This window comes from Spirosoma taeanense (assembly GCF_013127955.1).
Lineage (GTDB): Bacteria > Bacteroidota > Bacteroidia > Cytophagales > Spirosomataceae > Spirosoma > Spirosoma taeanense.
Genome location: NZ_CP053435.1, coordinates 2,129,947 through 2,360,632 on the forward strand (window position 1 = coordinate 2,129,947; position 230,686 = coordinate 2,360,632).

Here is a 230,686-nt window from a genome sequence, read left to right on the forward strand (position 1 = left end):
TCCCTACGTTGCCGGAGGCCGGATGTCCGCCAGCCGCTTTCAGATGGGTATAGCCCAGGGCACCAAGCCGGTGATTGAGCGAACAGAAAACGACATTACCCAGTCGGGACAGGTTTTCGCCATGATACCCATCCTGCTCAATCCCGTTGCCATTCACGAATCCACCGCCGTGGAGCCAGACCACCACCGGCCGTTTCTGAGTGTCCAGTGCCGGTGTCCAGACGTTCAGTTTCAGGCAGTCTTCCGAAACATCGTCATAGTTCCAGTGGTCGACAAACGAGGCATAGGGATTGGCATAGCGTTTCTCCATGATCTGGGGAGCCGAGTTGCCCCACCACAGTGCGGGACGAACATCGGTCCAGGGCGTGGGCTTCTGGGGCGGCATAAACCGATTCTTACCAGAGGTGTCGGCCCCGTATGGTATGCCTAAAAACTGATGAATGCCGCGCAGGATAAACCCCCTGACTTTTCCGTATTCGGTGTTGGCGATTGCAATATTGTCGCCGACAAACAGGACTTGTTCGTCGGTGGTCGGTTTTACGGCTTTGGGCGGGGTTGAAGGCATCCCTACGGATTCATGCGCTATACCCAGACTGGCCGCGCCAACGCCCAGCGACTGTAAAAAATTACGTCTCGATGGTCTCATGAGTTGAACTTAGTTAACGGTTTAAGAACAGTAAATACCGTGTCAGCGACAAACGGTATGCTTGAAATAGATAGGGTAAAGTTATTCCGGCGACGCCCGATCGTTACGTCAACTTCGCGTTGAAAAAGTCAATGGTACGTTTCCAGGCCAGTTCGGCAGCGGCTTTATCATAACGAGGAGTCGTGTCGTTATGAAAACCGTGGTTGGCATTGGGGTACGTATAGGCCGTGTATTCTTTATTATTTGCTTTTAAGGCGGCTTCATAGGCCGGCCAGCCTTCATTCACCCGCGTATCCAGCGCGCCATAGTGCAGGAGGAGGGGAGCCTTGATCTTAGCCGCGTCTTCGGCCGACGGCTGACCACCGTAAAACGGAACAGCCGCTGCCAGGCCGGGGATGCGGACGGCCATCATGTTGGCAATCCAACCACCGAAACAGAATCCAACAACTCCAATTTTACCGTTGCAGTCCTTGTTGCTTTTCAGGTAATCATAAGCCGCAATAAAATCTTCCAGCATTTCATCCCGGTTCCGTTTGCTTTGCAGTTCACGGCCCTGGTCGTCATTACCCGGATAACCGCCCAGGGGCGTTAAGGCATCCGGCGCAATTGAAATAAAACCGGCCAAGGCGGCTCTGCGGGCCACATCGGCAATGTGCGGATTCAGGCCCCGGTTTTCATGAACGACGATAATGCCGCCGAGTGGCTTTTTCGCATCGGCAGGCTTTGACAGCAACGCCTTGATGGTTCCGCCCCCTTTGGGCGACGGATAGTTGACGTAGTCCGATTTTAAGCGCGGGTCATCGGCTTTGATCTGAATGGCACCCTTGTAATCGGGCATGAGAAAACTCATCAGCGAGGCCACCGTCAGACCGCCTACGGCATAGGTCGATAGCTGCTGCACAAAATCGCGCCGGTCAATGCGGTTGTGCGCATAGTCATCGTAGAGGTCAAACACTTCCTGCTTGATGTCTTCTTTTTTGATCTCGTTCATATTCGTCTGCGTAGGTATATCTCTTAAATCTAAAGAATTTCACATCATTCAGGCGTATTTTTATAAAAGCAGCTAGATAGCTTAAGTTCAAACCTTATTGGCTTTACGCTATTCTTCTGATTAGTAGAGAGATTCTTTTTGGGGCGCTATACTTATCTGACAAAGACAAAATTGCTCCGAACGATTGAACAGGAAGAAACGAATGGTATCGAATGCCCGTTTTAGGCTGCCGAATGACGAATCCGGCTTACTCAGTAGAAGTAAAGTACAGACTATAAACCGGACTAATAAAAGGCTACTATTAGCCAGTTCCGGCCTCGTTATGAATTAGTAAATCGAGCTCTCTTAAAACTACATATCAAAACTTATAAATGATAAGTATGCGAGCCATTTAGGATGATTCTAACGAATTTTTACAACAGACCAACGAGGTTCCGGTATTAACTTGAAATCTTCACCATACTTCAAGAAGTGCAGTTTCATTCTAAGTTGTCCTATACCCGTAACCCTTATTAATCCCATTCCATTTACTAATTTATCATAGCACTGACGACTTGACACTTTCAACTTTGACCAAGCAATATCTTGGTCTACTGTACCTTTGACCTCAAAACATTCAGTACCAGATAGATAACAAACTGTAACGTCTATACCCTTCTTATTGAAAGTAAATGTTGCATTTGGGTCTAAAGACGAAAAGTATTTCTCGACTACCTTAACTGCAATCTTACCAACATCACTGTTTTTTCCAAGATTAGGATAAAGAGCAAGCAATTGATGCAATTCGAAAGGCTGTATGTCAAACACGTGGGAAGTCATAGGAAAGCGTTATGATTAATAATTTAACTTTTTGGAATGACAAAATATGTTGCCCCTTAACAAAAAAGCACTTACGTTTTTAGCGTAAGTGCTTGATTTAACTGAGCCAGTGGAGGGATTCGAACCCCCGACGCGCTTGCGCATCCTGATTACAAATCAGGCGGAATCGACCACTATCCGACACTGGCGATCCCACAATCCGTTACCGAATCGTGGTGCAAAAGTAGAGCTTTCCGGCGTTCAGTGCAAGCATACCCAGCAAAAAAAGCAGCGGTGCCTGACCGAAAAATCAAGGCACCGCTGCTTAGAAAGGATAACTCGTTAAGCCTGTGCGACTTTCAGCTGATGACGTAAATCGTCCAGTTGTTTTTCGGCATCGGCGATTTTCCGGTCGATTTCCGCACGGAGTTTATCGGCGTTCTTTGAACGGGCGAAGAACTCGATGTTGTTGCGATACGTAGCGATGTCGTTTTCGATAGCCGTAATGCGCCGACGGATGTCGTTTTCGCGCTTGCCGCCACCGGCGTCCCGATCACCCCGGTTGTAGTCGCCCCCGCGGTCGCGGCCACCGCCCCGCGTTGCTTCGGCTTCGCTCTGGAGCATGATGCGCTCTTTATCTTTCGCCGGAATTTTGCCCGTTGCGCCAACCAGCGCGTTCACCGCGTTGATGTAACGCTTCTGCGTAGCCTGCATATCTTTCTTGGGCACGAACCCGATACTGTTCCATTCTTTCTTGAACTCGTTGAGTTGCGAAAGATCGGCGTTTTCGGTAGCGGCTGCTTCAATACGTTCGATGAGGGCAATCTTCTTAGCCAGGTTCTCTTCAAACTCGCGTTCTGTTTCCTGATTCTTCGACCGCTTCTTGTTGAAGAAAGCGTCGCAGGCAGCTTTGAAGCGATCAAAGATGGAGTTTTTCTGTTTCTCCGGAACCTGACCGATGTTTTTCCACTGGCGCTGCAGCTCAATCACCGTCTGGGTCGTTTCGGGTGATTCTTCACCCGAGGCCAGAATGGCTTCCACCTGCTCGCAGAGTTCGGTCTTCAGCCGCAGGTTTTCTTCCCGCTTCGTTTCCAGTTGCTTAAAGAACTCACCTTTGTTATGGAAGAACGTTTTCAGAGCCGCCCAAAACTTTTTGCTCAGTTCCTTTCCTTCCTCGCGTGGCATCGGGCCTTTGATGGCGTTCCAGCGGTCCTGGAGAGCCATTACCGTTTTCGTTCTGTCGTTCCAGTCGTTAATGCTGTTCGACGTAAAGGAGGTCAGCGGTACCAGCTCTTCGTAGATCGCCGACTTTTCCTCATACAACTGCGCCGACTCTTTACGCTGCTCATTGGTCTGTCCCCGGCGTTTGTCGTACAGAACATCCAAGGCGGCCTTCATGCGACCCCAGAGAACTTCCTGCTCAGCTTTGGGAGCCGGACCGATGTGTTTGTACTCTTCGAACAGGGCGTTGGCTTCGTCGATTGTCTGCCGGGTAACGGGCGTTTCTTCCGACGCTTTTGCCATTGCTTCGACCTTCTCGATCACCTCTGCTTTCAGGCTGGCGTTGCGTTTACGGTCGAGTTCTTTCAGTTCGAAATAAATGTTGCGGTTACTGTAGTACCGATCCACCAGCGCGTGGTAGGTGGCCCAGAGCGTGGCGTTGTGCGGTGAGTTCATATTCCCGGCCGCTTTCCATTCGTCCTGGATTTTCTTGAACTCGTTCCAGCTGGCTTTGGGGTCGCCGGCGTTGTTTTCGTCGGTTTCGACAAGTTCGCGCAGGCGGGTCAGCAACTCGGTTTTGGCGGCAAAGTTGCCGTCTTTCGCCTTGTCCAGATTCTGGAAGTACGTATTCTTCAGGCTCTTGATCTGCTTGTACAGATCGTCAAAGCGCTGAACGGTTTCGTCGTTTTTGTATTCAAACCCTTCTTCCGAACCCGACTCGGCAATGTAAGCCTGGAGAGCGGCTTCGCGCTCGGCCCGCTTCATCTGATCGAAGTGCGGCTTAACTTCCTTCAGAAGCTGATCCGCCTTCTTGAAGTCGCCGGGCGTTACTGAAGCTGCACTAACCGTAGCGAACTGCGTTTCCAGAAGATTGATGAAATCCTGCCTGGAAAACTGGCTGTAATCAGCAGCGGGCTGAGCCGGGGCTTCCTCTTCGGTTTCGTCATGCTCCTGAACGTCGGCGTACTGGGCCGTGATTTCATCAGCGACAGCCGGTTCGTCGGCTGGTACCGTTGCATCGGACGTTGCAACTGCTTCGGCAGCGGGTTCTGCCTCAGAATTCGTTTGGGCAACGGGTTGCTCCTCCGTCGTCGTCTCGGCGATGGGTTCCGGAGCAGCTTCGTCAGCTGGGTTGGTAGCACTGTCTGCCGGGGTCTGGACAGCCTCTGTATTCTCAAAATCAACGCGTTCGGGCTGCGTTTCGGTTGTCGAAGCGGCCGTAGCAGGCGCTTCGACCGCCGATGCAGTCGCCGAAACCTCGGTTAATTCAGGCGCAGCTTCCGTGCCTTCGACTGAATCTTGAGGTTGCGTCGGAGTATCTTCGGGCGTATTTACTGCCAGCGTCTCGGTGGCCTGGGTTGGAGCCTCCGATTGCCGGTTAATTTCCTGTTCTTCGTTTGCCATGTTGGGAACGTACCGATTACTTTTGCAAAATTACGACAAAAAGCGGATTTAGTTGTAGTACAGCGTTGAAAAGCCGCCAAACAACCCATCCCAATGCCCTCGTTAATCAGTGATTTACGCAAAGAGTATACGCTTAACGGTTTAGATACAACGGATGTTTCACCTGATCCCATTGCTCAGTTCCGGCTCTGGTTTGAGGCTGCGCTGGCTGCCGGTGTGCCCGAACCGAACGCGATGCACGTCAGTACGGTTGGCGCCGATGGACGGCCCGATGGGCGAATCGTGTTGGTAAAAGGCGTTTCCGGCGAGGGGTTTGTATTTTATACAAATTATGAAAGTCGCAAAGGGAAAGATCTTGCCGAACGACCGTTTGCCGCTCTGACCTTCTTCTACCCCGAACTTGAACGTCAGATTCGGATCGAAGGGGCGGTTGAAAAGGTTAGCGCGGCCGAATCGGATGCGTATTTCAATAGCCGCCCGCGGGGTAGCCAGATTGGCGCGTGGGTATCGCACCAGAGTTCGGTAATCGAAAGCCGCGAGGTGCTGGAAGCGCGGCAGCGTGAACTGGAAGCCCGGTTTGCGGGACAACCCGTGCCGCGTCCGGAGCATTGGGGTGGATATCGGGTGATTCCCGATGCCGTCGAATTCTGGCAGGGCCGCCCCAGCCGACTGCACGACCGGATTCTATACCGCCGGGAAGGCGCAAACTGGATCATCGAGCGACTGTCGCCGTAGATGTTTAAAGAGTGAATAAGTTAATGAGTGAAATAGGAAGGATCAATTGAGCAAATGAGTGCTTGAGTGAAATTCATCTATCGCTCATTCACTCTTTCGCCCTTTCACTCTTTCGCAATGGTATAAACGGCTCATCCACCACTTTTGTCAAATACTGTTTATTCCTTCTCCCTCTGAATATGATCGGCAATAGAGCCAAAGCCAGGCAAGCCATTGACAAGCGGACGTTGTTCAGCGTGATTTCGGCCTCCTCGGTTGGGACGCTAATTGAGTGGTACGACTTTTACATTTTTGGTAGTCTGGCCGCTATTCTGTCCTCGCAATTTTTCCCGAAAGACAATCCCACGGCTGCGCTGCTGTCTACACTGGCTACTTTTGCCGCCGGGTTCATTGTGCGACCGTTCGGTGCGCTGGTATTCGGGCGGCTGGGCGATCTGGTCGGGCGGAAGTATACGTTCCTGGTCACGCTCGTACTGATGGGCGGCAGTACGTTTGCCATTGGTCTGGTGCCCGGTTACGCCACTATTGGTTTCTGGGCTCCTTTGCTGGTGCTGCTGCTGCGGTTAGTGCAGGGACTGGCCCTCGGCGGGGAATACGGCGGAGCGGCTACCTACGTAGCCGAATACGCACCGGAAGGTCGCCGGGGCTATTACACCAGTTTTATTCAGACGACGGCTACGCTCGGTCTGTTTGTCTCGCTGGGCGTAATTCTGCTCACGCGGGAGGCACTGGGTGTTGATACGTTCGCGGACTGGGGCTGGCGGGTGCCGTTTCTGCTATCGATTCTGCTGGTAGCCGTTTCCATTCTGATTCGGATGCGCATGGCCGAGTCGCCCCTGTTCGCAAAGCTGAAAACCGAAGGAAAAGTCTCGAAAAATCCGCTGGCGGAGAGCTTCGGCAAAAAGCAGAACCTGAAGATGGTGCTGCTGGCGTTATTTGGCGCTACGGCGGGTCAGGGGGTTATCTGGTACACGGGCCAGTTTTACGCCCTGTCGTTTATCCAGAAAGCCTGTAATGTCGAGTTTGTGCAGTCGAACATTATTGTTGCTATTGCGCTGCTGGTGGCAACGCCGTTTTTCATTGTGTTCGGCGGGTGGTCGGACCGGATTGGCCGCAAACCGATCATGCTGCTGGGCATGGCGCTGGGGATTCTGACGTATCGCCCGATTTACGATATGATGTACAGCCTGACCGATCTGACGCAGAAACAGGAGATAACTGACGCCCGCACCATCGACCGTAAGCTCAGCTCACAACCAAACGGCGACCGGCTCACGACCACAACGACCACGCACTTTTACGCGGACGGAACCACGCTGAAAGAAACGGAGCGGGTAATTAGGGGGGAGGCAACCGCGAAACCCGCACCCGCAGAGGTAACTAAAGCGGTAACGCTGCCGACAAACAACCTGCTGCTGATGATCCTGCTGGTGTTTGTGCAGGTGTTGTACGTAACGATGGTATATGGTCCGATTGCGGCTTTCCTGGTGGAACTGTTCCCAACCCGGATACGCTATACGTCGATGTCGCTGCCGTATCACATTGGCAATGGCGTCTTTGGCGGTTTAACGCCGTTTATTGCCACGGCCCTCGTCGCGACAGCCACTAAAGCCAATGAGGCTGCGCCGGGAACCGTAGACAAACCCTATCTGGAAGGACTCTGGTATCCGATTCTAGTAGGTGGCGTATGTCTGGTTATTGGATTGTTGTACGTTACAAATTCAACGAGTGAACGAGTAGAAGAGTGAACGAGCGGTTAACTGCTCTGCCATTCTTTGGTTTATTCACCCTTTCACTCATTCGCCCTTTCACTCTTTAACCCAATGGCGTCACTTAAAAAATACCTTGGTGTAATCTGGATTCTGCTTGGCCTTTACGTTGGCTACGACCGGATCACCGACAGTCTGGCCAAAATCGGCAGTAATTCGCTCGAAGACCGCGTGTTTGGCTGGGTCGTCTTGCTGGTGCTGGTGCCCATCGTAGTCGGCGGTTTAATCCTGTTTGGCAAATATGCCCTTGAAGGAGAATATAGTGAAAGAGCGAAAGAGTGAATGAGCGAATAGCTGCTAGTTCACATTCGCTCCGGCATTCCGATTCGCTCTATCACTCATTCACTCTTTCGCCCATTTTTTATTCTGTTAATACATATGCTAATCCGAACCTTTGAAGAATACCAGGCTGCCTACCAGAAAAGCGTTGACGATCCGGAAAGCTTCTGGGCAGAAATAGCGCAGGAGTTTCTCTGGCGCAAACCCTGGACGAAAACGCTGCAATGGAATTTTGAAGAACCCAACGTAAAGTGGTTCATCGGCGGTAAACTCAACATTACGGAAAACTGCCTTGACCGGCACCTGGCTACCCGTGGCGACCAGCCTGCCATTATCTGGGAGCCCAACGACCCCTCGGAAGCGAGCGTAACGCTGACGTACCGGATGCTGCACGATCAGGTCTGCCGTATGGCCAACGTGCTGAAACGGAACGGCGTTGTGAAGGGCGACCGGGTTTGTATTTATATGCCCATGGTGCCTGAGCTGGCGATTGCGGTGCTGGCCTGCGCCCGTATCGGTGCCGTTCACTCGGTTGTGTTTGGCGGGTTCTCGGCCCAGAGCATTGCCGACCGAATTAACGACGCGAAGTGTAGGCTGGTTATTACGGCCGATGGCGCGTACCGGGGCAATAAAGAAATTCCGCTCAAAGGCGTGGTAGACGATGCCCTGATGGGCTGCCCTAGCGTTGAACGGGTGATTGTGATGACGCGCACGCGCACGCCGGTGTCCATGCTCAAAGGGCGCGATGTGTGGATGGAACAGGAACTGAAGCAGGTTACAGCCGACTGCCCCGCCGAAGAGATGGACGCCGAGGATATGCTGTTCATTCTCTATACGTCCGGCTCAACGGGTAAGCCCAAGGGCGTGGTACATACCTGCGGAGGCTATATGGTTTACGCGGCCTATACCTTCCAGAACGTCTTTCAATATGAACCGGACGGTCCGACGGGTCGGCAAGTGCATTTCTGCACGGCCGACATCGGCTGGATTACGGGCCATAGCTATATTGTGTACGGTCCGCTGGCCTGTGGGGCTACGTCCCTGATCTTCGAAGGTGTACCGACCTATCCGGACTGCGGACGGTTCTGGGACATTACCGATAAACATAAGGTCAACATCCTCTACACAGCCCCAACGGCCATCCGGTCGCTGATGGGCTTTGGCCTTGACGAAGTCGAAAAGCATGACCTGAGCAGTCTGCAGGTGCTGGGGTCGGTGGGTGAACCAATCAACGAAGAAGCCTGGCACTGGTACGATGACAACATCGGCAAGAACCGCTGCCCCATTGTCGATACGTGGTGGCAGACTGAAACGGGCGGGATTTTGATTTCACCCCTGGCGGGCATTACCAAAACCAAACCGACCTACGCGACGCTACCGCTGCCGGGCGTTCAGCCGATTCTGGTGGACGAAAACGGCAACGAGATTGAAGGCAATGGGGTGAGCGGCAACCTGTGCATGAAGTTTCCGTGGCCGGGGATTCTGCGCACGACCTACGGCGATCACGAGCGCTGCCGTCAGACCTATTTCGCTACGTATCCGGGGCTGTACTTTACGGGCGATGGCTGCCTGCGCGACGAGGACGGCTACTACCGGATTACGGGCCGCGTGGACGATGTTCTGAACGTATCGGGCCACCGCATTGGTACGGCTGAGGTCGAAAACGCTATCAACATGCATACGGGCGTAGTGGAGAGCGCTGTTGTCGGTTATCCGCACGACATCAAAGGGCAGGGCATTTACGCCTACGTCATTGCCGATCAGATGCCCGCCGACCACGACGCCGACCTCACCAAGCGCGACATCCTGGCGACCGTCAGTCGGGTAATTGGCCCTATCGCCAAGCCCGATAAAATCCAGTTCGTGACAGGTTTGCCGAAAACCCGCTCCGGCAAGATCATGCGCCGAATCCTGCGCAAAATCGCCGAGGGCGACACCAGCAACTTAGGCGACACCACGACCCTGCTCGATCCCGCCGTCGTGGATGAGATTAAAGCAGGCGCAGTTTGATATACCTGCAGAAAAACCTGTAAGGTCTTTGAGGCCCTACAGGTTTGTAAAAACCGCCGGACAATTTCCGTCCGGCGGTTTTTATTCTTCGTTTTACACGTAAGCAACAATACAGTAAGTCGCGGCTGCTCATTGCCTTTGAGGGATGATAACCCCATCCTGAAACTATGCTTGTTAAACTCGCTGCCGTTGCCCTAGCGGTTTCACTCACCTGTACATCTGTACAGGCGCAGGGCTTGAATACTTTATCTGCACAGGAGAAGAAAGAAGGCTGGACACTGCTGTTTAATGGCCGGAATACGACTGGCTGGCATACTACGGCGGCAAGGGCGTCGGCTCGGCCTGGCAGATCGATCAGGGTGCGTTGAAACTGAACGTACCAAATCGGGTGGGCAACAAAGCCGTGAATGGGGGCGATCTGGTTACGGACGCGACCTTCTCCGGCGATTTTGAGTTCAAGGCCGAGTGGAAAGTAGGCCGACTGACCAACAGCGGCATTTTCTTTTTTGTACAGGAGGCTCCGCAGTATAAGAACATCTACGATACGGGTCTGGAATTGCAGGTGCTCGACGATGCCATCTATGAAGGAGCCAGCGAGAATACCCACCGGGCCGGCGATTTTTTCAGCGTTGCCAATGCGCGGGTACGGGAGCTGAAACCGGTAGGCGAGTGGAATCAGGTTCAGTTTACGCTCAAAAACAACAAGCTGACCGTCACGATGAACGGCTTTACGATTCAGGAGCACGATCTGAACAGTGCCGACTGGAAACGACGCCTTGCTGCCAGCAAACTCAACAACGCATCCATTAGCAAGGGCCAGTTCTCGGGTCGCATTGGTTTGCAGGACTGGGGCAGCACCGTCTGGTTTCGCAACATCAAAATACGGAAGCTCTGAAAAAATGTAAGATTGTCGGATAATAGAAATTATTGCTATAGTCCTAAAAGCACATCATGATTAAAATTGATATTGACCACACTACTATTGATCAACTTCCTAATAAAGAGAATGATTATTTTGAATTTAAATCAAGTAAAGTTGGTGCTAATAAAGATTCTTTGGCAACCAAGCTAGGGGCTGCAGTATCGGGCTTTGCAAATTCTGGAGGTGGTTATTTTATCATTGGCGTAGATGAGAATACCGGAAATGCTGACGGGGGAATTCCTTTAATGATTGGTAGACAGCCTTTGCAGGACTGGGTTGATGCTATGATTCACCAGTTAGTTGAGCCAACACCCAAGTATTCTATAAAGCTAATAGAAGATTCACGTGGACGTGGTATTATCAAGGAGAACGCGGCCGTATTAATAATTGGGGTGCCCGAAAGCCATATCGGCCCGCATATGATGGATGGGCGCTATTACATTCGCGCTGGTGCGCATACTGTTCCTGCTAAACATTTCATAGTTGAAGCAATACGTGCGAAGCGTTTTAGTGGAAAGCCTAAACTGTCTTATACGTTTAGACTAAAACCAAGTGATGAAGATATATTACAACTTGGGATAGTAGCCATTACAAATGCCCCTGCATTCGATGTGATTATATCACTTGACCCACTGCCGAGATATTTGAAACCACGAGCACAGGACTTTCCTATCAAGCTACCTTTGATTGATCAAAATAATCCATTCTTCTTTGACGTGTCTAGGTACAATAATTCCGAGGATTCATTTGGAAATAATATAGCTCTGAACATCAATTATTGCGATTTATTGCAGAATGATTACAATGAGAATTTAACAATAGGTATAGAATCTACCCCGCCCATTGTTATTGGTAATAAACATAATGAACTAATAAAAGCTCTAGGCGCAGTAGAAAAAGCGATTACAAAACTCGGTTCGTTCTCAGGAAATCCTAAAAATCAAAATGTTGATAAGTCTAACTTGTAAATAAGAGGATAGATTAGTGCTTTATCTTTTGGAGGATCTATGTATGCAAGCTGCTAATAATCATCAGGGCCAACGCACATTTGTACGTTGGCCCTGATTGCTTTTTGGAGCTGGGAGTCGTCTATTTATCAATCATTACGTTGGCTGCGCCGTTGTTTTCGAAGGTGTTGGCCGTAGCAGCATCGTTGTTCAGGACCGAGCCGTAGCCAACATAGATACCGTGTCCGGCGCTGCCGCTGATTTTGGCGTTTTTAATCGACATGGTCGATTTAGCGCCGTAAAGCGCAATGTTTGCCTTTTTGCCGGACACCAGCGCCAGACTGCCTGCGTTACTGATCTCGGCGTACTCTATTACGTTCTGGGCACTGGTCGAGTAGCTGATCAGACCTCTCCAGTAGCCCGGCGTGCGCGACACACCTGTAATGGTGATCTTTTCGGTTGGTGTGCCTCTAGCAATCAGGTAGGCGCTGTTGTCCACGCGAATCTCGGCGTCGCGGGCCATTTCGATCGTAACATCGGGTTCAAGTTTCCAGCCAGCGTTGATCGTCAGGATACCTGTCATGCGGTACGGCGTTTTATCGGCGAAACCTTTCCAGACGATTTCGTCATCTTTTCCGCCTTTAACAACCGACGACATAATTTCGACCACGTTCCGACCATTGTTGCCGGTGAAAACAGAGGTTACGTCGAGTTTAGGAACGTTGACAGCATCTATCAGGATACCGGCTTCGGTATGGTTTCTGAACGTGTTGGTCGCAAACTCGCGCAGAATCGATCCTTCCTGTACGTATAGGCCATAGCCGTCGTTGTCGGAGAATACGCTGTTTTTCAACGCAATCTGCGCTTTGCTGCTGCCAAACAGACCCATACCGGCCTTAATGCCACTCAGCATGAACCGGCTACCCGTATGCATGACGTCAATGTTCTCGAATACGTTGGCGTTGCTGCCCGAATATACCATGATACCAACCCAGTAGCCTTTCGTTTTTTCGACGCCCATGAACCGGATGCGCTTGTTGGGCTCGCCTTTCGCGATGATGATACCGCCGTTGTCGTTGATGTCCATGCGTGTATCGCGCTCAAAGGCAATCACAACGCCCGGATTGATGGTTAGTTCGGCCGTAACGGCTACGCTGCGGGCAACGATGTAGTCGGGAAGTTCAGGGTTGGCAATGCGGTCGGTCAGAACGGTCCTGACGCTGATGTTCTGGTTAATCGTAACGGGTTGCGAAACCGCAGCCGTTACCAGAACCTTGTCGGTACTCTTGCCGTTCGCGTTGGCAACCGTCAGCTCCAGTTCATACTCACCAACTTCATCGGGCGTAAACGTTGGTTTGGCGGTGGTGGCACCAGCGAGCGTAACCTGGCTTTTGGCCGGTTTGCGCAGGATGGCCCACTGGAACGTAAACGATTTGTTCTCGCTGTCTTTCGAGCTGCTGCCGTCGAGCGTAACGACCTGGCCAACCTGCGTTTCCTGGTCGGCACCCGCGTTGGCAGTCAGGGTGTTGTTGACGGGCGTCGGTTCAATTTCGACATCTTTCTTACAGCCGGTTACCAGAAACAGGGCCGACAGCAGGCAAAGGACCAGGTGCTGAGCAAACTTACGTTGATTGGAGGGAGTCCCAACAGGGTTCAGGAGGAAGGAAATACGTGGCTTCATGAGCAGTTTTGTTAGAGTGACTGCCCAAAGTTGGCCTCCTGTTTTACCCGGACCGCGTCCTGACCTTTTGAACCGCCTGAATTCAGGCATGAACTGTCATATCGGATGACTTAAGTGTTCGATTCGCTCAACTATTCATGTATGGTCTGAGTTGGGCGAGAGAACGCGCGAAAAGCTCCGTCAGATGTACCGCAATAATCCGTTTTCAGGATGGGCCGACTTATAACGGCCGTACCAGCGGCAAAGCGGATAGAGGAAGATAACCAGACTGATCCAGACCAGATACACTACCGGCAACGACACGCCGGCTCCGGCGGGCCGACCGAAGTTTAACGGCCCGGCGGGAATATCGGCGAACGAGTATCCCTGCAGCAACGCCATGCCGATCATCGACAGATGTACCAGATACCAGTGCAGGATGTAATAGAACATAGGCACCTTACCGTAGACGGTCAGCACCCGCGTAATGGTATTGCTGACGCGATCGGTGAGAGAAAGAAAGACGAGGGCTAGCCCCAGCATCAGCAGCGAATACAGCAGCGATGGTGGATATTTACTGACGTTGATAAAGGATAGGAACGTAAACAGTCCGGTTTTCTGAGCCGACCAGGGTGCCGGATCGCCGTAAGCGTTTATAAACCGAAGCAGGACAAACAGGCCCAGAGCACCCAGGCCAATACGGAGCAGAAGGGGTTTACGCTGTTCGGCTGGAAGCTCAAATAGCCTTCCGCTGGCGTAACCCACCAGCATAATCCCCAGCCACGGAATCAGCGGGTAGCCAACCAGTAGCGTAAACGACGGACTGAATACAAACAGGTCCGATCGGAACAGCAGTGCCCATCCTAAACGGGCCGTCTGGTTTGTGATCTGCGGAACGGCCTGTAACAGATTATGCCCGAAAATGATGAACAGCCCGATTCCGGCAATCCAGCGGGCAGGAAGCTTTGCCAGTAGGGAAAGCAGCATGAACCCACCCCCAATGGCGTAGATCACCTGCAGCATAATGGTGCGAAACTGAATATCGAACCAGAAGGCGAAGTTGACAACCGTCAGTTCGAGCAAAAGCAGCACGAGACCCCGCCTGAGCAGAAACTGCCGGGCCGCCGGATTATTCCGTTTCTGGAGCGACAGATAGGCCGAGGTGCCCGACAGAAAGACGAACGTAGGGGCACAGAGGTGCGTAATCCACCGGGTTAGAAAAATGGCGGGCGTAGTAGTGGACAGATCCGTAGGGTCCTGCGTCAGGGCGGGGGTATGGAGCAGGTCTCGCATGTGATCCAGCGCCATAATGACCATTACCAGTCCGCGCGTTACGTCAATGGTTGTTATCCGGTTCATCTCTGACGAATAAACTTCCTGATGGACTGACTACTTCTTGGCAAACCGACACTGCGTATTGTCCGGCTCAACGTAATACGATTTATAGTTCAGCGCCTTTGGGTTGGTGCAGCCTTTCAGGTTGAGCACCTCTACACTCCGGAAATCAATGGGGTGGCTTTCGGCCTGCAGGGCAATATAGCCTTCGCGCAGGGGGGTGTTCTGTCGGCTCATCCAGTAGTCGCCGTTGTCGATATGGGCCGATTTCCAGTCATACTCTTTGCTGACAAAGCCACCACCGACCTGCGTTTTCTGGTAGGTCAGCACGGTGTCGCCCTCAATGATGTGGTGAACAATTGAGTCGCCCAGCACGACGGCTTCGACCGTAACCCATTGATCGCCGTCGTATGTTTTGGAGTCGGAGTCGATGCAGTGCATGGTATTGAGTTTGCCGTCCATATATACCTGCGTGCCGGGCGTGCAGAGGTTAGCAGTATGGCGCGGGCCTTTTCCCAGACCACCCAGCAACTGAATCTCCAGCGATACCGGGAAATCCTGCCCCATCGACAAACTCCGGGCCGACTGCGAATGGATCATCACCCCGCTGTTGCGAACGTTCCAGGCGGCACCACCCGGTGTCTGTTCGCCCACAAACCGGTACGTAAACCGCATGATGTAATGCGAATAAGGCTTGTTGTAATACAGGTGGCCGTATTTTCCGTTGAACTGGTCGTACCGGTCATACGCAATCCGCAGCATGCCGTTCTCGACGCGAAAGGTGTTTTTGTAATTATCGTTGAGAGGCTGTCCGGCAATTTTAATGTCCCAGCCGCTCAGGTCTTTTCCGTTGAACAACTGCACCCAATCAGTACGGGTTGCGCCGGTCTGGGCAAAGACGGTCGCGCTGGTAGCCAGCCAGAGGCAGGCGCTGAGGAGCGTATAGAGACGTGATTTCATGGGCGTTGGTAAAGCTTCCGGCCTGGAAGGGAATTTCAATCAGGCCGGAAGATGAATAACTGTTTTGATGATACGTAACAAGTCGGTTATTTCAGCACCTCAACCGTGTTCAGTTCCGGGCCACCACCGTGATTGGCTGAACCCGCCACGATATAAATTTTGCCTTCGTGTACAACGGCCTGCGTACCATGCCGCCCCTGCTTGAGCGTAGGCCCGGCTGTCCAGCGGTTGGTTTTGGGGTCGAGGGCTTCGGCCTCGTTATGCGCCAGCAGCTGCACGGTCTCGCCCCCAATGATCCAGACCTTGCCGCCCTGCGTTACAGACGTAGCGCCCGCCCGCTGGGTCGGAATGTTCGACGTAGCGGGCAGGGTTTCCCAGCGGCCCGTTTTAAAATCATACACGTCAACTTCCGCAATGGTCGTCTCCAGGACTTTATTAATGCGGGCCGTTGAGTTGCGTCCGCCCGCCAGATACATCTTATCGCCGACGACAGCCGCGCTGATGTGGTCGCGGGTGCGGGGGGCGTCGGTCAGGCGTTTCCAGGTGTTGGTTTTGGGGTCATATTCATCCAGCCACGCAACGTGTCCGTCCCAGTGCCCGTCCATGATGCCGCAAACCATGTAAATCTTGTTGTTATACACCACCACACCTGCCGATCCGCGCAGCCGCTCGGTCGGAATCTCCGGCCCCTTTCGCCAGGCTCCCTGTTTCGGGTTATAGATATAAATGTTGGGGATAGGCTTCTCGTGCGGATAACTGCCCGTAAAGGCACCCATTACATAAATCTCATTCCCGTAGCTGATGGCCTGGAAATGGTTCATCTCGACAGGGGGTGTGGGGAGGGTTCGCCAGACGAGCGTTTTCAGATTCAGGGCTTCCAGGGGTTTCATGCCGCGTCCGCCGATCGCGTACAGACTGTCGCCAATGAGCGTAGCCGCATTTTCATGCCGGGTGATGCAGGTATTCTGGGTAGTGACGGGCTGCCAGGACTGCGCCTGAACCGTAAGACTGGTACTGAGCAAACCCAGACAGCCGAGTGTAGAGAGTTTCATGAATATAAACCGGGTGGTTAATGGCGTGACGATGCGGCCGGACCGGGCGGACATCGTCTGAGAGCGAAAAGGGCTTTTCTGAACCGAACCTACTGATTCGAACAGCTCCATTTCTGAAATACTGCTACTTTGGGCTGTGCCCTGAACCCGTTGATTCTACGCAGCTTTAAAATGACATCCTTAATTTCTCTGTTTTTCTGCAAACCATTTTCCAGACAGGCCGTTAAAATGGCTTAGATGTGATCTATAGAAATTATGGAAACAAATCAGAACGGCAATGGTCAGAACGGACATCAGCCGACGTCCGGACCGCAATTCGGCGCCACAGGTCTGCAGCCGCAGGACCAGCCGACCGATCAAACCCTAACCACCCGGCAGGGTCATCCGCTGACCCACAACCAGAACGTTCGCACCGTTGGTAGCCGCGGACCAACGACGCTGGAAAACTATCCCTTCCTCGAAAAAATCAGCCATTTCGACCGGGAGCGCATCCCCGAACGCGTTGTACATGCGCGCGGTGCCGGTGCTCACGGCGTGTTTGAAGCCTACGGTACCGTTGGCGACGAGCCGGTAGCAAACTATACGCGGGCTAAATTATTCCAGGAAAAAGGGAAGCAGACGCCGGTTTTCGTGCGGTTCTCGACCGTAATCCACGGTGGGCACTCACCCGAAACGCTGCGTGACCCGCGCGGTTTCGCCGTGAAGTTTTATACCGAAGATGGTAACTGGGACCTGGTTGGGAATAACCTGAAGGTGTTTTTTATTCGCGATGCCATGAAGTTTCCTGACCTGGTCCATGCGTTTAAACCCGACCCGGTTACGAACCGGCAGGATGGGCACCGTATTTTTGATTTTATCAGCAATACGCCCGAGGCCATGCACATGATTACGTTCCTGTTCTCACCCTGGGGAATTCCGGCCAACTACCGGCAGATGCAGGGTTCGGGCGTGAACACGTATAAGTGGGTGAACGAGGCTGGCGAAGCCGTTCTGGTGAAATACCACTGGGAGCCGCTGCAGGGCATCAGGAACCTCACCCAGCCAGAAGCCGAAAAAATTCAGGCTAAAAATTTCAACCATGCAACGCAGGATCTGTACGATGCCATTGAAGCGGGCAACTTCCCGGAATGGGAGCTGATGGTGCAGATCATGAGCGATGACGAGCACGCCGAACTGGATTTTGATCCACTCGATGACACCAAGCTGTGGCCGCAGGACCAGTTTCCCTGGCTGCCGGTGGGTAAGATGACGCTCAACAAGAACCCGGAGAACTACTTCCATGAGGTTGAGCAGGTTGCTTTCGGTACGGGCGTACTGGTCGACGGTCTGGATTTCTCCGACGATAAAATGCTGCAGGGTCGTACGTTCTCGTATTCCGATACCCAGCGGTACCGGGTAGGTACCAATTACCTGCAACTGCCTATCAATGCGCCGAAAAAGCACGTGGCGACCAACCAGCGCGACGGTCAGATGGCCTATCGCGTGGATACCGCACCGGGGCAGAACCCGCACGTGAACTACGAGCCGTCGTCGATGAATGGTCTTAAAGAAGCGCCCAAGACGTATCCGGATCATAAGCCTTACATTGCGGGCAATCTGATGCGTCAGCCGATTGAGCGGACGAACAACTTCAAACAGGCCGGCGAACGCTATCGCTCGTTTGAAGACTGGGAACGCGATGACCTGATCAACAACCTGGTCGATGCGCTGTCGGGCGCACAGCAGGACGTACAGAACAGGATGATTGAGCTGTTCACGCAGTGTGATGAAGATTACGGTCGGCGCGTACGCGAAGGACTGCAGCAGATGAGCAGCAGCACCAATGGACAGGTGAATGTGCAGGCTGGTCACGAAGCGGCTGAGCAGGCTGAAAAACAGTCGCACGAAGCACAGCCTTATTAATGAATTTTATCTTTTAATAGGAAGCCGAATCCCCGCGCGAGCTCGTGCGGGGATTCTTATTGGTATAAATGGCCAGGTTAACTTGCCGGAAAATTTTCAATCAGTAATAAACGTATGAAAGCGGTTGTATTAAAGGATTGGGGTGATGCTGAGAACTTCTCGGTTCAGGAGGTAGCGAAACCAGCGATCCGACCCAGTGAGGTGCTTGTGCAGGTAAAAGCCTTTGGCGTAAACCCCGCCGATTTCAAAACCCGTAGCGGAACGGCGCCGTATGCGAAAAGTTACGGACACCCAATTATCCTGGGTTGGGACATGGCCGGCGTTGTTGTTGAAGTGGGCGCTGAGGTCACCGGCTTTAAATCCGGCGATGCGGTTTATGGTATGGTCAATTTTCCGGAGCCCGGCCAGGCTTATGCGGAGTATGTTGCCGCGTCGGCCGCCCATCTGGCGCTGAAACCTGCCGAACTATCGTTCGAAGAGGCCGCAGCCGCGCCCTTGGCCGTCCTGACGGCCTGGCAGAGCCTGACTGAACATGGACATCTGCAGGCGGGTGAGAAAGTACTGATTCAGGCCGCTTCGGGTGGGGTCGGGCATCTGGGAGTTCAGCTGGCGAAAGCCCTCGGTGCTTACGTCATCGGCACGGCTTCCGGTAAGAACGAAGAGTTTGTGCGGTCGCTCGGCGCCGACGAATTCATTGATTATACGAAGGCTAACGTAGAAGACGTCGTGTCGGATGCTGATCTGGTCTTCGATACGGCCGGCGCCGACACCATTTTTGCCTCGGCAAAGGCGCTCAAACCCAATGGTCGACTGATCTCGATTGCCTACGGGGCGATGGATAAAGTTCTGGCTGTTCGCCCCGACATTCGGGCCGAACGGATTCTGGTGCATACCAGTGGCGATGATCTGAAAACCATTGGTCAGTTCATTGCGGAGGGTAAGCTGAAAATTGAGGTGAGTCAGGTGCTGCCCGCCGACCAGATCGCCGAAGCGCATCAGCAACTGGAAAGCCGCCGGACCACCGGCAAGATTGTACTGACTTTCTAAGCAGATTCCACTCAATAAAACAATGCCCTGATTCTGAACGAACATATCGGAGTCAGGACATTGTTTTTACGGCTGATTAGTAACTGATAGCGCAAGGATTGAAACTACTGATTATCAGCCAATTGCCTCATTTATCTAAACGCTTGTCTTCCACCGAATTAAGCGGAAACGCTTGTCCCTCTCACTAATAAATGAAGTTTTAGGATAACAAATTTTTTTTTGGGAGCGTTAAAACCCAAACTACCTCGGGTCATCGGCTTGAATGATGACATGGTTTGGTTCAATAAATTCATTAAATAGTTTACTCAACGTATGGACATTCACTCAATTTTCAGAACGCTGCGACAGCTAACCGTCGCTGCATGTATTGGCTCAGCAACCTTCCTGATTGGCTGCTCCAAGGAAACGCCCGCACCGGCTCCCGGCACCGGCACTACGAATCCTGGCTCGGGTACGGTAACCAATCCAGGTTCCGGCACAACTACGAATCCGGGTTCGGGCACGACAACCAACCCCGGTTCCGGTACAATCGCTCCCGGCACGGTAGTGGCATCGGTTGATTATATCAAGCAGAAATCGAACCTGACCTTCCTGGCGGCAGCGATTGCCCAGGCAGGTCTAACGGCCGAACTGAACAAGGCTGCGCTGACCATATTTGCGCCTTCGGACGACGCCTTCAAAGCCGCTGGTTATGCCAGCGTGGCGGCTGTCAGCGCAGCACCAGCTGCTGATCTGCAGCGGCTTCTTCGGTATCACGTCATAGGCTCACTTATTGACTTGTCTTCCATACCGACAAAGGTCAATACGTCGTACCAGACTACACTGGCCGATGCCCGCGTATCGGTCTATAAAGTTGATAAGAGTAACGTAAGCATCAACGGGGCCAAGGTTACCGAGGGCGACATTCCTACAACGGGAAGCACGATTCATATCATCAATAAAGTGCTGACGCCACCCACGCAGAGCGCCGTTGACGTATCGAAAGCTAATTCAGACCTGTCGCTCTTTACGGCGGCCGTCAGCCGGGCCGGAACGACCGTTCAGGATCTGGTGACCAAGAATTCTGAGAATGGAGTTACCATTTTCGCACCGAACGATGCGGCCTTCAAAGCCGCTGGCTATGCCGACGCAGCTGCAATCCAGGCGGCTGATCCTAAGGTATTGGCCGATCTGCTGGCCTATCATATCCTGAACTACCGGGCTTTTGCGCAAACGTTCCAGAACGGATCGGAAGTGGTAACGGCGCAGGGTACCAGCATCAAGTTTAACGTCAGTGGCGATAAAGTGACGATTACGGGTAAAGGAAACGGCACCAACGTAGCCAATATCCTGCGGTCTGACCTGATTGCCAATAACGGCGTCATTCACGTAATCGACCGGGTGCTGCTTTTCAAGTAGCCCTTCTCCCGTAAAGAGGTAGTTTAGAAAAACGCCCAGTCCTGGCCAGGACTGGGCGTTTTTCGTTTGGGTTTTCCGCCCTTAGGTTTTAACCGTAACGATTCCATCGTGCAGTTGCACCTGAAGCGTCTCGCCCGTTTGAACATTGCCCGCCTGCGTCAGAATATGGCCATTGCGAAGCAGCAGGGCATAGCCGCGCCGGAGCACGTTGGCCGGATCGAGGTGGCGGAGCGTAACGGCTTTCTCAGCGAGGTCTGTATGCCGGTCGCGGAAGAAGTTGTGCAGCACAAACCGCATCCGCTCGGTCTCAGCGTCGAGGTGTTCGCGGGCCGTTTGCAGCGCGTCACGTGCTACCAGGCCCAGCCGGTCGCGAAGCAGCAGGCAGCTTTCTTCAAACTGACGGTTATGCTCAATCAGAAAGGCGGCTGCCTTCGTGGGCGTCTTCACGCTTTCGTGGCAGAGCATATCCGCAATGCTGACGTTCCGTTCATGCCCGATGCCGGCCAGAATCGGGATGCCGAAGCCTGCCACGGTCTGCCCCATCAGATACGTATCGAACGAGCCAAAATCCAGTTGTGAGCCGCCCCCGCGAACAATAACAACGGCATCGTAAGGAATCTCGCTGAGCCGTATCCGTTCCAGTTGGGCGCAGATGGCCCGCTCGGCGCCCTTGCCCTGCACCTGCGTAAGATATTCATCCACGACAAAATCGTACCGGAACGGATTCTGTGCCAGCTCGTGCCGGAAGTCGCGCCAGCCGTCGGAGCCGGGGGCGGTAATCAGGGCCAGTCGCTGCATTACCGCCGGACGCGGTAGGAGCTGGTTAGCCGTAATGTACTGGCCGGCTTCAAGCCAGATCAGTTCCGGATGATCCTGAACAAGGGCGTCAAGCACCGCCTGCCGTTCGCGTTCGAGGTTGCCGAGCGTATAGGATGGGTCAATCTGCAGAATCTCCAGCCGCAGTCCATAGACCGGGCTATAGCCAACCGACACCAGCAGCAGCAATTGAATATTCCGCGCAAACGCTACGCCCGTGGCGGATTCGAACTCGCGGATGGTGTGGTAGTTCCGTCGCCAGATGCAGGCTTCCAGTTTAGCCAGCGTGCCACCCGAAGTTGTTCCGGACTCGCGCTCAATCAGCGTCAGAAAACAGTAACCCCGGTCGGGGTAGTTTTTGATGTCGCTGGTTTCGGCAATCACCCACATGGCCTTCTGTCCGAATGCATCGTCAATGACGGCTTCGAGCGTAAAGGCTAAATCAGAAAGACGGATGGGAGACATGATTGTTGAGTGATTAAGTGAATGAGTGATTGAGTGAAGCGCTGATAATACGTTTTCGCTAAATCACTCATTCACTCAATCGCTCAAGTATTACAATCCTTCAAACTGGCGCAGGAAACGCACGTCGTTTTCGGTGTAGAGCCGCAGGTCGTTGACGACGTATTTCAGTTGCGTAATCCGCTCGATGCCCATACCAAACGCAAAGCCAGTATATTCTTCGGGGTCAATGCCGCAGTTGGCGATGACCTGCGGGTCAACCATACCCGAACCGGCAATTTCGACCCAGCCCGAATGTTTGCAGATGTTACATCCCTTGCCGCCACAGATCTGGCAGGAAATGTCGATCTCTGCGCTTGGCTCCGTGAAGGGGAAGTAAGAAGGCCGGAACCGAATCTGCGTGCCCGGCTCAAACATCTCCTTGACGAAGTGATAGAGCGTGTCCTTCAGGTCTTTGAAGCCGACGTTACGGTCAATGTAGATACCTTCTACCTGATGGAAGAGGCAGTGTGCCCGCGCCGAAATGGTTTCGTTCCGGTACACCCGACCCGGCATGATCGACCGAATCGGCGGTTTTTGTCGCTCCATCAGCCGAATCTGAACGTTTGACGTATGCGTCCGCAGCAGGATGTCGGCCCCCGACGCTTCCTCCCCGACTTTCTCGACGAAGAACGTGTCCTGCATATCCCGGGCAGGATGGTTGTCGGGGAAGTTCAACGCCCCGAAATTATACCAGTCCGATTCGATTTCGGGTCCATCGGCCACGTTAAACCCAATACGCTCGAAAATCTGGATGATACGCTGACGAACCAGGCTCAACGGATGCCGGGTACCCGTCAGGTTCGGGATGGTGGGCAGCGTCAGATCAACCGGCGGGGCGCTGTTGGCGGCCGACTGCTGCTTTTCAATCTGCTGGCTAAATCCATCAAAGCGCTCCTGCGCAAAATTCTTCAGGCCGTTCAGCTCCTGACCAACCGCCCGGCGGTTCTCAGCCGGAACTGTTTTCAGTCCTTCAAACAACTCCGTAATCACTCCTTTACGGCTGATGAAGCGCATCCGGAATTGCTCCAGATCTTCCTTCGATGCAACATCGAACCGCTCTATTTCTTCCTGTATAGCTTTAACGTTCTCCAGCATACGCTCACTTATTTCACACTTGCAAAGACAAAGGTACGCAAAACCGCTTACAGCCGCCGTGTTCAGAGGTGCGTCGCTTTGTCAACAGTTGAGGTCAATTTTACACAATTTGTCAAAAGTAGGTGACAACAAAGCAGCCGAGAAAACGGAATTTTAGGACAAACAAATCGGCGAAATAGCTCTGTGAAATAGAGAGTTATGTAGGCAAGTTTCTTTATATGATTTTTTTTAGACAAGTAGGTCTGATTGTTGCTGTCATGAATGGTGTTGTACCGAACAATTCTTTAGGCAGGGGAATCTAGTAAAGTACAGTAAAGCGCTGACTATCAGCTATAAGTTAATCACCATAAATCATCACTCAAAGCGACTATGAAAACATTTGCCAACGACTCGATTTTCGATCCCATGTCTATGCCGTTCCACAAAAGTGTGGAAAAAATTGCCGATTCATCTTGCCTGCAAAAATTGTTGATTCCGTTTTACGATCGTAAACGCACCGTTTCGGTCGATGAGATTGTCCGGCTGGAAGGTTCAGGAAATTACACTAATTTTTTCCTGAAAGATGGGACGAAAATGTTGGTTTCCCGTACGCTGAAAGAATATGAAACGCTGCTCGACGGCCAGGCTTTTGTTCGGGTACACAAGTCGTGCATTGTTAATTTGGGTTTTGTCCGGAAGTTTTTCGTTAAAAAAGAAGGTGAACTTGAGTTGACGGATGGTCAGCAGGTGAAAATTTCACGTCGGCGGGCGCAGATGTTCATGGATCGAATCCGCGATTTCCAGCCGATTGCGTTAAGTTAATATTCAGGACGGGTTTATTTCCTTAACTACGGTCCGTAGGTCCCCCCATGCTCAACTACGTAGTTTTACGTAATGAGGTGGGTACATTCACTCGAAGATTTTGAATTAAAAGTCCATAAGGGCTTGATTAGCAATAGGTTGACCTGAGAGGGTGAGCACCTGCTAATCAAACCCTTTTTTTAGCGCCCGTATCGGCGGAGTAGCTTTGTTTCATCAAGCACGAATCAAACGCTAAACCAAGACTATCCCGATATGGAAGCTACCCTTTTCCCCGCTCAACCGCTTTCGGTTTCTCCCCAATTTCCGGCTTCATACCAGCGTGGTACCAGCCGCATAGCGTTGCCTTATCTAAACCGTACCATCTTTATTTCGGTCGATGATGTCCTGTGTTTACAGGGCGAAGGCAATTATACATTTCTGTATACCCGCGACCGTAAGCGGTACCTTGTTTCGAAGACACTGAAGGAATTTGAAAAAACGCTCGACAGTACGCTGTTTCTCCGAATTCATAAATCGTATATCATTAACCTGGCTTACGTACAGCGGGGCGTTTACAATAAAGAACGCCAGGTTCGGCTGGCCGATGGGCGTGAAGTTGCTATTTCACGTCGGCGGATGAAGGATATTTCGTGTCAGCTGGCACAATACTGGCAGGGACTCTATAACTAACAAAACGTTGGGAAGCGCAAATTGCCGCTTGCCGATCGTCATTCATTGGGGCCTCTCAGCAACTAATTTAGTGGGTTAATTGAACAAGACAACCGTTGCTGCAAACCTCCGGGCCGACAGCAGCGGTTTGTTTTTTGAGCCGATAACAAAAGCGGGGCGTCATCAGCTGATGACGCCCCGCCCGTTTTCAGAAGTTGCGGCTACAACAGCCGGTAAGCCAGCGTAATCTGCCACGACTTCAGGCGCTGGCTAAATTGGGCTCCAGAGTCATTGATTTGGGCAACATCGGAGATATTCCCCTGATAACGAACGTCGATTCCCAGCGAGCCGAGGTCCAGACCGCCACCCACCTGGTAGCTATAGTAGGCTTTTGACCACGCATCGTTGAGCGAACCGTTGGTGTATTGCCGCAAGGCGTCGCCCAGCCGCTGATTGTCGTCAATGCGCAGGGAAACGACTGGCCCGGCCATCACGCGGAGCGGCCCGCCCTTGATACCCAGCAGAACCGGTATGTCGAAGCTGCTCGTCCTGATCGTTACTTCCTCCGCCTGGTTATTACGGACTACACTGAAGGCCGCTTTCTGAGTCGTGTACAGCACTTCGGGTTGAAGAAACAGATTCTTGCCGAAGCGGGTATAAACCCCGAATGACGTGCCGGTTCGGCTGTCGAAACTATCGCGGAGGTTATCCCGGAAGGTCTGGCCATCAACACTTACGTTCGGAGAACCGTTTGCATTCGCGCGCGTATTGATGAAACTGCCAAACGTTAGTTTGGAAAGATTGACGCCCCCCTTTATTCCAACCTGAAAACCACCCTGCGCGAAGGTCAGGGCCGGGAGTAGCGTAAGTGTAGCGAAAAGCAGTACTTTTTTCATACCTGGTTGCATTGATAGTGAAACATTGGATTTAACGTGGATTTATCGGGGGCGGTATGGCAGGTCAACTTATTTCGAGGAAACGGCGTTCTTATTATAGGCAGTAACCAGCCCGCAGCCAGCCATTTTTTACGTTCTGTTCCGGTTGGATGCGCCGGCTCCGCTTAGGTTTAGTTTTGCCTTCTTTTTTTCTGATTGCTGCACACTCACTACTGCCTTTACTGTTGACAATGGCCAAGTTAAAAACCTCCTATTTCTGTCAGAATTGCGGCCAGCAGACGGCCAAATGGATGGGACGCTGCCCAACCTGCGGAGAATGGAATACGATTGTTGAAGAAGTTGTTCAGAAAGACGAGCCCGAAAAAGGCGGCTGGCGCAGTCCTTCGGCCGGGCCGGGCGGTCTGAAAATCGCGGCCAAGCCGAAAGCCCTTCATGCCATCAACTACGAGGAACAGCCGCGCATTCGCACCACCGACGCCGAGCTGAACCGGGTACTGGGCGGGGGCATCGTGCCGGGGTCGTTGGTGCTGATCGGAGGGGAGCCGGGCATCGGTAAATCAACCCTGCTGCTGCAGATTGCCCTCGGTCTGGCCGGTATGCGCGTCCTCTACGTATCGGGTGAAGAGAGTGAACAGCAGATCAAGATGCGGGCCGAACGACTGGAAGCGCCGACCAGCGACTGCCACATCATGACCGAAACATCAACCCAGAACATCTTCCGGGTGGTGGAGCACTTCGAGCCGGAAATCCTGATCATCGACTCCGTGCAAACCATGCAGTCGTCGCTGGTGGAGTCGGGGGCGGGCAGCGTTTCGCAGGTGCGCGAATGCACGGCCGAGTTCATGAAGTACGCTAAAGAAAGTGGCGTGCCGGTGTTCATGATCGGCCACATTACCAAGGAAGGGTCGCTGGCCGGACCAAAGGTGCTTGAGCATATGGTCGATACGGTGCTGACCTTCGAAGGCGACCGACATACGACCTACCGGATTCTGAGGACGACCAAGAACCGTTTCGGCAGCACCGACGAACTGGGCATTTACGAGATGCTCGGCTCTGGTCTGCGGCAGGTGAGCAATCCGTCCGAGATCCTGATTTCGCAGCGCGACGACGCGCTGAGTGGCGTTACGATTGGCTCGATGCTCGAAGGCAATCGACCTCTGATGATCGAGTCGCAGGCTCTGGTGAGTGTGGCTACGTATGGTACACCCCAGCGCAGCAGCACCGGTTTCGACGCCAAGCGGCTGAACATGCTGCTGGCCGTACTGGAAAAACGCGGTGGGTTCCGTCTTGGTCAACAGGATGTGTTCCTGAATATTGCGGGTGGACTTCGGGTGGAGGACCCGGCCATTGATCTGGCCGTATGCGCGGCTATTGTGTCGAGCTACGAAGATATTGCCATTCCGCCGTCGGTGGCGTTTGCCGCCGAGGTAGGGCTGGGTGGCGAGGTCCGCGCCGTCAGCCGGATTGAGTCGCGGATTGCCGAAGCCGAAAAACTGGGCTTCAAGGAAATGTTTATTTCAAAGTATAACCTCAAAGGTCTGGACACCAAAGGATTCAAAATCAACATCAAACCTGTGTCGCGGCTGGACGAAGTATTTCAGGGCGTGCTGATGTAGGGAAGAGTCAGCTGCGGGCCGGAAAGCTGGTATTATCAGCAACCTTAGTCCACGGATAACCCGTACAGGCCCATCGGCTGCTCGATGGGCCGCAGCGAACCACCCAGCCGGGCGATGGTGAAGTAGTGGTGCGCTTCGTGGAGAAGAAACAGTTCGGTCCAGCCCTCCACCGTCATTGGACCATACAGCGGGTGAAGGCCCACCCGCGTGAGCAGTTCTTCGTGCAGAATACTCAGAAAGGCGTTGAGCGTGGCCCGCTCCCCCCGCATCCGCTCCAGGAGCTCATAAAAACCCAATTGCGTCCATTCCGGAAAGCCGGGGTCCTGTTCGGCTACGTAACGATCGAAGGACGGCATGACTTCGGCGTTGATCTGCTGTACCCGGTCCAGAAAAATCTCCTGATACCGGCCCAGATGCGCCAGATTCTCGAATATTGACCACTTGTCGGAGTGGGGGCGCTGCCGAAGCTGGTCTTCGGAGAGGCCGAACAGCAGGTGGTTGAGCGCATCAGGCTGGTTAGCCAGGCGGGCGAGCAGGGAGGGCTTCATGAGACGAGTTTAAATCAACGGCAAAATACACCCAGCCGTGAATCCAAAACAAACCATTTCGCGTAGCTACAGTTAATTTACTCAATAGCTTAACTCAACTAAATTTAAAATTTACGCTCGTTATGAGTTACATTAAAGTAGGCTCGGATGCGTCCGGCAACGACATTAACCTGTATTATCAGGATTTAGGAACGGGTCGGCCCGTTGTCCTGATTCATGGCTGGCCGCTGAGCAGCGCCATGTGGGATTATCAGCTGGCCGAACTGCCGAAACATAACCTGCGCGTTATCGCTTATGACCGCCGGGGTTTCGGACAGTCATCAAAACCGTTTGACGGATACGATTACAACACGCTCGCCGACGATCTGAAAGTTATTCTCGATACGCTCGATCTGCACAATGCTACGCTGGTCGGTTTCTCGATGGGTGGGGGCGAAATAGCCCGTTACATGAGTCGCCACGGCGGAGCGCGGGTCGGTAAAGTCGCTTTCGTGAGTTCGGTGACGCCGTATCTGCTTAAAACCGACGATAACCCGGATGGCGTAGATAAAGAAACATTCGATGATATTGTTGACCAGCTCAATAAGGACCGCGCCGACTTCCTGCAAACTTTTGGTAAGCAGTTCTACGGCGTCAATCTGATCAGCCATCCCGTTAGCCAGGCGCACCTCGACGGTGATTTCACGCGGGCATACATGGCTTCGCATAAAGCAACAATCGACTGCGCCAAAGCTTTCGCCGAAACCGATTTCCGCAACGACCTGACGCAGATACACGTACCGTCGCTGATTATTCACGGAGACGCCGATAAGACCGTGCCCATTGAATCCTCCGGCGAACTAACGGCCAATGCCCTGCCTAACGCACAATACATTGTGTATGACGGGGCTCCGCACGGTTTGTTCTATACCGAAAAAGACCGCCTGACCGACGACCTGCTGACCTTCATCCAGGAGGGAGTATCGGTACGTCAGCCAGCCGGCTCGACTATAATTTATTAGGCAAGAGTAGCAGCGTACAAAACGACCCGCTTTTAATAAAGGCGGGTCGTTTTGTTTGGTTAGAACTGCCGGTAGGTCTTTACGTAGCCCGATGGTGTCTGGCCAGTTATTTCCTTGAACTGACGATTGAAGTTGGAGAGGGTGCGGAAGCCACTCTCGTAACTGACCTGCGTAATGTTGAGCTGGCCGTGAAGCAGCAGCTTGCAGGCATGCCCCACGCGTACCTCCGACACAAACTCCGAGAACGTTTTATTAGCGCGGGCCTTGAAATAACGGCAAAAAGCCGGGGGCGTCATGCCCGCCAGATCCGCTACGGTTTCCAGACTGAGATCGTCCGGAAAATGGCTCAAAACGTACTCGTGGACCAACTGCATCCGGTCTGTTTCCGATACTTTAACCGTGTTGATATACCCCGGACTGGTCAGAAACCGGTAGTCCGTGGCCAGTGAAAGCTCATCCAGAAGGGTAAGCAGCCGAAGGACGCGTCCAAAACCCACGGGTAGCCTGGTCATTTCGAGCAGGGAAGCTTGTGCCCGAACGCGGGTTGGGCCGGTCCATTCCAGACCCCGGCGGGAGTGGTTGAGCAACTGCCGAAGCTGCCCCATTTCCTGCTTTTCGAAGAAATCGTTCCCTAAAAAATCGGCTGAGAAATAAACCACAATCCCTTTGGCGACAAGGGGCTTTTTGGTTTGTCCCGGCTCCAGCTGACGATTGAAATAGACCTGATCACTGCGCCACAGATGGGGCAGGTTTGGCCCCAGAAAAACCAGATCGCCCGGCCCAAAGGGTTTGATCGAATCCCCAATGAAGCGGGTACCGGTCCCTTCTTCCACCAGAAATAACTGGTAATGCGGATGAAAGTGCCAGTTTGGGTCAAAATGCGGCTCAACCAACTCTTTTACAGTAAACGAAGCCGCAATCGGTTCAAGGTCTTTACGAAGGGGACGTTTCATTCATTTACCTTTTTTTAACGCCTTTGGCAAAGGTATTGCAAACTTTGGGTGAATATAAAGTCAGTATTCGCAAATAAAAGCCGTGTTCATAAAATAGATACTGTTTAGCTTTGTTTAATTTTTTATTGACTAAATATGAATAAGCTTGGAATGAATCTGTTCGCCTGGACAATGACAATGGACGAGCAACTGGTCGATACGCTGTCATTTCTCAAGACGAGTGGGTTCGACTTCGTTGAAATTCCGGTCAGCGAGCCGAATATGAGTCAGCCAGACACCCGCAAATGGCAGCGGATCGGGCAGCAGCTCCGCGAACTGAATCTGAACGCGCAGGCCTGTGCTATCTGCGGACCGGAATACAATCTGATCAGCAGCGAAGAGGCCGTACGCCAGGCAGGTGTTACGTATCTGAAACAGATGGTAGACCACGCGCAGGCGCTGGGCGCAACGATCCTGATGGGACCGCTCTATGCCGGGTTTAAAACCTTCGAGGGACGCCCGGCTACAGAACAGGAGTGGGCCTGGTCGGTGGCGGGTATGCGGGAGGTGGCCGAGCACGCGCAGACGCGGGGGGTAATGCTGGCAATGGAATACCTGAACCGCTTTGAAACGTACTTGCTCACCTGCACCGACGACCTTGTGCGTTACGTAACAGCTGTCGATCATCCCAACTGTGGGGCCGCGTTCGATACGTTCCATGCTAATCTGGAAGAAAAGAACGTAGCCGATGCAATTCGTCAGGTAGCGCCCTATCTGGTTCACGTTCAGATTTCCGAAAACGACCGCTCGACGCCCGGACAGGGCCATATTGACTTTGATACGGTGTTTGCTACGTTCGACGAAGTGGGTTACGACGGTCCGATTGCCATCGAAGCCTTCGGTCCCAATCCGCCCGAGCTGGCAGCCGCTACGCACATTTTCCGGCCCATGTTCAGCTCGCCCGAGCAACTGGCAACCGACGGGCTGGCTTTTATAAGGAGCGAGTTAGCGAAAGAGCGAAAGCGTGTCGCGCTTACGTCCTGATCTGATCCACTCTTTCAATCATTCGCTCTTTCACTCTTTATTATGATTAACATCGCCATCGTTGGCCTCGGATTCGGGGCTGAATTTATTCCAATCTACCAGCGCCATCCGCAAACCAATATGTACGCGATCTGCCAGCGTAACGTCGAGAATCTGAATAAAATCGGCGACGCGTTTGGCATCGAAAAACGCTATACGAACTACGACGAACTGCTGGCCGATCCGGCGGTGGATGCGGTGCATATCAACTCGCCCATCCCGAACCATGCCGAGCAAAGCCTGAAAGCCCTGCGGGCGGGTAAGCACGTCGCCTGCACGGTGCCCATGGCTACTACCGTTGAGGAGTGCATGGAGATCGTGAAAGCCTGCAAGGAATCGGGTAAGAAATACATGATGATGGAGACGGTAGTGTACAGCCGCGAGTTTCTGTTCGTAAAGGAACTGTATGAAACGGGCGAACTGGGTAAGGTGCAGTTTCTGAAAGCCAGTCACCAGCAGGACATGGACGGCTGGCCCGATTACTGGCCCGGTCTGCCCCCGATGCACTACGCGACGCACTGCGTAGGACCGGTAGCGGGCCTGCTCAAACTGGAGGCCGAGTATGTGTCGTGCTTCGGTTCGGGTACGATTCGTGAAGAATTGGCTAAGATTCACAACTCGCCGTTCGCGGTCGAGTCGGCGCACATCAAGTTCAAGAACAGCGATCTGGCGGCTTATGTCTACCGGTCACTATTCGACGTAGCGCGACAGTACCGCGAAAGTTTTGAGGTGTATGGCGACAAAAAATCGTTCGAGTGGCAACTGATCGAGGATGAGCAGCCGGTTATTCATACGGCGAAGAAGCCCGAGCCGGAAATTCCGGAAAAGGTAACCGTACCGGATTACGCCCGTCTGCTGCCCGAAGTAGTTCAGCGCTTTACGACCAGGGGCGTGTACGACGCCGATGAGCAGCAGCACCTGTCGTTTACGCAGGGTGGTGGTCATGGCGGTTCGCACCCGCACATGGTACACGAATTTGTATCGGCCATTGTTGAAGACCGCGACCCGTTCCCCAACGCGGCTCAGTCGGCCAACTGGACGAGCGTTGGGATTCTGGCGCACGAGTCGGCCCTGCGGGGCGGGGAGATTATCAAGCTGCCTAACTTTACTATATAGCGCTGGTAGAGCAGGTAGTTGATTTACCGAAATGCTAACACAATCATGAAAAAACTCATCACCGCCCTCGGGCTGGTTGCCATTCTCACCCAATGTGTGCGCCAGTCGGGTACGCAGACCGCCGTTCGGTCGGGGCGTAATTCGGAGGCTATAAACGCCCGTCGAACCGAGATTCTGTTCCTGGGCGATAATGGTCACCATAAGCCCAGTGAACGGGTGCCCCAGCTAATGGCCGCCTTAGGCAATAAAGGAATCAATATTACCTATACCGACCGGCTGGAAGACCTGAACCTCGACAACTTGAACAAGTACGACGGGCTGCTGATCTTTGCCAACTGGGACAGCATTCCAAAGCCGCAGGAAAAAGCCCTCCTGGACTACGTTGCCTCGGGCAAGGGACTGATTCCGGTTCACTGCGCGTCATATTGTTTCCGCAACTCGCCCGAATACGTCGATAAAGTCGTTGGCGGCCAGTTCTGGCGGCACCGGATGGATACCATCCAGACCCGCTTTACGCAACCGAACAGCGCCCTGACGGCGGGTCTGGAGTCGTTTAAAGCCTACGACGAAACCTATCTGCACAGCCACCTGCAGGCCGACAACAACGTGCTGGCCGTTCGCCCGATTAAAGCCGATCAGGCCAAGGACAAGCCGGGTCAGGCCGAAGAGCCTTACACCTGGACCCGCCAGTACGGCAAAGGACGGGTGTTTTATACGGCCTATGGCCACGACGAACGGACCTGGAGCCAGCCCGGCTTTCAGCAACTGCTCGAACGGGGGATTCTGTGGGCCGTTGGCGATCAGGTGAAAAAACTGCACGACGATCTGAAGCCGCAGCCGTTTGCCTATCATGAGGCCAAACTGCCTAACTACGAAAAGCGCCCCGGTCCGCAGTTGCAGCAGGAGCCGCTTTCGCCGGAAGAGTCGATGAAGCACATTCAGGTGCCGGTCGACTTTACGCTCGATCTGTTTGCGCACGAGCCGAACGTCATGCACCCCATTGCGCTGGCGTGGGATGAACGCGGCCGTCTGTATGCCCTCATCACCAAGGACTATCCGAATGAACGTAAACCCGAAGGCGGGTCGGACTACATCGTCATCTGCGAAGACACCAATAAGGATGGCAAGGCCGACAAGTTTACCAACTTCGCCGAAGGGCTGAGCATTCCAACCGGAATGGTATTCGCCAATGGTGGGCTCTATGTTTCGCAGGCTCCGCACATGCTGTTTCTGCAGGACACGAACGGCGACGACAAAGCCGACGTAAAGAAGATTGTCTTTACGGGCTTTGGTACCTACGATACACACGCCGGTCCGAGCAACCTGCACTACGGTTTCGATAACTGGATCTGGGGCAGCGTTGGCTATGCCGGTTTTAAAGGAAAAATAGGTGCCGACAGTCTGAAGTTTGGCCAGGGCTTTTTCCGGTTTAAGCCCGATGGCTCGAGACTGGAGTACGTAACGAGCACTTCGAACAACACCTGGGGGCTGGCTTTCAACGAAACCGGCGATGTGTTCGGCAGCACGGCTAACAACTCGCATGGCTGGTATATGGCTATTCCGAGCCGGTATTTCCAGAGCGGGGCGCACCTGCGCGAAAACGGCAGCCGCAGCACCGATACGCATAAGGACATGAAACCCATTACGCCCCAGGTTCGGCAGGTTGACGTGTTCGGAGGCTTTACGGCCGCGGCAGGCCACAACCTGTATACAGCCCGCGCTTTCCCGAAAAATTACTGGAACAAAGTTGCCTTCGTTTCGGAGCCGACCGGGCATATTCTGCACCAGAACGTCATGCAGAAACAAGGTACCGATTTCCAGGATGCCGAAGGCGCGGGTGTTGGTTTCAACCTGATGGCCGGAGCCGATGAGTGGTTTGCACCCGTATTTGCCGAAGTAGGCCCGGATGGAGCCGTATGGGTCGTGGACTGGTACAGCTTTATCATCCAGCATAACCCGACGCCACAGGGTGCTACCAATGGCTCAGGGAATGCCTATGAAACGCCCCTGCGCGACTTTACGCACGGACGGATCTACCGCGTTGGCTATAAGAACGCACCGAGTTACACGCCCATGACGCTGAGCAAAGACCGCCCGGCCGAACTGGTCGCAGCTTTGAAAAACAACAACATGTTCTGGCGGACAACCGCCCAGCGCCTACTGATCGAACGGAACAACAAGGACGTTGTGCCCCAGTTGATTGAGTTGGTCAAGGATCAGTCGGTGGATGAGATTGGTATCAATCCGGCGGCTATCCATGCGCTATGGACCCTTCAGGGGCTGGACCCGCAAATGACTTCGCTATCGAACGAGGTTGTCGCGTCGGCTCTGAAACATCCCTGCCCGGGCGTTCGGAAAACAATCGTGCAGGTCCTACCCCGGAATCCGGAAACGGCTGCTACGTTGCTTCGGGCCGACATGCTGAACGACAAAGAACCGCTGGTTGTCCTGAATACCCTGCTGGCCTTTTCGGAGATGCCGCAGAGTCCGGCGGTGCAGAAAGCCGTTCTGGCCCGGTTGGATAAATCGTCTGAGGTGAACGACCGCTGGATGCCCGACGCCTTTGCCGTTGTGCTGAACAGCAATAACGGACAACTCATGAAGGCGTATCTGCGTCAGTCAGTGATGAACGCACCCGCCCGCCCGGCTCAACCGACCCCTTCTGAGCCGATGAACCACCAGGGCCATACGGGCATGAAGCAAAGCGGAGGGCCTAACCCGCCGATGCCCCGGGCGCAGAGCACGGGCACCGATGACCCAACGAAACCCGACCTGCTGGTGGCTGCCATCCGGACGGACCCGGCTTCGCCCGCCGTCCGGGAAGGCGCCAAAATCTTCGTTGACGTAACGAACGCCGGCGGTGTGGCTATTCCGGCCGGAACGCCCATCCCGCTATCGGTGCAGATTGAAGGTCCGGCCGGCGTGTCCGACAAGGCGAAGATCAATTATGTGAGCGTAACCCATACTGCCGGTATCAAGCCCGGTGAGACGGTCACGATCAGCAAAGGCAACAACGGTCCCTGGAGTACCGATTTTGGGGTGATGTTCGAGCGAGCGGGACAGTACACCGTGACGGTGATGCTCGACCGGGACAACATAATTGCCGAGGGGAATGAGCAGAATAACAACGCTACCCATCCGCTTACATACCGATCTCCGCAGAGTCTTAGTGCCTACGTGCTCGAACGGGCCATCCGCAGCTATGCCTCCACCGCGCCGATTGATTCGGTCGTGGCGCTGCTTCGTAAAACGCAGACAATGGACGCAGCCCAGAGCGCGGCTATCGTTAAGGGGGTTGCTGAAGGCTGGAACCTCAAACAGAAAGCTACCCTCGGCGAGGCTGACAAAACGTTTCTGGCTAGACTGGGCGGTAGCGTGTCGCCTGACAATCGGGAGCGGCTCAACCGGCTTTACGAAGCCTGGGGCATTACGAAAGAAGAGCCTGCCGACCCGAATGTAGAGGTTGTCCGGCTGAAGACGGTTCGCGAAGAGATGCGGTATGATAAGAAAGAGTTTACCGTAACGGCGGGTAAGCAAATCGAGCTAGTGCTCGAAAACCCCGACGCGATGCAGCACAACGTGGTGATTGGCAAACCGAAAAGCATGGACGCGATTGGCGCAGCCGCCGACAAACTCATTACGGCCAAAGACGGTGCTGAGAAAAGCTACGTACCCAGCATTCCGCAGGTTATCGCGGCTACGCCCCTGGTCAACCCCGATCAGACGTACCGGCTTAAGTTTACAGCGCCGGCAGCACCAGGTGACTATCCGTTCGTGTGTACGTTCCCGGGTCACTGGCGAATCATGAACGGCGTCATGAAAGTCGTGGCAAATCGGCCTGTTACGGTCAGTAAATAAGTATTGGAATAGTAGTCAAAAAAAGAAGGAGCCGGCACTGTTGCCGGCTCCTCTTGTTTGTTGTGAAGGTGAGATTTTTAATGCTTAGGCCGTTTGCTTCTGGAGAACGGCTTCTGTCTGAGTCGATGCCGGTAATAAAGACGTAGGGGGAATCTGGATGATAAATTCGCTGCCCTGGCCGAGTTCACTTTTTACCCAGATGCTCCAGTTGTGGGCCTGGACAATGCGCTGCACATAACTAAGACCCAGACCAAACCCTTTCACACTTGGCTGATTGCGGTCGTGAACCCGGAAAAACGGCTGAAAAATCTTGGGCATCAGATTCGGCGCAATGCCCACGCCCCGGTCGCGAACCGTAATGGTAAGTCCATCGCTGCTCGTCTTTGTCTGAACGGTGATTTCAGGCTCGTCGGCACTGTATTTAATGGCGTTATCGAGCAGATTGTACAGCACATTGGTCAGATGCAGCCGGTCGGCCAGCAGGTGCGGATCGGCCCCAAGCAGGTTCAGATGCAGGTAGGAGCCGTGCCGATCAGCGATGGAGCGGAGCAGATGATGGATGCGAACGGGTTCCGGGTTCAGAATGAGCGTGTTCCGGTCGGCGCGGGCCAGCGTCAGCATAGTTTCGACCTGATGCTGCAGCCGTTCGGTCTCTTCCCGAATGATGCGGATGTATTTCTCCGTGCGTTCGGGCTGGTTGCGGGCTATGGGCGAATCCAGAATATCGGCCGCCATCCGGATGGCGGTGATGGGCGTCTGAAACTCATGCACGATTGAGTGCAGCACCTCAGTTTGTACGACCGATTTCTGACGCTTACGTAACAAGCGCCACAGCGCATACCCCAGCAAGACCTGCGACGACAACGCCAGGGCAAAGAGCGTGAGCCAGCGCAACGACGTTGTGGTCATTGGTACGGTTTCGGAGAGCGACGACCAGTTCCCGTAGATCAGGATGGCTGTTACTGCAGATAGTAGCAGTGCGATGGTAAAGAGCGAAAAAGCGTTTGAACGGTAGAGCATCTCGCCATTGTCTATGGGTTAATGAAGGCAATGCTAATGAGTTAACCAGGCAGGTGATTAATTTGTACTGCCAAATAACGTTAGGTAAAAGTGATAATAAAATTAACAAAAAACAAAATTCGTAAACAAATTTGCCCGCAAAAAAGCGGGCAAATTATAATGTGGTAACAATCTCGCTCAATTATCGCTAGTCGGCGTTTCGGTGGGAGCGGGCGTCGTAGCAGATTGGGAACGGGATGTTCGGCTGCGGGGAGTGGCTGCGGGTTTAGCCGGAGCCGATTTCGTCTGGGAAGCGCGGGGGGCTGGTGTGGTTGTCGGCACGTCGGTAAGTGTGCTGCCTGCGGTAAGCGTTGAGTTCCGCTGATTCAGGGCACGCTTCGCATTCTTGGCCGCTTTGGCTGCATTCTTTTCGGCCTTCTTAGCCTGTTTTTTGGCTTTCTTTTCGGTCGATTTATCGGGCTTGGCCTGCTTCTTGGCAGGTTTGTCCATGAGTTTAGTGAGCTTCCTTGCCAGTTTATCGGCCGACTTTTCGATGGACTTCTTAATTTTTTTGGTGGCGATACTCGCTACGCCCAGCTGCGCTTCAATCGACGTAACGATGTTGGCTGCCAGCGACTTTCGTTTGGTTTTTGTGCTCTTGCTTGCCATTGGTTTGGTTAGAAAAATTCTACAAATGAATACGAAATTTTAAGGATGCTCAAAATTTCAATATTAAGTTTTGCTTACAGCTTCTGCAGGAAATCCCAGCAGATGATCCCCGCTGTAACGGCAATATTGAGCGAGTGTTTTGTACCAAATTGCGGCACTTCCAGCACCAGATCGGCCGCTTCAACAACCGGCTCCTGAACGCCGGTTACCTCGTTACCGAACACAAAAGCGTACCGTTTGTTTAGGTCGGGCCGAAAATCGGTCAAGGAGGTGCTGCCTTCGGCCTGTTCGACAGCCGCCACCACCCAGCCTTCGGCCTGGAGTTTTTTGACCAGCGCGGCTGCGCTGGTAACATGTTCCCAGACCACCGACTCGGTAGCGCCAAGGGCCGTTTTGGTGATGTCGCGGTGGGGAGGCTGGCCCGTAATGCCGCAGAGAAAAATTTTCTCGGCCCGGAAGGCGTCGGCCGTCCTGAACACCGACCCGACGTTGTTCAAACTGCGGATGTCGTCCAGAATCAGACAAAACGGAAATTTAGGGGCTAGTTTAAAATCATCGATAGACAGGCGGTTAAGCTCATCCAGAGAAAGTTTACGGGGTGTCATGTGCGGGTATACTATAGCGTAAGGGCAAAACTAATAACCAGACTGCCAATTGCCCATTCACCGATCTATAGCTTCATGCGATACCACTGGTAGCCGTAACCCGGTAACGACAGCGGATAAGCCCCGCCGGGGCCCGCTCGGACTTCGGTTTTCTCCAGCAGATTCACCAGCCGTTTGTCGGACTTCCCGGCCAGGGGCAGTTGCAACTGCTGGGTTTGGGTACTGAAATTATGCACCATCGCCAGCGACTGTCCCTGCCAGTCGTAGCGGATAGCCAGCACGTTCGGGTTGCCCGTGTCCAGAATCGTCGATGTGCCCAGCCCAATCTCGGGGCACTGTTTGCGCAGGTGGATCAGGTCCGAGATAAAGTTCAGCAACGAGGTCGAATCCTGACTTTCGGTGGCTACGTTCACGTTTGGGTAGCCGTATTCGCCCTGGCTGATTACGGGCTTTACGGGCTTGCTGCCGGTTGTAAAGCCGGCATTGGGCGCGTTTGTCCACTGCATGGGCGTCCGTACCGATTCGCTCTCTTTCAGTCGCAGATCGTCGCCCATCCCTATTTCTTCGCCGTATCGGATGACGGGCGTACCGGGCAGCGAAAACAGCAGGCTATACGCAAATCGAATCTGTCGCGGGTCGCCCAGCATGGGTGCCAGCCGACGACGGATGCCCCGGTCGTAGAGCTGCATGTTCTTCTGCGGGCCAAATCTAGCGTAGACTTCCTCACGCTGTTTATCGCTGAGTCGTCCGAGATCAATTTCGTCGTGGTTACGGAGAAAAATAGCCCATTGGGCCGCCGACGGAATATCCTTAGTAGCTTTCATGGCGTCGATAAATGGCTGTAACTGACCCGTTGCTAAAGCATAAAAGAGATACTGATTGGCATAGAAGTTGAACATCATCTGCATCCCCTTGTCATCCTCGCCGAAATAATCCTTCTGGTCCTCCGGCGCTACGTTGGCTTCGCCCAGCACAATCGCATCGCCCCGTTGCCACTGGATATACTTATGCAGCATATCAATGATCTCAAATTGCGGCTTATAGTCTTTCTTTTCGGGGTCGGCTATCTCGATCATAAACGGAACGGCGTCCAGCCGAAAACCCGACACGCCCGCATCGAGCCAGTGCTTGAGAATTTTCCGGATTTCCCGCTGCACAGCCGGATTCTGCGCGTTCAGGTCGGGCTGGAAGTTGTAAAAGCGGTGGTAGAAGTAAGCACCGGCCTGTTTGTCGTAGCTCCAGATTTCTTTCTGAACGCCCGGAAAGACCATACCTACGTCCCAGTTGTCGGGCTGTTTGTCAGACCAGACGTACCACGAGTGGTAAGGTGAGTTCTTGCTGCGACGCGCCTGCTGAAACCAATGATGCTGATCAGACGTGTGGTTGACGACCATATCCATAATAACGCGGATGCCTCGCTGTCTGGCCTGACGCATAAACTCATCAAAGTCGGCGCGTGTACCGAGCCGGGTATCGATGCCGTAAAAATCGGCTACATCATAGCCATCGTCGCGGTTCGGCGTGGGCTGAAAAGGCGACAGCCAGATTACATCGACGCCCAGGTTTTTCAGGTAATCGAGTTGCTGGACAAGGCCCTGGAAGTCGCCAATACCATCGCCGTCAGAGTCTTTAAACACCTCCACATCGAGGTTGTAAATCAGGCTGTGTTTATACCATAATTCGGTTTTGAAGTCGGCCGGCAGGGGTTTTTCCGTAGCACTATGCTGCTGGCATTGCAGCAGTAAGCCAGCACATAAAATAAGAATCAACTTTTGCATGGGGTGATGCGCGACGTTATTAGCAGAGAAAAGGAAAGCGTATGTGCATAGGAGACAAACTCACCAGCGAACAATATTTCTTGTCGAATCCGGCCATTTTGATTGTCTGGTCCTGGCTACAACCCACTTCTGCGCGCGTAGACTGGTTTTTTGATAGGATTGTCAATCAATTGACTAACTCAAAAAGTTGCCTTTACGAAGCAACTTGAATCATGAAAAAGGAAGAGATACGATTAGACGACTGGGAGCGTATCCTGTTCGGCATGGCTCCACCGGAATTTCTTTTCGAGACCCTGATCAGGTCATTGATTATCTATTTTTTTCTGCTGGTTGTTCTGCGGCTGCTGGGCAAGCGCATGACCGGACAACTGACCTTAACCGAAATGGCGGTTATGGTAACGATTGGCGCCGTCATTTCGCCTTCGTTCCAGGCGCCCGACCGGGGCATTGCCATGGGCATTCTGGCAATGCTTTGTACCCTGTTGTTTCAGCGGGGTACTACGTTGCTGGCGTTCGACAATAATAAAATCGAACAGCTCACGCAGGGCGAAACGAACATGCTGATCAAGGACGGAATTTTGCAGCTGGTAGCGCTGACGGCTTCCCGAATTTCCCGGCAGGAGTTGTTTGCCCGCCTGCGTGGAAAGAATATCTATAAAGTTAGTAAAGTAAAACGGCTGTACATGGAAGCCTCCGGCATATTCAGTATTTACCTGGACGAAACCGATAAGCCGGGTTTATCAACCCTACCGCCCAATGATGAGGAAATTCGGCAGATCGAGCAGGTTGCGCCGGATACACTGGCCTGTACAAGCTGCGGAAACACCACAAAAATTGTTCAGGAACAACAACCCTGCTCCGTTTGCAATCAGATCGCCTGGACTACCGCCGTTTTATAAGGATTGATTAGTTATGAAACCAGAAGAAATTCACCTGAACGACTGGGTACGTATACTGATTGGCGAAGTGCCCGGCACGTATTTCATTGAAATTGTTATCCGGATTGCCTTTGTATATCTTCTGCTGAGCGTATCGATGCGGCTGATGGGCAAGCGGATGGCGGCTCAGATGAACCGAAATGAACTGGCTGCGCAGGTATCGCTGGCAGCTGCTATCGGGATGCCAGTCTGGCGCCCGACCGGGGCTTGCTGCCGGCGGTTGTCATTGCATTCGTGATTGTTTCCGCTGAGCGGATAATTGCCTGGATTGCCTTCCGAAATCAGCGGTTCGAAGCCATCACCCAGGATGAGATCAGCGATCTGGTAAACAACGGGGTAATGCAGTTAAAGCATATGCGGGGCGCGCGCATACCTCGTGAAGGGTTGCTGGCCGAAGCGCGCACACTGGGTTTGTTTCACCTGGGCGAAATCAAGCGGCTGTACATCGAAGCCAACGGAAGCTTTACGCTGATCAAGGAAGTAACCCCAAAACCGGGGCTGTCAGTCATTCCGCTCTGGGATCGCGACTTTGCCCAGGAGCAGAAGCATGTAGCTGATGTCTTCGTATGCAATAACTGCGGCAACCCCGAACAGACCACCCGCCGTCCTGGTTTCGCCTGTTCCAATTGCGATGATAACAACTGGGTGCAGGCAATCACGAAATGAAGCCTACGGGCGGGCGGTAACGAATCTTCTTAAGGCTATGGACGTATAGAGTCGGAGTGGTTCGAATGCCATAGAATGAGGGAATCTGCTGTTTTTTCGCTATTTTTGTTTAGTATAATCCATTTAGAATAGTGAAGACAGCCACCGCAGCGAAACCCCAGAGCAAGAAAAACGAAACGCCCCTGAACCGCCAATACAACCAGATAAAGGCCAAGTATCCCGGTGCGTTGCTGCTGTTTCGGGTGGGTGATTTCTACGAAACGTTTGGTGAGGATGCCGTCAGGGCCAGCAAGATTCTGGGTATCACCCTGACCAAGCGTAACAACGGCGGCTCGAATGAAGAACTGGCCGGGTTTCCGCATCACTCGCTGGATACGCACCTGCCTAAACTGGTTCGGGCGGGCGAGCGGGTAGCCATCTGCGATCAGCTCGAAGACCCCTCGTTGGCGAAGGGTATTGTTCGGCGGGGCGTTACTGAGCTGGTGACACCCGGCGTGTCGTTCAACGATAACGTACTCGACACCCGCCGGAACAACTACCTCGCGGCTGTGCATTTCGGCAAGGGTAGTGCTGGCCATCCTGAGGACGAGTTCGGCGTTTCGTTTATCGATATTTCAACGGGTGAGTTTCTGGCTTCGCAGGGTAACGCGGCTTACGTCGACAAACTGCTCCAGAGCTTCAACCCATCGGAGGTCCTGTACTGCAAACGAAACCGGCAGGAGTTCGGCGCGTTGTTCGGCGACAAATTCCATACCTACACGCTCGAAGACTGGGCGTTTACGTACGACTTTGGCTATAACTTCCTCAAGCAGCATTTTCAGACGACTTCGCTCAAAGGGTTCGGTATCGAAGGTCTGCCTAACGGTATTATTGCCGCCGGGGTCATTCTGCACTACCTTAACGAAACCGAGCATAAAGATCTTCAGCACATTACCCGCGTTACGCGTCTCGAAGAGGACCGGTACGTCTGGCTGGATCGCTTCACGATTCGGAACCTCGAACTAACGGCCGCGCAGCAGGAGGGGGGCGTTCCGCTGATTCAGATTCTCGATCAGACCGTTACGCCGATGGGTGCCCGGCTGTTACGTAAATGGCTCAGTCTGCCCCTCAAAGAGAAAGCGCTGATCGACGAGCGGCTCAACATGGTCGAACTGCTGACGAGTGACCCCGAACTGGCCGATGCGATGGTCAACCACCTGCGGCAGATCGGCGACCTCGAACGTCTGGTATCGAAAGTGGCGGTTCGGCGGATTAACCCGCGTGAACTGCTGCAACTCAAGCGGTCGCTGCAGCACGTCTTGCCCATTAAGGAACTGCTGATTACGGCCCTCAGTCAGAATGAATCGCCCAGCCTGAAGAAATACGCCGATCAACTCAATCCGGTGTCGTTCTTGCTCGACCGGATCGAGGCTGAACTGCGCGAAGACCCGCCGACGCTTTCGAATCAGGGCGGCATGATCAAGCCCGGCATCAATGCTGAACTCGATGAACTGACATCTATTGCCTATTCGGGTAAGGATTACCTGATTCAGCTTCAGGAGCGCGAGGTGCAGCGGACGGGCATCAGCTCGCTTAAAGTGGCGTATAATAAAGTCTTCGGTTACTATCTGGAAGTTACTCACGCGCATAAAAACAGAGTGCCCGAGGACTGGATCCGGAAGCAGACACTCGTCAACGCCGAGCGTTATATTACGCCCGAACTGAAGGAATACGAAGACAAGATTCTGAACGCCGAGGAGCAGATTTTCCAGATTGAAGCCCGGATGTTCAACGACATGATTGTAGCGGCCGGGGAGTACGTCGGAGCGATTCAGCAGAACGCCCGGGTGCTGTCGGTGCTGGACGTACTGTCGTCGTTTGCTCGGGTGGCCGTCAAGAATAATTACGTCCGGCCCCATATTAACGAAAGTAAGGTGCTGGACATCAAGGACGGGCGGCACGCGGTTATTGAACAGCAACTGCCACCCGGCGAGTCGTATATCCCGAATGATATTTATCTGGATGACCAGACCCAGCAGATCATTATCATCACTGGCCCGAACATGGCGGGTAAATCGGCTTTGCTGCGGCAAACGGCCCTGATTGTACTCATGGCGCAGTCGGGCAGTTTTGTGCCGGCTTCGTCGGCAGAGATCGGGCTGGTCGACAAGATTTTTACACGTGTGGGGGCCAGCGACAACCTGTCGCGTGGTGAAAGTACGTTCATGGTCGAAATGACCGAAACGGCCAGCATTCTGAACAACCTGAGCGAACGCAGTCTGGTCCTGATGGACGAAATAGGGCGGGGCACGAGTACGTACGATGGCGTTTCGATTGCGTGGGCCATTACCGAATACCTGCACAACTTAACCGACTGCCGGCCCAAAACGCTGTTTGCTACGCACTACCATGAGCTGAATGATCTGGCGGCCGACAATCCGCGCATCCGGAACTATAACGTAGCCGTGAAGGAGATGGGCAATAAAGTCATCTTCTTACGTAAGCTGAAAGAAGGTGGGTCGGAACACAGCTTCGGAATTCACGTAGCGCAGATGGCCGGTATGCCCGCGCAGGTCGTGAGCCGGGCGGGTCAGATTCTGAAACAGCTGGAAGCCTCGCACGGTCGCGAAGCCAACAAGGAACGAATTCGCGAAGCGGTTCCTGCCGAGCGGGAACTGGCCCTCCGTATCATCGAAGCGGGCGATCCGAAATCGGAAGCCATCAAAGAAAAACTACGGGCCATCGACGTAAACCGCCTGACGCCAATTGAAGCGTTGCTTAAGTTGAACGAGTTGCTTAAACTGGCGGAGTAAACTTTAAACAGCAAATACAAAAACACAACCCATGGACTTAAACGTATTGACCGCCCCATTGACGGCGCAGGAAATCGAATGGCGTGTACAGAGCCAGACCAAAGATGGTCAGAAGATCATCGTCGTCCCATATATTACCAACCGTTGCGTAATGCAGCGCTTCGACGATCAGTTCGGCTGGGCGGGTTGGCAGAACGAGATCAAGGAGATTGAAGGCGGTTTTTTGTGCACTATTACGGCGGTTCTGCCCGGTGGCGAAATCGTCCGGAAAACTGACGGAGCCAGTCGCACTGGTATCGAGCCGGTAAAAGGCGGTATCAGCGACGCCATGAAACGCGCGGCCGTACAGTTTGGCCTTGGCCGGGCGCTCTACGACTTTCCAAAAGTGTTTATCGAAACCACCGACAAATACATTCCGGGCTGGGCTACGCCGTTGCTGGACAAAATGGTGGATAAGATCAACTCAGGCGGAACTGTACGCGATGTTGTGGTTCTCAAGCCCGAGCACGCTAAACCGGCAGTGAAGGCCGTGTGATCGGAGCATTTTAGACCCCTCAAAAATGAAGCGGGGGCGTCACCACTGGTGACGCCCCCGCTTCGGTTTTGAACGTATGCTTATTGCTTCGGCATTGCGAAAATAGCCGGGTCGACAGTACCGTTTAGGGTTAACTTCGTTACGGTGGACGTAACGGTTCCGGGCATACCCGCCCCGCTAACATCAATGGTATACGGCAGCATCAGTCCATCAACCTGTTTGTAGTCGCGGTACACGGCGGAGCCCTCCGTTTGCACACCCTGCACGGTTACGCTCGCTTTGGAGGCAACGAGCTGGTAGTTGTTCGCATCGATGTAATACGTATAGACGCCATCGGGTTTGGTAACCTTAAGGGCATAGACATCCTTGCCGGCCTGTTTCTCTTTGCCCGTCAGTTCGTACGGGTCTTTATGAAGCTTGGCGTAAGCCAGTTGCAGACCAGTCGGTTCAGTGTTGTTCTTCTGCATCTTCACCATGTCCGGCGTCATCTCCTGCGGTTCGCTACCGCCCTGCATCGGATTGATAGCCCAGCCTTTATCGCCGTCGACGACGCTGGTAATCTGCTGGCCCATCACGGAAATATCGCTGCGCGACGCTTTTCCGACAATGATGCTTGTTTTGGCCGTCAGGTCCATGCCCTGGATCGACATCTTCTGCTCGTATTCGGCGGTTTTGATGGCGTTGATCTTGTCAGTCCCACCCAGGGTTGCAATATGTTTATCAATAATTTCGTCGGCCGTCTGTGCCAACGAAAGTGCCGGGATGGCCAGAATGACAACCAAGGCAAAGAGTTGTTTTTTCATGGAAATGTTAATCGGAACAATACCAAAGATACTGAATCAGCCTGGGAAAGGCTACGCAAGTATTGTCATGTATAACGAAAGTTACAGATGATCCTGCTTCAGCGGTAACTTTCGTAGGCAGACGGCTTGCAGGGCTGACGGGCGTTTTCTACCTTCAACCATTGAAAGCTTAACTACTATATTCCCTCCGATGCTGACAACGACTCGTGTCAAACTTTCGGTCATGATGTTCCTCCAGTTTTTTGTGTGGGGAGCCTGGTATGGCCAGATGAGTAAGTACCTTCTAACCCAGCTCAATGCCACCGGCGATCAGGTAGGTAATGCCTACGCGGCCTTTTCGCTGGCCATGCTGATAGCGCCTTTTTTCGTGGGCATGATTGCCGACCGGTACTTTGCCGCTCAGAAAGTTCTGGGCGTTCTGAACCTGCTGGGGGCGGTTGTCCTGTACTTCATCACCCAGAACACCGACCCGGATAACTTTTTTTACCTGATTCTGGCTTACTGCCTGACCTTCGCACCAACGCTGGCGCTGACCAGCTCAATTGCGATGCAGCAGATGACTACGCCCGAGAAAGAGTTTCCGGGTATTCGCGTACTGGGTACGGTGGCCTGGATTGTCGTTACCAACATCGTTGGGTACTACGGCTTTGGGGACAAGGTGACTATTTTCCAGCTATCCATGTATTCGGCGCTGGGGCTTGGCGTGTTTGCGTTCTTCCTGCCTGACACGCCCCCGAAGGCAACGACCTCAACGTCGTTCGCGCAGATTATGGGTCTAGATGCGTTCAAGCTGTTCAAGGACCGCTCATTTGCCATTTTCTTTATGTCATCGGTGCTGATCTGTATTCCGCTGTCGTTTTATTACGCTATGGCTAATCCATCGCTGACGGACGGCGGCATGCAGAACGTAGAGAACAAAATGTCGCTGGGACAGGCATCGGAAGTTATTTTCATGCTGCTGATTCCGCTGGCCTACACGCGGCTGGGCGTAAAGAAAATGCTGATCGTGGGGTTGATTGCCTGGATTGTTCGCTTTATATGCTTCGGTTACGGCGACGGCGGATCGGGCGAATGGATGCTTTATCTGGCTATCATTCTGCATGGCGTCTGCTACGACTTCTTTTTCGTAACGGGCCAGATTTACACGGACAACAAAGCAGGTGAACGAATTAAATCGTCGGCGCAGGGCCTGATCTCGCTGGCGACTTACGGTATTGGGATGGGAATCGGCTCCAAGCTGTCGGGGGTGGTGCTGGATATGTACACGCGTCCCGACGGCACCAAAGACTGGCTATCGGTCTGGCTGGTGCCGGCGGGCATTGCAGCCGTGGTGCTGATCGTTTTTGTGCTGTTATTTACGGACAAAAAGAAATCCGTTCCTTCGGAAGGCGAACTGGTAACGGGGCCTTTGTAAAGAAACGAGTTGTCAGAATCCGACTACTGGAGAGGGTGCAGAGAGCTTAGAATCTTTGCACCCTCTCCGTTTTTATTTGCGAACTTTGCGCTATAAAACGTATGCAACTCATTTCCTATAATATCAACGGCATCCGGGCGGCTATACGTAACGGATTGCTGGACTGGCTCGCTCAGCATAATTTCGACGTTCTTTGCTTCCAGGAGGTTAAAGCCACAACCGACGTAGTGGACCTAGCCCCCTTTGAAGCTTTAGGCTATCAATATCACTGGCATGCCGCCGAAAAGAAAGGTTACTCCGGCGTGGCGACCTTCTCCCGAATCGCCCCTACCAACGTGGTTCTGGGTTGCGGACTGGCCGTATACGATTGCGAGGGACGTATTCTGCGCACCGATTTCGGCGATCTGACCCTCTTGAACTGCTATTTCCCGTCCGGTACAACGGGCGAAGTCCGGCAGGGCGTTAAGATGGAGTTCCTGCGTGATTTCTTCGACTATGTGCAGGCGTTACGGCAAACCCGGCCCAACCTGATCGTTGTGGGCGATTATAATATCGCTCATACCGCCATTGATATTCACGACCCTGTGCGGAACAAAAACACCACCGGTTTCCTGCCCGACGAACGGGCCTGGATGGACCGCTGGTTCGGCAGCGGCATGACCGATTCGTTCCGTTATAAATATCCCGACGACATAGCGTATAGCTGGTGGAGCTACCGGGCCGGTGCCCGAAACGGTAATAAAGGCTGGCGCATTGATTACGCATCGGTAACCGACAACCTCCGCGACCGGATCGTCGACTGCCGGATGCTGCCCGACGCCGTCCATGCCGATCACTGTCCGGTATGGCTCAATTTGAGCGAACGAGTGAACGAGTGACTAGCTGGCCGGTTGCTATTGTTCACTCATTCGCTCATTCATTCTTTCGCTGGTATGTATTTTCTCATCTACAAGCCTTACCTGATGCTCTCGCAGTTTTCGCGCGAGGGCGACAAATCAACGCTGGCTGATCTGGACTATGATTTTCCCGGTGACGTCTATCCCGTTGGGCGGCTGGATGCCGACAGCGAGGGATTACTGCTGCTCACCAGCGATAAGCAGCTGAACCACCGCCTGCTCAACCCAAAGTTCCGGCATAATCGGACATATTACGTCCAGGTCGAAGGGGCTTTAACCAACGAAGCCTGCCAGCAACTCAGTGCCGGGGTGACGATCTCGGTAGATGGCAAACCGTACCACACACTGCCTGCTCAGGCCAGCCTCCTTAGTGAGCCAGCCCTGCCTGAACGCCTGCCGCCCATCCGTTACCGGGCCAATATCCCCACGTCCTGGCTATCGATTTCACTTCATGAAGGCAAGAACCGTCAGGTGCGCCGAATGACGGCTGCCGTCGGCTTCCCTACGTTACGTCTGGTTCGCTGGGCCATTGAAGGCCTGACGGCCGAAAACATGACGCCCGGCCAGGTTCGAAAACTTAGCCGGGCGGATGTCCAGCGCGGGTTACGTCTGTAACGGCATAACCCCTTCGCCGATTTGATTAAGGTTTAGGAATAACGTCAGCACCCGCGCCATCGGTAAGGATGGTTGAGGTGTGGATAGGACGGTTATGGCCAGTTAGTCGGTGGGGACGCTATTGAAGCAAACAGACGTAATCGTACATTTGCGCAAGCCGCTGTTCATCAGCGTATTTATACGTACGATAAAGCGGGGAATTACGTCCGTGTGGCGCTGGTATTTACGTGTAGCTTTGTGAGAAGAACCAGTTACCGGATGAGCAATTGGCTGATGCGTTAAAGTTCTGTCAGCCAGGTTGCTGGCCTGTCCGTGCAGTTATCCACTCTATGTCTATGCGCCTATGGCATTCTTCAATCGAAAGCTCTCCGATGCCGAACTGATGGCGGGGATACGAGCCGGCGGCACCCAGCGGAGGCTGTACGAGAATAAGCTCTACGAAAAATACGATTACCTCATCGCCGACGGAACCCATAAACACCGGCTGGATGAAGACGACTGTGCCAGTGCGTATTCCGACGCTATACTGACGGTCTTTGAGCATATCAGCAATGGGCGGTTTGAAGGCCGTTCGGGCCTGAAAACGTATCTGTATCAAATTTTTACGAACAAATGTGTTGACGCAATTCGAAAAAAGACGACTAACCGAAGTAGTGTCCATGATACCCTTTCGCTCGATGATGCGCTATTGCAGTTACCCGATGTGGCCCGTTCAGCCGTGCAGGATCTTATCGCACAGAGTGATGTGGATAACCTGCACCGCCACCTGCGTGAGCTTGGCGAAAAGTGTCACGCCATGATTTTAGCGTGGGGCGAAGGGTATTCAGACGACGAGATTGCGCAGACTATGGGGTATAACTCGGCCGCCGTGGCCAAAACCAGTCGCCTGCGTTGTTTGGAGAAACTTCGTGAACGTTTTCGAAATGCGCTATGAATACTCTGGAAACCATTGAAAACTACCTCTCCGGCCAGCTCTCAGTCGAGGAGCGAATGCGCTTCGAGGACGCCCTTCGTACCGACCCGACCGTGGCCGAAGCACTGGCGTTCTACGTAACCGCGAAACAGGCCGCCCGACAGGAAGCCTGGACAGTACATAAGGCACAGGCCGACCAACAGGAAGCTTGGGCAATACGTAAGGCCGAACTAGACGCCCTGCGCCGATCGGCAACGGATGAAAAGCAAACGGCCGCCGACCCTGTCGTGCGCCCCTTGATAACCCAAAGTCCGTATCGATGGCTGGCCTGGGCCGCCAGCATCGTGCTCCTGTTGGGTTTAGGCTGGTACTTCCTGCTACCGGAACCGAATACCGGCCCCCCAATGGCCGATGCAACGCCCGCTGGCAGCCAACTGGCCGACCAGTATATGGCGCAGAATTTTATGAACCTGCCCGTCACAATGGGTGGTGATGAGGCCGATAGTCTGCAACGGGGCATTGAACTGTTCAATCAGGGCTGGGTGCCGCAGGCGGGGGAGGTGTTTCAGGCCATACTCAGGCGTCAGCCTAATAACGACAGTGCATTAAAATACGCCGGTATTGTTGCCCTCCGCCGGGCCGATTACGACCAAGCCATTGACCTGTTTCACCGCCTGAGTCAACAGAAAGGCTTGTTTGCCAATCCGGGTACGTTTTACGAGGCCATTGCCCGCATCAAACGCGGACGACCGATAGATAAAACGAAAGCGAAAGAATTGCTTAACGAAGTGATTGCAAAGAACTTAGACGGAAAGAAGGAGGCTGAGCGGATGCTTCGACAACTTGGTAACACACCCTAACCCGAGATAACTATGAGTGCCGAACACACCCCGGTCAACCCCGATCGACCTGAGGATGCTGCAAAAACAGCGAGCCCGAAGAACAGACATTCCAGTACGCACTGCCCGCCAATGCCCGAATCAGATCCACGATTTAAATTTCTATCCGGTCAGGTTGCCGAATATCCCGATCCAAAGAACAGGATTCGGCAGTATGCTATACGGAAACAGAAAATTGTCATCGTAACCGCTGATGATCTGAATTTATTAGAAAGTGGAAAGCTGGAAGTAGAAACGACACCGGATCGCACGGGTAAGCGGGTCAAGTTAGGGTCAGTTTCGGGTGATAAAAAAGTACGGATTATTAGAAGTGACTGTCCGGAATTAGAGGCCAAAGAGGCACCGGCCAGGTTCACTGTTTTGCTGGAGTGGGACGAAACAACAACAGAGCCCTTTCCGGATCTGGAGCTTTGGGATAATGGCGGTAGTCGACGCATTACGCCAATTTCACAGACAGATAATTTTTTACTTTCTGGTGATAGGGATACCAACCCGCCACCACCACGGCCGCCGATTGCTGCTTCAGAGCCGCTCAATACAGCCGAAAGCGATTTTAAACTTGTGAGTTCGGATGATTTAGACAATTACCGGCAATACAGCGGGCCCTGCACCATTCCTACTGTAGCTGTGCTGGATACGGGGATAAAATTCAATCTGAACAACCTGGGAGAGCCCACGCTGCCAAATCCTTACGTATACCGCGACGCTAATAACCAGGAGCGACGTTTCCGGCTGGCCTACCAAGATCAGCCAATCAAAGACTGTAACGCCATGTATGATAATCACCTGGGCTATTGCGCGATTCGATCATATGGCCAACAGGAATTTCTGACAAGCCTGAGCACGCGGTTAGCACAACTTGGTCAGGCGCGCTCAACACCGCCTAATGCCAGTCAGGTGCGAAATAGCCCTTATGATGATTACCGGCTGATTGACCGTAATAATCGTAACCAACTACTCGATGCCCGACATGGAACAACCATTGCCGCGATTATCCAGCAGAATGGTGACAATGCGCCAATTCTTCCTGTTAAAGCGTTCGATAACCTGGGTTTTTCCACCTTATTTGACGTATTGAACGCCTTGAATTACGTACTGCACCGCCGGGATGTTGACGACATTCGGGTAGTCAATATGAGCTGGATATTTGGCCGGGATGAGCCGCTGTTCAGAGATAAGATTGAGCAATTGATGCGGGCGGGCGTATTTGTTGTTGCAGCTGCTGGTAACGAAAAACAAACGGCTGACCCCAATCTGGATAATATACCCGTTTACCCGGCCTGCTACAGCATCGACTTCCCAAACGTTATTACGGTTACGTCAGTCATGCAGGTTTATTCGTCTGGTCAAAGTAAGCTACACTTGGGACATTCAATTGCAGGCAAATTACTTTCTGACCTTTTGCAGCACACCGGCCTGTTTTCGTCGCAAAATGGATTGGCTAAGCCGCAGAAAAATGGATACGTAGCGGTTGAGAACTATTCCTGTCGATTCGTTAATGTGGGAGTGGTCAGTACCTACGGCCATTTTGCCAGTCCGTTCTGGAATGGGGCCCCATTGCGGGGCAGTTCGTTTGCCAGCGCATTCGTGTCGGGCTTTGTGGTCCGGCAACTCCACGAACGCCCTGATCTATTGCCTGCGGGTACCGTGTCGAAATACACCATGGCTGAAGTGCGCCAGGAACTGCTTTCGGCCATGAGCGGTACAGACCGGCGACTCCGTGAGGGGTACGTATCTGGCGGGTATTATCTGGACGGTTACGGAGCAGAAGCATAGGACGCATCCTCTGAAAAAGATTGGATTGCCTAATTGCCGACTGACGGAGCTATTAGCCAGTATCTGAGAAGGTTGAGTTCATTTAGTTTGTTTCCTCCCACTCCTATGAGCCGCTTCTTATTTTGTTCTATAAGCATAGCCTCGGCGCTTGTAGCCGGGCTATCGACTAATGGTCTGGCTCAGCGCCCGTCGGCTAAACAGTTGTCAGCTTTCTTACAACGTGTATCGAATTTGCCAGCCGTTGAAGCGCAGATTAAGTCTCTGAACTCCTGGCAACAGCAATGGCGTAAATGCGGCTACCCACCCGATTCGACCTACATCAACGGGCTGTTACAGTTAGGATTAGCGTACCTATATGCGGAGTCGTTGCCGCAGGCCATACACGTTACGCAACAGGCTGTTCAACTGAGTCAGGCGCATCGGTCGGATATAACCCCTGACCAGCCGGCCAAGGCATTCTACCGATTGGGTATGTTGCTAAGCGAATACAGTCAGCTCTACCAAGCGGCTAGGGTGTTGAAGCAGGCTGTCCGGTTGGGGCAAAATATACCGTCGGGCGTCAAATGGGCTAGTAATGCGTATCTGTATTTGGCCTACGTCTATTACTCAGCTGGTGATTACCAGCAAAGTGTTCAGAATGCTGAGCGCGGACAGGAGTTAGCCAGAAATATCGGTGACACAGCTTTGGTTGCCAAGCTATTGCAGGATAAAGCTAAGGCGCTGAACGTATTGAAGAAATATGATGAGGCTCAGCGGGCGGCTGAACAGGCAGTTGCACTTGCCCGCCAAAGAAATTATTCGGCTATTCTTGCTTATGGCTATAAACAACTGGGATTCATTGCCGAGAGTCAGGGTAAACTCGATAAGGCTCTGCAGTATCGCCAACGGGCATTTGAGATTGCAGAAAAAATCAAGGATCACAGTACTCCGGATTACGCCGTATCGCTCGGGTTAACTTATTACCAGCTTAAGCGGTATGAACAGGCATCCCTGTATTTTCAATACGGCGTAGATTCAAGTCGTAATCTTTACGCTAAAGCCCGCGCGTTGAATTCTTTAGGGAATGTTTGCTGGAAAAAGAAAGAGTTTCCGAAAGCCCTGCGATACTATCAGCAGGGGCTGACCACGATACCGATTAACTTTCAGAATCCAGCGGTGGAAAGTCTGCCCGGCGCACAAACCATCCGACTAGCTGACCAGAAAGACTATCTGCTAACGCTTATTCAGGACAAGGCCGATACGTGGCTTGATTATGCGATAGCCAACAAAAACAAACCGAACTATTTAACCCACGCGCTGGAGACGTATATGGTTGCCGATCAGATGATTGACTTCATGCGCTGGGAACATACCGGCCAGCAATCAAAACTCTACTGGCGGGATAAGACGCGGGCCATGTATGAACGGGCCATTGAAACCTGTTACCGGCTCGGTAACGCGGAGCAGGCCTTCCGGTTTTTAGAGAAAAGTCGGGCCGTCATGCTGGCCGACAAACTCAATGAACTCGGAGCACGACAACTCTTAGCCCCCAAACAACTCGCCCAGGAGCAGGCGCTGAACCAGCGGGTGGCCGACCGGCAGGCCCGTCTCGCGAGTATATCGCCCGACAGTGCGGCCTATTCGAAAGCACACGCAGAACTCTTGCTTGAACAGGATCGGCTGGATACCTTCCGCAAAACGCTGGAAGCGTCGAATCCGGACTATTACCGCTACAAATACGATAGTACCACAACTGCCCTTTCGGATGTCAGAAAATACCTGAAGAAGCAGGGGGGCTCGCTGGTGACTTATTTCGTAGGCGACAGCGCGTTATATATCCTGAACGTAACGGCTGATCGGGCAACGCTGCATCGAAAACCCGTTGATCCCTATAACCGGATTGCGTATGCGTTTATGCCGTTATTGAGCAGTCCGGATAATATGAACCGGCAGTTCGGAAAATTTTTGACATTGAGCCATGGGTTATACCAGCAATTGCTGGCCCCATTGAAACTGCCTGCTGGTCGGGTAATTGTTTCGCCCGATGGCTTTTTTCTGCCGTTCGAAGCTTTAAGCCGATCCGCTCAGCAGCCTGATTATGCCGTTAAGGATTATGCGTTCAGCTATGCGTACTCCGCCGGTTTGTTGCTGAAAAACCGAACCCACAGTCCATCGCTTTCACCAGTGGGCGATTTTCTGGGCGTAGCGCCGGTACAGTTTTCCCCGGCTATGAACCAACTTGCTCTGATAAATTCCGATAACTTTCTGGAGACGATTGCAGGTCGTTTCAGGCAGGCCAGGCTGCTGACCCACGAAAACGCCACGCGCCGGGCTTTCCAAACCGATGTAGCGGGGTATCGGGTTGTGCATCTGTTTACCCACGCCATTGCCGACAGTACGGAGCGCGAACCCTTACTATATTTCGCCGATTCAACGCTGCGGCTTTCGGAACTTGGCGACAATGGCTTGCCCAACGCCCAGTTGGTTGTGCTGGCGGCCTGTAAAACCGGCATTGGCGCTAACCAGCGGGGCGAAGGTGTATTCAGCCTGGGTCGCGGCTTTGCGGCTCTTGGCGTACCAAGCGTTATGACAACGCTCTGGAGCGTACAAAACGAAGCGACGTATCGCTTGACCGAGCTGTTTTACAAGTATCTGTACGAGGGTGAACCTAAAGATATTGCCCTGCAGCGCGCCAAGCAGGATTGGCTCAAAACGGCCGAGGGTGCCGACCAACTGCCTAATTTCTGGGCGGGCCTGATTCTGGTCGGTAACGCCGAACCGCTCCACCAACCCAACCGCTGGCCCTGGCTGGCCGGACTGGGCCTGGCGATCGTTATTGGGCTGGCAGGCTGGCGAACATGGCAGAATCGTCGGCCGAAGCAGACTACGCAAAGAGCTTACCAGTCGTCTTGAGCGAGACAACTACTGGACCGGCAACTTCATGCTTTCGCTTAGCTTGAAGACTTCTTTCAGGCACCTGGCCGTCAGGACCGAATCTTCGAGGGCGTTATGGAACCCGTCTTCGCGCGCAAAGCCAAAGTAACTGGCGATGGCCGTCAGGCTAAGCCGGTCGGGCACGTTGCGCCCATTGGCGCGCAGTATCCGAAACAGAAAATAGCTGAGCGTGTGCAGATCAAGCAGCACGCGTGAGAATGGCCATTTCAGTTTCTCGTAGCGGTAAGCTTCTTTCAGAAAGTTAATGTCGTTGATCACGCTTTGACCGCAGAGAATTACGTTGCGCAGATAAGGCGTCCGGTCCAGTTGTCCCGGCGGAACGCGAATGCCCAACTGTTTACAAATCCACTCCTCCAGTTCGGGCAGCACGTCATACATCATCGGCGCATCTTCCAGATCGGACAGAGAGAGGTTATGAATTTTCTCGGAGGCCGACGAAAACGCATCTTCGTTCTCGGGGTAAACGTTGGTGAGGTACTGGCCTTTCTCCACCCATTCATCATCAAAGAGAACAGCACCTATCTGGACAATTTCGTTATAATCCGGCTCCGGGCCGGTCATCTCAAGGTCAAGCACTAAAAACGGCATAAGGCACTAGTATTAACAGTTTCCGGCAAAAAGTTAACGGATTTATTTTTTGAAAATATATTGAAAAATTACCCATCAGTTTTTCAACTGTGCAATTTTTGGAGCCTGACCTCTGTTTACAGTATATCAATCAAGCAAAACCCCTGTAGATACCTCTGCCGGGGTTTTTTGTTTTCAGATTGATTTTGCTAAGCATATAAGTTGGTACGCTTTCAGGATAGCGTTGCTTATCGAACACGAACAGGTGCAGAAAACCATTGTCGCCAGAGTGGTAGTTCAGAGCGACCATTCAGCCACCGGCCGATGGCTGTGCCGCGAACTAATAGATCGTAGCTTAACAAGGAAACAAACGCGGTTACCAGAAGAACTACCCCAAATTTTACCAGCGCAGGCGCTTCAACCGGAATCAAAAGGGTTTGAATCCAGACGCATATAGGAACATGGATGAGATACACCCAATACGAGGCATCCGCGAAATATTGCCAGGTCGGGTGAGTCTGGTTTACGTAGCGGTCGAACAAACCGATAAAGCTAATCCCCAGTAGCCAGCTGGAAGCCGCTGATAGAACTGACAACTGCGCTTGTCGGGAAGGCGCTACGTTAGGTCCATCGGTAATGGGTGGCAGTAGGGACTGGTAGCCAATAAAGATAAGAACACCTGCAAACAGGAAAGGCCAGGCCCACCGTTGCCACAGTTGCCGGATAGCCTGGGCCTGGTAGAGTAACCAGCCGAAACTGTAAAAAAGGCCGTATCCCAGCATTATTCGCCAGTTCAGCAGCAGGTCTCCATCCGCAAAAAAGGTCGCAACGGGCATACCGTATAACACAAGAGCAAGTAAACCAACCCAGCCTGCAAGAGCCAAGGGTGATACGAGAACTTTACTGATTGTTGGGTGGGGAAACTGGCTGCTTCCAATCAGACGCGTCAGTAGCCATGTGCCGCTATAGAAATAGAGAAGCAGATATAGAAACCATAAATGGGCGGTCAGACCCAGCGCCAGCAGCGGAATCCCGAACAGGGTTGGTCCGGGAATCTGGTCGAGTTCATGAGGGGTAACGAGAAACAAGGTAGTCACCCGGATGACGTTCATAAGGCAGAAAAAGACAATGAACGGATACAGAACTCGCTGGCAGCGGTTGCGAATAAAACTGGTTATTCCGCGTCTTTGAAGCAATAAAGCCGAGAAAAAACCGGTGAGGACAAAGAACACAGGCATCCGGAAAATATGAATGAACGCATATTGTCAGTCAAACCAGAGCAAGGCCGTCTGCGGATCGTCGGGTACGTAAGGATTATGTATGTAAGGGCCACTGGCATGCAGCACTAGTCCCAGCAGCATCATGGTGGCTCTCAAACTGTCGAAAGCGTAGTAACGTATGGGATTCATAGTTTCAGGTTGTGCAGGAAATAGCAATATGGAGAAGCTTTCTTAATCCGGCATCAAAATTTTTTGGGAGGTTCCTTGTGCCCGTATCGGGTTGAGGTCAGCAATGCTTTCTCTGTACTATGGAGTTTTAGGCATGTTCAGTCACTCACTGCAATCGGGTGAACTTCGGGGCCTTTATGCGGTTATCAACGTATTCAGCCTGTTCGCGAGCAGGTTGAAAGAAAGCCTTTTGCTACACGGCCTGAGCCGAACCAGGCTTTTATCCTTATTTTTGCTGCCACGAATCCAGCAGACGTTTTATGATTGAACTTGGCCGAATGAACAGGCTTACGGCCCTGCGCGAGACCAGCGTCGGGTTTTTCCTGGGCGATGACGACGGTAACGACCTGTTGCTGCCCAATAAATACGTACCGACCGGGCTGGCGGTTGGCGACGATATTGACGTATTCATCTATACCGATTCCGAAGACCGGCCCATTGCCACCACGCTGACGCCCCACATCCAGCGCGACGAGTTTGCACCCCTGCCGGTGGTGTCGGTTACGAACGTAGGAGCATTTCTAAACTGGGGGCTGGAAAAAGATTTGCTCGTGCCGTACCGGGAGCAGAGCCGACCCATGGAGGTAGGGCAGTGGTATGTTGTGTTTCTCTACCTTGATGAAGACACCGGCCGACTGGTCGCGTCAAGTAAAGTGAGCCGGTTTCTCGACCCCGACGTATCGGGCCTGTTCGAGGGCGATGAAGTCGATCTGCTGGCTTATGAGATGACGGACCTCGGCGTCAACGTTATTATCAACGACCGTTACCGGGGGCTGCTCTACCATAACGAAATCTTCCGGACGGTGCAGATCGGTGACCGCATGCCGGGCTATATCAAACGCATCCGCGACGACGATCGGGTGGACGTTAGTCTGCAACGACCCGGTTTTCAGAACGTAGAGCCAAACGCCCAACGCATCTTGGATGCGCTTAAAGCCAACAAAGGCTTTCTGGCCTTGACCGATCACAGTGATCCGCAGGCCATTTATCAGACGCTGGAAATGAGCAAGAAAACCTTCAAGAAAGCGGTCGGGACGCTTTATAAAGAGCGTAAAATTCTGATCCGGGAGGATGGTATTGCGCTGATGTAAGTGGAGGTTAGCATCAATTAAAACGTTTGTGGCCCGCCGATATCGGCGGGCCACAAACGTTTTAACAACTAAAGAAGGTTTACACCGACAATTTTTTCATGTACTCGGCATCGTTCTGCATGCTGGTCATGACCGCCTGCGGATACTCTTCCTGCTCAACCAGGAAATACTTGATGTTGCTGTTCATAGCCGCCCGCAGCGTCTTCTTGAAGTCAACGGCACCCTTGCCCAGATCATTCTGCACGGGTTTGCCATTCTCTTTCGTGTAATCTTTGATATGGCACAGCTCGTAACGGTTGCCGTATTTTTTCAGGTGATCAATGGTATCGACACCCGCTACGTCAATCCAGCACAAATCCAGCTCGAACATCACGTTCTTGGGGTCGGTGTTGGCCAGCAGGTATTCCTGGGGTAGTTTGCCATCGAGTGGCTTGAATGAGTAATCATGGTTGTGGTAACCAAATTTCAAGCCAGCCTTACGGGCTTCTTCGCCAGCGGCATTGAACTGATCGGCGATTTTTTTCCAGTCGTCGAACGATTTCTGCGGGCCGATGTATGGGCAGAGCAGGTAAGTCAAACCGGCTCCCTTCGCCATCTCGATGCTCTTTTTCAGCCCGTCGGGTTTGCTGGTCTGACCCCGGAAATCGAAGTGCGTACTCACCATCTTTACGCCCAGATCGTTGAGGAAGGATTTGATTTCCTTCGGCTGCATGCCCCACAGGAAGCCCTGTGGTCCGCCATAACTTTCGAATTGTTTATAGCCCATTTTAGCCAGTTGCGTCATGATACCCTTAGGGTCTTTGGGTAGCAGATCGCGAACGCTGTATAGCTGAACGCCAAACGGATTGATCGTCTTGGTTGGGGCACCGGCCAGAAGGTCGGGCTGGGAAAGGGCAAAGGCACCGGCTGCCAGCATGCCGGATTGCTTGAGAAAACTGCGTCGCTGCATGATTGAAAATGGTTGCGAGTTTAAAACGCAAAGATGGGTCAGTTTTACGCAAAACGAACAGCTTTTTTTATGCGGCACTGCGCAAAGCGGATTATAGGGTCCCTGCCAGACAAGCCATTGGAGCAAGAGATTCTGCTGACGCCCGAATGGCAAGCAAAACCTGACGTATCTTTGCAGTCTTTTCCAAAGACGAATGACATTTTCCAAGCTATTTCTGCAAGCCGGGCGCGATGAGGCCGTCCGGCGCTTTCACCCCTGGGTATTTTCGCGGGCTATCGGACGCTATGAGGGCAACCTGGAGGATGGCGATGTGGTGGAGGTGTATGACAATAAAAAGAAATACCTGGCCACCGGTCATTATCACGACGGCAGCATTGCGGTGCGGATATTTTCGTTCGGCGCGACCGCAGGCGGACCCGTTACGCCCGATCTGGCTTACTGGACGCAGAAATTAACCCATATCCGCAGTATCCGGCAGGCAATTGTCGACGCCGAATCAACCAACTGTTACCGGCTCGTGCACGGCGAAGGTGATGGCTGCACAGGCCTGATTGTGGATATGTATAACGGGGTAGCGGTGCTCCAGGCCCATTCCATTGGTATGCACCGCGAGCGGCAACTCATCACCGACGCGCTGAAAGCCGTCTTTAGCGACGAACTCAAGGCGGTTTACGACAAAAGTGCCGATACGCTGCCCGACGAATACGGGGCCGGGGTCACAAACAGTTACCTGTATGGCCGCACACCCGTGCCGCATCCGGTTCAGGAAAATGGCAATACGTTTCTGGTGGACTGGATCACGGGGCAGAAAACCGGCTTCTTCCTCGACCAGCGCGACAACCGTGCTTTGCTGGCCCGGTACGCGCAGGGCAAAAAGGTGCTGAATGCCTTCTGTTATTCGGGCGGGTTTTCGGTATATGCCCTCCAGGCCGGTGCCAGTCTGGTTCATTCGGTGGACGTATCGCAGAAGGCAATCGACCTGACAAATCAGAATGTAGCGGCTAATTTTGGTGAGGCTGAAAACCGCCAGCGTATTGGTGAACACGAAGCCTATGCCGAGGATGTCATGCACTACCTCAAAGCCCACGATCATCAATACGACGTGGTCGTGCTTGATCCGCCGGCCTTTGCCAAGAGCCTGTCGGCGCGGCACCGGGCTGTGCAGGGCTACAAACGCCTGAACGCCGAGGGAATGCGTCGGGTCGCCAAAGGAGGGATTCTGTTTACGTTTTCGTGCTCGCAGGTGGTTGACCGCGAGTTGTTCTACAATACTATTGTGGCGGCTGCCATCGAAGCCGGACGGCAGGTGCGGGTACTGCACCACCTTAGCCAGCCCGCCGATCACCCCGTGAGTTTGTTTCACCCCGAAGGAGGGTACCTGAAAGGGCTCGTGTTGTGGGTTGAATAACTGACCAACCGCCTGAAGGCGTGGCGGGATGCCAACCGTAACCGAAAGGCCCCGCTGGTTGTTGATAGAGAAAACCCCGGTGCAGCGATACAACGTTACCCGCTTTCCGCTAAATTTGGCGCTCGACCCTGTCTCGTTGTCTAACCCGACATTATATAGCTGAATATGGCTGAACTAATCCGAATGCCCAAAATGAGCGACACCATGACCGAAGGCGTCATTGCGGAGTGGCACAAAAAAGTGGGCGATAAAGTTAAATCCGGCGACGTCCTGGCGGAAGTCGAAACCGATAAGGCAACCATGGATCTGGAAGCCTACGAAGAAGGTACGCTGCTTTACATCGGCGTCGAAAAAGGGGCTTCTGTGCCAGTAGATGGCGTTCTGGCCGTTATTGGTGCCGATGGTGAAGATTATAAAGCCCTGCTCAACGGCTCGAGTGGCGGTAGTCAGGAGGCAGCTGCACCGGCGCCATCGGCAAATGGTGCTGTGCCCGCACCGAGTGGTACTACCAAGACAGATGAAGTGGCAACGAATCTGCCCGATAAAGAAGCTATATCGGCGGCTCCCGCCGAAAACGTGAATGCCTCGGTGATCCGGATGCCGAAGATGAGCGACACCATGACCGAAGGGACTATTGTCGCCTGGCATAAGAAAGAAGGTGATACCGTAAAGTCGGGCGACATCCTGGCGGAAGTCGAAACCGACAAGGCAACCATGGATCTGGAAGCCTATGAAGAAGGTACGCTGCTTTACGTTGGTGTAAAAGAAGGTTCGTCGGTTGCTGTTGACGACATCATTGCCGTAGTAGGCGAGAAAGGCGCCAACTTCAAAGTCCTGCTCGATGGTGGTGGCAGCGCGGGTGCTCCGGCGGCTCAGCCAGCCGCTACCGGCGAAGGCGGCAGCGCAACGGCTCAGCAGAACCCACAGGCCAATCTGCCGGCCAACGCCGACACAGACTTGTCGTACGGGGGTAGCGCGGGCGACGTAACCGAAACCAACGGGCGCGTAAAAGCCTCTCCGCTGGCCAAGCGCATTGCGGAAGAAAAAGGAATCAGTCTGGCTCAGGTAAAGGGCAGTGGTCCCGAAGGCCGGATTGTGAAAAGCGACGTTGAATCGTTTGTACCGCAGCCGAAGCCCGCAACGGCTCAACCGGCTTCGGCATCTGCTGGGCAACCCGCTCCGGCTGCGCCACAACCCGAACCGGTTGCCCAGTCAACATCCGTTGGGGGCGAGTACGAAGATGTACCGGTCAGCCAGATGCGCAAAACGATTGCGCGCCGGTTGAGCGAAAGCCTGTTCACCGCGCCACACTTCTACCTGACCATGGAAATCAACATGGACAAGGCAATGGAACTGCGGGGTACGGTCAACGGGGTCAGCTCGGTCAAGATTTCGTTCAACGACTTCGTGATCAAAGCCGCAGCCGTAGCGCTGAAACAACACCCGAACGTCAATTCGTCCTGGCTCGGTGACAAGATCCGCAAGTACAAGTACGTAAACATTGGCGTCGCCGTCGCCGTTGATGAAGGTCTGCTGGTGCCCGTGGTACGTAATGCCGACCAGAAAACGCTCTCGACCATTGCGGGTGAAGTAAAAGAAATGGCGGGTAAAGCCAAAGACAAGAAACTGCAGCCGAAAGACTGGGAAGGCAGCACGTTCTCGATCTCGAACCTCGGTATGTTCGGTATTGACGAGTTTACCGCCATCATTAACCCGCCCGATGCCTGCATTCTGGCGGTGGGGGCCATTAAGCAAACCGTGAAGTTTGAAGGCGAGGTTGCTAAACCCACGAACGTAATGAAGGTTACGCTCTCCTGCGATCACCGCGTCGTAGATGGGGCCACGGGAGCCGCGTTCCTGCAAACCTTCAAGCAACTGCTCGAAGATCCAATGCGGATGCTGGTATAAATTGGGGTATGTTTAAACCTGAAGGTTTAAACATACTGACATAAAAAAGCCGGCCCTGATTGCTCAGGGCCGGCTTTTTTATGTATCTGCAAGTCAAATTATAAGGCGGCTTGTAGTTTTTGCTCCAGCACGTTGCGCGGAACGGCACCAATCACTTTATCGATCAGCTGACCATTCTTGAACACCATCAGGGTGGGAATGCTCCGGATACCAAACTGGGCCGGAATGCGGGCGTTCTGGTCAACGTCCATTTTAGCGACAACGGCTTTGCCTTCGTATTCGCCGGCGAGTTGTTCTACGACCGGGCCGATCATCTTACAGGGGCCACACCATTCAGCCCAAAAATCTACTAAAACCGGCTTATCGGAATTAATCAGTTCGTTGAAGTTCGCATCGGTCGCTTCGACGGCATAGGATCCTGCTGCCATGAGTGAAATCTGTTTATTAGTTGAACTTGTTTCAACAGCATAAACGGTTTTCAATGGGATTAGTTCCTGAATTCGATTGCCCGGCAGTCAGGCAATTGCCGGGCTACGTAACCGATTCGCTTTTAACCGAACTGGGCTTCGATTCACCGACCGGCGAACGGTAGCGCTGGAACGGAATTTTCAGCAGACTGCCGATGTGGGAGTGTTCGTGCGGTTCCGGGTGGGTATCAATCCCGTAGCGCAGGTCCTTACCCGCCATTTCATGATACGTACCAAAGAGCCGATCCCAGTACGGGAAAATATTGCCGTAGTTGGTGTTCGTAACCGGCAAAACGTAATGATGATGCACGTGATGCATGTTCGGCGTTACGATCAGCAAACCCAGCAGCCGGTCGGCCCAGCGCGGCAGTTCGATGTTGGCGTGGTTAAACTGCGAGAGCATGACCGACAGGGCTTGGTACAGGAAAACGAGCCACATCGGTGCCCCGGTCAGCAGAACGGCCAGCGTCGTGAAGGCGAACCGGATTACGCTTTCGCCGGGGTGGTGACGATTGGCCGTCGTCGTATCGACGTAGGCGTCGGTATGGTGAATCAGGTGAAAGCGCCACAGAAACTTTACCTTATGCTCCGTCCAGTGGGGTAGCCAGGCACCCACCAGGTCGAGCGCCAGCAAACCAACGATAGCCTCGGCCCAGAGCGGCCAGTTGACCCATTGCAGCAGGCCAATCTGGTGCTTTACGGTCCAGTCGCTCGTTCGAAGCAGGATAAAGGCCAGACAGAAATTAACGATGATGGTTGTGAGCGTAAAGAAGATATTGATTCCGGCATGATGGACTTTCCGGTAATCGAAGCGAAATAAGGGCACTGCACTCTCAACCAGCCAGAAGAACGCAATACCGCCCACCAGAATCAGGCTGCGGTGGGAGGAAGGGATATGCTCGAAGTAGTTCACTAAACGCTCCATATTCTTGGATAAATCAGGGAATCAATTTAACAAAAATACAGAAAATTGTTTGCAAAGCAGAGGCTGAATGAAGGGCTAAACCTACGGCCAGTTTGCTGAATTCGGTTTTCGGTGGTTGGTTTGCAGACTGAATTAACCGCAATCAACAAACCGGCTTTATATGCCTCAACCAAAACACGCCCGCGACTCTATAACGGTCATGACCGAGATGGTGCTGCCCAACGACACCAATACGCTCAACAACCTGATGGGCGGGCGCCTGCTGCACTTCATGGACATTGCTGCTGCTATTGCCGCGCAGAAACATTCCAACCGGATTGTCGTGACGGCCTCCGTCGATAACGTATCGTTTGCCGAACCCATCCGACTGGGTAATATCGTTACGATGAAGGCACAGGTTACCCGTGCCTTCAGTTCCTCCATGGAAGTGTTTATTGAAGTATGGGCCGAGGATATTCCGGCGGGTATCCGGGTCAGCACCAACAGCGCCTTCTATACATTCGTGGCCGTAGATCAGAGCGGCCGACCCATTGAGGTACCGGCCGTCATTCCGCAAACCGATGAGGAAAAAAATCGTTACGAAAGCGCCCTGCGCCGTCGGCAGCTCCGGCTGGTGCTGGCCGGACGAATGAACGCTCAGGACGCCAAGGAGTTACGTGAGTATCTGAAAGTCTGATTACTGCGCCAGCCGTAACGACTGCCACGTAACCATCTGCCACTGCGAGCCGTTGCGAACGTACACATCGGTATAGCGTAGCCGCGTATTGATGGATTCACCATTGTTCGTTGCCTTAATCATACAGATACCGTTGACAACGGCGGTGTTGCCGTACACGCGGATTTTCTGTTCCAGAATATCAATGGCGTCGTACTGGGATTTGCCATCGCGAATAGACTGGATATACGACTGCTTAGTATCGGTGCCGCCGTGGGAATGCGTATAAACCAGGTCATCAGCAAGGAGTTGATTTAGCACCGCGTAGTCTTTGTTGACCTGCGCATTGAACCGGTGTCGCTCGGCGTTGGCAATTGCTTTTTCGTCGGCTGTGCTGGTCGATGCCGATGAAGACAGGGAAACGGCCGCGGTAGTACCCGGTTTGTTCTTGGCCGCCTTGGTGGCTCCGGCTGAGGTAGAAACAGCCTGCGCATACGCGAAGGACGCCGAAAACAGCAGGCAGAGAGTCAGAAATGATTTCATGGCTTAAAAACGTTTCAGAGCTTCTGTAGATGAATAACAGAAGCTCTGAATGAAAAGAAGGACAACGTTCGGTTTTACCGGTTTGAATCGTTCATCTGCGTAATGGCCTGATACACCAGTACCTTGAATTTGTCGTTCAGATCGCCGTAACTGTTCGGCACTTTCTGGGTGTACAACAGAGCCACAATCCCTTCCTTCGGATCAACCCAGTACGTTGTACCGAAGAATCCGCCCCAGTTATACGACCCCTGCGATGTGGGTAGTCGGGTCGCGCTCCGCTCCGACGTAATGGCGAAACCCAGCCCAAACTTATCCAGCCCCTGGTTCAGGTCGCCAATCTGGTTGGTCGTAATCAGCCGGACGGTTGTCGGGCTAAGAAAGCGTTTACCGCCGTATTCGCCCCCGTTGAGCATCATCTGCAGGAAAATAGCGTAATCATACAGCGTTGACGACAAACCCGCCCCCCCCGAATAATACGTACCGGGCTGTTTGGGGTAATCTTCCGAAATACCGCCCTGGGCTGGCAGTCGGCGGAGAGTCTTTGTGGAATCTTCGGTATAAACCCGTGCCAGACGGTTCTGCCGGGAGGCTGGCAGATAAAAATACGTATCGTTCATACCCAGGGGCTCGAACAGCCGCGTCCGCAGAAACTGATCGAGCGACTGACTTGACAGGACTTCAATCAGGCGACCGAGCACGTCTACACTCAGGCCATACGTCCATTTCTCGCCGGGCTGGTGCATAAGCGGCAGAGCAGCCAGTCGGTCCATCGCGTCGGCCAGCGTACCGGTGGGCGTACCAATACCGCTTGGAATCCGGTTTTTGGCGTAAATGGCAACGGCTTCCTTCGTGCCGATGCCTGGGTAGCTAATGCCGGACGTATGGGTCAGGAGTTGCCGGATCGTAATTTCACGCCGGGCCGGAACGGTCGTATAGGTGGTGTCTTTCTCGTTGTATTTGTCCAGCACTTTCGGGGTTTTGAAAGCCGGAATGTATTTCGAGATGGGGTCGTCGAGCAGGAACTTGCCTTCCTCAAACAGCAGCATCAGGCCGATGCTGGTAATTGCTTTAGTCTGCGAGGCAATACGAAAAATCGCGTCGCGTTTGAGGGGCGTTTTCGCCTGAATATCATCCTGGCCATAAGCTTTGTGGTACACGATGCGGCCGTTGCGGGCTACCAGCACGCCCACGCCCGCCTGTCGGCCTTTGGCAACATAGTCGTTGATCACGGCGTCCATGCGTTGAAGCCGGGTTGTGCTCATGCCTACTGACTCCGCCTGAGCTTCCTGAAGAACAGGGTTGGTTGCTTCAGAGGGGCGGGTACGCGCTGTCTGTGCCGAGGCTGACAGAAAAAAACCGGCCATCAGGCCGGTCAGAACGAGTGATCTCATAAAAAACCGGAGTTAGGAACCGGTGCGAAGGTAATTATTTCTTGGTCCCCGTAATGGACTCCGACCGACTGATAAGCGTACCGCCCTGCAGCGATTCGGTCGTGGTGGCAATGGCAATCTGATTCTGGTCAAACACGCCCGTAGCCTTGTAATCGCCATCGAAGGTGGTGCCCTGCACGAAAATCTGATCTTTGTTCCGGTCAATCACGGTAAAGTTCGACCCGTTCAGTTCGGCCGTTACCTTATACGGGCGGTTAGCCGCTACATCGATGTAAATTTCTTTGGGGTTTGAGCCTTTGGAAACGCCAACGCTGATCGTGCCGGATTCGGGCTTTAACTCAGCTCCACCAAAGCGGATAATGCTTTGGTAGCCACCCACGTATGTGCCGACGTACTGTTCGCGCGGGTCGATTTCGGGTTCACTGCTGCCCGACTGTTTACAGGCCGACGTAAGCGCACTAATGGCTAAGGAAACAACAAACAGATTACGGAGCGATCGAACGGCGTTACGAGTAGCCATGAGTTGGATGTAGAGATGGGTTAAATCTGGTTTTTGACTATCAAACGCCGTGCCGCCTTCATTCCGTATAATCCACCCGTAAAAGAGCAGGGGGAGGGTTTGTCGCTGATGTGCCTTCCAGTGCTGTATAGTTTATATTTTTCTTAGCCAGGAGCAGTAGATACGAAGTATTAACACACCCTTTATAGTAAATCTTTGAAATAATGATAAACCAGGATCGCCCCAATTTATTCTCGTTTGCAACCAGTGAGCTATCACAGGATGCGTTTATATGCTGGCTTGCTGCCTGGGCTGATCCTAAGTGGCAACATGCGGATTCTGTCTTACATCAGACGGCACAGCGCTTTATTGCATCAATGATTCAAAAGGTAAAGCCAGATTATGATCTCTCAAATCTTAAAACGGTTGGGGTTCGACGACAGGTCGAAAAGCTGGATATTCTGATTGAGATCAACAAGGAGCTACCGGATAAATTGGCAATTTTGGTTGAAGATAAAACGCATACCAGTAATCATTCAGATCAACTTAACAGGTATTACGGTCAAATTCGCGAAGCTGGTTATACAGAAGATCAGATGATACCCCTCTATTTTAAAACTGGGTATCAGTCAAAATTCAATACGTTAGGCGTATTCAAGACCTATCTACGAAGTGATTTTTTAGAAGTTCTACGAACGGGGAAAAGTAGGGGCGTTGATAATGCGATCTTCAAGGATTTTCTACAACATCTGGAAACTCTGGATGCCGCCATTCGTGAGTTTTCAACGAAAAACCCTAAAGATTGGCAGGCTGACGACTGGCGTGGATTTTTTATGGTCCTGTACGATAGCCGCGGCGAGTTATATGAGGTGAGTGAGGATGATGGGGCAAACTGGGATTATGTAGCAAATCCCTCAGGCGGTTTTTTTGGCTTCTGGTGGTACTTCAAGAATCTGCCGGATCAGCTATATACACCCTACCTGCAATTGGAAGGTGATACGCTTTGCTTCAAAATAGAAGCGAAAGTGGAAGCCCAACGAAACGAAGCTCGTGAAAAAGCTTATTACCAGCTTACAGAAGCTGGCCGCCAGTTGAATGCCGCCGTTGAACGGCCAAAGCGTATGGGCAACGGGCGATACATGACCGTGCTACGTTGGAAAGATGACTATCGAGTTTACGAGGATGGCAAGTTAGCTGTCGATGCTACGTTGAATAATTTGAAAAAAGCGCAGCAGATATTGGATTTGGCTTTTAGTGATAACTAATTATCAGGATTATAAAGTCAGTGGCTGGGTCTTCTATAGGCAGCGCTCCACCTATGCATTGCAATAACGAGCCGCTCCCAATTGCCCGCTTAAATAGGTATAAGCGTAATATAAACCGCTTTCATAGCACAGTAGTGCTTAGGTGGCCTTGAGTATAAGCCGATTCGCTGTCAAGGTGCCGGAAAAGAGCACTGATTTATAGGGTTATTATGAAACGTAGAGAAGCGATACTTCAGGTTGCCCTGGCAATGGGCAGTGCACTGTCGGCGCCGACGATGGCTTCCGTTCTGCAGGGCTATCAGCCCCACCGTTCCGAAAAGCGAATAGCGGCTCCTTTTGCGTTACAGCCCAACGAGCAGGCGCTGCTCGACGAAATTACGGAGGTTATCATGCCGGCTACCTCCACGCCGGGCGCAAAAGACGCGAAGGTGGCCGAGACAATCCGGCTGATCCTGAACGACTGCTATAAGCCCGCCCAGCAGGCGCACTTCCGGAAAGGCTTAAACGCCGTTGAGGCCGAAAGCCAGAAAGCCTACAGCAAAGGCTTCGTTAACTTACCGATTGAACAGAAAACAGCGATTCTGAAGCAGTTTGAGCAACTGGCTAAAGCTGAAGCGAAACAACACCCCAAACGGCAGGAGAAGCTCGCCAAGGATCCTGAAACAACCCTGGGCGCTTTTGCGCCGGCGGGCAGCGATCAGACCGAGGCTAAACTGGTGGATGCCGAAACGGGCGTCGTGGTGAAGGACGCCGACAAAAATGCGGCTCTTGTGCCTTTTTTCACCCTAGTCAAAGAGCTGACGATTCTGGGCTATTTCAGCTCGGAGATTGGCTGTACGCAGGCCCTGGCTTACGTACCCATTCCGGGTCGGTACGAAGGCGTTGTCAAACTGAAAGACGGCCAGAAAGCATGGGCAACGTAAGCCGACTGCTAACCCCTTGTGCATCATTCCTAACAATCCACCGTCCGGCAGTTCGGTGCTGACCGTTGTTTCTTCCTGCTGATCTCCATGAATCTTACTCTTGACGCGAAAAAAGCAATGACTTACGACGCTATCGTGGTAGGTTCCGGTATATCGGGCGGCTGGGCCGCCAAAGAATTAACCCAGAAAGGCCTGAAGGTGCTGATGCTGGAACGGGGACACGACCTGAAGCACGTAACCGACTACACGACGGCCATGAAAGACCCCTGGGAGTTTCCGCACCGGGGAAAAATCGAACTCTGGGCCGCCGAAGAATATTGGGCCAACGCCCGCTCGGGTGGGAAACCGGGCGAAGATCAGCGGCATATGTTCACCCGCGATGTTGATGTGCCGTACCTGGAGAAACGTCCGTATGACTGGATTCGGGCCTATCATCTGGGTGGTCGGTCGCTGGTATGGGGACGGCAGAGTTACCGGTTCAACGAACGGGATTTTACGGCCAATCTTGAAGACGGTCACGGCGTCGACTGGCCAATTCGCTACAAAGATTTAGCGCCCTGGTACTCTTACGTCGAACGCTTTGCGGGCGTTTCGGGTAACCGCGATGGACTGGCGGTTCTGCCGGATGGCGAGTTTGTGCCGCCTATGCAGATGAACAGCATTGAGTTGCTGGCCAAATCAGGAATTGAAAAGAACTTTAAAGGCCGTCATCTGGTGATCGGCCGCCCGGCTATCATCTCGCAGGCGCAGAAAATCCATACCGATCTGGGCCGGGCTTCGTGCCAGTTCCGGAATCTATGCGTGCGGGGCTGTCCGTTCGGGGCGTATTTTAGCACGCAGGCAGCTACATTGCCGGCCGCCGTTAAAACCGGCAATCTGACCGTCATCACCGATAAGATTGCGTATCAGGTAATCTACGACGACCAGAAAAACAAAGCCGTCGGCGTGCGGGTCATCGACCAGAATACCAAGCAGCATCAGGAGTATTACGCCAAAATCATCTTCCTCAATGCCTCTACACTAAATACGGCCTGGATCATGATGCAATCTACATCGAAGCGGTTTCCGAATGGTCTGGGTAATGATTCGGATCAGTTGGGACGTAACCTGATGGACCACCATTTGGGTGCCGGCGCTTCGGGCGAGTACGAGGGCTTACAGGATATGTATTATTACGGTCGGCGGGGCAACGGCATTTATATTCCACGGTTTGCCAACTGGGGCGACGATAAACGAAAAGACTTCGTGCGGGGATTTGGCTACCAGGGCCGGGGTGGCCGTCAGGACTGGGTTGCGGGCGCTTCGAAAGAAGGCTTTGGGCCGGAGTTTAAAGACAACCTGACCCGACCCGGTCGCTGGGAGTTTAATATTGGCGGTTTTGGCGAAACCCTGCCCGATCCGAACAACCGAATGCGCCTGTCCGACAAAAAAGACAAGTGGGGTTTACCCATTATCGAGTTCGACGCGGGCTGGGGCGAGAACACAGTGGGTATGCGGAAAGCGATGATGAACGATGCCGCCGAGATGCTGGAAGCGGCTGGTTTGAAAAATGTCAAAACGCGCAATGACAACACGAAGAATCCCGGTATCGGCATCCACGAGATGGGCGCTGCGCGGATGGGCCGTGACCCCAAAACGTCGGTGCTGAACGCCTGGAATCAGGTGTGGGGCGCCAAGAACGTGTTTGTTACGGATGGGGCAGCTATGGTATCCTCGTCCTGCGTGAATCCATCCCTAACCTACATGGCCCTGACGGCCCGTGCGGCCGATCATGCAGTAGGCGAACTGAAGCGAATGAACCTGTAGAGTTAAACAGTTAAGCATACAAGACGAAAAACGGGCTGTGCAGCCCGTTTTTTCGTTAGTGAACGTTCCTGTTGCCGGAGAAAATGATAATTACGTCCTAAGTCGATTGAGATCAAGTGATTACTAAAAATCTGGGTAAATTTCCGGTTTGCCCTTGCCCGTTGCCGGACAAATCTGGCTATTTTTAGGCTGTAATCTGGTTAACGTATGCAATTCTCACACCTCCACTGCCATACTCAATACTCGCTGCTCGACGGGCAGGCCGACATTAAGAAGCTGGTTAAGAAGGCCAAAGCCGACAATATGCCCGCCGTGGCTATCACCGATCACGGCAATATGTTCGGCGTGTTTGAATTTGTAGCCGAAGCCAGCAAGCAGGGCATCAAACCCATTGTCGGCTGCGAGTTCTACGTTGTGGACGATCATACCCGAAAGCAGTTTACCAAAGAACAGAAAGATATCCGGTACCACCAGCTGCTACTGGCCAAAAACCCGACGGGCTATAAGAACCTGGCGAAACTCTGTTCGCTGGGGTATATGGAGGGGCTATACGGCAAGTACCCCCGCGTCACCAAAGCGCTCATTGACCAGTACAAAGAGGGTCTGATTGCTACCACCTGCTGCATTGGGGCCATTGTGCCCAAGACCATCCTCAAAAAAGGCGAAGAAGCAGGCGAAGCCGAGTTCAAATGGTGGCTCGACCGCTTTGGTGAGGACTACTACGTTGAGTTGCAGCGCCACGAGATTCCCGACCAGATCAAGGCCAATGAGGTGCTGGTCAAGCTTGCCCGGAAGTATAACGTCAAGATTATCGCGTCGAACGATTCGCATTACGTGGATCGCGACGACTGGGTCGCGCACGACATTTTGCTGTGCGTCAATACGGGCGAAAAGCAGAGTACGCCGTCGATGAAGGAATTCAGCGACGATGAGGCTATGCCCAAAAATACCCGCTTTGCCTTCTTCTCCGACCAGTTCTATTTCAAGAACACGCAGGAGATGACGACGCTGTTCCATGACCTGCCCGAAGCCATCGACAACACCAACGAGATTGTCGACAAGGTTGAAACACTGAAGCTTAAGCGCGATATCCTGCTGCCGAATTTCCCGATTCCGCAGGAGTTTCAGATTCACGCCGACGACGTTGCCAACCAGTGGGAATACCTCAAACATCTGACCTACGAGGGGGCTCGGAAGCGTTACAGCGAAATTGAGAGCCATGTACAGGAGCGCCTTGACTTCGAGTTGTTTACCATCAAAACAATGGGGTTTGCCGGCTACTTCCTGATCGTTGCCGACTTCATTAAGGCCGGTCGTGACCTCGGCGTCATGGTTGGTCCGGGGCGCGGTTCGGCAGCCGGAAGCGCCGTGGCTTATTGCATCGGCATTACCAACATCGACCCCATCAAATACGATCTGCTGTTCGAGCGGTTCCTGAACCCCGACCGGAAGTCGATGCCCGATATTGATACGGACTTCGACGACGAAGGCCGACAGAAGGTAATCGATTACGTCGTGCAGAAGTACGGCAAACAGCAGGTTGCCGCCATCGTTACATACGGCACCATGGCCGCCAAGTCGGCTATCAAGGACGTCAGCCGGGTGATGGACCTGCCCCTGTCAGATGCCAACGCGCTGGCGAAGCTGGTTCCCGACAAGCCGACCTACAACATGACGCTCCGGCGCATCTTTGAGGACCCGATCGACGGACCGGGTGGTCTGGCCAATATTATTCAGCCGGATGAAGTCGAGAACGTGAAACGAATGCGGGCGCTCGAATCAGGCGATCAGGCAACGGGCCGGGCCATGAAGCTGATCGATACCGAGAAAGTGCAGAATGTCCTGCAGCAGGCGCGTCGGCTTGAAGGTACGGTACGAAACACGGGCGTTCACGCAGCCGGGATCATCATTGCGCCCGACGATCTGTCGAACATTGTGCCGGTATCGACCTCGAAAGATACCAACCTGATCATCACTCAGTATGAGGGTAAGGTGATTGAGGATGCGGGCGTAATCAAGATGGACTTTCTGGGGTTACGGAACCTCACCATCATTAAAGAGTGCCTCCGACTCATCCGGCAAAATCATGGCGGCTTCTTCGTGAATGGCGTCGAAACCGATATTGACGATATTCCGCTCGACGACCCGAAAGCTTATGAGTTGTTTCAGCGGGGCGAAACGAACGCTATTTTCCAGTTCGAATCCGACGGAATGAAAAAGCACATGAAGGACCTCAAGCCCGACCGCTTTGAGGACCTCATTGCTATGAACGCGCTCTACCGTCCGGGGCCGATTGCCTACATCCCGAACTACATTGCCCGTAAACACGGCCGCGAGGAGGTTAAGTACGACCTTCCCGAAATGGAGGAATACCTGGCCGATACGTACGGCATTACGGTCTATCAGGAGCAGCTGATGCTGCTGTCGCAGAAACTCGGCAACTTCACCAAGGGCGACGCCGACGTGCTGCGGAAGGCGATGGGGAAAAAGCAGAAGGACGTGCTCGACAAAATGAAGGGCAAGTTCATGGATGGCTGCGCAGCCAATGGCCTGAACCTGAAAATCTGCGAGAAAGTCTGGACCGACTGGGAAGCCTTTGCGTCTTATGCCTTCAATAAATCGCACTCGACCTGTTACGCGTTCGTCGCCTACCAGACGGCTTACCTCAAAACGTATTACAAACCCGAGTACATGGCGGCCGTCCTGACCTCCTGTCTCGGTAACATCGAAAAGATTACGTTCTTCCTCGAAGAATGTAAAAACCTCGGGATTCCGGTGCTGGGCCCCGACGTAAACGAATCGGAGCGCGTGTTCGGCGTTAATAAAAAAGGCGAAATCCGGTTCGGTCTGGCGGGTATCAAAGGCGCGGGCGACGCAGCCGTTGAAGCCATTATTGAAGAGCGGCAGGCGGGTGGCCCCTATAAGGATATGTTCGACTTCGCGATTCGGGTTAACCTGCGGACGGTGAACAAGAAAACACTTGAATCGCTGGCTTATGCCGGTGCCTTTGATGCGCTGGACGAGTACCACCGGGCGCAGTTCTTCGAGATTCCGCCGACGGAAAACAGTGCTTTCCTGGAAAAAATTATCCGCTACGCCAACAACTACCACGCCGAGAAGGCCGCGGCTCAGCAGTCGCTGTTCGGCGGGGCGGGTGGCGAGCCGATGCTGGCGCGGCCCAAAGCGCCTGTGGTGCCGGAGTGGAACCAGATCGAGAAGCTAAAATACGAGAAAGACGTCGTTGGGTTCTACCTGACCGGGCATCCGCTGGATGAGTTTACACTGGAACTCGACGGTTTCTGCAACTGTACGCTCGACAAGATTTTCGAGACCCGATCGCCCGAGATCAAGGTGGCCGGGATTGTTTCGGCCATGCAGACGAAGATTGCCAAAAACGGTAACCCGTTCTGTATCTTCAAGGTCGAAGATTACAGCACGGCCATTGAAATGGCGCTTTTCGGCGACGATTACGTCCGGCTGGGGCAGTACGTTGAGGTCGGTCGATTCCTGCACATTACGGGTAAAACGCAGAATAAGTGGAACTCCGACCAGCTCGAATTCAAGCCAACGACCATCCGGCTGCTGACCGAGATGCGCGATAAGATGTGTAAGGAAATTCGGGTGTCGCTAACGCTCGATGCGCTGAACGCCCAGCTTGTCAGCCAGATCAATGAACTGGTCAACGCCCATCCTGGCACCTGTACGCTGCTGCTGAACGTAGTGGACCCCATCGAACGGATCGAGGTCAGCCTGCAGTCGCGAACGCTGAAAGTGTCGCCTGCCAACTCCTTCCTGCGAGCGTTGGAAGCCATCGATGGGGTGAGTTGTAAAGTAGCATAACGGTTGCCTCAGTCGCTCTGTCTATTCCCGGATCTGGTAAAGGCAGTTGAAAGCTGGTCAATCGTTGAGGTATTGGTTTGTTGAACCAGGTAAAAAATTCATTAAACAAAATGGTGATCTGATCGGTTGTCACCGACAGGAAAGAAACTCTCTTTAACCTGCTACATCATCTAACCTCCCAAATCACATGCTGACAATGCAACGCATGACTGCTTTGCGGAGCCGTGGCCTATTCGCGGTTCTGCTAACCGGGCTTGTCCTGGCGTTTTCGTCCTGTAAAAAAGACGAAGACAACACCCCGGCCCCGCCGACGATTTATAGCCTTATTTCGACGGGGAACCAGTTTACTATTTTGAAAAAAGCCTTAGTGAAAGCCGGGCTGAATGGCCCGCTAAGCCAGCCGGGTAATCTGACCGTTTTTGCGCCGACGGATGCTGCGTTCAGAGCGTTTGGCTACGCCGATACGAATGCGATCAATAACATACCAGCTACACAGGTACCGTTGCTGGTCGCTGTATTGCAATACCACGTTATTGGCAGCAAGGTTGAGTCGTCGGCGATTCCCGCAGCTGTGAATACTCCGCAGCAGACGTTAGGTGGTCTACCGCTTTACGTCACGAAAGCCGCGTCCAGCACGACCTCATCGGCGACGTCAACCAGTATTTCGGTGAATGGCGCGCGGGTTGTATCGCTGGATGGTCAGGCCAGCAATGGGGCGGTTCACGTCATTGACCGGGTGCTGCTGCCGCCAGTTCTGGGTAATATAGCGGCCACCCTTCAGGGAATTCCGACACTTTTTCCGACCTATTCGTTTACGTTCCTGCAGGCCGCCGTGGCTAAGGCAGGTATCGGCGGGGCCTTGATCGCCAATGGTCCGCTGACGGTCTTCGCACCGACAGATGCCGCGTTTACGGCCGCCAACCCGAATATAAAAACGGTGGAGGATGTGAATGCCTTACCAGCCGCCACGCTGGCCCAGATTCTGTCCTATCATGTAATTAACAACGCCCGCGCCTACACGCCCCTGATTACCAACGGGCAGAGCCTGACAACCCTGCAGGGCGGGACCATTACGGCCGCTACCAGCACAACCGGCATTACGGTAACTGGGCGCGGCAATAACAGCACTGCGTCGCGGGTTATCGGTCCGGATCTGTCTGCTACCAATGGGGTCATTCACGTTATTGACCGGTTGCTGTTACCCTAGTATCAGCCAGCCTGAGTTGATTTGCAATAAGCCGCTCCGTAAGAGCGGCTTATTGTTATTTAAGCCGGTTTGGGGCCGTTCGGGCGGAATCAAAACCCCACTGGAGATGTTTTGTTGTATAGGGTAAACCCTTATTCTGACCGTCAAAATGTCGGGGCGAAAGCGCGCGATTGTCCGCAAGTCTTTCGACCTTTGGGCATTGACTTGTGACCTGCATCGAATGGCCAAACCACAGAAAAAACTGTTTTTATTAGACGCGCTGGCCCTCATTTACCGCGCTCATTTCGCCTTCAGCAAATCGCCCCGGATCTCCTCGCGGGGCGTGAATACCTCGGCCATCTTTGGCTTCATGAACGCCATGATCGAGGTGCTGACGAAGGAAAAACCCACCCACATCGGTGTCGCGTTCGACTCATCCAAGAAGACGTTCCGCCACGAGCAGTTCCCGATGTACAAGGCCACCCGGCAGTCGCAGCCGGAAGATATCAGCGTGGCTACGCCTTACATCAAACAGATTGTGGAGGCCATGCACATTCCCATCCTGATTATGGATGGCTACGAAGCCGACGACATCATTGGAACAATTGCCAAAAAAGCCTCCCTGGCCGATTTTGAGGTTTTTATGATGACGCCCGACAAAGACTACGGTCAACTGGTCGAAGAGCACGTTCACATCTATAAACCGGCGTTTATGGGAAAACCGGCCGAGAAGCAGGGCGTAAAAGAAGTCTGCGAACGCTGGGGAATTGAACGTATTGAGCAGGTAACCGATATGCTTGGTCTGGTGGGCGATTCGGTCGATAACATTCCGGGTATTCCGGGCATTGGCGAAAAAACGGCGCAGAAACTCATCGCCGACTTTGGCAGTGTCGAAAACCTGATTGCCAACGCCGACCAGCTAAAAGGGAAACTTAAAGAGAACGTCGTCAACTACGGACAGCAGGGATTGCTGTCGAAACAACTGGCTACGATTCACCTCGACGTGCCGGTTGACTTCGACGAAGATCGGCTGCGGCATACCGAATACGACAAGCCCCGGCTGGCGGCTCTGCTGGACGAGCTGGAGTTCCGGCAGATGAAAACGCGGTTACTCGGCAACAACTTCGACGAGCAGCCACTGCCAGCGGCCTTCAAGAATAACGCGCCCGCGCAAATGGACCTGTTCGATTCGCCGGGTGGTGATGCGCCCGCGTTTCTGCCGTTCCCGAACATGGGCGCGCTGAATCCATCGGGAGCGGGTGATCTGCCCTTTGATTTCAACAGCCCGGACGCGCCAGCCGCTGAGCAGTCTACAGCAAGCCCGGCAGCGGCTGAACCGGCCAAAAAGCCCAGGGCCAAACGTACCGCCGTGAAAGCCCCCGTTGCGTCGGCCTCAGCCGCTACGCCCGACCACATAATCGATACGATTACTACAGATGATGCGCCCGGTAAGGAAGTAACCGAAACCGGCGCGGACGCGCCCGCTTATCTGGACGTTTACCCGGACTATGAACTTGACGAAAACCAGCCGGAACGCCGGAAGACGATCCTGTCCGTTAAACACGACTACCGGCTGGTCGACACCCCGGAACTGCGGGCGAGTCTGGTGCATTATCTGAGCCAGCAGACGAGTCTTTGCTTTGACTCCGAAACGACTGCCATTGATCCGGTCGAGGCCGATCTGGTGGGGCTTTCGTTTGCGTATCGGGCCGGCGAAGCCTTTTACGTGCCTGTTTCGGCCGACCGCGACGAAGCGCAGGCCATTGTCGATCAGTTCAAACCGGTATTCGAAAACCCGAACATTGAAAAAGTCGGCCAGAACCTCAAGTATGACCTGCTGATGCTGAAAAAGTACGGCGTGGAAGTACAGGGTAAACTGTTCGATACCATGATTGCCCACTACCTGATTGAGCCCGAAATGCGCCATAATATGGACATGATGGCCATGACGTACCTGAACTACCAGCCGGTTGAGATTGAAGCGCTGATCGGCAAGCGGGGCAAAGGGCAGCTGACCATGCGGGACGTGGACGTGCAGAAAGTGGTTGAGTACGCCGGTGAGGATGCCGATATTACGCTGCAACTCAAAGAGACCTTTCTGCCCCGGCTGGAAAAAGATAACCTGCATAAACTATTCGATCAGGTCGAGATGCCGTTGGTGCAGGTGCTGGCCGATCTGGAACTCGAAGGAATTACGATTGACACCAACGCCCTCGCCGAACTGTCGGCCACGCTCGATACAGATATGCGGCAGGTGCAGCAGGAGATTTTCGAGATTGCGGGCGAGTCGTTCAATATTGGTTCGCCAAAGCAGCTGGGCGAGATTCTGTTCGACAAGCTGAAACTCGATAAGAACGCCAAAAAGACCCGTACTGGCCAGTACGCAACGGGCGAGGAGATTCTATCCAAGCTGGAAGCCGAACACGAAATAGCCCGGAAGATTCTGGACTACCGGGAGCTGATTAAGCTGAAAAACACGTACGTAGACGCGCTGCCCTTGCTGATCAGCAAGCGCGATGGCCGGATTCATACGTCGTTCAATCAGGCGGTGGCTTCCACTGGGCGGTTGAGTTCTGCCAATCCAAACCTCCAGAATATTCCCATCCGGACGCCCCGTGGGCAGGAAATCCGGAAGGCGTTCGTACCGCGCGGGCCGGAGTTCCTGATTATGTCAGCCGACTACTCACAGATCGAACTGCGGATTATGGCGGCCTTCAGTGGCGACAAAACCATGCTTGATGCGTTCAACAACGGGGTGGATATTCATACGCAGACGGCCAGCAAGGTCTTCCACGTCCCCATCAGCGACGTAACGGGCGACATGCGCCGGAAAGCCAAAACCATCAACTTCGGCATCATCTACGGTATTTCGTCGTTCGGACTGGCCCAGCGGCTGAAGATTCCGCGCAAGGAAGCGTCGCAAATCATCGAGGAATACTTCGTGGAGTTCCCGGCCGTCAAGGCGTTCATGGATCAGAGCATCGAGAAAGCGCGGGGCTTCGGGTATGCCGAAACAATTCTGGGCCGACGCCGGTATCTGCGCGACATTAACTCGCGCAACATGACCGACCGTTTGTTTGCCGAACGTAACGCTATCAACGCGCCCATCCAGGGCAGCGCGGCCGACATGCTCAAGATCGCTATGATTCAGATTCACGAGTTCATGCAGCGCGAGCAGCTGAAGTCAAAGATGATTCTGACCGTTCATGACGAACTGGTGTTCGACGCGCATAAGGAGGAACTTGAGTTGCTGCGCGAAAACGTGGACCGAATCATGAAAAACGCCATCCCGATGGCGGTGCAGATGGAGACCGGCATCGGGGTAGGCGAGAACTGGCTCGTAGCGCACTGACCGACTCAGAGCCGCATCAGCGCTACGTAGGTTTCCAGGCCGTCCCACAGGTTCTGAAGACGCAGGTTTTCGTTTTCGGCGTGCTGATTGTTGTCATGGTTAGCAACCGGAACGGTTATCGTTGGCGTCTTCAGAATCTGTTCGAACAGATACAGCGGTAAACTGCCGCCCAGGCTTGGCTGCAGCACAATGTTGTCCTTAACCGTCGACTGAACCGCTTTCACGACAGTCTGGGCGATGGGCAGGTCCATAGGCGTCCGCTGAGCGTTGTAGCCTGATTCAGCAGTAATCCGGGCAATGCGTGGGTATTTCGCCCGTTCTTCGTCGGTGATGCTTTCCTTTTGCGTAACGTAATACCCCTGCGCAACGACGTGATCGATAACTTTCTGCACCTGCCGCCTGGCATCGTTACCCAGCACGAGCCGCAGGTCGAGCGTGGCTGTGGCTGAGGTAGGGATAACGTTGGCCGCCAGCTTACCGACGTTGGCACTCGATAACCCATTAATGTTCAGCGAAGGGCGCATCAGGAGTTCAGCCAGCGATTTGCCGCCCCCTTCGGCCTTGCCAAAGCCCAGTTCCTGCCGAAGCCGCTCGTCAATCGCCGGAATCCTGGTCAGTGCCTGCTTCTCCAGTTCAGTGAGGGGCGTTACGTCGTCATAGAAGCCCTTAATCAGCACATTGCCATCGTCATCTTTCATGGACGCCAGCAGCCGGGCGAGCATCATGGCCGGGTTGGGCGCCCAGTTCCCGTAATGACCGCTATGAAGGGGGCGTTTGGATGCGTATACTTTTAGTTCCACATTGATGTCGCCCCGAACGCCGAACTGCACCTGTTTGCGGCCCGTCTGATGCACAGGGCCGTCGCAGATGATCCAGAGATCGCTTTTCAGCTTGTCTTTGTGGCGTTCCAGAATCTCATTCAGGTGGGTGGAACCGGCTTCCTCTTCGCCTTCGAAAAAGAACTTAAGGTTGGCCGTGGGCTTTACGTTCATCTTCAGCAGCGCATCGTAAGCGGCCAGAATCGTGAACACGCCTGCCTTGTCGTCGGACGAACTCCGGGCATAGATACGCCAGTCCGGATTGATCGGCTCGCCGGGTTTGGGCAGGGAAACGGGCTGTCCGCCCGCGTCCAGCCGACCACTGTACAGGGCCGGCTCGAACGGTTTCAGGCCCTCGGCCCATTGGTTCGGATTGACAGGCTGGCCATCGTAATGCGCGTAAAAGACCACCGTTTTTGTCGCGCCCGGCACCATCACTTCGCCATAGACTGCCGGGGGAACGCCTTTTGTGCGGCCATCTAGTAGCTGGGGTTGAATGCCCCGCCGTTTCAACATATCGGCGATATAGCCCGCCGTTTTTTGAATACCTGCCGTATCATATACTACATTGGGAATGGCGAGCAAACCCCTGAATTCGTCAAGTAACTGCCGCTCATGCTGCTGGCGGTAGGAGCGGGTTTTCAGGGTCAGCTCACTTTGGGAAAAGGCAGTGCCTGCGAGCAAAAGGCAACTTAAAAGCAGAGCAAATTTCTTCATGCTGGATACTGGAAGCGTAAAAACGCTCGAAAATACAGAATCAGGAGCATGATTCGGTGAAAGCCTCTTTGAGTAGCATTCTCCAGGTAAAGAAACGAACAAGTTTAATTAGCTCTTTGGGAAATACCCCAGCGGTGAGGCTCCTGATTCGTCTTGAAAGTCATTTAGTTGGCCAGCGCGGTTTCCACTACGGAACAGAATAGCCGAAGGGCCAGCACTTTTCCATGCTGGCCCTTCGGCACAATAGATTTCAAAAAAGAAAGCCGGAACCAATTCAAACGATTCCGGCCCTAATCAGGACTGGGCAACTACCCGGAAATCTTTTTCTCCAGTTCCGACCCAAACGGCTGGTTATAAAACCGTTTACCCTTGTTTTTGTAGAGGGCATTAGCCACCGCGCCAAATACGGGCGGGAAAGGCGGTTCGCCTAGGCCAGTCGGGTCGATGTCGTTCTCCACAAAGTAGACCTCTATCTGCTTCGGCGCTTCGTTATGCCGAATGATGCGGTAGTTGTGGAAGTTCGATTGCTCGGCAGCCCCGTTCTTGTGCGTCAGGGCACCGTAGAACGCGTTGCCGATGCCATCGACCACCGCTCCCTGTACCATGTTTTTTGCCGATTCGGGATTGATCACGATACCGCAGTCCATGGCGCTAAATACCCGCTCTACGTAGGGCTGACCATCGCGGGTTACCATATCGACCACGTGGGCTGCGTAGGAGTTGTGGCAGAAATAAGCAGCCACACCCCGGCTATACTTTTCATGACCCGGTTTGTTCCAGTCCGACTTGTCGCGTACCAGCGTCAGTACACCCGCATACGGGTCAGGGTCATAGTCGTTGTTTTTGCCGACTGGGTTTTCCTTGGCCCGTTTCAGGAGTTCCAGCCGGAACTCGATGGGGTCTTTGCCCATGGCCTCCGCCAGTTCGTCCAGAAACGACTGCTCGGCGGCTGCGTTGAAGTTGGAGCGTGGTGCCCGGAAAGCCCCAATGGTGATATTGGACGGAATCTGCCAACCTTCGGCCAGGTAGTTATCAACGGCTCCGGCCGGGAAGCGGTTAGCATGAATCGGATGCTCCGGGACACCACCCCCTTTCACATGGAACGCAACCAGGTTTTTGTTCGCATCCAGGGCCGCGCGATACGTAGCCGTGTACATCGGGCGATAGATGCCGTAGGTCATGTCGTCTTCGCGGGAGTAGACCAGCTTGATGGGGGCTTTGGCTTTTTTGGAGATCAGAGCCGCTTCCACCAGATAATGCGAATAGGCCCGACGGCCAAACCCTCCGCCCATGCGCGTCATCTGTATCTCAATCTTCTCGGCGGGCAGGTCTAAACGTTTGGCCAGGGTCTGTTCGGCAATGCCCGGAGCTTGCAGGGGTCCGGCCAGCAAGGCTTTCTCGTCGGTCACATGGGCGAAGAAATTCATCGGCTCCATACAGTTATGCGCCAGGAAGGGTGCCGTGTAGGTTCGTTCGATGACCTGGGCCGCATTTTTGAAGGCCGTTTCCGGGTCTCCGTCCTTGCGGAGCTCAGTTGCCGGTTTTTGCGCCCATTCCTTCATCTTATCCAGATGCGCGGTGGTACTTTCCAGACCGGCGGGCGTAATCTCCTCGACTTTACGCCCGAATGCATTCATGGTTTCCTTAATCTCAGGAGTAGTCTCCCACTGGGCCTTTAATTTTTTGCGGGCATTCATGACCTCCCAGGTCGTTTTACCTACAACCACCAGCAGCTCATTAAACGACCGGGTTTCAAAGGCACCCCGTTCCGAACCTTCCTCAAACAAGGTGATGCTAAAGACATCGTTAATCCCCGGCATTTTCAGCGCCTGCGAGGCATCAAACGACTTGAGTTTCATGCCGAAGGCCGGTGGATGCTGAATCATGGCGATGAGCATACCTTCCTGGCGGAAATCCAGACCAAACAGCGGCTTTCCCGTCACGATCTTCAGACCCTCCACATTTTTCTGTGGGCTTCTGACAATGCTGAACTCCTTTGGGGTTTTAACTTTAACGTCCTTGGGCACGGGAATTCCGGCGGCTTTGGAAGCCATCTCGCCGTACTTAGCCGTGCGCATGGTTTTTTCGTGGATGATCATTCCCGTTTTGGTGGTTACTTCCTCCACCGGCACGTTCCAGGTTTGGGCGGCTGCCTCCCGCAGCATCTGCCGGGCTGCGGCCCCAGCCGTGCGAAGGGGCTTCCAGTAAGCGCGAACCGACTGACTCCCGCCCGTAAACTGAGAACCGAACTTCGTATTATCGTGCGGAGCCATTTCGACCACGACATCCGCCCAGTTTACGTCCAGTTCTTCGGCCAGCATCATGGGCAGCGACGTCATCACATTCTGCCCGAATTCCGGATTGGGGCACATGAGTTTGATTACGTTGTCCGGCGTAATCTGAATGTAGCCGTTGAGTTGGGCCCATTGCGGAGGCAGGTTCAGCGCCTGCATTTTATTGGCGGCCGGAATATCGGTCGCCTTAACGCTAGATAACCAGCTTATGCTGAGCATCATGCCACCGCCCGAAAGCAGCGACGCCTTCAGGAAGGACCGCCGGTTATAAGTAGTTTGGCAATTGTTCATGGTCAAGGTTCTGTTTTTGAGTTGACGACAACGCGTAACTACTTTTGGGCGACTGATTTGATGGCTTCTTTAATACGCAGGTACGTTCCGCAGCGGCAGAGGTTGCCACTCATGAACGCATCAATATCGGCATCACTCGGATTCGGATTGGTTTTCAGCAGTGAAGCCGCACTCATCATTTGCCCGGCCTGACAGTAGCCACACTGCGCTACGTCGTGGTCGAGCCAGGCTTTCTGCACGGGATGGTCGCCTTTCTGCGACAAGCCTTCAATCGTCGTGACTTCCTGATTGGCCAGGGAAGAGATGGGCAGCTGGCACGAACGCACCGCCATCCCGTTCAGGTGAACCGTACAGGCTCCACACTGACCAACGCCACAGCCATATTTGGTGCCTGTCAGACCAATTACGTCGCGAAGTGCCCAAAGCAGGGGCATTTGCGGGTCGGCCGTCAGTGTCTGGCTTTTCCCATTGAGTTTGAAGGTTATGTTTGCCATACCGTGGGGCGAAAAATGGAGTATAAATCAGCTTATAAAATTATTGGTGCTGTTCCTACTAAGGTAACGAGAAACAAACAATCTTTTACGAATTTCAAACATCCAGACTACGGCTCCGCCTTTAACGAGCGGGCCGTTTTATTACTTATTGTATTCTTCATCAGCTACCGGATTCAACCAGACGACTGCACCTTTATAGGTATTTGTAATGGCAACCTGCACTAGCGGATCGTCCTTGCTGGCCCCATGCCAGTGCGGAACGTTGGGCGGGCAGTTGACAACCTCTCCTTTCCGGATAATTCGTTTCGGGCTACCTTGTTCCTGATAGTAACCGATGCCATCCGTAATGAGCAGAATCTGTCCGGCGGGATGTGAATGCCAGTTTGTTCGGGCGCCTGGCTCAAACGTTACGCTACCGACCTGCGTGGGATTCAGACTATCAGACACGATCAGTTGCTGAAGCCATGCGTTGCCCGTAAAATTACTGTTCGTGATTTTTTCTCCTTTTAGAAATAGCGTGGCTGCCTGAACAATAGCTTTAGTACGTGGCGTTCTCTTTAGAACCGTTTGCAATACCTGGTTTGCCGCATTGCCTTCGTTTATCCCTACGCTGGTCTGAATGATAGACACGAGCTGGGTAAGCTGTTGCTCCGTAAGTCCGTTGTATAAGCCAACTCCAAAATGAGCGCGCAGTTGATTTTCGACACCGCTCAGGCTGGCCAACGCCGAAATAGTAGCAATTTCCCGGGTTTTCCAGTCCAGGTTATCCCGACCGAAAATATCGCCAAACAAGTGTTCTTTCAGAAACTGGTCGATGGCGGGTGCAAACTCGTACACCTCACCCGTAATGGGCACGCCTACAAGGCGAGTTTGCAGTTCCGTACCCAGTTGCCGCTTTGTTTTATTGGCCGGTAGTGGCGCAGGCTCTCTACCCGGTTTATCGATTATTCCTTGTTGTTTTCGGGCCTTCAGCACATCCATAAAACTGTGGAGGGCGTTCAGACTTCGTGGAAACCCGGCATATGCATAAAGCTGCACCAGAATTTCTTTAAGTTCATTGACGGTCAAACCCGCGTCTAATCCGGTGTTCAGGGCGTTCTGCAATTGCGCCATATTGCCCTGCGCTGTAAAAGCGGAAATGGTAACGATTGCCTGCTGCGCTGCACTCAGTTCCTGACCTGCTTCCATACGGAGTGAATTCGCGGCATTCGTCGGCTGCTGCGCCTTTACGGATTTAGCTGAACAGAACGCAAAGAGTCCTATCAGGAAGAAAAGCTTTAGGTGGGTCATACGGATAATCTTACGCTGTTGAGAAAACGGCCTTAAACGCTTCTTTCCATTACTCAATACGGCTCTGAGACGGGGAATACGGCATCAGTTAAGTGCTCCCACCATCTATACAGACAAACACAGCGAGATCAACAAGTATATCGTATTGCTATTGACCTATCAGTCGGGTGAACGAGAGGGCTCCTAATTTCCACGCTCCGTTTTCCTGAACATATACTTCCGTGACCTCGAACGGATTGGTGACTTCATTTCCACCAACAACTGCCAGTAAGGTGATTTTATTCAGGAGTATGGCCGTTGTGCCGATGATATTCACCGACACTTTCTGGATATCCGCTTTTTTGTAATGAATACCGCCAGATCGGATAATATTGACTTCCTGTTCCTTGCCCCAGGAACCACCCATGTGGACAAAGACCGCCTTGTCGTGAAAGAGAGCCGCCAATGTATCGGCTTTTTTCTCGGCCATCCACCGCCATTTATCCTTCGAGAGCCTGATAATCTCCTGCTCCGCGTTTGCACTGCCTGCTTTGTTTGCCTGCGCGAGAGCTGATTGCACCCCCATGATGAAGAAGCAGAATCCGAGAAGGGATACCTTCATCCAGGTATTTACCAGTTTATTGATAGGCATGATGTTAAGTTTAGTTTTTGCCAGCGTATTCTGCATCAGTCACCCGCTTAAACCAGATAGTTCTTCCTTTTTGGGTAGGCGTCGTGGCAATATACGTAACGCCACTCGTCGGGGTTGATCCGTGCCAATGCTCTACGCCCGGCTGGCACTTGATGATCTCACCCTTGCGAACGGTTTGTCTGGGTTTTCCTTTTTCCTGATAATAGCCGACCCCGTCTGTAAATAACAATATCTGCCCACCTGGATGCGTATGCCAGTGCAATCTGGAATTAGGCGCGAAAGTGGCCATTGCGATGCTGTACGTAAAGGTGCTGTCGGGCTTGCTTAATTCATTGAGCCAGACCGTTCCCACATGATGGTCGGGAGCCGATTTTTCGCCTTTCGGAAAGATGATTCCGTCCTGCGCGAATGCCCCTGTAGACAGCGAAGCAACGAGCAGAATCATAATGAGTTTACAATTAACAATACCGTTCATATTCGTACTGATTTATGTAGTTAGTTTTCTTTCGCCCAGCCATTTAACTATAGCTGGGTCGCGGTGGTCAAAAAACAGGCTTTGACCCGTATCCAGCCCGGCAATAGCCGCCATATCCGGCTCGGTTAGTGTAAAATCGAACACGTTAAAATTTTCCTCCATGCGTTCCTTCCGAACCGATTTTGGGATGACCACGACTCCCCGCTGAATCAGCCACCGCAGAATAACCTGAGCTACGCTTTTGCTGTATCGTTGCCCGATCGAACGTAACAGGTCGTTACGGAATATATTGTTTTTGCCTTCTGCAAAAGGTCCCCACGATTCAATCTGAACGCCGTTCTCAGCCAGGAATGCCTGCGTTTCTATCTGCTGATTGAACGGATGGGTTTCAATCTGATTCACGGCCGGAACGATTTCGTTGTGAACCATCAGGTCAATCAGCCGGTCGGAATGAAAGTTGCTCACACCAATGGCCCGAATCCTACCCTCTTTATACAGGTCCTGCATGGCTCTCCACGCACCGTAAACGTCCCCGTACGGCTGGTGAATCAGGTATAGATCGAGGTAGTCCAGTTGCAGCTTCTTCAACGAAGTGTCAAAGGCTTTCTTGGCTCCGTCGTATCCATCAGATTGTATCCAAAGCTTGGTCGTGATAAATAAATCTTCTCTGGGCACATCACTTTGTTGAATCGCTCGCCCTACTGCCTCTTCATTGCCGTACGAAGCCGCCGTGTCAATTAGCCGATAACCGATGTGAAGGGCATCCAGGACGCTTCGTTTACATTCGTTTACGTCAGGAATCTGAAAAACCCCAAACCCCAGAATGGGCATTTCCACACCATTGTTTAACCGGACCGTTTGCATGCTTTACATTATTAAACCTTACAAAGGTCATAACTTCCTGACCCCCGATAGTATGCAGATTACGGACATTTCTACCAATATTCCGGATTAAGGGGATGGCTATCCGGGAAAGCGTCTGGCATTCCTTAATTTTGAACTGAATGAACCAATTAGCGACATGAACGACCCGCTCCGGTTTGAGACAATAAGCGATTACAATGCTTTTAACAATAACGAAACCCTGCACCCACTGGTTAGTGTCGTCGACTTGTCGAAGGCGGCTCCCCGGCAGGGCTCCCGGATGTATTTTGGCTTTTATACAATCTTCCTGAAAGAGGTGAAATGTGGTGACCTGGTGTATGGTCGGCATACGTACGATTACCAGGAGGGGACGCTGGTGTTTCTGGCACCCGGACAGGTGGCAGGCATGAACAGTAACGGCGAAACGTATCAGCCAAAGGGCTACGTTCTCGTTTTCCATCCGGATCTGATCCGGGGCACTTCGCTGGGACGACACATACAGGAGTACACGTTTTTTGGCTACCAATCCAAGGAAGCGCTACATTTATCCGAACGGGAGCGACAGATCTTTCTGGATTGTCTGGCCAAGATCGAGTACGAGTTACAGCACGCCATCGACAAACACAGCAGAAAACTGGTTGTGGCCAATATTGAGTTGCTTCTTGACTACTGTGTCCGGTTCTACGACCGCCAGTTCCTTACCCGCGAGCATGTGCATCAGGGCATTCTGGAACGGTTTGAAGCGTTGCTTGACCAGTATTTTCGATCCGAAAAGCCGCAAACAAATGGCCTGCCTTCGGTGGCCTACTGTGCAGATCAGTTAAATTTATCGCCCAGCTATTTTGGCGATCTGGTGAAGAAAGAAATCGGAAAAACAGCGCAGGAGTTTATCCAGTCCAAGCTGATCGATGTCGCCAAAGACAAGATTTTTGACCCGGCCAAGACGATCAATGACGTAGCTTTTGAGTTAGGCTTCAAATATCCACAGCATTTTAGCCGGGTATTTAAGCAGCGGGTCGGGCAATCGCCCAATGAATACCGGACGCAGGTTTCCTAAAATAACCAGCGAGGCCTAGACTTGCCAAAGCCTCCGACCCGCTGCAAAATGAATCAATCTTCCCGGATTGATTATGTACAGCCTATTTCTCCACCCGCCGTTGTTCCTCGGCGGTGTAGCGGTCGCCGTGGATAGGGATTTTGGCGATGACGTTACCCAGTTCCTGTAATTCTTCCGAAGCAATCTGCAGGTCGGCAACTGCCAGGTTCTCACCCAGGTGGGCCGCTTTGGTGGTACCCGGAATGGGTATGATCCACGGCTTTTGCGCCAGCAGCCAGGCCAGCGCAACCTGAGCCGGCGTCATGCCGCGGGAAATACCGAAATCAACGAGCGCATCGACGATGGGCCGGTTCAGCTTCAGAGCTTCGGGGGTATAACGGGGCAGACCAGCGCGATTATCATTCGCAGCGTAAAATTTTGTCTGCTCATTCAGCATACCGGCCAGATACCCCCGGCATAGCGGGCTGTAGGGGATAAAGCCGATGCCGAGTTCTTCGAGGGCCGGTAGTACGCTTTCTTCGGGTTTCCGCCACATCAGCGAATACTCACTTTGCACCACCGTAACCGGATGCACCGCGTGCGCTTTCCGGATGGTCTGGACGCTGGCTTCACTTAGGCCGAACCGCCTGACTTTGCCTTCTTGTATCAGGTCTTTGACCGTACCGGCAACGTCTTCAATGGGTACATTGGGGTCCACGCGGTGCTGGTAGAGCAGGTCGATGTAGTCGGTGCGGAGCCGCTTCAGCGATTGGTTCACGACGGCGCGGATGTACTCGGGACGGCTGTTCAGGCCCGCTATTTTACCATCCTGAATATTGAACCCGAACTTGGTCGAGACCATAACACGCTTCCGCATCGGAGCCAGAGCCTCTCCGACTAACTCTTCATTCACGAACGGACCATACACTTCGGCGGTGTCGAATAACGTAACGCCCTCGTCGACGGCTTTACGGATCAGCGCTATCGATACCTTCCGGTCTGGAATCCGGCCGCGGTGGTAGCTCATGCCCATGCAGCCTAACCCCAGCGACGACACCTCCATGGTGAATTTCCCTGAACCCAGCGTACGGCGTTCGTGATCGTAGCCAGTTCTGATGACTGGTTACCGATTGTTGCCCCGTTAGGTAAGGCAGGTGCTGTCACCAGAGTCGCTCCAAGCGTGGCGCCTGCCCTGAGGAAATTACGTCGGGCCAACGATTGACCGTCTGACTGCGCTGAAATGGATGGATTCGTTTCTTCTGGCTTCATGGCTTTCTATGGTAAGCGTTTGGCGGAAAGGGTAGACGCGGTTACAAGCCCGTCGTTTTTTCCATCTGTTCGGGGTAGCGGGTTCCAACCACCTTAATTTCGGTAGAAGCCGCTTCAATCTCCTGAAGCTCTTCGGCGGTTAGCTGAATGGTCACAGCTCCGTTGTTTTCCGTCAGGCGGTGCAGTTTTGTCGTACCGGGAATGGGTACAATCCACGGCTTCTGCGCCAGTACCCAGGCCAGCGCAATCTGAGCTGCGGTGGCGTTTCGGCGGGCAGCAAACGTGTTCAACAAATCAACCAGGGCCTGGTTTGCTTTGCGGGCATCTTCCGTGAAGCGTGGCAGAATGTTCCGAATGTCACCCTGGGCGAACTGGGCGCTTTCGTCCATCTTACCGGTCAGGAAGCCCTTACCGAGCGGGCTATAGGCCACCAGACCAATACCCAACTCTTCAATAGTCGGAATGATTTCGGCTTCGTGCTGGCGAGTCCAGAGCGAGTATTCGCTTTGCAGGGCTGTAACTGGCTGCACGGCATTAGCTCGCCGAATGGTCTGCGCACCAGCCTCCGACAAGCCAAAGTGTTTCACCTTTCCTTCCCGGATAAGATCGCGTACCGTACCGGCTACGTCTTCAATCGGTACGTTGGGGTCCACGCGGTGCTGATAAAACAGGTCAATCACATCCACGCGGAGTCGTTTCAGCGAGGCTTCGGCCACTTTTCGAATGCGCTCCGGTTGGCTGTTAAGCCCTTCCAGCCGGTTACCTTCATCGTCGATGTTGAAGCCGAATTTGGTGGCAATCACTACCTCGCCCTTGAATGGTTCGAGCGCTTCGCCCAACAGTTCTTCATTGGTGAACGGACCGTATACCTCCGCCGTATCGAAGAAAGTAACGCCCTGTTCGACGGCGGCCCGAATCAGGGCAATACCGTCCTGTTTATCTATAGCCGGGCCGTAGCCGAAGCTCATGCCCATGCAGCCCAGCCCAATGGCCGAGACTTCTAATTTGTGCTTACCCAGTTCGCGCTTTTGCATTGTTGTATCCGTTTATTAGGCCAGGATTTAATGAAAACAAAAGTAGGCCCGAAGGCTTGCCAGGCACAGCGAGAACCAAACGACTTATTACGAAATTCAAACAGTTTACGTTTTGCCTCTAAAAGGTAAGAGCCTGAAGATGTATATCCTGGCTGATTGTGTAAGGCTCTTTTTCCTTGAAAAGCTAGCATGGCATTGGTTCATCATAGCCCTATTAAAGGCCGCTTTTCTTTTCCATCTCGGCCGGATACCGAGCCCCCTGAATCTGAATGTTCGCAGCCGCGGCTTCCAGCTCGCGCAGGTCGTCGGCCGTAAGGTTTACCTCGACGGCACCCAGATTTTCCTCTAAACGATTGAGTTTTGTTGTACCCGGAATGGGCACGATCCACGGCTTTTGGGCCAATAGCCAGGCCAGCGCAATCTGACCGGGTGTAGCGTCTTTCTGCTCGGCAAATTGGTTTAGTAAATCGACCAGGGCCTGATTCGCTTTCCGGTTTTCCTCAGAGAATCGGGGTACGGTGCTGCGAAAATCCGTGGCGTCAAGTTTGGTGTTTTCGTCAATCTTACCAGTAAGAAAGCCTTTGCCCAGCGGACTGAAGGGCACAAAACCGATGCCCAGCTCCTCCAGCGTGGGTAGGATCTCTTTTTCGGGCTCCCGGGTCCAGAGTGAGTATTCACTTTGCAGGGCCGCCACCGGTTGAACCGCATGCGCCCGCCGAATGGTCTGAGCCCCCGCTTCCGACAGGCCAAAATGCTTGACTTTTCCTTCCTGAATCAGGTCGCGTACCGCCCCCGCTACGTCTTCAATGGGTACGTTAGGATCAACCCGATGCTGGTAGTACAAATCGATTACGTCGACACGTAGGCGTTTCAGGGAGCCTTCCACTACTTTTTTGATGTGCTCGGGGCGGCTGTTGAGGGCATTCCACCGGGCGTTGGCTTCGCTTTCGGAAGCCGGTGCCCAGCCGAATTTGGTGGCGATTGCCACCTGCCCGCGGAACGGTTCGAGCGCTTCGCCCAATAGTTCTTCGTTATGGTAAGGGCCGTACACTTCGGCAGTATCGAAGAAGGTTATGCCCCGCTCAACGGCGGCCCGCAGCAGGGCAATCATTTCGGCTTTGTCTTTGGGCGGCCCGTAGGACCAGCTCATGCCCATACAGCCTAATCCCAGCGCGGATACGTTCAGGCCATTCGTTCCCAATGTTCTTGTTTGCATGACGGTTATGTTTTGGGCTTAGTCAATTTTAGCGTCTTTCAGGACGTTGATAGCGTTGGAAATGCGAGGGAAACCGATGTACGGATAGAGCTGCACCATCGCGGCCAGCAGCGTTTCTTTGCTGTTGCCTGCTTTCAGATTGCCAGCCGCGTGGGAAGCCATCTGTCGTTCGGTGCCGCCTAAGGTGGCCAGGGCGCAGAAGATCATCAGTTCGCGGGTTTTCAGATCCAGGCCCTCGCGGGTATAGAAATCGCCAAAACCCGATTCGGTCAACATCCGGGGAATGGCTTCCGCAAATTCGCCCGGCAGGACTTTCATGTTCTGCCTCATGGCATCACCGTAGAGCGGAGCCTGCTTTTCGCGTCCCCGCTTGAAACGTTCACCCTCCTGGACGGTTGCTTTATTCTCCAGGGGCAGCTTAATACCCCGGCTCTCAAATACCTTGTTGATGATCTCCAGCGCATTCAGCACTTTGGGATAGCCGATAAACAGCGCACATTGATACACGACCTCCCGAATCTGGACTGGCGTTACACCGACGTTGAGCGCGGCATTGGTGTGCGGGGTTAATTGCGGTAAGGTCTGGTTGGTGGTGAGCGCGGTGATGGTGATCAATTCCCGCGTTTTGTCATCCAGGTTTCCAACGTAAAACACTTCGCCGAAAATGAACCGCTGTAGGATGGTCATCAGCTCGGGGTCAGTTTTACTGGCCGTAATGGGCTGGCCAAACAGTACTTCGTACTTGGTTTGGGCGCGCTCGACCCGGTTGGCGTCCAGGGCCTTTTTTGAAGATGGTTTATTTGGAGTTTGCCCCAATACGCTCCCCGACAAGAGCAATGTCAGGCCCAGCGGCAATAGGCTGCGTTTCATACAAAGGCTTGGTTTAAGTAACAGATTGGAAGAGACAGGCGGCTAATTCAACAACCGCTCGCGACCGTCCGCGGCTGCAGTCCGACGGTACTCGTTTGGCGACTGGCCCACCCGTTGCTTAAACAGCCGGGTAAAATGCTGCGGGTACTTGAACCCCATTTCGTAGGCAATCTCGCTGATGGATTTGCTCAAATCGAACATGCGTTCTTTGGATAGCTCGATTACTTTGGTCTGGATATAATCCTGAGCCGACTGGCCGGTTTCTTTCTTCACCAGATCGCCGAAATAATTAGCGGACAAATGGAGCTGTTCGGCACAATACCTTACTGTGGGCAGTCCCCCGGTTTGGGGCTTATTGGACCCAAAATAATCATCCAGCAGCGCTTCAAACCGGACCAGTACGTCCTTGTGAACGTGGTCGCGGGTAATAAACTGCCGGTCGTAGAACCGGACACAATAGTTCAGCAGGAGTTCGATATTGGTGGCAATCAATCGTTTGCTGTGCTTATCAATCGGGTAGGCTAGCTCATCTCCAATCTTCCGAAAGCATTCCACCACCAGCGCTCGTTCCCGATCGGAGAGATGCAGGGCTTCGTTGGCCTCATAGGCGAAAAAGCTATATTCTTTCATGTGCTGGCTCAGGGCCGTACCCCGAATCAGATCGGGGTGAAAGGCCAGGGCCCACCCCGTCGGCTGTATGCTTTCGGCTTCGTCCTCTTCCAGGCCAAATACCTGTCCCGGTGCGATGAACAGCATGGTGCCCTCGTCGTAATCGTAATGCTGGCGGCCATAGACCAAAGGCGCACATTTGTCTTGCTTGAGAAACACGATGTAGAGTTCCGACAGCCAGCGTCCCGTCTGCACCGGCCTGGACTGGGACTGATCCAGCACACTCACTAACGGATGCAGAACCCGCTGACCACGCTCGGCATTGAACTGGCCCACGCTTTGTAGTTTCCGTATTTTATCCATCTACTTACCTTTCTTTATGGGTTTGAGAATGAACGGCTCGCCCGGAGCCAGCACCTTGATTCTGCCGGGATTGACAATCGCTTTCGCCAGCCGGGCGGGGTCACCGTTGAACGGGCTGAAATCCGGCGCATCCACCGAGCCCCAGTGGCAGAGCAGCAGCGGACTGTTCGGATACGCGTTGGCGATTTTCACTGCGCCTTCAAACGTAAAGTGCCATTCGCTGTCAGAAAAATCAAAGAAAATAGCATCTGGTGTGGGCATGGACAGATGGCCAGGCGTTAGCCGGGAGTCGCCTGGTGCCCAGATAGTACCATCGGGTGTTTCAAGCCAGAAACCACAGGCATCTTCATTTTTAAAATGGCGCTTGCTCATGCCTGGATAGGCATTCTGGTAGGCATGATCGGCTGGCGTTAGCGTGACTTTTACCCGGCCAAATTTGAAGCTGTCACCGATAGTATGGCCAAAGGCCGGTAGTCCGAGGTTCTGCATGAGCGAATCGACATAGATCGTTGAGTGATAGGCTTTGGTGGCTCTTTTCAGATCCTGATTCGTCGGTACGCTGAAGTGGTCATTATCCGCGTGGGTTACTAATACGGCATCCAGACGGGGAACGGCTTTGGGCGCAATCGGGAAATCAATCAGCACGGGCATATCGAAGCCTTCCAGCACCGGGTCGATCATAAACGTTGTCCCGCGGCTGTTGACCAGAAAACCGGCGAAACCCAGCCAGCGCACGGTAGTCTGCCTGGACGGTCCAAAGGCTTCGGCTCCGAACGGCTGCGTTTTCGGGGCGCGGGCCTGATACTTCTTTTCAACGGTCTTAGCCGTCCCCTGCCGGGTGCTGTCAGCCGTGGATTGGGCGTTACCCAAACGGATCAACCCGATGAGAAAGGTAATGATTATGGCTATAGTTTGAATCTTCATGCTCTTATGTTAGCGCGTAAGTCGCTGGCTTTTAATAAGAACAAAGGTCCGGTGATTCCGTTAACCCGCCTGTATACCGATTACAGGATTACTTACCATTATTACAGATGATACCTACTGCCCACCGTTGGGTAAGGATAAAATGCCTGGCCTACTGGTACGGTACTTCTCAGCAGAACTCTCCTTCATTCACCTGAAAAGCCCAAAGCTGATAGCCTGTAAAAACTCAGGGAGCCGGAAAAGCAGGTAAAATGAGAAAATGCTTGGGAACGTTAGCCGTTTCGTTTGTTGATGCTCATAAACCCGATTCACGCGCGTATGACAAACCTGCTATTCCCCACAGATTTCTCTACCAATACCACTGCCGCTCTCGACTGGGTTCGGTTGTTTGCCCGTAAAACCGGCGCTACCGTCACCCTATTGCACGTATATCAGCCCATTATTCCGGATTCTACATTGCCTACTATCGGTGATCCGGGCATGGGTGTAACGGCTTCGCAGGAGATCGAAGAGATTAGTCGTCGGCGGTTGAATGAATTAGCCGTCGAATTACAAGCCGAAGGCTTATCTGTTCAGACGGAATGGCGCATTGGCTCGGTGGACGATGAAATACTCGATGCGGCCCGCGAGTATTCGGCCGACCTGATTGTCATGGGTCGTAGTGAACTGAATACGTTTTTCGACCGATTGGCGGGCAGTGCCGTAACCGACGTAGCGGGCGAAGCGCTCTGCCCGGTGCTGATTGTGCCGACTCTGCCGGATGGGGGCGCCGTTCGGCCAGCGCAGGTACAAACGATTGTCTACGCCATGCAGCCGCGCACGACCCAAAATGATGTATCGACCCAGACCGACTCGCTGGTAGAAGCCTTTGACGCGCAGCTAACCGTACTGACCGACGACAAGCTTGATGATGCGCATGCCGATCTGATCGTGATGGAACTGTATCCGCAGTCGGGTTTTCTGGATGGTTTACTGCATCCTAACCGCACCACGGCGTTGATTGGAAAATCGTCGGTGCCGGTGTTGGTGTATCATCAACCCAAGTAAGTTGCTTATTCAAATAATCCGGTGCAGTCAACCCAGAGGAAGCGACTGCACCGGATTATTCATTTCCCTGTTCGCCACCCACGGGTCCATAGAACAAAACCCAGGTTGCAAAATCGTCGGTAAAGTTTTCAAAGCGGTGCTCTATACCAGCGGGCACAAACAGCAGGTCGCCGGGTTTAACCGCCATGATTGTGCCCGCATAATCGAATGTACCGGTGCCGGACGTAATGATGTACACCTCGTCGCGCGCGTGCGGCTGCTGTTTATCAATTTTGTCGGGTTTGTAAAACTCAACGACCAGACTGCCGTGCGCAAACAACTGTACAAACTCATTGGGGCTACGCCGTAACTTGTTAAGCCCATCTTCCAGCGTGAAAGGGCTAGTCATGGGATAACGTCATGAAATACAGGTCCAGACCGGGGACCCAGAAATTGGACTCAGTATACTGCAGCCGAAACCCGAATCGCTCAAAAAAATGGTAGGCTACCTGCGAAGTGCGACATTCGATATGCCGAACACCGGGGTGTTGGCTAATTTCGTTGAGAGTATGCTGCATCAACGCGCTACCAACGCCTGAACCTATGCGGTCCGGGTCAGTGAGTATCCAGACAATACGGGCCGTTTGCCCATCCGCCACCACGTAATACCCACACGCTCCAATTACCTGACCGCTGTGTTCGGCTACGAAATACGGGTCCGTAAACGTATTCAGGAAATCGGCGTATTCAGCTACCTCTTCTTCACCGAATGCATTCGGTACGTGTCGGCGAAAAATTGATAACAGGGTATCAGCATCGGTCGGTTGGTATGGTCGAATAGACATCGCAAGTAGCTACTTCAGTAACGTAAACGTAACACTATTTGCTTTCCCGGCGCTGACTACCAAGATTTATAACAGATATTGGGGAATTGGCACGTCCAGGCTGCTGTCTGCTGCAACTGGTGTCAGCCGTACCGTCTGTAGTGGAATGATGCCCGCCCAGGTTGGCAGGTCAATATCTTCTGGCTCATCGTTTGGACCGCCTGTGCGTGTTTTGGCCGAAGCCTCGGCCAGTGAAAAGGCCAGTACGGTTGTTTTACGTAACTCGCTTTGGGTGGTGGGACGCAGATCGTCCCAGCGACCGGGTATCAGATGATCGGTCAGTAAGGCCAGCGCCTGCATCTTTTCGGCTGCATCCTCTACTTTTTCCGCCTGCGCAAAAATCACCACCGACCGGTAGTTCACCGAGTGCGAAAAGGCCGATTTCGCCAGCACCAGCCCATCGGCGAGCATAACGGTAATGCAAACCCGTCCACCGGTTTCTATGGCGCGGATGAAATGGCTGCCCACCGAACCGTGAATATACAATCTGTTTCCCTGCCGGGCGAATGCCGTTGGAATGGCCATTGGCTGACCATTTATAGCGTAGCTGACCGTACAGAACAGCGCTTCATCCAGAATGGCATGAATAGTAGTTTCGTCGTATTGGGCACGTTTGGCCAAACGACTGGGGGTAGTGAGGACGGTTTGCATAAGCTGTTGGTCAATTCATTCTTCCTTCTAATTGAATTGAGTTTAAATCTCTAACTTTGCCGGTCTAGGTAAATCGTCCAGTTTTTGTAAAGTCAGTAGTCCGGTTGTGCTTCCGTATAAATCCTTAATCGTAATTGATCGTCATTCGGCTATACCTGTTTTTGTGCAGGTTAGCGAACAGTTGAATCAGCTCATCCGTAACGGAACGCTGGCGGCTGGACAGCGTCTTCCGGGAACGCGCCAACTGGCTCAACTGCTGGATTTGAACCGCCAGACAGTGGTGGCCGCTTACGACGAAGGACTGGCGCAGGGCTGGCTCGAAAGCCGGGCGGGGAGTGGCACCTACGTAGCTGCCCACGTACCGGAAGTCAGGCCGCAGCCCGTAGCTGTCGAATTGCCAACCAGCAAAGCGAATGAGCAGCCCGGTTATTACGTTCAGTCGCTCCCGTTCCTGAAGCGACCCGTGCTGACAAATCAGGCGGGGCTGCGTCTGGATGACGGGTTCCCGGACATCCGGCTGGCGCCCATGAATGAATTAAGTCGGGCCTACCGCTCTTATTTTCGCTGGGGAAATCCGCAGCAGCATTTTGGGTACGGCGATACGAAAGGTCACCCCTTGCTGCGCGAACAGCTCTCAACCCACCTGAACGAAACGCGGGGCCTGCAAACAACGCTCGATAATATTCTCATTACTCGGGGTAGTATTATGGGGATTCACCTGAGTAGTCAGGCGCTGTTACAGCCCGGCGACGTGGTTGTTACGGGCGAAACAACCTGGGCGGGGGCTACCATGAATTTTCTGAAAGCAGGCGCAACAGTACAAACCGTACCGGTCGACCAGCACGGTATTGACGTAGAGGCTCTGGCTGCACTTTGCGAAAGGCAACCAATCCGGCTGGTGTTCGTTACGCCCCACCACCATTACCCCACGACCGTAATGTTACGTATGGATCGGCGCGTGCGGCTGCTGCAGCTCGCCAATACGTTCGGATTTGCCATTCTGGAAGACGACTACGATTATGATTTTCATTACCTCAGTCGCCCGATTCTGCCGCTGGCCAGTGCGGATCGGCGGGGGATGGTTATTTACATTGGTTCGCTGACGAAGTCGGTGGCACCGGCGTTCCGAATCGGTTACGTTGTCGCACCGACCGCGGTAATTGACGAACTGGCCCGTCTCCGGCGCATCATCGACCGGCAGGGCGATCCTATGCTCGAATTTGCTGTGGGGCAACTGTTTAAGTCGGGCGAGTTGAAACGGCACTTCCGCAAAGCGCTGCGCACCTACTACGCCCGTCTCGACCGGTTCTGCGATCTCCTGACGAGCGAGTTAACCGATAGGGTTCAGTTCGGCCGTCCAGACGGTGGGCTGGCCATCTGGACCCGGTTTGATCGAGCTATCGATATGGAGGCTGTCGCGCAGCGGGCCAGCCGGTCGGGCCTGTTTCTGTCGAGTGGTCTGGCGCATAATCCGCCCGGTCAGCGGCTGAACGGCACGCGGCTTGGCTTCGCGTCAAGCACCGAAGCCGAGCTGGAACAAAGCGTTATGATCCTGAAGAAAGTGATCTGGTAACGAGCAGGAGGTTACGTCAAATAGAAACAGGCCGGAAGAGCGCTCTTCCGGCCTGTTTCTGTTTGACGTCTATTCGCTGATCAGGATACGGTTCCGCCATTCCAGACAGAATCGTTCGGCGCAATCAGGACCAGTTTACCGTCGCGGTCTTCGGCCATCAAAATCATGCCCTGCGATTCATGTCCCATCATTTTGCGCGGAGCCAGGTTGGCCAGGAACGTCACCTGCTTGCCAATGATCTCTTCGGGGGCAAAATGCCTGGCAATGCCGCTCAGAATCTGGCGACCACCCATACCGTCGTCAACTTTCAGTTTCAGCAGCTTATCGCTCTTGGGAACGCGCTCGGCTTCGGTAATCGTGCCGATGCGAATATCCATTTTGGCAAAGTCGTCGTAGGAGATTTCATTCCGCAGCGCCGGTATGGTCTTGGTTTCTAACTCGTTCATGCGTTTCGCATCCAGTAATTTCTGAATCTGTTTGTTGATTTCGTCGTCTTCAATTTTAGCGAATAGCAATTCGCCTTTACCCAGTTCGTGGCCTTCGGTCAGTAGGTCGGGCCGACCCGCGTTCTGCCAGTCGAGCCGGTCTATGATCGCCAGCTGATCGCACAGTTTCTGGGACGTAAAGGGCAGGAACGGCTCGCACACAATCGCCAGGTTGGCCGTGATCTGCAGAGCAAGGTTCAGGATGGTGTTGGCCCGTAGCGGATCGGTTTTAACAACCTTCCAGGGTTCGGTTTCGGCCAGGTATTTGTTGCCAAGCCGCGCCAGGTCCATCAAATGACTGAGTGCCTCGCGGAACCGGAACTGGTAGATTGCCTGCCCGATGCGGTCGGGAAACAAGGCCAGCTCGTCAAGAACCTGTAGGTCGTAGTCGGTCAGATCGCCCCGAATGGGTACTTTGTTGTCGCAGAATTTCTGGGTCAGGACAATCGCCCGGTTCACGAAATTGCCAAACACAGCGACCAGTTCGTTGTTATTCCGGGATTGAAAGTCTTTCCATGTAAACTCGCTGTCCTTTGTTTCGGGCGCGTTGGCGGCCAGCACATAACGCAGAACGTCCTGTTTGCCGGGCAGTTCTTCCAGATACTCGTGCAGCCAGACCGCCCAGTTGCGGGAGGTACTGATTTTGTCGCCTTCAAGGTTCATAAACTCGTTGGCGGGTACGTTGTCGGCCAGAATATAGCTGCCCTCGGCCATCAGCATCGCCGGGAAGATGATGCAGTGGAACACGATGTTGTCCTTGCCGATGAAATGCACCAGTTTGGTGTGCTCATCGCGCCAGTAGAGTTCCCAGTCGCGGCCCTGCTGCTCGGCCCATTCTTTGGTCATGGAGATATAACCGATGGGCGCGTCGAACCAGACATAAAGCACTTTCCCTTCGGCATCGGCTAACGGAACCTTGATTCCCCAGTCGAGGTCGCGGGTCATGGCGCGGGGCTTCAGCCCTTCCTTTAACCACGACTGGCACTGCCCGAATACGTTTGTTTTCCACTCCGGGTGGCTGTTAACGTAGTCTTCAATACGCGGCTGCATCCGGTCAAGGGGCAGGAACCAGTTTTTGGTTGAGCGCAGGATGGGTTTCGAACCCGATAGGGTAGAGTGGGGTTCAACGAGTTCCGTAGGGCTCAGAGCTGTTCCGCAGCGTTCACACTGATCGCCATAGGCATTCGGATTACCACAGACGGGGCAGGTCCCCACAATGTAGCGGTCGGCCAGAAACTGCCCGGCTACTTCGTCATAATATTGCTCCGTTACCTCCTCGTCGAAGTTCCCGTTGTTGTACAGGTTCAGGAAAATCTCCTGCGAGGTTTCGTGGTGAATCGGGTTGGAGGTGCGCGAGTAGATATCAAATGAAATTCCGAACTCTTCAAACGCCTGTTTAATCTGACCGTAGTATTTATCGACGACCTGCTGGGGCGTAATGCCTTCTTTCTTCGCCTTGATAGTGATGGGAACGCCGTGTTCGTCGGTACCGCTGATGAAGGCAACGTCCTTGCCCGTCGAGCGGAGGTAGCGAACGTAAATATCGGCGGGCAGATAGCAGCCGGCAATGTGACCAATGTGAATAGGTCCATTGGCATAAATCAGGGCCGCCGTGACGGTATAGCGTTGTGGGTTTTCTAAAGCCATAATCCAGGAATTGGAGCGCAAAATTAGCAATTCAGACCCGAACGTTGTTATGTTTACGCAAACAGTGCCGTTGGATTGCTATGGAGAACACCGGGCCCAATACGAATAATTTCCTGAACTGGATCGAAATCAAAAACTTCAATTGACCGCATCTTTACCTAAACAGGTTTTTATTACCGGCGCTACCGGATTTATCGGCTCTCATATTGCCCGGCGCTACCTCGACGCAGGTTATCTGGTTTCGACTCTGAAACGCCCAGATGCCAGTTACGGTATGCTGACCGACGTTGCGAGCCGCCTTACCTGGTATGAAGGCGATGTGCTGGATATTCCTTCCCTCGAAACTGCCATTCAGCCAAATAGTGACGTGATTCACGCGGCTGCTGTCGTCTCTTTTGTGCCTAAGGACCGGCTGTTGATGGAAAACGTCAACGTGGAAGGGACAGCCAACGTCGTGAATGTCTGCCTGAACCGGGGCGTTCGTAAGCTGGGGTATGTCAGTTCGGTGGCTTCGCTGGGCAGATCGGCTGCGAAAGGAGCGAAGCCCGGTGGGCCGATTGTAATTACCGAAACGCAGAAGTGGGAAGATTCACCCAATAATTCAGCCTACGCAAAAACCAAGTACCGGGCCGAACTAGAGGTCTGGCGCGGAGTAGCCGAAGGGCTTAACGCCATTATGGTCTGCCCTAGCATTGTGCTCGGCGCGGGCGACTGGAGCCGCAGCAGTCTGCAATTAATTAAATACGTCCACGACGAAAAACCGTTTTACCCGGCGGGGCTGGTCAACTACGTTGATGTGCTGGACGTAGCCGATGCGCTTTACCAGCTTATGCAGTCGGAGGTGACCGCCGAGCGGTTCATTGTGAACGGGGGCACCATTCCGTACCGATCGTTGTTAGAACAGATAGCTGCCGCGCTTGGCAAGCGCCCGCCCACAAGGCGTGTGTCGCCCACGCTGACGCGGTTGCTGTGGCCGCTGGAGGCCGCGCGGGCCTGGTTGACGGGCAAGGCCCCGCTCATCACCCGCGAGACAGCGCGGTCGGCAAGTTCGTCCTATCAGTATGACGGACGCAGAATAGAGCAGGTGCTTGGTTTTCAGTACCGACCGCTGAACGAGACCCTTCGGCGGGTGGCTGATGCGTTCAGAACCTCCTCAAACGGTCCGTAAATTTTCGGATTGGGGGTTGGAGTTCCGCAATTTTGAGTTTATATTTCACTGCCAAAGGATAAACCGCGCCAATGGCCGCGGCCCCTATCCGCCCCACTTTTTTAGAGGCAATAGCATGGAGCAAGAGTTCGAAGAACGAGAAGGTGATATTAAAGAGTCTATCCGGCGTTTTGAGCAGATGCTGGACCAGCAGCAAAGTCAGTTTTTCGACCTGGATGTGTATGAGCAGATGGTTGAACATTACCTCAACCACGGCGATTTAGACAAGGCGTTCAAAGCCGCCGAGGCCGGTCTGGAAAACTTTCCCTATGCCCTGGAGCTGATGCTCGACAAAGCCCAGATACTGGCTAACTTCCAGCGGTTTGATGAGTCGCTGGACCTGCTGGAGCGGGCTTCTTTGTTTAACCCCGGTGACCTCGACGTGCCGTTTATGCAGGGCTCCGTGCTGAACATGGCGGGCCGTTATGAGGAATCCATCCAGGTGCTGGAAGACCTTCTCGACCGCGCCGACGACAAAGATGATATTCTGTTTCAGCTGGGGCAGAGCTATCAGAACTGGGGCAAATATGCCGAAGCGATTACGCAGTACAAGAAATCAATTGCGCTGAATATCAACAATGAGAACGCGCTCTATGAACTGGCGTTCTGCCTCGATATAACGGGAGAACTGGAAAACAGCCTGACGTATTACCAGCAACTGATCGATCAGGAGCCGTATTCGTATAATGCCTGGTACAACATCGGCATTGCCTACAGCAAGCTGGCCCGTTATGCCGAGGCTGCCGAGGCTTATGATTACGCCGTTATTATCAAGCCTGATTTCGCGTCGGCGCATTTCAACCTGGGAAATACCTATATGAACCTGGGTATGTTCGAGAAGGCCGAAGGCTGTTATCGCGAAACGCTGAAGTTCGAAGAAGCTACGGCCGATACCTACTGCCACCTGGGCGCCAGTCTGGAAAAACAGGACCGCCTGCCCGAAGCCATTAAAGAGTACCGGGAAGCCATTAAGCTGGACCAGATGTGGGACGAAGCCTGGTATGGCATCGGCGTTTGTCTGAGCGAATCAGGTAAGTGGTACGAAGCCCTGCCGTTCTTGCAGAAAGCGGTGAAGCTGAACGACCAGAACGGCGAGTATTATCTGGCCGTGGCCGAAACCGAGTACAAGATCGGCAACATTCTGTCGAGTGTTGAAGCGTTTGAGAAGGCCGCCGAAGTAGATGCTCAGAACCCCGACGTGTATCTGACGTGGTCGCTGGTGCCGTTCGATCAGGGCGATTTCCTGCGGGCAAATGAGATTGTGCAGCTGGGTATCGAAGACATGCCCCGCGAAGCCGATCTGTATTATCGCTCGGCGGTTTACCTGATCCACGCGGGCCATTACCGTGAGTCGCTGCTTCAACTGGAAGCGGCTCTATCGCTCGACTACGACGCGCATGTGCAGTTGTTTGAATTTTTCCCGGAACTGGAAAAGCAGAAGGCTCTGTACAAGATCATTCAGCAATACAAAAAAGACTAAACCAAGACTATACCACGAAGGTCGGAAAGCCGCTCCCAGCTATTGGGAGCGGCTTTTTTGTTGGATAAAAACCGCTGAGCAAAACTCCCGGACGGGTACTGTACGCTTTACGCGACTCAGGTTTGATGGGGGGCGGATTTACTGGGATACCGGGTTGGTGCCAGGTCGTTTCTGGAGTTGGTTACCGATCGATATGGTGCAGGTCAGCGCATGCGTATATTGGAGCGACCGGATGTGCGCTGCATCGTTTTTCCGAATGGTAAGTATGTTCTGGTATCCTATACTCAGCCTGTAATTCTCGCTCAGCCGCTTACCGAATATGATGGATGATTGAAGCTGATCGAGCCGGGTGTCGCGGCTCGACAGGTAAGCAAGCGGCTCAATACTACCCTGAACGAATCCGCTTTCGGCGGGTGGACCCTGGCGGGACAGGGGCTGCACCCAGCGAAGGAGTAACCGGTGCCGAACGTCGCGTCGGGTGAACGGCGGCAGATCGTCCGTCAGAACGTCATAAGGATGCCGGAGCGTATCGGCAACCGAAGACCATCGGAATTCCGAGCGGAACCGCAGCACCAGTTCGCTTCGGCCAACAGGCTGGGTCAGGAGAATCTGAGGAATGAAGCGAATGTTACGCTGAATGGTAAGTGGCGATTTACTCGTCTGATTCCAGGCCCACCACAGGCTGATGGGGGAGAGCGAAACCCGAACAGGCTTGCTAAGCTGATACGTAACCCAGGGGCGAAACGCCTGCTGAAGCGGGTACCGCAGAATATTCAGATCGCTGCCGTTGGAATCATCGGCCTGGCGCCGGTAGATATTGTCGAGCTGAAAGCTCCACCGCCCCCTGGTACGATAAACGAGGTCCATTTCGGTCCACAGCACGGGGCGGTGTCGAACAACAGTTGTATAATCCTGAGCCGAAGCTATTGAAGAAAGAAAAATAAATACAGCAATGAGAAAACGAAAAGGCATGAACCGGGCAACTGTCGGGTGAATCAATTAAATAGAGAAGGAAAAAACAGGCTGTTTATTACTCATAAACAGCCTGTTTTCCCGACATATTCCCGTTATAGGCTCACCGCTCAGGCCTTAACCGGGCTATTCGCTGGCTGTGGTTCACCCTGCAGAGCCGCCAGTTTTTGCTTGAGGTCGAACGTGTGGCCCGCGAATACGATCAGGATCTGGTTCGTGTCAAATGCCGATTTAACCGCTTTGATTGCCTCGCTCAGAGCCGCTGGCGTACTGGTCGTGGCCGGGTTGATCCAGAACCACATCACGAACTGGATGGTGTTATCGCCGAAGTTGCGGTAATAAAACTCAACGGGACGATCCTGCGAAATGAATGCTAGTTGGCTAACAGCTGCCACTGCAACGCGCTGGGCATTGGGCAGATCATCAAGATATGATACGCCCGCTGTCAGCTCGATACGACGTCCGGGAATACGGGAATGGTTGACGATCGGTTTTTGAAATACGTCTTTGCTGGGAATCTCAACGGTTTGCCCCTGGCCGTTGTCAAGCACAATGGAGCGCAGTTTGATATTAAGTACTTTGCCCGTATAGCCATTCGTTTCTACGACTTCGCCGACCTTAATGGGATGCGCCAGCGCAATCATGGTCCCCGAAATGAAATTTGCCGTCAGGTCCTGGAAGGCAAAACCCACCGCCAGAGCAATTACGCCTGCGCCGGCCAGCAATGATGTTACGGCCTTGTCCAGGTTCAGCACACTCAGCGCGATGAACAGCCCTACCGCCATGATGACCACGCGAAGAATGGCACCCGTCAGGTTAATTATTGACAGGTTATTACTGAATCGGTCGAACCCCCGGACAGCCCACCGGCTGATCAGGCGCGACAGAAAGGCAAAAACGACGATAATCAATATCGCAACAGCCACTTTGGGAACGTAACGAATGCCTGTTCGGGTCCAGTTGGCGAGTTCGGTGTAGATGAGTCCGGCGGCTTGCGTAAAATCCATGTATAACTGACTTTGGTACTCCTTTTGAAACGTCGGCAGTTCGGATAGTGTTTTGAGTAAGAACGGATCAAACGAGCATCCTGCTCCGGAGGTTGCCTGTTCAGCCGTAAGCCGTACCTTTGCCCAATTGTATCAACCGATTGAAAATGAATTCGTCTGCTCCTGTTTATTTAGATAATGCCGCCACGACCCGGCTCGATCCGGAAGTATTAGAAGCTATGCTGCCGCTCATGACGGAGCAGTACGGCAATCCGTCGTCTATTCACAGCCACGGCCGCACGGTCAGAACGGCTATCGAACGGGCACGTAAGACCGTCGCATCGCTGCTCAATACGTCGCCGGCCGAGATTTTCTTTACGTCGGGAGGAACCGAGGCCGACAACACGGCTATCCGGAGCAGCATTGAAACCTACGGCCTGACCCACGCGATTACGTCGCCGTTGGAACACCATGCCGTTCTGCATACGCTGGAACACCTCGCCAGGCAGGGCACCGTTCGGCTGAGTCTGGTGGAGGTAGATGAACGGGGACATATTAATCTGGCACACCTGGAACAACTGCTGCTACAGAACCCGCGGTCGCTGGTATCGCTCATGCACGGTAACAACGAGATTGGCAACCTGCTGGACCTACACCGCGTTGGCGAACTCTGCCGGCAGTACGACGCTGTTTTTCATTCCGATACGGTGCAGACGATGGGTCATTTCCGCCATGATCTGCAGCAGTTGCCGGTCGACTTCATCGTGGGCGCGGGTCATAAATTTCACGGGCCGAAAGGCGTTGGGTTCCTGTACGTCAATGCCGAACGGGTGAATATCCAGCCGTTTATTTACGGTGGAGCACAGGAGCGTAACCGCCGGGGTGGTACGGAGAACGTGTACGGGATTATCGGGCTGGCCAAGGCGCTCGAAATCGCCTACCGCGATATGGACGCGCATCGGCAGCACATTACGTCCCTGAAACGCCGGATGATTGCCCGTCTGCAGGAGAAAATGCCCGGGGTGCAGTTCAACGGCGATTCGGCCGATGTGGACAACAGCCTGTATACCGTTTTAAACGTCAGCCTGCCCGTGTCCGACCTCAGTGATATGCTGTTGTTCAACCTGGACATCGCCCGGATTTCGGCTTCGGGCGGGTCGGCCTGTTCGAGTGGGTCGAACGTTGGCTCGCATGTGCTGGCGGCTTTGCCGGGACTTGACCCTAACCGGGGGTATGTGCGCTTTTCGTTTGGCAAATACAACACCGCCGAGGAGATCGATTATGCCGTCGATACGCTGGTTGGACTGTATCAGAAAGAAGCAAAACTCGTTTAGCGAGTGAAGATAGGGTCCGGATAAACCGGACATTGCTGAAAAGCTCCGACAGAACGTAACGGCTCTATCGGAGCTTTTTCGTTTTTATCGTTCCCTGAAAAACTTTCCGCAGATCGATCTATACGTGACTATTAACGCTAAATGTTAAACTGAGAAAAATTTCGAAGCAAGGTCTTATTAGAAGTTCTGAGCTAATCGCTTCTATATCATAAGCATGTCTCATTAAACAATCTACTATGAGCATGAATAACGGTAATTCTCGATAGACTATAAGATAAATAGCTGATAATCAAATTTTTAGGTTTTCCTTGCGAAAGGATTTCTGCTTACCAATCTTTGCCTATTAGTTAACAGTACTAATTCGCTGTTACTATCCTTCGACTTCATCACTTCTTCATGTAGATCAACCAGCCGATGGCGTTTCGTTAGCTAACGGCGGGCGTATTTCCATCTTTAATCTGCTAATCCATCTCTCAAGTATACTCAGTTTCTGATTTTCAATTAACCCTCTGCACGTATGACAAATCCGTTACAAAAAGCCTCTTCGGTAGGTTTCCTGTTCCTGTTGCTGGCGAGGTTGCAGCCTGGTTGGGCGCAGTCGAATGTACTGGCCAGCAATGACCGTCTAAAGCAGGCTACGTCTTCGAACGTTGGCAGGCCTCCGTTCAAAACTACATCAGTCAATTCAGGAATAGAGCCAACCGTTCCGGCAGCAGTCGCAGCCAAACCAGCGCAAGTAGCGGGGCCAATTACCGGTACCGTAAAGAGTTCGACCGGCGAAACGCTGCCCGGCGTCAATGTTGTTATTAAGAACACCTCCAAAGGTACCAGCACTGATGCCAACGGTAAATTTACGCTGGAGGCACCTGAAAATGCCGTCCTCATTTTCTCCGCCATTGGGTTCACCACGCAGGAAGTAGCTGTGAATGGACGCACCCGCATCGAGGTGTCGTTGACGACGGATGATAAGCAACTTGATGAGGTCGTAGTCGTCGGATATGGTACCCAGAAACGGAACAGCCTGACCAATTCCGTTGCCCAGATTGGGGCGCAGGAGATTGCCCGTCGGCCGGTTTCTAACATTCAGCAATCGTTGCAGGGACAACTGCCGGGAGTTACCGTGCTGGACCAGGGTGGTTCACCGGGACGCTCCAATACGGCCATTCGTGTGCGGGGCATCACCACTTTTAACATAAACGGTGTGAGCAACACGGCGGGTACAAACAACGGCACCGGCGGGTACGACATGAGCAAAAACGACGCGCTAGTGATCGTGGACGGTATTGAGCAACGGTTATCGGACATTAATCCGGACGATATCGAGTCGATTTCTATCCTGAAAGATGCGGCTTCGACGGCCATTTACGGGTCCAGGGCTACCAACGGCGTTGTGCTCGTCACGACCAAACGGGCCAGAGGTAATAAGGTTCAGGTGGAGTACAATGGCTACTACGCCATCCAGAATTCCATCAACAGGCCGCACATGATGGGTATTGAAGACTACATGCGCCTGCAGGTTGCAGCTTATACCAATGCAGGGTCGGCATTGCCCGCTCGCTTTACCGAGTCGTCTATTCAGGCGTATGTGACCGCCACCGACCGTGAAAAATATCCCTTACCCAACACCTGGTTTCAGACGGTGCTTCATGCAGCTCCTCAGCAAAATCACACCATTGCTGTATCGGGTGGTACCGAAGCGCTGCGCACGCGACTGAGCCTGCGGTATCAGGATCAGGACGGTATTATTACCCACTATGGTAATAAAATCGGTGAAATCCGGTTGAACTCCGACTACACAATTTCACCCAGACTGCGCGTCAGTGGTGATATTAACTACCGCTACAATAATTCCCAGGCACCCACCATCGATCCCGTTAATTTCTTGTTTCATGGATCACTGTGGGCGGTGCCGAAATACGCGGATGGGACCTATGGCCTAAGTACGCAGGGAAATAACCCGCTCATGTATGCCGAAATTGGCGGTGACTCGAAACGGTTTACCGATTATCTGGCGGGCTACATAAAAGCCGATTGGGAGATTGTGGATGGCCTGACCTTCTCGACACAGTTAGGGGGAAGAGGCACGTTTCTCCAGGAGAAGAACTTTGCTAATTCGTATGTCAACGTCGACAAAAATACCAATATCACCAAAACAGTTGCCAACAACACCCTGACGGAGGTACGTAACACCTTACGGGAATACACCTTGATTAACCTACTGACTTATGAGCGCAAGTTAGGCAGTCATAATCTGAGAGGCTTGCTGGGTTACTCGCAGATTGGCAACACCCAAACGTTCCTAACCGCCTACCGCGAACGGTTCTACAACAACGCTATTCAATCGATTGGTCAGGGCGCTAATGACGGTACGAAGAGTAACAGTGGGAGTGATGCCGTGTACGGTTTACGGTCGTATTTCGGTCGGGTAAACTATGATTACGATGGCAAATACCTGTTCGAGGCAAACGGCCGTTACGATGGTTCGTCCAAGTTTACCGGCCAAAAGCAGTACAGCTTCTTTCCATCGTTTTCGGCGGGTTGGCGGCTTTCCAAAGAAAACTTTTGGCAGGGACTACAAAAGACGGTTAACGACCTGAAGCTGCGCGGTTCGTGGGGTATAACGGGTAACCAGTCGGTGAATCTGTACAGTTATTATGCAGCGCTGACGGCCAGTGGCTACAATTTTAACGGAGCCGCTGTTCAGGGTTATCGGCAAACTACATTGGCCAATACCAATTTAGGCTGGGAGTCAACGAAGCAGTTGGATTTGGGGTTAGACGCGACCTTTCTGGGTGGGCGTATGAATCTGACCGTCGACTATTACCGAAAGCTCACGACCGATATTCTCTTGAATCTGGATATTCCGGCTACAGTTGGTTTAATTGCTCCACCTCAAAATGCGGGCTCAGTCGAAAACAAAGGCTGGGAATTTAGTCTGAATTTCCGGGGCGCTAAAAACTCATCAGGTTTCCAGTATAACCTGGGAGGCAACTTGAGTATAAACGAGAACAAGGTCGTTGACCTGAAAGGAACCGGTCCATACATTATCGGGTCCGACATTGATCCCCGCTACATCATCGCGGTCGGGCTGCCTATCAATACGTTGTGGGGTCACAGAACCGATGGCCTGTTCCAGACCCAGCAGGAGATCACCGAATACAAGGCTACCTACGCGGCCAACACCAAACCGGGGGATGTGAAGTACATTGATGCAAATGGCGACGGGAAGATCGATGCCAATGACATGACCAATATCGGCAACACATTTCCCAAGTTCACCTTTGGCCTGAATTCCAATTTCTCGTACCGCAATTTTGAGCTGAACCTGCTCTTTCAGGGGGCCGCCGACGTAAGCACCCGACTGGCGGGGGCACTGGCCGAAATGGGCAATCAGGAAGGTTTTACGCACTCTATCTACACCAATAACTACTGGACGCCTACGCATACCGACGCCCGCTTTCCCTTACCCCGGAAATTCGACTTACGCAACGTAGCCACCTCCGACCGGCTGATCATTGATGGGTCGTATGTGCGGTTGAAAAACGTTCAGCTTGCCTATTCGCTACCCGCGGCCATTGCTTCGAAAGTGCGGTTGAGTCGAATTCGGACGTATGTGTCAGCGACGAACGTGTTGACTATTTCGAAACTGAATGAGTGGAATCTGGACCCAGAAGCGGGTTCCGGCCGAGGGGTATATTACCCCCAAACGGCATTGTACACGCTTGGTCTTAACCTCCAGTTCTAACCCCATTCACCTTTTTATTGCAATATCATGAAACGAAAACATACAGTATTCCTGTTGCTGGTCCTGGCTGTGTCAAGCTTGTTGTTCACTGCCTGCGACCGGGAGTTGCTCGATACCGTTCCCAACGACCGCCTGTCAGAAAGCTTTTTCTGGAAATCGGAGAACGATGCCAGGCTGGCCGTCAATTCGCTGTATACGGACCTCGACAGTACCAACATTTTTAGCTGGGATGCCATGACGGACATCGCCCATACGAACCAGCCATTCGATGTGCAGGCTTATGTCGAACTGGGGCAGTATGACGCCACCAGTGCCAAGGTGTTTGGGGAATGGGCCAAGGCCTACAAAGGCATCCGGGCGTGCAACTATTTTCTGGAGAATGTCAGCAAAGTTACCTCGACAAACACCACGCTGATCAACCAACTGAAAGGGGAAGCCAGAGCGCTCCGGGCTTATCAGTACCTGAAATTAGCCAATCTGTTTGGCGATGTGCCTTTGGTGACGACGGCTATTTCGCTGGATGAAAGCCGCAATCTGTCGCGAACGCCCGTTGCTCAGGTTTGGGATTTTGTCGATAAAGAGCTGAGTGAAGCGGCTGGTTTGTTGCCTGTTACCTATGCTGCCGCCGACAAAGGTCGATTTACAAAAGGAGCTGCATTGGGCCTTCGGGCGCGCGCCAACCTGATGGCCGGGCGTTATCAGCAGGCTGCTGATGCTGCCGACCAGGTGATTAAACTGGGCGTTTACGGCCTGAACGACAGTTACGAAAAGCTGTTCAGTTACGCGGCTGAGAATAATAAGGAAGTTCTGTTAGACCGACAGTTTATCAAAGACACTTATCCGGTCAACGTATTTGCACTCATAGGCCCTTACAGCCAAAAGAGTGCGAACAGCACCTTCGTACCAACCAAAGCGTTGGTCGATATGTACGAAACGACATCGGGTAAGCTCATCACCGATCCCACGAGCGGCTACGATCCGGCTAATCCTTACGCGAATCGGGACCCACGACTTAAGTTTTCGGTTTTCTTAACCGGGGATGCCCTGCCAAGCGGTATTACGTTCCGACCGGAGCCAAACAGTGGTACGGCCGATGCCGTCGGCAATACCTACATTGCTTCAACGACGGGCTTTAACATCAAGAAATACGTCAATGCGGAGGATTACGCCAATCCAGCCAATAATGGTATCAATATCATTCTGCTACGGTATGCCGAGATTTTGCTGACCTATGCTGAAGCCAGGATTGAATTGAACCAGTTGGATGCCAGCGTGATTTCAGCCATCAATATCGTTCGAAACGGACGTTCGGACGTAAAGCAACCAGCCATAAGCGCTACTGCCAGTCAGGCGGAACTGCGAGCTATCGTGCGCCGGGAGCGGACTGTCGAACTGGCTTTTGAAGGACAGCACCTTTTCGACATCCGGCGCTGGAAAACAGCCGACAAGGTAATACCGGGTCCTATTTACGGCATTACGTATAAAGCGGCTAACGGCGCGTTGACCACCGTTCAGGTAGTTGGCATAAACCGAACATTCGACGTCACCCGACATTACCTCTGGCCTATTCCACAACGGGAACGTAATCTAACCCCAAATCTTAGCCAGAACCCAGGGTGGTAATTAAGTAGTCGGGTAGGGCCGGCTGTTCTGGCCGGCCCTACAAATAGTAAACACAGTACTATGCGCGCTTTTCCGGTAATGAGACAATCGTTTATGTGGGCTATTGTAACGGTCATAATTATGACTGGTGGGCTTTTTCTTGCTTTTAAGCCTCATCAGGCAGCCCCGTCACGCCCGAACATCATTTACATTTATGCGGATGATCTCGGCTACGCGGAACTCGGATGCTATGGCCAACAGAAAATACGGACGCCAAATCTGGACCAACTGGCTCGCGAAGGCATTCGCTTTACGCAGCACTACACGAGCATGCCCGTCTGTGCGCCCGCGCGCTGTATGCTGCTGACCGGCCGGCATGGCGGACATTCCTATATTCGGGGGAACTACGAAATGGGCGGTTTCCCCGACTCGCTGGAGGGTGGACAGATGCCGCTGTATCCGGGTGCGTTTACGATCGGGCGGATGTTGCAGCAGTCGGGTTATAAAACCGCCTGCATCGGTAAATGGGGACTGGGCATGGCCAACACCACGGGGAATCCCAATGAGCAGGGCTTCGATTATTTCTACGGTTATCTGGATCAGAAACAGGCGCACAACTACTATCCGACGCATCTGTGGGAGAATGGGAAACCCGTCCCGCTGAATAATCCGGTTATAAGCGTGCACCAGCGTCTGGCGCCGGAAAGGGCCACGCCCGAGGGGTTTGCCTATTATCAGGGCAAGGACTACGCCATTGACCGAATGGCCCAGAAAGCCTTGGCGTTTGTTCGGCAGCATCGGAGCGAGCCTTTTTTCCTCTACCTGCCATATACGGCTCCGCATCTGTCATTGCAGGCACCCGAGGACGTAGTGAAGGAATATGTCGGCAAGTTTGATGAAAAGCCTTATCTGGGCCAGCAGGGATACGCGTCGACGCCCTATCCGCGCGCTACCTACGCGGCCATGATTACGTACATGGATAAGCAGATCGGGGCGCTGATGCAGTTGCTGAAAGAGTTGAAGATTGACGACAACACGCTCGTGATGTTCTCCAGCGACAACGGCGCAACGTTTTCTGTGGGTGGGGTAGAGGCTGCTTTTTTCAACAGCGTTGGTAATCTGCGGGGGCTGAAAATGGATGTTTACGAGGGAGGCATCCGGGAGCCTATGCTGGCGCGCTGGCCCGGTAAAATCAGGGCGGGACAAACGACCGGACACGTTTCGATCCAGTATGACCTGCTGGCTACACTGGCCGAGCTGACTGGCTATAAACAGCCGTTTACAACCGATGGTATTTCGTTTTTGCCAACTTTATTGGGGCAGCCGTCCAGCCAGAAACAACACGCGTTCCTCTACTGGGAATACCCCGAAAAAGGCGGTCAACTGGCCGTTCGGATGGGTAACTGGAAGGCCGTAAAGACCGACGTACGCAAGAACCGCAGTGGTCTTTGGGAGCTGTATGATCTGGATAAAGACGTGGGCGAAACCAGCAACGTTGCCGCCCAACACCCCGACCTGATCCGGCAGGCCGACGCCATCGTTGCCCGCGAGCACACTCCCGCGCACATCAACGACTGGGAAATTATTAATCCTAAAACAGCCCCTAAGGCAGCAAACTGACGATTGGGTCAGGCCCAGACAAACTTATTGACTGAGTTAACACGCATCTTTTATGAAAATTTTTTCAAACCGTCTTTTCTCTCTTCTCTATAGTGTTTTTGCGCTGGTTGGCGTTGGCCTGCTCATCAGTGCCCGGGTGGTCAAACCGGGCCCCGCTACGCCCAATGTCGTTCTGTTTTTTATGGACGATCTGGGCTACGGTGATTTATCCTGCACGGGCGCTTTAGACTACACAACGCCCAACCTGGATCGGATGGCCGCCGAAGGGAGCCGCTTTACCAATTTTCTGGTTGCGCAGGCCGTGTGCAGTGCATCGCGGGCGGCCCTGCTGACGGGTTGCTACCCGAATCGGCTGGGGATTTCGGGGGCACTGGGACCTAATTCGCCAATTGGGTTAAATCCCAACGAGGAAACGCTGGCTGACCTGCTGAAAGAGCGCGGATATGCCACCGGCATTTTCGGGAAGTGGCATCTGGGCGATAACCGGCAGTTTCTGCCGCTGCAACAGGGCTTCGATGAGTATTACGGTGTACCTTACTCGCACGATATGTGGCCCCTTCATCCAGCGCAGAAGCAGGCAAATTACCCGTCTCTGCGCTGGATAGAAGGCAACGAGCCGAAGCAGGAAATCAAGGACCTGAACGATGCCGGCCATATTACCGAAACCATTACCGAGCGCGCCGTCTCGTTCATCCGGAAGCATAAGAAAGACCCATTCTTTCTGTATGTGCCGCACCCATTACCGCACGTACCGCTGGCGGCTTCGGCCCAGTTTAAAGGCAAAAGCGCCCGGGGTATTTTCGGCGATGTGATGATGGAGCTGGACTGGTCGGTCGGGCAGATTTTAGGTGAGCTGAAACAGCAGGGGCTGGACAAAAACACGCTGGTGCTGTTCATCAGTGACAACGGCCCGTGGCTGAATTATGGCGATCATGCGGGCTCGTCGGGTGGCTTCCGGGAAGGGAAAGGCACGTCTTTCGAGGGTGGACACCGGGTTCCGTTTCTGGTGCGCTGGCCGGGCGTAGTGCCCGCCGGTCGGGTGAGCAATAAACTGCTGAGCACGCTGGATATTCTGCCGACGGTCGCTAAACTCTGCGGGGCCCGGCTACCGAAACAGCGAATTGATGGCGTCGACTGGATTGCCTTGCTGAAAGGCGACAATACCGTTACGCCCCGCGACCGCTTCTATTATTATTACCGTAAAAACAGTCTGGAAGCCGTTCGGCAGGGCGACTGGAAGCTGGTATTCGCGCATCCGGGCCGCACGTATGAAGGATTTTTGCCGGGGCAGGGCGGGCAGCCGGGGCCCAGCACCGAAACCCATGAATTTCCCGTGGCCCTTTACGACCTCCGACGCGATCCAGGCGAACGTTACGATGTTCGGGAGCAGCATCCTGATCTCGTTGCCAGACTGGAAAAGCTGGCCGAAGAAGCCCGTGCTGATCTGGGTGATGACATACAGAAACGCACGGGGGCCAACGTTCGTGAACCCGGTCGTATCAGCCAGTAGCGCTTTTGGGATAGGCCGACAGGATTTACGGAGGCTGTCTGGAAATCCTGTCAGCCCTTTTTTTGATCGGAGAAATGTTGGCAAAATGAGTAAATTAAAGGTTGAATCGTATTACTTAATCGTGGACCTCTACGAATACAACTTCACCAGAAAGACAGGTGGCTGCCCGTCGCTTGAGCAGCGATTTACTCCTTATTACGTAACAGTTATTCTTCATGAAAAAAAAGTTTGCAGCCTTACCGGTTTCTAAGAAAACCGTTTGGTACTCTGCCCTGGCCCTGACGCCTTTGCTGCTGCTGGCCAGTGTCAAAGAGGACCCAATTGGCAAGCGGATCAAACAGATGGTGCCCGAAAAAGCGGCCGAGCTGGCCCGCTCCATTGAAACGCTGGTCACGCCCGAGCTGGCTGAGGGTCTTACCCTGAAGGTATGGGGCGTTGACTCGCTGGTAGCCGACCCGATTGCGATTGACATCGACGATCAGGGACGCCTATACTACACCCGAACCAATCGGCAGAAGAACTCCGAGTTTGATATTCGGGGGCATCAGGACTGGGAGATTGAGTCGAACCGGCTTCAGACCGTCGAAGACCGGCGCGCGTTTTTACGTAACGTCCTGTCGCCGGCCAACAGCAAGAAAAACGAGTGGCTTAAAGACGTGAACGGCGATGGTTCGCACGACTGGCGCGACCTGGCTGTAGAAAAAGAACAGGTGTATAGGCTCGAAGATAAGTCCGGCGATGGTGTGGCTGATATGTCGCAACTGGTCGTCGAAGACTTCAATGAAGAAGTAACCGACGTAGCGGGTGGCGTATTGTCGGACGGAGATGACCTCTACGTTGCTGTAGCGCCCGACCTGTGGCGGCTGAAGGACAAGAACGGCGATGGAATTGCCGACGAAAAAACGTCGATTTCGCATGGTTATGGTGTCCACGTCGGTTTCAGCGGACACGGCATGTCGGGGGTCGAAATGGGTCCCGATGGCAAAATCTACTGGCAGATCGGCGACATTGGCTTCAACGGAAAAGGGCCGGACGGGAAAAAATGGGAGCACCCCAATAGTGGCGTGGTGGTTCGCGCTAATCCGGATGGCAGCGACTTTGAAGTTTTTGCCTATGGCGTCCGAAATACGCACGAATTCGTGTTCGATGAATACGGCAACCTGATCAGCGAGGACAACGATGGCGACCATCCGGGCGAAAAAGAGCGGCTGGTATATATCGTAAACGGTTCGGATACGGGCTGGCGCAGCAACTGGCAGTATGGCAAGTACCGCGACCCGAACAACAACCCCTATAAAGTCTGGATGGATGAGGGGATGTATAAGCCCCGCTTCAATGGGCAGGCCGCCTACTTTACGCCGACGATCATCAACTTCGTGAGTGGTCCGACCGGGATGCTGTATAACCCCGGTACCGCCCTGAGTCCGAAATACAAGAACACCTTTTTCATTGGTGAGTTTGTGGGCAGTCCGGCCCGGTCGGGTATCCATGCCTTTAAGCTGAAACCAAAGGGCGCTTCGTTTGAACTGGGTGAGCACAAAAAAATCCTGGGTAACGTGCTGGCGACCGGCATTGACTTTGGTCCGGATGGTGCCATGTACGTGGCCGACTGGATCAACGGCTGGGATACGAAAGAGTACGGCCGCATCTGGAAACTGGACGATAAGGATGGAGCCGGTTCAGCCGAACGCCTGCTGACCAAAAAACTTCTGGCCGAAGACTTCAGTAAGGCCTCGGAAAGCCAGTTGGGGGAATATCTCAGAAACGCGGATATGCGCGTTCGCCAGAAAGCTCAGTTTGCCCTGGCGAAGCGGGGAGCAAAGGGGGCGACTGTGTTTACGGCCTCCATCCAGCAGACGGATCATCAGTTGGCCCGCGTTCACGGTATCTGGGGAATCAGCCAGCTGGCCCGCCAGGATAAGAAGTACGCCCCGCTGCTGATGCCGCTGCTTCAGGACAGCGACCCCGAGATTCGGGCGCAGGCGGCTAAATGGCTGGGCGACATTCGCTATGCCGAAGCCGGGCAATCTCTCGTTCCGCTCCTGAAAGACAGCAACGCCCGGACGCGCTTCTTTGCGGCCGAAGCATTAGGCCGGATTGCATACGAACCGGCCGTCCAGCCGATTATTGCCCTGCTGGAAGCCAATAACGACGAAGACGCTTATATCCGTCATGCCGGTAGCCTGGCGCTGGCCCGCATTGGGAAAGCCGAACCGATCGTTGCCCTGGCCAAGAGTTCGTCCCGTGGCCTGCGGATTGCCGCTGTGGTGACTCTACGACGCATGGCTAATCCGGGCATTGCCGCTTTCCTGGGCGACTCCGACGAGTTTGTGGTAACGGAAGCCGCCCGCGGCATTAACGACGACCTGTCGATTAAAGAAGCCCTGCCTGCGCTGGGCAATCTGCTGGCCACTACCCGCTTCACCAACGAAGCGCTGATCCGGCGGGCAATCAACGCTAACCTCCGGGTTGGAACGCCGGAGGCCATGCAGAACCTGATTGGTTACGCGAACAAGGAAGGCGCTCCGACGAGTATGCGGGCCGAAGCGATGGACGCTCTCAGCACCTGGTCGAAGCCGTCGGTGCTGGACCGCGTCGATGGACGCTACCGGGGCGTAGTGACGCGGGACCCGAATCTGGTGAAGACCAAAGCTACCGACACCTACGTTAAACTGCTGACCCATTCGGATCTGACGATACGTATGAGTGCCGTAAAAGCCATTAGTAAGCTCAGGCTGACGGAGGCATCCGACGAGTTGTTCGACCGGCTGAAAAACGACAGTGATCCGAAGGTACGGGTAGAGGCTCTGCGGGCGCTGGCAGCACTGGACAGTAAAGAAATTAGCAAGGCAATCGAACAGGCGCTGGCCGATGGCGAAAAAAGTGTCCGAGTAGCTGCGCTCGATCTGGTCAGCAAAACGGCCATGTCAAAAGACCGGATGGTCCAGTTGCTCTCCGACGTAATCAACACGCGCACGACCGAAGAAAAACAGGCGGCTCTGTTAACGCTGGGCAAACTGCCTATACAGAACACACAGAAGGTCTTTGACCAGTTGCTGGCTAAAATGGCCGCCGGTACGCTGCCGTCCGAGATTGGTCTGGAACTGGAAGAAGCCGTGGCCAGTACGAAATCAGCCCCGCTGAACGCCCGCTATAAAGCCATCAGCGCTAAACTATCGCCCGACAACCTGATGGCCTCCTACAAAGGCAGTCTATTCGGCGGTGAGCCCGATCAGGGACGACGGATTTTCTTCCGTCACCAGACGGCTCAGTGCATCCGGTGTCATTCCTACGATGACCTGGGCGGTAATGCCGGCCCACGACTTAACGGCGTAGCCAGCCGGCTGACGCGCGAACAGTTGCTGGAAGCGGTTATCAATCCAAGCGCCCGACTGGCGCCCGGCTTTGGAACGGCGACATTCCAGTTAAAGAATGGCAAAACCGTTAGCGGAATTGTGCAGAACGAAACCGACAAAGAGGTGGTCGTGAAAGTCGGCGATCAGCCCGATACGGTCATTGCGAAAGACCAGGTCGCTAAACGGGAGAATGCCCCATCCAGTATGCCCGACATGAAGTACCTATTGACCAAACGGGAAATCCGGGATGTCGTCAGCTTCCTGGCAACCCTGAAAGAAGATAAATAAGTTTGGAACAATGGCAAGCGCCCCGCCAGCTCAAAGCAGTTGGAGGGGCGCTTTTATGTTATCTTATTTTCCTTTCTAAAGGTCAGTTCCATATCCTCATTGTCAAATTTTATCTATAAACAATACTAAAAGTTAATCGTTTCTAAAGGATTCTGGCCTATATTATTGCTTCATCAGGCAGCATAAATGGTTTACTTCTCCGATATACAGAAAAATTATACGCATCTCCACCTGTTCATTATTCTCTTAAAGGAAGTCGAATCCTGGTTTAACCGGTAAGTCTATAATGAAAATCACTGACATCCGTGCGCTGAAAGGACCTAATTACTGGTCCATTAAACGCCATAAGCTGATCGTAATTCGGTTGAATTTAGAGGAGCTTGAGGAGTTTCCGTCAAACAAAATTGATGGTTTCTATGAACGTATGCGAGCGCTTATGCCCAGCCTGCATGATCACCAATGTTCAGAAGGCAGGCCGGGCGGTTTCTTTGATCGGGTCAGAGAAGGCACCTGGATGGGGCATATCATTGAGCATATCGCCCTCGAGATTCAGACGCTGGCAGGCATGGAATGTGGCTTTGGCCGCACCCGCAGCACCGGCCAATACGGAATATATAACGTAGTGTTTGCTTATCAGGAAGAACGGGCGGGTATTCAGGCGGCTATGTGTGCAGTCAATATTGCCCAGGCCCTTGTTGATAATCAAGCGTATGATCTTCAGGCTGATATCTGCACCCTAAGCCGGATTTGTGAAGAAGATCGACTAGGGCCCAGTACATCGGCTATTGTTAACGCCTGCGTTCAGAAAGGGATTCCGTATATCCGGCTTGACACCGATTCAGGCGTTCAGTTAGGCTACGGAATCCGGCAGAAACAGATACAGGCTACCGTAACCAGCCAGACCAGCAGCCTGGCGGTGGAGCTGGCGGCAGACAAAAACGAAACCAAACGCCGGTTAGTCCGCGCTAATATTCCCGTACCATCCGGAGAAGTCATTAAAACGGAAAATGAGCTTCAGGATTTGCTCCGTCGCCTTGATTTTCCCTTGGTTGTCAAACCCCTGGATGGTAATCATGGACGGGGCGTAACGACGAACATCCGGGACATTGAAACGCTTTTTAACGCGTTTCTGATGGCAAAGGTGCATAGCGAGAACGTAATCATTGAGCGATTTGCAGAAGGGAATGACTACCGATTGCTGGTTGTTAACTTTAAACTCTGTGCGGTCGCCCAGCGCGTTCCGGCGCGGGTTATCGGCGACGGCTCATCGACAATCAGCCAGCTTGTCGACAATGTAAACTGCGATTGCCGACGCGGAGAAGGTCACGTAAACCTATTAACGAAAATCTATATCGACGAGGCAACGCTTTGTTTGCTGAGAGAACAGGGGTTAACCAAAGATTCGGTACTTCCGGTCGGGCAGGAACTGTACCTGAAAAGAACCGCCAATCTGAGTACGGGCGGAACCGCAATCGACGTAACGGATCGGGTGCATCCCGAGATCAGGGCTATGGCCGAACGCACCGCCCGCATCATTGGTCTGGATGTTTGTGGCATTGATCTGATTGCTACGGATATTACCCGATCCCTGCGTGCTTCCAAAGCGGTCGTCATTGAAGTGAACGCCGGACCGGGGTTGCGGATGCACACGCATCCGTCGGAAGGCCAACCGCGCGATGTAGGCAAAGCCATTGCCGATATGCTCTTTCCCGAAACCTCCACTCCGGGAACCTCCGTTCCGGGCCGTATTCCAATCATTGCGGTTACGGGTACGAATGGGAAAACAACCACGACCCGGCTCACCCGACATCTGATCCGGCAGGCGGGTTACGTGGTTGGCTTTACCACGACGGAAGGGGTCTATATTGGCGATTCGCTCATTGAGGAAGGCGATTGCACCGGCCCGGCGAGCGCCCTGCAGGTGCTACAGGATTCGTCGGTGGAGGTGGCGGTGCTGGAATGTGCGCGCGGGGGCATGTTACGTTCCGGTTTAGCCTTTGACCAGTGCGATGTGGGGATTGTAACCAACGTGGCCTCTGACCACCTCGGGCTGCACGATATCAATTCTGTGGACGAGATGGCCCGCGTTAAAGCCATTATTCCCGAAAGCGTGAAACCAGACGGTTATGCAGTCCTGAATGCCGACAACGACTACACCTATGCCATGCGCCAGGATGTACGTTGTCACGTAGCCTTATTCAGTATGGAACCTGCCAGCGAGCGCATCGTGGCGCATTATAGCGCCGGGGGACTGGCGGCTGTTTTCGAAGACGGCTTCATAACCCTTCGGCGCGGTGACGAGCAGATTCAGGTAGAACTCGTAAACAACATTCCCCTGACCTTCGAGGGAAAAGCGCCGTTCATGATCGAGAACATACTGGCGGCTGTGCTGGGCGCCTACTGCCAGAATATTCCTGTCGACCTGATCGCGCGGGGATTACGTTCGTTTGTGCCGTCGTTCGAAACCACGCCCGGCCGAATGAATCTGTTCTGTTTCCGGAATTACTGCGTTCTGGTCGATTACGCCCATAATCCGCACGGAATTAAGGCGTTAGGTGAATATATTAAACAGGCGGGCAGCGCACATAAAGTTGGGATTCTGACCGGCATTGGCGACCGTCGCGATGAAGACATAATTGACGTAGGCCGGGTCTCGGCTGACATCTTCGACGAAATTATCATCCGCTTTGATGAGGATAGCCGCGGACGGGATACAGACCAGATTGCCGCTCTGATCAGTCAGGGCATTCGGGAGGTTGACCCAGGCAAGCCGATTCAGGTTATTCCCGACGAACTGGCAGCGCTGACCTACGCTATTCAGCATGCGCAGAACGCTACCCTGATTGTGCACATGTCGGACAGAATATACCGGTCGGTGGAGATTGTGCGGGCGTTTAAAGAACTGGAAGAAAAGGGTGAACTGCACCCTAATTTGCTGGTGAAAGCCTGACTCCGTATAATCGGATCTACAACAAGGCCGGGGCACCAAAGCGCCCCGGCGTCCCGTAAAAGTTGTCATGCCCGGTCCGGTGTACCAGTCGCTATGGTAACCATACAATCCCAGCTTTACGTCTGCGTACAGCTAATTATAAGATGTCTATATCAGCAAGTTTTCTAAAACCGAGTACTTCTGCTCAAAGGGGAGTGACACTGCGACGCCCGAGGGCTAATTCGTTATTTGGAGGTTCAAGCCATGTCTCACATACGCAAGGCCAATGCTAAAGATAAGCCTTTATTATGTGAGACGACAATTTGAGATTGCTTTTAGCATGAGCCTTCGGTTATCTTATAATACAGACATTACGTCGCTTAAAATGGGTTTTTAAAGATATAAAATGTGTCCTTATGACTACGATAATCTATCCTGGCTAAGTTATTCTAAGCTTACTAATTAAAGCCATAAATAAAGTATGAAAGCTTCTATCACAATCTGGGTTATACTCATCACCGTAGTTACCAGCTTTGCACAACCGGTTGGCGTTGTCGCTATCGAAGACCCGCAATTTGATGCCCAGTTTTCCCAGCGAGCAATACCCCAAGTCACTGGTAAACTCCTCCACGTAAACCCACAGGAAATAAAGGAAACGACTATCACCTATACGCTCGTTACACTTTTAGGACAGAAAACGAAAATCGCTCCCTTGTCTGCGGATGGAAGCTTTCAATTGGAATTAGACTATCCGTTGCCTTACCAGCAGATCTGGGTACATTTCGGCGAGCTGTTTTATACCGGCCTCTACGCCAATAAACAGCTCTATGTCGAATTAGACGTCCCCAAACTAAAAGCAGCCGGTAAGGAGCTTGCTTTTAAGGCAGACGGTGTTCGGTACCTAGGCGAAGATGGGCCACTAAACGAGTATATGAATGCGTATATCCTCTTTAAACGGGCGGACCAATTGGTCCTCTCTTCTAGCATCCAGCAGATTCGCCGGCCACAACACCCAGTGGCCAGCGAAGTGCTTGCTGCCTACACTCCTATTTTGGACTCGTTGAAAAGGATTCAGGCTGAGTTTGTAGCGACTCATCCGTCTCCCTACGCCTGGTTACTCGAGAATGAGCGCCTGTCCGAGTTTTATAGCCAGGTTTGTCTTCATTACAGGGGGCATCTGATGGAACCGGCTCTTTTCGATCAGATTAAGGCGCATAAGACCTATCTACGGTCCAATAGCAGTATGCTCTTTTACCTATACCTAGGCTATTATTTTCGCCATCTTACCGCCAATCGAGCTAGGGTCAGTTGGCAGGACGTGGCCCGTTTGTCTGATCTCACTGAGCCGGAAAAGGCCGCCATTGATTCCTTACGGAGTACGGAAACGCTTTCGCCCGCTCCTGCCCACCGGGCCCAGTGGACTAAACAGTTAGGGCCAAGAATGGGGAAAATGTATCAGAATCGGAGGATTGCCCAAGGCATTCGTTGGCTGGATAGCCTCTACTCACCGGCAATGGCCGAAATCATGAAGTTGCAGCTGAATGATAGTAAGGATATTGACGAACAGAAAGCGGCCTTAGAACAGATACTGCCCAGTATGACCACGAGCTGGTGTAAGCTGATAGCCAAGAAAGAATATGCGCGTACTATTGATCAAATAGCCTCGGTGAACAGGGCATTGGCCGCTTCCGGGAGATCACCCACCGTAGCCGATTTCGGCAGCCCTTTACAGCAAACTGATTTTGGAGCTACGCTGTACAAGCTCTCAAGCATGAGCGGGGCGGATTTTTTAGCCAAGCTCAAGCAGAGTTTTGTAGGTAAAGCCATCTTACTTGACCGGTGGGCTACCTGGTGTGCACCCTGCTTACAAGAAATGCCACACAGTAAAAAATTGCAGCAAGACGCCAAAGACCTGCCGGTTGTATTTGTCTACGTTTGCACAGCTCAAGGTTCGGACCAGGAAAGGTGGAAGCGAAAAATAGCTGAATTAAAACTGCCAGGCCTGCACTTTTTCATTGATGAAACGCTGGATACTGAAGTAGGTCAGTTGTTCTCTTTCAGTGGTTACCCAGGGTATGCCTTCATCAATCAGAAGGGGGTCTATAAGCCAGGGTCTATCACGTGGTTGTCAGCGATAAAAGGCAGGGATGACTTGGCGGCTTTGCTGGAATAAACAGATGAAGAGTGAGCCTGTAGTGGACTAGCGGACATATATTCTTAGTCAAAATGAGTTTGTAAGCGCATATTATTCATGCTCACATAACCCTCCTTTCGTGCGATTAAATGGGCTCTTGTACCTAGCTGTACCCAAACAGGTTTAGAATAAGATAGCTACCCAAGCGCCGAGCCGTCGGAGCATTAGCTTTTTTACCATAATTGGCATCGGCCCGTCATATGGCATTTGACGGGCCGTCGCTTGTCAGGATAAGGCAATTTCTTTGTTCCGGACGAATATCCGATCGTTCAGAAAGTAGGAGGCTCCCTTCGCCAGAATATTAATCCGCAGGTTGTTGACGTAAACGGGCACAAGCTCCGGAATCTCGTGGTAGTTGGTGTCCTTGACTCCATCGGTATCTACAATAAACACGCCCCCGGAGCCAATGGCCCGTAACACATTCCCCTGCGAAATAACCAGCCCCGAATCCACGCAAAGACCAATGCCCAGCAGGCCGGGATTCCGAAGCAAGGCTTCGGTCAGGCGGGGCAGACGGCTGCGCTGCATAAAGTGCGTATCAATGATGGCACCGGGCAGCAGGGAAAGCCCTTTTTCGGTCTCAATCAGCCCTTTGATGAGCGACTCGGCACTTTTTCCGTCTTTAATCGCCAGCTTCGACATCGCGGCCGCTCCGGCGCTTGTCCCCGCAATGACGAAGTTCTCGTTATGATACCGTTCCTGTAAGGTCTGAAGCAGCTTACTATCCAGCAGTTTTTTAATCAATATTGTCTGATCGCCCCCGGTAAACAGAACACCGTCGGCTTTTTCAACCCGGCGCAGGTTGTCGGCCTTATCCGTATCATCCGGGCTATCAATGCGCATGACATGGACGTTTTTGCAGCCCAGTTTATGAAAGGCATTCAGGTAGTCCTGACCTACTGCTTCGGGTAATTCGGAGGCCGCTGGAATAACCTCAATCCGCGAATCCTTTCCGTTTATCTCTTCCAGGAATTCTTCCAGAATACCGGATTCGAAAAATAAGGATGGGCGAGTGTCGCTCGATACTTCATTATCCCCCTGACTCTTGGCTTCACCACCCCCAATGGGAATTAATTTTCCTTTCGGTATCAACATAATCCTGCTCTTTGTATCAGTCTGCCATCAAAGAGTATAGAACCAATGGAGGGCTCCGGTGTTAGTAGGATAGACTGTTAGTTGGTATTTAACAAGCGTATGTCCAGCAGACTACCTAAATCCACTATGAACTATGATTATACGGGGTACACTGATTGCCATTGGGGGGAATGAGGACAAAGGAGCCCGAACCAGACAGCTTCACGTTCACGATACCGTTCATGCTTTTATGGATTCCGGAATTCTATACCGACTCACCGCCGAAATAAACGATTCAGATGCCTGTCTGGAACTAGTTACGACAGCTTCCAGTATCCCGGAAACGGTTAGCAGGCAATACGCACGCGCCTTCAAAAAGCTAGGGCACCGTAATGTGCGGCAGATGCACATTACTTCTCCTGAGGAGGCAGACCATCCCGACATCCTCGCCCGGATCAGGACCTGCGGAGGCATTTTCTTTTCGGGTGGCGATCAGCTGAAACTAACCGCTGTATTCAGCAACACTCACTTTACCCGGCTCCTGCACGAACGTTACGTGCGCGAGCATTTTGTCATTGCCGGTACCAGCGCCGGAGCCATGGTCATGTCGGACCTGATGATTTATCCGCTCACGCCGGAAGTTGATCTGCATCCGCGCGTCGATCTGTTTCCGGGTCTGGCGCTTGTGCATGAGGCCATTATCGACACGCACTTTCTGGTTCGTGGCCGCTTCCGGCGACTGGCCTTTGCCGTAGCTCAGAACCCGACCCATATTGGCATTGGTCTGGAGGAAGATACGGGCATCATTATCCGAAAAGGCAACAAGCTGGAAGCGATTGGCTCGGGTCTGGTTACGCTTATCGACGGACGAAGTCTGAAAGAAGCAAACCTGACGGTGGCCCACGTTGAGCACGATATTTTTATTGAGAACCTGCTGGTGCATGTGCTCAGCCACGGAAATAATTTTACGTTACGAAACAAAAAAATCTCCTGAGGCTTATGCGAAGATGGTTACCTCACCCTCGCCCGCTGCGTTGCGCCAGGCCCGGTACATGCCTTCGGAGTTGAATGGCAGTTCCACATTCCCGGCCCCGTCGACGGCAATCAGCCCACCTTCGCCACCCATTTTTTTGAGTTTATCCTGCACGACGTAGTCGCAGGCGGCTTTCAGCGACAGTCCTTTGTATTCCATCAGGCAGGCGATGTCGTAGGCGACCACGGCCCGGATAAAAAACTCGCCGTAACCCGTACACGATACGGCGCAGGTCTGGTTGCTGGCGTACGTTCCGGCTCCGATAATGGGCGTATCGCCCACGCGGCCATACTTTTTATTCGTCAGACCACCCGTCGACGTAGCCGAGGCCAGATTGCCATCTTTGTCGAGCGCTACCGCCCCCACGGTTCCTTTGCCGGTGTTTCTAGCGCTGTGGTCCAGCTGGGTTTTGTTGGCCGCCTGTGCTTCTTTTAATTGCTGAGCCCGTAAGGCTGTGTAGAAATAGGCATCTGGTTCCCTAGCAAGCTTGTGCTCGCGGGCGAAGTCTTCGGCCCCGCTGCCCAGCAGAAAAACATTATCTGAATGTTCCATTACGGTCCGGGCAAGCGAAATAGGATTCCGGATGTTCGTTACGCCAGCCACGGCCCCGGCTTTCAGCGACCGGCCGCACATAATCGAGGCATCCATTTCATGCTTGCCATTAGCCGAAAACACAGCGCCTTTACCCGCGTTAAACAGTTCGTTGTCTTCCAGGCTTCGAACGGCCTGCTCCACCGCATCCAGCGCTGACCCGCCCCGGGCCAATACAGTGTAACCTGCGTCTAAAGCGTCTCCCAGGGCTTGCCGGTAAGCTTCTTCCTGCTCTGAGGTAATTTCCGAGCGGTTGATGGTGCCGGAGCCTCCATGAATAGCGATTACATACATAACAAGGTCTTTTTCTTTCTACTACCGACGGTCGCTTCCTGTTGCAGATCAGGTCAAAAAGTTGCCGACCGGCTTTCCCGAAGTTGAGCTCGGCAAACCTGACTAATTCGGTTATCTCACGTTTTAAACCAGACTTAGTATGGCAAATAACAGCGAGGTAAACCTTTCAACTCCCTTTTCAAAGTGTGGAAAGTTACTGTTTATGTTAAATTATACTATTGATGTTTCTATTATTTGCAACTTTGTATCTATAGGCCAGTGGCTTTTCATAAAATATGATTATTGGTAGATTATTTGAATTTATAATCACCTGCTAGCGCGCATACGGATGAATAAAACCTTACGGAACCTACTTTTATTCGGATTTATATGGGGTTGTTCTGGCTTTTTTCTGGGGTGCCTGACCTTGATGGGACCCGTTCGCTGGGTAGTTAGCTGGTCTCGCGCACACGCATATTCAGATACTGTCGAGAACTGGCTTGTACGAATTCTAATCCTTCTGTTAGCGGGTGGTTCTTTCTGGCTCGCTCGGAAGGTGCGTAAAGCAATCAATGAGACCCAGAAAAAATCAATGAAGTGGGGGCTCCCTGTCGGTGTCTTTGCATTAGCCACTCTGGCCTTATCGCTGTTCATGAATCCTGCTTTTTTGAACAGCACAACGGGTGGAAGCGTCGATACGACCAACAAGGAATTCACGTTTGGGCCATATCCGACTGCGGGAATGCTGGTGGAGTTAAAAAAAGAAGGCTATGTGGGGGTTATCTCGTTGCTTCATCCGGCAGTAACGCCGTTTGAGCCGGTGTTATTAAATGATGAACGAACAGCTGGCCGACAAATTGGAATCAATATTATTAGTGTACCGATGCTGCCCTGGATTAGCCAGAATGAAGAACCTATTCGACAGATCCGGGAGATAGCAGCCAACCCCCAGGGCCGGTATTATGTGCATTGCTATCTGGGAAAAGACCGGGTTAATGTGGTTAAACGAATAATCTCCGGCAACAGTACAGCTTCGGTGAATGACGAAGAGGCCAACTCATCACGCAGTCTGAATGAGGTTGACCGGTTTGAACGCGGTCCTGTCGTTAACTTAGGTAATGATGTGTATCTAACCCCTTACCCGACCGATGAGGAATACCTGGGATACCTCATCGCGGCTGGTGTTAAGCAGGTAGTATGTGTACTGGAACCGACGGATTCAGAAGCTGCCCAGAGGATTCAGCAGGAGGAGAAAACCTTAAAGGTTTATCAGATCGCCTACCTTTCCTACCCAATTCCTGAAGCCAAAAATGATAAGGAAATTGCGGCTCTGCTTGAGAAACTCAGGGACCTGCCCCGGCCGTTAGTTATCCACCGCTTTTTTTCTGACCAGCCCATCGAAAAAAAGATAGTTGAAGCGTACCGGAAACGCTTTGGTAATCCCACTTATCCAAACTGACGTATGGCTGTGCGGATCAGCTCCGTAACAAATGCAAAAAGCCCAAGCGCATAGCCCAGGCTTTTGAAAATCAATTCCGATAAATGCTATTTTGCTTCTACCAGATTGGGCTGTAACCACCGCTGGGCCACGTTCAGGGTGTAGTCGGCAAAGGCCTTTGCCGTGTGCTCATAGACCGCATGACCTTTGAACTGACCATTTTCGTCGAGGTTTTGTTCGGTTTCGTGCGATTCATACAGCTTCGGTGATACAATCGAATAGCTATTCGTAAAGCTGATGATTTTGCTGACGACCGTTGTCATATCCAGCGCTGGCTGGCGGCCACCGCGCCCGGTCGATACGCCCACCATGGCAAAAACTTTGTTTTCGAACAAGTGCTTGAAAGCGGGGCCGCCGAGCTGGTGAATGGTATTAGTGGCTTGCGGAGGTGCCGTCCAGTTATATTCAGGCAGGGCAAAAAAGACGAGATCAGCGGAATTCCAGGCGTTAATGAGTTCCTGCTGGAAAGGCGTCAGGGTATCCTTTTTGACAGAGCCCTGCCCCACAAAGGGAATATCGTACTGTTCGAAATCAACAATGGAAATTTCATGCTGGCCGCTCTCTGCCAAAACAGTTTGCATGTATTTTACGAAACGCAGCGAGTTGCTGTTTTTACGAGATGAGGCTGAGATTAAAGCGATGTTCATTGGATAGCTTCATTGAAATGCAACTGGTTAACGATCGGTATATGGGTTTAGTTTCAGACAAAAAAGATGGGCTGCCTGCAACGATTATCACTGACCTGGGGTCTTTACCAGACACAACCGATCGGACAATGAAGCTGCTCCTGCTTTTGCTCCTAGTTATGGGCGTTGCCCATGCCCAACGGCCGACCGGGCCAGTCCGATGCGATTCGCTGCCGCAGGTTTTCCCGCCCGCACGGATGCCGAATATCCGACCCGGCAATGCATTCTACCAGCTTCCTTCCGACCCCAAACATGTTGTGCGGGCCACGCTGGACAATATGCCGGTGAAGGTACCGGAGGCTTCTGTCGAGTACACAATGTTGCAGTCCTATCCGCGGTACCCCAAACCCGCGCCGTCATTACCCGTTTTGCCTCAGTTGCAGTTGCCTCCGCCAACTGTACCCGGAAAGCGGTAATCAAACTAGTGCCTGCGCTAGGTCGGCAATCAGATCTTCGGCGTGTTCGAGCCCAATCGAGACGCGCAGCAGGTTCTGAGGGGTTGTCGAGTTATGACCTTCTACGCTGGCCCGGTGTTCGATCAGACTTTCCACGCCACCAAGGCTGGTGGCCCGCGTAAATAATCTCAGCTTACCTATGAAGCGTATAGCTTCGTTGGCTCCGCCCCGTACCTGCACAGAGAGCATGGCGCCCGGCCCGTTCATCTGCTGGTGAATCAGCGCGCGGTCTGGATGGTTTGGCAAACCCGGGTAATGCACTTGTTCAACGGCCGGGTGGCCATCCAGAAACTCCGCTACGGCCTGCGCAGTAGCCATCTGCGCCCGCATCCGAACCCCCAGGGTTTTGATGCCCCGGCTCACTAGCCAGCAATCGAACGGCGACGGCACGGCGCCCAGATGGCCCTGCAGAGACCGTACGCGCTCCGTAAACGCATTGTTTCGCTTGAAAATTAGGGCTCCGCCCAGCACATCGCTATGGCCGCTGAAGTATTTGGTCGTGGAATGCATGACTACATCGCAGTTCAGATCGAGCGGACGTTGCAGCACGGGCGTGGCCCAGGTGTTATCGCAGACGCAGATCGCATCGGCATCGTGAGCCAGCCGCGAGACCGTCAGCAGGTCGGTGATGGTGAGCATAGGGTTGGAGGGTGTTTCGCACCACACCATCCGCGTGTTTTCGTGAATTGACGACTGAACGGCGTCGAGGTCGCTCATGTCCACCCGGCTGTAAGTCAGCCCCCACGGGTGAAATACCTGTTCGAGCAGAGCTGGTGTACCGTAATACGCCTGCGTTGCCAGCAGCACATGGTCGCCCGGCCGCAGAGCCTGGAACAGCGTCATTGTAGCGGCCTGTCCCGAGCTGAAAGCCATGCCCACGGCTCCGCCTTCAAGCTTTGCGAGCGCCTGTTCGAGTGCTTCGCGGGTCGGATTGCTGGTGCGGGTATACAAATAATCAGCCGGCAGTTCGTTGGCTTCATTCCGAGCGAAGGTTGTTGAAAGGTGGATGGGCGGCACAACCGCTCCAGTGGTCGGGTCGGTCTGGTGCGTAGCGCGGAGCGCAAGGGTATCGAAATGCATCGTCTGAACGTCAGGTTTGAAGAATCATGGGGGTTTATACCCGAACAGTCAGAAACGAAAGAAAGTTGAATACTCTGAAAAATCTAACGCCAGCCAGTCGGCCGACCGTAAAGATTTTCCAGGTTTATTACTAAAAGCAATCGCCTTCGCTTACATTTAGGGGCCGTATGCATGCATACTAAAGTCATGGAACAGACCTATCACTCGTTATCAGTTGAGCGGACCGACGGCGTCATGACCGTTTCGCTGCTCGGCCCCGGCAAGGGAAATGCCATGGGGCCAGAATTCTGGGAGGAACTTCCCCGGGCTATGGACGAAATTGAGTCGATGACCGATGTGCGCTGTATACTGTTTCGGGGCAGCGGTGACCACTTCAGTTATGGACTGGACCTTCCGCAGATGATGCCCCGGATTGGCGCTCTGCTGAACGGAACATTACCGGAGCAGCAGCGAGCTGAACTCGTGGCAACAATCCGGCAGATGCAGTCCGGCTTTCAGAAGATGTATGCGTCAGCAAAGCCGGTCATTGCGGCTGTGCACGGCTGGTGCATTGGGGGAGGGGTCAACATGATCGCAGCCGCCGACATCCGCCTATGTTCACGTAACGCTAAATTTAGCCTGCGCGAGGCTAAACTCGCCATGACCCCCGATATCGGCGGACTGCAATGGTTACCCGCCATCATTGGGCAGGGCTTCACCCGCGAGATGGCCTTCACCGGCGCCGATTACGATGCCGCTTTTGCCGAACGGATTGGCCTAGTTAATCACGTGTACGATACGCCGGAAGCCTTATTCGAAGCCGCGCAGACGCTGGCTCGTCAGATCGCCGACAATTCGGCCTCAGCCGTACAGGGCGTAAAGAAGGTGCTGAATTATGGCCTGAGCAAGACTATCGAAGAAGGGCTGCAGTACGTGGCCGACTGGAATTCAACCCAGCTACAGTCCGAAGATTTCGACGAAGCCATGCAGGCTACGCTCGAACGGCGAAAAGCTGAATTCAACAAAAAGAAAAACCGAGGTTATTAATTGGTGAAAGAGTGAATGAGCGAGAGAGCGAATAGCTGACGCCTGCTACCTTCATTCACTCTTTCGCTCATTCACTCTTTCACTATTCGCATGACCACAGGAATGCTGCGCGATGATGCGCTGAAAGGAAAAACGATTATTGTAACGGGGGGCGGCACGGGGTTGGGCAAGTCCATTAGCCGGTATCTGCTCCAGCTGGGGGCTAACGTTACGATCTGCAGCCGCCGTCAGGCCGTGCTCGATGAAACCGCCACCGAACTGATGAACGAAACGGGCGGGCAGGTTCTGGCCATTCAGTGCGACGTTCGGAATCCGCAGGAGATAGAGAACGTAATCAGCCAGACGATTGAGCGATTTGGCCGGATAGACGGCCTGCTCAATAACTCGGCCGGAAACTTCATCAGTCCAACGGAACGGCTGTCCTATAAGGCGTTCGACACGATTGTTGATATCGTGCTGCGGGGGACCTATTACTTCACGCTGGCGGTGGGCAAATACTGGATCGAGAACAAAATTCCCGGTACGGTGCTGAATATCTCGACGACCTACGCCACGACCGGCTCAGGGTATGTGGTGCCCAGTGCCGTTGCCAAAGGGGGGGCGCTCATTATGACCAAATCGCTGGCGGCCGAGTGGGGAAAATACGGCATCCGGCTCAACGCTATTGCGCCCGGTCCGTTTCCAACCAAAGGGGCGTGGGACCGGCTCTTTCCCGAACCGCTGATCAACATGATGGACCCTACGGGTCGTATTCCGCTCAAACGCGTTGGGGAACACGGCGAACTGGCAAATCTGGCGGCTTTTCTACTGTCGGATTATTCCGGTTTTATCACCGGCGAAAGCATCACCATCGACGGAGGTGAGGTGCTGATGGCCGGTGAGTTTAATCACCTGGAAAACGTAACGCCTGAGCAGTGGGACATGATTGGCGCGGCTATCAAGCAGGCCAACCGCGCCAGCAAGAAAGAAGGGCAGGAGAACAAACCCGACTGACGGGAGTCAGCTCATAACCGCTTTTCATAGGCCAGGAAGCGCAGCCCCGGCCGGAAGCCCAGGGTAATTTCACCGGCGTACTGGTAACCCATTTTCGGGAAAAGCCGCTGGGTAACCTGGTTCTCAGAGTTGGTGTCGATGCGCAGAAACCGGATGCCGCGCTGTTGGGCCAACTGCTCGGCCTGAGTCAGCAGAGCCGCGGCCACCCCTTGCCCCTGAAATGCCGGATCAACGGCCAGCCGGTGCGTCACGATAGCCCGCTGGCTGAGGTCGAAGCCGACCTGCGCGTATTCAGGTTCCTGATCTTCGGTCAGGGCCGCAACGCCCGCCAGTTCACCGTCTATGTCAGCCACCCAAAGCTGCTGTTTATCAATATCCTGGCTAAAAACGGTTTCATTCGGATAATGGTCGTCCCACTGAAAATTACCGGCCTGGTGCATCAGGGGAACGACGTGCCGGAGGAGGGTCAATAAACTAGGTAAATCGGAATGGGTAGCGGGACGGATTGTCATAACTAAACAATACGCGCATCCCGTTGACGGTCTGTCTGATGGGATGCGCATTACAAGGGATTATTTTTCTTCTTTCAGCATTTCGACCACCATCGTCAGCTCGTTAACGGTGGTTTCGGGATTACCATTATAGCCCACCGACCGGTAGCGGACGCGACCGTTAGAATCAATAACTACTTTGGTCGGAATCCCTTTCACGCCATACGCGTTGGCCACGCGCTGGCTGAAATCCAGCGGTACAACGAAGGGATAATTGCCCTTATTCATGAAGTTGTGGACGCGCTGCACGGGGCCGCCTTCGCGGGTATTAACGAACAGGAAGCGAACATCCGGATCGTTTTGGAAGCGCATTTGGGCCTGCTGCATGGCCGGAAACGACGCGATGCAGGGACCGCACCAGGTCGCCCAGAAATCTAGCACAACTACCTTCCCCCGTAAAGCCAATGACGAGATGGTGCGTCCCTGCAGGTCCGTTAACGTAAAGGCCGGAGCGGGCAGGTTAATCATCTTCTGACGCAGTTCGTCGCGCTGCTCGGCCCGGATATCCGCTTCGAGGTCGGCCAGGTAAGCGTCGGCGCTGGCGGGGTTCTGGCCGGGTTGCGTGGCGTACCAGTCACGTAAGGCGGCTTTTAATCGGGAGGTGGCCTGTCCGGTCTGGATGGCCGCTTCAACAACGGGACGGGCCTCGGCTGCGTGCCGGGTTTGCAGGGCACAGAGAAAATACCGCTCGTTGGTGCGCGGGTCACTATTTTCAATATCGTCGGGAACGATGACCTCCTGATAGGCTTTATAGGCATCGGCGTATTTGCCCTGCTGTTCCAGCGCCCGGGCGTAGGTATTCATCAACTGCCGATGCCGGGTCTTCTGTTCCGTTTCCCAGTCGGTCGCCGTTACGGTATTGGGTCGGGTCTGAGTGTTCAGGACGGTCATAGCCCGCTTCACGAGCTGCTCTGCTTCGGGCAGCGACCGCCGTTCATCGGCCAGTTGAAACGCCATGGTGTTGAGCATCAGAACGTCGGTCTGCGATGCGGGCTGCTGTTCGACAAAGGCTACCAGATTCCGGATGTCGTTATTTTTAAAATACCCGTCGGTCATCATCACCGTTAGGCCGGGCAGGTACGTCGAGGTTGGGAAATCACGCTTAAAAGCTTCGTAGGCTGTTTTCTTCCGGTTCCAGTCGGTTTCGTTCCGGACGGCCATAGCCCGGTCTTTCTGCGCGAGCGAACCGGCCGGGTCCAGCGTTTTCATACGTTCGCGCACCGCTTTGGCCTTCACAAAATCACCCATGCTTTCATAGAGCTGGGCGGCCGACGTCAACTCGGCGGCTGTCGGTTCTGGTCGCGCGGCCAGATACGACTCGATAGCCGCTTTTACTTTGGGGCCATAGCCCGGCTTTCGCTGCCTGATCTGGGCCGCCAGATAGTCGGACCAGTAAACGGGTTGAAGATCGGGGTATTGCTGAAGTTCCTGCTCGTAGAGCGTAACAACCCGGTTGGGGTCGGGGCGACCGCCGGCTTCATACAAAACGTTCGTCCGGGTAAAAACCGAAGCCTGACCGGCGAGTGCGTGGGGGAGGGGCCGACCAGATGCATCGTAAACCGGAATGGCGTAAAGCTGCCCTTTGTTCAGGTCAGCGCGCTTTGGCTGTCTACTGTTTCGGAACAGCACCATCATGCCCGTAACGTCTTTTTTGGGGATGAACAGCTCCCCGACGTAATCGCAGCCCTGCCGTGCCATCACAATGCTGGCTGGTCGGCAGCCCTGCATGGTATTGGGTGCGCCGTAACGCACAAACCGGCCTTCAATCAGGCTGTCCGTGCCTAACTGCGTTTCCTGGGGGGTATAGGTAAACGAAACTGTTTGACCCACCTGCGGACTGGCGGGCGAGTACCGGAACTGGGCCGTAACGGGCAGGCAGGCGGCTAACAATAAAACAAGTAGGGCGACTTTCACGACACCAAAATACGATTGTGCCGGCGAATGCCCAACCTCCGGGAAACTTTATTAGCTACTGCCGGCATATTAAACCAACTGAACAGCCTGAAGACCACATAATAATATATCCTTCCTGCCGGCAGACAAAATTCGCGCGGTTAGTTAACCCCTCAGAACGTTCATTTCCGGGCTTATGACAACCGATACCTTTACGGCTGATCCGTCAGTCGTCACGCTTCCCGCGTCCCAGCCGATCACGCTGACCATCAATGGTGTTTCCCGACAGTTTAATCTGGCTCCCTGGACTACGCTGCTCGACGCGCTGCGCGAGTACGCCAACCTTATGGGTACCAAAAAAGGCTGCGATCATGGGCAGTGTGGTTCCTGCACGGTGCTGGTGGATGGCAAACGGATCAACTCCTGCCTGACGCTGGCCATCATGCAGGAAGGTAAAGCCATTACAACCATTGAAGGGCTGGCCGAGGACGGTACATTACATCCTCTACAGCAGGCGTTTATCGACCATGACGCATTTCAGTGCGGCTATTGTACGCCAGGGCAGATTTGCTCGGCCGTGGGGATGATGAATGAGGGGAAGGTCAGGACCGTTGCCGACGTAAAGGAGCTGATGAGTGGCAACATTTGCCGATGCGGAGCTTATCCGCACATTGTTGACGCGATCTGCGACGTAATGCAACTGCCGGACCCCCAAACCCCGTAACCATGCACCCATTTAGCTACGCCCGTCCTCAGGACGTTAAAACCGCTCTGGATGAACTGACCGCCGAGCCTACGCATACCGCCAAATTCATTGCCGGCGGCACCAACCTCATCGACCTGATGAAGGAAAACGTGGAGCGGCCGGGCCGATTGGTGGATATTAACTGGTTGCCGCTGGCTACCATTACCGATACCGAAGGCGGTGGCCTTCGTCTGGGAGCGCTGGTAACCAATGCCGACACGGCCTATAACGAGCAGGTCATTGCCCGGTATCCGCTGCTGTCACAGACGATTCTGGCGGGCGCATCGCCCCAGTTGCGTAACATGGCAACCAACGGCGGAAACCTCTTTCAGCGCAACCGCTGCTTTTATTTTTACGATCGGGCAACGCCCTGCAATAAGCGCCAGCCCGGTTCGGGCTGCGGGGCGCTCAACGGCTATAATCGCATTCACGCCATTCTGGGCACCGAATCATCGGCGAATAGTCCGCAATGTATAGCGACTCATCCGTCGGATATGTGCGTGGCACTGGCCGCGCTGGAAGCAGTCGTGCGGGTAACGGGACCGAACGGTGAGCGGACTATTCCGATGGCCGACTTTCATCGGTTGCCCGGCGACGAGCCTCAATACGACAATACGCTGCAACCGGATGAGCTGGTGACGGCCATCGATCTGCCCGCCAAAGGATTTCCGGACTACCATACCTACCTCAAACTGCGCGACCGGGCTTCGTATGCCTTTGCGCTGGTGTCGGTCGCCGTGGGGCTTGAACTGGATGGCGACACGATTACCGATGCCCGGCTTGCGCTCGGGGGTGTGGCGCATAAACCCTGGCGCAGGCCCGAAGCGGAAGCGCTGCTGATTGGTAAACCGACCACCAAAGAAAACTACAGCCGGGCGGCTGAGTCATTGCTCGAAGGCGCTCAGGGATTCGGGCATAATACGTTTAAAATCGAACTGGCGAAGCGAGCCATTGTCCGGGCGCTGGGCATAGCCGCCAGACAGGAACCCACCGAGTGACCCATAAACCTAACTCGTTCCTATGAGCAAGTACATCGGAAAACCAATCACCCGCGTTGACGGCTACGACAAAGTGACGGGCAAGGCCAGGTATGCGGCCGAATTCCACATAGCCAATCTGACCTACGGCGTCGTTGTGTCGAGCGCCATCGCAAAAGGAAAGATTACCGCAATCGACACCACCGACGCGCTTGCGCTGGAGGGCGTGTTGCAGGTGTTTACGCATGAAAACCGGCCAAAGCTGGCCTGGTTCGATATGAGTTATAAAGACCAGGACGCCCCGCCGGGTTCACCATTCCGGCCTCTGTACGATGCGGAGATTAAATACAGCGGTCAGCCCGTTGCGCTGGTTGTGGGCGAGACATTTGAGGTGGCTCGTTACGCGGCTACGCTGGTGCGGATTACGTACGAGGAAGACAAACACGAAACGAACCTGGAAGCGCACCTGCCGGAAGCCCGTGAGCCGAAGCCGAGCGTCATGAATTTGCTGAAACCACTGCCGCCAAAACCGCGTGGAGATTCAAAAAAAGCTTATGCCGAAGCCCCGGTTCGCATGTCGGCGCAGTACGTGCACGGCACGCAGCATCATAATCCGATGGAACTGTTTGCGACTACGGTGGATTACCACAAAGACGGCAAACTGACCATCTACGACAAAACGCAGGGTGCGCCGAATAGCCAGCTCTACGTTACGCAGGTCTTTGGGATGTCATTCAGCGACGTACGGGTGGTTTCGCCTTACGTTGGTGGAGGATTCGGGTCGGGTCTGCGGCCGCAATATCAGTTGTTTCTGGCAGTGATGGCCGCTCGCGAACTGAAGCGCCCCGTACGGGTGTCGCTCACGCGCCAGCAGATGTTCAGCTTTGGCCACCGCCCCGCTACGGTGCAGAACATAGCCCTTGGGGCCCAGCCCGACGGCACCCTGACAGCCATGAACCATGAAGCCATTGGAGCCACGTCGCAGTTTGAAGACTACATGGAAATGGTCGTCAACTGGTCGGGGAAACTGTACCCCTGCGAGAACACGACGCTTGCCTATAAAATAAAGCCCCTGGACATCTATACTCCGCTCGATATGCGGGCGCCGGGGGGCGTTACGGGCGTTCATGCCATTGAATGCGCGATGGACGAACTATCGTATCAGCTAGGTATGGACCCGGTCGAACTGCGGCTGAAGAATTACTCGGAATATGACCAGACCGAAGGCGATAAGCCGTTTTCCAGTAAAGAGCTGCGTGCATGTTTTCGGCAGGGAGCCGAGCGATTTGGCTGGGCCAGCCGGACCCCCGAACCGCGTTCCATGCGTAAAGGACATAACCTCATCGGCTGGGGAATGGCTACCGGCATCTGGGATGCCAGCCAGATGCCCGCCCGCGCCGAGGCTGTGCTGACCGTAAACGGCAAACTGCGGGTCAGCAGCGCAACGGCCGATATTGGCACCGGCACCTATACCATCATGACTCAGATTGCCGCCGATACACTCGGGATGCCTATTGAAGACGTAATATTTCGGCTCGGCGATACCGAAATGCCGGTAGCACCCATCCAGGGCGGGTCGTGGACAGCCTCGACCGTAGGTTCGGCCGTTAAGACAGCCTGTGAAGCGCTGGCCGTAAAGCTGCTGAAACTGGCCCAGAAGATGCCTAAATCGCCCTTTGCCTACGCCAAACAAAGCGATGTGGTATTTGCCGATGGATGCATTCGTCTAACGCGCGATCCATCAGTGGCAGTTTCGCTGCTGGCGGTAGTGAGTCAGAATGGCGGCCGGGCCGTCAGCGAAACATCATCGTCCATACCAAATATGCTGAAGCAGAAAAAATACTCGCGCAACGCCCACTCGGCGGTGTTCGCCGAAGTTCAGGTTGATGAAGAACTGAATACCGTAAAAGTTACGCGCATGGTTAGCGCAGTGGCCGGTGGTAAGATTCTGAATCCGCGAACGGCCCGCAGTCAGATTATTGGCGGCATGGTGTGGGGCATCAGTTCGGCGCTGATGGAAGAAAGTGCAATGGACCACAACTTCGGCCGGTTTATGAACCACAATCTGGCTGAATACCACGTGCCGGTCTGTGCCGACATCCATGACCTCGACGTAATTTTTGTGGAGGAAGAAGACCCAATCGTGAATCCGCTTGGCGCGAAAGGCCTGGGCGAAATCGGGCTGGTCGGCGTAGCGGCTGCGATTGCCAACGCCATCTATCACGCGACCGGCAAACGCATTCATGACCTGCCTATTATGCTGGACAGACTCCTGTGACCAGAACAGACATTGCACCCCCCGGAGGGTTTGAACGATACTATAACCAAAAAACGGCCAGCAACCTGGCCGTTTTTTTTATGAGGTGGCAGTACAAAACGCCACTGCCGTCCCTACAGTAGCGGCCAAATTTTTTCGTGCCCGGGGGTACCCTTATCGGCTGCTCGATTGTCTTCAGGTCAAAAGAAGCCCTATGGACGAGAGCAAATTTTTAGAAACCTTATTTGAGCGATACCTCAGCAATCAGGCGACTGATGAGGAACTGGAGGTATTTATGGATTTGCTTCGACAGGGAAAACTGGATGATCTAGCCAAATCTTATCTGGATCGTGAAGCAGAAGCCACTGACTCGTCCTGTGAATTTTCGAATGTCGGCCTTTTCAGGCCCTGGATGCAGTGGCTGAGGATAGCAGCCTCGATAGCCCTGATACTCTGGTAATGTTAGTGACAACATCCTGATCGACGGCTCGTGGCTCCGTCTGATCCCTGTGATGCTGCACATGACCAATCCCGACCAGTAAATCTCCATTAGAGAGGGGTCGCCAAGCTTTTGTCAAGAATACAACCAACTAATCGATGTGCGCTATGAGATTAATGTTACAGAAGCGAATACGGGTCCTGGTTTATCCGATGATCGCCGGGTTGACGGTCACGACAGCGGATGCCCAGAGCCGCCAGCTGTCAATGCGTGGCGACCGGGGCCTGATCACTAAAAACGAGCAACGTAACACTTCCTTTTCACCGCCGTATCGGAACGGATCACCCATGCCGTCTCGTGTACAGGCTGCTATCACCGTTAAAGGGAAAGTAACCGCTCAGGAGGACCGCATGGCTTTACCAGGGGTTAATATTACCGTTAAGGGCACGACGGTAGGAACCACTACGGACGCCGATGGGAATTACACCCTTAACGTCCCCTCGCAGCAAAGTACCCTGGTCTTTTCGTTTCTGGGCTATATCTCGCAGGAAATTCTGGTAGGCAGCCAGACGAGCATTAATGTGGTCATGGCAACTGATTCCAAAGTACTCAACGAGGTGGTTGTCACGGCTCTGGGCTTTAAGGAAGAAAAAGACCGGCTGGGGTCTACGTTGTCTTCAATTAAACCCGAGGATATCAAGCGCTCCGGTGAGACCGGCGTAATCAACGGACTGGCGGGTAAAGCGGCCGGCGTTCTTATTTCGCGTTCCACGGGTGATCCGGGCGCAGGATCTTACATTCAGATTCGGGGTCAGAATACGATTACTGGCTCCAACCAGCCTTTAATTATCATTGATGGCGTTCCTATGAGCAACAGCACCACCGGCGATTCGCGCGGAGGGGTTGCGCAGCAGTCACGTCTGAACGACATCAATCCGGAAGACATTGCTTCCATGCAGATATTGAAAGGAGCCTCAGCGGCCGGTCTGTGGGGATCACGGGCGGCCAATGGCGTTATTGTGATCACTACAAAACGGGGCGCTAATGACAACAAGTTGAATGTCAACTTCAGCTCTACGGTTTCCTTCGATAAAGTAAATGTTATTCATCCCCTGCAGGAAGCTTACGGTCAGGGATCGGGCGGGGTCTATAATCCCACAACTCAGTATTCGTGGGGCGATAAAATTGCCAACCGGACCGGCGGAGAGGATGTCGTTAACATGAATGGCGCCCGCTTTGAGTCCTACCAGGGGAAAACGTTTTATCCGATCATCACCAAGAACTCCAAAGAAACGTATAATGAGGCCCGTCGGGATGCGGTTTTCCGGACAGGAACCTATTTCGACAACAACGTGAGTCTGAGCGGTGGTAATGATAAGGGTAATTTTTACCTGAGCCTGGGCAACCTGAATCAGAAAGGAATCTTTGCGGGGCAAAGCGATTATAAGCGTAATTCGGTCCGGTTCAACTCGACCCGTCAGTTCAACGAGATTGTCCGGGCTTCAGCCAATGCCAACTACATCCAGACAACCTCCAATCGAATCCAGAAAGGTGACAACACCAGCGGTTTGTACATTGGTATGCTGCGGTCATCGCCTGATTTCGACAGCCGGTACTGGAAAGGAAGCTATTATGCATCGCCCACTGCGGCTGCGATCCGGAACCGGCAGCGGTCGTACCGGAACTACCTGGGCGCATCGGCTAACCCGAGCTATAACGATCCCCTCTGGACGATCAATGAACTGACGAATCTTTCGGAAGTGAGCCGCCTGATCATGAATTCCGAGCTGGTCGTTACGCCAAAAGACTGGTTCAGCATTACGGCCCGGGGCGGACTTGATACGTACAGCGACCGCCGGGTCACCAACAACCCCGTCTCATCAGTTGTTAACTCAGGTGCCGGTCAGTATGAGCAGCAGATCATTTCAGAAAGTGAACTGAATCTGGACGTGATCGGTCGGGCCAGCAAAGACATTGGCGAGAATGTAACGAGTACCCTGATCGTGGGTTTCAACATCAATGACCGGAAGTATAACAGCCTGGGCGGATTGATGAATAACTTTATTCTGGAAGAAGCTCCGCCCAACTTTGCCAATTCGACAGCGGCCAACAACTATCCCTATAATTCAGAGTCGCATCGCCGGACGGCCCGGTTGTATTCTACGCTCAACCTAGGCTTCTTCAACCAGTTATACGTAAACGGCTCCATCGCTGCCGAATCCGGTTCGACGTTTGGCAGCGCTTCCAAATCAACATTTTATTATCCGTCGACGGATGTCGCCTGGCAGTTCAGCCAACTGGCGCCTTTCCAGGGCAGTCCCCTGTCGTTCGGTAAGCTGCGGGCCTCTTACGGGATCGTGGGTATCCAGCCCGAGCCCTATCGGAATACCACGCCCTACGTGACGGCTTCGTTCGGAAGCTGGGCCACTAATCTGACCGGATCGGGCTACGGTGGCGCTTACGTAGAAAGCGCTACGCAGGGCGACCCCAACCTGCTACCCGAACGCAAAACCGAATGGGAGGTGGGTACTGATTTGCGGTTTTTCAAAAACAAGCTATCCCTCGGCTTTACGTATTACCAGAATCACATCCGTGACCTGCTGCTTCAGGTGTCGGCTGCGGGTTCCACCGGATTCAGTCAGAAGTATACCAACGCCGGTAGCATGGAGAACAAAGGTCTGGAACTGGACCTCAACCTGAACGTTCTTCAGAAAGATGAGTTCCGGTGGAATGTTTTTGCGAACTGGAGCCGGAACCGGAACCGGGTAACCAGCCTGGGCGGTACAGAAATCATCACCTTCACGGGAGGAGCCTTAAGCACGGTTGCCCACGTGGGCGATGCGCTTTCGTCCTTCTACGGTGGCGTCTACCAGCGGAATGAGAACGGTACACTGAATCTGACGCCTACGGGCTTCCCCAAGCTCGGCACGACGCTGGGTATCATTGGCGACCCCAACCCCGACTGGCGGGGCGGCTTCGGCACGAACTTCGCCTATAAGAAACTGTCGCTGAACGTTCTGTTTGAGACCTTCCAGGGGGGCGACTTCTATGAGGGCACGCGGGCCGTACTCGTTAACTTCGGAACCTACGCGGATGTCGGTAAGGAGGTGACCTTACCGGTAGACATGTATAACTACGCCGGAACGCTCTTCAAGGCGGGGACCACCTTACGGGGCAACATCGCTGATTATGGCGGAGGACCTGTTCTGTTAGATCAGTCGTTCTATACCTCAATCGGCGGTCACTCCGGCCAGCTGACCGAACAGTTCGTTCGGGATGGTAGCTGGACGCGGATTCGGGAGATCACCCTGGGATACCAGCTGAGTTCTCCGGGCTTCCGCAAGAAAACAAAGCTGGAGTCGGTCAACTTCGCCGTGACGGCCCGCAATCCGGTGCTCTGGACCAAAATTGTTGGCATTGACCCGGAGACTAACGTATCGGGTGTCGGCAATGCCCGTGGTGTTGACTACTTCAATAATCCAAGTACGAAATCGCTGGTCTTAAGCCTGCGAATCAACTACTAACCTCAACTACAGTAACCAAATGAAACGTTCATATAGAACCATTTGTGCCGGACTGATCGGGTTGGCTTTGTTCTCGTGCGAGTCGCTGGTATCTGACATGAACCAGGATCCGAACAATCCGACGGATGCTTCGGCTGAATACCTTTTTTCGGGCACGCAGATTGCGCACATTGCCGCTCAGGAAGGCATGGCCAGCCGACTCACGATTGTCTGGACGGGTTATGGCTATGGCAGCTTCCAGCAGTTTGGCACCTGGGGGCAGTACCAGATTACGGCCGCCAATTTTGACGACGACTGGAACCTCTTTTATACCGGCGTCAATAAAAATGCCATACGAACAATCGACAAAGCAACGCAACTGGGTAACCGCGTAATGGCGGGTATCACCAAAATTATTCAGGCTCAGAGCATTGGCACGGCCACGGAGCTTTGGGGCGACGTACCGTTTACGGAAACCGGCAACACCACCGACTACCCATACCCACGCTTCGAAACGCAGGCTGAACTGATTCCGAAGCTGATTGCCCAACTGAACGATGGTCTTGCCGACCTGGAGTCTGGCATCGGAACGGTGGGGACGAAGGATATCTTCTTTGGGGGCGACCTCAACAAATGGAAGCAGGTTGCCAATACGCTCAAGGCCCGGCTGTACGTGGATTTAAAACAGTATGACAATGCCTACGCAGCAGCTACGGCGGGCGTCAGCACGTATGCCAACTCCATGTATGCACCGCACGGTACTACGGCCAGCGCTAATGAAAACGCGAATTATAGTTTCCTGACCAATATTCGGGCGGGGAGTATTACCGGCGAGGGAACCTATAACGTTGGATTGCTTAATCCGGCCAGAGCGGCTACCTACCGGGGAAACGCAAAGACGAACGAAACGGCGCGGTTCAAATTCTACTACCTCGAAAATGGAGTAAACGCACCGGGGGTGATCGAACCCAATACGTTAACGACCAATACCAACCGGGGCTTTTTTGCCCGTGATGCCAGCTTTCCGCTCGTAACCTATCAGGAAAACATTCTGACGCTGGCCGAAATGGCGCTGCGGTCGGGTAAAGGCTTCAGTACGGCACTAACGCACCTGAACGCCTACCGTAGTTTCCTGAACGGGGGTGGGTATCTGCATCCAACTTATAGAGTGGCCGGAACGTATAGATACGAGCCTTACGTAGCCGAAGACTTTGCCGCGGGTGGTATTGAAAATAAAGACGGCATCGCGCCCGATAGTGCCCTGCTGCGGGAGATTCTGGAGGAGCGTTACGTGACTTTTTACGGTCAGCATCTTGGCTGGAACGACGAGCGTCGGACCCGCAGCGAAGCCGTCGGGATAAAACTTAAACCAAATAACGGCAGTCAGTTGCCCTGGCGATTTATCTATTCCCAGAATGAGTTAAACTCGAACGCAAACAGTCCCCGCTCCGCACCGAGTCTGTTCGATCCAATCGCCATCTACAAGTAATCAGGCATCGGGTCTTTTCAGGGGATTATAAAGTAGTTTCGGGAAAGACCCGGTTTCTGCCCGTACCGATTCGGCAGAAAAGCACTCACGAATCCGGAGGATGATCCGCTTTGCCTGTGAGAAAGGCGGGGCAGAGAGGACATGACCCATATTGCCTGATACCTCAATGTTCCGGATGGGTTAGGCGCCGTGGGAGGCAATGCCCATTCGACAGAGGAAGACATCAATCAGAACGATCTGGAAGGCATGATCAAACGAATGGCGGTGTTCATGCACCGGCTTTCCAGTAATTAATAACCAACGGAATGCAGTATAAAGCTTATCTTCTGCTAGCCTGTTTTGCGGGTCTGTGGGTCTGCTCCGCGCAGGCTCAGACTTCTTTTTCAGTTCAGGAAACTACCGATCTGAGCCAGCAGGCCAAAGGAGTCGAAATCGTTAAGGATGCCTACGGCGTACCACATATTTACGCCAAAACCGATGCTGATGCCGTATTTGGGCTCATGTACGTTCAGTGCGAAGAGTTTTTCGAGAAAGTAGAAAATACGCTGATTACCCGCCTGGGGCGGCTGTCCGAAATCGAAGGCGAATCGGCGATCTACAAAGATCTCTGGACGCGCATGTTTATTGATTCGACCCAGGCCGTTTCGCTGTACCAGAAAACGCCGGGCTGGCTCAAAAAACTGTGTGACGCCTATGCCGCCGGAATCAACTATTACCTAATTACGCATCCGGCGGTCAAACCAAAGCTGCTCACGCGGGTGGAACCGTGGATGGTTCTGATGAACAATGTACCGGCTATGGCGGGTAGCAATGTGAGCGAATCCGATTTTAAAGCGTTCTACCTGAATGAAATGGGCTCACCGGCTATCGGCAGCCGGAGCTTTACCGCCGAGCCTCCCAAAAACGACGGGTCCAATGGCTGGGCGCTGGCGCCTTCCCGTACGCAGAGCCGAAAGGCAATGCTTTTCATTAACCCCCACGCCGAGTATTACGGTCGGCTGGAAGTTCAGATGGTTAGCGATGAAGGATTGAACGCGTACGGGGCTCCGTTTCTGGGGCAGTTCAACATCTTTCAGGGCTTTAATGAGTTCTGCGGCTGGATGCACCCGGTTTCTCTCTCGGATGCTAAAGACTTATACGCCGAAGACATCGCCTGGAAACAGGGGAAACGTATGTATCGGTACGATGGCACCTGGAAGCCGGTGGATAGTACCATCCACGAGCTTCGTTATAAGCAGGGCGATGGCTGGGGAACCCGTAAATTCGTGACGTACCGCACCCATCACGGGCCGGTTGTGTATGCAACAGCTACCCGCTGGATTAGTCTGAAAACCTACGAGCCCAACATTGACCTGCTCGCCATGCACTGGCAGAAGATGAAAGCCCGCAACCTGAGCGAGTTCACCACCGCACTGAATACCCGGGCCATGGTGGGCAGTAACGTAATCTACGCCGATAGAAAAGGCAACATCGCCTACTGGCATGGCAACTTCGTGCCCCGGAAAAACCCGTTGCTCGACTGGAAGCGGCCGGTTGATGGAACCACCTCGGCAACAGAGTGGCAGGGAACCCATGCACTTAAAGAAATTCCCCAGTACATCAATCCGGCGAACGGATGGGTACAGAACTGTAACTCAACACCGCTGTATGGAACGGGCGAACTGGCCACGGAGATGCTGAAACTGCCCGGCTATATGCTGCCCGATGGTCATACACCCCGGGCCGTTCATGCGGTACGGGTGCTGACACCCTTGAAAAATGCGACTCTCGACGACATGATCAGGATTTCCTATGACCCGTACCTGCCTAGCGGAGCGCGCTTCATTCCTGGCCTGATTGCGGCTTATCATAAGGTTGCCAACGACAGCCTGCAGGCTAAACTGGCACAACCTGTTGACATCCTGAAAAAGTGGGATTTTAAAACGGATACGGGTTCGGTAGCGACAACACTGGCCGTTCACTGGCTGGAGAAAATTATTCAGCTGGATATGGCCCGGCTGCCAAAGCCCGCCACTACCGAAGAGCAGTACTCCCTGACGAATGGGTCGGCGATCACCACCGAATTTATTTCACCCCAGGAACAGGTTACGGCGCTGGCTCAGGTTGTGGCCGATCTCGAAAAAGAATTTGGAACCTGGCAGGTGAGCTGGGGTACGGATAACCGCTTTCAGCGGACGGCCGATGCCGAACCCAGCGACGAAAAACCCAGTTGGGCTGTTCCGGCAACGCCGGGCTTCATGGGTTCACTGAACGCCTACGTAAGCCGTAAAGCCCCAAAGACCCACAAGCGGTACGGCGTTACGGGCAATACCTTCGTAGCCGCCGTTGAGTTTGGCGACCGGCTGCGGGCAAAGACAATCCTGACCGGCGGAGCCAGCTCCGACCCTGCTTCGGCCCACTACACCGACCAGGTAAACGGGTATATAAACGGCACTTATAAAGAAATTTATTTTTATAAAGATGACGTGTATAAACACGCCGAAAAAATCTATCACCCCGGCGATAAGTAGCCCCAAAACGACCTGTATGTATGAAAAGGCGTGACTTTGTAAAATTATCCGGTTTCGGTATGGGTGCTACGTTACTGCCCGCCGGATTACTGGCCGGTGATCCAGTTGCCGGTCGCCGGATTTCGGCGGAGGAGTTGCTCAACCCTGGCCCTGACGTAGCCTTTAAGAAACAGATGGCCGACGTAGCTCTGAATGCGGCCAAGAGCAAAGGCGCTACGTATACGGATGTCCGGATTGGTCGGTATCTGCGGCAGTATCTGTTTACGCGTGAGAATAAGGTACAGAATATCGTCAACTCCGAGTCGTACGGGATCGGCATCCGGGTTATTGCCAATGGCACCTGGGGGTTTGCATCAACGAATGAGATGACGCCGGAAAGCATTGCCTATACCGCCGGGATGGCAGTAGAGATGGCAAAGGCCAATGCCGAAATACAGCGGGAGCCGGTCGTGCTGGCCCCGCAGAAAGGCGTTGGTGAGAAAAGCTGGAAAACGCCCATCCAAAAAAATGCTTTCGAGATTCCGGTCAAGGAAAAGATCGATCTGCTCATGGAGGTGAACGGTGCCGCTCTCAAAAAAGGCGCTTCGTTTGTTACCTCGAACCTTTTCTTTGTTAACGAGCAGAAATACTTTGCGTCGACCGATGGCTCCTATATCGACCAGGACGTGCATCGGATGTGGCCTACGTTTACGGTTACGGCCGTCAACAAGCAAACCGGCCGGTTTAAAACCCGTGACGCCCTGAGCGCTCCCATTGGGATGGGCTACGAGTATTTGTCGGACAATCCGGCCGAAAAGATGATCATTCCCAACGGTCCAACGGTCTACCGCTATGCCTACAATATGATCGAGGATGCCACCGCAGCGGCCCTGCAGGCCAGGGAAAAGCTAACGGCCAAGTCGGTGCCGGCGGGGAAGTACGATATGATTCTGGACCCGTCGAACCTGGGCCTGACCATCCACGAATCGGTTGGGCACCCGCTCGAACTTGATCGCGTGCTGGGCTACGAGGCCAACCTGGCCGGCACGAGCTTTGCAACGATGGAAAAGCTGCAATCCAAGAACTTTCAGTACGGCAGCAACATCGTTAATCTGGTAGCCGACAAGACTCAGCCAAACACAATGGGGCTGGTGGGCTACGACGACGAGGGTGTTCCCTGCAAACAGTGGCCACTGGTGAAAGACGGGATTCTGGTCAACTTTCAGGCCACGCGTGATCAGGTGCATCTGCTGGGGGAAACAGAATCGCAGGGGTGCAGTTTTGCCGAAAGCTGGGATAGTGTCCAGTTCCAGCGGATGCCCAACGTATCGCTGCAGCCCGGTCGGGATAAATACAGCATTCATGACATGATCAGGGATACCGAGAAAGGAATTTACATCCTGGGTCGGGGGTCTTCGTCCATCGATCAGCAACGGTATAACTTCCAGTTCAGCGGGCAGCTTTTCTATGAAATCAGGAACGGAGCCATCGTGGGCATGCTCGACGACGTTGCCTATCAGTCGAACACGCAGGAATTCTGGAACTCATGCGCCCGGATTTGCGATAAGGACGACTATCGGCTTTTCGGCACTTTCTTCGATGGAAAAGGACAGCCCGGTCAGGTAAGCGCTGTCTCGCACGGTTGCCCGACCACGCGTTTCAATGGCGTGAACGTAATCAATACCGGACGGAAGATTTAACCATTCAGGATGGTCGGTACTTGTCATACCTGGGCTTACTCATTCGTAAAAATGACTGCTCAATGACGACGAATGTCCATCAATGACCCTCTAACTGACATTACATCATGGCCATTTTATCAGAACAGGACGCCCGGAAAATTATAGATAAGGTTTTAAGTTACTCCAGAGCCGACGAAATGAAGGTGGAATTGACCGGAGGGCGATCGGGCAATATTCGCTTTGCCCGTAACTCGGTCTCTACCGCCGGGGCATCCAACAACCTGTCGTTATCCATAACGTCGGTGCTGGGTAAAAAAACCGGCACGTCCGATATCAACGAATTTGACGATGCTTCGCTGGAAAAGGCCGTCCGTCGGGCCGAGGAAATGGCCCGCCTGGCTCCTGAAAATCCAGAGTATGTGCCCATGCCTGGCCCCCAGACCTACGCAAAACCCCAGGCGTTTGTGGAGACAACGGCCAATATGAAAGCGCCGGATCGGGCCCGGCTGGCTGGTGCCAGCATCAGGTCGATCATGACCAGTCAGTTGAGCGGAGCCGGTTTCCTGGAAGATTCGGCCACGTTCAATGCAATTGGTAATAGCAGAGGACTGTTCGGCTATCATCAGAGCACCGACGTAAACTTTTCCCTGACGATTCGTACCCCCGACGGGACCGGTTCGGGTTATGCCGCCGGTGATTTTAATGATGTCAGTAAACTGGATACGGGGGCACTGACGGATATAGCTATCCAGAAAGCGAAAGCTTCTCAAAAAGCTGTTGCGCTGGAGCCGGGGAAGTATACGGTTATTCTTGAGCCGCTGGCTGCCGGTGAGCTGATCCAGTTCATGATCCGGGCGATGGATGCCCGTACTGCCGACGAAGGCCGGAGTTTTCTGGGTAAAAAAGGCGGTGGCACCCGGCTTGGCGAAAAGCTCCTCGACGAACGCGTTACAATCTACTCTGATCCCGCAAACGCCCAGATTCCCGGCTCTCCGTTTTCTCCGGAAGGCTACGCTCACCAGAAAGTAGTATGGTTCGACAAGGGGGTGGTTAAAAACATGTCGTACTCACCTTACTGGGCGCAGCAGAAGGGAGCGAAGCCGCTTCCTCAGCCCTCGGGCTTTGTCATGGAAGGTGGAACGCAGTCCCTGGCTGAACTGATCAAAGGCACCGAAAAAGGGATCCTGGTCACCCGGTTCTGGTATACCCGCTGGTTAGACCCCCAAACGCTGCTTTATACGGGTCTGACCCGCGATGGAACGTTTTACATCGACAACGGGCAGATCAAGCATCCCGTGAAGAACTTCCGGTTCAACGAAAGTCCGGTTATTATGCTCAACAACCTCGAAGCCCTCGGCAGGCCCGTACGTACGCGCGGCAATCTGGTTCCTCCCATGCGAATCCGCGACTTTACGTTCAGCAGCCTTTCGGATGCGGTCTAACACACGTTTTAACAATCATTACCTGTTTACGAATTAATGAAAAAAATTATTGGACTGGCTCTGACAGTTTTAACGGGAACGCTGCTTTGCGGCCAGACGAACGCGCAAAATCCAGAAGCGGCTCAGGTCACTGCGCTTCAACGGCAGCTATCGGCTATGCAGCACCAGTTTGATGCGCTGGATAAGGCCATTGATGACCTGACCTGGACCCAGCGGCTGGGCGACGCCGTACTGGTGGACAAGGTCATTATTACCGGGCCACCACCGGCTGTTATTAAAAACCCAACCGGGCAGGGCGCCAAAAACCCCGTTCGTTTCTCGGCTTACGTATTTATTCCGTCCAGGGTTGACCCATCTAAAAAATACCCGCTGCTGGTGCTGCCGCACGGTGGCGTACATAGCAACTTCAACACGGCCTACGCGCACATCATTAAAGAGCTTACGGCGCAGGAATACGTAGTCATCGCGCCGGATTATCGGGGAAGCACCGGCTACGGGCAGGGTTTTTATCAGTTGATTGACTACGGCGGACTCGAAGTAGAAGACACCAAGAGCTGCCGGGACTATATGCTCGAAAACTACGATTTCATCGATAAGAAACGGGTTGGTATTTTAGGCTGGAGTCATGGTGGTATGATTACGCTGCTCAACCTGTTCAACCACCCAGCCGATTATGCCGTAGGCTATGCCGGTGTGCCGGTCAGCGATCTGATCGCCCGGATGGGCTACAAAAGTCAGAGCTACCGCGATGCTTATTCAGCCGACTTTCACCTGGGTAAATCGGCGGATCAGAATGTTGAAGAGTACCGGAAACGCTCCCCGGTCTGGAACGTGCAGAAACTGCAGACGCCACTGCTCGTTCATACCAACACGAACGATGAGGATGTGAACGTACTGGAGGTTGAACACCTGATCCATGCCTTGAAAGCCGAGGGTAAAAAGTTCGACTATGAGATCTATAAGGAAGCGCCCGGCGGCCATACCTTTAACCGGATTGACTCCTATGGAGCTAAAGAAAGCCGGATGAAAATCTATAGTTTTCTGGCCCAGTATCTCAAGCCTAACCGGCAGTTCAAAAATGTGAAGGAGCTGATTGAAGTAAGCTATTTCCCGAAGCCGGCAAAGTAAGCCAAACGGCCTGTTCTCTAGCGACTGCCTGGACTGACTTTACAGTTTCTTAAGCAGCTGAGCACGGTTACGTAACGCATTTACAGCCCTGACCCTGTACACCTATGAACACCTTTATTCTGCCTCTGTTTATCCCGAAATATACATACCGCATTTCGGTGCTGATCATCTGGGGCGTACTCCTGACGCTTCCCTCGGTTGCTCAGACCCGTTTAACCAGCCGGTCCGGTGAGTCATTCGTTGATGATAGTTACGTTCGTGCTTATCTGGAGCAGGTGGCTAATGAAAGTGGAGCCCCGGGGGTTTCGGCCGCTGTATCGGTGAGAGGGAAAACGGTTTTTTCGGGTGGAGTCGGGTTTGCGGATCTGGATAATAAAGTGCCGCAGAACGGAAAAACGGTTCATAACATCGGTTCGGTTTCCAAAGCCTTTTCCGTGATCGCAATCATGCAGCTGGAAGAGAAAGGGTTGGTTAATCTGAATGATGAAATCCAGAAGTACCTTCCTTACATGCCAAAGAAGCAAAAACCCATAACAATTAATCATATCCTTACGCATACGTCCGGCATCCGGCATTATGCGAAACAGGACAATGACAACTATGGGTTTAAACGGCTACGGCATTACGACAATTTTGAAGAAGCGACCACGATCTTCCGCGATGATCCGCTGCTATTTGAGCCCGGAGCCTATTACGCCTATTCTTCGTATTCGAGTAATCTGATGCATGGCATTATAGAAAAGGTGTCGGGTATGCCGTTTGAAGACTATATGAAGAAAAACGTCTGGCAGCCAGCCGGTATGCTCAGCACCTGCTTTGATGTTCCCGCCCGGATCATCAGTAACCGGGGCAAGGGCTACGTAAAAGACAGCAACGGCACGTTGATCAATGCTCCCTACGAAGATGTCAGTTACAAGTATGCCGGGGGCGGTATACTCTCCACGCCGGAAGACATGTTAAAACTGGCTCTGGCCCTCAACAGAGGCTTTTTGTTAAAACAGGCAACACTGGAAAAGCTATACAAACCCCAGTTTGATAAGAATAAAAAAGATCTTCATGCCAATCCGGCCCAACTGAAAGACCCTTTGTGGCAGGGACTAATCTGGTGGAGTGGCAAGGATCGCCAGGGGCACACCTGGTACGGACACAGTGGAACGGTGAAAGGCACCCGATCGTTCCTGATTAACTTTCCGGCCGAGCAGGTCATTGTTGCAATTCAGGCGAACATAGGCAGCATAAAAATTGATGAATATGCGCTTGAACTCGCGCAGCTGTTTCTGGCAGAGGAGCCGCTGCCCAACAGACCCTGAATCATTCCATTCGCTTTTGGAGTTCCGGCGCTAGCCCACCGGCAGCGAATCGGCCGACTGGAGTAAGAGCGGCATGAATACGCTGAAGGCAATATCCATATCTTTTTCTACGGCTACCTTAATTACCTTCATGGATTTAACCATGTGCTTCTTAATCGCACTACTGGAAACGCCCAGAATCTGCGCGGCTTCTTCATAGCTCTTTTCCTGCTGCCTGCATAGTTTGAAAACGGCACGGCTTTGTGGCGGCAGCGTATCGAGAACTTTCTGGAGAAATTGCTGATACTCTTTGGCGAGCAGGGTTTCTTCCGTATCGTTTCTGGACCGGCTGTAGCTGCTTAGGACTTCTCCCTTCAGGCGATCTTCAACGGCAACTCGCTTAAGAACGTTAAACGTGTGATTTTTGGTCACGGTAAAAACGTAGGACCGGAAGGAGTTGATTTCCCGAATGGCCCATCGGTCTTCCCATATTTTCATGAATACCTCCTGACAGATATCGTTCGAGAGGTCGGTCGATTTAATGAACTTACAGATGAACCGGTAAATGCTTGGCCGATAAAAGTCATACAGTTTACCAAACGCTTTTTCATCCCCAATAGAAATTAGGTTAAGTAGAAGGCTTTCGTTAGAAAAAGTCATCAATGAGGCAAGTTAGGTTGTAAAGAGCTCCCCACTCGTTCGAGCAGAACGAGTGGAACAGGACGTTTTCCAGAATAAATGGTTTTCTAATAGGGAGTTGATTTAATAGTCCTATGAAAACCTGTTTACTTAAAATTTTATTCTGAAGTTTAGTTAAATATAAAAATTAAATTCTAATAAGGGGGCTGCATAAAAAATAATACGAGTAGCTGTCGGGCAGAGTTTTCTCTTGAAACTTCGGCTTCTTTTGGCTGACAGACTTTATTATACCCGTGTTTTTAATTGGACATAAAAAACAGACGACCTGAGTCGGCCACATTGTGGCCGACTCAGGTCGTCTGCATCAGTAGATGAAAATCAGGAAGTAGAAACAAATCTGCGGTTCTAACCGTAAGAGGCAAAAATGCTATACGGCTACTGCTTCTTCCTGCTTTACAGGGCGCGATACGGCCCACAGGCCTACAAACGTAATCAGGCCATTGAGCAGGAGTCGCTCAAAACCGAACTGATAGCCACCGAACCAGGCCGCTGAGTTCTGGTTGACGATATACGTCAGTACCGGCGAGGCCAGACAAATGAACGGCACAAACCGGTCCATAACCGGGCGTTTGCTAAAGATACCGAAGGCATACAAGCCCAGCAACGGTCCGTAGGTATAGCCCGCAATGTCGAATACGGCCGTAATGACCTCTTTACTGTTAAGCTGCCGGAAAACAATGATGACAACGAAAAACAGGAGCGAAAAACCGATGTGAACGAAGTGCTTGATGCGGGACCGCTCGGCTTCCGGTCTACACTCAACGTTCATAAAATCGACGCAGAACGAGGTTGTCAGGGCTGTCAGCGCCGAATCCGCGCTGGCGTAGGTAGCCGCCGTAATCCCCAGCAGGAACGTTATGCCCACCACCAGTCCCAGGTGATTCAGGGCCAGCAGTGGATACAGATCGTCAGTACGTTCAGGGATCGAAATGCCCGCTTTCGAAGCGTATTGATACAGCAGCACGCCCAGGCTCAGGAATAAAAAATTAACTACCACGAGCGTACAGGTAAACCAGAACATATTCTTCTGGGCTTCGCCAATGTTTTTGCAGGTCAGGTTTTTCTGCATCAGGTCCTGATCCAGCCCCGTCATCACAATCGCGATGAACGCGCCCGAAATAAACTGTTTGAAGAAGTTCTTGGGGTCGTTGGCATCCCAGAAGAATATCTGCGACATCGAGCTGTTTTTCACGGACTGCACCAGCCCGCCGAACGACAGACCAAGCTCCCGCGAAATGAGCACAATCGTCAGCACGACCGCCGTAACCAGAAACAGGGTCTGTAGCGTATCGGTGACGATGATCGTTTTGACGCCCCCCTTGAACGTATAAATCCAGATTAGACCAATGGTGATCAGCACGGATACTTCAAACGGAACGCCGAGCGCTTCAAACAGGGCGAGCTGTAAGACACTGACGGCTACGTAAAGCCGTACTGCCGAGCCGACCGTGCGGGAGAGCAGAAAGAACCCCGCGCCTGTCTTGTATGACCAGAACCCGAACCGTTTTTCGAGGTAGCCATAAATGGAAATCAAATTCAGCCGGTAGTAAAGCGGCATCAGCACCGAACCGATCACGAAATAGCCGACGATATAGCCCAGCACCACCTGAAAATACGAAAAGCCAATCTTACCGACTGCGCCCGGTACGGAGATGAACGTAACCCCCGACAGCGACGTACCGATCATCCCGAACGCAACCAGCCACCAGGGCGACTGCCGGTTGGCCGTAAAAAAAGTAGTGGTGTCGGCACCCCGGGCGGTATAGAACGAAACGGCAATCAGCATTCCGAAATAGGCAACCAAAATCAATAAGGCAACGGTGGTATTCATGCGGAGAAACAACAATTTGCGACGAATGAATTAGCCCGGTCCCGGCTCGAAAAACAGGCAACTTTTTTGGCCGGAATGGGGTTATTTTATAGCGCAGCCACGGTTTTTGGATGTGGCCATTTTGCCGTAAATTTGCTAAGTAAACACCATTTTTTCTCCCATGCAACCTTTTGAAGAAGTAGGCGTAGACGTACTCGACGAAGTTGTTGAAACCGCTGTTCATAACCTGGTGGTCTTCAACGACGAGGTCAACACATTCGATCACGTAATCGAGACGCTGATTGACGTGTGCGATCACACGCCCGAGCAGGCCGAGCAGTGCACGCTGCTGATTCACTACAAAGGAAAGTGCACCGTGAAGAATGGTTCGTGGGAAGAGCTGGTTCCGATGCGGAACGAGATCTGTCGGCGCGGCATCAGCGCAGAAGTGCTTAACTAATTAGTGAATGAGCGATTGAGTGAATAAATGCCTAACTCAATTCACTCAACCACTCAACCACTCAATTGAATGGAGTATCCATCCAAACTCATAGAAGACGCCGTCAATGAGGTGTCGAAGCTGCCGGGGATCGGAAAGAAAACTGCGCTTCGGCTGGTGCTGCACCTGCTCAAACGTGACGAAGAACAAACCGAAACGCTGGCCCAGAGTCTGACAGCCATGCGCACTCGGGTAAAATACTGCCAGAAGTGCCACAACCTGTCGGACAACGACCTGTGCAGCATCTGCGCCAGCAACCGGCGCGACGAATCCATCATCTGCGTTGTCGAAGACACCCGCGACGTGCTGGCCATTGAGAACACGGCGCAGTACAAAGGATTATATCATGTGCTGGGCGGCATCATCTCGCCGGCCGAGGGCGTTGGCCCCAGCGACCTGCAGATCGACTCGCTTATCGACCGGCTGCGGAGTGCCGAAGGAGAGCAGATCCGGGAGATTATCCTGGCTATCAGCCCCACCATGCAGGGCGATACCACGGCCTTCTATCTGCAGAAGAAGCTCCGGCCGTTTAACCTGAAAATCTCGACCATTGCGCGGGGCGTGCCCATTGGTGGCGACCTCGAATACGCCGACGAAGTTACGCTTGGCCGGAGCATTCTGAGCCGGATTGCCTACGATTAAGGCCGCTTTTGGGGCGAATCAATAATCTCGTTTTCTTTGCGTTCAGTGAACATACGCCTTATCAGGGAGTTTGTTCATTGAACGCTTTTTTGTTTCTCTAAAAACCAACATTCGCATGAATCGCTCCGAGTTTTTAAAACTGGCCTTCGGCGCTTCGGCTGGTCTGGTCGCTTTCCAATCCTTTGGATTTGCGCCTGCGCAGGCCGAAGGACCGTTTAAACTGCCTCCACTGCCGTATGATGCCGGTGCGCTCGAACCGCACATCGACAAAACGACAATGGAAATCCACCACGGCAAGCACCACAAAGCTTACGTGGATAACCTCAACAAAGCCGTTGCGGGAACCGATATGGCCAAAATGGACATCGATGCGCTGGTTAAGAGCATAAACAGCAGTACGCCGGCGGCCATTCGGAATAATGGCGGTGGACACTGGAACCACACGTTCTTCTGGAACATTCTTGGCCCCAGCGGGGGTGGCGCGCCGAAGGGAGCGCTGGCCGATGCCATCAATCGGAAATACACCTCGTTCGACAACTTCAAAACTGAATGGGGCAAGGCAGCCGGTGGTCGGTTCGGGTCAGGCTGGGTCTGGCTCATCAAGAATGGTAACGACGTCGAGATTACGTCGACACCCAACCAGGACAACCCACTGATGGGCCTGGCCGAGAAAAAAGGAACGCCCATCATGGGTCTCGACGTGTGGGAGCATGCCTACTACCTGAAATACCAGAACCGTCGTCCCGAATACGTTACGGCAGCCTGGAATGTATTCGACTGGAATAAGATCGGAAAGAACTTCGGCAGCTAAGCAGTGTATCAGACTCCCGAACCGAACTCCCCCAAACCGAGGAGATATAGTCCGGGAGTCTGTTTGCTAAACTTTCGTATTTTTGTGAAAACAGTTTAGTCTATGTTATCACAGGAATTATACGATGAGATTCCATCGTTAGATTTGGCCGATTTTACGTCGGGCGATGCCGAACGGAAAGCCCGGTTCGTGCAGGACCTGGGTCGGGCATTCAATCAGATTGGGTTCGTGGCCATCCGCAATCATGGCTTGACCAACGACCTGACCAGGCAGTTGTATGATTCGGCAAAGGCGTTCTTCTCGGCCCCCGAAGAAGTAAAGAAAAAATACGAGCACCCCGAATTGAACGGTCAGCGCGGCTACATTGGCAAGGGTAAAGAAACCGCCAAAGGCTTCAAGGTGGCCGATCTGAAAGAGTTTTATCACATTGGTCAGCCGGAGCCCGTTGGCGAAATGCCTGCCAATGTGCTGCCCGAAGAATACCCGGAATTTGGCGAGGCAACCCTGACGGCTTACCGCACGCTGGAGAACGCCGGTAAGCAACTCCTGCGGGCGATTGCGCTGTATCTGGAACTGCCCGAAACTTACTTCGACGACAAAGTGAGCAACGGCGACAGCATTCTGCGGGCCCTGCATTACTTCCCGCTCGATCCCGATGCGACCCCCGAAGGCGCTGTGCGCGCTGCGCCCCATGGCGACATCAATCTCATTACGTTGCTGATGGGCGCTTCGGCCGATGGGCTGGAAGTACTCCGGCGCGACGGTAAATGGATTGGCATTACGGCCCTGCCCGATCAGGTGGTCGTGAACGTTGGCGACATGCTCGACCGGCTGACAAACCACAAACTGAAGTCAACCATCCACCAGGTTGTGAACCCGCCCCGCGAGAAGATGAACCAGTCGCGCTATTCGATTCCGTTCTTCATGCACCCCCGCGCCGATATGGACCTGACCTGTCTGGAAAGCTGCATTGACGCCGAGCATCCGAAATTATACGTCAATATGACCGCCGGTGAGTTCCTGAACGAACGGTTGATGGAACTGGGCTTGAAAAAAGCCTGATGATTATGGGGTTCGGGTAAATTGATATTTATCTGAACCCCATATATTTACCTCCCTCTCTAACCCTCTCTATGCTAGATTACCTGACAGCGGTCAAGCCCGTTCGCCGAATCCGGTATATCATCTTTCTAAAAGATGTGCTGATTCTGGCGCTGACGACCTTCGGCGGACCACAGGTACATCTGGCGATGTTCTTCGATCGGCTGGTGCAGAAACGACGCTATCTGACCGAAGAAGAACTCATGGAACTGAACGCGCTCTGTCAGATTTTGCCGGGGCCTACGTCGACGCAGACGATTACGGCGGTCGGGTTCAAGATTGGCGGGCCGAATCTGGCTTACCTTACCCTGTTGATCTGGATATTACCGGCGGTTGCTATCATGACGGCCGCGGGTATCGGTGTGTACTACCTCGAAGAGCGTAACCTGTCGCTGCATTTTGCCCGCTTCATTCAGCCGATGGCCGTGGGGTTTTTGGTGGTGGCCGGCTACCGCATTGGTCAGAAAGTCATTCGTAACAAGGTGAGTCTTGCTCTGGCCATTACGGCTGTGCTGGCTGCCTATCTATTCCGGTCGCCGTTTATGACGCCGATCGTTATTATTGTCGGTGGTCTGACAACGGCCTTGACGTATGAAAAGCAGCAGCGTATGGAGAAAAAGCCTCTGCGGGTGCAATGGGCTAACTTCTTTCTCTGGCTGGGAGTGTTTATCGTCGCTGCCGGCCTGGGGGCCATTACGCAGTCGCTGCCCGTGCGTCTGTTTGAAAATTTCTACCGGAACGGTAGTCTCGTTTTCGGGGGCGGTCAGGTGCTGACACCTATGCTCTACAACGAGTTTGTAGCATTCAAGCATTACCTGACCCGTGAGGAGTTTCTATCGGGGTTGGGTCTGGTGCAGGCGGTGCCAGGGCCGGTGTTTGCCTTTGCTTCTTACATCGGGGTGCTATCCATGCGCGAATCGGGTATGCACGGCCAACTCTGGGGCAGCCTTGTCTCGACGGCCGGCATCTTCCTGCCCGGTACCTTCCTCATCTTCTTTGTATATCGCTTCTGGGAGCAACTGAAGCGATACCGCGTTGTGCGGGCGTCGCTGGAAGGCATCAACGCGGCCAGCACCGGACTAACGGCGGCTGCGGCCATCGTTCTCTTCCAGCCTATGGTGCCGCACTGGCCCTCGGTTGTCGTTGTGCTGGCGACGATTGCGGTGCTATTATATACCCGCATACCGCCGTTCGTGCTCATCCTGGGCGGCTTAGCTGCCGGAATCTTGTTGTAAGGCCGGAATACCTGTCTCTATAAACTTTAATAACCATCGGTCGAAAAGTTCGATAAGCGCTTGCCCTAGTGTTACTTAACGTACTTTCTAAATGCTCGTAAAAATTGAAAAATCAGATAGCCAGCTATAAGCCGCGTTAATGTATCCAAAAGAATAGCACCATCATTTATAGTATGTGGATGCGACGAATCAATATTAAATACTTTGTAATAATCATGTAATGGATTAAAGGCAAAGTTCAAATATTCAGATATTGTCTTAAAGGCTTCTTTAAAATCTAAATATTGTCCTTGGCATAATTTAATTGAGCTGAACATAATAAGGGTTAATCCGAGAAGCCAAAAGAAGGCACGGCTTGCATCTTTTCCATGATTATTTGAGTATTGATTTGTACGGAGTATAAAGCGGTCAGTTCTGCTTTTCGGGGTAAAGGGATCTTTTGTATATGCCGACATTTCTGAAGCTTCGTAAGTCAATTCAGAAATTCGATCAGCTTGTTTACTGGCTGCGTACTTTAATTGGCGAAAGGCTTCCCTTATACCAGCATAATCCTTTTCTGACTCTCCGATTAAGTTATTAGGGAAATTAGTATTAATCAAAACTACTTCGGAGAGGTTGCTATGAATTATTTGAGCATGAGACGCATTGAATAAATTAAGGTTTAATAATTCTGCTTTACCTAATGATGAATGCTTGATGATTAAATACTCAGTATGATTGATATTATTGAGCCTCATTTGACCAGTATTAGAGAAGTCTGTCAATTCTAGTTTAATTATTTTTGAGTTTTTTAATAAAATATCATTGTTATTGTTTCCTAAAAATAGTAAAGACTTAATAAATAAGTTTTTTATAGTGTAATTTCCTTTATTTCCTTGAATTTTATATTCAATTTTTACGCTATTGCAAAATATATTCTGATCAGAATTTTCAGAATTTATGCACTGGCCCTCTAATGTAAACTTAGTAATTTCAGCATTTATATAGATATTAGGATTGCCTTGCAAATTTTTTATTTCAATTTCATCAAATTGATTGCCTATAATCTTTATCTCATTTAGGTGACAATTATTGATAGAAATTTTCCTTATTAAATTTTTTGTGCAATTGATAATAAGCACTTGTACCAAGCAATCTTCAATGATTAGGTCTTCAGCCGACAAGTCATCAAATTTTATTTCCTGCAATAGAATAGCTGGTTTAGGAAACGCAATTTCTTTGTTAGCATCAGTACTGTAAATGCCATTTAAATTAATAGACTTAAAACTTGAATTTGAAATATTAAAACGACCGCCAGTTGTACTAGTCGGGTTAAGATAATCCTGTTGAAAATTGCATTTAGTTAATAATAATTCTCGTTTTGATCTAACAGAATTTAATATGAAATCACCGTTAAATTGACAATTTGATAAATTGACTCCGTGGACTAATTCAGTTTTTTGTTTAACACCAGTGGAATAAATCAAGCCATGATATATATTCACTGTTTCTTTTATGACATAAACAAGCGGATCGTCGAAATCAGGCCAATGGTCTTTAGGCCAACTGCTTTGTATTCCATACTGCCATTTTGCGGTATACCGTTCATAGCTAGTAGGAATCATTACGGAATCTTGTGGTTCAATACCGGCTTCCCGCAAGACTTGGTTTGTCTCTTGCCAGCTAGCGCGTGCATTAGCAGTTTGAGGGATGATGTAGCTTGACTTTTCTCCCTGAATAATTTCAGCAAACTCAAGAGCAGATAGATATTTGTAGTTGTAAATATTCATTTAAAATAGGAATGGATGTGGAATAAGATAGTTTAAATCTAAAGTAATAAGAAATAAATTTAGTTGATTGAAATATTCTCTAGTCAATTACCAAAAAGTTGTACTTTGATTTTCTAGTTCCTAATTCCAGAAAGTTACGCTATATTTGTCTCATTAAACGCTGCTAACACATCGGCCGATCTGTTCCGGTTTCAGGAACAATGCGCTTCGCTCTGAAGCGACTGGCTCTACTCAACCGAGTAGCCGGTTATTACCTTTCATTTCTCTATACACCCAACAGACATGAGATCGGGCGCGTCAAGAGGTTTTGCCTGCTCTTTCGTGTCAGTCAATGATTCCGCTGTCAGCCGGATAGCATAACGACGGCGGTGAAAACCTGTTAGCAACATGACACATTTCAATTCAACCATAGCCATATTGGGCGGTGCGGGTAAGACCGGTCGCCCGTTGGTGCAGGAAGCGCTCAACGCGGGTTACCGGATCCGGCTGCTTCTGCGGCAACCCGAAACATTTGAGCAGACCCACGAGCGGCTGGAAATTATACAGGGCGACGCGCGTAATCCAGAATCTATTCAGCAAGTACTGCACGAGTGTACGGCTCTATTCAGCACGCTGGGCAATCCAAAAGAGGAAAATGTTCCGATACTAAGTACCGTAACCAGACATATTCTGACGGCTATGCAGGAGCGGGGCATCCGTCGGTACGTAACGGTAACGAGTCTCTACGACACTTCAACGGAGCAGCAGGATAGGAAAACCCGGCAAGCCGCCGAGTATATGCAGCAGCACTTTCCGCTGTACATGGCCGACCGACAGCTCGAATTTCAACTGCTTTCTGCAAGTAATCTGGACTGGACCTACGTTCGGTTGCCGTATGTAGTCGAAGGGGCTGCTACGGGGCGGGTTAAGGTCGATTTGGACTATCTGCCGGGTGAGCAGATTACCAGTGCTGATCTGGCTCATTTCCTGGTTAGTCAGCTCGATAGTCGACAGTACGTTCGACAGGCGCCGTTCGTCGCGAATGGCTAACGTAACGTGATTTTAAACGTCAAAAGCCGGAAAGTTCCGGGCTTTTGACTTAAATAATCAGTAACCAAGCTCGTTTTGATACGCTACTCATCCGATAAAAACTTGCGGATGGTCTGGTAGGGGCGCAGACCTTGCGGCTTGCCGTTTTGGCCTTTGTCGGGCGTAGTGCCATTCTGGTGTTCTGCGGGGCGGTTGCCGTTGACCCGATGGTTATTCTGTAGCGTAAGCATTTCTTTGCGAAGCTGTCGCTGCTCGTCGTCGCTCAGGACGGTTCGGGTGGCTTCCCCCTGACCGTAGCCATCATTGAAATTACTGATGCGGCTATCGGTTTGGGCGAGTTTCAGCTCAGCGAGCAGGCTATCCAGTTCGGTCGTCAACGACCGGCGCTGCTCTTTCAACTCTTCCAGATTCGGCAGCAAATCGAGGTTGTGCTGCAGCACGTTCTGACGAGTGCGCTGTTCGGCCAGTTGGGCGTCGAGTGGCGCTAGTTCGGCGTCCAGCCGCTTAATCCGGCGACGTAACTTCCAAAGCTTAATATCGGCCTGTAGCCATCGGAACCAGTACGCCGACAGTACCGGCAGGGCGATCCCAAGACAAACGGCCCCCGCCAGCGCGAACAGAATCCCACTCAGCACGAACGAAAGCAACGCCCACGGACTGTTCACCAGCGCCAGATTTAATTCACTGGACTCGCTCAACTGCTTCTCAATCTTGCTCAAAGTAGACGGGCTAAGCGTCTGGGTCGCAGCCGTCGGGTCGGTATTTAACTGAAGCTGCCGAACCGATTTGTTGATGGCCGCTTTGAGCTGATCAGTGCGGTAGGCTTCGTATCGAAACCAGCCCAGTACAGCCAGCGTCAGCACCGAAAACAGGGCCAGCGCAATTTTGAACCGTTCGTATTTTGTGCGGTTCTGTTCCGGGTTTTCCTGATAGGGTTTTTCAATAAGCCGATCGTAGGCGGGTTTCAGTAGGATGGAAACCATTGCCAGACCAACCGCAAACGCCCAGGCTTCGTTGGTATTGCGGATGTTGAGGGCATAGGCGACAATCTCGTGCGAGATGATCAGATCGCCCGCCAGAAAGGAAATACCGGCCACCAGAAATAACAGTCCAGCCAGCAGCGAATAATCTGGGGCGGCTTTGGTTCGGCGATCACGCAGACTGTCGCGGTCGGTTTCGAGCGCCAGCCGGGCCGCTTCGCGCTGTTTGACCTGTTTTTCCAGCCGCTCAACCTGAAGCGCGTGGTTCTGCAGATCGGCATAAGCCGATCGGTTCGCTTCCGTCGCTTCAGCGAGTTGCCGCTCGGTGCTGGCCAGATCGGTACGTTTTTCCTGAATACGATCTGTCAGCCAGTCGGTGTTGACCTGACTTGACAGATAGCCTTCGTATGTTTCCCGATTGACTCCTTCTACACCACTCGTGTAGCCGTGCTGAAAGTCGGGATTGCTGGTTGGTTCCATATCTATTGATGAACGATGAACGCTGAATAAGAACGGGTATAGCTTTGCTTCATCGGGTATCATTCATAGTTCATCAGGACGTTCCGCTGCTGTTCAGTAAGCCGGTCGCGGAGACTCCGGGCAAGTTCGAACTCACTCAGAAACAGATTAACAAGTCCATCCCGCCGAACGTTCAATCGGGTCAGCTTTGCCTGGGCCAGCGTGCGCGCCATCAGAATCGGCTGTCGTTGTGTACGCAGTGCCGCTGCATCCCGATGGAACTGTTCAATCTGTCGTTCCCAGACCGGAGGTTGCTGCTGTTTCTGACCCATTAACCGCCGGTTGGCCTGCAGTAAACTCAGATCGTTACGTAGACTGGTCAGCATACTCAACAGAAGCTTCCCGGCCAGCAGGAACAAAACGAACACGAAAACAAATAAGGCACTGGCCATCCCAACCGACTGCGTTTGTAACGCCTGGGCGAAGATGAACCCGGCGCTCGCCAGGGGCAGGCTAACCTCCGCCAGCAGCCGACGACCCGTTAGCCGGGTGTCTTCTTCGTAAAAGAACGACATAGGGCCAAACAAATTGAACATCCCGGCCAGAAACACTCCAATAGCAATCCACTGGTTCGAAAAAGCAGGTCGTAAGGTTTCGTCGATCAGATAAAAATTACCGATACACATCAGCAGCGACAAACCCAGACCGGCTAGTGTTCGGACGAGATTGGCGGTGGCGGGTTGCTGGTCATATAACTGATCGATACGGCTCCGGAGCTTAGTAATCTGGTTTTCGAACTTTTCGATTTGCTCCTCTAACGTATTGATTTCGTCCGTATATAGCTCAATCATAGAGGCAAGCGGAGCCGTTTGCTGACCGAAATACGACTGGATAGCGGCAATCTTTTCATCCGGACCCGCGTCCGACAAACCAAACAGAACCCCTTCGTCCCGCAGCGTCTCCTCGTCGGTCAGCCAGTTGGGTAGGGGCTCTAACGTTACGTCCAGATCGGGTACGTAGACCGGTGGCTGGTTATTGACCGGCTCGGGTAAGGCCGGCGATTCTATCGCGTTTGTGGACTCTACCGAATTCAGTAGAGCAGGGGAGGAGGATGGGCGGAACAACGAAAAAAAACGGTTCAAGAGCGTCATTGCTGAATCCGGCAAGCAGGGCAGCCGGGAAAAAGATCATGATAAAAACGGTCGTACATACGTAAACAGTCTTGGAATGATGCAGGCTCAATCCACTACCCGCGTCGAAACGGAGCCAATATACGGGGCGACTACCTTCCGGAACAAAAGCCAGGACACGGCCATCAGACCCGCAAACAGCAGACTCAGCTCGGGATTGAAATAAGCAATGGCGATCAGGCAGACGATTGACAGAACCAGCGCCACCATCGGGACAATCGGGTAGAGGGGTGTCTGAAACGGACGGGTCAGATTGGGTTCTTTCCGGCGTAAAGCGAACAGACTGAGCAGGCTGGAAATATACATAACCAGAGCACCGATCACTGACAACGTAATGATCTGCCCCGTCGTGCCGGAAAACAGCGCTGCCAGACCAATTAGTCCGCCAACGATCAGCGACCAGTGCGGGGTCTGGAAACGGGGGTTGACTGTAGCCAGAAAGCGGGGGAGGTAGCCCGCCCGCGCCAGCGCAAACAACTGGCGGGAGTAGCCGAGGGTATTGGCGTGGAAGGAGGCAATCAGACCAAACAAACCCAGCCCGGCAAAGATCTTAGCCCAGGAATTCTGACGACCGAGTACCATCGCCAGGGTTTCGGGTAGCGGATAATCCAACTGGCTTAACTGTCGCCAGTCGCCAACGCCCGCGCACAGGATCATCGTGCCCAGCGCCAGAACTACCAGCGTGCCAATACTCAGCAGATACCCGCGCGGTATGGTTTTACGTGGGTCGCGCACTTCTTCCGCCACCATCGCTACGCCCTCAATGGCCAGATAAAACCAGATAGCGAACGGCAGGGCGGCAAACACACCCCCAATGCCAAACGACTCATTATGCGCCAGAACGTTTTCGGTTTTATAAGCCGGGGCCACCAGCGCCATAAAGACCAGCAGTTCCACCACCGACAGAATCGTAATGATCACCGAAAAGTTAGCCGATTCCCGAATACCTAGAGTATTAACGCCAATGAAAACGACGTAGGACGCCACTCCGACGCCCAACACGGGCAGGGCCGGATTGAGAAAATGTGCGTAAGCGCCCAGCGCAGCCGCAATGGCGGGCGGGGCCATCAGAAAATCAATCAGTGTGGCAAAACCGGCGATAAACCCGCCCGTTGGCCCAAACGCCCGATAAGCGTAGGCAAAGGGTCCGCCGGCGTCCGGAATGGCCGATGTGAGTTCCGTGTAGCTAAAAATGAAGGTCAGGTAAAGAACCGTCACCAGGAGCGTAGCGATCAGAAAACCAACCGTACCGGCCACGGCCCAGCCGTAATTCCAGCCGAAGTATTCACCCGAAATAACCATGCCGACCGCAATGGCCCACAACTGCAGGGTCGAAACAGCTTTGCGGAGACCGGGCTGAGCAGGTGGCTGTGCGCCATCAGGAGCGGTTCGCTCGTGCGATTCCTCCATCGTATCAAAATCAGGTTGCTATAACTACCGCTGTAAAAATACCCGCTGAAGTGCAGCCCACAACCGTTTCTTTAAATTTTGATCGGCTTCGATGGTCGGCAGGGAATCAGCCATCAGGAACGTAATCCCTTCAAACCGCACCGGCGAATAGCGATCCATCATAATATCGAGGTTAATGCGCTCAAAGGGGACGCCAAACGTAATGAAGTGATTGATGTACTTGCCCTTCAGCAACTCGGCGAAATCCATGTCTTTGGCCCCGTGCAGGTTCAGCAGGTCTACGCCGTTCACATTGAGGTTAACCGCCTTCAGAATTTTCTCCAGAAACAGCAGGTTACTTGGGTCAAGCTCTTCATCGGCCAGCAAAAGGACTTTATGATTCAGTTGCGGCATACGCGGCTGTTGTTGAAGAGGAGGAAGGATAGACGGCGTTGTTGGCCGGGGCGCGGGCTGAGGTAAGGGCTCGGGCATGGCCGTTACGACCACGGGTTGCGGTTCGGCCGGAACCGCCATCGGTATCGTTACCGGCGTATCCACAAGCATTGTCTCGACGGGCTTCGTTTCCAAACCGACTGATAATGCTTCCAGTTCAGAAAGAAGATCGGGCATGTTGGCGTCGGTTACCCGCGACGGCTCTCCGGACGGTTCAGCGGGTTGTTCTGCCGATACTGTCCAGGACTCACCCGCCAGTCGAAAAAGCTGGTCAGTCTGGTACAGGGTCTGGTAAAAATTCTTTACGGACATAGTTCGTACAGGTTGGGCCTTAACGCCTGGTGTCTGACTGGCGCCATTTTACAGGCGATAATGGCTGGCGACGGCCATCAAACGGTTGATCGATGGGGCCGTAATGCTTCACCAGATAATCCAGAATGGCCGGTTCCGACTCACCCAGATCCCAGAGTTTTTGGGTGCGCTGCATCCAGCGGATACGCTCAATCCATTTCTCGCGCGAGAAATGACTTTGCAGAATCAGCTTACTCGAATGGCAGACGGTACATTGTCCCTTCACCAGCATCAGATTGGTATCGACCGCCAGCCCGGTTTCCGGATCGGTTTTTACCGAGTCAGTCTGAACCGTTGTCGGGCTGTCTGGTAATGACGTAACCCGAAACCAGGGCGACGCTGCTACCGACACGAAAATCGAAAAGACGAAAAAAAACAGGCTAATCTGGGGGGCGGGTTTCTTCATTACGTCTCTAGGCTACCTTTACCGCAATCCGGTGGCAGGCGTTGTTAATGTATCCTTCCGGGTTCCACTGGGGCATAACCATCGGCTGCGACACGCCCGCATCATCCGTGGCCCGCGCCCAGATTTCGTAATAACCTGGCCGAGGTAGTTTCGCTACTGCCGACCAGTGCTGCCAGGCCAGCCGGTTTTTAGGTGGTTTCAGATCGGTGCGCTGCCAGGTAGCGCCAAAGTCGGTTGAGATGTGCATCTCGCGAACGGAGCGGTCGCCCGCCCAGGCGTGTCCGCGCAGGTTCACCGATACCGGTTCGTCCGCTGACTGGCTCTTGGGCACCAGCAGGCCCGTTTGCGGAAACGTAATGAGCGATTTGACCGGCATAGATTCGATAATCCGGAACTGATCTTCCGGTGGGTCAACGCCCGGTTCTACCGGGTTAATGGGGACCCGGTAGCTCTTGCCGGTCATCTTGGCTCCGTCGTGTACTTTGTTTCGGACCGCAATCGTGTGCAGCCACTTTCCCGATGCCGATGCTGGCCAGCCGCCCGCCACCAGCCGCAGCGGAGCGCCATGTACCAGCGGAATAGCCTGACCGTTCATGGCCCAGGCCAGCAGGGTTTCATTTTCCAGCGCCTTCCGCATCGGAACACCCCGCGAAATAACGGCCTTCGTGGGGTCCTGACTCAGGTGAAGATCTTTGCCGTAATAACCTATGTAGACTGCATCGTCTTTCAGACCTACATCGGCCAGAACATCTTTCAGGCGAACACCCGTCCATTCGGCGCAGCCCACCCCCCCCGTTGTCCACTGGTTGCCAGCGGTTTGGGGGTAATAGCCCGACCGGCCGTTACCAGCGCACTCAAGCGTTAACTGGTAGGTATAGGGCTTAAAGTTTTTCTTGAGGTCGCTCAGTGTATAGGTTTTCGACTGCCTGACCGACTCGCCATTGATCGTAAGTGTCCAGGTACTGAGGTCTATTTTCTCGGGCATCAGCCCGTTGTTACGGATAAACAGTTTGCTGGCGGGCGTAATGGCATCGTCTAGTAGATGCGGGGGCGTTTCAACGTTCCAGGGCTTATCGCTCAGCACAATCAGGTCTTTGTTCTTACCGGCCATAGGGTCAACATCAAACGCCAGGGGAAGGTAGTGCTGAGGGAGTTTGTCGGCGAAAACAATCTCGGTGCCGAGCAGGGCCGTGAGCGTCGCCAGAGAGCTTTTTTTCAGAAAGCCCCGACGATCGAAAAGGTTGTCTGATGGAGTACGTAAAGCCATTCGTTGAGGAGAAGGGTTAATTGATCAAAATTACGCAAAAAAAGCCAGTCCTGCTCGTACCAAGGCGGGACTGACTGAATAGAGTAATGATGACGGAGTTGTTAGGAGTTCGCCTTTTGCCGGGTCGATAGGCCGAACAGGTCATAAACCCAGCAATGACAGGTTACACAGCTAATCGTCAGGACCAGGACGATGCTGATCACCAGAAACATCAGCACGTTGGGGACTAGCCCTATCGCGGAAAGGATGATTAAATCCAGGACCAGCAACGCCCGGATAATCTGATCAACAAATCCAACATTTTTCTTTGTAGGCATAGGTTAAGAAAATCAGGTACGGTATAAATGTATGTAATTACAGTTAAATATGGTAATTACTTAAGTATAATTAGGACTAAAATAATAACGCCTTCGTCAGTGCTTTTCGCATTGACGAAGGCGTTAAATACAAAAATTGGATTATCAGGCCACTACTGACTGCCGATAAATAATGGCTTCGCGGTCGGGGCTGGTCGAAATAAAGCTGATAGGTAAGCCAAGCGACTCTTCCAGAAACTGTACGTAGGTAGCTAATTCGGCCGGCATTTCATCAAACGAATGGATGTTGGCAAGATCTGTCTGCCAGCCTTTAAACGACTTATAAACCGGCGTAACCGCCGTGTCACAGAGGTCGTAAGGCATTTGTTCGGTGGTGACTGATTCTCCGTCCTGACCAGGCAGTTCGTAATGCGTGCAGACTTTAATCTCGTCGAAGATGTTCAGCACGTCTACCTTCATCATAACCAGCTGCGTTACGCCATTAATCATGATTGCGTATTTCAGCGCGGGCAGATCGAGCCAGCCGCACCGGCGCGGGCGACCCGTCGTTGCGCCAAACTCGCGGCCTTCCTGCCGGATTCGCTCGCCTGTTTCGTCGGACAGTTCCGTTGGGAAGGGGCCGCTGCCAACCCGGGTACAGTAGGCTTTGAAGATACCGAACACCTCGCCGATCTGACGAGGGGCTACACCCAGACCGGTGCAGGCTCCGGCGGCCATCGTGCTCGATGAAGTCACAAACGGATACGAACCAAAGTCAAGGTCGAGCAGGGAGCCCTGTGCGCCCTCGGCCAGAACTTTTTTGTTGCTGCTCAGGGCGTCGTTCACCGCGTATTCACTGTCGTTGAGCTGAAACTGCTTCATAAACTCAACAGCCGCGAAGAACTCCTGTTCGGCCTGGGGTAGTACCGATGCGTAATCGAAGCTGTTCTGCTCCAGAATGACTTTATGAATGGCAACCAGCTTACCGTATTTAGCTGCGAAGTTTGGCGAGAGGATATCGCCCACGCGCAGTCCCATTCGGGCTACCTTGTCCTGATAGGTCGGTCCGATGCCGCGCAGCGTCGAGCCGATTTTGGATTCGCCTTTTGCCTGTTCGTAGGCTGCGTCCAGCAGCCGGTGCGTCGGCAGAATGATAGACGCTTTCTTGGATATCTGCAGATTCTGCGTCAGGGGAAGGTTGTATTTCGCCAGCCCGTCAATTTCTTTTTTGAACACGATCGGGTCGAGCACAACGCCGTTGCCAATGATATTGAGAATATCATTCCGAAAAATGCCGGACGGAATCTGGTGCAGGACGTGCTTGAACCCATCAAACTCGAGCGTATGCCCGGCGTTGGGACCGCCCTGAAACCGAGCCACCACCTGATACTGCGGAGCCAGTACGTCCACAATTTTTCCTTTTCCTTCGTCGCCCCACTGGAGGCCTAATAAAACATCTACCATTATGATCGAACCGCCCTTGCGGCTGTGATTACATGTACTGGGTTATAACTTGAGTGGCGCGTCGTAAACTTACGGCTCTATGGGCACCTGAACGCCCTGCTGGTCTTTTTCCGTTACCTGCCGGTTCTCACAGAAGTCGCGGGCGCAGGAGCCGTAGAAAATCAACGAATGGTGCATAACGTTAAATTTGAGCATGTCGCCCACCATATTCTGGATGTTCTGAACGCGGGGGTCGCAAAATTCCATCACCTTATGGCAGTCGGTGCAGATCAGGTGATCGTGTTGCCGGTACCCATACGATTTTTCATACTGCGCCAGGTTACGGCCAAACTGGTGCTTCGTTACCAGATCGCAGTCCACCAGCACATCGAGTGTGTTATAAACCGTTGCGCGGCTAACGCGGTACTTTTTGTTTTTCATGGAGATATACAGCTCGTCGACGTCGAAATGGTCCTGGCGGTTGTATATCTCTTCGAGGATGGCGAACCGCTCGGGGGTTTTTCGCAGACCTTTCCGTTCGAGGTAGGCCGTGAAAATCATCCGGGCTGATTCTAAATTTGATTGATTCGGCGCAGGCATATCCGGTTCCGATTGGTTGAAAGTACAAAAGTAGGCAAATGATGCATGATAACCGACGCGGAATGATACAGTATCATTCCGCGTCGGTTATCATGCATCGGCGACCCGGTCGCTTGGATTATTTACGAATCGAACCGCACAACCTCAAATACGCCCTGAACGCGTTCCAGCTTGCGCATGAGCGTTTCAAGGTGACCGGTATCGTGGACGTATAATCGAATGTTTCCCTCAAAAATTCCGTCTTTCGAGTCGATGGTGACCGAGCGCATATTGATGTGCAGCTCGTTGCTGATTACCCTCGTTACGTCGTTTACCAGACCCACCCGATCAGTGCCGGTAATGCGGAGCCCGGCCAGGAATGCCAATTCTTTCTGGCTCGTCCATTTGGCTTTGATAATCCGGTTGCCGTGGTTCGACATCAGTTCAACGGCGTTGGGACAGGTGACGCGGTGAATCTTGATGCCTTCGTTGATGGTCACGAAGCCAAACACATCGTCGCCCGAGATGGGATTACAGCACTTCGAGAGCGTGTAGTCGATCCGGTCCATGTCCTCACCGATGAGCAGCATATCCGCATCGGCCCGCTCGCCATGAATCTTTTTGAGTTCTTTTACAAACGCCTTTGCATCGGGCAGGGCATCGGTGTTTAGTTTATTGGCGCGGTTCTCCTTGGCTTCCTTGTCGGTCTTGAACTTCTTGAGTTCCTGAATATCAATATGGCCTTTGCCAACGCGGTAGAAGAAATCATCGGCAGTCTTGGAGCCAAAATAAGCCCGGAGCTGGTTGATGACTTCGTTTGTCATGTCCATGCGCAGCACCCGCAGCTTTTTCTGCACCATGTCGCGACCGTCGGTTACGTACCGCTTATTATCTTCCTTGATTAAATCCTTGATCTTGGTTTTGGCCTTCGACGTAACCACAAACCGCAGCCAGTCCTCGTTAGGCTTCTGGCGGTTCGACGTAATGACTTCGACCTGATCGCCGTTCTGCAGCACGTGGCTCAGGGGCACCAGTGTGTTGTTCACTTTGGCGGCCATACAGCGCGCGCCAATCTGCGTATGAATATCAAAGGCGAAGTCGAGCGCTGTGGCTCCGCGCTGCAGCACCTTCAGATCGCCTTTAGGCGTAAAGACAAAGACTTCTTCGCTATACAGGTTACTCCGGAAGTCATCGACAAACTCGATGGCGGCTTTTTTGTCGCCACTGCCCGCCGATTCGATCATGTCGCGGACCTGGCTGATCCAGGCTTCAATCCCCGCGCCGGTCTGCGTATCATTGCCCTTGTATTTCCAGTGGGCCGCGTACCCTTTTTCGGCGATTTCATTCATCCGCTCGGTTCGAATCTGCACTTCTACCCACTGCCCGGATTTGCTCATGACGGTGGTGTGAAGTGATTCGTATCCGTTCGTGCGGGGTGTACTGATCCAGTCTTTCAGCCGGTCGGGATTAGGCTTGTAATGATCCGTGACAATGGAGTAGGCCCGCCAGCAGGCTGCTTTTTCTTCGTCCTGCGGTACGTCCAGGATAATCCGAACGGCAAAGAGATCGTAAATCTCTTCAAATGGCTTCTGGGACTTGTTCAGCTTGGTCCAGATCGAGTAAATGGATTTCGGGCGACCTTTAATAATAAACTTAATCCCTGTCTCGACTAAATCCTGCTCAATAGGTTCGATAAACCGGCCAATGAACCGGTCGCGGGCCAGCTTGGTCTCGCGCAGTTTCTTGGCAATGTCTTTATACGCTTCCGGCTCAACGTGTTTCAGGTACAAATCTTCCAGCTCCGATTTGATGGTGTACAAACCCAACCGGTGCGCCAGCGGGGCGTATATATAAATCGTCTCGGAGGCAATCTTGAGCTGTTTGTCGCGGGGCATCGAATCAAGCGTCCGCATGTTGTGCAGCCGGTCAGCAAGCTTGATCAGAATAACCCGCACGTCGTCGGATAGCGTCAGCAGCATTTTTCGGAAATTCTCAGCCTGCTGGGAGGTGCCGTACTCGAAAATTCCCGAGATCTTGGTCAGGCCGTCAATAATCCGGGCCACCTTCGGACCAAACGACCGGTCGATATCCTCAATAGTCGTGTCGGTGTCTTCAACAACGTCGTGGAGCAGAGCCGCTACAATGCTGGTGGTGCCGAGGCCGATTTCTTCAACGGCAATCTGTGCCACAGCCAGAGGATGGTAAATATAGGGTTCACCCGACCGGCGACGCATGTTTTTGTGCGCTTCCGCAGAGGTGTTGAAAGCTTTCTTAATCAGCTTGGCGTCATTATCCTTCAGCAAGGGCTTGGCCGCGCGTAGCAGACGCCGGTAGCGTTTAAGAATTTCCTGTCGCTCCTGTTCTAAATCAATGACCGGTTCGGCAGTGGCGTTCATAAAGTGGTATCGTTTCGGGCAAAGCCCGGTTAGGTTGTATCTCGTTCTACCAAGATAACAAAATAATAATGCAATATGGATTCGCCGGGATGAAAAATAAAACCTTCAAACAAACCGCTTGACGAGTTCAAAATTTTTTGTACTTTTGCGACCTGAAAAGTGAGTTGGCGGCTTTGTAACGTGAACACATTTTCAGCTTCAGGCCAGCGGGCGTGGCGAAATTGGTAGACGTGCCAGACTTAGGATCTGGTGCCGCAAGGCATGGGGGTTCGAGTCCCTCCGCCCGTACAAGTTTTAAAGAATGAAAGAGCGAAAGGGTGAAAGAGCGTTGTCCGCAGCGCTTCACTCTTTCGCTCTTTCACACTTTCACTCTTTAATTTTAGATAATCGTGGATATTACCCTCGAAAAAGCCAGCGATACCAATGCTTCGCTGAAGATCACGCTGACCCCGGCCGACTACAAGCCGGAGGTAGATAAAAAACTTAAGGACTACGGTCGTAAAGTTCAGCTGAAAGGCTTCCGGCCTGGTCACGTTCCGGCTTCGCTGGTGCAGAAAATGTACGGCAAAAGCATTCTGGTCGACGAAATTAACTCGATGCTGAGCAAAACCGTCAGCCAATATATCCGGGAAAATAAGTTACAGGTCGTGGGCGATCCGGTGCCAGACCGCGAACAGGCCGACGCCATTGATTGGGATAACCAGACCGATTTCGCGTTCAGCTATACACTGGGACTAGCTTCAGAATTTGATATTGATTTCGGCGATCTGCCAAGCGTTACGCAGTATGAAATTCAGGCGGGTGATGCCGAGGTGAACAGCACGATTGCTGAGCTACAGCAGCGGTTCCATTCGCACAGCCACGGCGAAGAAGTTGGCGAAGGCGATACAATCTACGGTGAACTGAAGCAGGTAAACGCGTCGGAAGGAACCGAGTCTTTCTCGGCCAAGACGGCATTCCCGATGGCCCAGATGGCCGAGGAAGCCAAAGGACAGTTCATCGGTAAGAAAAAAGGTGACGTCGTTACGTTTGCTCTGGAGCAGGCCTTCCCCGACGAGAAAGCGCGGGCCAATGCAACCGGCGTTAAAAAAGAAGAAGCGGCTAACCTGACCGGTGAGTTTACGTTTGAGGTAGACGACATCACCCGCCACGAGCCAGCTGAATTGAACCAGGAGTTTTTTGATAAGGTGCTGGGTGTCGGCGCCGTTACCGATGAAGAGCAGTTCCGCACGAAGGTTGTTGAAATCATCCGGGGGAACTATGCCCGCGAATCGGCACAGTTGCTGCGGCTGGACATTGAGAAAACGCTGCTCAAAAATACCCCGATTCTGCTGCCCGACGAGTTTCTGAAAAACTGGCTGCTGGAAGTGAACGAAGGTAAGTTTACGCCCGAGCAGATCGATGAGCAGTACGACGACTTTACCAAGTCGGTGAAGCTGCAGCTGATCAAGAACAAGATCGCCGATAAAGCTGATATTAAGGTTGAGTACAATGAAGTCCTGGACGTAACGCGCCAGATGGTGCGGGAGCAGTTTGGGTTCATGGGTGGTGAAAACGAAGAAATGAACCAGACCATCGACCGGATTGCCCGTAACTACCTGATGGACGAAAAAAACAACGGTCAGAACTACACGAATACGTTCAACCGGGTGTACGACGACAAGATCATCGACTACATTAAGACGCAGATGACCATCGTGACGCAGGACGTAACGGTGGATGACTTCAAAGCACTGGTGGAGAATCGCTAAGCTGTTAAGTATAGATACGAAAGCCCGGCCAATGGTCGGGCTTTTTGTTTTTCGGGTATTTCGGTGGTTACTAAATACCTGGGAACCCCTTTCCGGCTGCTTAAATAATATTTCTGTCCTCTAGAATAAGTTATCAAGAACATCGGAGTACGCCTAAAGTTTGTATCGATAGCAGACCGTATACTGGTCTCCATTAGACTATAAAAAGAAAGGAACTCTCGTATGTTAGCCATGAATTACCGGGGCCCTCAACGGGTTCGTATTGACCACAAACCTTATCCTGAAATAAAGCATCCCGAAGATGCCATTGTTCGGGTTACCCGCTCCTGCATCTGTGGGTCCGATCTGCACCTGTACAACGGCAATGTGCCGGATACCCGGGTGGGTATGACCTTTGGTCATGAGTTTATTGGTGTGGTGGAAGAGATTGGGTCAGAGGTGCACAATATTAAAATAGGCGACCAGGTGCTGGTGCCCTTCAATATTGCCTGCGGAAAATGCGCCTTCTGCAAACAGGGCCTGTACGGCAATTGCCACGAATCGAACTCTCAGGCTACGGCCGTTGGCGGCATCTTTGGCTATTCGCACACGGCGGGTGGCTACGACGGCGGACAGGCTGAATACGTTCGGGTGCCCTACGCCAACTTCGGCCCAACGGTAATTCCGCCGGGCATGGACCCCGACGATGCGGTGATGCTGACGGATGTAGTGCCAACGGGCTACCAGGCCGCCGAAATGGGTGGCATTCAACCCGGCGATACGGTGGTTGTATTTGGAGCAGGCCCCGTTGGGATTATGGCTGCCCGCTGTTCCTGGCTCTTTGGTGCCGGTCGCGTAATTGTCATTGATCATATTGATTACCGGCTGGAGTTTGTTAAAAATTACGCCCAGTGCGAGGTTTATAATTTTAAAGAGATGGATGACCCGGTCGTGTTTCTTAAGAAAGCAACCGACTGGATGGGAGCCGACGTTTGCATTGATGCGGTTGGCGCCGAAGCCGCCGGGAACACATTACAGACCATAACGGGCCGGAAGCTCCTGTTACAGGCGGGTTCGACAACGGCGCTGCACTGGGCAATCAACTCGGTAAAAAAAGGCGGTATTGTTTCCATCGTAGGCGTCTACGGACCTACCGATAACCTCGTTCCCATTGGGAACGTAGTGAACAAAGGCATTACGATCCGGGCCAACCAGGCCTCGGTAAAACGCCTGCTCCCCAGATTGATCGAACATATTCAAAACGGGGTTCTCGACCCGAAAGCCCTGATTACGCACCGCGTACCATTAGAGGAAGTAGCCGATGCCTACCATATTTTTTCCGCCAAGCTGGACAATTGCATCAAACCTGTTCTTATTCCACCATCAGCCCGAATGTAACGCATAAAGACTATGGAAAACCTAGCAAATAATTACGCACATATCAAAGGGTGGGGTATCGATGCCGATCCGAAAAACGATCCGACTTACCCCATGAAGAACCGTACCGACGAAGAGCAAAAAGGCTATAGCTGGGATCGGCCCACCCTGCAGCCGCAGGACCTTGAAGTGCTGCATTCCATCGAACGCCCGAATCTCAGCGCTGTGTTTGGGACCTCCGTACCGCCCCATGGGCTGAGTGGTCAGATTCGGCGGTTCGCCTTCAAGTACAGCGAATCCCACTATGGACACTGGCTTCCTCTGCTGCTGGCCGACCGGGTTAGTGTAGTCGAAGGAATAGTGGACGACCTCAAACAAGGGCACGTGCCTAACATCTTTGCCGAAAAGGGCTGGAAAGCCGATTGGAAATATGACCGGATGGGACTGGCGAAGAAGGTTCTGATCGGAGCCCTGATTACTACGGCGGTTGTCGCTCTGCTGTCCAGAAACAGCGATGACGATGAAGACTAGGTAACGTCGTTACATTACGGGACACTCATAAAAAAAGCTCCTGCCAGTCGTTCATTGGCAGGAGCTTTTGCTTTGTTGTATCACACGGAACCAGACTTACCTGGACGCCGACTCACTGGTACTGAATATACATCGGCTTCGGCGTCAGCGCCAGCACTTCTTCCGGCGTCATGATGCGGGAGCCGGGTTTGCGGAAGTCATTTTTGTAGAATAGCTTGAAGCCTGTGTACTGCACCGGTTCTTTCTGGATATAATCGTGGTACGAGTCCTTTTTCAATACCGGCGGTCCCCAGCCATCCATATCCATCACAATCTGGACGTTCGGGTTGAGTTTGATGTTCTTATAATTCTTGATCATGCCCTGCGTGAAGCGGTGCACAACCAGTACCTTGGGGGGAATATTGTTTTCCTGCACAACCCGAGCGAGAAAGTTAACCGCCTGGTTCACATCGGCCGCATCGTAAGAACCGATTTTGGTGCCGGGCTTGGCGCCCGTTACCATAGAGAACTCCGGATCAATGCCTAGATGCACAAACGGCAGTTTGAGGTATTTTTCCAGGTATTTCATCTCCGGGCCTAGTGGAGCGTGACCGCGCTGAATATCCAGAAATACGATGGCATTGTGTTCGTTGCCCCATTTCAGAACTTTCTTGATGGTCTTGTCCGACATCCGCAGCCGGTAGCCGCCGTCTTTGCCGGGAGCGCCCTGCGCTGAAATGGCTACCAGGTGCAGCGCGGGCTGAATAGGCGTATTCGGGTCAGCTTTCTGCCAGTTTTTGATCTCCTGATCGAGACGCCGGAGCATCTCGTCTTTGGGGTACTCGCCCAGAATGCCCATCTTTTTCGAATGCGGGTTGCCGTAGTAGGCAAAGATGCGTTTGTTGGGCAGAATAGCGCCGGTAGGCGCGTAGGTGAGCGAATCGAGCGTCGAATCGCCGGTGCTGACCGAGCGAACGCCCGGAGCCGACCGTTTCGCTGTTGCGGGCGTCTCCGAGGAGTCGGTAGTTGACACCGACTTGGCCGAGGCTTCGGCGGGAAGTTGACCGGTTTTCGATTCGGCTTCCTGCTTGGATTGGGTAGACGAACAGCCGGCAAGCTGACTAATGGCCAGTAGGGACAAAGCGGCCAGGGTAATACGCATACTCTAGAAATGAGTTAAGGGACTGGTTCACAAAAAAAGGGTTACACTCCGAAATGAAGGAATGTTAACCCTACGTTGCAAGTATAGAATCTTGTCGCAACTTTTCAAAGCACTAATTCACCCAGACCCTGCCGGATAATCAAAAATTCGTCGTTGGTCGCGTCTACTATGGTTGAGGCAACGTTTCCGCCGTATCCACCGTCAACAACAATATCGACCTGATGCTGAAATTTTTCGAAAATCAGTTCCGGGTCGGTGGAGTACTCGATCACTTCATCTTCGTCGCGGATCGACGTTGTGATGATGGGGTTGCCGAGTTCATGGACAATCTGCCGGGGAATGGCGTTGTCGGGAATCCGGATGCCAACGGTTTTTTTGTTTGTATTGAGCAGTTTCGGCACGTTCCCACTGGCTTCCAGAATAAACGTAAAGGGACCCGGCAGAAGTTTTTTCATGAGCTTGAAGGCCTGGTTGCTCACGCGGGCGTAGTCGGCAATGTGGCTCAGGTCATAGCAGATAAACGAAAAGTCGTTCTTGGCGGGTTTAATCCCTTTGATGCGGGCAACACGCTCCACGGCCCGGGTGTTATGAATATCGCAGCCCATCCCATAAATCGTATCGGTGGGGTAGATGATAACGGCGCCGTCGCGCAGGGCTTTTACCAGATAATCGATCCGGCGCGGGTCCGGATTGGCAGGATACAGTTTTAAGAATTCAGCTGGCATGGGTCAATGGATTTGTGGTTCCAGTTTGGTATTTCACTCCACTACGAACCACAAATGACAAACTCTGTTCAAACCGGTTCCATTGTCGGGCTTAGTGCCTGACGCGGTTGGCTCCATTTGAGGTACTGCCGATACAGCCCGTTAACGGGCGGTTGCAGGCGGCTCAGGCCCAGAATCAGGCTGGTCAGCAAACCGGGTCGCTCAATGGCGTGGAGCAACTGCCCGAATTGCAGGGCCAGGCTGAACTGTTCGGCGTAGAAGGCTTTCCGGATAAACTGCCGGACGCGCCCGGCCAGGGCTTGATGCTCATCCGGCGTGGCGCAGCGGTCAAAGGCTTTCTGGCAAACCGTCAGCGTGGAATGGAGCAGCTGGTTGTCGGGCAGGACCACCTGCGCCGACAGCGAATTGGGCAGCCGACGCTTGAGCGTCAGCACTTCGTCGAGGTACGCGTAATGATACAGGCGGGACGACCGTACCCAGAAATCAAAATCTTCGTAAGCGAGCGTTTCGTCATACCCACCAAGTTCGTTCAGCACGTCCCGGCGCATCATCATGGTGGGGGTGCAGATAAAATAGGAAGCCAGCACATTCCGGAAAACATTGCCCGACGGTACCCGAACGCAGGCCTGCCCAGTGGTCGTTACGGGATAGTGAAGGCCTGTCTGGCGGCTGTGTTCGTCAATATAGGCTGCGTTGGAAAACACAACCGCATAAGGTCCTGACAGCCGCTCAAACTGCTCGACCTGTTTGGAAATGCGGCCCGGCATCAGCACATCGTCGGCGGCCAGGTCAATAACGTAACGCCCGCTGGCTATGGCCAGCCCCTGATTGAAAGCCCGGTTCAATCCCACGTTGGTCGGGTTCCGGAGAAACTGCACCGCCGGGTGCTGCTGCACAAACCGATCGATGCGGTCGGCCGTCTGGTCGGTGCTGGCATTGTCGATAACAATCAGCTCCACATTGGGGTAATCCTGTTCTACCACTGAGCGAAGCGCTTCGTCAACGTAAGCCGCGTGATTATAGCTGGTGCAGATAACGCTCACCCACGGCTTGATCCGATTCAGAAACGGACTCATTGGAAGCGGGTTATACTGGCCAGTAACGGAAAGCATAGGGATTAAAAAATTGATAAAAAGAGCAAAACGATAAGACGAAAATCAGGATGGAGAGGTGATAGAGTAAAAATACAAACCGGCCGTTCTCCAATCAATGTGTTTTTGAGCGAGCGGAACAAGTGCACGTTATGGTAACCAAAAAGTTGATGATTGGCACGATTTTTTCAATAAATATGGCATAGAATGGTTTCCGGTAAACTAAAGACTTCTGAAGTCGGCCGGCCAATACCACTTTCATTTATGGGTTATTTCACAAACGCCCCCTTAAGTTTTGGAGGGGGCGTTTGTTGTTTTCCCGGTTACGCCCGGGTTCTTATCGCCTTCCAGGTTATAGAGCGCAATGTTCATTTCAAAACCAAGAATCAGCAGGAGCGCAATCAGGTTGATCCAGATCATCAGGGCGATGAGCGTACCGATGGAGCCATAAACTTTGTTGTAGGAGCCAAAGTTAGAGACGTAATACGAAAAGCCGAGTGTTGTCAGCACGATCAATAAGGAGGCCGTTATTGAGCCCGGCGTTACGAACTTCCACCGCATGTTAACGTCCGGACCGTAGCGATAAATAACCGACACGGCCCCCACAAACACGCCAAACACGAGCAGATACCGGGCAATGGCCAGGAGTTTAATAACCACGACGTTATTCAGGATACCGAACTGAAGCAGGTAATCACTCACAATGCCCCCAATAACCAGCACGACAACCGCCAGCAGCAGCGCGAAGGCCAACGTAAAGGTCAGCCCAATGGCAATGCCCCGAATCTTAAAAAAACTGCGGTACTCAGCCGATTTATGTGACGAATTAAAGGCATGCATCAGGGCTACCAGACCACTCGTGGCTGAATAGAGCGCGAACAGAAAGCCCAGCGACAGAATACCCCCGCGCGGCCGGCTAATGATGTCCTGAATAGTTGTGTCAACGGAGCTGAACGTATCGCCCGGCAGCGCACCCCGGAAAAAGTGCATAATCTGGCCCTGAAGGTCGGGGATAAAGCCGATATAGGGAATGAGCGTAAATAGAAAAATAACCGTTGGGAAAACGGCCAGAATCAGGCTGTAGGATACCGAAGCCGCCCGTTCGCTGGTGTCGTTCTCAGCGATTTTGATGGCCATTTTCTGCAGGAACTCATACCAGGTAGTTCTGGAGTCGAAAGGATGATGTTCCCGGAGCCAGGTACGTACACCCGACATGGCGCTGAAGCTCATTAATTTCTCGAACATAGGCTCCGTTGGGTTAATGCCAATAGACGGGCAGGTCGGTCGGTGGCAGTGAGAACATACTTACTGATCACCGGCTGACCTGCCTGCAGACTCTCTTTTTAACCTACTGCTCAAAAAAAGGTTTGGCGGCTGCGACCAGATCGGCCGGGGCCTGACAGGGCCTGCCTGTGGCCGAATTGAGGAAAATGAGGGTTGTCGCGCCGGTGTTGAGCAACGTCCCGTCCTGGTTGAAAATCTCGTAATTAAAGAGCATTCGGGTGGTGGGCAGATGCGGGATCGTTACGCGGATGGTGAGCAGATCGTCGTAGCGGGCGGGGCGCAGAAACCGGGTACTCATGTCGTAAACGGGCATACCAATACCCCGCGCTTCGAGGTCTTTGTAATTCATGCCGAGGTGACGCAGGGCTTCGACCCGGCCAATCTCGTAGAAGCGGGCATAGTTGCCGTAATAAACGATACCCATCTGGTCGGTATCGTAATAACGGACCCGAACGTCCGTAACGTCGTGCGTGTACATGCGGGGAAAAGAACGAACCGGGCAGAACCCACAATCTGGATGCGGCCCGGCCTGATTTTATTTCATGATTTTCATGCGCGTCAGGGCCTGCTGGTACAGCCGGGCATTAGCCAGGTGTTCCGACAGGGTTTTCGAGAATGTATGGTAGCCGTTAAAGCGGGCGTCAACCACAAAATACAGGTAGTCGTGCTGCTCGGCGTTCAGTACGGCGTCGATGGTAGCCGGGGCGGGCAGGTTGATCGGACCCGGTGGCAGCCCGGCGTAGCGGTAGGTGTTGTAGGGCGAATCGATGCTGAGCTGGCGGTTCAGCAGGCGCCGGATACCGAAGTCGCGCAGGGCGAAAATCACCGTTGGGTCGGCTTCGAGTTTGATGCCCCGTTTCAGGCGGTTCAGGTACACGCCGGCCACGCGGGGCTGCTCGTCGCGCTTGTTGGTTTCGGCGGCTACAATCGAGGCCAGCACCTGTACCTGCGTCTGGCTCAGGCCGAGTTCTTTGGCTTTAGCCTGCCGCTCGGGCGTCCAGAATCGTTTGTATTCCGTGCCCATCCGTTCCAGAAACGCTTCGGGTTTGATGGTCCAGAAAAACTCATAGGTATTCGGCAGAAACAGACAGACGATCGTCGTGGTGTCGAAGCCGAATTTCTGGCAGGTTTCGGGGTCGTTCAGCAGTTCGCCCAGCGGCTTGGGACCGAACTCAAACTTGGACCCGAGCCGCTGGATCAGGTCGCTTTTCTGCCGAACGCTGTTGAACGTTACGGTCATGGCGTCCTGATCACCACTGCGGAGCTTGACGAGCGCTTCGCGGTTGCCCATCCGGGGTCGAATTTCGTAGCGGCCTTCCTTAACGTGCTCCGGGTATTTCATCAGCTTGGCCAGAAACCGGAACGATAGCTCGTCATTAACAACCTTATGGGTCTGGAGGGTATCCATGACCGACTCGAAGGTGGCTCCTCTGGGAATCAGCAGCGCAAAGGTTTCATCGCCGTCCTGGACTTGCAGGTTCGGACTTTTAAATACCTGCCAGAAATAGAACGTAAAGGTGGTCAGCAGGATCGAAACGGTGAGAAAAAGGCCAATTTTAAGGTTACGCGACATGTACGTTTGAATTTACGCCACAAAGGTACGGGAGTTTTTCCCACGCTCAGCAACGTTACCAAAATCCAGCCAGGCAACTTTACCGGAGGCCTGTATTTCGACAAAAACGCAGCACAGCAAGTGCCAAGTTTCCGGGGCAGGCCCGGTGCCAATCAGGGGCGGGGAATGTCGTCTTGCTGAATGGCTCCCTGCTCAAACACCAGCTGGCGAATGATTCTTGACCGTTCGCGGGCTTCGCTGGCCTTGCGCAAAAACTGCTCTCCAGTGTCAGCGTTGCCGTTGTCGATGAAGTTTTTACCCATCTGCTCCATCAGCATTACGGTTTCTTCGAGGCCGCGGACCACCTGCCAGTACATTTCTTCGACTGACTTGGATAACTCCGCCAGCAGCGAGTCGGCGGTGAACGAGTGACCCGTATGGCAGCGGTAACGGATCAGCTTTCCTTCTTTAATGCTGACGAGAGCCCCGTGGCACTCCGGACAGGTCAGGTGGCTTGGTTCGCCCATATCTAATATGCCCATTTCAAACGCTCCATCTTCAGCCGCAATTTTTACCTCGGTTTCCAGACGCCTGGTCTCTTGGGGAGAGAGCGTCGGTTTTTCAGGAACGGGTTCCTGTGTAAGCTGGCTCAGCAGGTTGCCTATCCGGGCAATCGGAACAATATGATCGACTTCAACGTATTCGAGCACGCTCATGGGCATACTCGGATACAGAGCATCTTCGGGTTCCTGAATAATACCCAGCCCACCCAGTCGTTTGATCGACCACATACCCGAGGTGCCATCGTCGAGCAGCCCGGTCAGCACAACCCCAATAACGCGTGGACCATAGTTGTAAGCCGCCGACCGGAACAGGGCATCGATGGACGGGCGGAACCGGTTTTCTTTCGGGCCTTTGGTAACAACCACCCGATTCGGTTCAATCAGCAGATGATGATCCGGCGGAGCTATGTAAATATGGCCGGGCTGAATGGGGTCGCCGTCTTTGGGGTGAACAGCCACCAGCGCCCCCGACCGGTTCAGGATTTCCGGCAGCAGGCTGGGCGCGTTAGGGGATAAATGCTGAACAATAAACAGAGACGCATTAAAGTCGGCCGGCAATTGGGCCACCAATTCTTTCAGGGCTACGATTCCTCCCGCCGAACTTCCAACAACCACAATGTCGTGCTTTGCCATAAGACTACGTAGATCGAGAATCAGCAAGCCAGCGGGCTCCGAATCGCTACCGGTTCGCTATAAATGTCTGGTTTAACTCCAGCCAGTACTGGCAGATGGCCTCTATCTGCTGTTTGAGCTGCTCAAAGTCGGATGCCTTAACCAGAAAGGAATTAGCAAAGGCATCGTAACAGGCCTGGATGTTTTCGCTGCTCAGGGAGTTGCTCATGATGACGGTTGGAATGCGTTTCCAGTGTGTATGCTGTTTGAGCAGCCGCAGTGTCTGAAAGCCGTCCAGAATGGGCATGTCCAGATCCAGCAAAATTAGCTGGGGCAACTCTTTCCCCGTAAGCAGATGCTGATGCAGTTGTTCGCCATCCGTAAAAAAACGGACTGAGTATCTGGACAGATACCGACTGAATACCTGCTGAAGCAGGTACTGATAATCTTCCCCGTCATCTACAATATACACCATAACCGCAACTCTCAACTAAGAGGACAGCTTATTAAGCTCTCCGGTTGCTGTTTGTTATGAATATTTCTTTTGGGGCGATGGTTTATGAGCTAATGGCTGGAAAAAAGATCTGAAAATGGGTTCCCTTCTCCGGCTGGCTATCGACCGATAATCTGGCATTCAGCAGCTCGACCAGCCGTTTTACGATGAACAGGCCGATACCTTCGCCAGAATCTCTGTCTTTTGGAAGCTGCGGACCAGCGTCCGGCCGGGATAGATGACCAGCCTCGTCATTGGTAAACATCCCGATCAGGTCGGGTGAAAGCCCCGGACCCGTATCGGAAACGCCAAGTTGCCAGCCGCCCTCCGCAGTTTGCCAGCTAATCGTTACGTGTCCCGCCTGGGTATATTTCAGGGCGTTCAGCACCAGATTCTGCGTAATGCGCTGCACCTTCACGGCGTCGCCCTGAACCATCAACTGCTTAGGGCCTTCTGTTTTAATGGTCAGTCCCTTCTCGTCGGCCAGGGGCTGCACACTCTTGCTCATCTCACACAGCATGTCGGCCGCGTCAAATTCGCTGATTAGTAGCTCTTCCTGCCCGGCCTCCAGGCGCGAATAGTCCAGCAGCTGGGTTAGCATCTGAGTTGCCTGGCGCAGGTTACGGTGCAGCATGGCCAGCATATGGGAGCGCTCTTTTTCGGTATCGGTAATGCTCAGCAGCGAAGCCGCCCCCTGAATGACGCCGAAACTGCCCCTGAGGTCGTGCGTGGTGGTACGAAGAAATTCTCCGCGCTGGCGTAGCTGCTGCCGAACGGCTTCCAGCGACTGAACATTCTGACTGGAGCGTTCCACTTCCTGGAATAAGTGATCCAGTTTCTGCTCGGCCTCCCTGAGCGCCGTAATGTCCAGGCCCGTCACGACCACGCCGTCTTCGCTTTTGGTCATCGAAATACCCAGCCAGCGATTGTTCGGCTCGTCGTACTGTTCCCTGTAGATGGGCTCAGCGGATGACAGGGCCTGGGTCAGCTCGTCCACGGTTTTATCCTGCCATAGCGATTGACCCAGACGGGTTACTGACTGGCCTACCAGTTCAATGATCTGCTGCCGAACGAAATCCGCGAATTTCTGATTGCACGCGATCAGATGAAAGTCAACCACTTTATAGTGGGCGTTGCGAACCGCTCTGAACATCCCAATTGCCGCTGGCGAACTGTTCAGCACGGCCTGTAGGTTGTTGGCCGTCTGCTGAATTTCTTCAACCAGTTTCAGCTCCGTTACGTCGCGGGCAATTGCCAGCACACTCTGCACCGAGCCATCCGGCCCCAGCTCGGGCACCAGTCTGGAGTAGTAATAAGCCAGGCCGGTGGGTGTAAGAAATGAGTGGAAATGGTTTTTCGGTTTACCGGTCTCAATTACCTGCCGGAGCGAATCCATATAAGGCAGGGCAATTTCGTTGGGTTGCCCCATTTCTACGTTGGTTTTACCCAGCAGGGTTTTGAGCGGAACACCTGTTTTTTTGGTAAGTGCCGAGTTTGCCGCAATCAGTCTTCGGTGGTTATCCCAACGCATAATTACGTCGGGTGTGGATTCGATCAGCGCCTGGAGCTGTTCCTCACTTTGCCGGAGTTCTTCCTGCGCCTGTTTCTGTTCAGCGCTGCCGGGTTCGGTCTGCGCCACCCGCGACCGGGTGTGTTCCAGAGTGGCGCTGGCCTCAATAACTCTTCGGGTCCGTTCATGGGCATACAGATCCAGGGCCTGGATCAGGGTTCGGCGGTTATAGATTTCGGAGCCGGTGCCAATGTAGCCGTTGAAGAATTCCCGTGCCGAACCGTCAGCCTCGGGCGACGCATTCGGGTCGCTGGTAGCGAAGGTAGGTTTGGCGTTCATCAGCAGCCAGCGGTACTCGCCGTCGTGGCGCCTGATTCGAAACTCCATCTGAAACGGCTCATACGTTGCAGAAGCTGCGCTCGCCGTAGTCAGATAACTCGCCCGGTCGTCGGGATGAATCAGTTGTTCCCAGCCGAGTTTGAGCGCTTTGTCGAGCGGGCGACCCGTAAAATCCTGCCAGGCTTTGTTAAAGAACGTATACTGACCCTGGGCGTTGGTCACCCAGATCATGGCCGGCGCGTTATCAATCAGCGTATGCAGCCAGGCTTCCCGTTCGGCCAGTAACTGCTGCGCCTGCCGGTGGTCGGTAATATCTTCAATGGCCAGCAGAATGGACTCCTGCTGGCGAATTACCCGGCGGGCATTCAGCAACAGCACTTTTTCGCCAATTTCAGGGAAACTATGAACGACCTCGAAGCCTTCGATCTGGTTATCCTGCATCAGCACATCCGTCAGCAGCATGCGCAACTGAGGAATATTCCACTGGCGGTTGCCCAGTTCATAGATCAGTCGCCCCTCGGTGTCGTCCTCCGTTGTCCGGAATAGTTTGTAGAACGTTTTATTGGCGCTCCTCACCCGCAGGTCTTTATCAAGTACCAGCGTAGCTTCGCGAATCGTCGAGAAGATCGCTTCCGAAAACTCGATTGCTTCCGATAGCTGATCGTTCCGAACCTGCAGTTCCTGATTAATGGTCAGCAGTTCCTCGTTGGTCGACTCAATCTCTTCCTTGCTGGTTTCGAGTTCTTCATTAATGCTCTGCAGCTCTTCATTGCTGCTGATGATCTCTTCATTGGCCAACTGCAGCTCTTCATTGGAAGAATCCTGCTCTTCAATGATCGAGCGCATATCCTCCCGCATGGTTGCCAGTTCCTCTTCCAGCTGCCGGATTCGGAGATTACCGGCGTCGGTGGAGGAGGTACCGGTGCTTACGGTCGGTACAGTTTCTTCAAAAAGAATCAGAAAGAGCTGTTCTTCGGCGTCGGTTCGCAACGGAACGGCCTCAATGGCCACATAATGGGTTTTGCTTCTGATCTTGACGTTTAGCCCTTCTTTACGCACGGGCTCCCGGGTTTTGCGAACCTTGTGGATGAGGTTACGTAGCTCGAAAGCCAGCGACGGGCGGGCCATCTTCAGCAGATTCAGGCTGGCTTTGCCGTGAGCGGGCTCCAGAAACAGGCCCGTTGAACCCCGAAACTGGAGAATGTCGAGGTCGGCATTCACCACGACGCTCGCTGGTACGTACTGCTGGAGCAGCAGCGTATCCACGACCCGGTCCAGATCGTTGGCCAGACTAAATTTTGACGGATAAGCGGGCAGTTCAGCGCTGACTGTCGACTGACTCGGTTCAGTCTGCCGATCAAATCCCTGCCGAACACCCATATCGAACGTAGTGCGGCTGGCCGCGTCATTCTTACGAAGAAAAACCTTATAATTTTTACTGACCGGGGCGAACAGATTCGTGGCATTGCCAATCGTTTCCGATTTGCCCAGCAGCAGAATCCCGCTCGGGTTGAGGGCGTAATGAAACAGGCTGATTGCTTTTCGCTGGAATACGTTGTCGAGATAAATCAGCAGGTTGCGGCAGCTAATCAGGTCAACCCGGGAAAACGGAGGGTCTTTTAGCACGTTGTGCTGCGCAAATACGCACAGGTCGCGGACGTTCCGGTTGATGCGGTAGTGATCGTCTATTTTTGTGAAAAAACGCTGCAGCCGTTTGGGCGACACATCCATTACCTCACCCCGCGTGTAGCTGCCGAGTCGCGCTTTCGCCACGGCCTGTTCGCTCAGATCGGTGGCAAAAATCTGAATACCGATGCCGGACGATCGATCGCCCAGAACTTCCAGCAGGATCATGGCCAGCGAGTAAGCTTCCTGCCCCGTTGAGCAGGCTGGTATCCAGATACGCAGCGGCTGGCGGGGGTTTCTGTCAGCCAGGATCCGGGCAAAGAGGACTTTTTTCAGATAGTCCATCGTTTCGTGATCCCGGAAGAAGGTCGTTACGTTAATAAGCAGGTCGTTGTAGAGGAGCTGGACTTCCTCGGGGTTTTGCTCCAGATAGGGAGTGTACTCCCGCAGTGTTTCCAGCTTCAGCAGCAGCATCCGCCGGATTATCCGGCGCCGGATGGTGGTGATCTTATAATGGCTGAAGTCAACACCTACCGACCGGCGCAGTAATTGGATAATCGTTGTGATGCTTTCGGCTCCGTTTTCGCTGTCGTCATCCGGTTCGGTCAGTTCGGGTTGCTGGAAAACCGTCATCTGCTGGCTCAGCGCTTCCAGTTCTTTGGCAATCTGGGCCGGCGGCAGCACCCAGTCGACCACGCCCTCCGAAATTGCGGATTTGGGCATACCCTGAAACTGGGCCGTTTCGTCCTGTGCAAACGTAATGCCCCCGGCTACCTTAATGGCGCGTAGCCCCAGCGTTCCGTCGGTCGCCGTACCGGAAAGAATAACGGCGATAGCGGCATTTTTCTGCTGGTCGGCCAGTTTAATGAAGAATTGATCAATGGGCATGTGCATCCCCGACCTGGCTGGCAGATGCGACTTCGGGTGAGTTACCAGTGTCAGAACGCCATCAATCACTTCCAGGTCTTTTCCCGTCGGAATAACATAAACCTGATTCGGTTCAATGGGCAGCAGATGGTCTGCTTCGACTACTCGCATAGACGTTTTCTGACTGAGGATGTCGATCAGATGGCTGTCGTAACCGGTATCGAGGTGCTGAATATAAACGAATGCCAGGCCGGTAGTGGGCGAGAGGTTGGCCAGCAGTTGAGAGAAAGCGTCTATACCACCGGCTGATGCGCCAACTGCCACAATCGGGACTACCGGATGGGCGTTTGGCTGTTCATGGCTGGGTTTACTTTTTTGTTTTGACATAACGAGCGCTTCGAAGCAAACCCAACAATGAAATTTACCAAAAAGAGAAAGTCAGGAACCTTCCCCGTATAGTAGAATCAGGGTAATTGACAAAATTACTGTTTTTAGCTACGAAAAAATGCTGGAAGTCAGCCCTGTCTTGTAGAATGTATCAATAGCTGAATAACCTGTCAGATCGTTGGGTTAAGGGTTAATTTGCCATTTCCCCCGGATTTTTAACTGCATAAACTAACTAGGTTATTATTGGTATTGAGACTATATATTAAGTAGATGTAATTATTTTCAAGAGGAAGAATTACGTTAATTTTTTTACTTAAGTATATTCCCGGGTAATCTTATATTTGTTTATAGTTGAGTGAGCTAACTCAATTGTTGCCTGAACCCTTAACCCACACGTAAATGAATTCATCAGCCTCTGACCTGGTCAGGCGGAACACTCGCCAGCACGCCACTTTACTTATTGTTGAAGATGAACCGGATCAGCGGTTAATTGTTGATTATGCGCTGAAGCAAACGCTCGACTCGGTTGAGCTGGTCTGGGCCGGCAACGAAATCGAAGCGTTGCAGCATTTAGACGAATGTATCGGCCAGATGTTGCCTTTGCCCCGCCTGGTGCTGCTGGATCTGTACCTGCCCCGGGTGCAGCAGGGGTGGTATTTTCTGGAACAGATCCGGAGTCATTCCTGGCAGCGGCATATGCCTGTAATTGCGTTCAGCAATTCCCAGGCCCCGGCTGATATCATAAAGGCGTATGACCTGGGTGCAAACTCATACATTACCAAGCCTGCCACTGCCGATCAATGGCTGGACTACTTCAGAGCGATGCGTATTTACTGGTGGGAAACGGTAACATTACCCTTAAGTTAGAGACGCATAAGGCCGGAACGGCTTAGCTTTTCCCAATTGCCTGAACACAGGAGAGTAGGCCAGTAGGAGCCAGTCCGGCAACTCAGCCTATGACGTATCTGGGAAACTGTCAGAAAAATCATTTACTCCTGCCTGATCTGATTTTACTGGATTTGTATCTGCCCGAGCGGGAACGGGGCTGGTGGGTATTGACACAGATTCGTCGGCATGCCGCGCTACAGAGCCTGCCCATTGTGATACTTAGCCGTTGGAGAAACCCGTTTGTTGGTGAGGAATCGTACTGGTGGGGTGCTAATTCGTATATCTGTAAACTGACTACGGCGCCGGAGTGGATGGCTTGTTTTGAGGCCCGGCACCAACACTGGCGGACCCGGTAATCCTGCCGTTCAGGGTAAACGGGCCCGTATAAATATGAAAAAAGAAGAGTCCGTCTGGTAAATATTTTTTTAATATTGTTGATACATTATTGATTGAACGGTTTAAAAAAAGGTGTTTTAAGTTAACCAGCCTAAACAAGTTTACATTAAAGCAGTTAATTGATACAAACTTTTATAGGCTATATTTTCCTTGTTAACTTATCCTGCTTACTTTGCGCTGTTAACCATACTGTATGTAAGATTATTACTCAACCGTAATGTTTGATATTCCCAACCCGTTGATTTACGCTGTAGATGACGACCCGGATGATTGCGTCCTTTTGCAGCAGGTTTTTTCTTCGCGTCACAGTGACTGCCAGTTACGTTGCCTCGACGACGGCTCCCAGCTCCTGATCTGGTTAACACACCGTCTGGATGGACGCCTACCCGACCTGATCCTGTTAGACCTGCACATGCCTGTTCTGAATGGGTTTGATGTATTACGTCTGCTGAAACAGGATGACGTTTTCAGCCGGATTCCGATTGTAGTGATCAGCTCATCTGATCATGATAACGACCTGAAGCGCTGTGAGGAACTGGGCGGAGTTGCTTTCATAACCAAATCGGGCAGTTATCGGCAGTTGGCCAAGCTGCTGGACGATTTGCGCTATCAGTTGCTGGACTAAGAATAAACTCAGGAGCGAGTCAGTAAGGCACCTAAGCCAGTGCCTTACTGAACAGACGAGTAGCTATACAGTCTTACTCCGGCCTTACGTATAGACCTGGCGGTAGCTCCTGCGCGCTTGCAACCTACCGCTCTGTACGGCCTGGTAGAAGACCGATCAAGCCCCTTATTCGAGCAGTGCCGACAAGGATAGGGATTCCAGATAAGCCTCTAACCGATGCGTTTTTTCAAAGGTGGAGATGCTGGTCAGTTGCTGCGATTCTTCTTCATAATACATCTCCGCATAAAAGTTGTTAAAACTATAGAGTTGCTGATAGTGCCCATCTCTAAAGCGACCTATGAGGGGAGTGCCCCATAGTAATAAAGCACCGGCCCGAATTGCAAATGGCTGCCGGTCGTAATCCTGCCGGGAAATCTTCATAACGAATTGTTCACTTATACTGCCGTTACTCGTTCAGAACAACAAAAGCATGTATTAACACAAAATAAACTATTACTCTATATATTAACAAATGCCCTAAATTAGATAGATCGCAAATTCATATAAATTTATTAACAAGGATTCATGTTGAGGAAGATACTCTAGCTGTAGGGAGCGTGACTGGTACGGGCAACGGATAAGAGGGCGGGGCGGAAAATAGACTTGTAGCCAACACAAATTAGGGCAAGTTTAGTTTATACCTCACCGCAGCAGGCCGACGAGGGACGTCATTGCCACTGCAGGTAATGTCAGGTGATATCTAAATCCGTTCCCTGCTCATAGACTGGTTTATACATGGAGAAAAAGAGCGAAGACCTACACGGCAACGTACCTGATTCCTCGCCCGTGGCACTTTTGATTATCGACATGATCAATGATCTGGAGTTTCCGGAAGGCGAGCATTTTCTGGCACCAACACTGGCTGCTGCCAGAAAGATTGCGGCTTTGAAGCAACGGGCCAAAGCGCTTAAAATCCCCGTCATTTACGCGAATGATAACTTTGGCCGGTGGCGTTCTGACTTTAATGAGGTCATTGAACACTGCCTGAACGATGGGGTCCGGGGGCAACCGCTGGTGGAATTACTGCGGCCGGAAAACGACGATTATTTTGTTCTGAAACCTAAACACTCTGCTTTTTACGCCACCACATTGGACACCCTGCTCGATTACCTGAAAGTTCAGCGGCTAATCATGGCGGGGGTCAGTGCCGACGTGTGCGTACTCTTTTCGGCCAACGATGCCTATATGCGGGAGTTCTCGCTCTGTATCCCGTCCGATTGTGTGGCAACGGGTTCGGCGGACAATACGCAGTCTGCTCTGGACTATGTGCAACGCGTCCTTCAGGCTAATATAACCCCCTCCGACGAACTGGACTTACAGGCATTGCTGCAGGTAGATCCTAAACTTGTAGCATCGCCTGATTAGCGGTGGGTGTGAGGTAACGGCCCTCCGTAGGCTAAGAGAATACGGATAGCTGGCTGGAGGATTGCAAATCGCGGGTTGAATGCTGAAGTTTGCCGGAGTTTTGACTCTACCTTCTGCAAACCCATGAATCCTGCGCAGTCTTCCCCGCTGGCTCAGCTTTTTCCGAGCGAGTCACAAATTCCCGAACAGTACCACATTGAGCCGCTTCACCAGCGCGAGTACCTGATCAATGGCGAAATGCGGCCCTGGAATGGTCCTGTTTCGGAGGTCTATTCGCCCGTATGCGTTCCGCAGCCGGACGGAACCCTGCAGCGTAAATTAGTGGGGAGTTTTCCGGTCACGACCGATAAGGAAGCCCTGGAAGCTCTCGATGCAGCCGTAGCCGCCTATGACAATGGCCGGGGCGAGTGGCCGACTATGTCGGTGGCCGACCGTATCCGCTGTATGGAAACGTTCGTCGGGAAAATGCTGGAGCAGAAAAAGCTCGTGGTCAATCTGATGATGTGGGAGATCGGTAAAAATCTTGCCGACTCGACCAAGGAATTTGACCGGACGGTTACGTATATCTACGACACTATTGATGCGCTCAAGGACATTGACCGGGCGGGATCGCGCTTCCGGATCGAGGAAGGGATAATTGGGCAGATACGCCGGTCGCCCCTGGGTGTGGTGCTGGCGATGGGGCCGTTCAACTACCCGCTCAATGAAACTTATACGACCCTGATTCCCAGCATTCTGATGGGTAACACCATCCTGTTCAAAACGCCCAAGCATGGTTCGCTGCTGCATTATCCCCTGCTGGATGCCTTCCGGACCAGTTTTCCGAAAGGTGTGGTCAACTCCATCTACGGTCGGGGTGCAAACGTTGTGCCGCCGGTGATGCAATCGGGTAAAGTAAACGTGCTGACGCTCATCGGGTCCAGCCGGGTAGCGGATGAACTGCAGCGGCACCACCCCAAACTCAACCGATTGCGGTCAATCATGAGTCTCGACGCCAAAAACGCGGCCATCATCCTGCCCGATGCGGACCTTGATGTGGCCGTAAAGGAATGCCTGCTCGGGGCGCTTTCGTTCAATGGGCAGCGCTGTACGGCTATCAAGATCATCTGGGTGCACCGCTCTATTTCCGATGCGTTTCTGAAGCGGTTTAGTCCGGCGGTGAGTGCGCTGAAACTGGGTATGCCCTGGGATGAGGGCGCTCAGATTACGCCCCTGCCTGAGCCTCAGAAAACGGATTACCTGACCGGGTGCATTCAGGATGCTGAGTCGCACGGAGCCAGCATCATGAACGAGGGCGGGGGCGAAACCACCGCATCTCTGTTCAAACCAGCTGTGATGTACCCGGTACAGGAAGGAATGAAACTATACCGGGAAGAGCAGTTCGGCCCCGTCATTCCGGTTGTGCCGTTCGACGAGGTTGAAGAGTTTATCAACTATCTGATTACCGACGATCATGGCATGCAGGCCAGCGTTTTCGGCACCAACACCGACCGGATTGCCGAACTCATTGACCCCCTGGTCAATCTGGTGTGCCGGGTAAATATCAATGCTCAGTGCCAGCGTGGACCCGATACGTTTCCGTTTACGGGCCGGAAGGATTCGGCTGAGGGCACTCTCTCGGTGGAAGATGCGCTACGGTCCTTTTCGATTCGTACCTGCGTGGCGACTAAAGACACGGACGCGAATAAGGCCATTCTGAATGAGATCATAGCCGATCACAAATCCGACTTCTTATCAACTAATTTTGTGTTTTAATCGAACGAGCTGGCATATACTGTCGTTAAATTTATCTTTTCTTGTTTATTCAAAAAAAATAGGGCTCTAAGGCCCTATTTTTTTTGAATAAACTTTGTATTAAGTAAATCTGAAGTAACAATTGCTTACGTATATACTGCCAGATTTTAATAATAGTAAACATTAGTTTTAAAAATAAGTTCTTATGAAAGTCACCGTATCGTGTGAAAGACTTACCATAGATTACTGAAATTAATAACTAGCGATTTGACTAGTAGAGTTCGCGAATCAGGTGTGGATTGACTAACTCTCCTTTTAGTGAATACTGTATATATGTTTTAAAGATAAATTAAATACGGGGTTTATGGTGAAACTGAACAGTGTATTACTGAGTGGCCTGTTTCTGATCCCTTCAGCAGCAGGCTGGGCTGGCACGGAAGACCCGTGCGCTGTCACGCTTCGGCTTACTCAGCGGATTAGTCGGGGGGAGACCCGACAGCCACAAGCTATCCAAACGCTGGTTGCCACCAACGTTGTTGACCGCGAGGCCCTGGCCAGTTATCAGGCCGGCCGTTCCCTCACCTTACTACCCGGATTTTCGGCTGAGCAAGGGTCTGTATTTACCGCAGAAGTAAAATCGTGTACCTGCAATCCGCTGCCCAGCGCCGACCTGGCGGCTGAATCTGAAAATCGCCTGACGCTGACGGCTTATCCCAATCCTTTTACCGAGACGACCGTCATCCGCTACCGCCTGACCGAAGCATCGGCCGTTAGCCTGAGTCTGCTGGATGAGCAGGGGCGAGCCGTTGATATGCTGATTAGTGGAGAAATGCAGGAAGCGGGTCTGCATGAGTATACGTACCGCAACGCATCGTCGCCGGCCATGGTGTATCTCTACTCGCTTCGCACGAACCAGGGAGTCACTACCAAACGTCTGATCAAACAGCGCTGATTATCCAATGAGTAGGTGAACCCGAAGTAGCTATACGTCGGGACCGGTCCTGTAAGTTTATAATCCTATCTATTCCAATACCATGATAACCAAACGTTTACCTATCCTTGCTGCTCTACTCTGCGTTCCAGTTGCGAGCGCGTTTGCTCAATTAGGCACGAACTACGCGCCCGTTGCCACCGGGCTGATAAGCGTTAATGGCGGACAACGTAACACGTTGTTAAAGCTGGGTATTCCGGCCAACCTGCTGGGACAACTGCTGATAACCGGCAACGATAACACCTATGCCGGGTTTCAATCGGGAGAAGTCTTATCGTCGGGTAGTTTCAATACGTTCTATGGCTCGAGGGCGGGTGCGAACGTGGTTTCGGGTTCGCAGAATACGTTTATCGGCTATGAAACCGGTGCCGTCAGTACGGGTGATGCCAATACGTTCCTGGGGTTTGGGGCCGGCCGGAGCAATACAAGCGGTGAATTCAATACGTTCATCGGCACACAGGCCGGGGCCTCCAACACGACTGGCTCGTCGAACTTTATTATGGGCACCAACTCGGGCCGAAACAACACAACGGGTTATGGCAACTTCTTCCTGGGTGATAACGCGGGCTTTTATAATACAAACGGTAGCTTCAACGTCTATCTGGGCGCTAATGCCGGTAATGGTATCGGGGTAAACGGCCAGAACAATACCGCTATCGGTTTTGATGCCGGGCGAGCCAATAATGGCGGCCAAACCAACACCTTTGTTGGCTTCCGGGCCGATGCCGGCGCAACGAATCTGGTCAACGCAGCCGCCATTGGTGCCGATGCTAAAGTAACGATCAGTAACGCTCTGGTACTCGGTAACAACGTAAACGTCGGTATCGGCAATACGGCTCCGAAAGCGAAGCTGGAGATTACCACCGGTACGGGCGGCAGCAGCGGACTTCGGTTTACGAACCTGACGGCGGCAAATACCGCTACGGGCAGCGCCAGCAAGTTTCTAACCGTCGATAATGCTGGGAACGTAATCCTGTCTACTTATTCGGCCAGCGCCCGCGAAGCCGCTGTAGAAAGCCTGTGGAAAAAGACGGAAACAGGCGTGCTGCAGACCGCCCAGACGGGGGCCGTTGTGATTGGCAAGGACCTGCGTAGTACGCCGGCGGGGTATCAGCTTTACGTGGCCGATGGGATTCTGACCGAAAAAGTGAAAGTAGCCGTTAAAAACTCGGCCGACTGGTCGGATTACGTCTTTGCCGACAATTACAAACTCCGTCCCCTTTCGGAGGTGGAGCGGTTCGTGAAAGAAAATAAACATCTGCCGGGCGTTCCGTCGGCGAATGATGTGGTGGAACAGGGCATCGATGTTGGGAAAATGGATGCCAAACTGCTGGAGAAGGTCGAGGAGCTGACGCTCTATATGATCCAGCTGAAAAAGGACAGCGATCGCCGAATCAACCGGCTCGAAAACGAGAACCGCCGGTTAAAGCAGATGATCCGGGCCAACAGCCAACGATAATTGTTGATTTGAGTAGTCACGAAATGACCGGGTCTTTTGGCCCGGTCGTTTGTTTTATGGTAATTCGTTCCGAATTCATCAAATACCCGTTCGCTTGCTCGAAGCCCGAAAACTTTCCAAATCCTTTGCCGACGTTACGGCTGTCAAAAACCTTTCGCTTACCCTCGAATCGGGCCGGATTATGGCGCTGGTAGGCGCCAGTGGCTCGGGCAAGAGTACGTTGCTCAACCTGCTGGCTGGCTTTGCCGATGCCGACGTCGGCGAGGTGCGGCTCAACAACAAGCGGGTGCCGGGGCCGTCTGAAGTGCTCGTGCCGGGCCATGCCGACATCCGGCTCGTTCATCAGGAGTACCAGCTCATGCCCAACGTATCGGTGCGGGAGAACATTACCTATGCCCTGCGTTTCTTTGAAAAAAGTTACCGCGATTTTCGGGTCGATGAACTGCTGCGTCTTTGCCGTCTGACCGACGTTCAGGACCGGGTGCCGCGACAGGTATCCGGGGGCGAGAAGCAGCGAACGGCCATTGCCCGCGCCATAGCCGACAAACCGGCCGTTCTGCTGCTGGACGAGCCGTTCAGCCATCTCGACCTGCCCAACCGGATCATCGTACGCGATCTGCTGTTTGATCTCGTTCGGGAGCAGCATACATCCTGCCTGTTTGTGACGCATGACGCTACGGATGCGCTGTCTATCGCCGATACGCTGGGGATTCTGCGCGATGGCCGACTAGTGCAGATTGGGCCACCCGTGCTGGTGTACCGACAGCCCGTAACGGCTTATGCCGCCCGGATGACGGGACCGGTTAATGTTCTGAAAGCAAAATACCTGCCGTTGCTGGGCTTGCCGGAACCGGATCAGCCCGACGCGCTGGTCTGTCTCCGGCCTGAGCAACTACAGCTTGACGAACCGGGCGAAGGTGGCAGGATTAGGGCCGTGTTTTTTAAAGGCGGATATTCTGAAGTTGAGGTTGAACTGTCGCGCTACGTCTGTCTGCGCGTCCTGACAACCCGCGATAATCTGCGCGCAGGTGATCCCATCGGCATCCGCCTGGTGAGCGACGAAATCTGGTGGCTGAAAGGGTAACTTTTCCAAACTAACCGAACGCAGATGGGTTTTGAAGAAAACTAATTGCACACAGCGTTATGGAATCAGATGCAGGACAGGAGTATCATGGCAAACAGGAGGCCGAAACAGAGGGCCTTGGGTATTTAGTCAAGGAAAAAACTGAGGACGTGGACGCTTCCGGGGTCGATGACGAGTCAGACGGCATGGGAAACGACGATTATCTGGGCCGGACCCATAAGGAGAACAGTAACGAAGACGATTAGCTGAGGTATAAACAAAAGTCAGGAACAGGTCAGTTTGACCTGTTCCTGACTTTTGTTTATACCTCAGCTAATTACATCATTCGCCTGATCAACTGCTCAACGGAAATACCCTCGGCTTCGGCTTTGAAGTTTCGAACGACCCGGTGACGCAGAATAGGCAGGGCAACCGCCCGCACGTCTTCAATGTCAGGCGAGTATTTACCCGTTAGCAAAGCATTGCATTTAGCTGCCAGAATCAGGGCCTGCGACGCCCGTGGACCAGCGCCCCATTCCAGATACTGGTTGGCATCGGCGGCCGCCAGTTCGGTGTTCGGGCGGGTTTTATGTACCAGTTTCACCGCGTATTCAACTACGTTGTCTACGACAGGTACCCGACGGACCAGGTGCTGAAACTCGCGGATTTCTTCGCCCGTGATGACGCGCTGCACCTCGTACCGCTGATCGGAAGTGGTATTCCTGACGATATCCAGCTCCGACTGGTAGGACGGATAGTCGAGGTAGATATTAAACATGAACCGGTCCAGCTGCGCTTCGGGCAGCGGGTAGGTTCCTTCCTGCTCAATGGGGTTTTGCGTAGCCAGCACGAAGAAAGGCCGTCCCAGACCGTACTTTTGCCCCGCAATCGTTACGGCATATTCCTGCATGGCTTCCAGCAGCGCCGACTGCGTTTTGGGAGGTGTCCGGTTGATCTCATCGGCGAGGATGATGTTGGCAAAAACCGGCCCTTTAATGAATTTGAAATTCCGTTCCTGATCGAGCGTTTCCGAGCCGAGAATGTCCGATGGCATCAGGTCGGGCGTAAACTGAATCCGGTTGAAATCAAGGTCGAGCGCGCCGGCAATCGTCTGAATGAGCAGCGTTTTAGCCAGCCCCGGCACGCCGACGAGCAGGCAGTGACCCTGGCAGAAGATGGCGGTCAGCAGGAGCCGAACGGTTTCGTCCTGACCAATAACGACCTTTGAGATTTCATTTTTAAGTTTCTGATACGAGTTTGTAAGGGCTTCCGCAGCCGCAACATCCGATGAGTAAGGCACTGGCTTCAGGTTGTTAAATTGTAGAGTTATTGGACTGTGCTGTTGTAAAAGCCAAATTGTAAAGTTAAAGCCAGATCACAAAGCAGACCGGCCGAAAATGACTTTACAACTATAAGACGTTCCAACGCTACAACTAATTGCCGCCCGTGCCCAGATTTGCTGCGCTGGCCTGGGTAGTTCCAAAAATGCGACAGCCCTGAAACTCGGGATCAACGGTGATGTAAACATCAGCTACGGATTTCCGGAACCAGTCGTCGATGGCGCGGTTCTTTTTATTAGCCAGCACAATGTTCTGCAACTTCTCGAAGTCTAGCTTGAAGTCGGCCGTGTGGGGTGCAACTTTGCTCTTGAAATACAGAATCCGGACGGCGCTTTTGCCGTCTTCGGTCCGGTAGGGTAGTGGAGCCGAGACGCTACCAACCTTCATCGTGTCGAGCATCGTAAACATGGCGTATTCCATCGAACCATCCATAGCCAGGCGGGTACTGCCCGACTGCGGGTCGCGGATCAGACCACCGGCGTCGGCCGTTGCTTTGTCTTCAGAAAAGTCATGGGCGGCCTTTTCAAACTTCACCGAGTCCGCCACGATGAGCGTTCGCAGGCTGTCGAGGGATTTGGTGGGTCTGCTCAGATCCAGGCGGTTGTAGTCGGGGCGGAGCAGGATATGCCGGGCGCGGTATTCGGCCCCGCGTGTTTCCAGCAACTGAATCAGGTGCAGGCCGAAGTCAGATTCCACGACGTCCGACAGTTCGTTTGGTTTCAGTTTCAAGGCAGCGCCTTCAAACGGCGCCACCATCATGCCCCGCTTGGCGAAGCCCAAATCGCCCCCGTTCTGCGCCGAACCAACGTCTTCGGAGTTTTCCTTCGCCAGTTTAGCGAAATCTTCGCCGTTTTCAACTCGTTTCTTAAACTCCAGCAGCCGCTGGCGCAGGGCCTCCTTTTGCTCTTTGGTAGGCTTGGCAATGCGAACAATCTGGCCTATTTCTACTTCGGCAGGCATGTAGGGCAGACTATCTTTCGGAATGGCGTCAAAAAACCTGCGAACGTCGCGGGGCGTCACCTTTACGTCGGTCGTGATTTTCTGCTGCATCTTCTGAACGATCTTCTGATCTTTCACCTGCTGCCGCAGCTCACTTTTGAGCATTTCCAGGCTCTTGCCGTAAGCTTCCACGATGTTTTTCTCGGAGCCGAACTGCTGAACCATGTACTGCATCCGCTGATCGAGTTCACTGTCAACCAGTTTTTCTTCAACAACGACCGAGTCAATTTCGGCTTTGGCCAGCATCATCTTGTTGATGACGAGGCTTTCCAGCAACTGGCATTTTTCGGGAGGAGTCTGATTCTGGCCAACGTAAGACTGATAAGCCTCTTCCAGATCTGTCCGGAGAACGTAGTAGTTGTCCACCTTGGCAATGATCTTGTTGAGGCTAACACCCTGCCCCTGCCCGAAAGAGGGCGCGGTCAGAAACCAGCCAACCAAAACCATGAACACACTGCTGATTACTTTTTTCATGTTTTAAAGATACGTACAGAACCGTTGTTGTTCCGTGTTTTAAGGAAATTTAAGAGCGGATTGAGGGCATAAATCCAATGCCTGAACGAAATGTAACAGAGGCTCTGAAGCAAACCCAAATATTACGTTACTTCGCCAGTTTTCGGATTTCGTCCTCGTTCACCTTCACCGGGTACTTCTGCCTTAACTGGGCAAGCCACTGTTTTTCGAGCACCGCCTGATAGTCGTTGATGACGGCACCGCGGGCTTCGGCAAAGGTTTTGGGCCGGGCGGGTTCAATCCGGTCGATGGTTACGGCAACCGCTTTATTATCCGGATGGAGAGTGGTTGTGCCTACTTTCCACTGAGTGATCTGATCAATATAGGGGTTGACTCCCTGCGCAAAAATACCTTCCGTAATCGTTACGGCCGGGTCAGCCGTGGCCGATGGCTGGGCTTTGGTGTTCAGAACCTTGGCAATATCGGCTTTGGCGTTGGAAAAGTACTGAAAGGAAACGTTGCGCTGGGCATCTTTGCCAGCACCGGGTCTTGCGCCCTGATAATCCTTCTCCATAATCCGGCTCAGCGGTACGCCGTTCTGCTGCAGGTAACGAACCACCGTACGGATGCGTCCGGCCGAAACCGAGTCAGCTTCGGCGGGTTCGTGCGAACCGCTCACCTCCACCAGATAATCTGGATTGCGAACCATCGCCACCAGCACGTCGTACAGGGTCTCCCGTTGCTTGGGCGTCAGGGCCGTCTGGTTACGGTCGTAGGTGAGCGCAGCCGCCGACCGCCGGAGCTGGTAAGGGCGTTTGCCGCTCAGCATCTCCTGCGCCTGCTTCAACAATTCATTCGTTGGCGCTACAATAACCGTTGCCACAGCCCGTTCCGGGAAACGGTATTTATCTTTATTCTGCTCAAAATACTGTCTCTGCCCTGTTGAGTCGGACATCGAACGCTCCCAGACGTTCTGTTCCATCACCTGCGAGAGCAAAACGCCATCGCGGATTTCGCTCAGCAGCGACCGGAACTCCGGCGATTTTTTATCCAGATTCGCTTCTTCAGTCGCAATCAGCTGATCGCCTACGAAGCGGTCGAACATCCGGCGCATGGCTACCGCTGGCGAACCGGAAACGGCGGGCGTACTAAGCTGACGGTTATCAATTCGGTTGGGCTGCTGCCGTTGCTGCACGTAAGCAAAAAACTGATTGACTGTGTAGGGAACACCCGCCAGTGTCAGAATCGCTTTGCCCTGCAGGCTTGGGTCGAGCGGTTCGGTATAGCGCCACTGACCCCGCAGCAGGCTGCTGTCGGCCTTTGCCTGGGCGCTTTCAACGACAGCTTTTTCCTCCCGAACGGCGTATTCCTTACTTAATCGCTGGATGGTAGCCTGCCGCAGCACATCGGCGCGGGTGTCGGTCGTAACGCGCTGCCGCAGCGAGGGTGCCAGGTCCGTGTACGGTTCCAGCTTCCGGCGTTCAACGAGTCGGATGATATGCCAGCCGTAGTTAGTCCGCACGGGTTTGGAATAATCGCCTGGATTGGTCAGCGCAAACGCGGCTTCTTCAAACGCGGGCACCTGCCGACCGGTTTCGAACATGGGCAGCAGACCGCCGTTGCTTCGGGACGTAACGTCGTCGGATACCTCCCGGGCAACCAGCTCGAAGGAGTCACCCCGCTGCAGCCGGGCATAGGCAGCCTCGATACGATCCTGGGCGGCTTGCTGACCTGCCGCATCGGCAGCCGGACTTAAGCGCACCAGAATATGCGCCACGCGAACCTTCCCGCGGCTGGGTCGGCGGTCATTGACTTTGATGAGGTGATAACCAAAACGCGTCCGAACTGGCTGAGAAACTCCGCCAACCGACGTTTGGTAGGCTGCTGTCTCGAACGGGTATACTACTGAAAAGGCCGTGAAATAACCCAGACTGCCTCCATTCTGCGCCGTTGTTACGTCCTGCGAGTTCTCGCGGGCGAGTTTTGCGAAATCTTCGCCATTCAATGCCCGCTGGCGGAGGGCCAGTGCCGACTGGTAGGCCGTGGCCGTATCGGCAGGAGCCGCGTTTTCAGGGACAGAGATCAGAATGTGCGATGCACTCACTTCTTCCTGCATTCGCTGATAAGCTTCGGCCGCCAGCGATTCAACCAGCACCCTGTCCGTCAGATAGGACTGCGCCAGTTGCTTGCGGTAGGTGTTCATTTCCTCCCGGAAGCCCTCGGTAGTGTCGCGGCCATCCGCTTCAGCAGCCAGGACTTTAAGCTTCAGGTTGGTGTACAGATCAAAATACTCCTTTACGTCGGTTCGCTGAACCGAGTCGGACGAAAGCTGATTTTTGGTGAACGACTGAAAGAAATCGTCGGTCGTGAAGGCTTTGTTGCCCAGCGTCAGAATAACCGGCTGCGGGGGTGTCTGCTGAACAACCGGCGCGGTTGTTTTGCAGGCCGATACAAGAATTGCCAGCAAGAAACCGCCTGTAAGTTGGCGCATAGCGTCTGAATAAAATGATTTTTGGTTGATAGTAAAACAGATACGGTGGCAAAAACATTCGTTCGTAAGACCCCCGTCTGACAGGAAACCGGCTGCGGGACTTTTAGAGAACGACGAAAAAAGTCAGCTTATTGGCGGGCGGGTTGAATTCTCACTGCTTTCAGGCTAATGTCATATTCCAGTTTATAGGCAAATGCATCGCGCAGGTTCTGACCCGTAAAGGTGGCCGGAACCCGAACGTAGCGTTGTTTTTTCTGGCGGAGTTCAGCCTCGCTCAACTCGACGCTGCTCTGCCCCAGCAGGTCATCGTCGTCGAACTGATCCATTAGTTTCAGCCCAACACCCGATGCCGCCAGTCCAGCAGCTACGTATTTGAGTGGCGTCAGTAATTCGGTCGCCGTTATGAACAGCGCGGCCGGGCCACTGACCACATTATGCACGCGACGTACCTGCTCCTGAAGTTCTTTGGCCCGGCCGTAGTTATCCACTTCAATCAGCACCAGCGACGCCACCAGCCGACCGTTTCGGGGCAGGGTAAGCGCAATTGGCTGAGCCTGCTGCGGTCCGGCCGCTGACAGGTTCAGCTGCTGGCCTTTCTGGATCTGTTCAACGCCCCAGCCGCCGTTCACCACCGCAACGGGTTTGTTCTGTGCGTCGTAGCTGGTCAGTGAATAGGCCATCATCACCTCATCGCGTCGGCTGATGGTTTCTTCCAGATTGATGGCCTTCAGCGAACGGGGCGTCAGTTCTGCCGTGACCGAGGTTTTACGGGCGCAGGCCATAAAGATCAGCGCCGGAAGTAAGCAGAGCAAACAGATACGCATGAGTTAGTCCACTGCGGGGATTTCTTCAACAATCGATTCGCCGGAGCTGCCTTCGCCACTGGTCCATTGCCAGCGTTCGTAGAGCCGAAGGCGACCATCGGGCAGCCGTTCGGGTGTTGACCGGCAGCTGCCGGTCATCAGCAGCCCCTGCGCATTGACGTGTTCATAGCGCATATCCAGGCTGTTGTCGGCCTGCACGGTTGCGATTATAAACCCTTTTACGATAGCGCCACCGGCGTATTCGGCCCACACGATCTGCCCCTGCTGGCGATAGTGGAAAAGGGTTTCTTCGTTTACCTCGCCGTTAGCCGTGTTCGTTACAGAGCGAAATGTTTTACCGTCGTACATGGGGTTAATCAGATAGCGGGTTCCTGCTGGCTCAGGCAGTGAAAGCTGCCCAGTCCCCAGACAATATCGGTCGAATCAATCCCGATAATCTTCCGATCGGGGAAATACAGGCCAATAATGTCCAGGGCCTGCTGGTCCTTATCGCAGCGGAACGTTGGCACAATCACGGCGCCGTTGGTAATCAGAAAATTGGCGTAAGAGGCCGGCAGCCGCAGGCCATCGCTGAAGACCGGGTCGGGCATGGGCAGTTCGACGATGTTAAGCTGCTTGCCATTCGGAAGCAGCATCGCGCGCAGTTCGCGGTGAATCTCCTGCAGGAAGGTATAGTTGTCGTCGTTGGGATTCGGCTCGTAGGCCGCCAGAACGGTATCTTCGTTCACAAACCGTACGGTATCGTCAATGTGCCCGTCGGTGTCGTCGCCAACGATGCCTTCTTCAACCCAGAGGACTTGCTGAACCCCGTAGTAGTCGCACAGATACCGCTCAATATCGGCCTGCTTCAGATGGCTATTGCGGTTCTGGTTAAGCAGGCAGGCCCGGCTGGTCAAGACCGTTCCCGCACCGTTGAATTCTACCGAACCGCCTTCCATGATAATGCCCGGCGTAACGTATTCCAGGCCGCGGTAGTGGGCAATCTGCACCGGAATCAGATCGTCGCGGTCATAGGGCGGATACTTGTTGCCCCAGGCATTATAGCCCCAGTTGACGATCATCCGCTGTTTTTTCTCTGGATTGATCAGGAACGCCGGCCCGTGGTCGCGGCACCACGAGTCGTTGGTCGGGTGGGGCAGGAGCGTAATCCGGCTTAGATCAGCACCAGCCGCCAGCAGCCGTAACTTAGCCGCCTGCATAACGATCTCGTTGTGGGCGTTGATACACACCTGTTCGCTTTCGGCGATGGCTTTGATGAAGTCGATGTAAGCCGGAAACATCAGCTCCTGACGCTCGCGGGTCCAGGAGGCTTCGGTATGCGGCCAGCTAAGCCAGGTAGCAACGTGCGGATGCCATTCGGCAGGAAAGTAAAAGCCTTCCCGGGCGGGAATCAGCGTAGTTTCGGATGAGGTATTCAAGGATAAAAACGTTGGTACTGAAACCGATTTATTCGACAAATCTACGAAATAAGGCGGGGTCTGTCGATAACGGTACGGTTAAACCGGAGTCAGCAGGTTCTCTACGGCTGCCGCGGTCAGTCCGGCAAAGTTGTCGATAATCAGGGCCGCGCCCGTGTCGGCCAGCTCGGCGCGGGTGTGGGTCGTAGCCAGCGCAACAACTTTCATACCCGCCCGCAAACCGGCTTCAATCCCCGCGAAGGCATCTTCAAACACCACGCAGCGGTTGGGAGCGACGCCCACCCGCCCGGCGGCCAGGAGGTAAATCTCCGGGTCGGGCTTGCCCCGGTGAACCATACTGGCGTCGACAACAGCGGTGAAATAAGGGCGTAACGGCAGACCGTCGAGCGTAAACGTAACATTACTCATGGGTGCCGATGTACCAACGGCCATTGGGATGTTGCGGGCTTTTAACTCCTGCAGGAAGGTCGTCAGGCCGGTCGTGGGCTGGAGGTGTTTCCGGTAAAGTTCGCGGTAGATGGCTTCTTTTTCCTCGGTCAGCACGATTAGTTCGCCGGGCGGAATGGGCCGCTGAAAGACATACGCCATCGCGTCGGCGGATACCCGGCCATTGATGTTATCAACGTATTGCGCTTTGGTAATAGGTCGGCCGTGGTGTTGTGAAAACTGGAGCCAGGCATTGATGTGAAAGTCGGTGTTGTCGACCAGAACGCCGTCCATGTCGAAGAGAGCGGCCCACGAAAGGGCGGTTCCTGGTTGATCAGCAGGTTGAGAATTGGTCATAAGTCAGTTGGTTGTATCCAGCGACAAAGAACGGACTTTGCCGCTTACCCCGGCTCGATTGTGTGGAGTAATTGAGGCAAAACCGAAAACCCCTGCTCTGTGCAGGGAGTTAACTGTACATGACAATAATTGAATCGCTGCCCGCAGCTATTGACGCACTACTTGCCGAGGGGCATTTGCCCGGAAAAACGCTAGATCGGGTGGTGGGACTGGTTGGCAGCACGCTGAACGCCGACCGCTGTTTTCTGTATATCCGCCAGCCCGACCGGCAGCGTGGCCGGATTGCTTTCTGCTGGCGCCAAAACGAGGAGATCCCGAACTTCATTCAACCCAACTGGCAACCCGACACAACCGATTTGCCTCAGGAAGACCCACTGATTCGGGCGGCTCTGGCCATGCGGCCATCGGTTCATGTGGATGATGTAGAAACGGCAGCACCGGAAACCCTCAACCGCGAATTTGAGCGGAAAACGTTCGGCCACCGCGCCCTGATTCACGCGCATATTCAGCAATACGGACAACTTTGGGGGATTCTCCAGCCCTGTGTGTTTGGGCAGCCACGCCACTGGACAGAAAACGAAAAAACGCAGATCGAAGCCATGTTGCCCCGTTTGCAGCCGGTCATTGCTGCTTACGTGGAGTAAAATCTAAGTAATTTAATTCAGCGAATCGGTGGGCAGCACATCGCCCGCGAGGATGGCTGCTTCGTGAAGCAGTTCCGTAGCGACCAATTCGTCAGTTACGTCTTCGATCCGTTCATCGAAGGCATCCAGGCTGTCGTGAGTGGGAAGCAAAGCCGACTTCATGCCCAGCAGCAAGCGGCCTACGTAAAGCAGGTTAAGCGAGAAACGTAGTTCGGGCAGGGTGTGGCTGTGCCGGGTCTGAGGTTCTGTTTGCATGGTATCTGACTAACAAAATGCCGGCCCGGTTGGGTTCGCCTGCCGGAGAGGAACCCGCTTCTGGTCGCTCCTCCGGGCTACAGCACCTTAATCTTCATGTTCCGGAAATAAATCGGTGCGCCCGCGTGCTTACCCTGCAGGCCGATGTATCCCCGAAGCGGCAGATTGGCCGCGGGTTTGTTGAGCCAGGTGGGCACCTTCGAGCCATCGGGGTTGGTTTGGGCCGAGGTGAACTGCGACAGGTCAATGGTATTGACCAGCTCATTGTTCAGCACGACGTAAATCATTTTGTCCTGGCAGGTGATGGTATACCGGTTCCACTCGCCGGGTTTTTTAACGGTCCGTTTGGTTGGGGCCTGATGACCAAAAAAAGCTCCGCACTGCCAGTTGCCGGGCGAGTCGGCCCATTTCTGCGCATAATCGTCGGCAATCTGAATCTCAACCGAGTTGGGAATCCAGTTAGTCGTATCGCTGGCGTGAACCACAACGCCACTGTTGGTGCCGTCGGCCGTCATGAACATCAGATCCAGAATGAAATTTTCGTAGGGCTGGGCTGTCCAGATGGCTTTATCTTCGGTGGCAGTTAACACCCCCTCGTCCATCGACCAAACCCCTTTTGGATAACCTGCGTCAGATAGGTCTGAAGCAAACAGGGGTTTCCAGCCTGCGCCACTGGTATTCGGATGCCCCTTGGGCGGAGTCTGGGCGAAGAGCTGGGTAGACAGACTCAGGATGGAAACGACAAGCAGCAGCTTTTTCATGGCGATGAATTGAATTTATAGACAAAGTAAACGGCCGGTGCCATATCCTTATCATCACCGGCCGTTATAAATTCATTTCAGATAGGTGACTATACCATAGTTGCTGATGAAACGGCTTCGGCCCGGTCGCCCTGGCGGAAGCTTTTCATGATCCAGCCGCCACCAATTACGTCGTCGCCTTCGTAGAACACGGCGGCCTGCCCCGGCGCAATGGCCGAAACGCCTTCGTGGAACAGCACTTCGATTTTATCGCCAGTCTGCGTAATTGTCGCCGGAGTGCCAGGGTCTTTGTACCGCACTTTCGTAATGGTTTCGAGCGGCCCGGTCAGGTGGTCGTATTTCTGGAGGTTCAGTTTGCTGACGATCATCCCGTCGCGGAATAAATCCTTATCGACACCCAGCACGACTTCGTTAGTGTCTTTCCGGATTTCCGTTACGAACATGGGCTGGCCGAACGCCATACCCAGCCCTTTACGCTGGCCGATGGTGTAGAAGGGATAGCCCTGGTGTTTGCCCAGGATTTTACCGGTGCCTTCCATCACGAAGTTACCACCGGCTACCTCTGTCTCCAGACCCGGCATCCGCCGTTTCAGAAATCCCCGGTAGTCGTTATCGGGCACAAAGCAGATTTCATAGGATTCGGATTTGGTTACCAGCTCGATAAAGCCGCGCTCTTTGGCCATTTCCCGGATTTCGGATTTGTGCAGGTGTCCGAGCGGCAACTTTGTCCGGCTCAGGCTCTCCTGCGATACGCCCCACAGGACATACGACTGATCTTTAAGCGTATCGACACCTTTTGAGAGTACGTACCGCCCGGATGCCGTACCGTCATTCTCCTGGCGGATGTGGGCGTAATGGCCCGTTGCGATAGACTCGCAGTCGAGCCGGTCGGCCCGGCGCAGCAGGGCATCCCATTTGATGTGGGTGTTGCACAGAACGCAGGGATTGGGCGTCCGACCTTCGAGGTATTCGCCCGTGAAGTGATCGATGACGTAATCACCAAACTCTTCGCGGATGTCGAGAATGTAGTGCGGAAAGCCGAGGCTGACGGCAATGTTGCGGGCGTCGTTGATGCTGTCGAGACTACAGCAGCCCGTTTCTTTTTTGGTACCGCCTGACGATGCGTAGTCCCAGGTTTTCATGGTCATGCCGATGACCTCGTAGCCTTCTTCGTGAAGCATGACTGCTGCCAGCGAAGAATCGATGCCGCCACTCATGGCGACTAAAATTCGTCCGTGTTTGCTCATGATCTGCCGGGGTTCAAAGCCCCGCGATTTTTAGGTTACTCTCTAACGGCTTTTTCGGGCCTGATAGTTCACCGAGCTGGCTATTAAAGCTTAGCAGATGATTTGATAAAAAAGGTCTTTGTATATATACTTAGTAGTTCATATGGTCCACTGGTGCTTATTACAAATTTTCCTTCTTTTTTAGGCCGTTTTGCCATAAAACAGAAATCCTAAACGATGCCCAAACCGTAGATAGTATCGCTCAGGCGCACTGATCTGGCTGCAAATTGATCAGTTGCGCTTAGTAACCTAATCTAACAATCTCATAATCAACGGAAAAGTTTTATGAAGAAACATTTAACAGTATTCGCACTGATTTTGATGGCTCATGGCCTGTTTGCGCAGGTAACGGTTGATCGGGCCTTAAGCAACGTTTTGAAAAGCAGTTCGGTGGCGCAGGTAGTGGTTACGTTTTATGGGGATGAAGCCCCATCGGCTAACCAACTTAGTCTATTGCAGCAGGTGGGCATTACCAAAGCGATAACCATGAGGGCTCTGCCGATTGCCGGCATGCTGGCTACTGCAGACCAGGTTGATGCGCTCGCAAAACGCCCGGAGGTAAAATCAATCTTTCTGAACAAACAGCTCACCTATTTCAATTTTAACGATACGCACCTGACGGGGGTTAAACGCTTACGGGCGGATAAGGAAATGACGGCCCGAAATAACGGCCTGCCTGTTTCCGGAAGAGGAATCGGCGTACTTATCAATGACAGTGGGGTTGATGGAACCCACGATGATATTAAGTTAGGCACGCATCTGGTTCAGAACGTACTGGGTTCAACCAACCTGAACTCCCTGGACGCGATGCTGCCCGTTACCTACGTGGAGGGTGTTCCGAATACGGATAACAACTCGGGGCACGGCACCCACTGCACCGGAACGGTGGGCAGCAATGGCGCCCGGTCGAGCGGTAAATACGAAGGGGTGGCGCCAGGCGCTTCACTGCTGGGCTACGGTTCGGGTGCTGCCCTGCTGGTTCTGGACGCTATCGGCGGCTTCGATTACGCCTTGACGCACCAGTATCAGTACAACATTCGGGTAATCAGCAATTCGTTCGGGACGAGTGGCGATTTCGACCCGACTGATCCGCTGAATGTGGCTACTAAAAAAGCGTATGATCGGGGCATGGTGGTGGTCTTTGCCGCCGGTAACGAAGGACCGGGTGCCGATACGCATAACCCATACGCCATTGCGCCCTGGGTTATCTCCGTGGGTGCGGGCGATAAAGACGGCAAACTCGCCGATTTTTCCTCGCGGGGCGTTAAGGGCGAATCGGGTACGTTCACGATTGATGGTGAAACCTGGTCGTTCAAAAATGAGCCGGTCATTGTTGCACCCGGTGTAGATGTTATCTCGACCCGGGTAATCGGACCGGTAGCCTCGCTGGGGGCTGATGCGGATGCGGCTACGATTGATCCGGCGCACCTGCCGTTCTATACGACCATGAGCGGCACGTCAATGGCAACGCCCCACGTAGCTGGTATCGCTGCGCTGATGCTGGAAGCCCGGCCTTCGCTGTCGCCGGCGCAGGTGCGGCAGATTATCCAGAAAACGGCTACGAACATGCCAGGCCGCGAGTCGTGGGAAGTTGGAGCTGGTTACGTAAACGCCTATGCCGCCGTTGACCATATTTTTCGTTCATCGACGTTTGGCGCAACAGTCAACAGTAGCCGCAGCTTTGTCAGCAATGTTAACTCGCGGGCGGTTGTTCAGAACTTTACGGTTGACTTCAACCCGCTTCTGCCGGCCAACAATCAGTTCACCTTCTCGGTCGCTCCGGGTACGAATAGCCTGGAAGCAAAAATAATTGCGGGTGGTGTATCGGGCGAAACAGGCAATGCTATCAACCTGATTATGTTTGACCCGGAAGGCAAGCAGTATCGATCGGGTATACCCGTTGCGTTTGCACTGTACCAGGACCGTAGTCTGGCAGTAGCCTCGCCCATAGCTGGTACCTGGACGCTTAAGGTTGATGGCCTGAGCGGAGTTGCTATTCCAGAAAAAGTTAAGGGTAACATCACTCAGCAACTGATAAGTGGAACAACAGGTCTTGGCGATATCGCAGGGAATCCCGCCGAAGCTTCGATCAAAATGGCAGTTAGCAGCCGTCTGGTAGATGGCCTGAATGGCGCGTTCAAGCCTAAAGATCTTCTGAAGCGGATTCAGCTGGCCGATTATCTGCTGATGGGGCAGGCAATTCGCCAGTATTTTCCGACCAACGGAAGCAAAACCTTCTCCGACGTATCGGGCAATGACATTCTGCTGGCCGAATCGGTGTCCGCCAAAGGCGCAGCCCTGCGTGACCGTGAGCATCAGTACAAAGGGGTTATGCTGCCGGTTAACGGACAGTTTGCCCCCTCGGCCAGTGTCGATCGCGTAACGCTGGCTTACGCGCTGGTGCAGGGACTGGGATTCCAGCAGTATGCCGAAGAACGGAATGGCAAGGCCGTAACGGTTCAGGTTGATGGGAAGAATATTCCGATTGAGGACGCGTCCACGATTCCGGCCGGTATGGAAGGATACGTAAGCATTGCTCTGGACCTGAACCTGATTAATGCCTATTATACCCTCACGCAAGGACCGTTTGACCTGAAGCCTACGCTGCACGCAACTTTTAAGCCCAGACAATACGTAACCCGTGCTGATTTCGCCGTGATCGTTACCCGGACATTCTCGCAGTGGGAAGACGCGACACCACCACCGGCACAGGCTCGTATGGCAGCCGAGATCATTACCCGGGAAGCGGGCGCTTATCCGAATCCGTTCTCAGGCAGTACAACCATCAGCTATAGCCTGCCGCAGGATGAGTTCGTTCGGGTGGAAGTGCAGGACATTACAGGGCGGAAAGTGAAGACGCTGGTCAATGAGCAGAAATCCGCCGGAAAACACGAGGTGCAGTTTGATGGCAGCGCGCTGCCCAGCGGTACGTATCTGTTTAACGTAACGACCGGCACGACGATTACGTCTAAACGCCTGGTGGTCAAGTAGGCATTGCAATTGGTTGAATTGGTTAGTTAAAAAGCTGCCCTGACTCGCTTCAGGGCAGCTTTTTTGTTAGAATTTCCTGCTGTCGGCCTGTGATAGCTTGTTGGCTATTATGCTGGCAAGTTTCAACGGGTGATGCCCCATACTACTCACCGGCCCGCAGGGGCTGAATCGGGTTCGTTAGGGCAGCTCGGATGCTCTGAATGCTGATGGTTATAAGGGCGATCAGGATCGCCAAAATTGCAGCAGTCACAAATGTCCAGGCGCTGATATCAATACGGTACGGATAATTCTGAAGCCACTTGTCTATGGCGTACCAGGCGGCTGGAAAGGCAACGATAAAGGAAAGACCCACCAGCTTCAGAAAGTCCGACGAAAGCAGTTGAACAAGGCTCGGCACAGATGCTCCCAGCACCTTACGGATGCCGATTTCCTTGATACGACGTTCAGCCGCGAGGGTAGCTAATCCGAACAGGCCAATGCAGGAAATAAAAATGGTCAGCACGGCCCCGAACAGCATAATCTGCTTCCATTTGGCTTCGGCTTCGTATTTACTGCGGTTTTCTACATCCAGAAATTTATAAGCATAGGGCGTCGTCGGGAACAGTTGCCGGAAGGTCTTGGTGATGTGACGCAGACTGGCCGTTTCGGTATTGGGCTTGATCTTTACGAAGAATTTGCCGAATCCGTTCGTTGGCTTCATCGTAAATAACTGCGGACCGATGGATTCATTCAGCGATGCGTAATGGTGGTCCTTCACAACACCTACGACCCGGTATTTTTCATTATTATACCAGAAGTCAACGACCTGACCCAGTGGATGTTTCCAGCCCGCTTTTTTGACAAAGGTCTCATTCACCAGAATCGACTGCGTGGAGTCGGTCGGGAGGTCGGCCGAGAAATTACGTCCCTTCACGATCGGAATCCTGAAAATGGGCAGGTAGGTTGGGTCGATGGTTTCATACTGAAAATCCAATTGTGTTTCGCCATTCACCCGGGCAATCGTGCCCCAACGGCCACCATTTTTTGGGGAAATGGCCATAATCCCGGGCTGCTTGAGTAATTCTTCTCTCAACAGTTTCAATTCGCTGCGTTTCAACCCCGACTTATCGACGCTGATCACTTGTTTGTCGTCATAGCCCAGGCTTTTGGTAGTGAGGTAATTGAACTGGGAATAGATGGTCAGCGTGCCGATAATAAGAAACGACGCAATAGCAAACTGCAGGACAACCAGCGACTTCTGGAGGTAATTTTTACCCGAAAGCCGGTTCAGGCTATATAAGGTCTGCACAGGGCTATACCCTGATAAAACCAGCGCCGGATAGAAACCGGCCAGCAGACCCGTGGTCAGGAAAAGGGCAACGTAACCAGCCACCAGTCGGGCATCAAACAGATATGACAGGGACAGGGCCTTATTCGAAAGCTGGTTGAAGGTCGGTAACACAAGCTGCACCAGAATCAGGGCAAAAGCAAATGCACAGAAACACAGCAGAAACGATTCGCCCAGAAACTGAACCGTCAGCTGGTACCGACCGCCACCGACGATTTTTCGGATGCCGATTTCTTTGGCCCGTTTCAGCGACCGCGCTATGGTCAGATTAACAAAATTGATGCAGGCAATGGTCAGAATGAACAGCGCAATACCCGACAGAATAAAGGAATACGTAGGGTTACTGCTGTCTACCAGCCCGTTGTCGGCAGGGAGCTCCTTGCTCAGATGCATATGGGTAAACGGCTGGAGCGCGTACTCTACATTGTTTTTCATGCCGTATTTCTCCGCCATTGCCTTAATTGTCTCACGGGCATCAGCCAGATAAATCCGGTTCATTTGTGCCCCGACTTTGTGCACACGGGCATCCGGTCGGAGCAGCACGAATGTATTCAGGAAGATATTGAACCAGTTGTTTCTGTCGGCCATCACCTCTGGTTTTATCACCATCGGCAGCAGGACATCAAACTTTATGGAAGAGTTTTGAGGGCTGCGCCGGGCTACTCCCGTTACGGTATAGGGTTTGAACTGGCTGCTGTCGCTATAGGAGTCTTTGAAGAATATGACTTTGCCCAGTGCGTCGGTGGTACTAAACTGTTTTTCGGCCATCTCCTCCGAAATCACGACCGAATTGGGGTTGGTTAGTGCTGTTTTGGGATTTCCGCTAAGTAGAGGAAAGGAGAATACCGAAAAGAAGTTGCTATCCGTAAGAAACACCTGCTGGCTCTTTACCTCATTCCCTTGTTTCATGTCGTTCTGATGCCCCTGGAAGCGAACAAACGCCCGTATAGCCGGTATGCCAGCCGTAAAAGTTGGGCCCTGGAAATAACCGGTGTTCCCGGCTACGCTCTCCTGAACACCGCCGGGCGTAATCTGTCGGCTTGTGATCCGGTAAATGTTCGGGTTGTTGGTGTGGAAGCGGTCGTAGCTGACTTCGTCTTTGGTGTACAGCATGATCAGCATGGCAGCGGCCAGGCCAATGCTTAGTCCAACGACGTTGATGAGCGAATACGCCTTGTTGTGGGCCAGGGTCCGCCAGGCAATGGTGAAATAGTTACGGAGCATATCGGGACTCAGTAAGAAAGGTGGAGGATATTCTGCAGATGATCGTTTCGATTTAGCCAGGGGGCGTAACAGCTTCAGCGCATTCAGGCTGTAACGCCAGTCAGCCCGGCGTTTGCCCACGGTTTGGACCCAATAGTCGTACAGTTCCAGCAGGTCGCCCTGCACTTCTTCGCGGGTGTCGGGGTGACCAAAGGCCTCAAGTAGCCAGTTAGCCCAGCGCGGTGGTTTCATACGAATTATGAATGATGAGTTATGAGTGAACAATGAGACAAATCCTGTTCGTATCATTTATCGTTAACTTAGTTTCCCATCAGTTGCAGGGTCTGTGGAGGCAGGGAACCCCACAGTTCTTCGCGCACCTGTTTGACTTCCTGCAACGCCCTCCGACCGGCCGCCGTAACCGTAAAAAAGCGTTTTCGACGACCGCCCCGCTCGGCCGTAGCTCCACCCATACGCGACGATAAAAAGCCTTTTTCTTCCAGACGTTGCAGGGTCGTATGCACCGTGCTGAAGCCGACCGTGCGGCCCGTCTTCTGCTCAATCTCCTGCGTGATGGTAACGCCATAGGCTTCTTCATCGAGGATGGCAACGGTCAGCAGGACAACTTCTTCAAACTCTCCCAGAAAGGCTCGTTTCATGGCATTGAGATTTATTCCGATAATGCCGATCAAATGCAGTGCCAGAGAGAAAAAAGGCTACAATAGTGCTGTAGAGCCAATTTTAACGCTATAGTGAGTTTAGGGCTTGTCCGATTATGGACAGCCAAGCGTACTTAAACGGACAGATGGGAGCGCTTTTCAGGAGTTATCGGACCTGTATGGCGACGATACGTTCAACAGGGTCATCCTGGAATAACTTACGTAAACGGGAAACGAACACATCGACACTACGTCCGACAATAATGCCTTCTCCCAGACGGATATGATAATGAAATTTCGTTCGAGTAGTTGATTCAGATGCTGGACGAACAGGTGTAGGAGCTTCGCTTCGCGATAGGTAAATTCATGCCGTACCCGACGTAAGCGTTTGGTTTGCCAGATCGAAACGAGAGTTGCCGAACCGAATGGATTGGGGTTCCGGCCTGATAAGCCCGGATAGACTAAATTTTACAATAGTTTTTTGCTTGGGAATTACGCTCTGTTAACTGATTTCAAATAATTATCTTTAGCCCTAGTTAACATTAAATTAGCTTATACAACTCCTTAACTTCTTAATCAATGAGACGACCTTACCTTGCCTTCATTGCCCTAGGCATTGTTTTTATGGGATTAGCCGCTTCTGGCCGTAGCAATGCGTACTACGGAGTCGCTGTTGTTTTCTTTGTTGTTGCTCTTATCACTAAACGACGTGCACAGACGAAGGATTAGCTTGTTGACCTTACATAATGCTCACTTATACAACATTAAAAGCTCTGCGCAGTTGAGGCTGATAGGTTCACTTAAGGCAAACAAGCAATGAAAACGCTACTTATTTTAGCTGGCTTCGTGATGATGCTCAACTCATCTTGTAAGCAGACCAATGTTGTTGCTGATCCTGTTATTGACCCCCGTGATCAACGGATCGGTGTTTATGTGTGTGAGGTCAAACTTAAGAATTATACCACTCAACAGGTTTTTTCCTTTTATATTGATACATTAGAAATTACCAAGCAGGGAGATGTGCAACTACTTGTTAAGAGTAAAAAGGGAGTTCAGCTACCTGTACTTAAATCAATGGATTCTATCGGCCATGGATATGTGGGACTAGCTACTGTTTTGACTTTTCACGAAGGTCAGTCGATCCAAACAAACGGAGGTGAACTGATTATGAGTAGTGGCCCAGACTCTAAATTTTACGAATATAAAGGCAACAAAATCAGGTAGCTTTTGTGCCGACAAGGTTGAGTTGTACTAGTAAAGTACAACTACTTCTTAATTGTCAGCTACCGATTCTAATTTTATTCCATTTACATAATCCTAGTTATGAAACCGATCTTGAATAAATGCCAGTGGTGACATGGTATGTCACCACTGGCATTTATGTACTTTGTTAATTATCGCTCTCATCTTGCGACTTTGCTGATCGTTCCTGATCTTCTTCTAGAGCTTTCTCGGCTTCTGTCTGTTCCCTTGAAAGTTCACGGAAAAGGTCTTGCTGTTCCTCTAGCATTGTTTCTTCTTTTTCGTCATTGTCAGACATAGCTATAAAATTTTCGTACACAATTGAATAAAGTAAAACAAATTAATCCACTTACACAGCGGATTAAGCAATAAAATACATAAATGCAGTGGTGACATACCATGTCATTACTTGTATTTTGCATTTATTGACTATTTAAACCGCTCAATCTTTACCGAGCGAGGGCTCGAACTACCTAGCTTAAAATACTCTGCAACGGCTAGGGCTACTATGACAGCAATAACGATCAACAAGCCAATCAGAATCTTACGCTTCATGCCAAGAGAAGAATAGTGCTACGTTAAGTAACTTCCGAATGATTAGTGATTGTTAGATTATTTTGAGATTAGTTGTACAACTCTGAGTATGTAAAGGGATGGAAACTGGATTTATTATCCGATTAATAATTATTCAGCTTACTTATATCAAATACACGGACTTCGGATCAGTACTAATTGCTATCGCTTTGTTTAAAACCCCCAAATAAAGGCTTACCAAAGCTATTCTGAGGTAATTGCGAAGTACTCGTAATAGCGTTAAAACTGAAAAGTGGAGCTGCTACATTTGACTGGACATTAAGTTAAGCATGATCTAACTTAGTGGACCATGAAAACCAGGAGACAATACGACGACAAATTTAAACGAATGGCGGTGGAGCTCTCAGTTACCAAGGGCTCATTAAAAGCGACCGCTGAAGAATTGGGTATCACTCAACAAATTCTGACTCGATGGCGCCGAGAGCATTTAGCTTCTAAAGCAGTTACGGCCGGTGAAGGGGGCCAAGTCAGCCAAGAGCAACAGGAAATTCTACGGTTGAAAAAAGAACTTCGACAAGCTGAGTTAGAGCGAGATATACTAAAAAAGGCGGTCAGCATCTTCTCCAGGAACGACGGGAAATATTTAGATTCATAAAAGCTCACCAGGGTGAATTTTCCGTTGAGATGATGTGTAACGTATTGAAGGTGAGTCGTAGTGGCTATTACTATTGGTTAGCCCAACGGCCCACCAAAAGAGCCAAAGAGAATGAAACGCTTATCGTACTAATAAGTGATTCGTTTACAGCCAGTAAGAAACGTTATGGCAGTCCAAAGATCACCCGAGAACTGAGGGCCAAAGGCATAAAGATATCTCGACCCCGAGTAGCCAGGTTGATGAGGAAGGCTAACCTGAAAAGTGTCATTCAGAAGAAATATGTGGTTACCACAACTGATTCCAAGCACACTTACCCAGTGGCCGAAAACCATTTAAACCGCCAGTTCAATCCTAGAAAACCGGGTCAGGCATGGGTTTCTGATCTGACGTACATTGCTACTTGTGAAGGCTGGCTCTACCTGACGATCATCATGGATTTGTATGATCGAAAAGTGATCGGTTGGGCTTTAAGCAAGTCGATGAAGGCAGCTGAGACGACCATTCCGGCTTGGCAAATGGCCCTTAAAAATCGCCCTATCGAACGGAATTTAATTTTCCATTCGGATAGAGGAGTGCAATATGCCTGTCATGCGTTTACCCGGCTGTTGAAAAAACAGCCGCTGGTTTTGCAAAGTATGAGTGGGAAAGGTAACTGTTGGGATAACGCTGTGGCGGAAAGCTTCTTCAAAAGCTTAAAGTCAGAAATGATCTACCAACACGATTTTAAAACTATTGAAGCGGCTAAACAGGCGACGTTTGAGTACATCGAGATCTGGTACAACCGGCAACGGAGGCATTCATCGCTGGGGTATGTTTCCCCTTTTGACTATTATAATGGGCAACTTCAACATGTTGCTTAAAGATTTGTCCAGTATTTTGTTGCAAGTCCAAAGAGAGCACCTACCTGGCAATGGTCACTCTGTTTATGCTCTAAGTGTAAATGTGCCGATTATTCATAAGCGCGAAGCACACATTAAACCTGTCATTCGCTTCGCAGGCTGTTGACCGGATTGGTTAAAGCCGCTTTTATGCTTTGGAAACTAACCGTGAGCAGCGCAATGCTTACCGCCAGTATTCCTGCCAGGGCAAACACCCACCACGCGATGTCGATTCGATAAACGAACTCCTGTAGCCACCCATTCATAACGTACCAGGCAATGGGGGAGGCTATGACAATGGCAATCAACACCAGTCTTAGAAAGTCTTTCGATAACAGCGCCACAATGCTGGCAACGCTGGCTCCGAGAACTTTACGGATGCCGATTTCCTTTGTGCGCTGCTCCACCACCTGCGAGACAAGTCCGTACAGTCCCAGGCAGCAGATCAGGATGGCTAGTCCCGCGAATACGTTAACCAGTCGAGTGATTAAGGTTTCTGTTTTATAAAGTCGTGCAATGTGTTCGTCCAGGAACTGGTATTCAAATACCTCGCTGGGGTATAGTTGCTGCCAGGTCTGGCGAATGCGTTCAAGCGTTTGGGACGGGTTCCGTCCCGAAATACGAATGCCAGCGTGACGGTATCGGTCGGCTAGGCTGGCGATAACGCAGGGACCAATTTCCTCCCGCAATGATTTCAGATGAAAGTCGCGCACGACCCCCACAATGGGCAGCATAACCGGCGACAAATAGTGCTGTAGCCGTTTGCCCAGTATTTGCTCCGGTTTCTGAAAACCGAGCTTGTGCAGCATCGTCTCGTTGATCAGATACTCGCGTATGGTATCGCTCGGGATGATATTTCGCCCTGCTACTAATTTCAGTTGATACGTCTTCACAAAGTCGGCATCGGCCAGCCGTTCGCGGGTTGGCCAGGGCTCCCAGTCGGGGCGTTTCTCGAACTTAACCGAGCCGCCGTAGAGCCGGTCGCTGGAGGGCGGCAGATGGCCTAAACTGACGGCCCGGATGTCGGCATACTGACTGAGTTCCTGCTTAAATGCGTCCTGCAACGGTTTGGTTTTATCAGGCAGTGGCACCAGCACAACGTTATCTGGCCGAAAGCCCAGATCGGCCTGCTGCATATACTGAACTTGCCGGGCTACTACCAGCGCTCCCACAATAAGCGCCTGACAAACGATGAACTGCGTAACGACCAGTACCCGCCGAACCGACAGACCACCGAACGACGAAGTAGTTAGTTTGCCGCGCAGGGCTAAATCGGGCGAGAAACCGGATAAAACGGCTGCTGGATAGCCACCTGCCAGCAGCACGACGCCGAAAAAAAGCAAGGCAATGAACACAACTGTAAGTCCATCGAGCCGGAAGGTCAGGCCGAGCTGCACCCAGTTATTGAATAAGGGCAGGGATACGTAAGTCAGCAGCAGTGCCAGGCTAGTTGCCGCCAGCGTAACGAGGGCCGTTTCGAGCAGGAACTGACGACTCAGTTGGCCGCGTGAGCTGCCAAGCGTTTTGCGAATGCCCACCTCTTTACTACGTCGAAGTGCCTGCGCTGTAGCCAGATTAATGAAGTTGATGCAAGAGGCCAGGATGAGCAACAGCCCTACAATTCCCAGTGACCACAGTAACGATGACCGAATCGCCCCGCCGGGGTCACGCGCTACGTCGAAGTGCAGTTCCCGCATCGGCTGGATGACAAAATGATATACCTTAGCGAAGTCGCCATATTGTTTCCGGGCCAGCGCGGGCATCGCCTGTTGTAAACTGGCCGCGGCTTCTTCACTTTTTAGCGTGGCATAAAGCCGGTTGCTGCTGGTCAGCCAGCCCCAGTCTGTTACGTCGTATTCGGGGTCAAGCTGCCGCATGGTTGACATAGACACAAACAGGCCAAGGTTTGTGTCGGTCGTGACAGGTGGTTCGGCGAGCAGGCCGGTTACGGTAACGATTGCCTTGTTGTTCAGGGTCAGTGTTTGCCCAACCGGGTCGGTGTCGCCAAAGTATTTTCTGGCCCACGACTCGGTCAGCACCACGCGATTGGGTCCACGTAAAGCCGTTTTGGCATCACCCCGCAGCCACGTGTAGCTTAATACGTCGAACCACTCGGGCTCTACCAAACCGGTGCCTTTGTGTTCGAGAAATCGTGTGGGTTGGCGTTCATCTGAGCGTTTGACGCTCACGGTCATGTCGCGGACCATGCTCAGAAAGGCCGCCTGCTCCACTTGTGGATACTGCGTGCGAAGCACCTGCGCCATTGGTAAGGGGGCTTCTGCATTATACTCGATTGAACTGTCAGCGAGGTACAAATCAGTGTCGATTCGATAAATATGGTCGAACCTGGCGTGGTGCCGATCTGTGCTGAGGTGATGACGAAGAAACAGAAAAATGAGCAGTCCACCCGCCATGCCAATAGACAACCCAACTGTATTCAGCAGTGTGTAGCTGCGTTGCGTCCGCAAATTTCGCCAGGCGATTTTGAGGTAGTTAGTAAACATAATATCCGTCTCTAGTTTAGCGGCCAAGGTACGGATATTGCTTATAGACAGACTGTTAATAGTTGTTAAGTCGCTGTTTCAGAAGCTCGTGTGTAGGTGTCCAGGGGTAAGAACTACGCACCACATTAGCAGATGATAAAGCACAAAAAAAGCCCAACTGCTCAGGCAGTTGGGCACTCTATACGGGTTACGGTGGATGACTTCCGCAGTAACCTGTACCACTTGTTATACATAACCGACTTACCTGTATTTTGTTTAGCGGGGACGTGCGCAAGTTTGAAATGTATTCACTGCTAAGGATACAGCAGATACTTCTTTCGCATTTGCCTGTACTCCGCCAGACCCGGTTCCCAACTCTGGCGAATTGCCTGTTCGCTCACTCCGGCGATGATCTGCTTTTTGAGGTTTTCAGTGCCGGCCAGTTTATCGAAGTTGCCGATTTCCTTGCTTTGGCTCATGTCGAAGAACCGGTCTTTGTCGGGGTAGGCTTTATACAGCTCGATCAGCCATTGCAGGTTAAGCTGCCGGGTTTTTCGGAGGATGTTCGGGTCATATTTACGTAGGTCAAGTCCGTAGCAGTCGGTATCCTGGTGCAGGGGCGCTTCCTTCATGCCTTTAATACTAACCGGCCGGAACGAGAATGAATACTGACCTTTCAGGGCGGGGGCGCCCAGGACGGTAAAGGGAATATACGTACCGCGTCCCTGACTAATGATTGTCCCTTCAAACAGGCAGACGCTCGGATACAGCAAAATTGATTGCTGCGTGTTCAGGTTTGGTGAAGGGGCCACCGGCAGTACATAGGGGGTGTCGTGCGTATAGTTGGCTACCTTGATGATCTTTAGTTTACACGAATTCTTGGGGATGCCCCAGCCTTCGCCGTTGATCATCTGGGCAAACTCGGCAATGGTCATGCCGTGCGTAATAGGAATCTTGTGCATCCCAATTCCCGAGTGCAGGTGATCTTCCAGAATTGGGCCATCCACGATGAACCCGTTTGGATTGGGCCGGTCCAGAATCAGCAATTCCTTCCTGTTCTCGGCGCAGGCTTCCATAATATAGTTCAGCGTGTTGATGTACGTATAGAACCGCGCACCCACGTCCTGAATGTCGAAGATCAGCAGGTCGACGTCGGCCAGGTGTTCGGCCGATGGTTTCTTATTTCTACCGTAAAGCGAAATAATGGGGATGCTCGTTTTCGCATCCACTTCGTCATCAACCCTGGCTCCGTTGCTGGCGTTGCCGCGAAAGCCGTGCTCCGGCCCGAACACCTTCACGATGTTTACGCCCAGACTGTGCAGGCTGTCTACGCTGGGTTTGCTGCCGATAATTGACGTCTGGTTGACAACCATGCCGATCCGTTTTCCCCTCAGATAAGGCAGATACGTTGCTACCTGATCGGCCCCCGTTAGAACGGGTTGTTTCATTTGAGCAATCGGTTTGCCCGTTTGCGTGCCGAATGATAGACGTAATAAATGAAAATGGCGTGTTGTACAAACAACGCAGAGCAATATTGGAAAAAGAACGAACAGGAGAACCTTCATAAAGATGCCATATAACAGCCGTTGAGCGGCAAATTGCTGAGAAAAGTTGTTGTCTACAAATCATTCCGCTTACTCCGTTCGCAAACTCCTGGCCGGATTTGTCAGGGCGGCTTTCACGCTTTGAACGCTAACCGTCAGCAGGGCGATACCAACGGCCAGCGCTCCCGCCAGCACAAATACCCACCAGTCCAGATTAACCTTATAGGCGAAGTCCTGCAGCCATTGATTGACAGCATACCAGGCGATGGGCGAGGCAATGACCACAGCAATTAGCACTAGCCTGACAAACTCGGCGGATAGCAGGGCGACGATGCTCGTTACGGAGGCTCCCAGCACTTTGCGGATGCCAATTTCTTTGGTGCGCTGCTCAGCCGCAAATGTAGCCAGACCGAACAGACCCATACACGAAATCAGAATCGCAATGGCAGTCGCCGTGTTGACGAGCAGTGACGTTTTCTGTTCTTTCTCATAGATTTTGGCAATCGAATCGTCCAGAAAGCTAAACTCGAACTTCTCATTAGGATAGACTTCCTGCCACGCTGCTTCGATCGCATCCAGCGTAAGCGTGGCATCACTTACCTGTTGGCCTTTCGTTGCCAGTTTTACGCCGAGGTTCCTGGACATGTTGGGCAGATAAGCAATGAACGCAGGCTTGATCCGGGCGTGCAGCGAATTTTCATGGAAGTCCGCCACGACGCCTACAATGGGATACGAACGGCCGTTGAACTTCAGCAGTTTGCCAATAGCTTCGGCTGGTTGTTTGAACCCCAGCGTTCTGGCGTACGTCTGGTTAATGACCAGCTCGCTGAGTGTATCACTGGGCAGGAAGTTACGTCCGGCAACCAGTCGGATGTGGTATAACGGAATGAAGTTTACGTCCCCTACTTTGGCAGAAACTTCTGTTTCAATTTCGGTGGCGCCCTGGTAAGTTAGCTTGGTGAGCATATAGTTTTCGCCCATCGGCGCGAACCACTGCATTGTTACGCCGTCAACGCCCGACAACTGCCTGATCTTCTGAGCCAGCACCTGACTCTTGTCGTCGTGTAATGTATTAATCAGAACAATGGCGTCGGTCGAAAAGCCCAGGTCTTTATTGCGAATGAAATTTAGCTGACGACCCACCATGAGCGTTGCAACGATAAACACCAGCGAAATGGTGAATTGAAACACGATCAGCCCTTTGCGCAGATACCCCTTCTGGTTGCCAACAAGGGCCGTTTGACCTTTCAGCGTCAGCGCCGGTTGATAAGCGGACATAGCCCATGCAGGATACAATCCGGAAAGCAGGGCGGTCATGAGAGTAAGAGCCAGCAGAAACAGCAGAAGCTGCGGGTTAAAAACCGAGAGGGCTACGCCCTTTGGAATAAAGGATTGAAAAGCCAGAAGTACCGGCTGAGTGATCAACAGGGCCACACCTACCGCCAGCGTCGTCAGGATGAAGGTTTCGCTCATGAACTGGGCAAGCAGGATGGTGCGACTGCTGCCCAGAACTTTCCGCATGCCCACCTCCTGCGCCCGGTGTACCGACCGAGCCGTGGCCAGATTAATAAAGTTAATAGCCGCAATGAGGAGGATGAACACCGCTACGCCCATCAAACCGTACAACGTGGGCAGATGCGCCTGACGGGAATAGTTGTCCTGGTAATCGGTATTGAAGTGCAGATCGGACAGGGGTTGTAAGCTGGGAATAAATCGGAAGTCGCCGGTACCCCGGTTTGGCCCAAAGTGCTTTTGCGAGAATACCGCGAGCCGGTCATTCACCTGAGCAGGAGTTGTGCCCCTGCTTAATTTGACGAACGCCTGCGAAGACGACCAGACATCGTTCCACTCATCGAGGTTGATTTCCTGTTTGAGCCGACTGGCGCGGATCGTGGCGAAAGAGATAAAATCAGTAAAGCTAAAATCCGTATTCTGATGCCAACCCTTCACGATACCGGTTACGTGCGTCCGGATAGAATCCCGGTAAATAAGCTCCCGGCCAAGCATCTGATCGGGGGGAATATCGCCGAAATACAGATGGGCTCTGTCCTCCGAAAGTACTACCTGATAAGGTTCGTTCAGGGCCGTTCGGGGGTTGCCAGCCAGCCATTCGTATTGAAAGATGCTGAAGTATTCCGGCTCCGTTATGACAATCTGCGCCGGGTCGGTCCCCATCGTCCGGCGTTCAATCGTCCGGGCTTCTTCGCGGCCGTTTGGGATGATAACGTCTGTTTCAATATTATGAAAAGTAGCGACTGTTTCGAGACCCGGTACTTCGGCCCGGATGGCTTTGGGAGCCGCGCGGGGTATAAACCCTAACGGCCGAAATTCATCGTTTTTGCCGAACTTACTTTGCCCCGCGATCCGATAGATCCGGTCCCGATCTGGATGGAACGTATCATAGCTCAGTTCAAAGCGGGTGATGAGGTAAATGACCAGACAGGCCGTAACGCCCAGCGTAAGACCGGCGAGGTTGATGAGCGTACTAACTTTATGCTTTGTCAGATTACGCAGCGCGATTTTCAGATAATTGCGGATCATTTCCGGGCTTAGGAAAAAGGGTTGAGTATACTCCGTTTCGTTACGCTTGAGGACATAAGGCCGCACAAAGCCCAGCACATCCCGCCAGTAGCGCCAGCGGGCCCGTCGCTGACCGATGCGTTCGACCTGGTAGGCAAACTCCTCATGCAGATCGCCCTGCAGGGTTTCCAGCAGGTGGGGAGCGCAGAACCATGCCAGCAGTCGGTCGGCCAGTTGCGGAGGGGTAGGGGGCCTGGGGTTCATAAATTGAAAGCGAGTTTGGGCGCAGCAGGCACGTTATCCCATAACTGAGCGCGCATTTCCTTAATGTCGTGCAGCGTCCGGTAGCCGTAGGCCGTTACGGTGAACAGCAGCTTCCGGCGACCACCCCGCTCCGGTGTAGGGTCGCCCAGCCGCGACGCGACCATGCCTTTTTCCTGCAACCGGTGCAGGGCTGCATGTACCTGGTTGAGTCGCACGGACCGGTCGGTTTCTTCATTCAGCTTGTGGGTGATTCCCACGCCATACGCTTCACCGTCCATACCGGCAACCAGCAGCAGGACAATCTCTTCAAACTCGCCTAAGTAGGTTCGTTTCATCGCTCTGTATTAAATCTATTTTTGCTGAGCAAATAAGTTGCCAGTTGCAAAAAATAGCCTCTGGAGTCAGAATTGAGCCTTTCTCCGGAGAGCAGTTATTAGCGAATGTCCGCTACCGGACAGGGGCTGTACGCTTCAGGACAGGCACACTGCGTAGATGAGAGCCGCTGAACCGTAAAAAAAGCGCCAGGTCGGGGACAAGGCGCTTTTAAGAGGAGGGGGCTTTTATTCGGTTCGCAAACTCCGGACGGGGTCCATCAGGGCTGCCTTGATACTTTGAAAGCTGATTGTTAGCAGGGCGATTACCGTTGCCAGCATACCCGCCCCGGCGAATATCCACCATTCAATGTCAATCTTGTAGGCGAAGTCGGCCAGCCACCGATTCATGGCATACCAGGCAAGCGGTGAGGCAATCAGAATAGCGATCAGCACCAGTTTCAGAAAATCAGCCGATAGCAACGTAACGATACTCGGAACGCTCGCGCCGAGCACTTTCCGGACGCCAATTTCTTTGGTGCGCTGCTCCGCCGTGAACGCAGCCAGTCCGAACAAACCCAGGCAGGAAATAAAGATGGCTAAGAAGGCAAAGTAATTCGCCAGCGTACCGACCACAATCTCGCTCCGGTACAGCTTCTGAAACTCCTGATCCGCGAACTTGTACGAGAACGGAAACTTCGGGTTAAGCTGTCGCCATAGCGTTTCTACGCTCGCCAGGGCTTCGCGGCTTTGGCCCGGTTGTGTGCGGATAATGATATTCTTACGTTCCGGATCGGGGCTTAGTTTAATAATCAGCGGTTCGATCGGAATGTGCAGCGAGGTCATGTGATAATCCTCGATCAGCCCGATAATGGTGCCCTGTTTACCCCATAACGTCAACGGTTTACCGATGGGATCTACGTAACCAATCCGCCGGGCGGCCGTTTCGTTGATGAGGTAGCTAACCGAATCCAGGCCGTATGCTTTCGAGAAGTCGCGCCCTTTCAGATTCAGTTTTAACGTTTTGGTGAAGTCATAATCCACGGTCGAAAACTGAAACTCGATACTGACGTCGGGGCCTTTGCCCGGCCACTGCACGTTGCCGGTGCTGCCAAAGGTGTTGGTCGGCGTACCATCCATATACGTCATGGACTGAATGCCCGGCGATTTCAGTAGTTCCTGCTTAAAGGTGCTGTATTTGTCTACCAGATTCCCTTCGGCCGAGAGATAGATCAAGTTTTCCCGATCATAGCCCAGGTTCTTGGTCTGGATGAAATTAATCTGCCGGTAAACCACGATGGTGCCGATAATGAGCAGCATCGATAGTACGAACTGAAACACGACCAGCCCCTGCCGGAACAGCCGCGCACCCGAGCCAAACCGGAGGCTACCTTTCAGAACGCGAATCGGGTTGAGCGACGACAGAAACAGAGCCGGGTAGCTTCCGGCAATCAGTCCGGTTAGGAGTGCCATGCCCAGCAGCGTCGCCCAGAACGAAGGGCTGGCATAACGGAACGTAATGTGTTTTTCGGTCAGGGTATTGAAGACGGGCAGCAGGAGCCAGACGATACCCAGTGCCAGGACTAACGCCAGGAACGTAAGCAATAGGGCCTCGCCCACAAACTGGCCAATCAGCAGGCTCCGTACGGCCCCGATCACCTTCCGGACGCCGACCTCCCGCGCCCGCCTGACCGACCGGGCCGTGGCCAGATTCATGAAGTTAATGCAGGCAATCAGCAGAATGAACACGGCCACGATACCAAACAGCCGCACGTATTCGATGCGGCCACCGTCCTGATAACCGTCCTTGAAGTTGGAATACAGATACCCTTCGGGAAACGGTTGCAGAAACAGCTCAATCTTGAAAGGGCTTTCTTTCATACGGGGATTCACTTCCTTCAGAAAGTGCTTCAGTTTGGCTTCGAGTCGGTCCGCGTCCGGGAGGTCGCCGTTGCGGGCCTGGTGCAGTTGAATGAACGTGCGGGGCGCGTTGCTTCCCCAGTCTTTAAGCCATTCGTTCCGCCTGATGAAATCCTGCCAGCTCAGCAGATAATCGTATTTCTCCGAACTGTTGTCCGGCAGATTCTCGAAAACGGCCGTAACCTGATAATCGGTCTGGTTATCCAGCCGGATGCTTTTTCCGATGGCGGCCTGCGGACTACCAAAATAGTTCTCAGCCAGTTTGCGGGAAATTGCCAGGTTAGCCGGGGCATTCAACGCCGTTTCAGGACGCCCTTCCAGCAGCGGCACCGTAAACATGCTGAACCAGTCAGCTCCGGCAAACCGCCCTTTCTCCCTGTTGAATTTTTCCCCTACGGTAAAGGTGCGCTGATCTTCCCACGAAAAGCCCGCGGCATATTCAATTTCCGGAAACTTCTTTTTAAGCTCATCCGACAGTAGCCCTGGTGTGCTGGGCGCGGCTACTACCTTCCCATCGTAGAGCTGACGCTCCATGACGTTGTACAATCGGGTGCCATTGGCGTGGTAGGCATCGACGCTGAACTCGTCCTGAATCCAGAGAAAGATGAGCAGGCTACAAACCATGCCCAGGGCCAGCCCCAGGATGTTAATAGCCGAGAACGTTTTGTTGTGGGCGATGTTCCGCCAGGCAATTTTGAGATAGTTACGTATCATGGCAGGGTGTAACGAAATAGGTGATGTGTATTCGTCGGATTGATGAACCGTCCGCTGACGTTTGAGGGCAAATGGCCGGATAAACCCCAGAACCTCCCAGATATACTGCCGCCGGGCGCTGCGTTCGCCGACCAGCGCGACCCGTCGCGTAAAGCGCTCATACAGGTCGCCCTGCACTTCTTCCAGCAGGTGGGGAGCGCAGAACCATGCCAGCAGGCGGTCGGCCCAGCGCGGTGGTGATCCGGCATTTTGGCGAGGGGCGGGGGGCTTGGGGTTCATAGGCTGATAGCTGGTAAGGTTTGCGGAGCAATAGAATTCCATAACTGCTCACGTACGGCCCGGATGTCGTGCAGCGTCCGGCTACCCAGCACCGTTACGGTGAACAGGCGTTTCCGCCGACCGCCCCGTTCGGCCGTGGCTTCGCCCATTTGGGATACCAGCATGCCTTTCTCCTGCAGACGGTGCAGCGCTGCATGTACGGCGCTGATGCTAACCGAGCGTCCGGTCTGCTTATCCAGTTCGTCGGTAATGGCTACTCCATACGCGCCACTGCCCAGCACGGCGACGGTTAGCAAAACGATTTCTTCAAACTCACCCAGGTACGTCCGTTTCATTCGTCTTCGTTAGTTCAATATTTGTAGAACAAATGGTTTGCCAATTTCGAAAATTGGCTTAAACGGCTGATTTGGGGCTTATTGAGACATTTGCCCTGTCCGGAATCGTACACCGCCTGTCCGCAGCCGAACAAACCGTTCGAAAACGGGTCAATACAATCCGCGCTTACCCGTAATTTCGCGGGCACATCTGCCAGCTATGGCGTCAATAGTTTACTGAATCAATATGGCTCTCAAAACGCTCGTTAAAATCTCCAACGTAACCAACCTCAGCGATGCCCGCTACTGCGCCGGTATGGGCGTCGATATGCTTGGCTTTTCGATGGACACCAACTCGCCTGATTACGTCGAACCGAAAAAATTTAATGAAATCAAGGCTTGGGTGGCTGGCGTGCAGATTGTCGGCGAAACCACGGCTACGGACCCCGACGTAATCGAGCAACTGATTGAGACGTACCAGCCGGACCTGCTGCAGGTAGACGAAGCGGCTCTGCTGCCGTATCTGGGCACGTTTGGCCTGCCCATTATTCTGCGGGCCGATCTGTCGCAGCTTACCCTTGACCAGCTCGATACGCTGCTCCTGACCGGCTCATCGGGTGCTGAATATATTCTGCTGGAAAGCAATAGCCCCATTCATCTCGATGATGTGTTGAAAACGGCCCTGCAGCGACTGGCAGCTCGTTATCCAATTCTGCTGGGAACGGGCGTATCGGTCAATAACGTCCATACGCTGCTGGCCGACCTGTCGGTTCGGGGTATTGCGCTGACCGGGGGCGACGAAGAGCGACCCGGGAACAAGGAGTTTGGCGAATTGATGGATATTCTGGAAGCAATCGAAGAAGAATAGCCTGTTTTGACGTTACAAGCTGGTTGGGCGTATATATTTGCGCTACTATGTATAACCTACTATCATTGAAAACATACTTCCATCAATAGCCGCGTCCATCCGTCCGATTCTCGTTTCCTCTGACCCGGCTACCTAGTACGTTTACATCGGTTTTAGACCCAAAAAGCCATGAACAAACGATTAGAGCGCATCTCCGACGAGGCTATGGTCGGGGGCGTCGCGGCCGGACTGGCCCACTATTTTGGATGGAATCGCACACTGGTGCGCCTGATATTCCTGATTGGTATTCCGCTTCCTGGCTTTCCAGCCTTGCTGATTTACATTATCTTGTGGATCGCAATGCCGAAGCAGCCGCTCGGAGCATCGGTCAATCAGTTAACCGTTTATGCAAATCCTGTTTTTTCCATGAATCCCTACAACCCCAACCAGCCCGCATCTCCCGACCGTAGTGTCATTGGCGGGGCCATTCTGATCCTGCTCGGCATTTTGTTCCTGATCAACCGCTACTTCGACATTGACTTTGGCGATCTGTGGCCGTTTATTCTGATTGCCGTCGGTCTGTGGCTGATTTTCAAAGATCGGATCAAAACCCCCTACGACCCGAACAGCAATAACCCCAACCATCCTAACGATACGCTCTGATCATGCAACGCCGAAACGGACTATTCTGGGGAATTTTTCTGCTGACGTTTGGCGTGCTGTTCCTGGCCCGTCGGGCGGGATGGCTGGATGTGGACTGGCATGCGCTCGTGAATCTGTGGCCCATCCTGTTGATTCTGGCCGGGGTGAACCTGATCCTCGAACGACGCGGT

The 230,686-nt window shown here is 52.9% G+C and carries 186 protein-coding genes, 2 tRNA genes and 1 pseudogene (2 of these 189 running past the window's edge); 93 read left to right on the plus strand and 96 right to left on the minus strand.

Annotated elements, in window-relative coordinates:
- The 5 genes from HNV11_RS09010 to HNV11_RS09030 all read right to left on the minus strand — a co-directional run.
- Positions 1-646, minus strand: partial view of a carboxylesterase/lipase family protein gene (locus HNV11_RS09010; protein ID WP_171739346.1) — the start only. The gene continues 1,013 nt to the left of window position 1, outside the view; only the first 646 of its 1,659 coding nucleotides appear in the window; its start codon is at positions 644-646; its stop codon lies beyond the left edge, outside the window.
- Positions 647-749: 103 nt separating this feature from the next.
- Positions 750-1,637 (minus strand): dienelactone hydrolase family protein, encoded by an 888-nt coding sequence (locus HNV11_RS09015; RefSeq protein WP_171739347.1) that lies wholly within the window; start codon positions 1,635-1,637, stop codon positions 750-752.
- Positions 1,638-2,039: 402 nt separating this feature from the next.
- Positions 2,040-2,456: a hypothetical protein gene (locus HNV11_RS09020; RefSeq protein ID WP_171739348.1), complete on the minus strand. Its 417-nt coding sequence runs from the start codon at positions 2,454-2,456 to the stop codon at positions 2,040-2,042.
- Positions 2,457-2,560: 104 nt separating this feature from the next.
- Positions 2,561-2,644, minus strand: a tRNA-Thr gene (locus tag HNV11_RS09025).
- Positions 2,645-2,777: 133 nt separating this feature from the next.
- Positions 2,778-5,060 (minus strand): DUF349 domain-containing protein, encoded by a 2,283-nt coding sequence (locus HNV11_RS09030; protein WP_171739349.1) that lies wholly within the window; start codon positions 5,058-5,060, stop codon positions 2,778-2,780.
- A gap of 93 nt (positions 5,061-5,153) precedes the next feature.
- Here HNV11_RS09030 and pdxH point away from each other — a divergent pair, with 93 nt between their 5' ends.
- The 6 genes and pseudogenes from pdxH to HNV11_RS09060 all read left to right on the plus strand — a co-directional run bounded on the left by pdxH (position 5,154) and on the right by HNV11_RS09060 (position 11,743).
- Positions 5,154-5,795 (plus strand): pyridoxamine 5'-phosphate oxidase, encoded by a 642-nt coding sequence (gene pdxH / locus HNV11_RS09035; protein WP_171739350.1) that lies wholly within the window; start codon positions 5,154-5,156, stop codon positions 5,793-5,795.
- Positions 5,796-5,974: 179 nt separating this feature from the next.
- The gene (locus HNV11_RS09040; protein WP_171739351.1) at positions 5,975-7,543 is read left to right on the plus strand and encodes an MFS transporter; all 1,569 of its coding nucleotides are present in this window, start codon (positions 5,975-5,977) and stop codon (positions 7,541-7,543) included.
- Positions 7,544-7,618: 75 nt separating this feature from the next.
- The gene (locus tag HNV11_RS09045; RefSeq protein ID WP_171739352.1) at positions 7,619-7,846 is read left to right on the plus strand and encodes a DUF6814 family protein; all 228 of its coding nucleotides are present in this window, start codon (positions 7,619-7,621) and stop codon (positions 7,844-7,846) included.
- 96 nt (positions 7,847-7,942) lie between these two features.
- Positions 7,943-9,853, plus strand: a complete 1,911-nt coding sequence (gene acs / locus HNV11_RS09050) for an acetate--CoA ligase (protein WP_171739353.1) — start codon at positions 7,943-7,945, stop codon at positions 9,851-9,853.
- Positions 9,854-10,020: 167 nt separating this feature from the next.
- Positions 10,021-10,748, plus strand: a pseudogene (locus HNV11_RS09055) (3-keto-disaccharide hydrolase).
- A gap of 56 nt (positions 10,749-10,804) precedes the next feature.
- Positions 10,805-11,743: an AlbA family DNA-binding domain-containing protein gene (locus tag HNV11_RS09060; protein ID WP_171739354.1), complete on the plus strand. Its 939-nt coding sequence runs from the start codon at positions 10,805-10,807 to the stop codon at positions 11,741-11,743.
- A 121-nt stretch (positions 11,744-11,864) separates the two neighbouring features.
- Here HNV11_RS09060 and HNV11_RS09065 read toward each other — a convergent pair whose 3' ends face one another.
- From HNV11_RS09065 to HNV11_RS09080, 4 genes are all read right to left on the minus strand, one after another.
- Entirely contained in the window at positions 11,865-13,403 is a 1,539-nt protein-coding gene (locus HNV11_RS09065) for a PKD domain-containing protein (protein ID WP_240163877.1), read from the minus strand.
- A 180-nt stretch (positions 13,404-13,583) separates the two neighbouring features.
- Positions 13,584-14,741: a DUF1624 domain-containing protein gene (locus tag HNV11_RS09070; RefSeq protein ID WP_171739355.1), complete on the minus strand. Its 1,158-nt coding sequence runs from the start codon at positions 14,739-14,741 to the stop codon at positions 13,584-13,586.
- 30 nt (positions 14,742-14,771) lie between these two features.
- The gene (locus tag HNV11_RS09075) at positions 14,772-15,677 is read right to left on the minus strand and encodes a 3-keto-disaccharide hydrolase (RefSeq protein WP_171739356.1); all 906 of its coding nucleotides are present in this window, start codon (positions 15,675-15,677) and stop codon (positions 14,772-14,774) included.
- A gap of 86 nt (positions 15,678-15,763) precedes the next feature.
- A complete protein-coding gene (locus HNV11_RS09080) occupies positions 15,764-16,729 on the minus strand; it encodes a Kelch repeat-containing protein (RefSeq protein ID WP_171739357.1) in 966 nt (321 codons plus the stop codon).
- A gap of 252 nt (positions 16,730-16,981) precedes the next feature.
- On the opposite strand from HNV11_RS09080, the gene HNV11_RS09085 reads away from it, so the two are divergent.
- From HNV11_RS09085 to HNV11_RS09095, 3 genes are all read left to right on the plus strand, one after another.
- Entirely contained in the window at positions 16,982-18,631 is a 1,650-nt protein-coding gene (locus HNV11_RS09085) for a catalase (protein ID WP_394353885.1), read from the plus strand.
- 114 nt (positions 18,632-18,745) lie between these two features.
- The gene (locus HNV11_RS09090) at positions 18,746-19,678 is read left to right on the plus strand and encodes an NADP-dependent oxidoreductase (RefSeq protein WP_171739359.1); all 933 of its coding nucleotides are present in this window, start codon (positions 18,746-18,748) and stop codon (positions 19,676-19,678) included.
- Positions 19,679-19,990: 312 nt separating this feature from the next.
- Positions 19,991-21,076: a fasciclin domain-containing protein gene (locus tag HNV11_RS09095; protein WP_171739360.1), complete on the plus strand. Its 1,086-nt coding sequence runs from the start codon at positions 19,991-19,993 to the stop codon at positions 21,074-21,076.
- Between the two features lie 81 nt (positions 21,077-21,157).
- On the opposite strand, the gene HNV11_RS09100 is transcribed toward HNV11_RS09095, so the two are convergent.
- Both HNV11_RS09100 and pheS read right to left on the minus strand, forming a co-directional pair.
- Positions 21,158-22,357, minus strand: a complete 1,200-nt coding sequence (locus HNV11_RS09100) for an exodeoxyribonuclease VII large subunit (protein ID WP_171739361.1) — start codon at positions 22,355-22,357, stop codon at positions 21,158-21,160.
- A gap of 90 nt (positions 22,358-22,447) precedes the next feature.
- Positions 22,448-23,491 carry a phenylalanine--tRNA ligase subunit alpha gene (gene pheS, locus HNV11_RS09105; protein ID WP_171739362.1) on the minus strand — a complete coding sequence of 348 codons (1,044 nt, stop codon included), beginning with the start codon at positions 23,489-23,491 and terminating at the stop codon, positions 22,448-22,450.
- Positions 23,492-23,860: 369 nt separating this feature from the next.
- Here pheS and HNV11_RS09110 point away from each other — a divergent pair, with 369 nt between their 5' ends.
- Together HNV11_RS09110 and HNV11_RS09115 are read left to right on the plus strand one after the other, a co-directional pair.
- Positions 23,861-24,292, plus strand: coding sequence for a LytR/AlgR family response regulator transcription factor (locus HNV11_RS09110; protein ID WP_171739363.1), 432 nt, complete (start codon positions 23,861-23,863; stop codon positions 24,290-24,292).
- Positions 24,293-24,544: 252 nt separating this feature from the next.
- Positions 24,545-24,961, plus strand: coding sequence for a LytR/AlgR family response regulator transcription factor (locus HNV11_RS09115; RefSeq protein ID WP_171739364.1), 417 nt, complete (start codon positions 24,545-24,547; stop codon positions 24,959-24,961).
- 200 nt (positions 24,962-25,161) lie between these two features.
- Here the strand turns inward: HNV11_RS09115 and HNV11_RS09120 are convergent, their stop codons facing one another.
- A complete protein-coding gene (locus HNV11_RS09120; RefSeq protein ID WP_171739365.1) occupies positions 25,162-25,836 on the minus strand; it encodes an outer membrane beta-barrel protein in 675 nt (224 codons plus the stop codon).
- A gap of 230 nt (positions 25,837-26,066) precedes the next feature.
- Here HNV11_RS09120 and radA point away from each other — a divergent pair, with 230 nt between their 5' ends.
- A complete protein-coding gene (gene radA / locus HNV11_RS09125; protein WP_171739366.1) occupies positions 26,067-27,452 on the plus strand; it encodes a DNA repair protein RadA in 1,386 nt (461 codons plus the stop codon).
- A 44-nt stretch (positions 27,453-27,496) separates the two neighbouring features.
- Here the strand turns inward: radA and HNV11_RS09130 are convergent, their stop codons facing one another.
- Positions 27,497-28,000, minus strand: coding sequence for a DinB family protein (locus HNV11_RS09130; protein WP_171739367.1), 504 nt, complete (start codon positions 27,998-28,000; stop codon positions 27,497-27,499).
- A gap of 122 nt (positions 28,001-28,122) precedes the next feature.
- Here HNV11_RS09130 and HNV11_RS09135 point away from each other — a divergent pair, with 122 nt between their 5' ends.
- The gene (locus HNV11_RS09135) at positions 28,123-29,001 is read left to right on the plus strand and encodes an alpha/beta fold hydrolase (protein ID WP_171739368.1); all 879 of its coding nucleotides are present in this window, start codon (positions 28,123-28,125) and stop codon (positions 28,999-29,001) included.
- Positions 29,002-29,060: 59 nt separating this feature from the next.
- Here HNV11_RS09135 and HNV11_RS09140 read toward each other — a convergent pair whose 3' ends face one another.
- Complete coding sequence (locus tag HNV11_RS09140; protein ID WP_171739369.1) at positions 29,061-29,954, minus strand: AraC family transcriptional regulator; 894 nt, start codon at positions 29,952-29,954, stop codon at positions 29,061-29,063.
- A gap of 135 nt (positions 29,955-30,089) precedes the next feature.
- On the opposite strand from HNV11_RS09140, the gene HNV11_RS09145 reads away from it, so the two are divergent.
- From HNV11_RS09145 to HNV11_RS09155, 3 genes are read left to right on the plus strand one after another with little or no spacing between them, the layout of a single operon-like run.
- Positions 30,090-30,977, plus strand: coding sequence for a sugar phosphate isomerase/epimerase family protein (locus tag HNV11_RS09145; RefSeq protein WP_171739370.1), 888 nt, complete (start codon positions 30,090-30,092; stop codon positions 30,975-30,977).
- Positions 30,978-31,019: 42 nt separating this feature from the next.
- Positions 31,020-32,132 carry a Gfo/Idh/MocA family protein gene (locus HNV11_RS09150; RefSeq protein WP_171739371.1) on the plus strand — a complete coding sequence of 371 codons (1,113 nt, stop codon included), beginning with the start codon at positions 31,020-31,022 and terminating at the stop codon, positions 32,130-32,132.
- 45 nt (positions 32,133-32,177) lie between these two features.
- Positions 32,178-35,990, plus strand: coding sequence for a PVC-type heme-binding CxxCH protein (locus HNV11_RS09155; protein WP_171739372.1), 3,813 nt, complete (start codon positions 32,178-32,180; stop codon positions 35,988-35,990).
- Positions 35,991-36,074: 84 nt separating this feature from the next.
- Here the strand turns inward: HNV11_RS09155 and HNV11_RS09160 are convergent, their stop codons facing one another.
- The 4 genes from HNV11_RS09160 to HNV11_RS09175 form a co-directional block, all read right to left on the minus strand.
- The gene (locus HNV11_RS09160) at positions 36,075-37,010 is read right to left on the minus strand and encodes a sensor histidine kinase (protein WP_171739373.1); all 936 of its coding nucleotides are present in this window, start codon (positions 37,008-37,010) and stop codon (positions 36,075-36,077) included.
- 177 nt (positions 37,011-37,187) lie between these two features.
- Positions 37,188-37,658 (minus strand): hypothetical protein, encoded by a 471-nt coding sequence (locus tag HNV11_RS09165; protein WP_171739374.1) that lies wholly within the window; start codon positions 37,656-37,658, stop codon positions 37,188-37,190.
- A 74-nt stretch (positions 37,659-37,732) separates the two neighbouring features.
- Positions 37,733-38,263 carry an RNA methyltransferase gene (locus HNV11_RS09170; protein WP_171739375.1) on the minus strand — a complete coding sequence of 177 codons (531 nt, stop codon included), beginning with the start codon at positions 38,261-38,263 and terminating at the stop codon, positions 37,733-37,735.
- Between the two features lie 65 nt (positions 38,264-38,328).
- Positions 38,329-40,041 carry an alpha-amylase family protein gene (locus tag HNV11_RS09175; protein ID WP_171739376.1) on the minus strand — a complete coding sequence of 571 codons (1,713 nt, stop codon included), beginning with the start codon at positions 40,039-40,041 and terminating at the stop codon, positions 38,329-38,331.
- A gap of 212 nt (positions 40,042-40,253) precedes the next feature.
- Here HNV11_RS09175 and HNV11_RS09180 point away from each other — a divergent pair, with 212 nt between their 5' ends.
- The 5 genes from HNV11_RS09180 to HNV11_RS09200 all read left to right on the plus strand — a co-directional run bounded on the left by HNV11_RS09180 (position 40,254) and on the right by HNV11_RS09200 (position 44,972).
- A complete protein-coding gene (locus HNV11_RS09180) occupies positions 40,254-40,940 on the plus strand; it encodes a DUF421 domain-containing protein (protein WP_171739377.1) in 687 nt (228 codons plus the stop codon).
- Between the two features lie 13 nt (positions 40,941-40,953).
- Positions 40,954-41,217, plus strand: a complete 264-nt coding sequence (locus HNV11_RS09185; RefSeq protein ID WP_171739378.1) for a DUF421 domain-containing protein — start codon at positions 40,954-40,956, stop codon at positions 41,215-41,217.
- Positions 41,214-41,645: a YetF domain-containing protein gene (locus tag HNV11_RS09190; RefSeq protein WP_171739379.1), complete on the plus strand. Its 432-nt coding sequence runs from the start codon at positions 41,214-41,216 to the stop codon at positions 41,643-41,645. The genes HNV11_RS09185 and HNV11_RS09190 overlap by 4 nt, the downstream gene beginning before the upstream one ends.
- Before the next feature lie 131 nt (positions 41,646-41,776).
- Positions 41,777-44,437 carry a DNA mismatch repair protein MutS gene (mutS, locus tag HNV11_RS09195; RefSeq protein ID WP_171739380.1) on the plus strand — a complete coding sequence of 887 codons (2,661 nt, stop codon included), beginning with the start codon at positions 41,777-41,779 and terminating at the stop codon, positions 44,435-44,437.
- A 31-nt stretch (positions 44,438-44,468) separates the two neighbouring features.
- A complete protein-coding gene (locus HNV11_RS09200) occupies positions 44,469-44,972 on the plus strand; it encodes a Rad52/Rad22 family DNA repair protein (protein WP_171739381.1) in 504 nt (167 codons plus the stop codon).
- 80 nt (positions 44,973-45,052) lie between these two features.
- Here the strand turns inward: HNV11_RS09200 and HNV11_RS09205 are convergent, their stop codons facing one another.
- Positions 45,053-45,775, minus strand: coding sequence for a DUF4292 domain-containing protein (locus tag HNV11_RS09205; protein ID WP_171739382.1), 723 nt, complete (start codon positions 45,773-45,775; stop codon positions 45,053-45,055).
- Between the two features lie 190 nt (positions 45,776-45,965).
- On the opposite strand from HNV11_RS09205, the gene HNV11_RS09210 reads away from it, so the two are divergent.
- From HNV11_RS09210 to HNV11_RS09240, 7 genes are all read left to right on the plus strand, one after another.
- A complete protein-coding gene (locus HNV11_RS09210; RefSeq protein WP_171739383.1) occupies positions 45,966-47,189 on the plus strand; it encodes a nucleoside permease in 1,224 nt (407 codons plus the stop codon).
- A gap of 101 nt (positions 47,190-47,290) precedes the next feature.
- The gene (locus HNV11_RS09215; protein WP_171739384.1) at positions 47,291-48,067 is read left to right on the plus strand and encodes an exodeoxyribonuclease III; all 777 of its coding nucleotides are present in this window, start codon (positions 47,291-47,293) and stop codon (positions 48,065-48,067) included.
- A 54-nt stretch (positions 48,068-48,121) separates the two neighbouring features.
- Positions 48,122-48,700: a pseudouridine synthase gene (locus tag HNV11_RS09220; protein WP_171739385.1), complete on the plus strand. Its 579-nt coding sequence runs from the start codon at positions 48,122-48,124 to the stop codon at positions 48,698-48,700.
- A 343-nt stretch (positions 48,701-49,043) separates the two neighbouring features.
- Positions 49,044-49,634 carry an RNA polymerase sigma factor gene (locus HNV11_RS09225; RefSeq protein ID WP_171739386.1) on the plus strand — a complete coding sequence of 197 codons (591 nt, stop codon included), beginning with the start codon at positions 49,044-49,046 and terminating at the stop codon, positions 49,632-49,634.
- A complete protein-coding gene (locus HNV11_RS09230; RefSeq protein ID WP_171739387.1) occupies positions 49,631-50,473 on the plus strand; it encodes a hypothetical protein in 843 nt (280 codons plus the stop codon). The genes HNV11_RS09225 and HNV11_RS09230 overlap by 4 nt, the downstream gene beginning before the upstream one ends.
- Before the next feature lie 111 nt (positions 50,474-50,584).
- Positions 50,585-52,288: a S8 family peptidase gene (locus HNV11_RS09235; RefSeq protein WP_171739388.1), complete on the plus strand. Its 1,704-nt coding sequence runs from the start codon at positions 50,585-50,587 to the stop codon at positions 52,286-52,288.
- A 105-nt stretch (positions 52,289-52,393) separates the two neighbouring features.
- On the plus strand, positions 52,394-55,180 hold the full coding sequence (locus HNV11_RS09240) for a CHAT domain-containing protein (RefSeq protein ID WP_171739389.1): 2,787 nt from the start codon (positions 52,394-52,396) through the stop codon (positions 55,178-55,180).
- 9 nt (positions 55,181-55,189) lie between these two features.
- Here HNV11_RS09240 and HNV11_RS09245 read toward each other — a convergent pair whose 3' ends face one another.
- The 3 genes from HNV11_RS09245 to HNV11_RS09255 all read right to left on the minus strand — a co-directional run bounded on the left by HNV11_RS09245 (position 55,190) and on the right by HNV11_RS09255 (position 57,198).
- The gene (locus HNV11_RS09245) at positions 55,190-55,810 is read right to left on the minus strand and encodes a 3'-5' exonuclease (RefSeq protein WP_171739390.1); all 621 of its coding nucleotides are present in this window, start codon (positions 55,808-55,810) and stop codon (positions 55,190-55,192) included.
- Between the two features lie 227 nt (positions 55,811-56,037).
- Positions 56,038-57,042 carry an acyltransferase family protein gene (locus tag HNV11_RS09250; protein WP_317168115.1) on the minus strand — a complete coding sequence of 335 codons (1,005 nt, stop codon included), beginning with the start codon at positions 57,040-57,042 and terminating at the stop codon, positions 56,038-56,040.
- A 12-nt stretch (positions 57,043-57,054) separates the two neighbouring features.
- Positions 57,055-57,198: a hypothetical protein gene (locus tag HNV11_RS09255; protein ID WP_171739392.1), complete on the minus strand. Its 144-nt coding sequence runs from the start codon at positions 57,196-57,198 to the stop codon at positions 57,055-57,057.
- A 299-nt stretch (positions 57,199-57,497) separates the two neighbouring features.
- On the opposite strand from HNV11_RS09255, the gene HNV11_RS09260 reads away from it, so the two are divergent.
- Complete coding sequence (locus HNV11_RS09260; RefSeq protein ID WP_171739393.1) at positions 57,498-58,328, plus strand: CvfB family protein; 831 nt, start codon at positions 57,498-57,500, stop codon at positions 58,326-58,328.
- A 79-nt stretch (positions 58,329-58,407) separates the two neighbouring features.
- On the opposite strand, the gene HNV11_RS09265 is transcribed toward HNV11_RS09260, so the two are convergent.
- Entirely contained in the window at positions 58,408-59,277 is an 870-nt protein-coding gene (locus HNV11_RS09265) for a sugar phosphate isomerase/epimerase family protein (protein WP_171739394.1), read from the minus strand.
- A gap of 193 nt (positions 59,278-59,470) precedes the next feature.
- Here HNV11_RS09265 and HNV11_RS09270 point away from each other — a divergent pair, with 193 nt between their 5' ends.
- Positions 59,471-60,685, plus strand: a complete 1,215-nt coding sequence (locus HNV11_RS09270; protein ID WP_171739395.1) for a class I SAM-dependent rRNA methyltransferase — start codon at positions 59,471-59,473, stop codon at positions 60,683-60,685.
- 165 nt (positions 60,686-60,850) lie between these two features.
- Positions 60,851-62,593, plus strand: a complete 1,743-nt coding sequence (locus HNV11_RS09275; RefSeq protein WP_171739396.1) for a pyruvate dehydrogenase complex dihydrolipoamide acetyltransferase — start codon at positions 60,851-60,853, stop codon at positions 62,591-62,593.
- 98 nt (positions 62,594-62,691) lie between these two features.
- Here the strand turns inward: HNV11_RS09275 and trxA are convergent, their stop codons facing one another.
- Positions 62,692-63,021 carry a thioredoxin gene (gene trxA / locus HNV11_RS09280; protein WP_171739397.1) on the minus strand — a complete coding sequence of 110 codons (330 nt, stop codon included), beginning with the start codon at positions 63,019-63,021 and terminating at the stop codon, positions 62,692-62,694.
- Between the two features lie 103 nt (positions 63,022-63,124).
- Positions 63,125-63,985, minus strand: a complete 861-nt coding sequence (locus HNV11_RS09285) for a sterol desaturase family protein (protein ID WP_171739398.1) — start codon at positions 63,983-63,985, stop codon at positions 63,125-63,127.
- A 160-nt stretch (positions 63,986-64,145) separates the two neighbouring features.
- On the opposite strand from HNV11_RS09285, the gene HNV11_RS09290 reads away from it, so the two are divergent.
- Positions 64,146-64,661, plus strand: coding sequence for an acyl-CoA thioesterase (locus HNV11_RS09290; RefSeq protein ID WP_171739399.1), 516 nt, complete (start codon positions 64,146-64,148; stop codon positions 64,659-64,661).
- Here HNV11_RS09290 and HNV11_RS09295 read toward each other — a convergent pair whose 3' ends face one another.
- The 3 genes from HNV11_RS09295 to HNV11_RS09305 form a co-directional block, all read right to left on the minus strand.
- Positions 64,662-65,183 (minus strand): nuclear transport factor 2 family protein, encoded by a 522-nt coding sequence (locus HNV11_RS09295; protein ID WP_171739400.1) that lies wholly within the window; start codon positions 65,181-65,183, stop codon positions 64,662-64,664.
- Positions 65,184-65,257: 74 nt separating this feature from the next.
- The gene (locus tag HNV11_RS09300; RefSeq protein ID WP_171739401.1) at positions 65,258-66,574 is read right to left on the minus strand and encodes a serine hydrolase domain-containing protein; all 1,317 of its coding nucleotides are present in this window, start codon (positions 66,572-66,574) and stop codon (positions 65,258-65,260) included.
- 34 nt (positions 66,575-66,608) lie between these two features.
- A complete protein-coding gene (locus tag HNV11_RS09305) occupies positions 66,609-67,094 on the minus strand; it encodes a hypothetical protein (protein ID WP_171739402.1) in 486 nt (161 codons plus the stop codon).
- Between the two features lie 203 nt (positions 67,095-67,297).
- Between HNV11_RS09305 and HNV11_RS09310 the strand changes: the two genes are divergently transcribed.
- The 6 genes from HNV11_RS09310 (at position 67,298) to polA (ending at position 79,445) form a co-directional block, all read left to right on the plus strand.
- Positions 67,298-68,338 (plus strand): PD-(D/E)XK nuclease family protein, encoded by a 1,041-nt coding sequence (locus HNV11_RS09310; protein WP_171739403.1) that lies wholly within the window; start codon positions 67,298-67,300, stop codon positions 68,336-68,338.
- 209 nt (positions 68,339-68,547) lie between these two features.
- Entirely contained in the window at positions 68,548-69,261 is a 714-nt protein-coding gene (locus HNV11_RS09315; protein ID WP_171739404.1) for a gluconate 2-dehydrogenase subunit 3 family protein, read from the plus strand.
- Positions 69,262-69,348: 87 nt separating this feature from the next.
- On the plus strand, positions 69,349-71,067 hold the full coding sequence (locus tag HNV11_RS09320; RefSeq protein ID WP_171739405.1) for a GMC oxidoreductase: 1,719 nt from the start codon (positions 69,349-69,351) through the stop codon (positions 71,065-71,067).
- A gap of 207 nt (positions 71,068-71,274) precedes the next feature.
- On the plus strand, positions 71,275-74,907 hold the full coding sequence (gene dnaE / locus HNV11_RS09325; RefSeq protein ID WP_171739406.1) for a DNA polymerase III subunit alpha: 3,633 nt from the start codon (positions 71,275-71,277) through the stop codon (positions 74,905-74,907).
- Between the two features lie 187 nt (positions 74,908-75,094).
- Positions 75,095-76,114, plus strand: coding sequence for a fasciclin domain-containing protein (locus HNV11_RS09330; protein ID WP_240163878.1), 1,020 nt, complete (start codon positions 75,095-75,097; stop codon positions 76,112-76,114).
- Between the two features lie 220 nt (positions 76,115-76,334).
- The gene (gene polA, locus HNV11_RS09335; RefSeq protein ID WP_171739407.1) at positions 76,335-79,445 is read left to right on the plus strand and encodes a DNA polymerase I; all 3,111 of its coding nucleotides are present in this window, start codon (positions 76,335-76,337) and stop codon (positions 79,443-79,445) included.
- Positions 79,446-79,450: 5 nt separating this feature from the next.
- Here polA and HNV11_RS09340 read toward each other — a convergent pair whose 3' ends face one another.
- From HNV11_RS09340 to HNV11_RS09370, 7 genes are all read right to left on the minus strand, one after another.
- Positions 79,451-80,980, minus strand: coding sequence for a M20/M25/M40 family metallo-hydrolase (locus tag HNV11_RS09340; RefSeq protein WP_171739408.1), 1,530 nt, complete (start codon positions 80,978-80,980; stop codon positions 79,451-79,453).
- A gap of 308 nt (positions 80,981-81,288) precedes the next feature.
- Entirely contained in the window at positions 81,289-83,565 is a 2,277-nt protein-coding gene (locus HNV11_RS09345) for a xanthine dehydrogenase family protein molybdopterin-binding subunit (protein WP_171739409.1), read from the minus strand.
- A 38-nt stretch (positions 83,566-83,603) separates the two neighbouring features.
- A complete protein-coding gene (locus HNV11_RS09350) occupies positions 83,604-84,059 on the minus strand; it encodes a (2Fe-2S)-binding protein (RefSeq protein ID WP_171739410.1) in 456 nt (151 codons plus the stop codon).
- Positions 84,060-84,200: 141 nt separating this feature from the next.
- The gene (locus tag HNV11_RS09355) at positions 84,201-85,349 is read right to left on the minus strand and encodes a carboxymuconolactone decarboxylase family protein (protein WP_171739411.1); all 1,149 of its coding nucleotides are present in this window, start codon (positions 85,347-85,349) and stop codon (positions 84,201-84,203) included.
- A gap of 148 nt (positions 85,350-85,497) precedes the next feature.
- Positions 85,498-85,980 (minus strand): nuclear transport factor 2 family protein, encoded by a 483-nt coding sequence (locus HNV11_RS09360; RefSeq protein ID WP_240163879.1) that lies wholly within the window; start codon positions 85,978-85,980, stop codon positions 85,498-85,500.
- A 10-nt stretch (positions 85,981-85,990) separates the two neighbouring features.
- Positions 85,991-86,455, minus strand: coding sequence for a cupin domain-containing protein (locus HNV11_RS09365; protein ID WP_171739412.1), 465 nt, complete (start codon positions 86,453-86,455; stop codon positions 85,991-85,993).
- A gap of 12 nt (positions 86,456-86,467) precedes the next feature.
- Positions 86,468-87,319, minus strand: a complete 852-nt coding sequence (locus HNV11_RS09370; protein ID WP_171739413.1) for an aldo/keto reductase — start codon at positions 87,317-87,319, stop codon at positions 86,468-86,470.
- Positions 87,320-87,476: 157 nt separating this feature from the next.
- Here HNV11_RS09370 and HNV11_RS09375 point away from each other — a divergent pair, with 157 nt between their 5' ends.
- Complete coding sequence (locus HNV11_RS09375; protein WP_171739414.1) at positions 87,477-88,376, plus strand: helix-turn-helix domain-containing protein; 900 nt, start codon at positions 87,477-87,479, stop codon at positions 88,374-88,376.
- Positions 88,377-88,458: 82 nt separating this feature from the next.
- On the opposite strand, the gene HNV11_RS09380 is transcribed toward HNV11_RS09375, so the two are convergent.
- The 7 genes from HNV11_RS09380 to HNV11_RS09410 form a co-directional block, all read right to left on the minus strand.
- Complete coding sequence (locus HNV11_RS09380; RefSeq protein ID WP_171739415.1) at positions 88,459-89,418, minus strand: aldo/keto reductase; 960 nt, start codon at positions 89,416-89,418, stop codon at positions 88,459-88,461.
- Positions 89,394-89,624, minus strand: coding sequence for a twin-arginine translocation signal domain-containing protein (locus HNV11_RS24210; protein ID WP_171739416.1), 231 nt, complete (start codon positions 89,622-89,624; stop codon positions 89,394-89,396). Before HNV11_RS24210 ends, HNV11_RS09380 begins: the two co-directional genes overlap by 25 nt.
- Before the next feature lie 41 nt (positions 89,625-89,665).
- The gene (locus HNV11_RS09390; protein WP_171739417.1) at positions 89,666-90,658 is read right to left on the minus strand and encodes an aldo/keto reductase; all 993 of its coding nucleotides are present in this window, start codon (positions 90,656-90,658) and stop codon (positions 89,666-89,668) included.
- 214 nt (positions 90,659-90,872) lie between these two features.
- Positions 90,873-91,874, minus strand: a complete 1,002-nt coding sequence (locus tag HNV11_RS09395; protein WP_171739418.1) for an aldo/keto reductase — start codon at positions 91,872-91,874, stop codon at positions 90,873-90,875.
- Positions 91,875-91,892: 18 nt separating this feature from the next.
- Complete coding sequence (locus tag HNV11_RS09400; RefSeq protein ID WP_171739419.1) at positions 91,893-92,744, minus strand: carboxymuconolactone decarboxylase family protein; 852 nt, start codon at positions 92,742-92,744, stop codon at positions 91,893-91,895.
- 42 nt (positions 92,745-92,786) lie between these two features.
- Positions 92,787-93,716: a helix-turn-helix domain-containing protein gene (locus HNV11_RS09405; RefSeq protein ID WP_171739420.1), complete on the minus strand. Its 930-nt coding sequence runs from the start codon at positions 93,714-93,716 to the stop codon at positions 92,787-92,789.
- A complete protein-coding gene (locus HNV11_RS09410) occupies positions 93,717-94,640 on the minus strand; it encodes an MBL fold metallo-hydrolase (RefSeq protein WP_171739421.1) in 924 nt (307 codons plus the stop codon).
- Positions 94,641-94,958: 318 nt separating this feature from the next.
- On the opposite strand from HNV11_RS09410, the gene HNV11_RS09415 reads away from it, so the two are divergent.
- Positions 94,959-95,687 carry a universal stress protein gene (locus tag HNV11_RS09415; RefSeq protein WP_171739422.1) on the plus strand — a complete coding sequence of 243 codons (729 nt, stop codon included), beginning with the start codon at positions 94,959-94,961 and terminating at the stop codon, positions 95,685-95,687.
- A gap of 55 nt (positions 95,688-95,742) precedes the next feature.
- Here the strand turns inward: HNV11_RS09415 and HNV11_RS09420 are convergent, their stop codons facing one another.
- The 3 genes from HNV11_RS09420 to HNV11_RS09430 all read right to left on the minus strand — a co-directional run bounded on the left by HNV11_RS09420 (position 95,743) and on the right by HNV11_RS09430 (position 97,201).
- Positions 95,743-96,075 (minus strand): cupin domain-containing protein, encoded by a 333-nt coding sequence (locus tag HNV11_RS09420; RefSeq protein WP_171739423.1) that lies wholly within the window; start codon positions 96,073-96,075, stop codon positions 95,743-95,745.
- On the minus strand, positions 96,068-96,511 hold the full coding sequence (locus HNV11_RS09425; RefSeq protein ID WP_171739424.1) for a GNAT family N-acetyltransferase: 444 nt from the start codon (positions 96,509-96,511) through the stop codon (positions 96,068-96,070). The genes HNV11_RS09420 and HNV11_RS09425 overlap by 8 nt, the downstream gene beginning before the upstream one ends.
- A gap of 66 nt (positions 96,512-96,577) precedes the next feature.
- Positions 96,578-97,201, minus strand: a complete 624-nt coding sequence (locus tag HNV11_RS09430; protein WP_171739425.1) for a pyridoxamine 5'-phosphate oxidase family protein — start codon at positions 97,199-97,201, stop codon at positions 96,578-96,580.
- A 106-nt stretch (positions 97,202-97,307) separates the two neighbouring features.
- On the opposite strand from HNV11_RS09430, the gene HNV11_RS09435 reads away from it, so the two are divergent.
- Positions 97,308-98,774, plus strand: coding sequence for an aminotransferase-like domain-containing protein (locus HNV11_RS09435; protein WP_171739426.1), 1,467 nt, complete (start codon positions 97,308-97,310; stop codon positions 98,772-98,774).
- An 80-nt stretch (positions 98,775-98,854) separates the two neighbouring features.
- Here HNV11_RS09435 and metG read toward each other — a convergent pair whose 3' ends face one another.
- Positions 98,855-100,906: a methionine--tRNA ligase gene (gene metG, locus HNV11_RS09440; RefSeq protein ID WP_171739427.1), complete on the minus strand. Its 2,052-nt coding sequence runs from the start codon at positions 100,904-100,906 to the stop codon at positions 98,855-98,857.
- A gap of 142 nt (positions 100,907-101,048) precedes the next feature.
- On the opposite strand from metG, the gene HNV11_RS09445 reads away from it, so the two are divergent.
- Positions 101,049-102,074 (plus strand): NAD-dependent epimerase/dehydratase family protein, encoded by a 1,026-nt coding sequence (locus HNV11_RS09445; RefSeq protein WP_171739428.1) that lies wholly within the window; start codon positions 101,049-101,051, stop codon positions 102,072-102,074.
- A 115-nt stretch (positions 102,075-102,189) separates the two neighbouring features.
- On the plus strand, positions 102,190-103,593 hold the full coding sequence (locus HNV11_RS09450; protein WP_171739429.1) for a tetratricopeptide repeat protein: 1,404 nt from the start codon (positions 102,190-102,192) through the stop codon (positions 103,591-103,593).
- 138 nt (positions 103,594-103,731) lie between these two features.
- Here HNV11_RS09450 and HNV11_RS09455 read toward each other — a convergent pair whose 3' ends face one another.
- Positions 103,732-104,565, minus strand: a complete 834-nt coding sequence (locus HNV11_RS09455; RefSeq protein WP_171739430.1) for a DUF2490 domain-containing protein — start codon at positions 104,563-104,565, stop codon at positions 103,732-103,734.
- Positions 104,566-104,675: 110 nt separating this feature from the next.
- The gene (locus tag HNV11_RS09460; protein WP_171739431.1) at positions 104,676-105,572 is read right to left on the minus strand and encodes a mechanosensitive ion channel family protein; all 897 of its coding nucleotides are present in this window, start codon (positions 105,570-105,572) and stop codon (positions 104,676-104,678) included.
- 146 nt (positions 105,573-105,718) lie between these two features.
- Between HNV11_RS09460 and HNV11_RS09465 the strand changes: the two genes are divergently transcribed.
- From HNV11_RS09465 to HNV11_RS09500, 8 genes are all read left to right on the plus strand, one after another.
- Entirely contained in the window at positions 105,719-106,885 is a 1,167-nt protein-coding gene (locus HNV11_RS09465) for a cysteine desulfurase family protein (RefSeq protein ID WP_171739432.1), read from the plus strand.
- 517 nt (positions 106,886-107,402) lie between these two features.
- Positions 107,403-110,630, plus strand: a complete 3,228-nt coding sequence (locus HNV11_RS09470; protein WP_171739433.1) for a SusC/RagA family TonB-linked outer membrane protein — start codon at positions 107,403-107,405, stop codon at positions 110,628-110,630.
- Between the two features lie 27 nt (positions 110,631-110,657).
- Entirely contained in the window at positions 110,658-112,253 is a 1,596-nt protein-coding gene (locus tag HNV11_RS09475; RefSeq protein WP_171739434.1) for a RagB/SusD family nutrient uptake outer membrane protein, read from the plus strand.
- Positions 112,254-112,373: 120 nt separating this feature from the next.
- Complete coding sequence (locus HNV11_RS09480; RefSeq protein WP_240163881.1) at positions 112,374-113,852, plus strand: arylsulfatase; 1,479 nt, start codon at positions 112,374-112,376, stop codon at positions 113,850-113,852.
- Positions 113,853-113,904: 52 nt separating this feature from the next.
- On the plus strand, positions 113,905-115,362 hold the full coding sequence (locus HNV11_RS09485) for a sulfatase family protein (protein ID WP_171739436.1): 1,458 nt from the start codon (positions 113,905-113,907) through the stop codon (positions 115,360-115,362).
- Positions 115,363-115,577: 215 nt separating this feature from the next.
- Positions 115,578-119,006: a HEAT repeat domain-containing protein gene (locus HNV11_RS09490; RefSeq protein WP_171739437.1), complete on the plus strand. Its 3,429-nt coding sequence runs from the start codon at positions 115,578-115,580 to the stop codon at positions 119,004-119,006.
- A 286-nt stretch (positions 119,007-119,292) separates the two neighbouring features.
- On the plus strand, positions 119,293-121,956 hold the full coding sequence (gene cphA, locus HNV11_RS09495; protein WP_171739438.1) for a cyanophycin synthetase: 2,664 nt from the start codon (positions 119,293-119,295) through the stop codon (positions 121,954-121,956).
- A gap of 460 nt (positions 121,957-122,416) precedes the next feature.
- Positions 122,417-124,108, plus strand: a complete 1,692-nt coding sequence (locus HNV11_RS09500; protein WP_171739439.1) for a TlpA family protein disulfide reductase — start codon at positions 122,417-122,419, stop codon at positions 124,106-124,108.
- A gap of 246 nt (positions 124,109-124,354) precedes the next feature.
- On the opposite strand, the gene HNV11_RS09505 is transcribed toward HNV11_RS09500, so the two are convergent.
- A complete protein-coding gene (locus HNV11_RS09505; RefSeq protein WP_171739440.1) occupies positions 124,355-125,224 on the minus strand; it encodes a cyanophycinase in 870 nt (289 codons plus the stop codon).
- A 133-nt stretch (positions 125,225-125,357) separates the two neighbouring features.
- On the opposite strand from HNV11_RS09505, the gene HNV11_RS09510 reads away from it, so the two are divergent.
- Positions 125,358-126,197, plus strand: a complete 840-nt coding sequence (locus HNV11_RS09510; protein ID WP_171739441.1) for a cyanophycinase — start codon at positions 125,358-125,360, stop codon at positions 126,195-126,197.
- A gap of 3 nt (positions 126,198-126,200) precedes the next feature.
- On the opposite strand, the gene HNV11_RS09515 is transcribed toward HNV11_RS09510, so the two are convergent.
- On the minus strand, positions 126,201-127,121 hold the full coding sequence (locus HNV11_RS09515) for an isoaspartyl peptidase/L-asparaginase family protein (RefSeq protein WP_171739442.1): 921 nt from the start codon (positions 127,119-127,121) through the stop codon (positions 126,201-126,203).
- A 328-nt stretch (positions 127,122-127,449) separates the two neighbouring features.
- Between HNV11_RS09515 and HNV11_RS09520 the strand changes: the two genes are divergently transcribed.
- Positions 127,450-128,559, plus strand: a complete 1,110-nt coding sequence (locus HNV11_RS09520; RefSeq protein ID WP_171739443.1) for a hypothetical protein — start codon at positions 127,450-127,452, stop codon at positions 128,557-128,559.
- An 86-nt stretch (positions 128,560-128,645) separates the two neighbouring features.
- Here the strand turns inward: HNV11_RS09520 and HNV11_RS09525 are convergent, their stop codons facing one another.
- Positions 128,646-129,245 (minus strand): NAD(P)H-dependent oxidoreductase, encoded by a 600-nt coding sequence (locus tag HNV11_RS09525; protein WP_171739444.1) that lies wholly within the window; start codon positions 129,243-129,245, stop codon positions 128,646-128,648.
- 41 nt (positions 129,246-129,286) lie between these two features.
- On the opposite strand from HNV11_RS09525, the gene HNV11_RS09530 reads away from it, so the two are divergent.
- On the plus strand, positions 129,287-129,700 hold the full coding sequence (locus HNV11_RS09530) for a hypothetical protein (protein ID WP_171739445.1): 414 nt from the start codon (positions 129,287-129,289) through the stop codon (positions 129,698-129,700).
- On the opposite strand, the gene HNV11_RS09535 is transcribed toward HNV11_RS09530, so the two are convergent.
- Complete coding sequence (locus HNV11_RS09535) at positions 129,701-130,819, minus strand: trans-sulfuration enzyme family protein (RefSeq protein ID WP_171739446.1); 1,119 nt, start codon at positions 130,817-130,819, stop codon at positions 129,701-129,703. It lies immediately after the preceding gene.
- 186 nt (positions 130,820-131,005) lie between these two features.
- Here HNV11_RS09535 and HNV11_RS09540 point away from each other — a divergent pair, with 186 nt between their 5' ends.
- Positions 131,006-131,845 carry a crotonase/enoyl-CoA hydratase family protein gene (locus HNV11_RS09540; protein WP_171739447.1) on the plus strand — a complete coding sequence of 280 codons (840 nt, stop codon included), beginning with the start codon at positions 131,006-131,008 and terminating at the stop codon, positions 131,843-131,845.
- A 90-nt stretch (positions 131,846-131,935) separates the two neighbouring features.
- Positions 131,936-132,838 (plus strand): SDR family oxidoreductase, encoded by a 903-nt coding sequence (locus HNV11_RS09545; RefSeq protein ID WP_240163883.1) that lies wholly within the window; start codon positions 131,936-131,938, stop codon positions 132,836-132,838.
- Between the two features lie 11 nt (positions 132,839-132,849).
- Here HNV11_RS09545 and HNV11_RS09550 read toward each other — a convergent pair whose 3' ends face one another.
- Both HNV11_RS09550 and HNV11_RS09555 read right to left on the minus strand, forming a co-directional pair.
- Positions 132,850-133,350, minus strand: coding sequence for a GNAT family N-acetyltransferase (locus HNV11_RS09550; RefSeq protein WP_171739448.1), 501 nt, complete (start codon positions 133,348-133,350; stop codon positions 132,850-132,852).
- 60 nt (positions 133,351-133,410) lie between these two features.
- Positions 133,411-135,303, minus strand: a complete 1,893-nt coding sequence (locus tag HNV11_RS09555) for a redoxin family protein (RefSeq protein WP_171739449.1) — start codon at positions 135,301-135,303, stop codon at positions 133,411-133,413.
- A 175-nt stretch (positions 135,304-135,478) separates the two neighbouring features.
- Between HNV11_RS09555 and HNV11_RS09560 the strand changes: the two genes are divergently transcribed.
- From HNV11_RS09560 to HNV11_RS09610, 11 genes are all read left to right on the plus strand, one after another.
- Positions 135,479-136,006, plus strand: a complete 528-nt coding sequence (locus HNV11_RS09560; protein ID WP_171739450.1) for a (2Fe-2S)-binding protein — start codon at positions 135,479-135,481, stop codon at positions 136,004-136,006.
- 2 nt (positions 136,007-136,008) lie between these two features.
- Entirely contained in the window at positions 136,009-137,025 is a 1,017-nt protein-coding gene (locus HNV11_RS09565; protein WP_171739451.1) for an FAD binding domain-containing protein, read from the plus strand.
- Between the two features lie 22 nt (positions 137,026-137,047).
- The gene (locus tag HNV11_RS09570) at positions 137,048-139,282 is read left to right on the plus strand and encodes a xanthine dehydrogenase family protein molybdopterin-binding subunit (protein WP_171739452.1); all 2,235 of its coding nucleotides are present in this window, start codon (positions 137,048-137,050) and stop codon (positions 139,280-139,282) included.
- Between the two features lie 193 nt (positions 139,283-139,475).
- Positions 139,476-139,721 (plus strand): hypothetical protein, encoded by a 246-nt coding sequence (locus HNV11_RS09575; protein WP_171739453.1) that lies wholly within the window; start codon positions 139,476-139,478, stop codon positions 139,719-139,721.
- Between the two features lie 146 nt (positions 139,722-139,867).
- Positions 139,868-143,224, plus strand: a complete 3,357-nt coding sequence (locus tag HNV11_RS09580) for a SusC/RagA family TonB-linked outer membrane protein (RefSeq protein ID WP_240163885.1) — start codon at positions 139,868-139,870, stop codon at positions 143,222-143,224.
- Positions 143,225-143,243: 19 nt separating this feature from the next.
- Entirely contained in the window at positions 143,244-144,692 is a 1,449-nt protein-coding gene (locus HNV11_RS09585; protein ID WP_171739454.1) for a SusD/RagB family nutrient-binding outer membrane lipoprotein, read from the plus strand.
- Positions 144,693-144,997: 305 nt separating this feature from the next.
- The gene (locus tag HNV11_RS09590) at positions 144,998-147,202 is read left to right on the plus strand and encodes a penicillin acylase family protein (RefSeq protein WP_171739455.1); all 2,205 of its coding nucleotides are present in this window, start codon (positions 144,998-145,000) and stop codon (positions 147,200-147,202) included.
- Positions 147,203-147,222: 20 nt separating this feature from the next.
- Entirely contained in the window at positions 147,223-148,881 is a 1,659-nt protein-coding gene (locus HNV11_RS09595; RefSeq protein ID WP_171739456.1) for a TldD/PmbA family protein, read from the plus strand.
- Positions 148,882-148,988: 107 nt separating this feature from the next.
- Positions 148,989-150,305: a TldD/PmbA family protein gene (locus tag HNV11_RS09600; protein WP_171739457.1), complete on the plus strand. Its 1,317-nt coding sequence runs from the start codon at positions 148,989-148,991 to the stop codon at positions 150,303-150,305.
- Positions 150,306-150,341: 36 nt separating this feature from the next.
- Positions 150,342-151,433: an alpha/beta hydrolase family protein gene (locus HNV11_RS09605; RefSeq protein WP_171739458.1), complete on the plus strand. Its 1,092-nt coding sequence runs from the start codon at positions 150,342-150,344 to the stop codon at positions 151,431-151,433.
- A 104-nt stretch (positions 151,434-151,537) separates the two neighbouring features.
- Entirely contained in the window at positions 151,538-152,743 is a 1,206-nt protein-coding gene (locus HNV11_RS09610; protein WP_171739459.1) for a serine hydrolase domain-containing protein, read from the plus strand.
- Between the two features lie 30 nt (positions 152,744-152,773).
- Here the strand turns inward: HNV11_RS09610 and HNV11_RS09615 are convergent, their stop codons facing one another.
- Complete coding sequence (locus tag HNV11_RS09615; RefSeq protein WP_171739460.1) at positions 152,774-153,382, minus strand: RNA polymerase sigma factor; 609 nt, start codon at positions 153,380-153,382, stop codon at positions 152,774-152,776.
- A 406-nt stretch (positions 153,383-153,788) separates the two neighbouring features.
- The gene (locus HNV11_RS09620) at positions 153,789-155,252 is read right to left on the minus strand and encodes a sodium:solute symporter (protein ID WP_171739461.1); all 1,464 of its coding nucleotides are present in this window, start codon (positions 155,250-155,252) and stop codon (positions 153,789-153,791) included.
- A gap of 160 nt (positions 155,253-155,412) precedes the next feature.
- Here HNV11_RS09620 and HNV11_RS09625 point away from each other — a divergent pair, with 160 nt between their 5' ends.
- The 5 genes from HNV11_RS09625 to chrA all read left to right on the plus strand — a co-directional run bounded on the left by HNV11_RS09625 (position 155,413) and on the right by chrA (position 159,519).
- Positions 155,413-155,691, plus strand: a complete 279-nt coding sequence (locus tag HNV11_RS09625) for an ATP-dependent Clp protease adaptor ClpS (RefSeq protein ID WP_171739462.1) — start codon at positions 155,413-155,415, stop codon at positions 155,689-155,691.
- A 69-nt stretch (positions 155,692-155,760) separates the two neighbouring features.
- A complete protein-coding gene (gene recR / locus HNV11_RS09630; protein ID WP_171739463.1) occupies positions 155,761-156,372 on the plus strand; it encodes a recombination mediator RecR in 612 nt (203 codons plus the stop codon).
- 115 nt (positions 156,373-156,487) lie between these two features.
- Positions 156,488-157,183, plus strand: a complete 696-nt coding sequence (locus HNV11_RS09635) for a superoxide dismutase (protein ID WP_240163887.1) — start codon at positions 156,488-156,490, stop codon at positions 157,181-157,183.
- A gap of 102 nt (positions 157,184-157,285) precedes the next feature.
- Positions 157,286-158,245: an isopenicillin N synthase family dioxygenase gene (locus HNV11_RS09640; RefSeq protein ID WP_171739464.1), complete on the plus strand. Its 960-nt coding sequence runs from the start codon at positions 157,286-157,288 to the stop codon at positions 158,243-158,245.
- Positions 158,246-158,316: 71 nt separating this feature from the next.
- A complete protein-coding gene (gene chrA / locus HNV11_RS09645; RefSeq protein ID WP_171739465.1) occupies positions 158,317-159,519 on the plus strand; it encodes a chromate efflux transporter in 1,203 nt (400 codons plus the stop codon).
- A 71-nt stretch (positions 159,520-159,590) separates the two neighbouring features.
- Here the strand turns inward: chrA and HNV11_RS09650 are convergent, their stop codons facing one another.
- Positions 159,591-161,288: a hypothetical protein gene (locus tag HNV11_RS09650; RefSeq protein WP_171739466.1), complete on the minus strand. Its 1,698-nt coding sequence runs from the start codon at positions 161,286-161,288 to the stop codon at positions 159,591-159,593.
- A gap of 387 nt (positions 161,289-161,675) precedes the next feature.
- Here HNV11_RS09650 and HNV11_RS09655 point away from each other — a divergent pair, with 387 nt between their 5' ends.
- The gene (locus HNV11_RS09655; protein WP_171739467.1) at positions 161,676-162,317 is read left to right on the plus strand and encodes an NAD(P)-dependent oxidoreductase; all 642 of its coding nucleotides are present in this window, start codon (positions 161,676-161,678) and stop codon (positions 162,315-162,317) included.
- A gap of 83 nt (positions 162,318-162,400) precedes the next feature.
- On the opposite strand, the gene HNV11_RS09660 is transcribed toward HNV11_RS09655, so the two are convergent.
- From HNV11_RS09660 to HNV11_RS09705, 10 genes are all read right to left on the minus strand, one after another.
- Entirely contained in the window at positions 162,401-163,777 is a 1,377-nt protein-coding gene (locus tag HNV11_RS09660; RefSeq protein WP_171739468.1) for an AAA family ATPase, read from the minus strand.
- Between the two features lie 59 nt (positions 163,778-163,836).
- Positions 163,837-164,907, minus strand: a complete 1,071-nt coding sequence (locus tag HNV11_RS09665) for a prefoldin domain-containing protein (RefSeq protein WP_171739469.1) — start codon at positions 164,905-164,907, stop codon at positions 163,837-163,839.
- Positions 164,908-164,994: 87 nt separating this feature from the next.
- Positions 164,995-166,356, minus strand: a complete 1,362-nt coding sequence (gene eat / locus HNV11_RS09670) for an ethanolamine permease (RefSeq protein WP_171739470.1) — start codon at positions 166,354-166,356, stop codon at positions 164,995-164,997.
- A gap of 24 nt (positions 166,357-166,380) precedes the next feature.
- On the minus strand, positions 166,381-167,100 hold the full coding sequence (locus HNV11_RS09675; protein WP_171739471.1) for a hypothetical protein: 720 nt from the start codon (positions 167,098-167,100) through the stop codon (positions 166,381-166,383).
- A 19-nt stretch (positions 167,101-167,119) separates the two neighbouring features.
- A complete protein-coding gene (locus HNV11_RS09680) occupies positions 167,120-167,545 on the minus strand; it encodes a hypothetical protein (protein ID WP_171739472.1) in 426 nt (141 codons plus the stop codon).
- A gap of 7 nt (positions 167,546-167,552) precedes the next feature.
- Entirely contained in the window at positions 167,553-168,812 is a 1,260-nt protein-coding gene (locus HNV11_RS09685; protein ID WP_171739473.1) for a sulfite oxidase, read from the minus strand.
- 101 nt (positions 168,813-168,913) lie between these two features.
- The gene (locus tag HNV11_RS09690) at positions 168,914-169,129 is read right to left on the minus strand and encodes a YgaP family membrane protein (RefSeq protein WP_171739474.1); all 216 of its coding nucleotides are present in this window, start codon (positions 169,127-169,129) and stop codon (positions 168,914-168,916) included.
- Between the two features lie 144 nt (positions 169,130-169,273).
- Positions 169,274-170,572 (minus strand): adenylosuccinate synthase, encoded by a 1,299-nt coding sequence (locus HNV11_RS09695; RefSeq protein WP_171739475.1) that lies wholly within the window; start codon positions 170,570-170,572, stop codon positions 169,274-169,276.
- A gap of 69 nt (positions 170,573-170,641) precedes the next feature.
- The gene (locus HNV11_RS09700; RefSeq protein ID WP_171739476.1) at positions 170,642-171,151 is read right to left on the minus strand and encodes a Fur family transcriptional regulator; all 510 of its coding nucleotides are present in this window, start codon (positions 171,149-171,151) and stop codon (positions 170,642-170,644) included.
- A gap of 122 nt (positions 171,152-171,273) precedes the next feature.
- Positions 171,274-173,526 (minus strand): RelA/SpoT family protein, encoded by a 2,253-nt coding sequence (locus HNV11_RS09705; RefSeq protein ID WP_171739477.1) that lies wholly within the window; start codon positions 173,524-173,526, stop codon positions 171,274-171,276.
- 206 nt (positions 173,527-173,732) lie between these two features.
- Between HNV11_RS09705 and HNV11_RS09710 the strand changes: the two genes are divergently transcribed.
- From HNV11_RS09710 to HNV11_RS09725, 4 genes are all read left to right on the plus strand, one after another.
- A tRNA-Leu gene (locus HNV11_RS09710) sits at positions 173,733-173,814 on the plus strand.
- Positions 173,815-173,915: 101 nt separating this feature from the next.
- Entirely contained in the window at positions 173,916-175,277 is a 1,362-nt protein-coding gene (tig, locus tag HNV11_RS09715) for a trigger factor (protein ID WP_171739478.1), read from the plus strand.
- A 222-nt stretch (positions 175,278-175,499) separates the two neighbouring features.
- The gene (locus HNV11_RS09720) at positions 175,500-176,654 is read left to right on the plus strand and encodes a zinc-dependent alcohol dehydrogenase (RefSeq protein WP_171739479.1); all 1,155 of its coding nucleotides are present in this window, start codon (positions 175,500-175,502) and stop codon (positions 176,652-176,654) included.
- A 12-nt stretch (positions 176,655-176,666) separates the two neighbouring features.
- The gene (locus HNV11_RS09725; protein WP_171739480.1) at positions 176,667-177,164 is read left to right on the plus strand and encodes a hypothetical protein; all 498 of its coding nucleotides are present in this window, start codon (positions 176,667-176,669) and stop codon (positions 177,162-177,164) included.
- A gap of 112 nt (positions 177,165-177,276) precedes the next feature.
- On the opposite strand, the gene HNV11_RS09730 is transcribed toward HNV11_RS09725, so the two are convergent.
- From HNV11_RS09730 to HNV11_RS09770, 9 genes are all read right to left on the minus strand, one after another.
- A complete protein-coding gene (locus HNV11_RS09730; RefSeq protein ID WP_171739481.1) occupies positions 177,277-178,305 on the minus strand; it encodes a hypothetical protein in 1,029 nt (342 codons plus the stop codon).
- Between the two features lie 104 nt (positions 178,306-178,409).
- The gene (locus tag HNV11_RS09735; protein WP_171739482.1) at positions 178,410-179,030 is read right to left on the minus strand and encodes an L-threonylcarbamoyladenylate synthase; all 621 of its coding nucleotides are present in this window, start codon (positions 179,028-179,030) and stop codon (positions 178,410-178,412) included.
- Positions 179,031-179,098: 68 nt separating this feature from the next.
- On the minus strand, positions 179,099-180,142 hold the full coding sequence (locus tag HNV11_RS09740; protein ID WP_240163889.1) for a glycosyltransferase: 1,044 nt from the start codon (positions 180,140-180,142) through the stop codon (positions 179,099-179,101).
- Between the two features lie 267 nt (positions 180,143-180,409).
- Positions 180,410-181,366, minus strand: coding sequence for a YihY/virulence factor BrkB family protein (locus tag HNV11_RS09745; RefSeq protein ID WP_171739483.1), 957 nt, complete (start codon positions 181,364-181,366; stop codon positions 180,410-180,412).
- 103 nt (positions 181,367-181,469) lie between these two features.
- The gene (locus HNV11_RS09750; protein WP_171739484.1) at positions 181,470-181,883 is read right to left on the minus strand and encodes an acyl-CoA thioesterase; all 414 of its coding nucleotides are present in this window, start codon (positions 181,881-181,883) and stop codon (positions 181,470-181,472) included.
- A gap of 57 nt (positions 181,884-181,940) precedes the next feature.
- Complete coding sequence (gene mltG / locus HNV11_RS09755; RefSeq protein ID WP_171739485.1) at positions 181,941-182,978, minus strand: endolytic transglycosylase MltG; 1,038 nt, start codon at positions 182,976-182,978, stop codon at positions 181,941-181,943.
- 152 nt (positions 182,979-183,130) lie between these two features.
- Positions 183,131-184,153: a chemotaxis protein CheB gene (locus HNV11_RS09760; RefSeq protein WP_171739486.1), complete on the minus strand. Its 1,023-nt coding sequence runs from the start codon at positions 184,151-184,153 to the stop codon at positions 183,131-183,133.
- A gap of 46 nt (positions 184,154-184,199) precedes the next feature.
- Positions 184,200-184,607: a response regulator gene (locus HNV11_RS09765; RefSeq protein WP_171739487.1), complete on the minus strand. Its 408-nt coding sequence runs from the start codon at positions 184,605-184,607 to the stop codon at positions 184,200-184,202.
- Positions 184,608-184,689: 82 nt separating this feature from the next.
- Entirely contained in the window at positions 184,690-189,354 is a 4,665-nt protein-coding gene (locus HNV11_RS09770) for a CheR family methyltransferase (protein ID WP_171739488.1), read from the minus strand.
- Between the two features lie 399 nt (positions 189,355-189,753).
- On the opposite strand from HNV11_RS09770, the gene HNV11_RS09775 reads away from it, so the two are divergent.
- The 3 genes from HNV11_RS09775 to HNV11_RS09785 all read left to right on the plus strand — a co-directional run bounded on the left by HNV11_RS09775 (position 189,754) and on the right by HNV11_RS09785 (position 191,263).
- Positions 189,754-190,221, plus strand: a complete 468-nt coding sequence (locus HNV11_RS09775) for a response regulator (protein WP_171739489.1) — start codon at positions 189,754-189,756, stop codon at positions 190,219-190,221.
- A gap of 89 nt (positions 190,222-190,310) precedes the next feature.
- On the plus strand, positions 190,311-190,598 hold the full coding sequence (locus HNV11_RS09780) for a response regulator (protein ID WP_171739490.1): 288 nt from the start codon (positions 190,311-190,313) through the stop codon (positions 190,596-190,598).
- Between the two features lie 257 nt (positions 190,599-190,855).
- Entirely contained in the window at positions 190,856-191,263 is a 408-nt protein-coding gene (locus HNV11_RS09785; RefSeq protein ID WP_171739491.1) for a response regulator, read from the plus strand.
- A 165-nt stretch (positions 191,264-191,428) separates the two neighbouring features.
- On the opposite strand, the gene HNV11_RS09790 is transcribed toward HNV11_RS09785, so the two are convergent.
- On the minus strand, positions 191,429-191,683 hold the full coding sequence (locus tag HNV11_RS09790) for a hypothetical protein (RefSeq protein WP_171739492.1): 255 nt from the start codon (positions 191,681-191,683) through the stop codon (positions 191,429-191,431).
- A gap of 354 nt (positions 191,684-192,037) precedes the next feature.
- On the opposite strand from HNV11_RS09790, the gene HNV11_RS09795 reads away from it, so the two are divergent.
- The 6 genes from HNV11_RS09795 (at position 192,038) to HNV11_RS09820 (ending at position 198,180) form a co-directional block, all read left to right on the plus strand.
- Complete coding sequence (locus HNV11_RS09795) at positions 192,038-192,667, plus strand: cysteine hydrolase family protein (RefSeq protein WP_171739493.1); 630 nt, start codon at positions 192,038-192,040, stop codon at positions 192,665-192,667.
- Positions 192,668-192,790: 123 nt separating this feature from the next.
- Positions 192,791-194,422 carry an NADP-dependent glyceraldehyde-3-phosphate dehydrogenase gene (locus HNV11_RS09800; protein ID WP_171739494.1) on the plus strand — a complete coding sequence of 544 codons (1,632 nt, stop codon included), beginning with the start codon at positions 192,791-192,793 and terminating at the stop codon, positions 194,420-194,422.
- A 343-nt stretch (positions 194,423-194,765) separates the two neighbouring features.
- On the plus strand, positions 194,766-195,353 hold the full coding sequence (locus HNV11_RS09805) for a T9SS type A sorting domain-containing protein (RefSeq protein WP_171739495.1): 588 nt from the start codon (positions 194,766-194,768) through the stop codon (positions 195,351-195,353).
- Between the two features lie 82 nt (positions 195,354-195,435).
- The gene (locus tag HNV11_RS09810; RefSeq protein WP_240163891.1) at positions 195,436-196,851 is read left to right on the plus strand and encodes an autotransporter outer membrane beta-barrel domain-containing protein; all 1,416 of its coding nucleotides are present in this window, start codon (positions 195,436-195,438) and stop codon (positions 196,849-196,851) included.
- A 94-nt stretch (positions 196,852-196,945) separates the two neighbouring features.
- Positions 196,946-197,935, plus strand: a complete 990-nt coding sequence (locus HNV11_RS09815) for an ABC transporter ATP-binding protein (protein WP_171739496.1) — start codon at positions 196,946-196,948, stop codon at positions 197,933-197,935.
- A 59-nt stretch (positions 197,936-197,994) separates the two neighbouring features.
- Complete coding sequence (locus HNV11_RS09820) at positions 197,995-198,180, plus strand: hypothetical protein (RefSeq protein ID WP_171737706.1); 186 nt, start codon at positions 197,995-197,997, stop codon at positions 198,178-198,180.
- 71 nt (positions 198,181-198,251) lie between these two features.
- On the opposite strand, the gene HNV11_RS09825 is transcribed toward HNV11_RS09820, so the two are convergent.
- The 7 genes from HNV11_RS09825 to HNV11_RS09855 all read right to left on the minus strand — a co-directional run bounded on the left by HNV11_RS09825 (position 198,252) and on the right by HNV11_RS09855 (position 206,222).
- Positions 198,252-199,214, minus strand: a complete 963-nt coding sequence (locus HNV11_RS09825) for an AAA family ATPase (protein WP_171739497.1) — start codon at positions 199,212-199,214, stop codon at positions 198,252-198,254.
- A gap of 133 nt (positions 199,215-199,347) precedes the next feature.
- The gene (locus tag HNV11_RS09830) at positions 199,348-200,727 is read right to left on the minus strand and encodes a peptidylprolyl isomerase (RefSeq protein ID WP_171739498.1); all 1,380 of its coding nucleotides are present in this window, start codon (positions 200,725-200,727) and stop codon (positions 199,348-199,350) included.
- Between the two features lie 127 nt (positions 200,728-200,854).
- A complete protein-coding gene (locus HNV11_RS09835) occupies positions 200,855-203,197 on the minus strand; it encodes a peptidylprolyl isomerase (protein WP_171739499.1) in 2,343 nt (780 codons plus the stop codon).
- A gap of 128 nt (positions 203,198-203,325) precedes the next feature.
- Complete coding sequence (locus tag HNV11_RS09840) at positions 203,326-204,021, minus strand: hypothetical protein (RefSeq protein WP_171739500.1); 696 nt, start codon at positions 204,019-204,021, stop codon at positions 203,326-203,328.
- A 3-nt stretch (positions 204,022-204,024) separates the two neighbouring features.
- Positions 204,025-204,369 (minus strand): n-acetylglutamate synthase, encoded by a 345-nt coding sequence (locus HNV11_RS09845; RefSeq protein WP_171739501.1) that lies wholly within the window; start codon positions 204,367-204,369, stop codon positions 204,025-204,027.
- An 8-nt stretch (positions 204,370-204,377) separates the two neighbouring features.
- Positions 204,378-205,439 carry an agmatine deiminase family protein gene (locus tag HNV11_RS09850; protein WP_171739502.1) on the minus strand — a complete coding sequence of 354 codons (1,062 nt, stop codon included), beginning with the start codon at positions 205,437-205,439 and terminating at the stop codon, positions 204,378-204,380.
- A 78-nt stretch (positions 205,440-205,517) separates the two neighbouring features.
- A complete protein-coding gene (locus tag HNV11_RS09855) occupies positions 205,518-206,222 on the minus strand; it encodes an HAD family hydrolase (protein ID WP_171739503.1) in 705 nt (234 codons plus the stop codon).
- A 119-nt stretch (positions 206,223-206,341) separates the two neighbouring features.
- On the opposite strand from HNV11_RS09855, the gene HNV11_RS09860 reads away from it, so the two are divergent.
- On the plus strand, positions 206,342-206,866 hold the full coding sequence (locus HNV11_RS09860) for a GAF domain-containing protein (protein WP_171739504.1): 525 nt from the start codon (positions 206,342-206,344) through the stop codon (positions 206,864-206,866).
- A gap of 12 nt (positions 206,867-206,878) precedes the next feature.
- On the opposite strand, the gene HNV11_RS09865 is transcribed toward HNV11_RS09860, so the two are convergent.
- From HNV11_RS09865 to mnmA, 3 genes are all read right to left on the minus strand, one after another.
- Positions 206,879-207,121, minus strand: a complete 243-nt coding sequence (locus HNV11_RS09865) for a hypothetical protein (protein ID WP_171739505.1) — start codon at positions 207,119-207,121, stop codon at positions 206,879-206,881.
- Between the two features lie 77 nt (positions 207,122-207,198).
- A complete protein-coding gene (locus HNV11_RS09870; RefSeq protein WP_171739506.1) occupies positions 207,199-207,882 on the minus strand; it encodes a 3-keto-disaccharide hydrolase in 684 nt (227 codons plus the stop codon).
- Positions 207,883-207,971: 89 nt separating this feature from the next.
- Positions 207,972-209,129, minus strand: coding sequence for a tRNA 2-thiouridine(34) synthase MnmA (mnmA, locus tag HNV11_RS09875; protein ID WP_171739507.1), 1,158 nt, complete (start codon positions 209,127-209,129; stop codon positions 207,972-207,974).
- A 324-nt stretch (positions 209,130-209,453) separates the two neighbouring features.
- Here mnmA and HNV11_RS09880 point away from each other — a divergent pair, with 324 nt between their 5' ends.
- Positions 209,454-212,159 carry a S8/S53 family peptidase gene (locus tag HNV11_RS09880; protein WP_171739508.1) on the plus strand — a complete coding sequence of 902 codons (2,706 nt, stop codon included), beginning with the start codon at positions 209,454-209,456 and terminating at the stop codon, positions 212,157-212,159.
- Between the two features lie 142 nt (positions 212,160-212,301).
- Here the strand turns inward: HNV11_RS09880 and HNV11_RS09885 are convergent, their stop codons facing one another.
- Positions 212,302-214,941, minus strand: a complete 2,640-nt coding sequence (locus HNV11_RS09885; RefSeq protein WP_171739509.1) for an ABC transporter permease — start codon at positions 214,939-214,941, stop codon at positions 212,302-212,304.
- Between the two features lie 68 nt (positions 214,942-215,009).
- The gene (locus HNV11_RS09890; RefSeq protein WP_171739510.1) at positions 215,010-215,348 is read right to left on the minus strand and encodes a PadR family transcriptional regulator; all 339 of its coding nucleotides are present in this window, start codon (positions 215,346-215,348) and stop codon (positions 215,010-215,012) included.
- Between the two features lie 816 nt (positions 215,349-216,164).
- On the opposite strand from HNV11_RS09890, the gene HNV11_RS09895 reads away from it, so the two are divergent.
- Entirely contained in the window at positions 216,165-216,572 is a 408-nt protein-coding gene (locus HNV11_RS09895) for a hypothetical protein (protein ID WP_171739511.1), read from the plus strand.
- A 166-nt stretch (positions 216,573-216,738) separates the two neighbouring features.
- Here HNV11_RS09895 and HNV11_RS09900 read toward each other — a convergent pair whose 3' ends face one another.
- Entirely contained in the window at positions 216,739-216,888 is a 150-nt protein-coding gene (locus HNV11_RS09900) for a hypothetical protein (RefSeq protein WP_171739512.1), read from the minus strand.
- Positions 216,889-217,473: 585 nt separating this feature from the next.
- Between HNV11_RS09900 and HNV11_RS09905 the strand changes: the two genes are divergently transcribed.
- Positions 217,474-218,639 (plus strand): IS3 family transposase gene (locus HNV11_RS09905; protein ID WP_171738713.1). Its coding sequence is split into 2 segments (ribosomal slippage): positions 217,474-217,723 and positions 217,723-218,639, totalling 1,167 coding nucleotides; the frame shifts between segments, so codons are not numbered across the junction.
- 122 nt (positions 218,640-218,761) lie between these two features.
- On the opposite strand, the gene HNV11_RS09910 is transcribed toward HNV11_RS09905, so the two are convergent.
- The 6 genes from HNV11_RS09910 to HNV11_RS09935 form a co-directional block, all read right to left on the minus strand.
- On the minus strand, positions 218,762-221,161 hold the full coding sequence (locus HNV11_RS09910) for an FtsX-like permease family protein (RefSeq protein WP_171739513.1): 2,400 nt from the start codon (positions 221,159-221,161) through the stop codon (positions 218,762-218,764).
- Positions 221,162-221,454: 293 nt separating this feature from the next.
- Positions 221,455-222,588: an exo-beta-N-acetylmuramidase NamZ family protein gene (locus HNV11_RS09915; RefSeq protein ID WP_394353879.1), complete on the minus strand. Its 1,134-nt coding sequence runs from the start codon at positions 222,586-222,588 to the stop codon at positions 221,455-221,457.
- 186 nt (positions 222,589-222,774) lie between these two features.
- On the minus strand, positions 222,775-225,468 hold the full coding sequence (locus HNV11_RS09920; RefSeq protein ID WP_171739515.1) for an ABC transporter permease: 2,694 nt from the start codon (positions 225,466-225,468) through the stop codon (positions 222,775-222,777).
- Positions 225,465-225,803 (minus strand): PadR family transcriptional regulator, encoded by a 339-nt coding sequence (locus HNV11_RS09925; protein ID WP_171739516.1) that lies wholly within the window; start codon positions 225,801-225,803, stop codon positions 225,465-225,467. Before HNV11_RS09925 ends, HNV11_RS09920 begins: the two co-directional genes overlap by 4 nt.
- Before the next feature lie 225 nt (positions 225,804-226,028).
- The gene (locus tag HNV11_RS09930) at positions 226,029-228,692 is read right to left on the minus strand and encodes an ABC transporter permease (protein ID WP_240163893.1); all 2,664 of its coding nucleotides are present in this window, start codon (positions 228,690-228,692) and stop codon (positions 226,029-226,031) included.
- Positions 228,689-229,027 (minus strand): PadR family transcriptional regulator, encoded by a 339-nt coding sequence (locus tag HNV11_RS09935; RefSeq protein WP_171739517.1) that lies wholly within the window; start codon positions 229,025-229,027, stop codon positions 228,689-228,691. Before HNV11_RS09935 ends, HNV11_RS09930 begins: the two co-directional genes overlap by 4 nt.
- Before the next feature lie 226 nt (positions 229,028-229,253).
- On the opposite strand from HNV11_RS09935, the gene HNV11_RS09940 reads away from it, so the two are divergent.
- The 3 genes from HNV11_RS09940 to HNV11_RS09950 all read left to right on the plus strand — a co-directional run.
- Complete coding sequence (locus tag HNV11_RS09940) at positions 229,254-229,874, plus strand: beta/alpha barrel domain-containing protein (RefSeq protein ID WP_171739518.1); 621 nt, start codon at positions 229,254-229,256, stop codon at positions 229,872-229,874.
- 168 nt (positions 229,875-230,042) lie between these two features.
- The gene (locus HNV11_RS09945) at positions 230,043-230,516 is read left to right on the plus strand and encodes a PspC domain-containing protein (RefSeq protein WP_171739519.1); all 474 of its coding nucleotides are present in this window, start codon (positions 230,043-230,045) and stop codon (positions 230,514-230,516) included.
- 2 nt (positions 230,517-230,518) lie between these two features.
- Positions 230,519-230,686, plus strand: partial view of a LiaI-LiaF-like domain-containing protein gene (locus tag HNV11_RS09950; RefSeq protein WP_171739520.1) — the beginning only. 849 nt of this gene lie beyond the right edge of the window; 168 of the gene's 1,017 nt are visible here — the first part of the coding sequence; its start codon is at positions 230,519-230,521; its stop codon lies off the right edge, out of view.

What these genes read in the sequence shown, in the direction of transcription:
- HNV11_RS09015 (WP_171739347.1), bottom strand. Translation starts at nt 1,637, where the DNA reads ATGAACGAGATCAAAAAAGAAGACATCAAGCAGGAAGTGTTTGACCTC.
- HNV11_RS09020 (WP_171739348.1), bottom strand. Translation starts at nt 2,456, where the DNA reads ATGACTTCCCACGTGTTTGACATACAGCCTTTCGAATTGCATCAATTG.
- HNV11_RS09030 (WP_171739349.1), bottom strand. Translation starts at nt 5,060, where the DNA reads ATGGCAAACGAAGAACAGGAAATTAACCGGCAATCGGAGGCTCCAACC.
- pdxH (WP_171739350.1), top strand. Translation starts at nt 5,154, where the DNA reads ATGCCCTCGTTAATCAGTGATTTACGCAAAGAGTATACGCTTAACGGT.
- HNV11_RS09040 (WP_171739351.1), top strand. Translation starts at nt 5,975, where the DNA reads ATGATCGGCAATAGAGCCAAAGCCAGGCAAGCCATTGACAAGCGGACG.
- HNV11_RS09045 (WP_171739352.1), top strand. Translation starts at nt 7,619, where the DNA reads ATGGCGTCACTTAAAAAATACCTTGGTGTAATCTGGATTCTGCTTGGC.
- acs (WP_171739353.1), top strand. Translation starts at nt 7,943, where the DNA reads ATGCTAATCCGAACCTTTGAAGAATACCAGGCTGCCTACCAGAAAAGC.
- HNV11_RS09060 (WP_171739354.1), top strand. Translation starts at nt 10,805, where the DNA reads ATGATTAAAATTGATATTGACCACACTACTATTGATCAACTTCCTAAT.
- HNV11_RS09065 (WP_240163877.1), bottom strand. Translation starts at nt 13,403, where the DNA reads ATGAAGCCACGTATTTCCTTCCTCCTGAACCCTGTTGGGACTCCCTCC.
- HNV11_RS09070 (WP_171739355.1), bottom strand. Translation starts at nt 14,741, where the DNA reads ATGAACCGGATAACAACCATTGACGTAACGCGCGGACTGGTAATGGTC.
- HNV11_RS09075 (WP_171739356.1), bottom strand. Translation starts at nt 15,677, where the DNA reads ATGAAATCACGTCTCTATACGCTCCTCAGCGCCTGCCTCTGGCTGGCT.
- HNV11_RS09080 (WP_171739357.1), bottom strand. Translation starts at nt 16,729, where the DNA reads ATGAAACTCTCTACACTCGGCTGTCTGGGTTTGCTCAGTACCAGTCTT.
- HNV11_RS09090 (WP_171739359.1), top strand. Translation starts at nt 18,746, where the DNA reads ATGAAAGCGGTTGTATTAAAGGATTGGGGTGATGCTGAGAACTTCTCG.
- HNV11_RS09095 (WP_171739360.1), top strand. Translation starts at nt 19,991, where the DNA reads ATGGACATTCACTCAATTTTCAGAACGCTGCGACAGCTAACCGTCGCT.
- HNV11_RS09100 (WP_171739361.1), bottom strand. Translation starts at nt 22,357, where the DNA reads ATGTCTCCCATCCGTCTTTCTGATTTAGCCTTTACGCTCGAAGCCGTC.
- pheS (WP_171739362.1), bottom strand. Translation starts at nt 23,491, where the DNA reads ATGCTGGAGAACGTTAAAGCTATACAGGAAGAAATAGAGCGGTTCGAT.
- HNV11_RS09110 (WP_171739363.1), top strand. Translation starts at nt 23,861, where the DNA reads ATGAAAACATTTGCCAACGACTCGATTTTCGATCCCATGTCTATGCCG.
- HNV11_RS09115 (WP_171739364.1), top strand. Translation starts at nt 24,545, where the DNA reads ATGGAAGCTACCCTTTTCCCCGCTCAACCGCTTTCGGTTTCTCCCCAA.
- HNV11_RS09120 (WP_171739365.1), bottom strand. Translation starts at nt 25,836, where the DNA reads ATGAAAAAAGTACTGCTTTTCGCTACACTTACGCTACTCCCGGCCCTG.
- radA (WP_171739366.1), top strand. Translation starts at nt 26,067, where the DNA reads ATGGCCAAGTTAAAAACCTCCTATTTCTGTCAGAATTGCGGCCAGCAG.
- HNV11_RS09130 (WP_171739367.1), bottom strand. Translation starts at nt 28,000, where the DNA reads ATGAAGCCCTCCCTGCTCGCCCGCCTGGCTAACCAGCCTGATGCGCTC.
- HNV11_RS09135 (WP_171739368.1), top strand. Translation starts at nt 28,123, where the DNA reads ATGAGTTACATTAAAGTAGGCTCGGATGCGTCCGGCAACGACATTAAC.
- HNV11_RS09140 (WP_171739369.1), bottom strand. Translation starts at nt 29,954, where the DNA reads ATGAAACGTCCCCTTCGTAAAGACCTTGAACCGATTGCGGCTTCGTTT.
- HNV11_RS09145 (WP_171739370.1), top strand. Translation starts at nt 30,090, where the DNA reads ATGAATAAGCTTGGAATGAATCTGTTCGCCTGGACAATGACAATGGAC.
- HNV11_RS09150 (WP_171739371.1), top strand. Translation starts at nt 31,020, where the DNA reads ATGATTAACATCGCCATCGTTGGCCTCGGATTCGGGGCTGAATTTATT.
- HNV11_RS09155 (WP_171739372.1), top strand. Translation starts at nt 32,178, where the DNA reads ATGAAAAAACTCATCACCGCCCTCGGGCTGGTTGCCATTCTCACCCAA.
- HNV11_RS09160 (WP_171739373.1), bottom strand. Translation starts at nt 37,010, where the DNA reads ATGCTCTACCGTTCAAACGCTTTTTCGCTCTTTACCATCGCACTGCTA.
- HNV11_RS09165 (WP_171739374.1), bottom strand. Translation starts at nt 37,658, where the DNA reads ATGGCAAGCAAGAGCACAAAAACCAAACGAAAGTCGCTGGCAGCCAAC.
- HNV11_RS09170 (WP_171739375.1), bottom strand. Translation starts at nt 38,263, where the DNA reads ATGACACCCCGTAAACTTTCTCTGGATGAGCTTAACCGCCTGTCTATC.
- HNV11_RS09175 (WP_171739376.1), bottom strand. Translation starts at nt 40,041, where the DNA reads ATGCAAAAGTTGATTCTTATTTTATGTGCTGGCTTACTGCTGCAATGC.
- HNV11_RS09180 (WP_171739377.1), top strand. Translation starts at nt 40,254, where the DNA reads ATGAAAAAGGAAGAGATACGATTAGACGACTGGGAGCGTATCCTGTTC.
- HNV11_RS09185 (WP_171739378.1), top strand. Translation starts at nt 40,954, where the DNA reads ATGAAACCAGAAGAAATTCACCTGAACGACTGGGTACGTATACTGATT.
- HNV11_RS09200 (WP_171739381.1), top strand. Translation starts at nt 44,469, where the DNA reads ATGGACTTAAACGTATTGACCGCCCCATTGACGGCGCAGGAAATCGAA.
- HNV11_RS09205 (WP_171739382.1), bottom strand. Translation starts at nt 45,775, where the DNA reads ATGAAAAAACAACTCTTTGCCTTGGTTGTCATTCTGGCCATCCCGGCA.
- HNV11_RS09210 (WP_171739383.1), top strand. Translation starts at nt 45,966, where the DNA reads ATGCTGACAACGACTCGTGTCAAACTTTCGGTCATGATGTTCCTCCAG.
- HNV11_RS09215 (WP_171739384.1), top strand. Translation starts at nt 47,291, where the DNA reads ATGCAACTCATTTCCTATAATATCAACGGCATCCGGGCGGCTATACGT.
- HNV11_RS09220 (WP_171739385.1), top strand. Translation starts at nt 48,122, where the DNA reads ATGTATTTTCTCATCTACAAGCCTTACCTGATGCTCTCGCAGTTTTCG.
- HNV11_RS09225 (WP_171739386.1), top strand. Translation starts at nt 49,044, where the DNA reads ATGGCATTCTTCAATCGAAAGCTCTCCGATGCCGAACTGATGGCGGGG.
- HNV11_RS09230 (WP_171739387.1), top strand. Translation starts at nt 49,631, where the DNA reads ATGAATACTCTGGAAACCATTGAAAACTACCTCTCCGGCCAGCTCTCA.
- HNV11_RS09235 (WP_171739388.1), top strand. Translation starts at nt 50,585, where the DNA reads ATGCCCGAATCAGATCCACGATTTAAATTTCTATCCGGTCAGGTTGCC.
- HNV11_RS09240 (WP_171739389.1), top strand. Translation starts at nt 52,394, where the DNA reads ATGAGCCGCTTCTTATTTTGTTCTATAAGCATAGCCTCGGCGCTTGTA.
- HNV11_RS09245 (WP_171739390.1), bottom strand. Translation starts at nt 55,810, where the DNA reads ATGCCGTTTTTAGTGCTTGACCTTGAGATGACCGGCCCGGAGCCGGAT.
- HNV11_RS09255 (WP_171739392.1), bottom strand. Translation starts at nt 57,198, where the DNA reads ATGAATCCCATACGTTACTACGCTTTCGACAGTTTGAGAGCCACCATG.
- HNV11_RS09260 (WP_171739393.1), top strand. Translation starts at nt 57,498, where the DNA reads ATGATTGAACTTGGCCGAATGAACAGGCTTACGGCCCTGCGCGAGACC.
- HNV11_RS09265 (WP_171739394.1), bottom strand. Translation starts at nt 59,277, where the DNA reads ATGCAGCGACGCAGTTTTCTCAAGCAATCCGGCATGCTGGCAGCCGGT.
- HNV11_RS09270 (WP_171739395.1), top strand. Translation starts at nt 59,471, where the DNA reads ATGACATTTTCCAAGCTATTTCTGCAAGCCGGGCGCGATGAGGCCGTC.
- HNV11_RS09275 (WP_171739396.1), top strand. Translation starts at nt 60,851, where the DNA reads ATGGCTGAACTAATCCGAATGCCCAAAATGAGCGACACCATGACCGAA.
- trxA (WP_171739397.1), bottom strand. Translation starts at nt 63,021, where the DNA reads ATGGCAGCAGGATCCTATGCCGTCGAAGCGACCGATGCGAACTTCAAC.
- HNV11_RS09285 (WP_171739398.1), bottom strand. Translation starts at nt 63,985, where the DNA reads ATGGAGCGTTTAGTGAACTACTTCGAGCATATCCCTTCCTCCCACCGC.
- HNV11_RS09290 (WP_171739399.1), top strand. Translation starts at nt 64,146, where the DNA reads ATGCCTCAACCAAAACACGCCCGCGACTCTATAACGGTCATGACCGAG.
- HNV11_RS09295 (WP_171739400.1), bottom strand. Translation starts at nt 65,183, where the DNA reads ATGAAATCATTTCTGACTCTCTGCCTGCTGTTTTCGGCGTCCTTCGCG.
- HNV11_RS09300 (WP_171739401.1), bottom strand. Translation starts at nt 66,574, where the DNA reads ATGAGATCACTCGTTCTGACCGGCCTGATGGCCGGTTTTTTTCTGTCA.
- HNV11_RS09305 (WP_171739402.1), bottom strand. Translation starts at nt 67,094, where the DNA reads ATGGCTACTCGTAACGCCGTTCGATCGCTCCGTAATCTGTTTGTTGTT.
- HNV11_RS09310 (WP_171739403.1), top strand. Translation starts at nt 67,298, where the DNA reads ATGATAAACCAGGATCGCCCCAATTTATTCTCGTTTGCAACCAGTGAG.
- HNV11_RS09315 (WP_171739404.1), top strand. Translation starts at nt 68,548, where the DNA reads ATGAAACGTAGAGAAGCGATACTTCAGGTTGCCCTGGCAATGGGCAGT.
- HNV11_RS09320 (WP_171739405.1), top strand. Translation starts at nt 69,349, where the DNA reads ATGAATCTTACTCTTGACGCGAAAAAAGCAATGACTTACGACGCTATC.
- dnaE (WP_171739406.1), top strand. Translation starts at nt 71,275, where the DNA reads ATGCAATTCTCACACCTCCACTGCCATACTCAATACTCGCTGCTCGAC.
- HNV11_RS09330 (WP_240163878.1), top strand. Translation starts at nt 75,095, where the DNA reads ATGCTGACAATGCAACGCATGACTGCTTTGCGGAGCCGTGGCCTATTC.
- polA (WP_171739407.1), top strand. Translation starts at nt 76,335, where the DNA reads ATGGCCAAACCACAGAAAAAACTGTTTTTATTAGACGCGCTGGCCCTC.
- HNV11_RS09340 (WP_171739408.1), bottom strand. Translation starts at nt 80,980, where the DNA reads ATGAAGAAATTTGCTCTGCTTTTAAGTTGCCTTTTGCTCGCAGGCACT.
- HNV11_RS09345 (WP_171739409.1), bottom strand. Translation starts at nt 83,565, where the DNA reads ATGAACAATTGCCAAACTACTTATAACCGGCGGTCCTTCCTGAAGGCG.
- HNV11_RS09350 (WP_171739410.1), bottom strand. Translation starts at nt 84,059, where the DNA reads ATGGCAAACATAACCTTCAAACTCAATGGGAAAAGCCAGACACTGACG.
- HNV11_RS09355 (WP_171739411.1), bottom strand. Translation starts at nt 85,349, where the DNA reads ATGACCCACCTAAAGCTTTTCTTCCTGATAGGACTCTTTGCGTTCTGT.
- HNV11_RS09360 (WP_240163879.1), bottom strand. Translation starts at nt 85,980, where the DNA reads ATGCCTATCAATAAACTGGTAAATACCTGGATGAAGGTATCCCTTCTC.
- HNV11_RS09365 (WP_171739412.1), bottom strand. Translation starts at nt 86,455, where the DNA reads ATGAACGGTATTGTTAATTGTAAACTCATTATGATTCTGCTCGTTGCT.
- HNV11_RS09370 (WP_171739413.1), bottom strand. Translation starts at nt 87,319, where the DNA reads ATGCAAACGGTCCGGTTAAACAATGGTGTGGAAATGCCCATTCTGGGG.
- HNV11_RS09375 (WP_171739414.1), top strand. Translation starts at nt 87,477, where the DNA reads ATGAACGACCCGCTCCGGTTTGAGACAATAAGCGATTACAATGCTTTT.
- HNV11_RS09380 (WP_171739415.1), bottom strand. Translation starts at nt 89,418, where the DNA reads ATGGAGGTGTCGTCGCTGGGGTTAGGCTGCATGGGCATGAGCTACCAC.
- HNV11_RS24210 (WP_171739416.1), bottom strand. Translation starts at nt 89,624, where the DNA reads ATGAAGCCAGAAGAAACGAATCCATCCATTTCAGCGCAGTCAGACGGT.
- HNV11_RS09390 (WP_171739417.1), bottom strand. Translation starts at nt 90,658, where the DNA reads ATGCAAAAGCGCGAACTGGGTAAGCACAAATTAGAAGTCTCGGCCATT.
- HNV11_RS09395 (WP_171739418.1), bottom strand. Translation starts at nt 91,874, where the DNA reads ATGCAAACAAGAACATTGGGAACGAATGGCCTGAACGTATCCGCGCTG.
- HNV11_RS09400 (WP_171739419.1), bottom strand. Translation starts at nt 92,744, where the DNA reads ATGAAACGCAGCCTATTGCCGCTGGGCCTGACATTGCTCTTGTCGGGG.
- HNV11_RS09405 (WP_171739420.1), bottom strand. Translation starts at nt 93,716, where the DNA reads ATGGATAAAATACGGAAACTACAAAGCGTGGGCCAGTTCAATGCCGAG.
- HNV11_RS09410 (WP_171739421.1), bottom strand. Translation starts at nt 94,640, where the DNA reads ATGAAGATTCAAACTATAGCCATAATCATTACCTTTCTCATCGGGTTG.
- HNV11_RS09415 (WP_171739422.1), top strand. Translation starts at nt 94,959, where the DNA reads ATGACAAACCTGCTATTCCCCACAGATTTCTCTACCAATACCACTGCC.
- HNV11_RS09420 (WP_171739423.1), bottom strand. Translation starts at nt 96,075, where the DNA reads ATGACTAGCCCTTTCACGCTGGAAGATGGGCTTAACAAGTTACGGCGT.
- HNV11_RS09425 (WP_171739424.1), bottom strand. Translation starts at nt 96,511, where the DNA reads ATGTCTATTCGACCATACCAACCGACCGATGCTGATACCCTGTTATCA.
- HNV11_RS09430 (WP_171739425.1), bottom strand. Translation starts at nt 97,201, where the DNA reads ATGCAAACCGTCCTCACTACCCCCAGTCGTTTGGCCAAACGTGCCCAA.
- metG (WP_171739427.1), bottom strand. Translation starts at nt 100,906, where the DNA reads ATGGCTTTAGAAAACCCACAACGCTATACCGTCACGGCGGCCCTGATT.
- HNV11_RS09450 (WP_171739429.1), top strand. Translation starts at nt 102,190, where the DNA reads ATGGAGCAAGAGTTCGAAGAACGAGAAGGTGATATTAAAGAGTCTATC.
- HNV11_RS09455 (WP_171739430.1), bottom strand. Translation starts at nt 104,565, where the DNA reads ATGCCTTTTCGTTTTCTCATTGCTGTATTTATTTTTCTTTCTTCAATA.
- HNV11_RS09460 (WP_171739431.1), bottom strand. Translation starts at nt 105,572, where the DNA reads ATGGATTTTACGCAAGCCGCCGGACTCATCTACACCGAACTCGCCAAC.
- HNV11_RS09465 (WP_171739432.1), top strand. Translation starts at nt 105,719, where the DNA reads ATGAATTCGTCTGCTCCTGTTTATTTAGATAATGCCGCCACGACCCGG.
- HNV11_RS09470 (WP_171739433.1), top strand. Translation starts at nt 107,403, where the DNA reads ATGACAAATCCGTTACAAAAAGCCTCTTCGGTAGGTTTCCTGTTCCTG.
- HNV11_RS09475 (WP_171739434.1), top strand. Translation starts at nt 110,658, where the DNA reads ATGAAACGAAAACATACAGTATTCCTGTTGCTGGTCCTGGCTGTGTCA.
- HNV11_RS09480 (WP_240163881.1), top strand. Translation starts at nt 112,374, where the DNA reads ATGACTGGTGGGCTTTTTCTTGCTTTTAAGCCTCATCAGGCAGCCCCG.
- HNV11_RS09485 (WP_171739436.1), top strand. Translation starts at nt 113,905, where the DNA reads ATGAAAATTTTTTCAAACCGTCTTTTCTCTCTTCTCTATAGTGTTTTT.
- HNV11_RS09490 (WP_171739437.1), top strand. Translation starts at nt 115,578, where the DNA reads ATGAAAAAAAAGTTTGCAGCCTTACCGGTTTCTAAGAAAACCGTTTGG.
- cphA (WP_171739438.1), top strand. Translation starts at nt 119,293, where the DNA reads ATGAAAATCACTGACATCCGTGCGCTGAAAGGACCTAATTACTGGTCC.
- HNV11_RS09500 (WP_171739439.1), top strand. Translation starts at nt 122,417, where the DNA reads ATGAAAGCTTCTATCACAATCTGGGTTATACTCATCACCGTAGTTACC.
- HNV11_RS09505 (WP_171739440.1), bottom strand. Translation starts at nt 125,224, where the DNA reads ATGTTGATACCGAAAGGAAAATTAATTCCCATTGGGGGTGGTGAAGCC.
- HNV11_RS09510 (WP_171739441.1), top strand. Translation starts at nt 125,358, where the DNA reads ATGATTATACGGGGTACACTGATTGCCATTGGGGGGAATGAGGACAAA.
- HNV11_RS09515 (WP_171739442.1), bottom strand. Translation starts at nt 127,121, where the DNA reads ATGTATGTAATCGCTATTCATGGAGGCTCCGGCACCATCAACCGCTCG.
- HNV11_RS09520 (WP_171739443.1), top strand. Translation starts at nt 127,450, where the DNA reads ATGAATAAAACCTTACGGAACCTACTTTTATTCGGATTTATATGGGGT.
- HNV11_RS09525 (WP_171739444.1), bottom strand. Translation starts at nt 129,245, where the DNA reads ATGAACATCGCTTTAATCTCAGCCTCATCTCGTAAAAACAGCAACTCG.
- HNV11_RS09530 (WP_171739445.1), top strand. Translation starts at nt 129,287, where the DNA reads ATGGGTTTAGTTTCAGACAAAAAAGATGGGCTGCCTGCAACGATTATC.
- HNV11_RS09535 (WP_171739446.1), bottom strand. Translation starts at nt 130,819, where the DNA reads ATGCATTTCGATACCCTTGCGCTCCGCGCTACGCACCAGACCGACCCG.
- HNV11_RS09540 (WP_171739447.1), top strand. Translation starts at nt 131,006, where the DNA reads ATGGAACAGACCTATCACTCGTTATCAGTTGAGCGGACCGACGGCGTC.
- HNV11_RS09545 (WP_240163883.1), top strand. Translation starts at nt 131,936, where the DNA reads ATGACCACAGGAATGCTGCGCGATGATGCGCTGAAAGGAAAAACGATT.
- HNV11_RS09550 (WP_171739448.1), bottom strand. Translation starts at nt 133,350, where the DNA reads ATGACAATCCGTCCCGCTACCCATTCCGATTTACCTAGTTTATTGACC.
- HNV11_RS09560 (WP_171739450.1), top strand. Translation starts at nt 135,479, where the DNA reads ATGACAACCGATACCTTTACGGCTGATCCGTCAGTCGTCACGCTTCCC.
- HNV11_RS09565 (WP_171739451.1), top strand. Translation starts at nt 136,009, where the DNA reads ATGCACCCATTTAGCTACGCCCGTCCTCAGGACGTTAAAACCGCTCTG.
- HNV11_RS09570 (WP_171739452.1), top strand. Translation starts at nt 137,048, where the DNA reads ATGAGCAAGTACATCGGAAAACCAATCACCCGCGTTGACGGCTACGAC.
- HNV11_RS09575 (WP_171739453.1), top strand. Translation starts at nt 139,476, where the DNA reads ATGGACGAGAGCAAATTTTTAGAAACCTTATTTGAGCGATACCTCAGC.
- HNV11_RS09580 (WP_240163885.1), top strand. Translation starts at nt 139,868, where the DNA reads ATGAGATTAATGTTACAGAAGCGAATACGGGTCCTGGTTTATCCGATG.
- HNV11_RS09585 (WP_171739454.1), top strand. Translation starts at nt 143,244, where the DNA reads ATGAAACGTTCATATAGAACCATTTGTGCCGGACTGATCGGGTTGGCT.
- HNV11_RS09590 (WP_171739455.1), top strand. Translation starts at nt 144,998, where the DNA reads ATGCAGTATAAAGCTTATCTTCTGCTAGCCTGTTTTGCGGGTCTGTGG.
- HNV11_RS09595 (WP_171739456.1), top strand. Translation starts at nt 147,223, where the DNA reads ATGAAAAGGCGTGACTTTGTAAAATTATCCGGTTTCGGTATGGGTGCT.
- HNV11_RS09600 (WP_171739457.1), top strand. Translation starts at nt 148,989, where the DNA reads ATGGCCATTTTATCAGAACAGGACGCCCGGAAAATTATAGATAAGGTT.
- HNV11_RS09605 (WP_171739458.1), top strand. Translation starts at nt 150,342, where the DNA reads ATGAAAAAAATTATTGGACTGGCTCTGACAGTTTTAACGGGAACGCTG.
- HNV11_RS09610 (WP_171739459.1), top strand. Translation starts at nt 151,538, where the DNA reads ATGAACACCTTTATTCTGCCTCTGTTTATCCCGAAATATACATACCGC.
- HNV11_RS09615 (WP_171739460.1), bottom strand. Translation starts at nt 153,382, where the DNA reads ATGACTTTTTCTAACGAAAGCCTTCTACTTAACCTAATTTCTATTGGG.
- HNV11_RS09620 (WP_171739461.1), bottom strand. Translation starts at nt 155,252, where the DNA reads ATGAATACCACCGTTGCCTTATTGATTTTGGTTGCCTATTTCGGAATG.
- HNV11_RS09625 (WP_171739462.1), top strand. Translation starts at nt 155,413, where the DNA reads ATGCAACCTTTTGAAGAAGTAGGCGTAGACGTACTCGACGAAGTTGTT.
- recR (WP_171739463.1), top strand. Translation starts at nt 155,761, where the DNA reads ATGGAGTATCCATCCAAACTCATAGAAGACGCCGTCAATGAGGTGTCG.
- HNV11_RS09635 (WP_240163887.1), top strand. Translation starts at nt 156,488, where the DNA reads ATGAATCGCTCCGAGTTTTTAAAACTGGCCTTCGGCGCTTCGGCTGGT.
- HNV11_RS09640 (WP_171739464.1), top strand. Translation starts at nt 157,286, where the DNA reads ATGTTATCACAGGAATTATACGATGAGATTCCATCGTTAGATTTGGCC.
- chrA (WP_171739465.1), top strand. Translation starts at nt 158,317, where the DNA reads ATGCTAGATTACCTGACAGCGGTCAAGCCCGTTCGCCGAATCCGGTAT.
- HNV11_RS09650 (WP_171739466.1), bottom strand. Translation starts at nt 161,288, where the DNA reads ATGAATATTTACAACTACAAATATCTATCTGCTCTTGAGTTTGCTGAA.
- HNV11_RS09655 (WP_171739467.1), top strand. Translation starts at nt 161,676, where the DNA reads ATGACACATTTCAATTCAACCATAGCCATATTGGGCGGTGCGGGTAAG.
- HNV11_RS09660 (WP_171739468.1), bottom strand. Translation starts at nt 163,777, where the DNA reads ATGGAACCAACCAGCAATCCCGACTTTCAGCACGGCTACACGAGTGGT.
- HNV11_RS09665 (WP_171739469.1), bottom strand. Translation starts at nt 164,907, where the DNA reads ATGACGCTCTTGAACCGTTTTTTTTCGTTGTTCCGCCCATCCTCCTCC.
- eat (WP_171739470.1), bottom strand. Translation starts at nt 166,356, where the DNA reads ATGGAGGAATCGCACGAGCGAACCGCTCCTGATGGCGCACAGCCACCT.
- HNV11_RS09675 (WP_171739471.1), bottom strand. Translation starts at nt 167,100, where the DNA reads ATGTCCGTAAAGAATTTTTACCAGACCCTGTACCAGACTGACCAGCTT.
- HNV11_RS09680 (WP_171739472.1), bottom strand. Translation starts at nt 167,545, where the DNA reads ATGAAGAAACCCGCCCCCCAGATTAGCCTGTTTTTTTTCGTCTTTTCG.
- HNV11_RS09685 (WP_171739473.1), bottom strand. Translation starts at nt 168,812, where the DNA reads ATGGCTTTACGTACTCCATCAGACAACCTTTTCGATCGTCGGGGCTTT.
- HNV11_RS09690 (WP_171739474.1), bottom strand. Translation starts at nt 169,129, where the DNA reads ATGCCTACAAAGAAAAATGTTGGATTTGTTGATCAGATTATCCGGGCG.
- HNV11_RS09695 (WP_171739475.1), bottom strand. Translation starts at nt 170,572, where the DNA reads ATGGTAGATGTTTTATTAGGCCTCCAGTGGGGCGACGAAGGAAAAGGA.
- HNV11_RS09700 (WP_171739476.1), bottom strand. Translation starts at nt 171,151, where the DNA reads ATGCCTGCGCCGAATCAATCAAATTTAGAATCAGCCCGGATGATTTTC.
- HNV11_RS09705 (WP_171739477.1), bottom strand. Translation starts at nt 173,526, where the DNA reads ATGAACGCCACTGCCGAACCGGTCATTGATTTAGAACAGGAGCGACAG.
- HNV11_RS09720 (WP_171739479.1), top strand. Translation starts at nt 175,500, where the DNA reads ATGTTAGCCATGAATTACCGGGGCCCTCAACGGGTTCGTATTGACCAC.
- HNV11_RS09725 (WP_171739480.1), top strand. Translation starts at nt 176,667, where the DNA reads ATGGAAAACCTAGCAAATAATTACGCACATATCAAAGGGTGGGGTATC.
- HNV11_RS09730 (WP_171739481.1), bottom strand. Translation starts at nt 178,305, where the DNA reads ATGCGTATTACCCTGGCCGCTTTGTCCCTACTGGCCATTAGTCAGCTT.
- HNV11_RS09735 (WP_171739482.1), bottom strand. Translation starts at nt 179,030, where the DNA reads ATGCCAGCTGAATTCTTAAAACTGTATCCTGCCAATCCGGACCCGCGC.
- HNV11_RS09740 (WP_240163889.1), bottom strand. Translation starts at nt 180,142, where the DNA reads ATGCTTTCCGTTACTGGCCAGTATAACCCGCTTCCAATGAGTCCGTTT.
- HNV11_RS09745 (WP_171739483.1), bottom strand. Translation starts at nt 181,366, where the DNA reads ATGTTCGAGAAATTAATGAGCTTCAGCGCCATGTCGGGTGTACGTACC.
- HNV11_RS09750 (WP_171739484.1), bottom strand. Translation starts at nt 181,883, where the DNA reads ATGTACACGCACGACGTTACGGACGTTCGGGTCCGTTATTACGATACC.
- mltG (WP_171739485.1), bottom strand. Translation starts at nt 182,978, where the DNA reads ATGTCGCGTAACCTTAAAATTGGCCTTTTTCTCACCGTTTCGATCCTG.
- HNV11_RS09760 (WP_171739486.1), bottom strand. Translation starts at nt 184,153, where the DNA reads ATGGCAAAGCACGACATTGTGGTTGTTGGAAGTTCGGCGGGAGGAATC.
- HNV11_RS09765 (WP_171739487.1), bottom strand. Translation starts at nt 184,607, where the DNA reads ATGGTGTATATTGTAGATGACGGGGAAGATTATCAGTACCTGCTTCAG.
- HNV11_RS09770 (WP_171739488.1), bottom strand. Translation starts at nt 189,354, where the DNA reads ATGTCAAAACAAAAAAGTAAACCCAGCCATGAACAGCCAAACGCCCAT.
- HNV11_RS09775 (WP_171739489.1), top strand. Translation starts at nt 189,754, where the DNA reads ATGAATTCATCAGCCTCTGACCTGGTCAGGCGGAACACTCGCCAGCAC.
- HNV11_RS09780 (WP_171739490.1), top strand. Translation starts at nt 190,311, where the DNA reads ATGACGTATCTGGGAAACTGTCAGAAAAATCATTTACTCCTGCCTGAT.
- HNV11_RS09785 (WP_171739491.1), top strand. Translation starts at nt 190,856, where the DNA reads ATGTTTGATATTCCCAACCCGTTGATTTACGCTGTAGATGACGACCCG.
- HNV11_RS09790 (WP_171739492.1), bottom strand. Translation starts at nt 191,683, where the DNA reads ATGAAGATTTCCCGGCAGGATTACGACCGGCAGCCATTTGCAATTCGG.
- HNV11_RS09795 (WP_171739493.1), top strand. Translation starts at nt 192,038, where the DNA reads ATGGAGAAAAAGAGCGAAGACCTACACGGCAACGTACCTGATTCCTCG.
- HNV11_RS09800 (WP_171739494.1), top strand. Translation starts at nt 192,791, where the DNA reads ATGAATCCTGCGCAGTCTTCCCCGCTGGCTCAGCTTTTTCCGAGCGAG.
- HNV11_RS09805 (WP_171739495.1), top strand. Translation starts at nt 194,766, where the DNA reads ATGGTGAAACTGAACAGTGTATTACTGAGTGGCCTGTTTCTGATCCCT.
- HNV11_RS09810 (WP_240163891.1), top strand. Translation starts at nt 195,436, where the DNA reads ATGATAACCAAACGTTTACCTATCCTTGCTGCTCTACTCTGCGTTCCA.
- HNV11_RS09820 (WP_171737706.1), top strand. Translation starts at nt 197,995, where the DNA reads ATGGAATCAGATGCAGGACAGGAGTATCATGGCAAACAGGAGGCCGAA.
- HNV11_RS09830 (WP_171739498.1), bottom strand. Translation starts at nt 200,727, where the DNA reads ATGAAAAAAGTAATCAGCAGTGTGTTCATGGTTTTGGTTGGCTGGTTT.
- HNV11_RS09835 (WP_171739499.1), bottom strand. Translation starts at nt 203,197, where the DNA reads ATGCGCCAACTTACAGGCGGTTTCTTGCTGGCAATTCTTGTATCGGCC.
- HNV11_RS09840 (WP_171739500.1), bottom strand. Translation starts at nt 204,021, where the DNA reads ATGCGTATCTGTTTGCTCTGCTTACTTCCGGCGCTGATCTTTATGGCC.
- HNV11_RS09845 (WP_171739501.1), bottom strand. Translation starts at nt 204,369, where the DNA reads ATGTACGACGGTAAAACATTTCGCTCTGTAACGAACACGGCTAACGGC.
- HNV11_RS09855 (WP_171739503.1), bottom strand. Translation starts at nt 206,222, where the DNA reads ATGACCAATTCTCAACCTGCTGATCAACCAGGAACCGCCCTTTCGTGG.
- HNV11_RS09860 (WP_171739504.1), top strand. Translation starts at nt 206,342, where the DNA reads ATGACAATAATTGAATCGCTGCCCGCAGCTATTGACGCACTACTTGCC.
- HNV11_RS09865 (WP_171739505.1), bottom strand. Translation starts at nt 207,121, where the DNA reads ATGCAAACAGAACCTCAGACCCGGCACAGCCACACCCTGCCCGAACTA.
- HNV11_RS09870 (WP_171739506.1), bottom strand. Translation starts at nt 207,882, where the DNA reads ATGAAAAAGCTGCTGCTTGTCGTTTCCATCCTGAGTCTGTCTACCCAG.
- mnmA (WP_171739507.1), bottom strand. Translation starts at nt 209,129, where the DNA reads ATGAGCAAACACGGACGAATTTTAGTCGCCATGAGTGGCGGCATCGAT.
- HNV11_RS09880 (WP_171739508.1), top strand. Translation starts at nt 209,454, where the DNA reads ATGAAGAAACATTTAACAGTATTCGCACTGATTTTGATGGCTCATGGC.
- HNV11_RS09885 (WP_171739509.1), bottom strand. Translation starts at nt 214,941, where the DNA reads ATGAAACCACCGCGCTGGGCTAACTGGCTACTTGAGGCCTTTGGTCAC.
- HNV11_RS09890 (WP_171739510.1), bottom strand. Translation starts at nt 215,348, where the DNA reads ATGAAACGAGCCTTTCTGGGAGAGTTTGAAGAAGTTGTCCTGCTGACC.
- HNV11_RS09895 (WP_171739511.1), top strand. Translation starts at nt 216,165, where the DNA reads ATGAAAACGCTACTTATTTTAGCTGGCTTCGTGATGATGCTCAACTCA.
- HNV11_RS09900 (WP_171739512.1), bottom strand. Translation starts at nt 216,888, where the DNA reads ATGTCTGACAATGACGAAAAAGAAGAAACAATGCTAGAGGAACAGCAA.
- HNV11_RS09910 (WP_171739513.1), bottom strand. Translation starts at nt 221,161, where the DNA reads ATGTTTACTAACTACCTCAAAATCGCCTGGCGAAATTTGCGGACGCAA.
- HNV11_RS09915 (WP_394353879.1), bottom strand. Translation starts at nt 222,588, where the DNA reads ATGAAACAACCCGTTCTAACGGGGGCCGATCAGGTAGCAACGTATCTG.
- HNV11_RS09920 (WP_171739515.1), bottom strand. Translation starts at nt 225,468, where the DNA reads ATGAACCCCAGGCCCCCTACCCCTCCGCAACTGGCCGACCGACTGCTG.
- HNV11_RS09925 (WP_171739516.1), bottom strand. Translation starts at nt 225,803, where the DNA reads ATGAAACGAACCTACTTAGGCGAGTTTGAAGAGATTGTCCTGCTGCTG.
- HNV11_RS09930 (WP_240163893.1), bottom strand. Translation starts at nt 228,692, where the DNA reads ATGAACCCCAAGCCCCCCGCCCCTCGCCAAAATGCCGGATCACCACCG.
- HNV11_RS09935 (WP_171739517.1), bottom strand. Translation starts at nt 229,027, where the DNA reads ATGAAACGGACGTACCTGGGTGAGTTTGAAGAAATCGTTTTGCTAACC.
- HNV11_RS09940 (WP_171739518.1), top strand. Translation starts at nt 229,254, where the DNA reads ATGGCTCTCAAAACGCTCGTTAAAATCTCCAACGTAACCAACCTCAGC.
- HNV11_RS09945 (WP_171739519.1), top strand. Translation starts at nt 230,043, where the DNA reads ATGAACAAACGATTAGAGCGCATCTCCGACGAGGCTATGGTCGGGGGC.